Source organism: Campylobacter sp. CS_NA3, from assembly GCF_027797495.1.
GTDB lineage: Bacteria > Campylobacterota > Campylobacteria > Campylobacterales > Campylobacteraceae > Campylobacter_B.
On sequence record NZ_CP115609.1, the window covers coordinates 229502 to 460187 of the forward strand.

229 protein-coding genes, 4 tRNA genes and 2 pseudogenes (2 of these 235 cut by a window edge) are annotated in these 230686 nt (G+C 35.5%); 140 read left to right on the forward strand and 95 right to left on the reverse strand.

Annotation, left to right across the window (positions count from 1 at the left end; translation table 11 throughout):
* The 25 genes from PF026_RS01215 to PF026_RS01335 all read left to right on the forward strand — a co-directional run.
* Positions 1-38: the final stretch of a glycosyltransferase gene (locus PF026_RS01215; RefSeq protein WP_270863204.1), read on the forward strand. It extends 1018 nt beyond the left edge of the window; the window shows 38 of its 1056 coding nt (coding positions 1019-1056); its start codon lies off the left edge, out of view; its stop codon occupies positions 36-38.
* On the forward strand, positions 35-1096 hold the full coding sequence (locus PF026_RS01220) for a glycosyltransferase family 4 protein (protein WP_270863205.1): 1062 nt from the start codon (positions 35-37) through the stop codon (positions 1094-1096). The genes PF026_RS01215 and PF026_RS01220 overlap by 4 nt, the downstream gene beginning before the upstream one ends.
* Positions 1057-2001, forward strand: a complete 945-nt coding sequence (locus PF026_RS01225; RefSeq protein WP_270871575.1) for a glycosyltransferase family 2 protein — start codon at positions 1057-1059, stop codon at positions 1999-2001. The genes PF026_RS01220 and PF026_RS01225 overlap by 40 nt, the downstream gene beginning before the upstream one ends.
* Complete coding sequence (locus PF026_RS01230; RefSeq protein ID WP_270863207.1) at positions 1998-3038, forward strand: glycosyltransferase; 1041 nt, start codon at positions 1998-2000, stop codon at positions 3036-3038. The genes PF026_RS01225 and PF026_RS01230 overlap by 4 nt, the downstream gene beginning before the upstream one ends.
* A 20-nt stretch (positions 3039-3058) precedes the next feature.
* On the forward strand, positions 3059-4090 hold the full coding sequence (locus tag PF026_RS01235) for a glycosyltransferase family 2 protein (RefSeq protein WP_270863208.1): 1032 nt from the start codon (positions 3059-3061) through the stop codon (positions 4088-4090).
* The gene (gene pglJ / locus PF026_RS01240) at positions 4087-5205 is read left to right on the forward strand and encodes an N-acetylgalactosamine-N,N'-diacetylbacillosaminyl-diphospho-undecaprenol 4-alpha-N-acetylgalactosaminyltransferase (RefSeq protein WP_270863209.1); all 1119 of its coding nucleotides are present in this window, start codon (positions 4087-4089) and stop codon (positions 5203-5205) included. Before PF026_RS01235 ends, pglJ begins: the two co-directional genes overlap by 4 nt.
* Before the next feature lie 154 nt (positions 5206-5359).
* Entirely contained in the window at positions 5360-7432 is a 2073-nt protein-coding gene (locus PF026_RS01245) for an STT3 domain-containing protein (protein WP_270863451.1), read from the forward strand.
* Positions 7433-7478: 46 nt separating this feature from the next.
* On the forward strand, positions 7479-8597 hold the full coding sequence (locus PF026_RS01250) for a glycosyltransferase family 4 protein (protein ID WP_270863210.1): 1119 nt from the start codon (positions 7479-7481) through the stop codon (positions 8595-8597).
* Positions 8590-9195: an undecaprenyl phosphate N,N'-diacetylbacillosamine 1-phosphate transferase gene (gene pglC, locus PF026_RS01255; RefSeq protein WP_270863211.1), complete on the forward strand. Its 606-nt coding sequence runs from the start codon at positions 8590-8592 to the stop codon at positions 9193-9195. Before PF026_RS01250 ends, pglC begins: the two co-directional genes overlap by 8 nt.
* Positions 9182-9769 (forward strand): acetyltransferase, encoded by a 588-nt coding sequence (locus PF026_RS01260; RefSeq protein WP_270863212.1) that lies wholly within the window; start codon positions 9182-9184, stop codon positions 9767-9769. Before pglC ends, PF026_RS01260 begins: the two co-directional genes overlap by 14 nt.
* Positions 9770-10151: 382 nt before the next feature.
* A complete protein-coding gene (locus PF026_RS01265; RefSeq protein ID WP_270863213.1) occupies positions 10152-11246 on the forward strand; it encodes a DegT/DnrJ/EryC1/StrS family aminotransferase in 1095 nt (364 codons plus the stop codon).
* Positions 11243-13024: a polysaccharide biosynthesis protein gene (locus tag PF026_RS01270; protein WP_270863214.1), complete on the forward strand. Its 1782-nt coding sequence runs from the start codon at positions 11243-11245 to the stop codon at positions 13022-13024. The genes PF026_RS01265 and PF026_RS01270 overlap by 4 nt, the downstream gene beginning before the upstream one ends.
* 3 nt (positions 13025-13027) lie before the next feature.
* A complete protein-coding gene (hisH, locus tag PF026_RS01275) occupies positions 13028-13639 on the forward strand; it encodes an imidazole glycerol phosphate synthase subunit HisH (RefSeq protein WP_270863215.1) in 612 nt (203 codons plus the stop codon).
* Positions 13639-14349 carry a 1-(5-phosphoribosyl)-5-[(5-phosphoribosylamino)methylideneamino]imidazole-4-carboxamide isomerase gene (gene hisA / locus PF026_RS01280; protein WP_270863216.1) on the forward strand — a complete coding sequence of 237 codons (711 nt, stop codon included), beginning with the start codon at positions 13639-13641 and terminating at the stop codon, positions 14347-14349. Before hisH ends, hisA begins: the two co-directional genes overlap by 1 nt.
* Before the next feature lie 416 nt (positions 14350-14765).
* Complete coding sequence (locus PF026_RS01285; RefSeq protein ID WP_270863217.1) at positions 14766-15614, forward strand: 50S ribosomal protein L11 methyltransferase; 849 nt, start codon at positions 14766-14768, stop codon at positions 15612-15614.
* A gap of 8 nt (positions 15615-15622) precedes the next feature.
* Positions 15623-17584, forward strand: coding sequence for an ATP-dependent zinc metalloprotease FtsH (gene ftsH, locus PF026_RS01290; RefSeq protein WP_270863218.1), 1962 nt, complete (start codon positions 15623-15625; stop codon positions 17582-17584).
* A gap of 10 nt (positions 17585-17594) precedes the next feature.
* Positions 17595-18332, forward strand: coding sequence for a CDP-diacylglycerol--serine O-phosphatidyltransferase (pssA, locus tag PF026_RS01295; protein WP_270863219.1), 738 nt, complete (start codon positions 17595-17597; stop codon positions 18330-18332).
* Positions 18329-18499, forward strand: a complete 171-nt coding sequence (locus tag PF026_RS01300) for a hypothetical protein (RefSeq protein WP_270863220.1) — start codon at positions 18329-18331, stop codon at positions 18497-18499. Before pssA ends, PF026_RS01300 begins: the two co-directional genes overlap by 4 nt.
* Positions 18500-18656: 157 nt before the next feature.
* Positions 18657-20174 (forward strand): 2-isopropylmalate synthase, encoded by a 1518-nt coding sequence (locus tag PF026_RS01305; RefSeq protein ID WP_270863221.1) that lies wholly within the window; start codon positions 18657-18659, stop codon positions 20172-20174.
* 140 nt (positions 20175-20314) lie between these two features.
* The gene (locus PF026_RS01310; RefSeq protein WP_270860094.1) at positions 20315-20620 is read left to right on the forward strand and encodes a F0F1 ATP synthase subunit C; all 306 of its coding nucleotides are present in this window, start codon (positions 20315-20317) and stop codon (positions 20618-20620) included.
* A gap of 58 nt (positions 20621-20678) precedes the next feature.
* Positions 20679-20764, forward strand: a tRNA-Leu gene (locus PF026_RS01315).
* 20 nt (positions 20765-20784) lie between these two features.
* Positions 20785-21171, forward strand: a complete 387-nt coding sequence (locus PF026_RS01320; protein ID WP_270863234.1) for a hypothetical protein — start codon at positions 20785-20787, stop codon at positions 21169-21171.
* A complete protein-coding gene (locus PF026_RS01325) occupies positions 21171-21782 on the forward strand; it encodes a restriction endonuclease (RefSeq protein ID WP_270863452.1) in 612 nt (203 codons plus the stop codon). The genes PF026_RS01320 and PF026_RS01325 overlap by 1 nt, the downstream gene beginning before the upstream one ends.
* 1 nt (position 21783) lies before the next feature.
* Positions 21784-22233, forward strand: coding sequence for a hypothetical protein (locus PF026_RS01330; RefSeq protein WP_270863235.1), 450 nt, complete (start codon positions 21784-21786; stop codon positions 22231-22233).
* A 70-nt stretch (positions 22234-22303) separates the two neighbouring features.
* Complete coding sequence (locus tag PF026_RS01335; RefSeq protein ID WP_270863236.1) at positions 22304-22915, forward strand: nitroreductase family protein; 612 nt, start codon at positions 22304-22306, stop codon at positions 22913-22915.
* A gap of 39 nt (positions 22916-22954) precedes the next feature.
* On the opposite strand, the gene PF026_RS01340 is transcribed toward PF026_RS01335, so the two are convergent.
* Together PF026_RS01340 and PF026_RS01345 are read right to left on the reverse strand one after the other, a co-directional pair.
* Complete coding sequence (locus PF026_RS01340; RefSeq protein WP_270863237.1) at positions 22955-23689, reverse strand: hypothetical protein; 735 nt, start codon at positions 23687-23689, stop codon at positions 22955-22957.
* Positions 23690-23691: 2 nt separating this feature from the next.
* Positions 23692-24477, reverse strand: coding sequence for a polysaccharide deacetylase family protein (locus PF026_RS01345; RefSeq protein ID WP_270863238.1), 786 nt, complete (start codon positions 24475-24477; stop codon positions 23692-23694).
* A gap of 139 nt (positions 24478-24616) precedes the next feature.
* Here PF026_RS01345 and PF026_RS01350 point away from each other — a divergent pair, with 139 nt between their 5' ends.
* On the forward strand, positions 24617-25975 hold the full coding sequence (locus tag PF026_RS01350; RefSeq protein WP_270863239.1) for a sodium-dependent transporter: 1359 nt from the start codon (positions 24617-24619) through the stop codon (positions 25973-25975).
* Between the two features lie 302 nt (positions 25976-26277).
* On the opposite strand, the gene radA is transcribed toward PF026_RS01350, so the two are convergent.
* The 4 genes from radA to PF026_RS01370 are packed head-to-tail and all read right to left on the reverse strand — an operon-like array spanning position 26278 to position 29389.
* Positions 26278-27627: a DNA repair protein RadA gene (radA, locus tag PF026_RS01355; protein ID WP_270863240.1), complete on the reverse strand. Its 1350-nt coding sequence runs from the start codon at positions 27625-27627 to the stop codon at positions 26278-26280.
* Positions 27599-27973 (reverse strand): VanZ family protein, encoded by a 375-nt coding sequence (locus tag PF026_RS01360; protein WP_270863241.1) that lies wholly within the window; start codon positions 27971-27973, stop codon positions 27599-27601. The genes radA and PF026_RS01360 overlap by 29 nt, the downstream gene beginning before the upstream one ends.
* Positions 27966-28829, reverse strand: coding sequence for a signal recognition particle-docking protein FtsY (gene ftsY, locus PF026_RS01365; RefSeq protein ID WP_270863242.1), 864 nt, complete (start codon positions 28827-28829; stop codon positions 27966-27968). The genes PF026_RS01360 and ftsY overlap by 8 nt, the downstream gene beginning before the upstream one ends.
* Positions 28829-29389, reverse strand: coding sequence for a TlpA family protein disulfide reductase (locus PF026_RS01370; RefSeq protein WP_270863243.1), 561 nt, complete (start codon positions 29387-29389; stop codon positions 28829-28831). The genes ftsY and PF026_RS01370 overlap by 1 nt, the downstream gene beginning before the upstream one ends.
* Positions 29390-29466: 77 nt before the next feature.
* Here PF026_RS01370 and PF026_RS01375 point away from each other — a divergent pair, with 77 nt between their 5' ends.
* The 4 genes from PF026_RS01375 to PF026_RS01390 are packed head-to-tail and all read left to right on the forward strand — an operon-like array spanning position 29467 to position 32739.
* Complete coding sequence (locus PF026_RS01375; RefSeq protein ID WP_270863244.1) at positions 29467-30093, forward strand: 5-formyltetrahydrofolate cyclo-ligase; 627 nt, start codon at positions 29467-29469, stop codon at positions 30091-30093.
* Positions 30017-31570, forward strand: coding sequence for a ribonuclease Y (rny, locus tag PF026_RS01380; RefSeq protein ID WP_270863245.1), 1554 nt, complete (start codon positions 30017-30019; stop codon positions 31568-31570). The genes PF026_RS01375 and rny overlap by 77 nt, the downstream gene beginning before the upstream one ends.
* Positions 31571-31579: 9 nt before the next feature.
* Positions 31580-32170, forward strand: a complete 591-nt coding sequence (locus PF026_RS01385) for a lipid-binding SYLF domain-containing protein (RefSeq protein ID WP_270863246.1) — start codon at positions 31580-31582, stop codon at positions 32168-32170.
* The gene (locus PF026_RS01390; RefSeq protein WP_270863247.1) at positions 32170-32739 is read left to right on the forward strand and encodes a DedA family protein; all 570 of its coding nucleotides are present in this window, start codon (positions 32170-32172) and stop codon (positions 32737-32739) included. The genes PF026_RS01385 and PF026_RS01390 overlap by 1 nt, the downstream gene beginning before the upstream one ends.
* Before the next feature lie 24 nt (positions 32740-32763).
* Here the strand turns inward: PF026_RS01390 and PF026_RS01395 are convergent, their stop codons facing one another.
* A complete protein-coding gene (locus PF026_RS01395; RefSeq protein WP_270863248.1) occupies positions 32764-34071 on the reverse strand; it encodes an aminotransferase class V-fold PLP-dependent enzyme in 1308 nt (435 codons plus the stop codon).
* A gap of 130 nt (positions 34072-34201) precedes the next feature.
* Here PF026_RS01395 and PF026_RS01400 point away from each other — a divergent pair, with 130 nt between their 5' ends.
* From PF026_RS01400 to PF026_RS01440, 9 genes are all read left to right on the forward strand, one after another.
* A complete protein-coding gene (locus PF026_RS01400; RefSeq protein ID WP_270863249.1) occupies positions 34202-35014 on the forward strand; it encodes a DUF234 domain-containing protein in 813 nt (270 codons plus the stop codon).
* A gap of 53 nt (positions 35015-35067) precedes the next feature.
* Positions 35068-35634, forward strand: coding sequence for an elongation factor P (gene efp, locus PF026_RS01405; protein ID WP_270860077.1), 567 nt, complete (start codon positions 35068-35070; stop codon positions 35632-35634).
* Positions 35635-35739: 105 nt separating this feature from the next.
* On the forward strand, positions 35740-36285 hold the full coding sequence (locus PF026_RS01410; protein WP_270863250.1) for a DJ-1 family glyoxalase III: 546 nt from the start codon (positions 35740-35742) through the stop codon (positions 36283-36285).
* Positions 36286-36622: 337 nt separating this feature from the next.
* A complete protein-coding gene (locus PF026_RS01415; protein WP_270863251.1) occupies positions 36623-36871 on the forward strand; it encodes a ribbon-helix-helix protein, CopG family in 249 nt (82 codons plus the stop codon).
* Positions 36855-37196 carry a type II toxin-antitoxin system RelE family toxin gene (locus tag PF026_RS01420; protein ID WP_270863252.1) on the forward strand — a complete coding sequence of 114 codons (342 nt, stop codon included), beginning with the start codon at positions 36855-36857 and terminating at the stop codon, positions 37194-37196. Before PF026_RS01415 ends, PF026_RS01420 begins: the two co-directional genes overlap by 17 nt.
* Positions 37197-37348: 152 nt before the next feature.
* Positions 37349-38323, forward strand: coding sequence for a hypothetical protein (locus PF026_RS01425; protein WP_270863253.1), 975 nt, complete (start codon positions 37349-37351; stop codon positions 38321-38323).
* A gap of 220 nt (positions 38324-38543) precedes the next feature.
* Entirely contained in the window at positions 38544-42254 is a 3711-nt protein-coding gene (dnaE, locus tag PF026_RS01430; protein ID WP_270870371.1) for a DNA polymerase III subunit alpha, read from the forward strand.
* 84 nt (positions 42255-42338) lie between these two features.
* The gene (locus PF026_RS01435) at positions 42339-43793 is read left to right on the forward strand and encodes a DUF2779 domain-containing protein (RefSeq protein ID WP_270863255.1); all 1455 of its coding nucleotides are present in this window, start codon (positions 42339-42341) and stop codon (positions 43791-43793) included.
* A 9-nt stretch (positions 43794-43802) separates the two neighbouring features.
* The gene (locus PF026_RS01440; RefSeq protein WP_270863256.1) at positions 43803-44714 is read left to right on the forward strand and encodes a helix-turn-helix transcriptional regulator; all 912 of its coding nucleotides are present in this window, start codon (positions 43803-43805) and stop codon (positions 44712-44714) included.
* 29 nt (positions 44715-44743) lie between these two features.
* On the opposite strand, the gene PF026_RS01445 is transcribed toward PF026_RS01440, so the two are convergent.
* The 11 genes from PF026_RS01445 to PF026_RS01495 form a co-directional block, all read right to left on the reverse strand.
* Positions 44744-45208: a hypothetical protein gene (locus PF026_RS01445; protein ID WP_270863257.1), complete on the reverse strand. Its 465-nt coding sequence runs from the start codon at positions 45206-45208 to the stop codon at positions 44744-44746.
* Positions 45209-45408: 200 nt separating this feature from the next.
* Positions 45409-47616, reverse strand: coding sequence for a DUF262 domain-containing protein (locus PF026_RS01450; RefSeq protein ID WP_270863258.1), 2208 nt, complete (start codon positions 47614-47616; stop codon positions 45409-45411).
* Positions 47613-49370 carry a DUF262 domain-containing protein gene (locus PF026_RS01455; RefSeq protein WP_270863259.1) on the reverse strand — a complete coding sequence of 586 codons (1758 nt, stop codon included), beginning with the start codon at positions 49368-49370 and terminating at the stop codon, positions 47613-47615. The genes PF026_RS01450 and PF026_RS01455 overlap by 4 nt, the downstream gene beginning before the upstream one ends.
* Before the next feature lie 195 nt (positions 49371-49565).
* Positions 49566-51611, reverse strand: a complete 2046-nt coding sequence (locus tag PF026_RS01460) for an AAA family ATPase (protein WP_270863260.1) — start codon at positions 51609-51611, stop codon at positions 49566-49568.
* Positions 51612-51760: 149 nt separating this feature from the next.
* On the reverse strand, positions 51761-52048 hold the full coding sequence (locus tag PF026_RS01465; RefSeq protein WP_270863261.1) for a type II toxin-antitoxin system RelE/ParE family toxin: 288 nt from the start codon (positions 52046-52048) through the stop codon (positions 51761-51763).
* Positions 52045-52293: a hypothetical protein gene (locus tag PF026_RS01470; protein WP_270863262.1), complete on the reverse strand. Its 249-nt coding sequence runs from the start codon at positions 52291-52293 to the stop codon at positions 52045-52047. Before PF026_RS01470 ends, PF026_RS01465 begins: the two co-directional genes overlap by 4 nt.
* Positions 52294-52474: 181 nt before the next feature.
* Complete coding sequence (trpS, locus tag PF026_RS01475) at positions 52475-53443, reverse strand: tryptophan--tRNA ligase (protein ID WP_270863263.1); 969 nt, start codon at positions 53441-53443, stop codon at positions 52475-52477.
* Positions 53440-53967, reverse strand: a complete 528-nt coding sequence (locus PF026_RS01480; RefSeq protein ID WP_270863264.1) for a shikimate kinase — start codon at positions 53965-53967, stop codon at positions 53440-53442. Before PF026_RS01480 ends, trpS begins: the two co-directional genes overlap by 4 nt.
* A complete protein-coding gene (gene der / locus PF026_RS01485; protein WP_270863265.1) occupies positions 53954-55348 on the reverse strand; it encodes a ribosome biogenesis GTPase Der in 1395 nt (464 codons plus the stop codon). The genes PF026_RS01480 and der overlap by 14 nt, the downstream gene beginning before the upstream one ends.
* A 61-nt stretch (positions 55349-55409) precedes the next feature.
* Positions 55410-56315, reverse strand: coding sequence for a DMT family transporter (locus PF026_RS01490; RefSeq protein WP_270863266.1), 906 nt, complete (start codon positions 56313-56315; stop codon positions 55410-55412).
* A complete protein-coding gene (locus PF026_RS01495) occupies positions 56315-57190 on the reverse strand; it encodes a DMT family transporter (protein WP_270863267.1) in 876 nt (291 codons plus the stop codon). Before PF026_RS01495 ends, PF026_RS01490 begins: the two co-directional genes overlap by 1 nt.
* Positions 57191-57322: 132 nt before the next feature.
* On the opposite strand from PF026_RS01495, the gene kdsA reads away from it, so the two are divergent.
* From kdsA to PF026_RS01510, 3 genes are all read left to right on the forward strand, one after another.
* The gene (kdsA, locus tag PF026_RS01500) at positions 57323-58120 is read left to right on the forward strand and encodes a 3-deoxy-8-phosphooctulonate synthase (protein ID WP_270863268.1); all 798 of its coding nucleotides are present in this window, start codon (positions 57323-57325) and stop codon (positions 58118-58120) included.
* A 123-nt stretch (positions 58121-58243) separates the two neighbouring features.
* Entirely contained in the window at positions 58244-58600 is a 357-nt protein-coding gene (locus PF026_RS01505) for a DsrE/DsrF/TusD sulfur relay family protein (protein ID WP_270863269.1), read from the forward strand.
* A gap of 87 nt (positions 58601-58687) precedes the next feature.
* Positions 58688-58930, forward strand: coding sequence for a hypothetical protein (locus PF026_RS01510; RefSeq protein ID WP_270863270.1), 243 nt, complete (start codon positions 58688-58690; stop codon positions 58928-58930).
* Positions 58931-59008: 78 nt separating this feature from the next.
* Here the strand turns inward: PF026_RS01510 and PF026_RS01515 are convergent, their stop codons facing one another.
* Positions 59009-59518: a DUF4405 domain-containing protein gene (locus PF026_RS01515; protein ID WP_270863271.1), complete on the reverse strand. Its 510-nt coding sequence runs from the start codon at positions 59516-59518 to the stop codon at positions 59009-59011.
* 248 nt (positions 59519-59766) lie between these two features.
* Between PF026_RS01515 and PF026_RS01520 the strand changes: the two genes are divergently transcribed.
* Genes PF026_RS01520 through pyrF form a run of 4 tightly spaced genes read left to right on the forward strand, consistent with a single transcriptional unit; the run spans position 59767 to position 61496 of the window.
* Complete coding sequence (locus PF026_RS01520) at positions 59767-59901, forward strand: hypothetical protein (RefSeq protein WP_270863272.1); 135 nt, start codon at positions 59767-59769, stop codon at positions 59899-59901.
* A gap of 55 nt (positions 59902-59956) precedes the next feature.
* Positions 59957-60427: a 6,7-dimethyl-8-ribityllumazine synthase gene (gene ribH, locus PF026_RS01525; protein WP_270863273.1), complete on the forward strand. Its 471-nt coding sequence runs from the start codon at positions 59957-59959 to the stop codon at positions 60425-60427.
* Positions 60428-60429: 2 nt separating this feature from the next.
* Complete coding sequence (gene nusB / locus PF026_RS01530; RefSeq protein WP_270863274.1) at positions 60430-60816, forward strand: transcription antitermination factor NusB; 387 nt, start codon at positions 60430-60432, stop codon at positions 60814-60816.
* Positions 60813-61496, forward strand: coding sequence for an orotidine-5'-phosphate decarboxylase (gene pyrF, locus PF026_RS01535; RefSeq protein WP_270863275.1), 684 nt, complete (start codon positions 60813-60815; stop codon positions 61494-61496). Before nusB ends, pyrF begins: the two co-directional genes overlap by 4 nt.
* A 141-nt stretch (positions 61497-61637) precedes the next feature.
* Here pyrF and PF026_RS01540 read toward each other — a convergent pair whose 3' ends face one another.
* The 7 genes and pseudogenes from PF026_RS01540 to serS all read right to left on the reverse strand — a co-directional run bounded on the left by PF026_RS01540 (position 61638) and on the right by serS (position 68420).
* The gene (locus tag PF026_RS01540) at positions 61638-62660 is read right to left on the reverse strand and encodes an aspartate-semialdehyde dehydrogenase (protein ID WP_270860061.1); all 1023 of its coding nucleotides are present in this window, start codon (positions 62658-62660) and stop codon (positions 61638-61640) included.
* Positions 62653-65325, reverse strand: coding sequence for a DNA gyrase subunit A (gene gyrA / locus PF026_RS01545; protein ID WP_270863276.1), 2673 nt, complete (start codon positions 65323-65325; stop codon positions 62653-62655). The genes PF026_RS01540 and gyrA overlap by 8 nt, the downstream gene beginning before the upstream one ends.
* Before the next feature lie 64 nt (positions 65326-65389).
* Positions 65390-65716: pseudogene (locus PF026_RS01550) on the reverse strand (GNAT family N-acetyltransferase); the annotation flags it as partial.
* A gap of 10 nt (positions 65717-65726) precedes the next feature.
* Positions 65727-65927: a hypothetical protein gene (locus PF026_RS01555; protein ID WP_270863277.1), complete on the reverse strand. Its 201-nt coding sequence runs from the start codon at positions 65925-65927 to the stop codon at positions 65727-65729.
* Positions 65928-65938: 11 nt separating this feature from the next.
* Complete coding sequence (locus tag PF026_RS01560) at positions 65939-66511, reverse strand: ComF family protein (protein WP_270863278.1); 573 nt, start codon at positions 66509-66511, stop codon at positions 65939-65941.
* 41 nt (positions 66512-66552) lie between these two features.
* A complete protein-coding gene (locus PF026_RS01565) occupies positions 66553-67104 on the reverse strand; it encodes a YajG family lipoprotein (RefSeq protein WP_270863279.1) in 552 nt (183 codons plus the stop codon).
* A 62-nt stretch (positions 67105-67166) separates the two neighbouring features.
* The gene (serS, locus tag PF026_RS01570; protein WP_270863280.1) at positions 67167-68420 is read right to left on the reverse strand and encodes a serine--tRNA ligase; all 1254 of its coding nucleotides are present in this window, start codon (positions 68418-68420) and stop codon (positions 67167-67169) included.
* Positions 68421-68579: 159 nt separating this feature from the next.
* Here serS and PF026_RS01575 point away from each other — a divergent pair, with 159 nt between their 5' ends.
* From PF026_RS01575 to PF026_RS01595, 5 genes are all read left to right on the forward strand, one after another.
* Positions 68580-69335: a DUF4198 domain-containing protein gene (locus PF026_RS01575; RefSeq protein ID WP_270863281.1), complete on the forward strand. Its 756-nt coding sequence runs from the start codon at positions 68580-68582 to the stop codon at positions 69333-69335.
* 84 nt (positions 69336-69419) lie between these two features.
* Positions 69420-70004: a cobalt transporter CbiM gene (cbiM, locus tag PF026_RS01580; protein ID WP_270863282.1), complete on the forward strand. Its 585-nt coding sequence runs from the start codon at positions 69420-69422 to the stop codon at positions 70002-70004.
* Positions 70004-70591: a hypothetical protein gene (locus PF026_RS01585; protein WP_270863283.1), complete on the forward strand. Its 588-nt coding sequence runs from the start codon at positions 70004-70006 to the stop codon at positions 70589-70591. Before cbiM ends, PF026_RS01585 begins: the two co-directional genes overlap by 1 nt.
* On the forward strand, positions 70588-71238 hold the full coding sequence (locus PF026_RS01590; RefSeq protein WP_270863284.1) for an energy-coupling factor transporter transmembrane component T: 651 nt from the start codon (positions 70588-70590) through the stop codon (positions 71236-71238). The genes PF026_RS01585 and PF026_RS01590 overlap by 4 nt, the downstream gene beginning before the upstream one ends.
* Complete coding sequence (locus tag PF026_RS01595; protein ID WP_270863285.1) at positions 71235-71972, forward strand: energy-coupling factor ABC transporter ATP-binding protein; 738 nt, start codon at positions 71235-71237, stop codon at positions 71970-71972. Before PF026_RS01590 ends, PF026_RS01595 begins: the two co-directional genes overlap by 4 nt.
* A 24-nt stretch (positions 71973-71996) precedes the next feature.
* On the opposite strand, the gene PF026_RS01600 is transcribed toward PF026_RS01595, so the two are convergent.
* The 3 genes from PF026_RS01600 to PF026_RS01610 form a co-directional block, all read right to left on the reverse strand.
* Positions 71997-72073, reverse strand: a tRNA-Glu gene (locus tag PF026_RS01600).
* Positions 72074-72175: 102 nt separating this feature from the next.
* Positions 72176-72252: transfer RNA gene (locus PF026_RS01605), tRNA-Ile, on the reverse strand.
* Positions 72253-72514: 262 nt separating this feature from the next.
* Positions 72515-73159 carry a hypothetical protein gene (locus tag PF026_RS01610; RefSeq protein ID WP_270863286.1) on the reverse strand — a complete coding sequence of 215 codons (645 nt, stop codon included), beginning with the start codon at positions 73157-73159 and terminating at the stop codon, positions 72515-72517.
* 26 nt (positions 73160-73185) lie between these two features.
* Here PF026_RS01610 and PF026_RS01615 point away from each other — a divergent pair, with 26 nt between their 5' ends.
* Complete coding sequence (locus PF026_RS01615; protein ID WP_270863287.1) at positions 73186-73389, forward strand: hypothetical protein; 204 nt, start codon at positions 73186-73188, stop codon at positions 73387-73389.
* 66 nt (positions 73390-73455) lie between these two features.
* On the opposite strand, the gene PF026_RS01620 is transcribed toward PF026_RS01615, so the two are convergent.
* Positions 73456-74796 (reverse strand): DUF2130 domain-containing protein, encoded by a 1341-nt coding sequence (locus PF026_RS01620; RefSeq protein WP_270870370.1) that lies wholly within the window; start codon positions 74794-74796, stop codon positions 73456-73458.
* A gap of 15 nt (positions 74797-74811) precedes the next feature.
* A complete protein-coding gene (gene putP / locus PF026_RS01625) occupies positions 74812-76308 on the reverse strand; it encodes a sodium/proline symporter PutP (RefSeq protein WP_270870369.1) in 1497 nt (498 codons plus the stop codon).
* Positions 76309-76675: 367 nt separating this feature from the next.
* Here putP and PF026_RS01630 point away from each other — a divergent pair, with 367 nt between their 5' ends.
* The 3 genes from PF026_RS01630 to PF026_RS01640 all read left to right on the forward strand — a co-directional run bounded on the left by PF026_RS01630 (position 76676) and on the right by PF026_RS01640 (position 79180).
* Positions 76676-76927: a type II toxin-antitoxin system prevent-host-death family antitoxin gene (locus PF026_RS01630; RefSeq protein ID WP_270863290.1), complete on the forward strand. Its 252-nt coding sequence runs from the start codon at positions 76676-76678 to the stop codon at positions 76925-76927.
* Positions 76917-77252, forward strand: a complete 336-nt coding sequence (locus PF026_RS01635) for a type II toxin-antitoxin system RelE family toxin (protein WP_270863291.1) — start codon at positions 76917-76919, stop codon at positions 77250-77252. The genes PF026_RS01630 and PF026_RS01635 overlap by 11 nt, the downstream gene beginning before the upstream one ends.
* A 362-nt stretch (positions 77253-77614) precedes the next feature.
* The gene (locus PF026_RS01640) at positions 77615-79180 is read left to right on the forward strand and encodes an ankyrin repeat domain-containing protein (RefSeq protein ID WP_270863292.1); all 1566 of its coding nucleotides are present in this window, start codon (positions 77615-77617) and stop codon (positions 79178-79180) included.
* A gap of 299 nt (positions 79181-79479) precedes the next feature.
* On the opposite strand, the gene PF026_RS01645 is transcribed toward PF026_RS01640, so the two are convergent.
* Positions 79480-79632 (reverse strand): hypothetical protein, encoded by a 153-nt coding sequence (locus PF026_RS01645; RefSeq protein WP_270863293.1) that lies wholly within the window; start codon positions 79630-79632, stop codon positions 79480-79482.
* Between the two features lie 103 nt (positions 79633-79735).
* On the opposite strand from PF026_RS01645, the gene PF026_RS01650 reads away from it, so the two are divergent.
* The 14 genes from PF026_RS01650 (at position 79736) to PF026_RS01715 (ending at position 93193) form a co-directional block, all read left to right on the forward strand.
* Positions 79736-80497 carry an amino acid ABC transporter permease gene (locus tag PF026_RS01650; RefSeq protein ID WP_270863294.1) on the forward strand — a complete coding sequence of 254 codons (762 nt, stop codon included), beginning with the start codon at positions 79736-79738 and terminating at the stop codon, positions 80495-80497.
* On the forward strand, positions 80490-81218 hold the full coding sequence (locus PF026_RS01655) for an amino acid ABC transporter ATP-binding protein (RefSeq protein ID WP_270863295.1): 729 nt from the start codon (positions 80490-80492) through the stop codon (positions 81216-81218). Before PF026_RS01650 ends, PF026_RS01655 begins: the two co-directional genes overlap by 8 nt.
* A gap of 17 nt (positions 81219-81235) precedes the next feature.
* The gene (locus PF026_RS01660) at positions 81236-81958 is read left to right on the forward strand and encodes a basic amino acid ABC transporter substrate-binding protein (protein WP_270863296.1); all 723 of its coding nucleotides are present in this window, start codon (positions 81236-81238) and stop codon (positions 81956-81958) included.
* Between the two features lie 64 nt (positions 81959-82022).
* Positions 82023-82625 carry a hypothetical protein gene (locus PF026_RS01665; protein WP_270870368.1) on the forward strand — a complete coding sequence of 201 codons (603 nt, stop codon included), beginning with the start codon at positions 82023-82025 and terminating at the stop codon, positions 82623-82625.
* Positions 82625-83239 (forward strand): thiamine phosphate synthase, encoded by a 615-nt coding sequence (gene thiE, locus PF026_RS01670; RefSeq protein ID WP_270870367.1) that lies wholly within the window; start codon positions 82625-82627, stop codon positions 83237-83239. The genes PF026_RS01665 and thiE overlap by 1 nt, the downstream gene beginning before the upstream one ends.
* On the forward strand, positions 83226-84002 hold the full coding sequence (locus tag PF026_RS01675) for an undecaprenyl-diphosphate phosphatase (protein WP_270870366.1): 777 nt from the start codon (positions 83226-83228) through the stop codon (positions 84000-84002). Before thiE ends, PF026_RS01675 begins: the two co-directional genes overlap by 14 nt.
* A 167-nt stretch (positions 84003-84169) precedes the next feature.
* Positions 84170-85096 (forward strand): sulfurtransferase, encoded by a 927-nt coding sequence (locus PF026_RS01680; RefSeq protein WP_270860041.1) that lies wholly within the window; start codon positions 84170-84172, stop codon positions 85094-85096.
* Positions 85086-85631, forward strand: coding sequence for a molecular chaperone TorD family protein (locus PF026_RS01685; RefSeq protein ID WP_270870365.1), 546 nt, complete (start codon positions 85086-85088; stop codon positions 85629-85631). Before PF026_RS01680 ends, PF026_RS01685 begins: the two co-directional genes overlap by 11 nt.
* Positions 85628-86758: an NrfD/PsrC family molybdoenzyme membrane anchor subunit gene (nrfD, locus tag PF026_RS01690; RefSeq protein WP_270870364.1), complete on the forward strand. Its 1131-nt coding sequence runs from the start codon at positions 85628-85630 to the stop codon at positions 86756-86758. Before PF026_RS01685 ends, nrfD begins: the two co-directional genes overlap by 4 nt.
* The gene (locus PF026_RS01695) at positions 86755-89013 is read left to right on the forward strand and encodes a molybdopterin-dependent oxidoreductase (RefSeq protein ID WP_270870363.1); all 2259 of its coding nucleotides are present in this window, start codon (positions 86755-86757) and stop codon (positions 89011-89013) included. Before nrfD ends, PF026_RS01695 begins: the two co-directional genes overlap by 4 nt.
* A 1-nt stretch (position 89014) precedes the next feature.
* A complete protein-coding gene (locus PF026_RS01700; protein ID WP_270858623.1) occupies positions 89015-89611 on the forward strand; it encodes a 4Fe-4S dicluster domain-containing protein in 597 nt (198 codons plus the stop codon).
* Positions 89612-89620: 9 nt separating this feature from the next.
* Positions 89621-89950, forward strand: coding sequence for a hypothetical protein (locus PF026_RS01705; RefSeq protein ID WP_270860037.1), 330 nt, complete (start codon positions 89621-89623; stop codon positions 89948-89950).
* Positions 89937-91775 carry a hypothetical protein gene (locus PF026_RS01710; RefSeq protein ID WP_270863299.1) on the forward strand — a complete coding sequence of 613 codons (1839 nt, stop codon included), beginning with the start codon at positions 89937-89939 and terminating at the stop codon, positions 91773-91775. Before PF026_RS01705 ends, PF026_RS01710 begins: the two co-directional genes overlap by 14 nt.
* Entirely contained in the window at positions 91763-93193 is a 1431-nt protein-coding gene (locus PF026_RS01715; protein ID WP_270863300.1) for a multiheme c-type cytochrome, read from the forward strand. Before PF026_RS01710 ends, PF026_RS01715 begins: the two co-directional genes overlap by 13 nt.
* A 54-nt stretch (positions 93194-93247) precedes the next feature.
* On the opposite strand, the gene PF026_RS01720 is transcribed toward PF026_RS01715, so the two are convergent.
* From PF026_RS01720 to PF026_RS01730, 3 genes are read right to left on the reverse strand one after another with little or no spacing between them, the layout of a single operon-like run.
* Positions 93248-93691, reverse strand: a complete 444-nt coding sequence (locus tag PF026_RS01720) for a hypothetical protein (protein WP_270863301.1) — start codon at positions 93689-93691, stop codon at positions 93248-93250.
* Positions 93688-93936 (reverse strand): hypothetical protein, encoded by a 249-nt coding sequence (locus PF026_RS01725; RefSeq protein WP_270863302.1) that lies wholly within the window; start codon positions 93934-93936, stop codon positions 93688-93690. The genes PF026_RS01720 and PF026_RS01725 overlap by 4 nt, the downstream gene beginning before the upstream one ends.
* A complete protein-coding gene (locus PF026_RS01730; RefSeq protein ID WP_270863303.1) occupies positions 93936-94166 on the reverse strand; it encodes a hypothetical protein in 231 nt (76 codons plus the stop codon). Before PF026_RS01730 ends, PF026_RS01725 begins: the two co-directional genes overlap by 1 nt.
* Positions 94167-94232: 66 nt before the next feature.
* Between PF026_RS01730 and uvrB the strand changes: the two genes are divergently transcribed.
* Positions 94233-96209, forward strand: coding sequence for an excinuclease ABC subunit UvrB (uvrB, locus tag PF026_RS01735; protein WP_270863304.1), 1977 nt, complete (start codon positions 94233-94235; stop codon positions 96207-96209).
* A 21-nt stretch (positions 96210-96230) separates the two neighbouring features.
* Here uvrB and PF026_RS01740 read toward each other — a convergent pair whose 3' ends face one another.
* The 4 genes from PF026_RS01740 to PF026_RS01755 form a co-directional block, all read right to left on the reverse strand.
* Positions 96231-96761 carry a phosphatidylglycerophosphatase A family protein gene (locus PF026_RS01740; RefSeq protein WP_270863305.1) on the reverse strand — a complete coding sequence of 177 codons (531 nt, stop codon included), beginning with the start codon at positions 96759-96761 and terminating at the stop codon, positions 96231-96233.
* A 268-nt stretch (positions 96762-97029) separates the two neighbouring features.
* Positions 97030-98208 (reverse strand): sulfate adenylyltransferase, encoded by a 1179-nt coding sequence (locus PF026_RS01745; RefSeq protein WP_270863306.1) that lies wholly within the window; start codon positions 98206-98208, stop codon positions 97030-97032.
* Positions 98186-99079 (reverse strand): response regulator, encoded by an 894-nt coding sequence (locus PF026_RS01750; RefSeq protein ID WP_270863307.1) that lies wholly within the window; start codon positions 99077-99079, stop codon positions 98186-98188. The genes PF026_RS01745 and PF026_RS01750 overlap by 23 nt, the downstream gene beginning before the upstream one ends.
* A complete protein-coding gene (locus PF026_RS01755; RefSeq protein WP_270863308.1) occupies positions 99067-100191 on the reverse strand; it encodes a bifunctional 2-C-methyl-D-erythritol 4-phosphate cytidylyltransferase/2-C-methyl-D-erythritol 2,4-cyclodiphosphate synthase in 1125 nt (374 codons plus the stop codon). Before PF026_RS01755 ends, PF026_RS01750 begins: the two co-directional genes overlap by 13 nt.
* A 234-nt stretch (positions 100192-100425) precedes the next feature.
* Here PF026_RS01755 and thiC point away from each other — a divergent pair, with 234 nt between their 5' ends.
* The 16 genes from thiC to PF026_RS01835 all read left to right on the forward strand — a co-directional run bounded on the left by thiC (position 100426) and on the right by PF026_RS01835 (position 113235).
* Complete coding sequence (gene thiC, locus PF026_RS01760) at positions 100426-101772, forward strand: phosphomethylpyrimidine synthase ThiC (protein WP_270863309.1); 1347 nt, start codon at positions 100426-100428, stop codon at positions 101770-101772.
* Positions 101769-102536 (forward strand): SDR family NAD(P)-dependent oxidoreductase, encoded by a 768-nt coding sequence (locus PF026_RS01765; protein ID WP_270877193.1) that lies wholly within the window; start codon positions 101769-101771, stop codon positions 102534-102536. Before thiC ends, PF026_RS01765 begins: the two co-directional genes overlap by 4 nt.
* Positions 102537-102602: 66 nt before the next feature.
* On the forward strand, positions 102603-103670 hold the full coding sequence (locus tag PF026_RS01770; RefSeq protein WP_270877194.1) for an Mrp/NBP35 family ATP-binding protein: 1068 nt from the start codon (positions 102603-102605) through the stop codon (positions 103668-103670).
* 51 nt (positions 103671-103721) lie between these two features.
* A complete protein-coding gene (locus PF026_RS01775) occupies positions 103722-103931 on the forward strand; it encodes a tautomerase family protein (protein ID WP_270860022.1) in 210 nt (69 codons plus the stop codon).
* Complete coding sequence (locus PF026_RS01780) at positions 103928-104500, forward strand: hypothetical protein (RefSeq protein WP_270870362.1); 573 nt, start codon at positions 103928-103930, stop codon at positions 104498-104500. Before PF026_RS01775 ends, PF026_RS01780 begins: the two co-directional genes overlap by 4 nt.
* A 63-nt stretch (positions 104501-104563) precedes the next feature.
* Positions 104564-105691, forward strand: a complete 1128-nt coding sequence (locus PF026_RS01785) for a cation diffusion facilitator family transporter (RefSeq protein WP_270863313.1) — start codon at positions 104564-104566, stop codon at positions 105689-105691.
* A gap of 58 nt (positions 105692-105749) precedes the next feature.
* Positions 105750-107336, forward strand: a complete 1587-nt coding sequence (locus PF026_RS01790) for an ABC-F family ATP-binding cassette domain-containing protein (RefSeq protein WP_270863314.1) — start codon at positions 105750-105752, stop codon at positions 107334-107336.
* The gene (gene thiS, locus PF026_RS01795; protein WP_270863315.1) at positions 107336-107539 is read left to right on the forward strand and encodes a sulfur carrier protein ThiS; all 204 of its coding nucleotides are present in this window, start codon (positions 107336-107338) and stop codon (positions 107537-107539) included. The genes PF026_RS01790 and thiS overlap by 1 nt, the downstream gene beginning before the upstream one ends.
* Positions 107536-108162: a sulfur carrier protein ThiS adenylyltransferase ThiF gene (gene thiF / locus PF026_RS01800; RefSeq protein ID WP_270863316.1), complete on the forward strand. Its 627-nt coding sequence runs from the start codon at positions 107536-107538 to the stop codon at positions 108160-108162. The genes thiS and thiF overlap by 4 nt, the downstream gene beginning before the upstream one ends.
* 49 nt (positions 108163-108211) lie before the next feature.
* Positions 108212-109261: a glycerophosphodiester phosphodiesterase gene (gene glpQ, locus PF026_RS01805; RefSeq protein ID WP_270863317.1), complete on the forward strand. Its 1050-nt coding sequence runs from the start codon at positions 108212-108214 to the stop codon at positions 109259-109261.
* 107 nt (positions 109262-109368) lie between these two features.
* Positions 109369-109503 carry a hypothetical protein gene (locus PF026_RS01810; protein ID WP_270863318.1) on the forward strand — a complete coding sequence of 45 codons (135 nt, stop codon included), beginning with the start codon at positions 109369-109371 and terminating at the stop codon, positions 109501-109503.
* A gap of 31 nt (positions 109504-109534) precedes the next feature.
* Positions 109535-110296, forward strand: coding sequence for a thiazole synthase (locus tag PF026_RS01815; RefSeq protein ID WP_270863319.1), 762 nt, complete (start codon positions 109535-109537; stop codon positions 110294-110296).
* Between the two features lies 1 nt (position 110297).
* Positions 110298-111443 carry a 2-iminoacetate synthase ThiH gene (gene thiH, locus PF026_RS01820; RefSeq protein ID WP_270863320.1) on the forward strand — a complete coding sequence of 382 codons (1146 nt, stop codon included), beginning with the start codon at positions 110298-110300 and terminating at the stop codon, positions 111441-111443.
* Between the two features lie 24 nt (positions 111444-111467).
* Entirely contained in the window at positions 111468-112064 is a 597-nt protein-coding gene (locus tag PF026_RS01825; RefSeq protein ID WP_270863321.1) for a thiamine phosphate synthase, read from the forward strand.
* 106 nt (positions 112065-112170) lie between these two features.
* A complete protein-coding gene (locus PF026_RS01830) occupies positions 112171-112956 on the forward strand; it encodes a hypothetical protein (protein ID WP_270863322.1) in 786 nt (261 codons plus the stop codon).
* A gap of 36 nt (positions 112957-112992) precedes the next feature.
* Positions 112993-113235: a hypothetical protein gene (locus tag PF026_RS01835; RefSeq protein WP_270863323.1), complete on the forward strand. Its 243-nt coding sequence runs from the start codon at positions 112993-112995 to the stop codon at positions 113233-113235.
* Positions 113236-113412: 177 nt separating this feature from the next.
* On the opposite strand, the gene PF026_RS01840 is transcribed toward PF026_RS01835, so the two are convergent.
* On the reverse strand, positions 113413-114015 hold the full coding sequence (locus tag PF026_RS01840) for an IMPACT family protein (RefSeq protein WP_270863324.1): 603 nt from the start codon (positions 114013-114015) through the stop codon (positions 113413-113415).
* Positions 114016-114082: 67 nt separating this feature from the next.
* Between PF026_RS01840 and galU the strand changes: the two genes are divergently transcribed.
* The 4 genes from galU to PF026_RS01860 all read left to right on the forward strand — a co-directional run bounded on the left by galU (position 114083) and on the right by PF026_RS01860 (position 117159).
* On the forward strand, positions 114083-114916 hold the full coding sequence (gene galU / locus PF026_RS01845; RefSeq protein WP_270863325.1) for a UTP--glucose-1-phosphate uridylyltransferase GalU: 834 nt from the start codon (positions 114083-114085) through the stop codon (positions 114914-114916).
* Complete coding sequence (locus tag PF026_RS01850) at positions 114903-116126, forward strand: glucose-6-phosphate isomerase (protein WP_270863326.1); 1224 nt, start codon at positions 114903-114905, stop codon at positions 116124-116126. Before galU ends, PF026_RS01850 begins: the two co-directional genes overlap by 14 nt.
* A 64-nt stretch (positions 116127-116190) precedes the next feature.
* Positions 116191-116574 carry a YgiW/YdeI family stress tolerance OB fold protein gene (locus PF026_RS01855; protein WP_270863327.1) on the forward strand — a complete coding sequence of 128 codons (384 nt, stop codon included), beginning with the start codon at positions 116191-116193 and terminating at the stop codon, positions 116572-116574.
* Between the two features lie 144 nt (positions 116575-116718).
* Positions 116719-117159: a Dps family protein gene (locus PF026_RS01860; protein WP_270860007.1), complete on the forward strand. Its 441-nt coding sequence runs from the start codon at positions 116719-116721 to the stop codon at positions 117157-117159.
* 124 nt (positions 117160-117283) lie between these two features.
* Here the strand turns inward: PF026_RS01860 and PF026_RS01865 are convergent, their stop codons facing one another.
* Together PF026_RS01865 and PF026_RS01870 are read right to left on the reverse strand one after the other, a co-directional pair.
* Complete coding sequence (locus PF026_RS01865) at positions 117284-117955, reverse strand: hypothetical protein (protein WP_270863328.1); 672 nt, start codon at positions 117953-117955, stop codon at positions 117284-117286.
* Positions 117956-118129: 174 nt separating this feature from the next.
* The gene (locus PF026_RS01870; protein ID WP_270860414.1) at positions 118130-118486 is read right to left on the reverse strand and encodes a histidine triad nucleotide-binding protein; all 357 of its coding nucleotides are present in this window, start codon (positions 118484-118486) and stop codon (positions 118130-118132) included.
* 143 nt (positions 118487-118629) lie between these two features.
* Here PF026_RS01870 and pheS point away from each other — a divergent pair, with 143 nt between their 5' ends.
* The 6 genes from pheS (at position 118630) to serA (ending at position 127717) form a co-directional block, all read left to right on the forward strand.
* Entirely contained in the window at positions 118630-119625 is a 996-nt protein-coding gene (gene pheS, locus PF026_RS01875) for a phenylalanine--tRNA ligase subunit alpha (protein ID WP_270863329.1), read from the forward strand.
* Positions 119622-121952: a phenylalanine--tRNA ligase subunit beta gene (gene pheT / locus PF026_RS01880; protein ID WP_270863330.1), complete on the forward strand. Its 2331-nt coding sequence runs from the start codon at positions 119622-119624 to the stop codon at positions 121950-121952. Before pheS ends, pheT begins: the two co-directional genes overlap by 4 nt.
* Positions 121949-123226, forward strand: coding sequence for a 3-phosphoshikimate 1-carboxyvinyltransferase (aroA, locus tag PF026_RS01885; RefSeq protein WP_270863331.1), 1278 nt, complete (start codon positions 121949-121951; stop codon positions 123224-123226). Before pheT ends, aroA begins: the two co-directional genes overlap by 4 nt.
* Positions 123216-124052, forward strand: coding sequence for a 4-hydroxy-3-methylbut-2-enyl diphosphate reductase (locus PF026_RS01890; protein WP_270863332.1), 837 nt, complete (start codon positions 123216-123218; stop codon positions 124050-124052). Before aroA ends, PF026_RS01890 begins: the two co-directional genes overlap by 11 nt.
* A 363-nt stretch (positions 124053-124415) precedes the next feature.
* A complete protein-coding gene (locus PF026_RS01895) occupies positions 124416-126092 on the forward strand; it encodes a 30S ribosomal protein S1 (RefSeq protein ID WP_270863333.1) in 1677 nt (558 codons plus the stop codon).
* Between the two features lie 47 nt (positions 126093-126139).
* Positions 126140-127717, forward strand: coding sequence for a phosphoglycerate dehydrogenase (gene serA, locus PF026_RS01900; protein WP_270863334.1), 1578 nt, complete (start codon positions 126140-126142; stop codon positions 127715-127717).
* 67 nt (positions 127718-127784) lie between these two features.
* Here serA and PF026_RS01905 read toward each other — a convergent pair whose 3' ends face one another.
* From PF026_RS01905 to PF026_RS01975, 15 genes are all read right to left on the reverse strand, one after another.
* Positions 127785-128894 carry an SEL1-like repeat protein gene (locus PF026_RS01905; protein ID WP_270863335.1) on the reverse strand — a complete coding sequence of 370 codons (1110 nt, stop codon included), beginning with the start codon at positions 128892-128894 and terminating at the stop codon, positions 127785-127787.
* An 80-nt stretch (positions 128895-128974) separates the two neighbouring features.
* Complete coding sequence (rplS, locus tag PF026_RS01910; RefSeq protein WP_270863336.1) at positions 128975-129331, reverse strand: 50S ribosomal protein L19; 357 nt, start codon at positions 129329-129331, stop codon at positions 128975-128977.
* The gene (gene trmD, locus PF026_RS01915) at positions 129328-130032 is read right to left on the reverse strand and encodes a tRNA (guanosine(37)-N1)-methyltransferase TrmD (protein ID WP_270870360.1); all 705 of its coding nucleotides are present in this window, start codon (positions 130030-130032) and stop codon (positions 129328-129330) included. Before trmD ends, rplS begins: the two co-directional genes overlap by 4 nt.
* Positions 130029-130559 (reverse strand): ribosome maturation factor RimM, encoded by a 531-nt coding sequence (rimM, locus tag PF026_RS01920; protein WP_270870359.1) that lies wholly within the window; start codon positions 130557-130559, stop codon positions 130029-130031. Before rimM ends, trmD begins: the two co-directional genes overlap by 4 nt.
* A complete protein-coding gene (locus tag PF026_RS01925; RefSeq protein WP_270860404.1) occupies positions 130552-130794 on the reverse strand; it encodes a KH domain-containing protein in 243 nt (80 codons plus the stop codon). Before PF026_RS01925 ends, rimM begins: the two co-directional genes overlap by 8 nt.
* Before the next feature lie 2 nt (positions 130795-130796).
* Positions 130797-131024: a 30S ribosomal protein S16 gene (gene rpsP / locus PF026_RS01930; protein ID WP_270860403.1), complete on the reverse strand. Its 228-nt coding sequence runs from the start codon at positions 131022-131024 to the stop codon at positions 130797-130799.
* Between the two features lie 74 nt (positions 131025-131098).
* Positions 131099-132430, reverse strand: a complete 1332-nt coding sequence (ffh, locus tag PF026_RS01935; RefSeq protein ID WP_270870358.1) for a signal recognition particle protein — start codon at positions 132428-132430, stop codon at positions 131099-131101.
* 71 nt (positions 132431-132501) lie between these two features.
* Positions 132502-133251 (reverse strand): pseudouridine synthase family protein, encoded by a 750-nt coding sequence (locus tag PF026_RS01940; RefSeq protein WP_270870357.1) that lies wholly within the window; start codon positions 133249-133251, stop codon positions 132502-132504.
* Positions 133251-134378, reverse strand: a complete 1128-nt coding sequence (gene waaA, locus PF026_RS01945) for a lipid IV(A) 3-deoxy-D-manno-octulosonic acid transferase (RefSeq protein WP_270870356.1) — start codon at positions 134376-134378, stop codon at positions 133251-133253. Before waaA ends, PF026_RS01940 begins: the two co-directional genes overlap by 1 nt.
* The gene (locus PF026_RS01950; RefSeq protein ID WP_270863343.1) at positions 134375-135082 is read right to left on the reverse strand and encodes a zinc ribbon domain-containing protein; all 708 of its coding nucleotides are present in this window, start codon (positions 135080-135082) and stop codon (positions 134375-134377) included. The genes waaA and PF026_RS01950 overlap by 4 nt, the downstream gene beginning before the upstream one ends.
* A 13-nt stretch (positions 135083-135095) precedes the next feature.
* Positions 135096-135818, reverse strand: a complete 723-nt coding sequence (locus tag PF026_RS01955) for a Nif3-like dinuclear metal center hexameric protein (protein WP_270863344.1) — start codon at positions 135816-135818, stop codon at positions 135096-135098.
* Complete coding sequence (gene glyQ / locus PF026_RS01960) at positions 135815-136702, reverse strand: glycine--tRNA ligase subunit alpha (protein WP_270863345.1); 888 nt, start codon at positions 136700-136702, stop codon at positions 135815-135817. Before glyQ ends, PF026_RS01955 begins: the two co-directional genes overlap by 4 nt.
* Positions 136703-136912: 210 nt before the next feature.
* Entirely contained in the window at positions 136913-137653 is a 741-nt protein-coding gene (locus PF026_RS01965; protein WP_270863346.1) for a hypothetical protein, read from the reverse strand.
* A 93-nt stretch (positions 137654-137746) separates the two neighbouring features.
* Positions 137747-138241 carry a 5-(carboxyamino)imidazole ribonucleotide mutase gene (gene purE / locus PF026_RS01970; protein WP_270863347.1) on the reverse strand — a complete coding sequence of 165 codons (495 nt, stop codon included), beginning with the start codon at positions 138239-138241 and terminating at the stop codon, positions 137747-137749.
* Positions 138238-139500: a peptidase U32 family protein gene (locus PF026_RS01975; RefSeq protein ID WP_270863348.1), complete on the reverse strand. Its 1263-nt coding sequence runs from the start codon at positions 139498-139500 to the stop codon at positions 138238-138240. Before PF026_RS01975 ends, purE begins: the two co-directional genes overlap by 4 nt.
* A gap of 78 nt (positions 139501-139578) precedes the next feature.
* On the opposite strand from PF026_RS01975, the gene PF026_RS01980 reads away from it, so the two are divergent.
* Positions 139579-140358, forward strand: a complete 780-nt coding sequence (locus PF026_RS01980) for a histidinol-phosphatase (protein ID WP_270863349.1) — start codon at positions 139579-139581, stop codon at positions 140356-140358.
* A gap of 44 nt (positions 140359-140402) precedes the next feature.
* Here PF026_RS01980 and fdh3B read toward each other — a convergent pair whose 3' ends face one another.
* From fdh3B to PF026_RS02005, 5 genes are all read right to left on the reverse strand, one after another.
* Positions 140403-140960 carry a formate dehydrogenase FDH3 subunit beta gene (gene fdh3B / locus PF026_RS01985; RefSeq protein ID WP_270863350.1) on the reverse strand — a complete coding sequence of 186 codons (558 nt, stop codon included), beginning with the start codon at positions 140958-140960 and terminating at the stop codon, positions 140403-140405.
* Between the two features lie 10 nt (positions 140961-140970).
* Positions 140971-143883 (reverse strand): formate dehydrogenase subunit alpha, encoded by a 2913-nt coding sequence (locus tag PF026_RS01990; protein ID WP_270863351.1) that lies wholly within the window; start codon positions 143881-143883, stop codon positions 140971-140973.
* A gap of 8 nt (positions 143884-143891) precedes the next feature.
* The gene (locus PF026_RS01995; protein WP_270860390.1) at positions 143892-144092 is read right to left on the reverse strand and encodes a twin-arginine translocation signal domain-containing protein; all 201 of its coding nucleotides are present in this window, start codon (positions 144090-144092) and stop codon (positions 143892-143894) included.
* Between the two features lie 241 nt (positions 144093-144333).
* Positions 144334-145017: a molecular chaperone TorD family protein gene (locus PF026_RS02000; RefSeq protein ID WP_270863352.1), complete on the reverse strand. Its 684-nt coding sequence runs from the start codon at positions 145015-145017 to the stop codon at positions 144334-144336.
* On the reverse strand, positions 145018-146694 hold the full coding sequence (locus PF026_RS02005) for a 4Fe-4S binding protein (protein ID WP_270863353.1): 1677 nt from the start codon (positions 146692-146694) through the stop codon (positions 145018-145020).
* A gap of 177 nt (positions 146695-146871) precedes the next feature.
* On the opposite strand from PF026_RS02005, the gene PF026_RS02010 reads away from it, so the two are divergent.
* From PF026_RS02010 to selB, 6 genes are all read left to right on the forward strand, one after another.
* Complete coding sequence (locus PF026_RS02010) at positions 146872-147816, forward strand: formate dehydrogenase subunit gamma (RefSeq protein ID WP_270863354.1); 945 nt, start codon at positions 146872-146874, stop codon at positions 147814-147816.
* Positions 147817-147897: 81 nt separating this feature from the next.
* Positions 147898-148488, forward strand: coding sequence for a sulfurtransferase-like selenium metabolism protein YedF (gene yedF, locus PF026_RS02015; RefSeq protein WP_270863355.1), 591 nt, complete (start codon positions 147898-147900; stop codon positions 148486-148488).
* Entirely contained in the window at positions 148485-149504 is a 1020-nt protein-coding gene (selD, locus tag PF026_RS02020; RefSeq protein ID WP_270863356.1) for a selenide, water dikinase SelD, read from the forward strand. Before yedF ends, selD begins: the two co-directional genes overlap by 4 nt.
* Before the next feature lie 44 nt (positions 149505-149548).
* Positions 149549-149646 (forward strand) — tRNA-Sec (locus PF026_RS02025).
* 43 nt (positions 149647-149689) lie between these two features.
* Positions 149690-151015 (forward strand): L-seryl-tRNA(Sec) selenium transferase, encoded by a 1326-nt coding sequence (gene selA / locus PF026_RS02030; RefSeq protein WP_270863357.1) that lies wholly within the window; start codon positions 149690-149692, stop codon positions 151013-151015.
* A 3-nt stretch (positions 151016-151018) separates the two neighbouring features.
* The gene (gene selB, locus PF026_RS02035) at positions 151019-152869 is read left to right on the forward strand and encodes a selenocysteine-specific translation elongation factor (protein WP_270863358.1); all 1851 of its coding nucleotides are present in this window, start codon (positions 151019-151021) and stop codon (positions 152867-152869) included.
* A 39-nt stretch (positions 152870-152908) separates the two neighbouring features.
* On the opposite strand, the gene yedE is transcribed toward selB, so the two are convergent.
* Entirely contained in the window at positions 152909-153964 is a 1056-nt protein-coding gene (gene yedE / locus PF026_RS02040; protein ID WP_270863359.1) for a YedE family putative selenium transporter, read from the reverse strand.
* A 249-nt stretch (positions 153965-154213) separates the two neighbouring features.
* On the opposite strand from yedE, the gene glnA reads away from it, so the two are divergent.
* The 4 genes and pseudogenes from glnA (at position 154214) to PF026_RS02060 (ending at position 157567) form a co-directional block, all read left to right on the forward strand.
* Positions 154214-155641, forward strand: coding sequence for a type I glutamate--ammonia ligase (gene glnA / locus PF026_RS02045; RefSeq protein WP_270863360.1), 1428 nt, complete (start codon positions 154214-154216; stop codon positions 155639-155641).
* A 203-nt stretch (positions 155642-155844) separates the two neighbouring features.
* A pseudogene (locus PF026_RS02050) lies at positions 155845-155964 on the forward strand (IS1595 family transposase); the annotation flags it as partial.
* A gap of 33 nt (positions 155965-155997) precedes the next feature.
* Complete coding sequence (locus PF026_RS02055) at positions 155998-157020, forward strand: AAA family ATPase (protein WP_270863362.1); 1023 nt, start codon at positions 155998-156000, stop codon at positions 157018-157020.
* The gene (locus tag PF026_RS02060; RefSeq protein WP_270863363.1) at positions 157004-157567 is read left to right on the forward strand and encodes a DUF3226 domain-containing protein; all 564 of its coding nucleotides are present in this window, start codon (positions 157004-157006) and stop codon (positions 157565-157567) included. Before PF026_RS02055 ends, PF026_RS02060 begins: the two co-directional genes overlap by 17 nt.
* A gap of 77 nt (positions 157568-157644) precedes the next feature.
* Here PF026_RS02060 and PF026_RS02065 read toward each other — a convergent pair whose 3' ends face one another.
* On the reverse strand, positions 157645-158532 hold the full coding sequence (locus PF026_RS02065) for a Ppx/GppA phosphatase family protein (RefSeq protein WP_270863364.1): 888 nt from the start codon (positions 158530-158532) through the stop codon (positions 157645-157647).
* A gap of 57 nt (positions 158533-158589) precedes the next feature.
* Here PF026_RS02065 and PF026_RS02070 point away from each other — a divergent pair, with 57 nt between their 5' ends.
* The 3 genes from PF026_RS02070 to PF026_RS02080 are packed head-to-tail and all read left to right on the forward strand — an operon-like array spanning position 158590 to position 161636.
* Entirely contained in the window at positions 158590-159366 is a 777-nt protein-coding gene (locus tag PF026_RS02070) for a pyridoxine 5'-phosphate synthase (RefSeq protein WP_270860378.1), read from the forward strand.
* 15 nt (positions 159367-159381) lie between these two features.
* Positions 159382-160410, forward strand: coding sequence for a 4-hydroxythreonine-4-phosphate dehydrogenase (gene pdxA, locus PF026_RS02075; protein WP_270863365.1), 1029 nt, complete (start codon positions 159382-159384; stop codon positions 160408-160410).
* Complete coding sequence (locus PF026_RS02080; RefSeq protein WP_270863366.1) at positions 160407-161636, forward strand: DNA polymerase Y family protein; 1230 nt, start codon at positions 160407-160409, stop codon at positions 161634-161636. The genes pdxA and PF026_RS02080 overlap by 4 nt, the downstream gene beginning before the upstream one ends.
* Before the next feature lie 78 nt (positions 161637-161714).
* Here the strand turns inward: PF026_RS02080 and PF026_RS02085 are convergent, their stop codons facing one another.
* The 5 genes from PF026_RS02085 to PF026_RS02105 form a co-directional block, all read right to left on the reverse strand.
* The gene (locus PF026_RS02085) at positions 161715-163598 is read right to left on the reverse strand and encodes a transglycosylase domain-containing protein (RefSeq protein WP_270863367.1); all 1884 of its coding nucleotides are present in this window, start codon (positions 163596-163598) and stop codon (positions 161715-161717) included.
* Positions 163592-164137, reverse strand: coding sequence for a septum formation inhibitor Maf (gene maf, locus PF026_RS02090; RefSeq protein ID WP_270863453.1), 546 nt, complete (start codon positions 164135-164137; stop codon positions 163592-163594). Before maf ends, PF026_RS02085 begins: the two co-directional genes overlap by 7 nt.
* Positions 164137-164622 carry a hypothetical protein gene (locus PF026_RS02095; RefSeq protein ID WP_270860374.1) on the reverse strand — a complete coding sequence of 162 codons (486 nt, stop codon included), beginning with the start codon at positions 164620-164622 and terminating at the stop codon, positions 164137-164139. The genes maf and PF026_RS02095 overlap by 1 nt, the downstream gene beginning before the upstream one ends.
* Positions 164623-164674: 52 nt before the next feature.
* Entirely contained in the window at positions 164675-167212 is a 2538-nt protein-coding gene (gene alaS / locus PF026_RS02100) for an alanine--tRNA ligase (RefSeq protein ID WP_270863368.1), read from the reverse strand.
* Between the two features lie 80 nt (positions 167213-167292).
* Positions 167293-168129, reverse strand: a complete 837-nt coding sequence (locus PF026_RS02105; protein WP_270863369.1) for a DUF535 family protein — start codon at positions 168127-168129, stop codon at positions 167293-167295.
* Between the two features lie 179 nt (positions 168130-168308).
* Here PF026_RS02105 and PF026_RS02110 point away from each other — a divergent pair, with 179 nt between their 5' ends.
* The gene (locus PF026_RS02110) at positions 168309-169193 is read left to right on the forward strand and encodes a Gfo/Idh/MocA family oxidoreductase (RefSeq protein ID WP_270863370.1); all 885 of its coding nucleotides are present in this window, start codon (positions 168309-168311) and stop codon (positions 169191-169193) included.
* Positions 169190-170164, forward strand: a complete 975-nt coding sequence (hemH, locus tag PF026_RS02115; RefSeq protein WP_270870355.1) for a ferrochelatase — start codon at positions 169190-169192, stop codon at positions 170162-170164. Before PF026_RS02110 ends, hemH begins: the two co-directional genes overlap by 4 nt.
* Positions 170165-170196: 32 nt before the next feature.
* Here hemH and PF026_RS02120 read toward each other — a convergent pair whose 3' ends face one another.
* From PF026_RS02120 to metK, 12 genes are all read right to left on the reverse strand, one after another.
* On the reverse strand, positions 170197-172020 hold the full coding sequence (locus PF026_RS02120; RefSeq protein WP_270870354.1) for a peptidoglycan D,D-transpeptidase FtsI family protein: 1824 nt from the start codon (positions 172018-172020) through the stop codon (positions 170197-170199).
* Positions 172020-172673 (reverse strand): leucyl/phenylalanyl-tRNA--protein transferase, encoded by a 654-nt coding sequence (gene aat / locus PF026_RS02125; protein WP_270863373.1) that lies wholly within the window; start codon positions 172671-172673, stop codon positions 172020-172022. Before aat ends, PF026_RS02120 begins: the two co-directional genes overlap by 1 nt.
* Positions 172673-175204, reverse strand: coding sequence for an AAA family ATPase (locus tag PF026_RS02130; protein ID WP_270863374.1), 2532 nt, complete (start codon positions 175202-175204; stop codon positions 172673-172675). Before PF026_RS02130 ends, aat begins: the two co-directional genes overlap by 1 nt.
* A 3-nt stretch (positions 175205-175207) precedes the next feature.
* Positions 175208-175507 (reverse strand): ATP-dependent Clp protease adaptor ClpS, encoded by a 300-nt coding sequence (locus PF026_RS02135; protein ID WP_270860366.1) that lies wholly within the window; start codon positions 175505-175507, stop codon positions 175208-175210.
* Positions 175497-176105 (reverse strand): TlpA family protein disulfide reductase, encoded by a 609-nt coding sequence (locus PF026_RS02140; protein ID WP_270863375.1) that lies wholly within the window; start codon positions 176103-176105, stop codon positions 175497-175499. The genes PF026_RS02135 and PF026_RS02140 overlap by 11 nt, the downstream gene beginning before the upstream one ends.
* 11 nt (positions 176106-176116) lie before the next feature.
* Positions 176117-176569: an SsrA-binding protein SmpB gene (gene smpB / locus PF026_RS02145; protein WP_270863376.1), complete on the reverse strand. Its 453-nt coding sequence runs from the start codon at positions 176567-176569 to the stop codon at positions 176117-176119.
* A complete protein-coding gene (locus tag PF026_RS02150; RefSeq protein WP_270863377.1) occupies positions 176566-177318 on the reverse strand; it encodes a 4-(cytidine 5'-diphospho)-2-C-methyl-D-erythritol kinase in 753 nt (250 codons plus the stop codon). The genes smpB and PF026_RS02150 overlap by 4 nt, the downstream gene beginning before the upstream one ends.
* Positions 177315-178145: a tRNA pseudouridine(55) synthase TruB gene (truB, locus tag PF026_RS02155; RefSeq protein ID WP_270863454.1), complete on the reverse strand. Its 831-nt coding sequence runs from the start codon at positions 178143-178145 to the stop codon at positions 177315-177317. Before truB ends, PF026_RS02150 begins: the two co-directional genes overlap by 4 nt.
* Before the next feature lie 62 nt (positions 178146-178207).
* Positions 178208-180271: an ATP-dependent helicase gene (locus PF026_RS02160; protein ID WP_270863378.1), complete on the reverse strand. Its 2064-nt coding sequence runs from the start codon at positions 180269-180271 to the stop codon at positions 178208-178210.
* Positions 180272-180635: 364 nt separating this feature from the next.
* Positions 180636-181043 carry a hypothetical protein gene (locus PF026_RS02165; protein ID WP_270863379.1) on the reverse strand — a complete coding sequence of 136 codons (408 nt, stop codon included), beginning with the start codon at positions 181041-181043 and terminating at the stop codon, positions 180636-180638.
* 3 nt (positions 181044-181046) lie between these two features.
* Positions 181047-182756 (reverse strand): M3 family oligoendopeptidase, encoded by a 1710-nt coding sequence (locus PF026_RS02170; RefSeq protein WP_270863380.1) that lies wholly within the window; start codon positions 182754-182756, stop codon positions 181047-181049.
* 594 nt (positions 182757-183350) lie between these two features.
* Positions 183351-184556: a methionine adenosyltransferase gene (gene metK, locus PF026_RS02175; protein WP_270863381.1), complete on the reverse strand. Its 1206-nt coding sequence runs from the start codon at positions 184554-184556 to the stop codon at positions 183351-183353.
* Between the two features lie 167 nt (positions 184557-184723).
* On the opposite strand from metK, the gene sstT reads away from it, so the two are divergent.
* Together sstT and PF026_RS02185 are read left to right on the forward strand one after the other, a co-directional pair.
* Positions 184724-185974 carry a serine/threonine transporter SstT gene (gene sstT / locus PF026_RS02180; protein WP_270863382.1) on the forward strand — a complete coding sequence of 417 codons (1251 nt, stop codon included), beginning with the start codon at positions 184724-184726 and terminating at the stop codon, positions 185972-185974.
* Positions 185975-186117: 143 nt separating this feature from the next.
* Entirely contained in the window at positions 186118-187161 is a 1044-nt protein-coding gene (locus PF026_RS02185) for a glycosyltransferase family 4 protein (protein WP_270863383.1), read from the forward strand.
* Here PF026_RS02185 and PF026_RS02190 read toward each other — a convergent pair.
* The 3 genes from PF026_RS02190 to PF026_RS02200 are packed head-to-tail and all read right to left on the reverse strand — an operon-like array spanning position 187158 to position 189753.
* On the reverse strand, positions 187158-187910 hold the full coding sequence (locus PF026_RS02190; RefSeq protein WP_270863384.1) for a glycosyltransferase family 2 protein: 753 nt from the start codon (positions 187908-187910) through the stop codon (positions 187158-187160). The two genes, PF026_RS02185 and PF026_RS02190, sit on opposite strands and share 4 nt — an antisense overlap.
* A gap of 28 nt (positions 187911-187938) precedes the next feature.
* The gene (locus PF026_RS02195; RefSeq protein WP_270863385.1) at positions 187939-188412 is read right to left on the reverse strand and encodes a hypothetical protein; all 474 of its coding nucleotides are present in this window, start codon (positions 188410-188412) and stop codon (positions 187939-187941) included.
* 36 nt (positions 188413-188448) lie between these two features.
* Positions 188449-189753 (reverse strand): apolipoprotein N-acyltransferase, encoded by a 1305-nt coding sequence (locus PF026_RS02200; protein ID WP_270863386.1) that lies wholly within the window; start codon positions 189751-189753, stop codon positions 188449-188451.
* On the opposite strand from PF026_RS02200, the gene yajC reads away from it, so the two are divergent.
* From yajC to PF026_RS02270, 14 genes are all read left to right on the forward strand, one after another.
* Positions 189729-189995, forward strand: a complete 267-nt coding sequence (gene yajC / locus PF026_RS02205) for a preprotein translocase subunit YajC (protein ID WP_270860352.1) — start codon at positions 189729-189731, stop codon at positions 189993-189995. The genes PF026_RS02200 and yajC overlap by 25 nt on opposite strands.
* Positions 189988-191574, forward strand: a complete 1587-nt coding sequence (gene secD / locus PF026_RS02210; protein ID WP_270863387.1) for a protein translocase subunit SecD — start codon at positions 189988-189990, stop codon at positions 191572-191574. The genes yajC and secD overlap by 8 nt, the downstream gene beginning before the upstream one ends.
* Positions 191574-192545: a protein translocase subunit SecF gene (gene secF, locus PF026_RS02215; protein WP_270863388.1), complete on the forward strand. Its 972-nt coding sequence runs from the start codon at positions 191574-191576 to the stop codon at positions 192543-192545. Before secD ends, secF begins: the two co-directional genes overlap by 1 nt.
* A 9-nt stretch (positions 192546-192554) precedes the next feature.
* Entirely contained in the window at positions 192555-192896 is a 342-nt protein-coding gene (locus tag PF026_RS02220; RefSeq protein ID WP_270863389.1) for a DUF6394 family protein, read from the forward strand.
* 9 nt (positions 192897-192905) lie between these two features.
* Positions 192906-195356 (forward strand): leucine--tRNA ligase, encoded by a 2451-nt coding sequence (gene leuS, locus PF026_RS02225; RefSeq protein WP_270863390.1) that lies wholly within the window; start codon positions 192906-192908, stop codon positions 195354-195356.
* A gap of 6 nt (positions 195357-195362) precedes the next feature.
* A complete protein-coding gene (gene lptE, locus PF026_RS02230; RefSeq protein WP_270863391.1) occupies positions 195363-195899 on the forward strand; it encodes an LPS assembly lipoprotein LptE in 537 nt (178 codons plus the stop codon).
* Positions 195883-197046, forward strand: coding sequence for a Mur ligase family protein (locus tag PF026_RS02235; RefSeq protein WP_270863392.1), 1164 nt, complete (start codon positions 195883-195885; stop codon positions 197044-197046). The genes lptE and PF026_RS02235 overlap by 17 nt, the downstream gene beginning before the upstream one ends.
* A complete protein-coding gene (locus PF026_RS02240) occupies positions 197043-197918 on the forward strand; it encodes a M23 family metallopeptidase (protein ID WP_270863393.1) in 876 nt (291 codons plus the stop codon). Before PF026_RS02235 ends, PF026_RS02240 begins: the two co-directional genes overlap by 4 nt.
* On the forward strand, positions 197918-200884 hold the full coding sequence (locus PF026_RS02245; RefSeq protein WP_270863394.1) for a DEAD/DEAH box helicase: 2967 nt from the start codon (positions 197918-197920) through the stop codon (positions 200882-200884). Before PF026_RS02240 ends, PF026_RS02245 begins: the two co-directional genes overlap by 1 nt.
* Before the next feature lie 352 nt (positions 200885-201236).
* Positions 201237-202013 carry an ATP-binding protein gene (locus tag PF026_RS02250; RefSeq protein ID WP_270863395.1) on the forward strand — a complete coding sequence of 259 codons (777 nt, stop codon included), beginning with the start codon at positions 201237-201239 and terminating at the stop codon, positions 202011-202013.
* A complete protein-coding gene (locus tag PF026_RS02255; RefSeq protein ID WP_270863455.1) occupies positions 202013-202687 on the forward strand; it encodes a 3-methyladenine DNA glycosylase in 675 nt (224 codons plus the stop codon). The genes PF026_RS02250 and PF026_RS02255 overlap by 1 nt, the downstream gene beginning before the upstream one ends.
* A gap of 171 nt (positions 202688-202858) precedes the next feature.
* Positions 202859-203341: a hypothetical protein gene (locus PF026_RS02260; RefSeq protein ID WP_270863396.1), complete on the forward strand. Its 483-nt coding sequence runs from the start codon at positions 202859-202861 to the stop codon at positions 203339-203341.
* Positions 203334-205913 carry an AAA family ATPase gene (locus PF026_RS02265; protein ID WP_270863397.1) on the forward strand — a complete coding sequence of 860 codons (2580 nt, stop codon included), beginning with the start codon at positions 203334-203336 and terminating at the stop codon, positions 205911-205913. Before PF026_RS02260 ends, PF026_RS02265 begins: the two co-directional genes overlap by 8 nt.
* Positions 205914-205922: 9 nt before the next feature.
* Positions 205923-207278 carry a hypothetical protein gene (locus PF026_RS02270; protein WP_270863398.1) on the forward strand — a complete coding sequence of 452 codons (1356 nt, stop codon included), beginning with the start codon at positions 205923-205925 and terminating at the stop codon, positions 207276-207278.
* 7 nt (positions 207279-207285) lie between these two features.
* Here the strand turns inward: PF026_RS02270 and PF026_RS02275 are convergent, their stop codons facing one another.
* Both PF026_RS02275 and rpe read right to left on the reverse strand, forming a co-directional pair.
* A complete protein-coding gene (locus PF026_RS02275) occupies positions 207286-208074 on the reverse strand; it encodes a 3'-5' exonuclease (RefSeq protein WP_270863399.1) in 789 nt (262 codons plus the stop codon).
* 14 nt (positions 208075-208088) lie between these two features.
* A complete protein-coding gene (gene rpe, locus PF026_RS02280; RefSeq protein ID WP_270863400.1) occupies positions 208089-208730 on the reverse strand; it encodes a ribulose-phosphate 3-epimerase in 642 nt (213 codons plus the stop codon).
* Between the two features lie 371 nt (positions 208731-209101).
* On the opposite strand from rpe, the gene rpmB reads away from it, so the two are divergent.
* Genes rpmB through PF026_RS02300 form a run of 4 tightly spaced genes read left to right on the forward strand, consistent with a single transcriptional unit; the run spans position 209102 to position 211899 of the window.
* Positions 209102-209293, forward strand: a complete 192-nt coding sequence (rpmB, locus tag PF026_RS02285) for a 50S ribosomal protein L28 (RefSeq protein ID WP_270860337.1) — start codon at positions 209102-209104, stop codon at positions 209291-209293.
* Between the two features lie 18 nt (positions 209294-209311).
* Positions 209312-210439 (forward strand): potassium channel family protein, encoded by a 1128-nt coding sequence (locus PF026_RS02290; RefSeq protein ID WP_270863401.1) that lies wholly within the window; start codon positions 209312-209314, stop codon positions 210437-210439.
* On the forward strand, positions 210432-211613 hold the full coding sequence (gene argJ, locus PF026_RS02295; protein WP_270863402.1) for a bifunctional glutamate N-acetyltransferase/amino-acid acetyltransferase ArgJ: 1182 nt from the start codon (positions 210432-210434) through the stop codon (positions 211611-211613). Before PF026_RS02290 ends, argJ begins: the two co-directional genes overlap by 8 nt.
* Before the next feature lie 58 nt (positions 211614-211671).
* Positions 211672-211899: a YdcH family protein gene (locus tag PF026_RS02300; protein ID WP_270860334.1), complete on the forward strand. Its 228-nt coding sequence runs from the start codon at positions 211672-211674 to the stop codon at positions 211897-211899.
* Positions 211900-211981: 82 nt separating this feature from the next.
* Here PF026_RS02300 and PF026_RS02305 read toward each other — a convergent pair whose 3' ends face one another.
* Entirely contained in the window at positions 211982-212425 is a 444-nt protein-coding gene (locus PF026_RS02305) for a hypothetical protein (RefSeq protein WP_270860333.1), read from the reverse strand.
* 119 nt (positions 212426-212544) lie between these two features.
* Between PF026_RS02305 and PF026_RS02310 the strand changes: the two genes are divergently transcribed.
* Entirely contained in the window at positions 212545-213120 is a 576-nt protein-coding gene (locus PF026_RS02310; protein WP_270860332.1) for a PAS domain-containing protein, read from the forward strand.
* A 26-nt stretch (positions 213121-213146) separates the two neighbouring features.
* On the opposite strand, the gene lon is transcribed toward PF026_RS02310, so the two are convergent.
* Complete coding sequence (gene lon / locus PF026_RS02315; RefSeq protein WP_270863403.1) at positions 213147-215525, reverse strand: endopeptidase La; 2379 nt, start codon at positions 215523-215525, stop codon at positions 213147-213149.
* 8 nt (positions 215526-215533) lie between these two features.
* Entirely contained in the window at positions 215534-216181 is a 648-nt protein-coding gene (locus PF026_RS02320) for an outer membrane protein assembly factor BamD (RefSeq protein WP_270863404.1), read from the reverse strand.
* 133 nt (positions 216182-216314) lie between these two features.
* Here PF026_RS02320 and PF026_RS02325 point away from each other — a divergent pair, with 133 nt between their 5' ends.
* The 5 genes from PF026_RS02325 (at position 216315) to hpf (ending at position 219853) form a co-directional block, all read left to right on the forward strand.
* Complete coding sequence (locus PF026_RS02325; RefSeq protein ID WP_270863405.1) at positions 216315-217064, forward strand: pyrroline-5-carboxylate reductase; 750 nt, start codon at positions 216315-216317, stop codon at positions 217062-217064.
* Between the two features lie 94 nt (positions 217065-217158).
* Positions 217159-217833 (forward strand): pilus assembly FimT family protein, encoded by a 675-nt coding sequence (locus PF026_RS02330; protein WP_270863406.1) that lies wholly within the window; start codon positions 217159-217161, stop codon positions 217831-217833.
* 10 nt (positions 217834-217843) lie between these two features.
* Complete coding sequence (locus PF026_RS02335; protein WP_270863407.1) at positions 217844-218818, forward strand: type II secretion system protein; 975 nt, start codon at positions 217844-217846, stop codon at positions 218816-218818.
* The gene (locus PF026_RS02340) at positions 218818-219297 is read left to right on the forward strand and encodes a hypothetical protein (RefSeq protein ID WP_270863408.1); all 480 of its coding nucleotides are present in this window, start codon (positions 218818-218820) and stop codon (positions 219295-219297) included. Before PF026_RS02335 ends, PF026_RS02340 begins: the two co-directional genes overlap by 1 nt.
* Before the next feature lie 16 nt (positions 219298-219313).
* Positions 219314-219853, forward strand: a complete 540-nt coding sequence (hpf, locus tag PF026_RS02345; protein WP_270863409.1) for a ribosome hibernation-promoting factor, HPF/YfiA family — start codon at positions 219314-219316, stop codon at positions 219851-219853.
* Here the strand turns inward: hpf and PF026_RS02350 are convergent.
* Entirely contained in the window at positions 219850-220128 is a 279-nt protein-coding gene (locus PF026_RS02350; protein WP_270863410.1) for a hypothetical protein, read from the reverse strand. The two genes, hpf and PF026_RS02350, sit on opposite strands and share 4 nt — an antisense overlap.
* A gap of 1868 nt (positions 220129-221996) precedes the next feature.
* Here PF026_RS02350 and PF026_RS02355 point away from each other — a divergent pair.
* A complete protein-coding gene (locus PF026_RS02355) occupies positions 221997-227237 on the forward strand; it encodes a hypothetical protein (RefSeq protein ID WP_270863411.1) in 5241 nt (1746 codons plus the stop codon).
* Positions 227238-227677: 440 nt separating this feature from the next.
* Positions 227678-227899: a hypothetical protein gene (locus PF026_RS02360; RefSeq protein WP_270863412.1), complete on the forward strand. Its 222-nt coding sequence runs from the start codon at positions 227678-227680 to the stop codon at positions 227897-227899.
* A gap of 37 nt (positions 227900-227936) precedes the next feature.
* Here PF026_RS02360 and rpsR read toward each other — a convergent pair whose 3' ends face one another.
* The 5 genes from rpsR to PF026_RS02385 form a co-directional block, all read right to left on the reverse strand.
* Positions 227937-228197 (reverse strand): 30S ribosomal protein S18, encoded by a 261-nt coding sequence (rpsR, locus tag PF026_RS02365; protein ID WP_270863413.1) that lies wholly within the window; start codon positions 228195-228197, stop codon positions 227937-227939.
* 18 nt (positions 228198-228215) lie between these two features.
* Positions 228216-228860, reverse strand: a complete 645-nt coding sequence (locus PF026_RS02370; RefSeq protein WP_270863414.1) for a single-stranded DNA-binding protein — start codon at positions 228858-228860, stop codon at positions 228216-228218.
* A gap of 11 nt (positions 228861-228871) precedes the next feature.
* Entirely contained in the window at positions 228872-229315 is a 444-nt protein-coding gene (gene rpsF / locus PF026_RS02375; RefSeq protein WP_270860321.1) for a 30S ribosomal protein S6, read from the reverse strand.
* Between the two features lie 93 nt (positions 229316-229408).
* Positions 229409-230422, reverse strand: coding sequence for a DNA polymerase III subunit delta (locus tag PF026_RS02380; RefSeq protein WP_270860320.1), 1014 nt, complete (start codon positions 230420-230422; stop codon positions 229409-229411).
* A protein-coding gene (locus PF026_RS02385; protein ID WP_270863415.1) for an RNB domain-containing ribonuclease crosses the window boundary here: on the reverse strand, positions 230415-230686 show its final stretch. 1657 nt of this gene lie beyond the right edge of the window; only the last 272 of its 1929 coding nucleotides appear in the window; the start codon falls outside the window, past its right edge — the gene reads right to left on this strand; it ends in the stop codon at positions 230415-230417. The genes PF026_RS02380 and PF026_RS02385 overlap by 8 nt, the downstream gene beginning before the upstream one ends.

The window sequence follows — 230686 nt, forward strand, 5'->3', positions numbered from 1 at the left end:
AATTTATAAATTCAACTTTGGAGAAAAATAATATATGAAAATTTTATTTGTAATTCCAAATATAGGTAAAGGTGGCGCTGAGCGTGTTTTGAGTATTTTGGCAAACTATCTTAATAATAAACATGAAATTGAAATTTTAAAATTTGATAATGATGAACCATTTTATGAAATTTCAAAAGATATTAAAATCACAAATGCAAATTTTAGTATTGGAAATTCTAGTCTTTTAGTGGAAATGTTAAGAAGAATTATATATTTAAGAAAAGCTTTTAAAAGTAGAAATCCAGATGTCATTATATCATTTTTAGACTATGTTAATATATTATCAAGCATTGCAAATTTTGGTCTCAAAAATAAACTTATCATAGCAGAACATAGTAATTATAATTTTCTACAAGGAAGAATTTGGAGATTTTTAAGGAAAATAACCTATCATTTTGCAGATGGCTTGACGGTTTTGACACGATACGACTCGAAGCATTACGCTTATGTGAAAAATGTAACAGTTATGCCTAATCCAATGTTTAAAATACCAAAAATTTCGGAATTTAAAAAAGAAAATATTATTTTGGCCGCCGGTCGTCTTATAGAGCTAAAAGGCTTTGATATATTTTTACAAGCTTTAAGTAAAATTGATAAAAATTTATTGGACACATGGAAAATAATTATCGTAGGCGATGGAACCGAAAGGCAAAATTTGCAAAATTTAGCAAAAGAGTTAAATTTGAGCATAGAATTTACCGGTTTTGTAAAAAATATCGATGAGTATTATAAAAAAGCTAAAATCGTGGTTGTAACTAGCAGAATAGAGGGATTTTGCAATATTTTAATGGAAAGCATCTATTTTGATATTGCTAGAATTTCGACTGATTGCATAGCAGGGCCTGGTGAGCTTATAGAAGATGGCAAAGACGGCTTTTTGTGCGAGGTCGATAATATAGATGAAATCGCTAAAAAACTAGAAATTTTAATGCGTGATGAAAATTTGAGAGAAGAATTTATAAAAAATGCAAATTTAAGGCGAGATGATTATAGCATAGAAACCATTGGCAAAAAATGGCTAGAATTTATAAATTTGATTGTGGAGAAAAAATGAAACTCAGCGTAATAATACCAACTTATAATCGTAAAAATTTACTAGAACTTGCATTAAAAAGCGTCTTGGAACAGGATTATAAAAATTTAGAAATAATAATAACGGATGATCATTCCACAGACGGAACCAAAGAACTTGTAGATGATTATATAAAAAAATATGGCAGTATATTTTATTTTTTAAATGAAAAATATGAAAAAGGGCCAAATGGGAACAAAAACAACGGTTTTGATAAGGCAACTGGCGAAGCTTTGGTTATATTAGACGATGATGATATTTTATTGCCAAATGCTCTTTCAAAAATGGTAGAAATTTTAAAACAAGGATATTGCAGTGTTTGGGCGCAATGCTATTATGAAATAGACGGCAAATTAACAGATAAATTTTCTGGTTTTGGCATAGATAAAAGCGGAGAAATAGATAAAGAAGATTATTATAATGGTAAAATTCAGGGTGAATTTTTGGTTATGTTTAGGCGTGAAATGCTTGGCAATAAAAGATTTGAGAGCGGATTATATGGAAATGAAAATACTCTTTGGATAGATTTTTTTGATTATAGGGCATATTATCTGCATGAAGCTGTGAGAATTTATAGGATTAAGCAAAATAATAGCGTGATGAGTAATGCTTTTAAGCATTCTGATAAAATTATAAAAGGATATGAGATATATATACAAAAGCTTTTACAAAAAAGCGATAATATTAATAAAAAGTATCTATCAAAATTATATTTTATATTAGCCCTGCACCATAAATCAAATGGAAATTTAGCGAAAATGTATAAAAATTTATTCCAAAGTTTATCGCTAAATTTTGATAAAAAGAGCTTTGTCTTGCTATTTTTAGGTCTTTTGCCAAGGCAAGTTTTTGTGTTTCTTATAAATAAAATAATGAGTGCAAAATGAAAATTTTATTTATTATAGCAAATATCGCAAATGGTGGTGCCGAGCGAGTTTTGCAGGTTTTAGCAAATTCTTTATCTAAAAAACATGAAGTAAAGATAGTGGTTTTATCGGACGATGAAAAAAAATATAAATTTGACGATAATATAAAATTTATCTATTTTAATCTAAATCAAAATAGTGGTAAATTTGATAAATATATACTTTTGAGAAAATATTTTAAAGCAGAAAATCCGAATTTGATAATTAGCTTTATGGATTGGACAAATGTGGCGTGTGTGATTGCAAATTTGGGATTAAATTATCCGCTTATCGCTACTGAACATGTTAATCATAATCTTTGCACATCGTCGCTTTTTGCAAAAATAAGAAATTACAGCTATAAATTTGTAGATTTTTTAACCGTTTTAAATAAAGAAGAACTAAAATATTATTCAAAATTTACAAAAAAATGTAAAATAATCTACAACCCTTATTTCGGTAAATTATTGCAAGACGATATACAAAAGAAAAATATTATTTTAAGTGTGGGACGATTAGAAAGCGTAAAAGGATACAATATTTATTTCAAAGCTTTAAGTTTGATTGATAAAAAATTATTAAGCAAGTATGAAATTCAAATCGCAGGAGACGGTTCACAAAGACAAAATTTGGAAAATTTAGCAAAAGAGTTAAATTTAAAAATTAATTTTTTAGGTCACCAAGAAAATATTTCTAAATTTTACGAAAAAGCTAAAATATTTACTATGTTTTCTTTAAGCGAGTGTTTGCCAAATGTTTTAATCGAAGCCGCATTTAACAAATGTGCTAGAATTTCTAGCGATACAACTGGTGCAAAAGAGCTTATAAATGACGGATTTGATGGAATTTTATTTAAAATAGGAGATGAAAAAGAGTTGGCGCAAAAACTTTCAAATTTAATGCAAGATGAAAATTTGCAAAAACAACTAATAAAAAACGCAGAAATTGGGCTAGATAAATTTAAAGTAGAAAATATAATTTTAAAATGGGAAAATTTGATTGAAAATATAGCAAAATAAATTTAAAAAAGGTTAGACGAATGGTTAAAGATCCGTTAATTTCAGTAATAATCCCTGTTTATAATGTTGAAAATTTTTTGCATGATTGCTTAAATTCTGTAATTTCGCAAACTTATACAAATTTAGAAATTATTTTAGTCGATGACGGAAGCACAGATAAAAGTGGCGAAATTTGCGATGAATTTGCTAAAAATGATACTCGCATAAAAGTGCTTCATCAAAAAAATTCAGGTCAAGCAGTAGCAAGAAATAATGCACTTGATATAATGCAAGGCGAATATTTAAGCTTTGTAGATAGCGATGATATAATCGATGAAAACTATATACAAATTCTTTTTGATTTGATTAAGAAATACAATACAAAAATTTCTATGGCAGGTTATAAAGAATTTAGCAAAAACGAGCAAATTCAAAGCTACAAAGAAGAGAATTTACAAAATAATGATGAAAAATTATTAGAGCCAAAAGATATATTTATCGGTAGTTGTGTTGGTAACGGTTATTTTATGACAGGAGTTTGTAGGATTCTATATTTTAAAGAAATATTTGCGAATTTGCGTTTTCCGGCTGGTGAAATTCATGAAGATGTGGCTATTTGGTTTGAAATTTTTAATAGCACACAAAAAATTGCAACAAATCAAAAAAATATCTATTTTTATAGAAAAAATCCAACTTCTACAACGCAAATTTTAAATGATAGATTTTTTTCTGTCATTAAAAATACACAAAAATTTACAAATCAATTTGAATTGGCATACCCGCAATATGCTAAATTTGCAAGATATAAAATTTGTTTAACAATGCTTGTTGTTGCAGAAAAAATACTTCAACCACAAAATGAAAAATATAAATTTAAAATCACAGAATTTCATAAATTTATTAGAAAAAATTTAGATTTAAATTTTATACTTAAAGATATAAAAAACAATTTTACAAATAAAATTTTATTTTTATTTTATATTCACCCTAAATTACCATATTTTTCGGTAAATTTTTACTCAAAATTTATAATGCCTATAAAAAATCTAATCAAAAAAGTGATTAAACGATGAAAAAACTAAGCGTATTTATTTATTCTATGACTGGTGGTGGGGCTGAGCGGGTCGTGAGCAACCTTTTACCCGAGCTTTGCAAGGCTTACGAAGTGCATTTGATTTTGATGAACGATACTATTGCTTATCAAATTCCAAATTCGGTGCAGGTGCATTTCATAGAAAAATCAGCCCCTTTTGAAAATGGCTTAAAAAAGCTAATTAAACTGCCATTTTTAGGGCTAAAATATAAAAATTTATGCAAAAGATTAGGCATTGATATTCACTTTGTCTGGATGAATCGACCTTGTTATGTGGCTGGTTTTGCGCGAATTTTTGGAGATAAAAAACCTTTGATAATCAACGAGTGTTCGACGCCAAGTGTGCTTTATAAAGAGCCGAATTTCAAATCGAAAATCAGCAAATTTTTACTTAGTTGGCTCTATCCGAAGGCCGATTTTATCTATCCAAATTCGCTTGGCAATTTGGCCGATTTGCGTGATAATTTTGGCATAAATCCCGCTAAAATGGGTGTTTTATACAATGCGCTAAATTTAGACGAAATAGCGCAAAAATCGCAAGAGAGCATAGAGCAAAAAAAGCCGTTTTTCCTAAGCGTTGGCAGACTTGATGCTGGGAAAAATCACGAGCTTTTGATTCGTGCTTATGCAAAGCTTAAAAATTGTGATAAAGATTTGCTGATTTTAGGCGATGGCGTGTTGCGTGAGAGTTTGCAAAATTTAATAAACGAGCTAAATTTAGCTAGTCGCGTAAAACTGCTCGGTTTTGATAATAATCCTTATAAATATATGTCAAAATGCTATGCTTTTGTTTTCGTTAGCCTTTTTGAGGGTTTTTCAAACGCGCTAATCGAAGCTTTGGCGTGTGGAAAACTCGTCATTTCTAGCGATCATCAAAGTGGCGCAAGAGAGCTTTTGGGTGATGATGAATGGGGCGTTTTAGTTGGCGTAAATGACGAAGAGGGCACCATAAAAGCTATGCAAAAAGCGATCGATGAGCCTGAATTTGTAAAAATTTATGAAAAAAAGGCTAAAATAAGAGCCGAATTTTTTAATAAAAATAAAATTGCAAAAGATTTGATAAAAGATTTAAAGGAAATTTATGCAAAAGGGTGAAAATTTAGCAAATTCGCAAAGCAAAAACTCGCAAAAAGAGCCAATTAACGGCTTTACTATCACGGAGCAAGAGAATTTGCAAACAAACAAATTTGATTTTAGTAAAATTTTTAAATTTATAAAAAACTACGAGCTTTCAAAACACCTGCTTTTGATGATTATTTTGGCGTTCATTTTTAGTGTTGGGCTTCGAATTTACTGGGTTTATTGGGCGAGTGATTATCCGCAGTTTTTTTGGAATAATCAGCTTATGATAAACACAAACGACGGATATGCCTTTGCCGAAGGGGCAAGGGATTATTTGGCAGGATTTCATCAACCAAATGATTTAAGTTACATTGATTTTCCACTAGCTAAGCTGACTGCGTGGCTGAAAATGATTTTGCCGTTTAGCTTTGAAAGCATTATTTTATATCTGCCTACGATTTTATCATCTTTAATCGTGGTGCCTATTTTGCTGATTTCATCTGAATTCAAATGCCTTAGAGCAGGATTTATCGGTGCTTTGGTTGCTTGTGTAGCCCATAGCTACTATAACCGCACGATGAGCGGATACTACGATACCGATATGCTAAATATTGTTTTTGCGATGTTTGTGTTATGGGGGCTTATTCGAATTTGCACCAAAGGCGATAAAATTTCGCTTATATTAACGCCTGTTTTTATTAGCATTTATCTTTGGTGGTATCCGTCAAGCTTTACGCTAAATTCGGCATTTTTAGGGATTTTTATAGTTTATTCGTTGATTTTTCAGCGAAAAAGAGTTGTAAATTATGAAGCAATGATTTTGCTAATTTTATCGATTACTTGGATTTCTATTTTCCTTAAATTTGGACTTATTTTTGCACTATTTTTCTTTTTTGTTTATAAAAAAGAGCTCGTAAATTGGCATATTTTAGGCATTATCGGCATTTTGGTTTTGGCACTTTTTATCATAAAAGGCGGATTAAATCCGATTTGGTTTAATCTTAGATTTTATATCTTGCGAGATGTCGCCGATAACGCACATAATGCAAGTGCGATTTTTCACTATTTCAATGTTAATCAAACGATTCAAGAATCTGGCATCGTTCCACCAAAAATCTTTATGGAACGCATTAGTTCGCACACTATCGTTTTTGTAATCGCGCTTTTTGGGTATGCGCTTTTATGTTTTAGGCATAAGGAATTTTTGCTTTCATTGCCACTTTTGGCACTTGGATTTTTGGCAAATAAAGCAGGTCTAAGATTTACCATTTACGCTGTTGGCGTTATGGGGCTAAGTTTTGGTTATATTTTGTATTTTGGTATTAAAAATTTAAATATGCCAAAATTTTTGCAAAGAATTTTGCTTTTTGGTGCGACACTAGCGGCGTTGTATCCTGCTTGGACGCATATTAAAGAGTATAAATCCGATACGGTGTTTTTTAGGAGCGAAGTTGAAATTTTGGATAAATTAAAAAATATCGCAGGTCGCGAAGATTATGTTTTAGCGTGGTGGGACTATGGCTATCCGATTAGATATTATAGTGATACCAAAACGCTAATCGACGGCGGAAAGCATCTAGGTGATGATAACTTTCCTGTTAGTTTTTCACTTTTTAAAGATCAAGTTAGCGCAGCAAATATGGCGCGTCTTGCCGTGGAATACACTGAGCGCAAATTTGAAGAGAAATTCGGTGGCGATATAATGCAAAAAGCGATTAAAGATTATGGTGTTAGCGACATTAATGACTTTTTACTATCTTTAAGATTTGAAGATTTTACTCCGCCAAAAGCTAGTAGAGATGTCTATTTTTATCTGCCTGATCGCATGAATAACATCTTTCCTGTTATTATGCAGTTTTCGAATTTGGACTTAAAAACTGGCAAAAAATTTGTTGATCCGCTATATTATAGTGGCGCATTTTATGGCAAAGATGAATATGGGGTGAATATCGGTGGCGGTGTCATGCTAAGAAACGATTTACTTGTTGCTAAAATTGGTGGCAAAGAGTATAGCATAAATACATTTTATGAAACAAGTTACGACGCAAACGGAAAATTAGTAGTCAAAGAAATTGCTATCGATAGTAGTGCCGGGCTTTTTGTAATTTTTATGAAAGATTATGGCAGATTTATTTTGCTTGATAATGGTGCCTTAAATTCGGCGTATGTTCAGCTTTTTATACTTGAAAAGTATGATAGAGAGCTTTTTGAACCTGTGATTTTAAATCCTGCTGCTAAAATTTATAAATTAAAAAGGTAAATTCGGTAGAATTTGATTTAAATTTGCAAATTTGTAAGGTTGATTAATGGCTAAATTTGGTTTCCTTTCGCACTCTGATATGAGTATTTATTTTTTCAGGGCGCCGATTATGCGTGAGCTTAAAAAACGCGGACACGAAGTTTATGCTATTGCCCCAAAAGGAAAATATACACCAAAGTTAGAAGAAGAATTTATTAGCGTTAATTATGATTTAGATAAAGCAAGTCTTAATCCTTTTAAAGTATCGCAAAATACAGCAAATTTGACAAAAGTTTTAAAAGAGCTAAATTTAGATTTTTTGCAAACTTCGGCCCATAAATCAAATGTTTTTGGCACAATTGCGGCTAAAAACGCAGGAATTCGGACGGTTATAAATCTTATTGAAGGTTTAGGAAGCTTTTATGTCGATAATGATTTAAAAAGCAGAGTCGTGAGATTTGTTATGGAAAAACTTTATAAAAAATCTTTTGCTCTTGCTAATGGCTGCATTTTTGTAAATCACTCCGATCCGCGCTATATGGTTGATAAAAATTTGATCACAATCGATAAGGTTTTTTGCATAAAAAGTGTAGGTGTGAATAGTAAGCTATTTGATGAAGAAAAATACCTTGACGCAAAAATGAGCCATAAAAAAGTGGTTTTGATGATAGGTAGGGCGCTTTGGCATAAAGGAATTCGCGAATTTTACGAAGCGGCGGATATTTTATCAAATCGCGATGATGTGCAGTTTGTATTTGCGGGAGATACTTTTGAAGGAAACAAAAGTTCGGCTAGTAAAGAATTCTTAAAAAATCCGAATGTCCTTTGGCTTGGCTGGTGCGAAGATGTTTTTTCGCTTTATAAAAGTGCGTATATGGTTGTTTTACCGACTTACTATAAAGAGGGTTTCCCGCGAACCATACTTGAAGCTATGTCTATGAGTCGCCCTTGCGTGGTAAGTAATGCAGATGGTTGTGTAGAAGCTGTCGAAGATGGGCACACGGGATTAATTTGCCAAATGAAAAGTTCGGTTGATTTAGCTAGAAAGATTAAAATTTTGCTAGATGATGAAAATTTAGCACGAAAAATGGGATATTACGGTAGAAAGGCAGTTTTAGAAAAATACGACGAGCCGATAATCACACAAAAATATTTGGACATTTATAGGCAGTTTTTATATGTATAAGGCGTTTTTTAAACGATTATTAGATATTTTGGGCGCTATAATTTTAATTATTTTAAGCCTACCTTTTATGATAGCAACTCATATTTTAATCAAAAAACACATTAGCAAGAGCACTATTTTTACGCAATCTCGCCCGGGTCTGAACGAAAAAATTTTTAAAATTTACAAATTTAAAACTATGAGTGACGAGCGGGACGCAAACGGCGAACTTTTAAGCGACGAACTGCGCCTAAATGAATACGGCAAAAAAATCCGCGCCCTAAGCCTTGATGAGCTTCCGCAACTTTTCAATGTCCTAAAAGGCGATATGAGTTTCATCGGACCTAGACCTTTGCTCGTAGAATACCTGCCACTTTACAGCGAAGAGCAAAAACTTCGCCACAGCGTGCGACCGGGCATAACGGGGTTGGCGCAAGTAAATGGGCGAAATGCCATTAGCTGGGGAAAAAAGTTTGAATTCGACACGCATTACGCTAAAAATTTAAGCTTTTTGCTAGATCTTAAAATCGCGTTTTTAACCATAAAAAAAGTTATCAAAAAAGACGGCGTTAATAAAGAAGGCATGGCGACAACGGAGAAATTCAATGGAAAAAACTAAACTCTACATTTACGGTGCAAGCGGTCACGGCAAGGTCGTGTGCGATGTCGCAAAAAGCGCAAGATACAAAGAAATCGTTTTTTTAGACGACAACGGCGAGTTAAAATTTAGCCCAGATTTACCGAAATTTCCCGTTATAATCGCAATCGGCGATAATAAAATTAGAGCAAATTTGCAAAAAAAAGTCAGCAAAGCAGGTTTTGAAATAGCTACACTTATCCATGAAACTGCCGTGATTTCGCCCACAGCTAAAATCGGGCGTGGCGTGGTTATCATGCCAAATGTCGTGGTAAATGCAGATGCGATTATCGGCGACGGGGTAATTTTAAATTCAGCTTGTGTAATCGAGCATGATTGTGTGATTGGCGAATTTTCGCATATTAGCCCAAATTCTGCCCTTGCAGGTGGCGTGGAAGTGGGCGAATTTAGCCATATCGGTTTGGGTTCGAGCGTAATTCAAAAGATTAAAATCGGTAAAAATTGCGTTATCGGTGCAGGTAGTGCAGTGATAAAAGATATAGAGAATTTTAGCCTAGCTGTGGGTGTTCCCGCGAAAGTTATAAAGAAAATTTAGCAAATTTACACAAAAGTGATAAAATACAAATTTTTAAATTTGCAATAGAACTGAGCCTAGCTTTTCCGAGTGTTCGCAAATTTCTCGTTCGATAGCCAAAACAGGCTTATCTCACTCGAAATTTGCTTCACAACTCGAAAAATCGTCGGCATAAGCAGTTCAAATTTGCAAAATTAACGACAAATTTATATTTAAACGGCTTTGCCGTTTGCTGGATTGCTTCGAATTTACTTCGTAAATTCTCGCAATGACATTTGATAGTAAATTTGATAAATTTATGCCGACGATTTTTCGCAGGGCGAACGACAGACTAGACTAAATTCGTCTGTCCGAGTTCGCCATGTGAAAAAGCTAGGCTTATATAATTTTAGAAAGAGTAAAAATGGGGAGAATTTTTTTAAGTTCACCAAATATGGGCGGTTCCGAGCTAGACTACATTAAACAAGTTTTTGAAAGCAACTATATCGCACCTTTGGGCGAATTTGTAAATAAATTTGAAAAAAGCGTTGAAGATTATTGTGGCGTTAAAAGGGCGTTGGCATTAAATTCCGGCACAGCAGGTCTGCATTTAGCATTGCGAGTTTTAGGCGTAAAGCAAGATGACATAGTGTTGGCTTCAAGCTTTACATTTATGGCTAGTGTTAATCCGATATTTTACGAAAAATGCACTCCGATTTTGATTGATTGTGATGAGAGTTGGAATCTAAGCCCGAATTTACTAAAAAAAGCGATAAAAATAGCTCCAAAAAAACCAAAAGCCTTGATCGTAACGCACCTTTACGGACAGGCTGCGAAAATGGACGAAATTTTAGAAATCTGTGAAAACGAAAATATCGCCGTCATCGAAGATGCAGCAGAGGCACTTGGCGGATTTTACAAAGGAAAAGCTCTTGGGGCTATCGCTAAATTGGGAGTTTTGAGCTTTAACGGAAATAAAATCATCACCACAAGTGGCGGTGGAATGCTAATTTCAAATGATGAAAATTTAATCGCAAAAGCTAGATTTTACAGCACACAAGCAAGAGAGCCGTTTTTGCACTACGAACACAACGACTACGGCTACAACTACCGACTTAGCAATGTCTTGGGAGCTATCGGTGTAGGACAAATGGAAGTGCTAGAAAAACGCGTCCAGCGAAAAAGAGAGATTTTCGCGCTTTATAGTGAGCTTTTGAAAGACTGCGCCGAATTTATGCCTGAAATTCCAAATTCGCGCGGAAATAGGTGGCTAACGACACTGCTTTTCAAAGAGAAAAACGCACATTTGCGCGTAATCGATGCACTAAATAAAGCCGACATCGAAAGCCGTCCTTTATGGAAACCGATGCACTTACAACCTGTTTTTAAAGGTGCATTAAGCGTAACGGACGGCACTAGCGAAGATTATTTTAATCGCGGAATTTGTCTGCCAAGCGGAAGCGATTTAGACGACGCAAATGTCGAAAAAGTAGCGAAAATTGTGAGAGAAAGTCTATGAATTTAAAGCCTACAAAATTTAAAAGATTTACATTTTTTCTTTTTGTGGATATTTTGATTTCCATATTTTCGGTTTATATCGCCTTTGTGTTGCGTTTTAGCGGCGATATTCCGAACGAATTTTACAAAGGGCTTTTGCTTAGCATTTTTTGTATAACTCTTATCAAAATTTGCTTGATTTGGTTTTTTAAGATTTATATGGTTCCGTGGCGGTTTTTTGGGCTTTATGAAGCCAAAAAACTATTTTACGCACACATTTTAACTATCATTGTTTTTGCAGGAATTTTTACCATTTTTGATGACATTTTAAATCCTTTTCCAAGAAGCGTTGTTTTTATCGACGCGGCGATTTCATATATTTTAATAGGAGCCGTGCGAATTGCAAAACGCATGTTTTTAAACGGCAATAAATTTATTTCAAACAACGAGCCGTGCATAGTTTTTGGCGCTACAAACAAAGCTGTCCATATCCTAAAAGGTATGCGCCAACAATACATAAATTATTATCCTGTTGCAGTTGTCGATGGAAGAGATGAGCTAGTAGGAACTTCGTTTGAGAATTTCACCGTCAAAGCAAAAAATAAAATTCCTGAAATCATAAAAGAAAGCGAAGCAAAAACCGCTATAATCGCACTTGCATTAGAGCCTAGCGATTTAAAAGAGCTTTATGACGAGCTTATTGCTTATGGGCTTAAAGATATAAAAATTTTCTCACTGCTTGAAAGTGAAAATGACAAAATTCGTAACATTTCTATCGAAGATTTACTCGCACGAAAGCCAAAAGACCTTGATAGTACGGCTGTTGAGCGATTTATCAAAGACAAAATCGTCCTTGTTACGGGAGCAGGTGGTACGATAGGAAGCGAAATTTGCAAACAATGTTTAAAATTTGGCGCAAAAAAGCTCATCATGGTAGAACACAGCGAATTTAATCTATATCAAATCAACGAAGCCACAAACGCAGACGCTAGAAATGAACTAAAAATGGTAAATATCGTTTATGAGAGCGAATTTGAAGCCGTTTTTAGCGAATTTAAACCACAAGTCGTCGTTCATGCAGCAGCCTACAAACATGTTCCGCTTTGCGAATATAATCCACATTTGGCAGTCAAAAATAATATTATAGGCACAAAAAATGTGGTTGATTTATCTAAAAAATATGGCGTGGAAAAAGTCGTTATTATCTCCACCGACAAAGCCGTCAGACCAACAAATATAATGGGGACAACAAAGCGAATTTGCGAACTTTACGGGCTAAATTCGAGCGATGAAAAAACGCAAATCGTCGCCGTTAGATTTGGTAATGTTTTAGGCAGCAGCGGAAGCGTAATACCAAAATTTAAACGCCTAATCGAAGAAAACAAGCCCCTAAGCGTAACGCACCCGGAAATCGTGCGTTATTTTATGCTAGTTAGCGAAGCTTGTCAGCTGGTTCTCCAAGCAGCTTCGATTGCCAAAGGCGGGGAGCTTTTCGTGCTTGATATGGGAAAACCTATTAAAATCGCAGATCTTGCTAAACGCATGTTGCAACTTGCTTCAAAAGAGCATTTAGGTATCGAATTCACAGGTCTTCGTCCCGGCGAAAAGCTTTACGAAGAGCTTTTGATAGATGAAAACGACAAAGGCACGGAGTATGAAAGTATCTTTGTAACGCACTCTGATAGCTATGATTTAAATTTGCTAAATCGTCAAATCGCCGAACTTTTAAGCGTTAGCGATGATGAAGTTGCAACTAAATTAAAAGAAATCGTGCCTGAATTTAACCATAACAAGGGATAAAATTTGATAGGAATTATTGATTATAACGCAGGAAATATAAGAAGCGTTAAAAACGCACTTAGCTTTTGTGGGGCAAAATTTGAGCTAGTTAGCACGCCTGAACAGGTTTTAAGAAGTGATAAAATTTTACTACCCGGAGTGGGAGCTTTTGGCGAAGCAATGGCTAAACTAAAATCGGCAAATTTAGACGAAGCGATAAAAGAATTTGTCGCAAGCGGGCGATATTTTTTGGGAATTTGTCTTGGCATGCAGCTTTTGTTTGATAAAAGCGAAGAATTTGGCAGTAGCGACGGGCTTGGGCTTATTAGCGGAAAAGTTATCAAATTTGATGAGAGCAAATTTGGTGCGAATTTAAAAATCCCGCACATGGGCTGGAACACGCTGGAATTTACAAGGCAAACACCGATAAATTCGGGGCTTGAAAGTTCGGTTTATGCTTATTTTGTTCATTCTTATCACGCTGTTTGCGACGATAAATTCGCCTTAGCAAAGACCACTTACGGGTATGAGTTTGTAAGCGGGGTTTGCAAGGATAATGTCTTTGGCTTTCAGCCACACCCTGAAAAAAGCCACGAGAACGGCATAAAAATAATTAAAAATTTTACGGAGTTATAATGGAAATTTTACCTGCGATTGATTTAAAAGACGGCGTTGCCGTGCGTTTAAGCAAAGGGCTAATGGATAGTGCAAAAATTTATTCAAAAACCCCTTGGGAGTTAGCCAAAAAATTTGAAGATATGGGAGCAAAATACCTGCATTTGGTGGATTTGGACGGAGCGTTTGCAGGGGAAGCGATAAATTTTAAAACGATAGAAAAAATCGTTAAAAGCACAAATTTAAAGGTCGAAGTGGGCGGGGGAATTCGCACCGAAGAGCGAATAAAAGAGTACCAAAATTTAGGCGTTTATAGATTTATTTTGGGTTCAGTTGCACTAAAAAATCCAAATTTCGTCCGTGAAGTAGCTCCAAAATACAATATCGTCGTTGGCATTGACGCCAAAGGCGGTATGGTCGCAACCGAGGGCTGGGCAGAAGTTTCAAATATAAAAGCCACCGAACTAGCCGCACTTTATGCCGACGCAGGAGTTGGGGCGATAATTTGCACCGACATTGAAAAAGACGGAATGCTTTGTGGCGTAAATGTCGAATTTACCGAAGCAATCGCCAAAGCAAGCAAAATCGATACAATAGCAAGTGGCGGAGTAAAGGATATTTCAGACATAATTGCTTGTAAAAATAGTGGGAAAATTGCAGGTGTTATTGTAGGGAAGGCATATTACGAAGGGACGCTAGACCTAAAAGAAGCGTTTAAATTAGTGTTGTAGGTTAAATTCAGCCTAGCGTTTAATTCCCCATACCTGACGGATTAAATTAAAAAATTTCACGCTTTATAAGCTCACGCACGAAAAAGTGCGCTACACTTAAAAGCCTGAAATTTTTTAAATTACTACGCCCGCTCTGTCTTGAATATTTTCAAATTTGTATTGAAATATTTTGTAAATTTAGTAAAAATCGTCGGCATTTGTTATTTAAATTTATCACCAATTGTCATTGCGAACGAGCGAAGCGAAGTGAAGCAATCGCCACTGTTTAATACACGATATAATTTAATCTTGTTATCTAAATATGAGAGCGTCAAAGCTTAAATTTATATCTTATTTATCTTTCATAAGCAAATTTTGAACTAATTTTTTGTAAAATAAAACTTTTTATATCCAAATTTAAAGGTTCAAAAAGGATTATGAAAGATTTTTTTTATGAAATGATTATCAAAACAAACGCAATAGAACTTTTTAAAGAATTTGCGTTTGAACTCGGTATTTCTTGTATCGAAGAGAGAGAAAATTCTTTTATTATCCGTGATGAAGATGATTTATCGGATTTTGAATTTGCCTTTTTGGAGTATAAAAAAGCGCTTGAAAATTCGCTAAAAACCAAGATAAATTTGGAAATTTCGGTTGAAAAAAAGCCAAATTTAGACTGGATAAATGAGTATAAAAAAGGCGTTGAGCCTATCGCTGTGGGGCGATTTTTCGTGCGACCTAGTTGGTGCGAAAAGGCTGATTTAAAAGACGAAAACGGGAAAGATTTGATTGACATTATCATTGACCCTGCACTTGCTTTTGGTTCGGGTCATCATGAAAGCACAAATATGTGTTTGAATTTGATCTCAAAATATGCCGATGTAAATTCGCAAAAAACTGCCCTTGATGTTGGGTGCGGAAGCGGAATTTTAAGCGTAGCCTTGGCTAAACTTGGCATAAAAGTTAGCTCTTGCGATACCGACGAACAAGCCGTTTATGCCACAGAGCAAAATGCGAAAAAAAATGGTGCAAAAATCGATGAAATTTGGGTCGGCTCGATTTCAAATTTAACTAATTCGTATGATTTGGTCGTGGCAAATATCATCGCTGATGTCATTTTAATGCTACAAAACGATTTGAAAAAAAGCGTTAAAAAAGGCGGAATTTTGATACTTTCAGGGATTTTGGAAAAATACCTTGACAGAATCAAAAACTCATTTAGCGAATTAAATTTGCTTGAAGTTAAGCAAAAAAATGAATGGGTAAGTTTGGTATTTAAAAAATAAGGAAAAAAATGGATTATAATCAAAACAATAGAAACAATCAAAACGGCGGTAACGGCGGCGGCGGAAACAATTTTTTTAATAAAAATCCGATTGGCGCGTTTATCATTTTTGCTTTGATTGTGATTGTGATTTTTAGGGCAATGTCGCCTAATGACGGCGGTTTTGGCGAAGGTATGATGAGTAATGGTGGTGTTGGCGAACTAAAAAGTATAAAATACTCTGAATTTAAAAAAGAGCTTGAAAGCGGACAAATTTCAAGCGTAAATATTGCTCAAAGCACCATAAAAGCGCAAGGAAACGGCGTTGTTTATACCGTAAAGAGAGTTGAAGACCCTGAACTCATACGAATTTTAGAAGCCAAAGGAATTCCTTACGGCGCATACAATGAAACAAATTTGTTAAGCGAAATCATTTTTAGCTATGTTTTGCCGTTAGCACTATTTTTTGGAATTTGGATGTTTTTGGTTAGCCGTATGCAAAAAGGTGCGACTAGCTTTTTGGGCGGTGGCACGAAAAAGCTTATAAATTCGGAAAAACCAAGCGTTAAATTTAGCGATGTTGCAGGAGCAGAAGAGGCAAAAGAAGAGGTTAAAGAGATTGTTGATTTCCTAAAAAACCCTGATCGCTATATCGCTTTGGGAGCAAAAATTCCAAAAGGTGTTTTGCTAGTGGGGCCTCCGGGAACCGGAAAAACGCTTTTAGCAAAAGCAGTTGCCGGTGAAGCAAATGTGCCGTTTTTCTCAGTCGCGGGATCTAGTTTTATCGAAATGTTTGTGGGCGTTGGCGCTAGCAGAGTAAGAGACCTTTTTGAAATGGCGAAAAAAGAAGCCCCTGCGATAGTTTTTATCGATGAAATCGACGCCATAGGAAAAAGCAGAGCAGCAGGGGGAATCGGCGGCGGAAATGATGAGCGAGAACAAACGCTAAATCAACTTTTAGCTGAAATGGACGGCTTTGATAGCGATAAAAGCCCTGTTATCGTCCTAGCAGCGACAAATCGCCCAGAAGTTTTAGACGCTGCGCTTTTGCGTCCTGGTCGTTTTGATAGACAGGTCGTTGTCGATAGACCTGATTTTGACGGACGGGTTGCGATTTTAAAAGTGCATATGCGAGATGTTAAATTTGCAAATGACATTGATATTGAAGAGATTGCCCGTTTGACCGTAGGTTTTGCAGGAGCTGATCTAGCCAATATCATAAATGAAGCTGCACTTTTAGCAGGGCGTGAAGCCAAAAAAGCAGTCGAGCAAAAAGATTTGCTTGAAGCCATTGAACGCGTGGCGATTGGTTTAGAGAAAAAATCGCGTCGAGTTAATCCGCTTGAAAAACGCATTGTGGCGTATCACGAAAGCGGTCATGCGTTATTAGCTGAGACGACAAAAGGGGCTTTGGCAGTTACGAAAGTTACCATTGTGCCGCGTGGCATAAGTGCTGCCGGTTATACGCTAAATTCGCCAGAAGAAAATCGCTTTTTAAAACAAAAACACGAGCTTATGGCAGAAGTCGATGTTTTACTAGCAGGCAGGGCAGCAGAAGAAATCTTTATAAAAGAGATTTCAACAGGTGCTAGTAATGATTTAGAGCGAGCAACGGATATTATCAAATATATGATTACGCAAGTGGGAATGACCGATGTAGCAGGACTTATGGTGTTAGAAAAACGCCAAAATTTATTCTTAACGGGCGGTCAGAGCTTAAAAGATTATAGCGAAGATATGGCGATTAAAATCGATACTTTTACAAAAGAGCTTTTAAATGAACGCTATAATGCCGTAAAAGAGCGGCTTCAAACTTATAGCGGTGCGATAGAAAATATGGTAAAAGCACTTTATGAAAAAGAGACGATTGAGGGCGAAAAGGTGCGAGAGATTATCGCTGAATTTGAAAAAGAAAATGATTTGCCAAGCCGTCTTACACGAAAATGTGCAAATGACGGTGAAAACGGCGAGAATTCGCAAGAACAAATTTAAAGAGTAAAAAATGAGCGAAGAAAGAGATAAATTAATTTACATTTTGCCAAATTTATTCACCGCAGCTAGTATATTTTTTGGCGTTATAAGCATTATTTCTACGCTTAATGGCAACTTTACAAAGGCGATTATTTTTATATTTTTGTCTTTGGTTTGCGATGGTCTAGACGGGCGTGTGGCAAGGCTAACAAATACGGCTAGTAAATTCGGCGTGGAATTTGATAGCTTGGCCGATATTATCGCATTTGGCGTGGCACCTGCGTTTTTGTTTTATATCGTTATTGGAAAAGAATTTGGACGCGTGGGTTCGCTTTTAACGGCGATTTATATCATTTTTGGAGCGATTAGACTAGCTAGATTTAATGTTACCACAGGCACTTACGATCCTAGCGTTTTTATAGGTTTGCCGATTCCTACGGCTGCGATTTGGCTTGCGGTTATGGTTGGTGTTTATTTAGAGTATTCGTTTTTTATGAATTTACAAGTGCTTTATTTGGTTGCTGTTGGTGTGATTTCGGTGCTTATGGTTAGCAATGTTAGATTTCCAAGCTTTAAAAAAATCAATCTTAAAAAGATGAATTTTTACAAAGTCTTAATTGTGCTTGTTATAATTTTTTCACTTTTATATATCAGACCACTTGAACTTACGGCTGTTTTGACAAGCGGTTATATTTTATATGGCATTGTAAGGGCGATTTATTATTTTTACGATAGAAAAATTCGAAAGAAAGTTAAGGATGAGCAATGAGTTTTGACGGGGTTATAAAGGCGATTAAATTTTTACCAAAAATAGAGATAAAAAACCTGCTACTGGGCAGTTTGAGTAAAACAAATTTGCAAATTAAAAGTCGGATTTGCAAATTTAAATTTGAACGACTTTGCGACGAATTTAAAATTCGGCAATTTAAAATTTAAAAAATAAAAAATAAAATGAAAGGCGAAGTATTTTGAGATGATTTTTTGAGTTGTGAGCGAAGTGCGAGTGAGACGGACTTTGTTGTCCGTCGCAACAAAGCACGAGCGAAACTCTCAAAAAAGCACTCAAAAGACAAGCCGAGCAAAGGAAAATTTAATGGATAAAAATAGAATTATTATATTTGACACTACTTTACGCGACGGCGAACAAAGCCCCGGCGCTTCTATGAACATAACCGAAAAGGTTACTCTTGCATTGCAGTTGGAGCGACTTGGTGTCGATGTCATCGAAGCAGGTTTTGCTGCGGCAAGCCCCGGTGATTTTGAGGCGATTGAAAAAATCGCAAACGCAACAAGCAAGGTTAGAGTTTGCTCTCTTGCAAGGGCAGTTGAAAATGACATAAAAGCCGCAGGTAACGCGATAAAATCTGCAAATTTTCAAAGAATTCACACATTTATCGCAACAAGCCCTATTCACATGGAATTTAAGCTAAAAATGAAACCAGATGAGGTCGTAAAAAGAGCAGTTGAAGCAGTAAAATATGCTAAAACTTTTTGCGAAGATGTTGAGTTTAGCTGCGAAGATGCAGGACGAAGCGATATTTCGTTTTTAAAAGAAATTTGCGATGCAGCCGTTAGTGCAGGGGCTACAACTATAAATTTACCAGATACCGTTGGTTACAGACTTCCAAACGAATTACAAAGTATGATAAAACAAATGGTTGAATTTTTAGGGGATCGCGCGATAATTTCAGTACATAATCACAATGACTTGGGACTTGCGGTAGCAAATACTCTATCTTGCATACAAGCAGGAGCAAGGCAAGTAGAATGCACCATAAACGGACTTGGAGAGCGAGCAGGAAATGCTTCTCTTGAAGAGATTGCTATGGCGATACGCACTAGAAATGACATTTTTGCGCCACTTTATACAGGCATAAATCACAAAGAAATTTATCCGTCAAGCCGTTTGGTGGCAAGTATCACAGGAATCGAGCCACAACCGAATAAAGCAATCGTAGGCAAAAATGCTTTTGCGCACGAAAGCGGAATTCATCAAGACGGCGTTTTAAAACATCAAGAAACTTACGAAATAATGAAAGCAGAAGACATCGGACTTGATAAAAATTCACTTGTCCTTGGCAAACACAGCGGACGCCATGCTTTTAAAGATAAGTTAAAATCCCTTGGATATGAGCTTGATGATGAAAAATTGCAAGTTGCATTTGAGAAATTTAAAGTTTTAGCCGATCACAAAAAAGAGGTTTTTGATGAGGATTTGCGTGAGTTGGTTGCCGAAAATATGACAAAAATTCAAAAAACCTTTGAGCTAGTTACGCTTAGTTCAAATACCTGCAACAAAGGGCATTTTAGCGCAGCTCTAAGCTTAAAACACAATGATGAGATTTTAAGCGATACGGCTCTTGGAAACGGCGCAGTAAATGCGATTTTAAAAGCTGTTGATCGCATTAGCGGGATTAATGGTGTGTTAAAAGATTATCAAGTCAAAGCCGTTTCACAAGGCAAAGACGCTCTTGCTAAGGTTATTGTAAAGGTTGAATTTGAAGGAAATTCCGCTATTATCGGACATGGACTTGATCTTGATACAATGCTTGCTACCGCAAAAGCGTATGTGGGTGCATTAAATAGCTATATGAGTATGAAAAAAGTTTAAAACAATCAAATTCGGCAGATTTTAAATTTGCCGAATTTGATAAATTTGCCTATATTCAACTAAATAAAAGCAAATTTCAGGTAAAATAACCAATTCGAAAACTTGTTTTAGTTTTGAAAAATCTTTAAAAGGAAGACTTTATGAAAAAAGTTCTTGTATTGTTTTTAGCTCTTGTAGGTGTAGCTTTCGCGGATGACGGTGCTACTCAAATCGCTTCTTTTTCGGCTCTTGGCGGTGGTTTGCTACTAGGTCTTGGAGCTCTTGGCGGCGCTATTGGTATGGGTCATGCTTCAAACGGTGCTATTACAGGTATCGCAAGAAACCCAAGCATTGCTAACAAATTAACAACAACTATGTTTATTTGTCTTGCGATGATTGAAGCACAAGTTATTTATACACTTGTTTTCCTATGCGTATTGCTATGGGCTAACCCACTATTAGGCTAATTTCTTTTTATAGTTGCGATAAATTCGCAACTATTTCTCTCTTTATTTTTTTATTTTTGCGACCATGGTGGAATTGGTAGACACGCTATCTTGAGGGGGTAGTGCGCTTCGCGTGTGCGAGTTCAAATCTCGCTGGTCGCACCATAAACAAAACAGGAAAATATATGAAAAATCTGATTTTATCGGCTTGTATCACGCTGGTTGCGGTGGTTTTGTTTTATTTGATAAATTTTAATCTGTTACAAAAAGAAAAAACGCTACACTCGCAAGAGACACAAAATTTACAAATTCAGGTAAAGAATTTGCAAGATAAAATAGCAAATTTAGAAGCAAATTTGCAAAATTCGCAAAATGAAAATCAAGAAATCAAAGTCAATGCAAACAAAGCAAAAAGCGAGATTAGTGATGAATTAAACAAAAAAATTTGGGATTTAGAAAACGAAAATCGCAACCTAAAACTTGAAAATATCACGCTAAAAGAAAGGCTAAATTTAGCCAAACCCAGCGATAGAAAATTCGAAAATCAAAGCCTAAGCATAGAGATAAATTGATGATTTGGATTTTTTTGACCACACTGATACTTTTTTTTCTAATTTTTTCGCTGTTAAATTCATTAAATTCAAAGGAAAAAATCGAGTTTGATTTTTCAAATTTGGATAAGCAGGTCGTATCGGGCGAAAGCGAAAATTCAAGCGAATTTGAAGATGAAATAGAAGAATTTATCGAATTTAGCGATGAAGAAAAGGGTTTAAATTTAGAAGAAATTTACAAACGAAACAAGCAAAAAGGCGACGAATACGAGTTTTTCGTGGCAAATCTCTACAAAGATGACGGCTATAAAATCTATATGAACGGCTACAACAATGGCGTCAAAGACGAGGGCATCGACATAATCGCCCACAGGGGAAATGAAGTATTACTAATCCAGTGCAAAAACTGGAAAAATTCGCCAAAACAGCGGGATTTGAAAGTTTTTATCGCAGATTGCGATTTATATATCCAAAAAAATCAAAAATATCTAAAAAACAAAAAAATTAGAAAAATTTTTGCGACAAGTTGCCCCCAAATGGACGGCGGCGTTGGCGTTTATCTTCAAAAATACAATGCCATGAATGCCGTAAAAATCGAGTATAAACAAATTTTGTATAATTCAAAGTTATAAAATGAAAAAATTTATAATAGCGATTTTAGCGATACTGGCGGCGATTTTTGCGGTTTTGTATTTTAGCAAGGAGCGAGTAAATTTAAGCCAAGGTGGCGATAACGGCGAAATTATCGGGCAAGAAAAATCAAATTTGAAAGAAAATTTGGAATATTACGGCAAAAAAATTATAAAAAAAGCTGATGAAAAATTTGACGAAGCAAAGCAAACCCTAAAAAACGAGCAAAAATACCACGAGCAGCTCAAAAGCGAAGCAAATCGTGATGTTAAAATTTTTGAGCCGATTTATAAAAATGAAAAAAATTTGCCAAATTCTAAGAAAAATCAAAATTCGCAAAATTCAGTGCAAATAGGTGGCAAAAATGTGCAAAATTCGCCAAATTCAGGGCAACAAAAATCACAAAATCCAAACCCACAAAACAAGAAAAAAATCGAAATCGAACTAAATTAACCTTATTTGATTAAATTTAAAAGTGATTTTTTGTATTATTTGGAAATTATTTTTCAAAAAAGGATTTCCTATGCAAGAAATTATGAAAAGTCGTTATAGTTGTCGCAAATTTAATGGCGAAAAAGTGGGCGATGAGGTTGTGCGAGAAATCGTGGATTTGACGCGATTAAGTCCTAGTTCGTGTGGTTTGGAGCCCTGGAAATTTATGGTTGTTTCTAACGGCGATGAGTTGCAAAAATTAGGCGAAATTTGTAATAACCAACCGCAGGTTAAAAATTGTTCTCATGCTGTGATTATCATCGCTAGAAATGATTTGAAAGTGGGCGAAGCATATTTGGATAAGTGCGTTCGCCGCCGTGCCACTACGAGCGAAAAATATGACGCTGCAATGGCGTATTTTAGGGATAAATTTAAAGATATGGACGAAAAAGCGATGACAAATTATGCTTCAAAGCAGTGTTATTTGGCGTGTGCAAATTTGGTAAATGTAGCTGAGAGCTTCGGTGTGAAAAGTTGTATTATAGCGGGGTTTGACGGCGAAAGACTTAGCGAATTTGTGCGAAGTGAAGCAAATTTAAATGAAAATTTTACGCCGATTTTAGTCGTCGCTCTTGGCAAAGGCGAAAATATTAAATTTCCACATACAAGGCACTCGCTTGAAGATGTTTTGATATGGAAGTAAGTTTTTAAATTTGCCGAATTTAGCTTAAATTTGGCAAATTTATTTAATTAAATCTTTATCTTTAAACCAAGATACAGATAGAAAAAATTTCTTTTCTACCTTATCTAAACTCTTGCCCGTTTTAACTAATAAATATTTTTTGATTTCATTGTATTGTTTATCTGAACTAATCATAAAATTAAAAAATTTGCCGTCTTTATCTTGTAGCCAAATGACATCGTAAAAACTATCTTTCAAACCACCATATTTGTGATGAATTATAAATTGCGGTAGATATACTGCACCAAATGCAAATGCCATTACAAATATAAAAGAAACAAGGCCTCCTGTGGCAACAAGAGCCATTAAATAAACAATCAATAAAACTAAACCCGAAAATAAAATAAGTTTTGTAATAAATGGGCTTAAATTAAAATTTGGAAGTGCAGAAGACATAGTTTTTGATATGCGATGAATATTGTTAGTTAAAATGGATTTTTGCAACCCATTTTCTAATTCTTTCGTTATTTTGTTTTCATAAAAATATATAGTCGAGTTACTTTCCAAATTTTTAAGCGAATTATTTATATTTATATATGTTAAAACTATTAAAATAACAGCTCTATCAATGCGATTCCTATCAAAAATCAATAAATAAATTATACAAGAAATCAACAATATAATCGTGATAATTATACTTGCAAATTTCGCATTTGATAATTCATCTTTCATAATTATCGGATTTTCATCATAATTTCGCAAATTTGCTTTTTTTGAGTTTTGATTATTTGCCAAATTTACTCCAAAACTTCGTCAAGGCGAATAAATTTAAATCCATTTTCTAAAAGCTCTTCTAAGCCCATAACTACGCCTTCGCCACTAGCTTTTTCAGGGTGATTTGCGTGAGCTATTATAATATCGCCGTTTTTTGCCGTGCGAAAAGCTTTTAGGACATTTTCCTTGCTTAAAGTCGCTCCAGCGTCGCCTAAAACGCTAAATCCCACAGGTGCAAAGCCCATATCATAAATTTGCGAAACGGCAAATTCGTCATAATATGCTGTGCCTGAGCGAAAAAATTTAGGGCGAGTGCCTGTGATTTTTTCTATCAAGTCTGCATTTTTCGCCACTTCGTCGTATAATTCGCTAGAATTTGCCGTGCCTTTTATGCCGTAAATTTCGGCACCATTTAGCGAAGCAGGGCGGTGCAAAAAGCCGTGATTTTCGATTTCAAAAAGCGGATTTTTATAAAGTCTTTCAAATTTAAGCGGAAATTTTTCTATCCAGCGAGAATTTACAAAAAAAGTCGCTTTTAGCCGTTTTTGTTCCAAAAATTCGACAATGCGTTCGTCTAAATCATCGCTTTTTGAGCCACACAAATCAAGCGTGAGTGCGACAACTTTTTGGCTAGTTTGAAAATTTTCAATCACGCCGTTTAAACTCTCGCCCCATTTTTGTGGTTTTGCGTTTTGGTATTTTTGCAAAATTTGCTCTTTTGTTAAAATTTGAGTTTGTAAATTTGGCAAATTTTCTGCCAAAAGAGTTGTGGTAAAGGCGCAAAAAAGCGATAAAAATATATTTTTCATAAATTTTTCTTTCCAAATTTTTTGAAAAATTATAGCCAAATTTATCGTCATTGAAGCAAATTTTTAAATTAAAAGTAAATATAAAGTTTTAAGATTAAATTTGATAATATTGCACGATTTTTTTAATTCGGGGAAAAATATGAACGAAAAATTTACTAAAATCGGTTTTATCTTAGCCGTCGCAGGAAGCGCGGTAGGTCTTGGAAATGCGTGGAAATTTCCAACTCTTGTAGGCGAAAACGGCGGAAGTGCCTTTATTTTGCTTTATCTGCTTTTGACGATGCTTTGCAGTTTTGTCATTTTTTTGGGCGAAATCGTCATCGGTCGTCTTGGTGAGTGCGATGCCGTTAGTGCGTATGAAAAACTGGCACCTAGCAATAAAAAATTGTGGAGAAATGCCGGATTTTTTATGATTAGCGCGTTGCTGATTTATTCATTTTACAGCGTTGTTATGGGTTGGATTTTAAAATACACGATTACAAGTGCGTTTGCTTTGCCAAGTTCGATAGAGCAAAGCGGTGCGGCGTTTGGGAATTTGCTTTCGCAAGAGATATTTGTAAGCATAATTTGCTACACAATCGCTTCGATTTTTTGTTTTTATATCATTTCAAAGGGCGTTAAAAACGGCATAGAAAAGCTAAATTTATGGATGATGCCAACGCTTTTCGTTTTGATTTTATTGATGGCGTTTTACTCGGCAGTGGCGTCAAATGCAGGTTTTGTGCAAAGTTTGAAATTTCTTTTAGTGCCTGATTTTAGCGCACTTAGCAGCGATAGCGTTTTAAAGGCTCTTGGATTAGCGTTTTTTACCCTTTCTTTGGGCGTTACGACCATCATCACTTACGCAGCAAGTCTTCCGCCAAAAACAAACATTTTAACTTCGAGCCTAAGTATCGTTTTTATAAATGTTTTAATCGGCGTTTTTATGGGACTAACCGTTTTTACATATATTTTCGAATTTGGCGCAGACCCTAGCCAACAAGGTCCGGGGCTGATTTTCGTTTCACTTACCGTGCTTTTTGGTAAGCTTGGCATTATCGGAAATATTTTAGCGTTTTGTTTTTTCTTGTCGCTTCTTTTTGCGGCGATCACATCGGCTGTATCGATGATAGAACCAAGCGTTTTTTATCTTGTAAATTCAAAAAATTTCTCACGCAAAAAAGCGTGTTTTGCGATTTTTATTTTCACTTATATTTTGGGAATTTTTTGCATTTTAGGATACTACGGCGCGACGGCTGATATTTTCAACTTTTTTGGCAATAGCTTTTTTGATTTGCTTGATTTTGTTACTTCAAATATTTTATTGCCGATAGGCGGAATCGTTGTTGCGATTTTTGTCGGTTTTGTGATAAAAAAAGAGCCTGTAAAAGAGCTTTTGGTGCCGTATATGGGCGAATTTGGATATAAAATTTGGCACAATGTGCTTTTAAGATTTGTTGCGCCACTCTTTGTGATAATAATTTTGCTTGATCAGTTTGGTATAAAAATTTTAGGCTAATAAATTCCTTATAACGGGCGGATTAAATTAAAAATTTCGCTATTTTAGGTTACACACGACAAGTGTGTTTCCTTATAATAGCGAAATTTTAAAAAAATAAATTTTGCGAATTTGAAGTTAAAATAAATGACAGAAAATGGTTAATTTGCAAAAAAATATATTCAAGACAGAACAGGCGTAGTTACGCACAAATTTAGGCAGTTTCGAGCGACGCTACCTTTGTCGGTAGTAAGCGATGAAATTGTCTAAATTTGTGCGTAAATCCGTCAGGTTTGGGGAATTAAAGCTAGGCTGATTTCAATTTAAAAATATTCCAAAACCTGCGTTATCTCTGTTGCATGAAATATTTTTAACCCTTGCGAATTTTGTGGCTTTATCGGAGCAATTGCGTTTTTAAATTTTTGCATACTAGCTTCTTTTAGCCTTGCTTCAAGGTTAAAAATCTCTCTAATCTCACCATTTAGGCTAACTTCGCCGATAAAAACGCTTTCTTTGCTTATCGGACGATTTTTAAAGCTACTTACAATCGCCGCTACAACAGCCAAATCGCACGCCGTTTCGGTGATTTTAACTCCGCCGATGACATTTACAAAAACATCGTATCCCCCAAGTCCTATTTCAAGCTTTCTATCCAAAAGCGCTAATAGCATATCTAGGCGGTTTTTATCATATCCTGTGGCTGAGCGTTTTGGATACGAACTAGGGCAGACAAGGGCTTGAATTTCAATAACTAACGCACGAGAGCCTTCCATTGTTATAGTGATTGCCGAGCCGCTGACGGCTTTTCCGCGAGTGAAAAATTTACTAGCTAGATTTTTTGCACTTACCAGCCCTGCGTTTGTCATCTCAAAAATTCCCACTTCGCTTGTGGCACCAAAACGATTTTTAAAACCACGCAAAATTCGCAGTTCCTTACTACTATCGCCTTCAAAATATAGCACCACATCAACCATGTGCTCTAAAATTCTAGGACCTGCTATCGAGCCTTCTTTTGTAATATGACCGATGATAAAAATGCAAATTCCTTTTTCTTTTGCAAGTCGCATTAGCTCAAAAGTTATCTCGCGCACCTGTGTAACCGAACCCGGAGCAGAAGCGATTTTATCGCTAAAAAGGGTTTGTATGCTATCTATTACGATGACTTTATAATCCCTTTTTTGTGTTTGCGCTAAGATATTTTCAAGGTTAATCTCGGTTAGCAAAAAAAGGTTTTCATTTACGGCATTTAGGCGGTCTGCTCGCATTTTTATCTGACTTGCGCTTTCTTCGCCACTTACATACAAAACGCTTCTTTGAGAACTAGCCAAATTTGAAGCTATTTTAAGCAAAAGCGTTGATTTGCCGATACCGGGACTTCCGCCGATTAAGACAAGTGAGCCTTCTACTATGCCACCACCTAAGACCAAATTTAGCTCATCGTCCCCGCAATCAATGCGTGAAATTTCTTCGATTTTTATCTCACTTATCGCCTTTGCGTCTAAATTTGGATTATCGCAAGTGATTTTTGAAATTTCTTTTAGCGTTTTGATTTGTTCGGCTTTTAGCTCTACAAAACTATTAAAAGCACCGCAATCAGGGCATTTACCAAGCCATTTAGTTTGCTGATTTCCGCAGTGTTGGCACTCAAAAAGTGTGGATTTTACTTTTGCCATTTTTTCTCCAAAATTCATAAATTTTAGTAGCAAAAAAACCTATGCAAATGCCGATAAAATCGGCAACTATATCCAAAAAAGAAAATTCTCTATTTGGCAAGAAGCTTTGCACGATTTCTATTTGCAAACCAAAAATAATCAACCAAAAAACTATCCAAATTTTGCGAATTTTAAAAGCAAAATTTGCCAAAATAAACAAAACAAAAAAAGCAAATGCGTGGTTTATTTTATCCCAAAATAGCCCATTTATCGCTACTTCCCTTGAAGTGGTAGCTAAAAATTCGATTACAATCAAACATGCAAAAAATGCAAATTTAAAAACATTTGGGCTAAAAATTTTAGGCATAAATTCCTTCTACTAGCGTATCTACAAACTCATCTGCCCTAAATTCGACCAAATCGTCCATATTTTCGCCTACGCCGATATATAAAATCGGAAGCTCCAAATCTCTTGCAATGCCAAATAACGCTCCGCCCTTTGGTGTTCCGTCAAGCTTTGTTATGATAATGCCATCTAGCCTAACGATTTCATTAAAAGCTTTTGCTTGGATTACGCTATTATTTCCTTGTGTGCCATCAAGCACGATGATTTTTCTATGTGGCGAATTTGGCATAGCGCGGTCGCAAATTCGCACGATTTTTTCAAGCTCGTTAGCGAGATTTTTTTGATTTTGAAGTCTTCCTGCTGTGTCGATTAAAACTCTATCGATTTTTTTTGCAATCGCCGAACTTACCGTGTCAAAAGCCACAGCCGCAGGGTCATGACCTTGCTCGGTGGCAATTATTGGGATTTCTACTTTTTGCGACCAGCGACGAAGCTGTTCAATAGCACCTGCTCTAAAAGTATCACACGCCCCAAAAATCACACTTTGCCCATTTTTCTTATACAAATTTGCTAGTTTTGCCACGGTTGTGGTTTTTCCTGCACCATTTACGCCTAAAATTAGCTCGACAAATGGCGAAACCTTTGGTAAAGGCTTGTTTTCATACATAAAATAAGTTTTTAAAACTCGCTTTAAATCATCTTTTTTAACTTCATTTTGTGGCGGCAGATAATACAAAATTTCTTCTACGATTTCATAACTTACATCGGCTTCAAGTAGCATTTCTTCCAAATTTTCTTTTGTGATTTTATTACCAGAATTTGCCGATTTCATCGCTTCGATTGTTTTATCAAAACCTTTTTTGAAAAAATTAAACATTAAAAAATCCTTTGAATTTCGGTTGTTAAAATTTCTTCTGGGATTACCCCGAAATATTGCGAAAAAAACTTTCCTTTTTCATCATAAATAACGATAAACGGGACTTCGCTAACGCCACCAAGTGCGTTTGCGAAAAAGTTATTTTCGCTTCCTTGCGAAATTTTATATGTTACATTATTATCAATCGCAAATACCTTTGCGTCGTCGTTTGTCAAATTTTCACCGACCAAAACGCCGACAACTTGGAGTTTTTCTTTAAAATTTTCTTGGATATTGTTTAAAATCGGAGATTGGACTTGGCACGGCGGACACCACGGCGAGAAAAATGCAAAAAGTGTCGCAGTGCCGTTGTTATCGATTTTAAAGCCGTTTTTATTTTTTTGCATATTTAAAATAGTTCCGTCCGTAAAATGCAAAGAAAACGGCGCAGTATAATCCTGCGTAAGAACGGTTTCTTTTTCCGTTTTTATATCTACTTTTTCTTCGTTATCGCTTTTTTTGTCGCAACCTGTTACGAAAAGTAACATAGTAATAAAAATAATAAAATTCACAAATTTCATACAAAATTCCCTAAAAAATATTTCAAAATTATACAAAAACTAGATAAAATAAGCGTTAAAAAAATAAAAGTGTGAAAATGGATAAGCAAATTTATCGCAAATTCGCTAAAAAGGCTTTGAAAGATGAAGCTAAATTTAGCGCCAAATGCAAACATTACGGCATTATTTCTAATATTATTAAACTCATAAAAATAACAAATTCGAAAAAAGTTTTGATTTTTATGCCGTTATCTTATGAGCCAAATTTACAAATTTTAAGACAAAAATTATCACATAAAATAGAATTTTTTGTTCCGTTTATGTTAGATGTTAGCTTTAAAATGGTAAAATTCAAGCGACCTTTTGTAAAGTCTAAATTTGGCGTTAAAGAGACGCTAAATCAAAACGAATTCAAAGGAAAAATTGACCTAGCCGTTGTTCCGGTTATCGGAGTAGATGGAAATATGGCTAGAATCGGGCATGGGAAAGGATTTTACGATATGTTTTTTTCAGCTCTAAATTATAAACCGATTATCGTTTTTGTTAGTATTAAAGATAATTTTACAAATTCAATAATATCTCAAAAACACGATATAATCGGTGATTTTTATTTTACTCCGAGCAAAAATTATTTTAAAAAGGGAAAATATGATAGATATTGTAGTAGCATTAGCAGAGGTCGCAGTCGGTGCGACAATAGGTTATTTTATCGCCAAAAAGATTAACAACGCAAATTTTGACATTTTTTTAGAACAGGCAAAAGCAAAGGCAAAAGCGATAGAATTTGAAGCAGAAAGTATTTTGAGAAACTCAAAAATCACGGTTCAAGAAGCCGAATTTGAAGCCAAGAAAAAATATGACGACAAATCAGCAAAACTTCAAAAAGAATACAATCAAAAATTTGATGAACTAACAAAAAAAGAGCAAACACTACTAAGCGAACAAGAAATTTTAAACGGAGCAAAAAGTGAGCTTGAAAAAAGCAAAGAAGAAGCCAAATTTATGTATGAAGAAGGCGTTTCGTTAAAGAAAAATTATGAAGAAAAACTCGCTGAGAGTTTGAAAGTTTTAGAGCGAGTTGCCGGTTTTACGCAAGATGAAGCTAGAAGCGAAGTTTTGCGAAAAGTAGAAGAAAAAAGCAGAGCAGACATCGCTCATATCGTGCGAAAATATGAAGAAGAAGCTAAAAAAGAGGGAAAACGAAGAGCAAATTATATCCTAGCACAGGCTACGACTAGATTTGCGGGTGAATTTGCAGCAGAACGCCTTATAAATGTCGTAAATATCAAAAATGACGAGCTAAAAGGCAGAATTATCGGTAAAGAAGGGCGAAATATAAAAACCCTTGAAATGGTGCTTGGCGTTGATGTTATCATTGACGATACGCCAAATGCGATTATTTTAAGCTCTCACAACCTTTACCGAAGAGCAATCGCAACAAGAGTAATCGAGCTTTTGGTTGAAGACGGACGAATTCAACCTGCTAGAATCGAAGATATTTACAAAAAAGTGTGCGACGAATTTGAAGCTAGTATCCAAGAAGAGGGCGAAAATGTCGTTATGGATTTAGGCTTAAATAAAATGCACCCTGAGATTATAAAACTAATCGGAAAACTTAAATTTAGGGCTAGTTACGGACAAAATGCGCTTATTCACAGCCTTGAAGTCGCTCACCTTGCAGCCATTATCGCAGCCGAGACTGGCGGGGATGAAAAACTAGCTAAAAGAGCAGGGCTTTTGCATGACATCGGCAAAGCTTTAACGCATGAATTTGAAGGAAGCCATGTGGATTTGGGCGGTGAAATTTGCAAACGATACAAAGAACACCCAGTCGTAATCAACGCTATTTACGCTCATCACGGACATGAAGAAGCGCTAAGCGTCGAAGCGGCGGCAGTTTGCGCAGCAGACGCTCTAAGTGCAGCTAGACCCGGAGCTAGAAGAGAAGTTTTAGAGAGCTTCTTAAAGCGAGTTAGCGACATAGAAAATATCGCCACTTCAAAACAAGGCATAAAACAAGCCTATGCGATAAACGCAGGACGCGAAATTCGCGTTATAGCTAATGCCAAGCTAATAAACGATGATGAAGCGGTTTTGGTAGCAAAAGAGATTGCCGAAGAAATTCAAGATAAAGTTCAGTATCCAGGCGAAATAAAAGTAAATGTCATAAGAGAGACTAGGGCGGTAAATTACGCCAAATAGGAGTTTTGCATGAAAAAAATTCTATTTTTATGTTTAATTATATTTGGTTTTGCAAATTTTGCAAATGCAAAAGACGAAACGATTTTAAAAAGTGCAAATGCCTTTGCCGTTGTTATGCGAGATAATCCAAATAAAGCGGCTTTGGTTGCAAACGCAAAGGCGATTTTGATTTTTCCAAGCGTGAAAAAGGTTGGTTTTGTCATCGGCGGAATGTATGGAAGCGGCGTTGCAGTCTATAAAAACGGCGAAAACTACACGATTAACGGCGCAGAAATCACTAATGCAAGTTTGGGTTTGCAAATCGGATATGAAGATAATTATCTAATAATTTTTGTAATGAGCGATAAAATCGTAGATAATATGCGAAAATCAGAAATCAAACTAGGCGGTGATGTAACGGCTCTGGCTGGAAATGCAAGTGCAAATTTAGGCACACTAAACGCATTTAGCAAAGATATGTATGTTTATACAAATAAAAGCGGCGTGTTTTTGGGTGCTAGTCTTGGCGGAGTGGTGCTTAGCTCAAATAACAGCGTGGTTTATGAACCGCACTCGTATGGATTTGAGAATTTGATTTCGGTTATAAATAAGGCAAATTAATGGAGGAAATGTTTAGCAAACTCTCCACTTATGGTTATTTGATACTATTTTTATATACTCTTGGCGGCGGTATGATAGCGCTAATCGCCGCCGGTATGCTTAGTTTTATCGGTAAAATGGACATTACGCTTTGTATCGTGGTTGCGACTATTTCAAATTTCATCGGCGATACGATTTTGTTTTGGCTCTCTCGTTACAATAAAAAAGAATTTAGCCCGTTTATCAAAAAACAACGGCGAAATTTAGCCCTGTCGCAAATTTTGTTTAAAAAATACGGCGATAGGATTATTTTGGTGCAAAAATTTATCTACGGACTAAAAACGCTAATTCCCATTGCGATTGGGCTTACGAAGTATTCATTTGCTAAATTTAGTTTTTTAAACGCTTTTAGCTCGGCGATTTGGGCGATAACGATTGGTTTAGTAAGCTACTTTGCGGGTGATTTTGTCTTGCAAATTTATGAAAAAATCAAAATTTATCCGTGGCTAACACCGCTCGTGCTAGGCGTGATCGTAGCTTTAATCGTGATTTATTTTAAATTCGCTACAAAACGCAGAATAAAAATGTAAATTTTTGTATCGAAATTTATAAATTTAACACCTATATTCGCCACCGACGAGTTTGATTTTATCTTTGTTTTTGGCGATATTTTTGATTGAGTTTATCAAATAATCAATATCATCTTTGCTATGCGAAAAATTTAGGCTAATTCGCAAAAATGCTGGTTTAAGACTTAAATTTATATCATTTGGCAAATTTAATAAATCTCTACCATAGCTTCCTGCACACGCACACCCTGCACGAACTTGGACGAGGTATTTTTTACTTAAAATTTCGGCGAAAATAAACGGGTCAAGTCCTTTTAAATTTATCGCAAAAATCGGCACTCTTGGCACTTGCAAATTGCCGTAAATTTCGATTTTATCTATTTTTGAAATTTCATTTAAAAAATATTCGCTAAGCTCATTTTCGTGTGATTTTATATTTTCAATGCCAAAATCATGCCTAAATTTGTAGGCTAGATAGCTCCTTAAAAACTGCGTAACGCCGGGCGTTCCTGCTTCTTGGGCGCGTTCAGGGTCAATATAAAATCTTTGAGTTTCATTATCGCTATATGCCAAAGTTCCCCCGCCCCCAAATGTCGGCTCATCGCAGGAAAAAAGCGAATTTTTTATCACCAAAATTCCACTGCCGCCGACACCGCCTAAGAATTTATGCGACGAAAAAACCGCCGCGTCGCAAAAGTTAAAATCAATCTCATCATGTGGCGCAAAAGCACAAGCGTCTAAAATCAGTCTTCCGCCGTGCGATTTTATCATCAAATAAAGCTTTTTATAGTCTGTTTTGACGCCTGTTAAATTTGAAGCCATGCTAAAAGAAGCGATTATTTCGCGTCCTTTATTTGTTTTTAGTAAATTTGCCAAAAAATCAAAATCAATCAATCCTTGCGAATTTAAGGGCGTTCGCACGACTTCGCAAAGGCAGTATCGAAGCGGAATTTCATTTGAGTGGTGTTCATAAGGAGAAACTATCACAAGGGGCAAATTTTTTAAGCTTTCTTTTTTTAAATTTAGCCTTTTTAAGCTCATCGGCGGGATATAAATGCCTAAAATTTCCCATAGTTTTTTCAAAGCCCAAGTCGCTCCAAAACCACAAGAAATAAGTGAAAATTTATCATCGACCCCTAGCAAATTTTTAAATTTAGCCCTAGCATTTTCGTAATAATTTTGCGTTGTAATGGAGTTTGAGCTGGTTTTTGAGTGCGTATTTGCGTAAGTTTGTAAAATTCGCAAAATCTCATTTTCAACGCTTTTTAACGCCAAAGCAGAAGCTGCAAAATCAAAATACTTTATGCCGTCTTGCAAAATAATATCATTTTTTAAATTTTCTAAATTTATCATAAACTCTCTTTGATTTTTTGGCAAAATTATATAAAAAATTTGGTAAAATTCGGCAAAAAAATAGGAGCAAAAAATTTTCACACTCAAAGATAGTGCTTACAAATTCGCAAATTTGCCGATTGACGAGCTTTTGAAATTTCATTTTGTCTTTGATGAAATCGAAATTTCAGCACATTATAACGACATTTTTGAAGCTATTGATAATGAAATTTTAAGAGATTTTGAAACATTTAGAGATAAATTTGCTTTTGATAGTCCTTATGAAAATGAAATCAAAAAAGCACTTATGAAATTTGCAAAATCAGATCGCAAAAAGCTTGGTATTTCAAAGATACTACCGCGTTTTAAGGCGCAAAAAGTGGTCGATGAGTTGCTTAAAATTCAGTTTTTAAAACTTGAAAAAAGTAGAGAAACAAAGCCAAAACCAAATCACAAAAACGAGAAATTGCCAAAAAATTTACGCCGTTATATAGTGCATGATAAAGTCCATTTCAAGAGCAATTTCGCAAGATTTTACTTCCGATTTATAGAGCCAAATTTACGCCGTTTGGAATTTGGCGAAAATGAAAAAGTGCTTGAAATCATAAAAGCCGATTTTGATAATTACGCTAGTTTGGGATTTGAAATTTTAAGCAAAGAACTTTTAGCAAAATACTTAAATATCGGCGTTAGCGAGATTAGCAGTTTTTGGAATAACGAAATAGAAATCGACATTTTTGCAAAATTTGAAGACTTTTGCGTTGTCGGCGAGTGCAAATACAAAGAGCGAAAAATTTGCAAAAGCGTTTTAAATTTGCTTCACTCAAAGTGCGAAAAAATCGCCTTAAAACCAAATTTAATCGCACTTTTTTCAAAAGGCGGATTTAGCGAAGAGCTTTTGAGTTTAAAAAACGAAAAAATTCTACTTTTTGACACTAACGATTTTGAAATTTTGCTAAATTAAAATTTAAATATTTTTTTGTTAAAATCATCTTTTTATTTATTTAAGGAGAAAATATGGCTTATTCAATGGGCGATCTTAAAAAAGGTCTTAAAATCGAGCTTGACGGCGTTCCGTTTAAAATCGTAGAGTATCAACATGTAAAACCGGGCAAAGGTGCGGCGTTTGTTCGCGTGAAAATCAAATCATACATTGACGGCAAAGTTTTGGAAAAAACTTTCCACGCAGGCGATAAATGCGAAGCTCCAAATTTGGTCGATAAACAAATGCAATATCTTTATGATGACGGCGAGTATTGCCAATTTATGGATGTCGAAACCTACGAACAAGTCGCTATCAGCGATGAAGAGGTCGGCGAAGCGAAAAAATGGATGCTAGATGGCACTATGGTCGATGTGCTTTTCCATAACGGCAAAGCTATCGGTATCGAAGTTCCGCAAGTTGTCGAGCTTAAAATCGTAGAAACTGCTCCAAACTTCCGCGGCGACACACAAGGAAGCAACAAAAAACCTGCCACACTCGAAACCGGCGCAGTGGTGCAAATTCCTTTCCATGTGCTTGAAGGCGAAGTTATCCGCGTAGATACGGTGCGTGGCGAGTATATCGAAAAAGCAAATAAATAATTTTAACTACATTTAAAAGCCCGAGTATTCGGGCTTTTTGCATAAATTTCAAATTTTTATCTCAAATTTGTTACAATAAGTAAAAATTTTTTACAAAGGATTTTTATGAAAAAAGTTGCCGTAATGTTAGCTAACGGATTTGAAGAAATCGAAGCTTTAAGCGTGATTGACATTTTACGCCGTGCGGGGGTCGAAGCACTTGGCGTAGGGCTAGAAAAACGCCTTGTTACAGGCGCTCACGGCGTTGAGATAAAAGCCGATATGGTGCTAGATGAGCTAAAAGTTGTCGAGTTTGATATGATAGTTTTACCGGGCGGCTTACCGGGAGCGCAGTATCTTGCGATGAGCGAAAAACTAGGCAAAGTTTTGCGTGATTTTGACGCAAATAACGCTAAAATCGGTGCGATTTGTGCTGCACCTTGGGCGCTTAGCACGGCAGGTGTGCTAAAAAATGCCTATACTTGCTATCCCGGATTTGAAGGCAAAGTCGCACATGCCGGATACCGCGCGGCAAATGTGGTAAAAGATCAAAATATCATAACTTCTGCTGGACCCGCAACGGCAATGGAATTCGCACTTGAAATCGTGCGTGAGATATGCGGGGAAGCGAAATATAACGAGATCAAAAACGGGCTTTTGTTTAAGAATTAGAATTTTCAAATTGAGTTCAACCTAGCTTTCGTGCGATGTTTGTAAATTTCAAGTTCGATAGCCAGACGGCTTATCTCACTTGAAATTTACTGCAAAACGCACGAAATCGTCGGCATAAGTCGTTTAAATTTAAGTTGAGTTTTGTTGTCATTCTGAGCGAAGCGAAGAATCTAAATTTGAGAAAATTTGGTGGGCAAGGATGCCCACCCTACGGTGCTGAATTTTATAAATTTAAAAATTCCATTAAAAAGTTAATAAAACAAATAATTTATCCATATAAAAGTATTGACAAAAATATTCTTTTTTTGCTAAAATCCTACTAAAAACGGAGATACAAATGATAACAAAAACACAAGATAATCTAGCCATAAAGATGAGTATTACGCTGGATAATTCTTTGAAAAAAGAGCTTGAAAATGTTGCAAAACAGCTTGGCAAAACGAAAAGTGGCATTATAGCAGAAGCATTAGAACACTATTTTGACACGATAGATTTGTTTTTAGCAGAAAAGAGAGCCAAAGACGATACTTCAAATTTTATATCACTATCTGAAATGGAAAAACGCATAAATGCAATGGCGGATTGATTTTCACAAAGAAGTTTATAAAGAATTTGAAAAAATAGGCAAGGTAGATTCTTTGTTTATTATCGATAAATTGAAAGAATTTGAGAAAAGTTATTCAGAAGAATTTGAAAAAGAACTAATCAAAATCAAAAAAATCAAAAAGCTAAAAACTAAAAGCAATATATATAGATTAAGGTTGCGAACATTTCGTGTATTGTATGCAAAAAACAATGGTATTTTAAGGCTTTTGGTTGTTAGAGTAAGACATAGAAAAAATGCTTATCAAAATTTAGAAACGCTGGATAACATAGTTGAAAATTTTGAAAATAAAATCGAACAAGAATAAAATACCAAATGTTAAATAACCAATTTGCAAATTTTCTCGTCATTCTGAGCGAAGCGAAGAATCTAAATTTGAGAAAATTTGGTGGGCAAGGATGCCTACCCTACGCAATAACGGGATTTGAATTTATTAATAAAATTTGAAAGAAAAAAAAAGTGAAAAAGAAAGTTATTAAGTATTTTTTTATATCCGTAGGCGTTGTTATTATTATCTTTATTTTGCCTATTATAGGATTTTTTGAGAAGCATTACAATAAATGGAAAATGCACCAAAATTTCGTTGAATTTAAAATAGAAAATCAAAACGATGAAATTGAAATCATAAATAAAGCTCTTACAATTTACCTTGATAAAATGCATAGTATTGAAAATTTTAAAATTTATGATTCTAAAAAAAGATATGATTTTTTCTATTATGATGATACACATGATTCGCATGTAGATATGGTTTATAGAAATTGCAATGGAGACAAAAAGCACGATGATAAATGTGAATTTAAGACATTTGATAAAAGACTAAATTTAGAATACTTAATGAAATTAGGAGAAAGAATTTGTATAAATGGCAATCCAATAGAAAACGCAGAAGAAATACTAAAAAACGATGAAATTTTACAAAACAAAAAGCTCTTTTATCCACAAGATGAAAAAGCACTTGTAGATGAAAATGGGAATTTTATAACTAACTTTTATTATCAATCAGAAATGTATAATCTATTTTATGGGAAAGCATTTTTGAGTGAAAAATATGATAATGCCCACACAAATAAAGATTTCGACATCATTATACCAATAGATGAAAATTTTAGAATTTTATTTTTAGATAGCGTAGCATTAGAATATCCATTAGGTTTTTGTCAAGAATATAATAAAATCATTACTTCAAAAGAAAGCAATGAAAAACTCAATTTTATTTTTATACCACTAAAATTAACCAAAAACGGAGCATACGATATTTTAACATTAGAAGATATATTTTATTATAGAAATATATATGAAGATACCAATAAGCCAAAAAGATACCCAGAATATGATAATACATACAATGAACACAACAATATATTCAATCAATACCAAACCCTAAAAAACAACAATTTTAATAAAAATCTAAATTTAAAAGGAGCTTTGTAGGGCGGGTATCCTTGCCCACCAAAAAAAGATAAAATAATTCAATAGTCAATTTAAATAAAGATTCTTCGCTTCGCAAACGCAACACTTGGAATGACGGGGTTAAAAAATTGAAAAGCGAATTTATAAATTTAAGCCACATTAAAGCTCAAATTTGGCGAATTTAAAGCCCGAATTTGATACAATTTTTCATTAAATTTTAATCCAAATTTACGAGAAAATTATGAGCGAATTTACACATTTACACCTGCATACCGAGTATTCACTGCTAGATGGCACAAACAAAGTCGGTGAGCTTGCCAAAGTCCTATCCGAACGCGGCACAAAAAGCGTGGCTATTACCGATCACGGAAATATGTTTGGGGCGATTGATTTTTATAAAACTATGCGAAAGCACGGTATTAAGCCAATCATCGGCATCGAAACCTACATTCACAACCACGACGAGATAAGCGATAAAAGCGACAAACAGCGATTTCACTTGATTTTACTAGCCAAAAACGAAGAGGGCTATAAAAATTTGATATATCTTAGCTCACAGGCGTATCTGCACGGATTTTACTACAACCCACGCATAAACAAAAAGCTCTTAAAAGAGCATAGTAAGGGTATTGTATGCTCGGCGGCATGCCTAGCAGGGGAAATCAGTTTTCATCTAAATCAAAGCGAGAGAAACCTAAAACGGGGCGCAAAAGGCTACGAAGCCGCAAAAGCTGCCGCCCTTGAATATAAAGAAATTTTTGGCGATGATTTTTATTTGGAGATTATGCGACACGGATTTGGCGATCAGCACAATATCGACAAGGATTTAATCAGGCTCTCCAAAGAAACAGGCATAAAGCTAGTTGCTACAAACGACGCCCACTACACCTACAAAGATCGCGCCGAAGCGCAGGACGCGTATATGTGTATCGCAACGGGCAAGTTGCTCGATGATAAAGATCGCTTAAAACACAGCGTTCATGAGCTTTATGTAAAAACCGATGATGAGATGAAAGCGATTTTCGCAGATATTCCAGAAGTCATCGCAAATACGCAAGAAATCGCAGATAAATGCAATCTAACATTTAAATTTGATGAAAAAGACTACGCGCCGACACCGCCGAATTTTAAATTTTCTATCGAATTTGCCAAAGAATTAGGCATAAATTTACCAAAACCTGACGATAGATATAATTTCGAAAATGACGATTTTGTTTTTGAGTATGCGTGTAGGGCAGGGCTTGAAAAAAGGCTTGAATTCGTTGATAAAGACAAACACGAAATTTACAAAAATCGCCTTGAAACAGAAATTCAAATCATCAAAAAAATGGGCTTTTCAGGCTATATGCTTATCGTGCAAGACTTCATAAACTGGGCGAAACGAAATGATATTCCCGTTGGTCCAGGGCGAGGTTCGGCAGCAGGAAGCTTGTGTGCGTATTCGCTTCGCATAACCGACATTGATCCGATACCTTATAACTTGCTTTTTGAGCGATTTTTAAATCCGTCAAGAATTTCCATGCCAGATATTGATGTGGATTTTTGCCAAGAAAAACGGGGCAAGGTCATCGAGTATGTAACAAATCAATACGGCAAAGACAATGTCGCACAAGTCGCAACATTTGGTAAGCTTCTTGCAAAGGGCGTCATACGCGATGTCGCAAGGGTTTGCGATATGCCGTTAAATCAAGCTGACGCTATGGCAAAGCTAATTCCCGATGTGCTAGGAATTTCGCTAAAAGAAGCTTATGAGTTAGAGCCAAAAATCGTAGAGCTTGTAAATTCGGACCCATTAGCGGCAAAAGTGTGGAAATATGCGCTAAATTTAGAAGGGCTAAATCGCAACACAGGCATGCACGCAGCAGGTGTGGTAATATCAAATGAACCGCTTTGGAATAAAGTTCCGCTTTTTAGACAAACCGCCAAAAAGGACAAAGAAGACGACAGCGGGCAGTATATAACGCAATACACAAAAGATTATCTCGAAGATGTCGATTTGATCAAATTTGACTTTTTGGGTTTAAAAAACCTTGACATCATCGATAGCACGATTAAACTTGTCAAAATGCGATACGGCGTGGATATAATGTGGGAAAATATCGATTTTAACGACCCGAAAACCTACAAGACTATCCAAGGCGGAAACACGCTTGGCATATTTCAAATCGAAAGCGGCGGTATGCAAGAGCTAGCAGCTAGTTTAAAGCCGGATTGCTTTGAAGATATTATTGCGATGATTGCGCTGTATCGCCCAGGTCCAATGGATCTAATCCCTGATTTTATCGCTAGAAAGCAAGGCAGGGCAAAAGTCGAGTATATGTTTGATGAGATAAAAGAGTATTTAGAAGCCACTTACGGCGTTATCGTTTATCAAGAGCAAGTTATGCAAATCGTGCAAAGAGTTGGCGGATTTTCTTTGGGGGACGCTGATTTGGTGCGTAGGGCTATGGGTAAAAAGGACGAGAAAAAACTCGACCACATGCGAACGCAGTATCTTGACGGCGCTAAAAATTTAGGCTTTGATGTCAAAAAAGCAGAAGAGCTTTTTGATATGATTATGAAATTTGCTTCGTATGGATTTAACAAATCCCACGCGGCGGCGTATTCGATGATTACATTTCAAACGGCGTATTTAAAAACATACTATCCGGCTGAGTTTATGGCGGCTTCGCTTTCATTTGAAGAAGGAAATGCAAAAAAAGTTGCGATTTATATCGATGAAGCAAAACGGCTTGGTGTGGGGCTTTTGCCACCTTCTATCAACGCTAGTTTAAGACAATTTAGCGTCGTCGAAGATAAAAATTCGCCCTCGGGCAAAGCCATTATTTACGGGCTTGGGGCGATAAAAGGCGTAGGTACGGGCGCAATCGATAATATCATCGCCCTTAGAAGCGAAAAAAAGTTTGAAAGCTTGGACGATTTTGCAAGTAGGGTGGATAATTTTCAAGTCAATAAAAAGGTCATCGAAGCCCTAAATTTCGCGGGTGCGCTTGATTGTTTAGGCAAAACTCGCCTAGCTATTATCCAAAATATCGAAAATATTCTTGAAACTATGAAAAAAATTGCCACGGTCAAAAAAGAAGCGGCAAATTCGCTATTTGGCGAAGATGAAACGACCGAGGGCATAGTGGTGGAATTTGTGGAAAATTCAGCCGAATATCCTACAAAAGAGCTTTTAAAACTTGAACTTGATAGCTTGGGAATTTACATTTCAGGGCACCCGTTGCAAGATTATAAAGATGAGATTGACGCTATTTCGCACATTAGTTCTAGCGATTTTGACGAGATTGAAGACAACAGCGAGATAATTTGTATCGGCAAAATCGAAGAGATAAAAACGATGATAACCAAAAAAGGCACCAAAATGGGGCGTTTAAAGATTTTGGATTTTGGCGGAAGTTTCGAAGCCGTCGCGTTTGACGCCTTTGCTAGTATCGATAAATTTAGCCAAGATGAGCTTGAAGCGCCACACGCTTTTAAGGCGAAATTTACCAGACGCGCAGAAGGCGGGGCGTATCAGCTAACCATTTATGATGTTTTTAGCCTTGAAGACGCTAAAAATGGGAATTTTAAAGCCAAAAGCGAAAGCAAATATCGCAGAAACGACAACGGAAATTTTAAAAACGGCAGTGGTTTTAATGGTAACGAAAACGGAAATTTTAATGGTGGTGGCTACAACGGCGGGTATAACGGCTCTCGCAAATTCGCAGAAAAAGAGAGCGAACGAAGCAAAAACGCAAGGGATTTTGAATTTGAGCTAAATTTAAACGAGCTAAATAAAGAAAAGATAAATTTAATCTACAATCTAGTTCATAACGAATTTAAAAATCCAAAGAATTTCAATCGCCTAATCTTGCGTGTCAGGGACGATTCGCAGGTGCTTGTCTATGAGACAGACTTTTTTGTGGGAGATGATTTTAACGCCAAAGTTAGCGAGATTTTATCGGCGTAGGGTTTTTGCAAATTTATTATTTTGGTGGGCGAAAAAGCCCACCATACGATTTGTTATAATTTCAAAAAAATAAAAGGCAGAAAAATGTTATCAAAATCCCAATATATCCGAGGTTTGCAGTGTCAAAAATCGCTTTGGTTATACAAATTTAAACCACAACTACAAAATCAAATGCAAGATGATGAGAGATTTCAAACGGGCACGGATGTCGGAAAACTAGCACAAAAGCTCTTTGACGGCGGAGTTGAGATAGAATTTAATCCAAGCGATTTTGGTTCGATGACAAAAAAGACAAATGAGCTTTTGCAAAACGACACAAAAATCATCTACGAAGCCACATTTATCAAAAACGGCATTTTTGCAATGGCTGATATTTTGGTAAAAAAAGACGACGGATACGAAATTTATGAAGTAAAATCAAGCACTAGCGTGAAAGATTATTATATCGATGATTTAAGCGTTCAGTGGTATTGTATAAGTTCTATTTTGCCGCTTACAAAAGCTTGTATAATTCATATAAACAACGCCTATGAAAAGATAGGAAAGTTAAATTTGCAAGAGCTTTTTTGCGTTGCAGATATTACCGAAGCAGTTATCCAAAAACAGCCTTTTGTAAGCGAAAATTTAGCAAATTTAGAAAATATGTTAAAAAATGAAGAACCGCAAATTTTATTTGGAACGCAATGTTTTGAGCCTTATGAGTGCAATTTTTCAGAATATTGTTTTAAAGATTGCGTTACGCCGTCAATTTTAAATTTGTATAGATTTAATAAAAAACAAGCCTATAAGCTATACCACGACGGAGTTATCACTTATGATGATATTTCAAATAGTGATTTGAAATTAACAGCCACGCAAAAACTTCAAATTTCTGTCAAAAACGAGCCACATATCGACAAGGCTGTTATAAGGAATTTTATTTCACAAGTAAAATATCCCGTAAATTTTTTTGATTTTGAAACATTTATGGATGCGGTTCCTAGATTTGATCATCAATGCCCATATATGCAAATTCCGTTTCAATACTCGCTTCATATCTTGCATGAAAACGGCATTTTAGAACACAAAGAATTTTTAGGCAACGGCATAGATGACCCAAGAGAAAATTTGGTAAAGCAGATGCTAAACGATATAACAAACAAAGGTAGTATCATCGCCTATAATATGTCGTTTGAAAAGGCAAGAATAAAAGAGTTATCACGGCTTTTTGCAGAATTTGAAAATGAGCTAAATTTGATAAATGAAAGGTTTTTGGATTTGATTGTTCCGTTTAGAGAACTTGGGTATTATGATGAAAATTTTCACGGAAGTTTTTCTATAAAAAGCGTTTTACCGGCACTATTTCCAAACGATAAAAATTTAAGCTATAAAGAACTAGAAATTCAAAACGGCGGCACGGCAAGTAGCGAATATGCAAATATCATAAATTTGAAAGATAGCTCCCAAAGTCAAAAGATTAGAGAAAATTTGCTAAAATACTGCAAACTTGATACGCTAGCTATGGTTGAGATATTTAAAAAGCTAAAAGAGCTTTGTTAGGGAGATATTATGCCATTAAATATAGATAAAAAAGAGAACAATAAAATAAATAGAATAAACAATATTTTTGAATTGCTTAAAAGCGGTTCATTTAGCACAAAAGAGTTAGCAGATATGTTTGGCGTTACTCCAAAAACTGTCACAAGAGATATGAAAATTTTGCAAACAAACGGAGTTAAAAAAAATAAAAACCACTGGGAACTTGATAAAAGTATGATACAAGACGGCTTAAACGGCGATGAGAGAGTGCTTTTAAATATATTGGATAACATAGCCAAAGGGATAGGTTCAAATTTTTATGCCAAAACTCATCCACTTTTAAAACAGCTTTCAATGCAGTTAAATCAGCCGTTTTTTGCCTTTTTAGGTAGCGAAGAACCCGATGAAGCTATGCTAAAAAATTTTGAAATCATACAACAAGCTATTGCAAATAAAAATATCATAAAATGCGATTACAAGAAGCATAAATTTGAAATAAAGCCCCTAAAAATCGCACTTTTTGAAGGATTTTGGTATTTGCTTTTGCTGGATTGCCACGCAGGGGATAAATTTAAGCGATTTTATTTCAAAGATATAAAAAATGTCGAAGTTACAAATGAAAAATTTAAAATCCCTGATAAATTTGAAAAACGGCTAGAATCGGCAAATTCTGTTTGGTTTGAGCTAGAAAATTCACACACTGCAAGGCTTTTGATAATGCCTATCGTAGCGAAATATTTCGAGCGAAAAAAATATATCAAAGGCGATATTATGTGCCGTAACAACGACGGCTCGATTGAAATTGAGTGCGAATTTAGCAACATAATGGAGATAAAACCGCTGATTTATTATTTTTTGCCACACATAAAAGTCATCGAACCTGCGTGGCTAAATGATGAGATAAAGGCGGAAATCGCGGGGTATCTAGGCGAGATAAGTTAGCTTTGCAAACTTTGCTTATCTCGCGATTATCACAAATAACCAGCTTCAAGTCTATCGTTTAGGTTGTCTAGCCTGTGTTCTAAATCAATTATTGCGTTTTTTAAAGTTACTATTTTGTCTTCTAAATTTGATAGTTTTCGTCTCTCAAAAACTGACTCGCCCTTCCGTAAATCGTCTATTGTGTTTTCTAAAAATACCATGTAGCGTTCTAAATCTGATATTCTTTCGTCCAAATCATTATTGTATGGCGAATAATCAGACATTTTTTTATCGCCAACTTTGAAATCCTTGATTATTTTTATAGCTTCTTCTTCATCTTTGACAATAAATGAGCCAAGATGAGCAGCTGGTGGTCTGACAAGAGCAAAACTAATTTTGTTCTCTTGCGGATAGATATGGCAAACCATCCCACGACCATCATTTAAAAATGTATTTGAACCTTGCTTTCTTTGTAAAGCACCGATTTCTAGCGGAAATTTGTCTAAATTTAGCATATCTTTATCCTTATGTGGCTTTGAAAAATTATCAAATTTTATCATTTAAAATAGACATTTTTTTGTCTAGCGTGGATAAATTTTTTGATATTATATATTGTATTGCAAAATATTGCTATGTTGGTTTTTGATATTAAGCTAAATTTGGCTTGAATTTTCAAGCCAAATTTTTTAGTAAATTTTGCACCTAAGATAAAATTTTAATCATATTGCGAATTTGTATTGATAAATTTATTAAATTCAGTATATATTTTTTCTACTCTATTCTCTAAATCTACTCCCTTTTCATCTTGAAAAATTTTAAATTCTTCTTCATTAATCATAAATTTATCGTTGAAAATTTTAATATATATATTTTTATCTTTTACTTTTAGATTATCGCCAGAGTAAGCATAATCGTCAAGCTCAAATTCTTCTTGATGTAATTGCCAAAGCGCATATTCAAAAGCTTTCCAGTTTTTTCCATTAAGTCTCTCCCGTGTGTGCATTATAAATATTTCATAAGGTTGTTTATCTTTATTTTCCCACCAATACATTCCATGAGTATCATAACGCATTTGTGGATATTTGACGAAATAGTATCGCCAATCCTTTTGAGTATTGGGATTATCCAAATATTCCGAAACGAATTTTTCCAAAAATGGCTGAAACTCAAAAGTATTTTCTGGCAATTTTGAAAGCAACTCATTTAAAATATTTGATGTATTTTGAAATCGATTGTTTTCATTTCTTTGCTTTGTCGGATGAAACAAGTCTTCCCAAACGGAATTTTTTGACTTTACTCCAAGTTGGGTTCTTAAACCAAGATTTTGAGAATAATCACCAATGCAAAGCATAGCCTTATTTATTAAATCCTTATCGCAGTTATCAAATAAAATTCTGAATTTCAAGAAATTATTTGGAGAATTTAATCCAACGATAGAAATCGTCCCTTTTAGCAGATTGTAATCTTCTAGTCTAAAAAGTTCTTCTTCAAATTGTTTATTTTCATTTAGCCACTCAAATTTTGCTTTTTCTTCTTTTTTTTGTAAGAGATTAAAACCCCTGTCTTCTGTCACAATATTGCCATTAATGATAATCTCGGATACATCGTTTAACAATCGTTGCATTTGATTGTTGCTTTGTTGGTCGTATTCGCGAATTTCATCCCCAGAATTCTCTGTAAGATTTCGAATAATTCTAATCCTCCGCTTAAATTCTTCTTCTGTAATAGAATTCTTATTTAATCTATATAATAACACCCCATAAAATAATAGCATACTATTCAAAGGAAATAAGCGATTTCTACCGTTATTTGCAAGTTCTCCATGATGATTACAACAATTTAAAAATAAATTTCTTGCTTCATTTTCTTTTAAAAATAATTTCGTTTTTCCGACTTCATAAGAATCTGTATAAAATATCGAGTCAAAAAATTCAGAAATATTAAGCCCGCACCAACAGTCAAATGCCGATTCTAAAAATTTTAAATTTGAAATAGAGTTTTTATTTTCTTTTGAATAAAGTTGTTTTGCCAATTCAAATTCATCATCTTCAATCGGTTTAATATATTGTTGATAACAAATAATACGGCTTATGAATTTGAAATATCTCATAAATTCATCGTCTATAATTTGATTTTCTCCGCGATAAGGAAAGAGCATATCTGTCCAATCAATATCAATTTTTTTGCTAAATTCTTTATATAAATTCTCGTCTTGCTCTTTTATAATTTCCAATAATTCAGCTTTAAAATGCTCAAAATCCGTCAAGGGTTTGCCGCGAGAATTCATTTTTATATATAATTCATCGCTTAATCCCATTTTTTCTAATGGTAAAAAATAAAATGAAATAAGACTTTCTTCGGTAAGTGCTTGCCATAAATTTTCAATATCAGAAAATTTCTTATTTATCGCATCAATCATAACTAGCATACTTTGTATTGTGGGATCATTTTTCCACTCAAACGGATACCAAGCTTGATTTTTTATTTCAGCAGAGATTTCTTCTGAGTTAAACGAAATTTCATTTTCTATTATCGCCTTGCAAAAACCCCTTGAACTAAATCTTGTGTCATAGGAAAAATGGTTCAAAAAACTATATTTGCTTTTTTCGATACGCTCTTTTTTGGCTGCATACCAATGAAGCAAAAAAAGCGTTGTAAGCCGTTGCTGTCCGTCTAATAATGTAAGTTTTCCATTTTCGATATCGCCATAAACAAAATCAAGCGTAATGGCTTTTTTATTTTGGATAGCTTCATGTAGGGCTGTTAGAAAACGCTCACGAACCTTGTTCTCGGAAATTCGCCCTTGTGCGTAATCTCTCTGAATACGAGGAATTATAATATCCTCTATTGTTACTGACTTTTCCCCGCTTATTGGAAAACTAGAACCGATTAAATTCTTAAAAGTATATAATTCTGGTATCATAATTCAATTTCCTTTTTATTTATTAAAAAATATGGTTTCAAAACATCATTCATATTTTCAATATATGCTTTTCTGTCAGCTTTACCCCAAAAGTGAAGTTGATTTTCGCTAGATTGCGTGTAGTATTTCAAGAAAACTCGCCTAGTGCAAACAGGAATATAATCGCCTCTCTTATCCATGTCGATTATTTTATTTCGCTTTACATCAAACGCGGAATTATTGAGCACCGCATTATCTTTTGCAGAGAGCAAAGCCATATTATTTAGTGTATGAAGCTCATTCTTCTCGTCTTTTTCTGATAAAGCAGATATAATTTTACTAAAAATGTTATCAAAAATCTCGCCTATATTTGATTTATCATCTTTATCTATCTTTGCAATCAAATCATTAATGCGTTCTATTAAATCATCCGAATTTTCATATTTAATATCAAGTAAAGATTTCTTGTGATCCACAAGCCACTCTTTTCTGGCTTCATTTGTATTTAAACCCACTGAGTGCTGAGCGTGGATATGCTCTAAACTCCATTTCTCTTTTTTGTGTCTCTCAAAAGGAAATCTCATAAACTCATCCCCCTTTTGCCGTATAGTTTCTACATTAAACAATAAGAGTAATCGCTCTATATAAGAGCAATCTCTCTTATTCTCATAGGATAATTCCAAATAATCTTTATCAAAATTGACACTTTTAGCAATTTTTTCATCTAATGATTGTTGAAAATCTGATTTTGTTTTATTTGACGATTCATTGAGTAACTCTTGCAATGAAATTGTTTGAGTTGCAATAAGATAGCCAACCTTATGATAAACTTCAAAATTTTCATACCATTCTTTTAATTTTTGATAATAACGCAAGATTTCTTGCCATACATCTGATTTATTTTTTTTAGCTTTTATTTTGTCATTGAAATAAAAAAATGTCCTAAATCTTTCTTTATCTCCTAGCGTTTTATTTGCCATAAGATTAAAAACAAGTTCTATTCTCGTAGCATAATTTTTAGCATTTTCGTTTGTTATAAAATACCAAAAATTATCATTTCGAAGCTCTTTTTCGATAATGTCCCATTCGGTTGCAATTTCAAGCTGTTTTGTATCATCAATACCACTCTTTCTGCTTAAAAACAACGCCTTTACAAGTTCTGCATTGGTAAGTGGAATTTTTCCAATATTCAAACGAGTAAAAAGTTGCATAGAATTTTCGCAAGAGTTGGCTTCATACCAGATGACATGGACTTTATTATTTAATTTGGTCTGAATATCATTTGCAGCGTCATCATCGCTGGTATATTTAGTTTCTGTTTCATTGTTAAATTTTTCAAACCATGTTTTTATAGTCTTTGCGGCTTCATTAATAAAATACTCGTCAATATTTTTAGGATTGTCATTTATATTATCAAAATCCAAATTCTCAAGAAAATTTTTGCTATCTTTTCTTGTTTCATAGGAAATTGTATATTTTATCTGTATCTTTGGGCGATAAATTTTTGTAAATTTTTGTATTAAATACAAAGTTGTAAGCCGTTGCTGTCCGTCGATTAATTCGAATTTATCGCCGACATTTTTAATAACAATCGGTTGCAAACAATAATTCTTTCCATCTTCAATCTCAGAAATATCGTTTAAAAGTCTTTCAACTTCTTCATTCCAGCGATAACCCCTTTGATAATCGGCTACAAAAAACTCTCCGCTAATATTTCCGATTAATTTTGTTTCCAATATTATTTCTTCCATGTTAATTACTACTAATCCTTTCACAAAATTCCGTTATTTTACCAAAAAAAACGATTTCAATAAAATTCTCAAACCTTGCTATCTGTTCTTTTAAAACTACCATTTCATTGCACAAACACGGGATTATAATTTATCAATAAGCCGTATTCGTTATATTTTTCAACTTTTGCCAAATTTTTCATCTTTACTCCTTTTCTTTTTTTGTGAATTTGAGTTTTACTAAACAAGCCCGATTTTTTTGGCGTTTGCCTTTTGGACTTTTTTATACGAAACTTCGTTTTGAAGTCTTGTCGCAAAATCGTTCGCATCGGCAAATGGCGAGAATTTGTGCGTTCGCAAAACAGCAGCGAAATCTCCCGGCGTAAGATACGGCGTAGTTAAGATTGTATTTTTTGCAGTTTCGCTAAATTTTAAATTCAAATTTTCGCACTCTTTTTCAAAAAGAGCTAACGCCATTTTACTAACCATAAAATCAAATTTGATTTTCATATCAAATCGCCTAATACAGGCTTCATCAAGGCTACCCATAAAATTTGTCGTGGCGATGAAAATGCCGTCGAAATTCTCCATTTGCGTTAGCATTTCGTTTGTTTGCGAGATTTCCCAGCTTCTTTGTGCCACGCTTCTATCTTGCAAAAATGTATCGACTTCGTCAAAAACAAGCACCGCTTTTTGTTTTTTGGCTTCACTAAATGCCATAGCGATATTTTGCTCAGTTCCCCCAACATAGGCATTTAGCAAGTCGCTTCCTTTTTTGATGATGAGTTTTTTATCTAGCTTTTTTGCCAAAAATTTAGCAAAAGCACTCTTGCCAGTTCCTGCCGGTCCATATATGCAAATTCGTGCATTTGGATTTGCCTGTATGCCCTTAGTTAAATTTTGCAAATTTAGCCCTGCGTTTATGTATTCTAGTTCATAAATTTGTGGCAATTTTATCTCGTCTTTTTTCTTTTTCTTTTTCTTTTTATCAAAATCAATGCTGTATTGTGCTTTTAGGTTGCAAAAAATATTATTTTTAAATGCGTTGTCTTTATCGGCTGGATTTGAGTTTAAAATCACTTTTGTGGCTTTTGAGATGAGACCTGGCGAGATGAGATTTATTTTGGATAGTTTTTTAGCCATTTTGTCGCTGATTTGGTTATCCGAGTATCGTTTGATAAATTCAAATCTCTTGTGTTTTGGCGGAATAATAAATTCAAAAACCATATCAAATCGCCTTATATAGGCGCTATCTATGTTGTGTATATTATTGCTTATCCAAATCGTAGGCACAGCGTTGCTTTCTAGTGTGCGATTTATCATAGCTTTTGAAATATCTTTTTCGTTAAATATATCTTCGACTTCATCAAACATTATCAAAGCGTTGCTAGATTTTAGGATATTATCAGCTAGTCTTAGCAGTCTAAATCTATCATCGCCTTTTACCGAATTCCGACCATTATAACGCCTTGATTTTTCCCCATAATCAATCTCGTATAGGCTTTTGTTTAAAGTCTCTGCTAGGACTTTTGCAAATTCCGTTTTGCCGGTTCCCGGGGCGCCGTATATCAATATATTTGTCCCTTGCAGATTTTTTGAGATATATTGCGTCAAAAGAGTTGTGTCGATTTTAAGGTAACTAAAATCATCAAAAGTAAGCTCACTGCAACTGCACTTTTGGAAGACATTTTCAAAAAGCTTTTCTATGGCACTAATGCTTTTTAACATTGCCATAGGAAATTCTTTATCTTGAAACTCAAATGTGTCGCAAAGTTCTCTATAATCAATATTTAGAATAAAACTTTGTGTTAGTTTTAAAAGTGCTTTGCTGACTTCGTTTGTGTCTAAATTTAAAATTTTTTCAAGTAAAAAAGGTAAATTTACAGGAGTTGCAATTCCGCCTATATACTCTGTTCTTAAAAATTCTTCGATATTTTCGTTGAAAACATTTACTAGTATGGCAAATTCAAGTATATCTCGCTCTGTTTTTCCAAAACCAAAAGTCTTGCAAACCATATCAAGGTTAATGCTTAAAATTTCATATGTTTTGATACGCTTTCTTTCGTATTTTTTTAGCATTTCTTGCAAAAAATTCTTATCAATTTCATCTAAATTTGATTTTTGCAAATTCAATCTATTATTTATATCTTCTTTATAATCATGGTAATCGGTTTTTGAAAGGATTTTATATCTGTTGATTTTATCTAAAATTCGCAAAATCCAAAGTTTTATCTTTTCATGTATCTCTTGTGATAACACATCTTGATTTGCAGTTTGTCGTCTCATATTTTGTCCTTTCAATGTAAATTTGAAAAGATTATATGAAATTTATTGGACACTTTTTTGTCCTTTGTGTGAAATCTGTAAATTTTGAAAAATATTAAAATTTTGTAAGCAAAATATAAAAGGGTCGGCAAAACGCTAACCTTATGGTGTTATGAAGCAGAAAATTTGTGTTTGTTGTTTTTGAAAATTCCCAAAATTTTGATTTGTTCTTTTGTGATACGAAAAACTATCGTATAACCTTTAAAAATCAAATTTCTAACATTTTCGTTATTTGCTTGTGTATTTTTGACATAGGCATAAGGCATATCGGAAATTTTATTTATTTTTTCTAATAACTCGTTTCTAAATTCAAGTGCTCTATTTACGCTATCGTTTGCGATGAAAACGATTATTTTGCCAAGTTCGATTTTAAAATTCTCACTATGGACTATTTTCATATATTTGCACCAAATTTTCGCAAAATCTCATTGGTGTATTCTATTATTTCATCTTGTGTATGAAATTTAAGTTCGCCTTTGTCATCTTTTTCGATAAGTTCAAGTAGTTTTGCACTATCTTCATTGCCTAAATCGCTCGGTTCATCGTAAGTCATCATAACGGCATTTGGGTCAAGCTTAGCTACCATAGCTTGTATAGCCTGTATCATAGAAGTATTATTTGTTTGGATACTCACGGTTTGCATTTTTTACCCTTTCTTTTTTGATTTATCACTTGATTTTAGCGAATTTGGACTATGAATTCAATAAATTAAGTGCAAATTTTTATCTTTCGTTTTACTTTGTCATTGCAAATTTAACCTTTGGCGATGACAAAGTGGCACTAAATTTGCAAATTCAAAAAATAAGAAAGTGCAAATTTGCGATTTACCTATAAATCCCCGTGGCGTTGCGAATTTTATCCATTAAATTTACGGCGTGAGCCTTAGCTTTATTTGCGCCAAGAGCCAAAATTTCGTCCAACTCGCCCTTGTGCGCCATGTAGTATTCAAATTTTTCTCTTGCTTCTTTGAAATATTCGCTAACAAGCTCATTTAGATACATTTTAAAGTGTCCATGACCTTCGCCGCCCTTTTCGTATCGCTCTTGCAAGGCTTTTTGCCCGTTTTCGTCTAAGAAAAGTTTTGCGATATTATAAACATTGCAAGATTTCCACTCTTTTGGGGCTTCAAGTGGCTCAGAAGTCGTTACGATCGAGCCGATTTGCTTTTTAAGCTCTTTTGGAGAGCTAAAAATATCAACGGTATTTCCGTAGCTTTTACTCATTTTTGCGCCGTCAGTGCCGGGGACTACGGCGACATTTTCATTAACTCTTGCTTGCGGAAGCGTTAAAATTTCGCCAAAAGCGTTATTGAATTTAATCGCAATATCACGCGCGATTTCGACATGCTGAATTTGATCTTTTCCCACAGGAACGACATTTGCAGAGTATAGCAAAATATCAGCCGCCATTAGCACCGGATAAGAAAACAAATCGTGCTTCGTTTCAAAGCCCTTTGCGACCTTGTCTTTATAAGCATGAGCGCGCTCTAACAGCCCCATTGGCGTGTATCCGCTTAAAATCCAGTAAAGCTCCAAAACTTCCTTCACATCGCTTTGCACCCAAAATGTGCTTTTATTTGGGTCAATCCCAAGCGATAAAAATGCAGCAGCTGCTTCGTAGGTCGAATTTCGCAGTTTTTCGCCGTCTCCGACAGATGTCATCGCATGGTAGTTTGCGATAAACATAAAAAGCTCTTCTCCTGCATTTTGCGCATCTACCATTTGTTTGATACTTGCAAAATAGTTGCCTAAATGCAGTTTGCCCGATGGTTGAAGTCCTGTTAGTGTTCTCATTTTTTACTCTCTTTTTTTATGATTTTTTGAATTTTTTTAACGATTTGTTCGGCGCTTAAATTTTCTACTTCCACGATAAAATCAGCCTTTTTAGCGTATTTTTCATCTCGCTGGGCGTGAAGAGATTTTGCTTTGTCTAAATCTTTTAAAAGCGGTCTTTTTGCGATTTTTTTCTGTGAATTTTCGCTTTTTGAAATTCTTTCATAAATCGCTTCAAAGCTTGATTTTAGGTAAATTACCGTGCCGATTTTATTTAAATTTTTAACGGCAAAAAAACCACCGCCTGTTGAGATTATGGCGTTTTGGACATTTTTTTCTAAAAATTTGGCCAGTTTTTTCTCTATTTTGCGAAATTCGCTTTCGCCGTCGTCGGCAAAAATTTGCTTTATTTTTTTGTTCGCATAACTTTCGATTAAATCATCACAATCTATGCAAAAAAGCCCTGTTTTTTTGGCTAACGCCCTTGCAACCGTGCCTTTGCCAACGCCCATAAAGCCGATTAGTATAAAATTATTTTTCTTCATTTTCCGAATTTTCTCCCCTAGGTCTAGGTAGTAACACAAGCGGTGTGCCAAGCAGGTCAAATCGCTCTCTTAGCTGATTTGCCAAATATCTTTTATAGCTAAAATGAAGCGCTTTTGGGCGGTTCATAATGAGCGCGATTTTTGGCGGCGCAAAGCCAAACTGCACGGCGTAGTAAATTTTTACGACCTTGCCCTTTTCGTGTGGCAATGGGTGGGCTTTTGTCGCTTCGGCGATAGCTTCGTTTAGCTTTGAAGTCTGAATTTTTTGCGTGAAATTTTTATAAACTTCTAAAATAAGCGGATAAATTTTGTGAATTCGCTTTCCGCCGGTAGCCGAAACGCTGATAATCGGCGCATAAGCAAGAAATTTAAATCTATCTCTGATTTGAAAAGCTAGTTTATCAAAATCTTCTTCGCTTTTGTCCCATTTATTTAGCACGATAATCACGCCAAGTTCGAATTTTGAAGCAAGACCCGCTATGCGTTCATCAAGTTCGCTAAACGGATCAGAACTATCTAAAACCAAAAGCGCAATGTCTGAATTTTCTAAAATTTTCTCCGTGCGATTAAGCGCGAATTTTTCTATTCCTTCGATTTTACCGCGTTTGCGAATTCCGGCTGTATCGACGAACTCAAAAATTCTATCTTCATAAACAAAGCTTTCATTTACAGGATCTATCGTCGTTCCTGCCACGCTACTAACCACTGAGCGATTTTCTTTGACAAGAGCGTTTAAAAGGCTTGATTTACCGACATTTACACGCCCTATGATACCGACTTTTATAGGTTTATTTTCAAAATCTTCTTCGCTTAGATTTTTTTCTTTTATAAATTCGCCGTTGTCGTCTAAATTTTCTAAAAAATCATCAAAACTTTCGTCATCGTCGCTTTTTAGCTCATCATCTAAAAATTTATAAATCCAGCTTTTTAGCTCGTCAATGCCGCTGTTATGGCTAACTGAAATGTTAAAACTTTGGCTTCCAAATTCGTTAAATTCCCAGCTTCGCTCTTCATCTTTTTTGCCGTCGATTTTATTTATGACAAGGGCTGTTGGCTTATCTAGCTTTAAAAGTGAGTAAAAAATTTGCCTATCTTTGGTATCAGGCATAAATTTGCCATCGACCATAAATACGATAATATCGGCGTTTTTAGCTTCCCCGAGCGTTTTTTCTTGCACTTTGGCAAAAAGCTCGGTTGTGTTATCTAGCCCACCGCTGTCGATTAAAACGGCGTTTCTATCAAAAATTTCAACTTGCGTTTTGTTTGTATCGCGCGTAGTGCCTGCAACTTCGCTAGTAATGGCAATGCGAGAATTTGCCAAGCGATTAAAAAGCGAACTTTTGCCGACATTTGGGCGACCGATTAAGATGATTTTTTTCACGAATTTCCTTTAAAAATGTTGATTATAACAAATTTTATATAAAATGAAAATTTTTTAAAATTTATTTCTCTTTTGCGATTAAAATTCCACTTATAATGATAACGCAAATTCCACAAAGTCCTAGCAAATTTGGCAGTTTATCGCCCAAAAGAAGTCCAAGAACTAAGCTAAATAAAATCTCGGTATAGCCTATGGCAGCCGGGATCCCAGCTTTTCTTGTGGCGGCGTAGGATTTTGTAAGATAAAGTTGAAACAAATATCCTCCAACGGCGATTAAGCCCATATAAAGCCAACCTTTGGCGCTTGGAAAGACGAATTTAACGGGCGTTATATCAAATTCGCCAAGTAAAAGCACAAGCCCCATTATAACGCTACCGCTTAGCATATATGAAAGCACGATTGTGTTTGCCGAGTAATATTTTCGCAGTTCATGGACACTAACTAGCGCTAAACCACTGCACAAACCGCCCACGATACCGACGATGTCGGTGGTTTTTATGCCAAATTGTGGTTGGACTATCATCGCAAAGCCGACAAAGCCTAAGATTATCGCAAACCACGCAAGATTGCTTAATTTTTCGCCGAAAAAATAGGCTGCTATTAACGCCGTCCAAACAGGTGCAGTTTTATAAAGCGAAAAAGCAGTTCCAAGATCGGTATTTGCGATATTGTAAAAAAATGCACTCATACCACAAAGCCCGATAACGCCACGAAAAATGAGAAAACCCAAATGTCCGCCGCTAAAAAAGTTGCAATCTTTTTGTTTAAAAAGCACCCAAATAACGATGATTAGCCCAAAAAAGTTACGAAAAAATACGATTTCAAAACTACTCATTTCAGAGCTTAAAAGTTTGCTAATAACACCGATGAGCGAGTTATAAAATGCCGCCATTAGCGAGAAATAAACGCACAAATGCGTTAAGAAAAAAGGGTTAAATTTGGTGCGTTTTTGTGGAAAAAATTTCATTATTTCTCTTTTGCGATTAAAAGTCCGCTAAAAATAATCGTCGCAATGCCCAAAAGCGCGACATTATTTGGCAACGCATCGCCAAGAAGTAGCCCCAAAATCATACTAAAAATAATATCCATATAGCTAATGGCAGCCGGAATTCCTGCTTTTTTAGTCGCAGCGTAGGCTTTTGTGAGATAAACTTGATAATAATACCCGCCAAGTCCCACAAGAGCAATCAAAACCCAGCCAAAAAGGTTTGGAAATACAAATTTAAACTCGCCAATGCCAAATTCGCCCAAAACAAGTAAAACACTCATCGTCAAAACGCCAAAAAACATAAACGATAAAATTATCATATTTGCAGAATAGTATTTGCGAAGCTCTCGCACACTTGTTAGCGCCATACCCATGCAAATTCCCCCGCCAATGCCGATGAGATCGTTTGCTGTAATACCGATATTTGGCTGAACCACTAACGCAATGCCGATAAATCCGAGTATAATCGCGCTCCAACCAAGCAGACTTAGTCTTTCTTTAAGCAAAAAATATGAAAATAGCGCGATATAAATCGGCGAAGTTTTTTGAAATGTAAAAGCCGTGCCAAGATCGATATGAGCGACATTGTAGAAAAATAGCAAAAGCCCAACCGAGCCGATAACGCCACGAAAAATAAGCAAAACAGGCTTTCCGCCGTGACCGAAATTTCTATCTTTATTTAGTGCGATTAAGATGATGATTAGACCGATTAGATTGCGAAAAAATACGATTTCAACGCTAGTCATTTGCTCGCTTAAAATTTTCGAAAGCGCCCCCAAAGTCGCAAAATGAAAACAAGCAAGCAACATAAAATAAATCGATAAATGTCGCATTATAAAGGGATTATAGGGCATAAATTTTTCCTGGAATTTGATAAATTTAAGCAGATATTCTATCACTTTTTTGTTTAAAGTTTTGTTTGGCGTTTTATTAAAGTAAATTTGGCTATAATCCCTAAAAAATTTTGTAAATTTAAAGGATAAAAAATGGTTTTAATAGCAGGTCCGTGCGTGATAGAAAGTCGTGAGCTAGTCTTTGCGGTGGCAGAAAAACTTCGCAAATTTAATGAAATGAGCGAAATCGATTTTTATTTTAAGAGCAGTTTTGACAAGGCAAATCGCACGAGCATTTCGAGCTTTCGTGGTCCGGGACTAAAAAAAGGTTGCGAGATACTAGCCGAAGTGAAAGAAAAATTTGGCTTTAAAATTTTAACAGATATTCACGAAAGCACCCAAGCTGCACCCGTTGCCGAAGTGGCTGATGCTTTGCAAATTCCAGCTTTTTTGTGCCGTCAGACCGATTTGCTTGTGGCTGCTGCCAAAACAAAGGCGATAGTAAATATCAAAAAAGGGCAATTTCTCTCGCCAAGTGCAATGAATCACAGCGTGAAAAAAGTCCTTGAAACGCGTGGCGTAAAAAGCTCAGGCTTTACGGCTGCCAAAGAAAACGGCGTGTGGCTGTGTGAAAGGGGAAGCACTTTTGGGTATGGAAATCTCGTCGTTGATATGCGAAGTTTTCCGATAATGCGTGAGTTTGCGCCTGTGATTTTTGACGCAACGCATAGCGTGCAAATGCCAAGCGCAAATGGTGCGACAAGTGGCGGAGACGCGAGATTTGTGCCGTATTTAGCAAGAGCGGCGGCGGCTGTGGGGGTCGATGGATTTTTTTACGAAACGCACCTAAATCCATGCGAAGCACTATGCGATGGTCCAAATATGCTAAATTTAGACGAATTAGAAAAAAATATAAATGAAATTTTGGCGATTAAAAAGGCTTTGGCGTAAAAACTGCGTCATTCTGAGCAAAACAAAGTGAAGCGAAGAATCTAAATTTAGAAAAATTTGCAAAATTTAAAACTATTTTTGCGATAAATTTATGCACCAAATTTCAAATTTAAAGGATAAAAAATGAAAGTTTTAATCATCTTAAACCACGCACCTTACGACGGAAGCGATGTGGCGTGGAACGCTCTTAGGCTTGGCGAAAAACTGCTTGAAAGCGGGGCAGAAGTGAAGTATTTTTTGATGAACGACGCTGTTGATTTGGCTAGGGAAAAATGTGTCAAGCCTGAAAATTACGATAATGATTTGGTTGCGATTTTAAAAAGCCTAATCGCAAAAGGCGTAGGCGTGGAAGTTTGTGGCACATGCCAAGCAAGGTGTGGAATTTACAAAAACGAGCCATACTACGCAGGTGCCGAAAAATCCACAATGCCGAATTTAGCAAATTTAATTCTAACTAGTGATAAGGTTTTGAGTTTTTAGATTGATAAATTTTTTAAAAAAGACTACTTTATTATAATATTTTAAATATGATTTTGATAGAATGATTAGTATATTTAAAGGAGTATTATGAAACAATATGATGATACTGAATATCAACAATATAGAAAAGCACAAATAAAAAAATGGATAACAAATGGAATGTCAGAAACTGATGCTGAACAATTAATGTATGAAAAAGAAAATGACTTGTATTCTGGCGATGATGATATGGATATTCCATATGATTATACTATTGTTGAAAGAGCAGAACCTTACGGCGGAATTGGTTTAACAGAAGAAGAGCTTGTAAAATATTCTTCCGATAACTAGTTTTTAAATATTTTCAATCTCTTATCAAAATTGGCGAATTTGAAAATTTAAATTCGCCAAATTTCGATAAATTTTTAATTATTTTTTTGCAGGTTTCATCTGCGGTAGTATCGCTCGGACGATGTCGTCTGACTTTATATTGTTAGCTTTGGCAAATTCATTTATGCTGAGATTTAAATTCGCATTAGTCAAATTTGCGTTTTGCAAAAATTCGCTAAATTTGGCTTCGTCTGTTTTAAAAGCCGTTTTGGCTTCGCTCACGCTTAAATTTAAAACCGCAGGATAGAGCATTTTCGCCACAGGAGCTTTGCCGTTGCCACCACCAAAACTCACAAAACAAAGGGCGATCAAAATCACGCTAAATGCAGTTATCAAAATGCCTTTTAAGCCTTTGAAATAGTTTGTAAAAGCCTTGAAATTTACGATTATATGAAGCACACAGGCGATTATCATCGCTGCTCCGACATATTCGTGGATTAGTTTTAGATTTCCGCCGCGAAGCCCAAAAAATAGTGCCGCACCACTAACAGCCATAACGGCAAATGTCGCCACCGTCGCACCCGTGCCAAAAGTTCTAAGATTTTTCATAATTTTTCCTTTTTAAAAAATAAACGCCGAATTATAAAAAATTCGAGTGAAATTTTGGTTAAATTTTTAAAATTTATTATTTAAAATTTACAAATTCTAAATTTAACTTTTGGCGATTGCCACGAAACGGCTAATGCCGTTTCTCGCAATGACAATTGAAGCAAAATTATTGCCAAAACAAAAATAAAGCAAAAATTTGGTAAATTTACAAGTTATTTAAATAAAAAAATTGCAAATTTTTAGCATTTTTGCGTAATTTTAAATTTATCACGGCGTATGCCGACGATTTTTCGTGTTGTGCCGTAAATTTCGAGCGAGATAAGGCTAAAACGCCTATCGAAGCGAGAAATTTACAAACTCACGAAAAAGCTAGGCTGGTTTGATTTTAAATTTGGTTACTAAAATGCTAAAAATGGAGCAAGGAAAAGGAAATTTAATATGAAAGTTATCGAAGGAAATTTAAATTTAAAAGGTAGCGAAAAAATCGCCATCATCGCAAGTCGCTTCAACCATATCATCACAGATCGCCTTGTCGAGGGCGCCAAAGACGCATTTTTACGACACGGCGGAGATGAAAAAAACCTAAGCCTAATCCTAGTCCCGGGAGCTTTTGAAATCCCAATGGCACTTCAAACTGCCTTAGAAAGCGCTAAATTTGACGCAGTTTGTTGCGTAGGAGCGGTCATAAGGGGCAGCACGCCGCACTTTGACTATGTGAGCGCAGAAACCACAAAAGGAATCGCTTCTATCACCCTAAAATACGGCAAACCTGTGGCTTTTGGCGTTCTTACAACCGACACTATCGAACAAGCAATCGAACGAGCAGGTTCAAAGGCGGGAAATAAGGGCTTCGAAGCGATGAATTCGGTTATTGAGATGATAAGTTTATACAAAAACTTAAAGGCATAAAAATGGCAACAAGACATCAAGCCAGAAGTGCGGTGGTATCGCTACTGTATGCTGGGGAAATGGGTAGCGAGATGAACGAATTTAAGCACGAATTCTTAGAAGAGAAAAAAATTCGTAACGAGCAAAAAAACTTTTCTTTGGGGCTGTTTGAGGGCGTAAATGCGAATTTAGAAGCGATAGATGAAAGACTTAACGAGCGATTAAACGAGCATAAACTTACCGAAATCGGCGCAATCGAAAGGGCGATTTTAAGGCTTGGGGCGTATGAGCTACTTTTTAGCGATACGGATAAAGCCGTCATCATCAACGAGTGCGTAAATTTGGCAAAAGAGCTAGCCAGCGATACTGCGCCGAAATTCATAAACGGCGTTTTGGAGAATTTAAAATGAAACTTTGCGTGGCACTTGATCTGCCAAGCCGCGATGAGTGCTTGAATTTGGCTCACAAACTAGCCCATTTTAAAGATTTATGGCTAAAAGTAGGGCTAAGGGCTTACTTGCGGGACGGAGCAAATTTTATCGATGAGCTTCGCAAAATAGGCGATTTTAAGATATTTTTGGATTTAAAAATTTACGACATACCAAACACAATGGCTGATGCGTGTGAAGTGATTTCTAGCGTGGGGGCGGATATGATAAACCTGCACGCAAGTAGCGGAAAACGCGCGATGAGCGAAGTTATGGGGCGTTTGGCAAATTTGCGTGAGCGACCTTTGGTTTTGGCAGTTTCTGCACTAACTAGCTTTGATGAAGCCGAATTTAAGGGCGTTTATAACGCTAATATCAACGAAGCCGTGCAAAAAATGAGCATGGAAGCTTTTGAAAGTGGGCTTGACGGCATGGTGTGTTCGGTTTTTGAAAGTAAGCTAATCAAATCTTGCACGAGTGAAAAATTTATCACGCTATGTCCTGGAATTCGTCCTTTTGGCGAGAGCATAGGAGATCAAAAAAGAGTAGCAAATTTGCAAACTGCAAAAGAAGCAAATGCTGATTTTATCGTGGTTGGGCGACCGATTTATAATGCAGTTAATCCAAGCGAAGTGGTTGAGAAAATTTTAAACGAAATTTAGTAAATTTATATGTCGCAAAAGGATAAATTTATTAAAAAATACACATAAAGTTTAAAGCTATGCTTATAAGTTTTTAAACAAACAAAATATTAAATTTAAAAAATTTCTTGGCAAATTTATAAAATTTGCCAAGAGTGAGTTTTAGTTATTTTCTATCCATTTTAGTGCTATTCGCACGGCGTTTGTAGCAGCTCCCACGCGAATTTGATCGGCACTGCACCACAAATGCAAGATTTTATCATCAAAGTTATCCCTGCGAATTCGCCCTACAAAAGTTTCGTTTGTATCGCTTGAAATGGTTGGCATCGGGTATTTTTTATTTTCAGGGTCATCAACCAAAACAACGCTTGGCGCAGTCGAAAGTATAGAGCGAACTTTGTCTAAATCAAAATCTTTGTTAAATTTGATTGTGATTGCTTCGCTGTGGCTTCGTAAAACCGGCACCCTAACGCAAGTTGCTGAAAGCGGGATATTTTTATGCAAAATTTTGCTTGTTTCATTTACCATTTTCATCTCTTCTTTTGTGTAGCCGTTTGGTTGAAAAACATCGATATGAGGTATTACATTCATAGCGATTTGGTGCGCAAAAACCTTTGGTTCGCATTCGTCAAGTTTGAAAGCAAAAAATGCTTGAAGTTGCTCGACTAGCTCAGTCATACCTTCTTTTCCTGCACCGCTTGTGGCTTGATATGTGCTAACATCGACACGCGCTATGTCAAAAGCGTCATCAAGCGGTTTTAAAATTTGCACCATTTGGATTGTCGAGCAGTTTGGATTTGCGATGATTCCTGTTTCTTTCCAGTGTTCTATGTCGCTTGGGTTGCACTCAGGCACGACTAACGGGACATTTTCTTGCATTCTAAAATGGCTTGTGTTGTCGATGACAACAGCTCCGCTAGCAGCAGCTAACGGCGCAAAGTGTGCTGAAATACTTCCACCTGCGCTAAAAAACGCAATGTCGATTTCATTTTCGTCAAATGTGCTATCGGTTAGCTCTTTTACGACAAATTCTTTGCCTCTAAATTCGATTTTTCCACCTGCGCTTCTTGAACTAGCTAGTAAAAGCAGGTCTTTTACCGGAAAATTTACTTCATCTAAAACATTTAAAATCTCTTCGCCAACTGCACCTGTGGCACCGACAATAGCTATATTATAACTATTCATTATTTTCTCCTTGTGAATTTTCATTATTTTCATTTTGCGAATTTTCTTCGCCCAAAAGCCCTAAATTTTCGCCGTTTTCTCGGGCTTCTTCGCTATTTTCTTCTACTTTTGGACAAAGGGCAATGCTAACGACTTCATCGTCTTTGCTTTCGACTTTGACGACGATGACGCCGCTTGTGTTGCGACCAGCTTTGCGTATGCTTTGAATATCGGTTCGTATCATCTTACCTGTCGTAGTTAGCGCCATAAGGTCGCTTTCTTCATCTACCATAACTACACCGATTAGATCGCCTGTTTTTGGCGTAAGTTTCATACAAATCACGCCTTTTCCGCCACGATTTGTCAAGCGATATTCGTTCGCTTCGGTTCGTTTGCCAATACCCTTTTGGCTAACGCTTAAAATCTCGTCAATATCGTTTTTGATAAACGCAGCACCGACTACTTCATCGCCTTTTTCTTTAAATTTAATGCCCGTTACGCCACGCGTTACTCTACCCATTTGGCGAATTTTTTCAAGCTTAAATTTGACACACATACCTTTTTTGGTAACGATTAGAAGCATATTTTCGTTGATTTGCTCTTCATCTGTATTTTCTTCTACTGCTTCAATAATTTCGTTTTCAATCACGCTGTTTTCAGCGTTTTCTGCATTTTCAGCGTTTTCATCGCTTGGGATAAAGACTTCATTTTCGCCGTTTGCAACGATTAGCGCAGTTACTAATTCATCATCTTCATCAAGCTTGATCGCTTTTACGCCGATTGAGCGGATATTTTTAAATTCGCTCAAATTTGTTCGTTTTACGATACCTTTTTTAGTGAAAAATGCCAAAGATTTGCTCTCACAAAAATCGCTAGTAGGTATTATCGCTTTGATTTTTTCGCCGTCTTGAAGCGAGATGAGATTCACAACTGCTTTGCCTTTTGCCGTGCGTGAGCCTTCCGGAATTTTATAGACTTTTAGCCAGTAAAGTTGTCCTTTATCTGTGATAAACATAAGCGTGTCGTGCGTGTTGCTAGTAAAGAAATTTTCGATGAAATCATCATCGTAGGTAGTTACTGCAACCTTGCCCTTGCCACCGCGTTTTTGTTTTTCGTAAGTTTTGCTAGGAACTCGCTTGATATATCCGCGGTGCGTGATAGTTACGACCATATTTTCATTTGGAATCAAGTCTTCAATGTCAATATCATCATAATCATCGACAATCTCGGTAATGCGTGGGCATTTAAATTTATCTTTGATTTCCAAAAGTTCGTCTTTAATGATTTTTTCTATCAATTCTTCGCTTTTTAAAATCGCGTCAAGGCGTTCGATTTCAGCTAAAATCGCTCTTAACTCTTCTTCGATTTTTTCGCGTTCTAAGCCTGTAAGTTTGCTTAGTCGCATATCCAAAATAGCGTTTGCTTGAAGCTCACTTAGACCAAATTTGCTCATCAAGCCGTCTCTTGCAGCAGTCGTGTCGGCTGAATTTTTGATAAGCTCGATAACTTCGTCTATGTTATCAAGTGCGATTTTTAGACCTTCTAAAATGTGAGCCCTGGCTCTTGCTTTTTGAAGTTCAAAAATCGTTCTGCGAATAATAACCGTTTTTCGGTGATTTAAGAATAAATTTAAAAGTTCAATTAGATTAAAAACTTTTGGTTCTTTATTTTCAATAGCTAACATAATAACGCCAAAAGTCGCTTCCATAGTGGTTTGCTTAAATAAATTATTTAAAACTATGTCGCTCATAGCGTCTCGTTTTAGCTCTATAACGACGCGAATTCCATCTCTATCGCTTTCATCTCTGACTTCGCTAATGCCTTCGATTTGCTTCTCTTTTACAAGTTCGGCAATTTGCTCTATAAGACGAGCTTTGTTGGTTTGATACGGAAGCTCGTCGATTACGATGACATCTTTGTTTGGTTTTTTCTCAATGTGAGTTTTTGCTCTTAGTTTTACTCTACCTCGACCTGTTTTATAAGCGTCAATTATCCCTTTTTTACCAAAAATAAGACCGCCGGTTGGGAAATCAGGACCTTTGATATAGTGCATAATCTCTTCAAGAGTTGCGTTTTTGTTATCAAGCAAAAGCAAAAGCCCATCAACTAGCTCATCAAGGCTGTGCGGTGGTATGTTTGTCGCCATACCAACGGCGATTCCGCTTGAACCATTTAGTAGCAAATTTGGCACACGAGCCGGCAAAACATCAGGTTCATTTAGACTTTCGTCATAATTTGGCACGAAATCAACCGTTTCTTTATCTAAATCTTCAAGCAATTCTTCTGCTAGTTTTGTCATTCTAGCTTCGGTATAACGCATAGCAGCAGCACCGTCGCCGTCTATTGAGCCAAAGTTTCCTTGACCATCGACAGCAGGAATTCGCATAGAAAAGCTTTGTGCCATACGAACCAAAGCGTCATAAACGGCGATATCGCCGTGTGGGTGGTATTTACCGATGACATCGCCCACAATACGAGCCGATTTTTTATATGGTTGGCGAGAGCCGACACCTAACTCGTTCATAGCGTATAAAATTCGCCTATGAACTGGCTTTAAGCCGTCTCTTGCATCAGGAAGCGCACGACCTATAATAACGCTCATTGAATAATCTAAATAGCTTGTTTTTATTGATTCTTCTACATCAATTTCAACGATTTCTTGATTGTCAAAAATACTATCTTGCATATTATTCCTTATTGCAAATTTAAACTTTTGATTATAGCAAAATAAACTTTTGCATTAGCTAAAATTACAGAATTATTTTTTCAAATAAAAACATTTCGTGGCAAATTTCATTTCCGTTTTCATCAAATTCGGCTTTGAAATTTGGGTCTTTGTTAAATTTATTATAAAATTCAATGATTTTAAAACCACAAGAGTGCAGGTAAAAATGGATATTTCGCTTTTCAAAATATGGTGTGCAAGTTTGCCAAATTTTAATCTCAGGGTGCATTTTTTCGATTTCTTGCCATGCCTTTTTGCCAATTCCTTTTGAGTGAAAATTTGGGCTTATAAATAAAAGCTCCAACTCGCCAAATTTTGCTTGTTTATCTATTTTTAGCACCACGCCGCCGACTTTTTTGTTTTCAAAAAATTATGCGATATGCCGTGCCGCTTTTAAGCGAATTTTCAATCGTTTCGCGCGAGATAATCTCTCCGTCTTCTTCGTAATGCTCGTCCCTTAGACCAAATTCGATCGTAGCTCCGTAAAGAAAAGCTTCTTGATTATCTTTTATAAACTGCTCTTTATCGCTGTTTTCAAGCGGTTTTAAGACTACTTTTTGCATATTTTTTTCCTTTAAATTTCTGCATTTGCCAAAACTAAACCAAATAAAACTTCAATGCCGTTTTTTTCGCAAATTTCTTTGGCTTCATTTAGACTGCAACCTGTCGTAACTATGTCATCGACTAATATTACAGGGCTTTTAACAGGCTTTAAAATTTCAAAATTTCTTTTGTTTTTAAGGCGAAATTCAAGCGTCTTTCCGCTATATTTTACCGAATTTTTTGCTTTTATAACGCCGAATTTGGGTTTTATAAATTCACTTTTTAATGCGTGAGCTAAAATAGCCGTATGCGAGTATTCGCCGTTATCGGTCGTATCATCTAGCCCCAAAGCAAGGCAAATTTCACTGAATTTAAACTCATTAGCAAATTTTTTAAAACTTAAATTTGCTAATCTTTTAAAGACAAATTGTCCGTATTCGTGGTGTTTTGAGTGGATTAAGTGTTTGATCTCGCTGTATCCGTAAAAATAATAAACGCTAAATTCGCCAAATTTTCGCTCACACAAGCGAAATTCGCTTAAAATTTTGGCACAATTTTTACAAATCATGCCAAATGAAAAAGCTTCGCAATTTACGCACTTCATTTTGCGAAATTCGGCGAATTTGCCAGTTTAAATTTGCAAATTTAGAGCGAATTTATGATTTGCTCGGCACTTTTTGCGACCAAGTCATTTAGTAACTCTTTTACAAACGGCGTCAATGCTCCGCCCGTGCGAATCGGTGCAAATTCGCTTTGAGTTTGTCTAACCTGTCTAGTAATCGTTTCATTACCTTTATAAATGGTTATAAAAATTTCGCCATAACCGCTCATATTTTCTTTTGAATATCCTTCGATTTGCGCCCTTAGTTTGCCGATTTCGATATTTACTTTGCTTTCGGCACTCTCATCGATACTTACGCCACGAGCGATAAGTTCTTGTTTTACGGCATCGCTAAACCACGCAGAAAGGCTGTTTTGAAGCGTTATGTATTCCATTACATTGCCGTTGCCGTCTTTGACCGTGGCGATTGTGCTTTTGTTTTCTCTTTTATCTTGGACACTGTTGATACTTACGCTGTTTGGATTTTTTGTTTTTATGCCGTGCGCCATGTATGGATCAAGTGTCAAAACACTGCTAGTTTGCGAACAGCCTACAAAAAATAGTGCCAAAATTGTCGTTAAAATGGTTTTTTTCATAAAAATTCCTTTGTTTTAAATTTGCTAAAAGCGTGATTTTAGCTAAATTTTGTAAATTTTTATTACATATATTTTTCTAAAACTTTTGGAATTTCGATAGTGCCATCGGCTCGTTGGTAGTTTTCCATCACAGCTATCAAAGTGCGCCCCACTGCCAAAGATGAGCCATTTAGCGTATGCACTAACGCATTTTTCTTATTTTCATCTTTATAACGGATTTTCGCGCGTCTTGCTTGAAAATCACGACAATTTGAAATCGAGCTAATCTCTCTATATTTATTTTGTCCCGGAAGCCAGACTTCAAGGTCGATAGTTTTAGCCGCACTAAATCCCAAATCTCCGCTACAAAGCACCATGTGGCGGTGTGGTAAGCGTAGGCTTGTCAGTAAATCACTAGCGCAAGATACCATTTCTTCTAGCATTTTTGCGCTATCTTCTGGCTTCGTAATCGCCACAAGCTCGACCTTTTCGAACTGATGCTGACGAATCATACCCCTAGTATCGCGCCCAGCACTCCCTGCCTCTTTGCGGAAGCAGTGGCTGTAACTCGTAAGCTTTATCGGCAAATTCGCGCTTTCGATAATCTCATCGTTGAATAAATTCGTCGCCGTAACTTCGCTAGTGGGTATGAGATAGAGATTTAGCTCGTCACTATCTACTTTATAAAGATCGTCTTTGAATTTGGGTAGCTGTCCTGTGCCGTAAAGTATCTCATCACGCACCAAAAATGGCATATTTACAAGCTCAAAACCACGGCTGTTGTTAAAATCAATCATGTAGTTAATCAGCGCCATATTTAGCTTCGCACCAAGCCCACGAAGTGCGGTAAAACGGCTACCGCTAAGCTTCACGCCACGAGCGAAATCTAGCCAACCAAGGCTTTCGCCAAGCTCGAAATGCTCTTTTGGCGTAAAGTCAAATTGCCTTGGTTCTAGCACGGTTTTTACGCATACATTTTCGTTTTCATCTGCACCAAATGGGACATCATCATCGATGATATTTGGCACGACGGCTGCGATAGTATTTAGCTTTTCTTCGCACTCGCTGACTACTGCGCCGAGTTCTGCGATTTTTGCCTTGTTTGCGTCAAGTTCGGCTTTTAGGGCTTTCATGTCGCCACCTTGTCTTGCGATGACGCCCATTTCTTTGCTTTTGGCGTTTTGCACAGCTTGCAAATTTTCTAAATTTGTCTTTTTTTCTTTTAACTCATTATAAGCGTCAAGTAGGCTTTTTAGAGTGTCTGCGGAGACTTTTTTGGCGATTAGTTTTTTATTAAATTCGTCAAAATTTGTTTCGATTAGTTTTAAATTTATCATTATTTTGCCTTGTAAATTTTTTAATAAACCTTAATTCTATCATAAATTTCCTTTAAGAAAATAAAATTTTTATTTTGATAATACGCAAAAATTTTAAGTAATAATTTAAATTTTTTTAGGCATAATTTCGTGGTAATATTTTTAATTAAAGGATAATAAATGAAAAAGAAATTTATGGTTGCAAGTTTGCTTTGTGCAAGTTTTGCATTTGCCCATTTTGGCGTGATTTTACCGAGTGAAAGCGTGGTTGAAGATGAAGCAAATACTAAGCTAAATTTAAAGCTTGAATTTACTCACCCATTTGAAAAAATGCCGATGAATTTAGAGCTTCCAAATGTAGCCGAAGCGGTCATTAATGGCGAGAAAAAATCGATTTTACAAAATTTAAAAGAGCAAAAAAACGGCGAAAATGCTTTTTACACAGCCGAATTTGAAGTAAAAGAGCCGGGAATGTATCAATTTTACTTCGATCCAAAACCATATTTTGAACCGGCAGAAGAGAAATTTATTCGCCATATCACAAAAACGATTGTCGATGCCTACGGATACGGCGATGGCTGGGACGAAGCGATTGGCACAAAGGCTGAGATTATCCCTTTAACTCGCCCGTTTGGTTTATACGCAGGAAATTTATTTAGCGCAAAAGTCCTTTATAAGGGAAAACCTGCCGCAAATGTTGAGGTTGAGGTTGAATTTTATAACGATAAAAATTTAAAAGCTCCAAGCGAAGATCATATCACACAGGTTGTCAAAACTAACGAAAATGGCGAATTTAGCTTTGTTATGCCACTTAGTGGCTGGTGGGGATTTGCCGCGTTAATCGACGATGATGAGAGTATCGAAAAAGACGGCAAAAAATACCCTGTCGAGCTTGGCGCGGTGATTTGGGTTGAAACGAAAGATTATTTAAAATAACAAATTTAAAATCGGAAAATTTAGTCTAAATTTTGAATTTTTTTGCTAAATTTTCCCTTTATTTTTGATTTTTCAAGGATTTTTATGCATATTAGCGAAGGGGTTTTAAAGCCTGAGATTTTGCTTCCGTGCTGGGTGGCGAGTGCCTGCGCGGTAGCGGTGATAACATACAAACTAAAAACCGAGCAAATCCCTAAAATAGCCTGTTTAAGTGCGATATTTTTTGTAGCTTCGTTTATTCATTTTCCATTAGGTCCTACTTCGATTCATCTAGTTTTAAGCGGATTTATCGGCGCTATTCTTGGCTTTGAAGCGATTTTGGCGATTTTTGTCGGACTATTTTTACAAGCGTTATTTTTTGGATACGGCGGACTTAGCGTTTTGGGCGTAAATACCGTAGTTATCGCATTTCCTGCGGTTTTAAGCTTTTATATTTTAAAACTGGTTTGCAAATTTCAAAAGCAAATTTCATTTTTTTTAGCAGGATTTGTGCCGATTTTGCTGTCGTCATTTTTGCTTTCGCTTGTTTTAGCACTAAACGGCGATGAATTTTTCAAAGTCGCTGTGTTGGCATTTGGCGTAAATGCAGGTTTAGCGCTCATCGAAGGCGTGATTTCGCTTTTTGGGCTTAGTTTTATCTATAAAGTAAAAAAGGAAATTTTGCCGTGATGAAAATTGTAGTTTTATGCCTATTTTGCGTGTTTGCCAACGCTCACTCACTAAAAGTTTTTGCCAAAGAAGAAAACGGCGTTGTAAATTTAAAGTCGTTTTTTTACGGAAATTCGCCCTGTAAAGAGTGCGAAGTTTCGCTGATAAAAAACGGCGAAATCATACAAACGCTAAAAACAGATGAAAACGGAAAAGCGAGTTTTAAAGTCATAGCCGATGAGTTTGAAATCCAAGTAGATGGTGGTTTGGGGCATGGAAAAAGTATAAATTTTAAAGCCCAAAAAAATGAAAACGAAAAAGAAAATTCGCAAGAAAATTCGCAAAATTTAGAGAAAAAAAGTAAAACAAAGGCTGAAAATTCATCAAATTTAAATGAAAATTCTACTCAAAATGAAAATGCCGTTTCAAAGGAAAATTCTACGCAAAACTCAGTAAATTCGTTAAAAGAAAATTCATCGCCAAATTTGGCGATTTCAAATGATTTGCAAGATGATGAAGCAGGGGAGAGCGAAATTTTAAAATTTGCCCTTTCGTTTTTGATAATATTTGTCTTTTTTGGCGTTTTGTATATGGTTAAAAAACGATGAAAAACTGCGCCATAATGCTACTTTGCTTTGCTATTTATAGCTTTGGCGTTGCGCTTTCTTCGCATATTTATTTTCTATTTTTTCTGCCTGTGGCAGTTCTTTTAGGCTTAAATTTTGATAAATTTAAAGAGATTTTCACAAGGCTTTTTTATCTAAATTTTTTCATTATTATTTTGGTTTTGGGTGTGGTTTTTGAAGGAAATTTCGCGCTTGGAATTTTGATTTTTTTGCGTTCAAATTTGATAATACTTTTTGGAATTTTACTTTTTATAAATTCGCAAACAAGCGATATTTCGCAAGGTTTTTATAATCTAAAATTCGGCAAAAAAATCCCTGCGTTAATCTATTTTTGCTTAAATTTTATAAATTCGCTAAAATTGGAGTTTGCAAGGCAAAAAAAAGTTTTACAAGTGCGTGGTTTCGTTCCGCAAACAACGATATTTACATATAAAATTTATGCAAATTTAATCGCACTTTTGTTTTTATTTGCCCTAAAAAAAGCAGAAGATTTGCGAAAAACTATGATAGTTCGTGGTTTTGACGGGATTTTTTATCACACGCAAAAAGAAAAAATCGCCAAAGCCGAAATCGCATTTTTGGCGATTGTGGCTTTTTGCGTTATCTTTAAATTCGGAGTTTTGATTTGAGTTGCAACCTAAAAATAACCAATCTTTGCGCTAAAATGGGCGAAAGGGTGCTTTTTGAGAATTTAAATTTAGAGCTTTCGCATAAACAAAAAGTCGCCATTATCGGACCAAACGGCTGCGGCAAGACCACAACGCTTGAAATTTTAGGCGGTTTGCGTGAGAAAAATGGCGGCGAGATCGAGATTTTTCATCACAAAATTTCAAATTTAAGCGAATTTGCCAAATTTAGGCGAGAAATCGGCTTTTTATTTCAAAATAGTTTTGAGCAATTCATCGCCCCAAAAGTCTTTGACGATGTCGCATTTGGGCTGTTTGCGCGAAACGAAGCCCTACAAAAAGAACGAAAAAATTCTAACAGCGAGAGCGAACTTGACAAACACTTACGAGAGCATCATTTTTTGAAACGAGAAATTTTAAGCAAAGATGAAATTTATGAAAAAACGCTTGTGATGCTTGAAAATTTGGGAATTTCGCACTTAAAAGATAAAATCGTTTTTCATCTCTCTGGTGGCGAGGCAAAGCTTGTCGCACTTGCCGGAGTGCTGGTTTGTGAGCCACAAATTTTGTTGCTAGATGAGCCGACCACTGGGCTTGATGAAAAAATGCAAGAAAACTTAGCAAAGATTTTAAAAGGGCTTGACCTTAGCCAAATCATTGTTTCGCACGATAAAGAATTTATTTCTAGTGTGGCAGACAAAATTTATTTTCTTACCCCAAAGGGGCTTTGTGAGTAGAATTTGCGCTAGACTTTGCGATACTGGCGAGCCTTGCACGATTCGAACGATGCGTTTCTGCATTGAGGATACAGCGTCCTGGGCCACTAGACGAAAGGCTCATAAAGGCGAAATTATAACATTTCAAAACAAAATTTTAAATAAAATTCGTATCTGTGGATACGACCTGCAAAAATAAAAAGTTTTGATTTTAAAATTCGTGGTGGTGGGCTCACCAGGACTCGAACCTGGGACCATCCGGTTATGAGCCGGATGCTCTAACCAACTGAGCTATGAGCCCGAAAGTTAAAAAAGAAATACAATTTTACTTAAATAATCTTAAAATGCGTTAAAATTCGGGAAATTTTGATTTTTATTAAAGTGAAATAGAATAATATTTTGCAAAATTTACAAATTTAGTAACCATAGAGTAGGTTTTTTTTGGCTCACTAAATTTTTGCATTTATTAAATTATTATTTTAATCCTTTATCAACTAATTATGGTGGGCAAGGATGCCCACCCTACGATACTCGATTTCTTCTTTTGTAAATCTTGCCATTTTTTACTCCTTTGTTTGGCTTTTTAAATTTTGGTTATTCCAATAATTTTCTACATCAAATTTTTTAGTGTTTTTTCCGTTTATAAGATAAATTAAAATCAATAAAAATAGGACAATCAACATAGGCTTATATGACAAAACATAATTTCTTATTGATTGTTGCCACTTATAGTCATATTCTTTTAGGATATTTCCTTTTTCATCTATAACTTTATCTGCAAAAGGTTTATAAAAATTTACAGGTAAAATATTAGAATATATTGTAATTTTTTTGCCTATTAAATTTTTATCGGCTAATTTCAAACCTTTTTTATAAATATAATAAAATCTTATAGTTTCATTATTATCGGTTAAAATGTGTATGCCACTAGTAGTAGTTCCACGAGTACCTGTATGCTCGTTAATATTGTTTTTTACAACAATGCCAGTGGTTTTATATAATTCACTATCAATTTTAGGCTTAACATCTGTTGTGTATGACATTATCATAAATAAAATCATCAATAAAATCCCATACAACATTACACTAATTGCACTTCTAGCAGTTCCCATTTTAAAAGGTCTATAAATCAATCTTTGATAAATTTGAGAATTCTTTATTTTATCTTTTAAATTTAATGAATTGTTTTCCAAATTTTCATTTTCCAATTTTAATCCTTTAAAATAAAATTTCCTTGCAAATTCAAATTCAGGTCGTATCGGTTATCTACGATACGAAATTCTTTAAATTTGCGATTTTGCAAATTTGTTATTTAACTTTTGCTCTGCTACGCTTCGCTACGCAAGAAACCTGCCACGCACTTTGTGCGTGTCATCGCTTCGCTTGTTTTGGCGATTGCTTCGTTTTTCTTAACGAAAAATTCGCAATGACAAATTAAGCAAATCTATAAAATAAAATTTGCAAATTCTCGTAATGACAATGGAAGCAAATTTATAAAATAAAATTACAAATTCTCGCTTTCTTGGTCGTATCCTAGCAAATTTTGCTCGTTCGAATTTAGCTCGGCGAATGCCTTTTTCATCGTAGGATTTTTATGCGTTAGTTTTTTGATTGTCAAATCTTCGCTAGATTTCCTATTTGCGGTATCTAGCCACTTCATCGACTTGATTAATTTATCTTTTGTATCTTGCAAATTTTTTATGGCTTTGTCGATTTCTTCGATAGCTCCGTCGAAATTTTTTGCTGCATTGTCGCAGTTTTTGGCAAAGCTATCTCTAAATTTGATGAGTTTTTCTTCAAAATTAGTAATGTCGATATTTCTATTTTTTTCAAATTCTAGCTCTTTTTTGGCTTTAAAACTCGATAAATTCGCACTTCGTAAAATGCTAATAAGCGGTATAAAAAACTGCGGACGAATAACAAACATTTTTTCATATCTATGCGAAATATCGACGATTCCTGCGTTATAATACTCATTATCAGGTTCTAGCACACTAACCAAAACCGCAAATTCGCAGTTTTTCTTTTTTCTATCTTTATCAAGCTTATCCAAAAAATCTTCATTTTTCTTTTTATTTGCACTTAAATCGGCTTCATTTTTCATCTCAAACATAATCGAAATCACTTCCACGCCACTTTCATCAAGCTCTCGGTAGATAAAATCGCCCTTAGTGCCGTCGATTATTTCATTATCTTTTTCAAAATAAACGCTCATCGGAAGCATACTTCTTACTTTGTTAAATTCTATCAAACAATGCTGTTCTAGGCTCTCGCCAAGAAGTTTTACGCTTTGTTTGGCTTTGAAATCTTTATAAAAATCAACTTCGCTTTGCTTTAAATTTACTTCGTTTTTCAAGCTTTCGATTTTGGCATTTAATGCAGTTTTTTCTTCGCTAAACTCGGCATTTAGTTCATTTTGAATTTGCAATTTTGCATTTTGAATTTCAACGCTTTTTAAATTTAATTCGCTTGATAATCTATTTTTCAAATTTGAAATCTCTTGCCTTAAATTTGCGATTTCATCGGCGTTTTGTTGCGTTATTTTTAGCTTTTCGTTTTCGATATTTGTATTCATTTGAGTTTGCAAATTCGCATTTTGGTTTTGCGAAATTTGCAAATCGTTTTTTAAATTTGATATTTGTTCGCTAAATTCGCTATTTAGCTTTGTTTTTTGCGAATTTAGCTTTTCTTGGAAAATGGCGTTTAAATTCGCTTTTTCGATTTCTAATCTTCTTTGAAGCTCATCTTTAAACGCTCCGTCTCGCAGTTGCGAAAAAATTCGATTAGCGTTATCATTATCTAGACTAAATTTTTCGCCACAATGCGGACAGATGATATTTTCCATAATTTTTCTCCAAATTTATTCGTTATTTCGCTTTTCCATTTTGTCAAATTCGGCACTTATGACTTGCGAATTTGGCTCGTCTGCCATTTTGTTTAAAACTGCGTTGTAGCGATTTACTAGCAAAATCGCAACGGCTGAGAAAACAAATCCCGGAAGCAGTTCATAAACAAAGCTTGAAAGCCCTGATAAAATCCACACGATGACGGTTATACCGCCTACTAACATACCGATTAGTGCTGAAAGCGCGCTCATATTTTTTGAATACAAACTAAATAAAAGCACGGCTCCAAAACTCGCGCCAAACCCAGCCCAAGCGTTGCCGACGACATTTAAAATGGTATCATTTGACATAAAAGCTAAAAAACTAGCCACGATCGCCACGACAACGACAGCCAAACGGCTAGAAAGGGCTTGTGTGCTAGGGCTAACTTCTTTTTTGTAAAATGCAAAAATAAAGTCTTTTGTAACTGAACTTGCACTTACTAAAAGTTGGCTTGAAATGGTGCTCATAATGGCAGCCAAAACAGCCGAAATAATCACGCCAACGACAAACGGATGAAAGAAAATTTTACCAAGCTCTAAAAATACCTTTTCAGGGTCGCTCAACGGAATTCCTTTTTGGTTAAAATATAAATACCCTATCATACCACTTGCCACAGCGCCAACAAGACCTAAAACCATCCACGAAATGCCGATTCGTCTAGCCTGATCTAGCTCTTTTGAACTGCGAATCGCCATAAAACGCACGATGATATGTGGCTGACCAAAGTAGCCCAAGCCCCACGCCATAAGCCCTAAAATGCCTAAAAAGCTTTGGTTATAAAAAAGGTCGAAGTGGTGGTCGCTAAATTTAGACATTTCAGCCACAAACGAGCTACCTGCTGGAATATCAAGCGCTAAATACGCAGAAATCGGTATTAACACAAGAACTAAAAACATTAGCGTTCCTTGAAAAGCATCTGTTATACAAACGGCTTTAAAACCGCCAAAAAATGTGTAAAAAACAACGATACAAATGGTCGCAATCGCCCCTGTGGTAAAGCTTAGCCCAAAAAAGCTTTCAAATGTTTTGCCCCCTGCGATGATACCGCTTGAAACATAAAGTGTGAAAAAAATCATAATCAAAAGCCCTGAAATAATGCGTAGGGCTTTGGTTTTGTCTTTAAAACGATTTTCTAAAAAATCAGGTATTGTGATACTATCACTCGCAACTTCTGTATAAATTCGAAGCCGTTTTGCTAAAAATTTGTAGTTGCACCACGCACCGATACTTAGCCCAATAGCTATCCAAATGCTACAAATTCCGGTTGCATAAAGCGCACCAGGAAGCCCAAGTAGCATCCAGCCACTCATATCACTTGCTCCTGCCGAAAGTGCCGTTACAAGCGGATTTAAGCGACGATTATCAAGTAGATACTCGCTCATATTTGCGTTTTTATTGTAATAATAACGCCCCACAAAAATCAAAAACAAAAAATACATAGCAATGGCAATATATGTCCAAACACTCATAAAAATTCCTTTTGTAAATTTAAAAAATAAACTCGCTATTTTACACTAAAAGATATAAAAATTCACTTTGTGTGAAGTTTGGTTTGGGGGATAAATTTGTAAATTTGTCGTCATTGCTGATATTGTAGGGTGGGCATCCTTGCCCACCGAAAAAAAGATAAAATAATTCAATAGTAAATTTAAATAAAGATTCTTCGCTTCGCTCAGAATGACGGCATTAAAACAAATTGGTTGATTAAAGGATAAAATGGTGGGCAAGGATACCTACACTACGATGCTACAAGATTGTTCAAAAAAAGTAAAATAATCGAAATTTGACATTTTATACATTTTTTAGTATTATTTTATATACTAAAAAGGATATAAAATGAAAACAATTTTAGCAACACAAACAGCAAGTATTTCGGAGCTTAAAAAGTCGCCCACGCAAGTCATCAAAGAAGCAAAAGATGAAGCGGTGGCGATTTTAGTGCATAATAAACCAAGTGCATATTTGGTGCCTAGCTCTCTTTATGAAAAAATGCTTGATATAATTGACGATTATCAACTATCAAAAGAAGTAGATAAGGCTTTAAAGAGCAAAGAAAAACCTATCAGAGTAAGTTTAGATGAGCTATGATTTAGAGTTTTTGCCGTCTGCTTTACGAGAGTGGAGAAAGCTAGATAATTCTATTAGAATTCAGCTCAAAAATAAACTAGCAGAGCGATTAAAAAATCCAAGAGTTGAAAAAGATAGATTATCAGGCTACAAAGATGTTTATAAGATAAAATTGCGAGATTTAGGTTATAGATTAGCGTATGAAGTAAAAGATAGCGAAGTAGTTGTTTTGGTGCTTGTTGTAGGTAAGCGAGAAAAGAATCAAGTCTATGAAATTTTAAAAGCCAGAATGACACAAAATTTTAATAACAACACAACTTCTGATGAAAATAAAAATTTAGAGTAACGCAGATAAAATTTTGCTAGTATCGTATGGTGGGTATCCTTGCCCACCAAAAAATATGCAAATTTGTAAATTTAAAACGCCTTACGGCGTTGTTGGATTGCCACGACTTTGCTATCGCAAAGTCTCGCAATGACACTATTCCGTCATTCTCACAGAAACCACCCGTCGCTTCGCTCGGGTCGCTACGCTGGTTTTCGTGGTCTCACAATGACAAATTTGCGTCATTCTGAGCGAAACACAGTGAAGCGAAGAATCTCTTGTTTAATTTGCGTTGAAATATTTTACAAATCATATTCTCTATTTTAAGCCCTTGTATTGTAAAATCAGAGCTTTAAAATAAAACAAAAATCAAAAGGTAAAAAATGAAAAATTTCATCATAGGTTTTATTGTTGTTATTATCGCTGTTTTGGCTTTAAATTCTGACTTTATGGGTGGTAGAAAAATAAAAACATTTTCAGTTACTGCCGATACAAATGTTTCACAAGTAAAAGGCTTATCAAAGTATGTAACCCAAGAAGAAGTTGATGGGTTTGCGTTTCGCTACTGGGACATAGACGCCGACAAGGTAATGAATAATGAAAAAATGGAAGCCTTACGACTACTTCTAAAATCAAAAAATACACAAGAAATTTTAGCTTATATGAAAGACAATAATATTAGAGTAGATGAGCCTTTGCATTATGGAGTAACGCCTTTAATGTATAGTGCATTTTATGATGATATAGATACTGCAAAAGAGCTTTTAAATTTAGGAGCTAATCCGCATTTATATGATAAATATAATCTTTGTGCTTTATCTTATGCCATACAAAATGAAAAAGTAGAAATGGTTAAATTCTTGCTAGAAAATGGAGTTAAATTTGAAGAAGCAAAAGTAGTGCAGGGGTATTTGGTTAGAGATTGGGAGTATATTTATAACCTAGACAACAATGTTATAGAACGAATTTATAGTGAGCCTTATGTTTTTAAACATGGTTTTACGGCTTATTATCCATTTTTTAGGAGCAATGTAGAAATTAAGAAAATAGCATTGGAAAGTGGTTTTAGACCTTATGCTTATGCTACTTTTAATGTTGATTATCCGAAAATTAAAGCAGGAAATAGTTTAGAAGAAATTTTAACAAAATCCGAGCTTGATTTATCAATAGATAACAAAAAGAAAAGTGGTAATGGTATAGGTGAATTTAATTTGGAATTAGCATTAGATGAAATGAAATACCAATATAGTGCATATCGCAGTTCCATGATGGATAAACAAGAGCTAGAATTATTGCTTGATTTTAATATCTCAGGACAACCTAGTCAAAAAGTTATGCGATATTTTTATAAAGGATGTTATCATAAATATAAAAGCTATGTTGCAAACAAGGCTAACTATATAATCGATATGAAAACAGGAACTGATTTGAAAAAAGAGCAAGAAATTTTTGATAAATACAAAGATGAATATGCAAAAAAAATTAGAAAAACAGAAAGTGTAAGTCCATATTCGGAAGTTCCTATATGGATGATAATGAACGCACTAGAAAAAGACGGTTTAATCGTAAGAACACCTATGGAGATAAAGCCTGAATTGGTTAATTTTTTTGATAAATCAATAGAATTATATAGTAAGTATTGTGGCGATAAAGATTTAGATTTTGATAAATTGATTTATTTGGATGAAAAAATTATTAAAGACAAAACGCAATATCATGCAGCATTTAATTATAGTAAAAAACAACTTGATGAAAATGCAAATTTTAAAGATGTTAAGAGTTTTTTAATGTATGTATTGGATAACAAAAATCGTGAGTATATTGATACTGCTATTGTAAAAAATATCAATATTACTCATAAAGATTATGTTAATGAACTAGTTCAAAAATATACGACAACAGAAAGCGAAAAAAATATATTTTACAGATATTATCGTGAATTTATTTAGTATCGTAGGGTGGGCATCATTGCCCACCACAAATTATTAAATTTTCTTTCCGTTGTCATTTTGATATTTGCCTACAAATTTTTTTACATTTATTAAATTTTATAATTTTTAATCCTTTTATTAATAATTATGGTGGGCGAGTATGCCCACCCTACGAAATTCACAATGACAAATCAAACAAATCGTTATTTAAATTTGTAGATTGCCACGACTTTGCTATCGCAAAGTCTCGCAATGACACCTTTGCCGTCATTCTGAGCCGATAGGCGAAGAATCTTTTATTTAAATTTTGAGTTAAATTATTTTTGTGAATTTAAATTTGAGATTCTTCGCTTCGCAAAGCTTCGCTCAAAACCAGCGTAGCGACCCGAGCAAAGCGACGGGTGGTTTCTGTGAGAATGACGAAGTGGTGCAATGCGAAAAACAAATGCCGATGATTTTACGGTGGGCAAGGATGCCCACCCTACGATAGTTCGTAAAATCTTTTAACTTTTAAGCAAAATAATATCAAAAATTTAGTATTCTTTTAGTTTGATTAAATTTAAGGTTGAAAAATTGAACGAAAAGGTTTTAAAAGTTCTTGTTTTCATTGTTATCATCTGCGTTGGGCTTTATTTTACTTACCCTGAAAATTTAAATGATGCTCGTAAAATGGCTTATGTCAAGGCTTACGGGACTACTTTGACGCTGACTTTGGGCGGTGTTTTAATCGGCATTATTTTGGGTTTTATTTTGGCATTTATCAAATTTTTAGGCATAAAACCACTAAATTTCATCATCGACGAATATATCGACATAATCCGCGGAACGCCGATAGTCATACAACTTATCATCTTTGTTTTTGTTATTTTTGCGACACTACCTGAAACGGCAAAGGCGATTATTTCGCTACTTGGGCTTTCTTCAATCCCGTCAATTGATAGTATTTTTGCAGCCATTATCGCACTTGGTTTAAATAGTTCAGCTTATGTCGCAGAGATCGTGCGAAGCGGAATAAATAGCGTAGATAAGGGGCAAATGGAAGCAGCAAGAGCTATGGGGTTGGATTATAAAACTTCGATGAAGGAAATCGTTTTTCCACAAGCGATAAAAAATATCTTACCTGCTTTGGCAAACGAATTTATCGTGCTTTTTAAAGAAACTTCCATCGTAGGAATGGTCGGCATAATGGATATAACGCAGTTTTCAAAAAGTTTGCAAGCTACGATGTATTCGGCTCAGCCGATACTTTTTGCGGCAGTCATTTACTATGCTAGTGTAAAATTCTTTTCGCTTTTGGCAAAATTGCTAGAAAAAAGGCTAAATAGACATGATTGAAGTTTCAAATTTAACCAAATTTTACGGAGATTTGCAGGTTTTAAACGACATTTCGGTTAAGGTTAATAAAGGCGATATTGTCGCAATCATAGGTCCTAGTGGCGGCGGAAAAAGCACATTTTTAAGATGTTTAAATTTGCTTGAAACTCCAAGCGGCGGGACTATTAAGATTGACGGAAAAGATATTTTACAAAAGGGCGTTGATATAAATAAAATTCGCCAAAAAGTTAGCATGGTTTTTCAGCATTTTAACCTTTTTGCAAATAAAAGCGTTTTGGATAATTTAATTTTGGCACCCGTAAAAACGGGACTTTGCAGCAAAGAAGAAGCCTTAGAAAATGCAAAAGTTTTATTAAAAAAAGTTGGGTTACTTGATAAAATCGATGCTTTCCCACACAAACTTTCAGGTGGTCAAAAGCAAAGAATAGCTATTGCAAGGGCATTAGCGATGAATCCGGAAGTGATTTTATTTGACGAGCCAACTTCTGCATTAGACCCTGAGATGATAGGCGAAGTGCTTGGCATTATGAAGGAAGTGGCTAAAGTTGGCATTACAATGCTAGTTGTTACCCATGAAATGGGATTTGCAAAAAATGTTGCAAATCGAATTTTCTTTATGGACGGCGGTAAAATAACCGTCGATGATACGCCAAATTCGGTATTTAGCCAACCAAAAAATGAGAGATTAAAAGAGTTTTTAAATAAGGTTTTAAACCACTAGGTAAAGGAGAATTAAAAATGAAATTTTTTAAATTTTTACTTGCGACTGCTTTAATGTTTGGCATTGCAAACGCAAAAGATGTTTTAGTTCTTGGCACAAATGCTGAGTATCCGCCGTTTGAATTTGTCGATGAAAATACGACTATTACGGGCTTTGATATGGAACTTGTGGCAGAACTTGCCAAAAGAGCCGATGTAAAATATGAGATTTTAAATATGAGTTTTGACGGGCTAATTCCTGCGTTAAAATCAGGCAAAATCGACTTTATCGCTTCTGCTATGAGCGCAACAGATGAACGCAGAAACGCGGTTGATTTTACAGATTCTTACTTTTTTACACAAAATTTATATATTAAAAAGAAAGATGATACAACCATAAATTCAAAAGACGATCTAAAAGGCAAAAAGGTTGCTGCTCAGCTTGGCACAGTCCAAGAAATGGCAGTTAGAGAGCAAAATTTAAATGTCATCACAAACGAAAACACAACTATTTTGGTAATGTCGCTAAAAAGTGGCAAGGTTGATGCGATTTGCACGGATTCTTCTGTCGGGTATGATTATTTAAGAAAAAATGATGATTTGGTCGAATTCGCCGTTGAACCAGATGGCAGCGAAGGCTTTTCATTTGCGTTTGATAAAGGCAAATACCCAGAAGTCATCGCTAAATTTAATGCCGCACTTGAAGAAGTCAAAAAAGACGGCACTTACGATAAACTTTTGGAAAAATATAATTTAAAATAATCTTTTTTGCGTTAAATTTGGTCAAATTTGACCGAATTTAACGCATTTTTTAAAGGAAATTTTTATGAAAAAATTTGTTTTTTTATTTTTTGCGATTTTTTTGGGAGTTACTTTTGGTGCTTCGAACGATAAAAATTTGCAAAAAGTTATGCAATTTACAAAATTTTTTGACGACAGATATTTTGCCTTTAAAATCAATCCTATAAAAGAAATCGCTTGTGAATTTAGCGATTTAAGCATTATTTCGATACAAAATAAACCAAGCTGTATAAGTGATAAAAAAGAGCTTGAAAAATTTGAAAAAGAGCATAAAAGTGCGGTTGAGCGAATTTTGCAACCGGGGCGAAATTATTTCATAAAAATTAACTCTGCAAAAAGCAAAGATCATTTTGGTTGTGACATTAGCACCGATAAAAAGAATTTTCGCCTAGTGCTAGTCAAAGAGGGCTTTGCCGTGCCAAGCAAAAACGCTCACAAGCTTTTACACGAAGCTTACGAAGACGCTGTTAAAAACAAAAAAGGTATGTTTAGTGCTAAATTTGAAAGCGTTACAGAGTGCATTTTGGGCAATTCCAAGAAAAAAGAAGAGATAAAAGAAGAGCCAAAAGTGCAAACACCACAAGCACCACAAAAAAGTGAAAATAAAATAGAGATAGAAATAAATTAATGAGCCAAATTTACGCATTAACCGATGATAATCTAACGCCAAATTCTACCATTTTTTCGCAAGTGCGTGAAATTTTAGATAGTGGCGTAAAAATCGTGCAGTATCGTTCTAAAATGGCGTTTCAAGATGAAAAAATAATTGCTTCGTTGATTTCACTTTGCGAAGATTTTAATGCAAATTTGATAATCAATGACAATGTGGAAATGGCAAAAAAACTGGGTGCGCATGGCGTTCATATCGGCAAAGACGACGGCGAAATAAAAAATGTGCGTGAATTTTTGGGGGCTGGTAAAATCATTGGCGTAACTTGTTATAGCGATTTAGAACGGGCAAAATTCGCACAAAATAATGGAGCTAGTTATGTCGGTTTTGGCGCAATGAGAGCAAGTCATACAAAACCAAACGCACCACTTTGCGAAGAGCAAATCATAATAAAAGCAAAAGAGATTTTGCAAATTCCGCTTTGCGTCATCGGTGGTATAAATGCCGAAAATTTAGCCGAAATTTTAGAGTTAAAGCCTGATTTTATCGCCCTTGTAGAAGCGATTTATAAGCCAAATTCGATTTCGCAAAACATTTCAAATTTAAAAGGTATAATAAATGAACGCATTTGACGCCGTGATTTTAGGCATAGTGGAAGGCTTGACAGAATTTTTGCCTGTTAGTTCAACAGGACATATGATTTTAGCGTCGCATTTTTTAGGCTTGGAGCAGACAGATGCGCTAAAATGCTTCGAGGTCGTAATTCAACTAGGCTCGATTTTAGCGGTAGTTTTTATGTTTTTTGAGCGACTTAAACAAGATTTTTCGCTTTGGGTTAAGCTAATGGTGGGATTTGTCCCCACAGCAATCATCGGATTTTTGATGTATAAGACGATAAAATCGCTATTTTCACCCGCTACGACAGCGTATATGCTTGTCATTTGGGGCGTGATTTTTATCGTGGTCGAGCTACTTCGCAAGAAAAATCCGCCTAAAAGCCAGAGCGAACATTTCAGCGAAATTTCATACAAACAAGCCTTTATAATCGGGCTTTCGCAGTGTTTTGCTATGGTGCCGGGGACTTCTAGATCGGGAGCGACCATCATCGCTGGGCTTCTTTGTGGGCTTAGCCGAAATTTAGCAGCCAGATTTAGCTTTTTACTAGCGATTCCTACGATGTTTGCGGCGACTTTGTATGATACTTACAAAAACCTTGACACCTTCGTGCAAAATTCGCAAAATATTTGGATTTTTCTGCTTGGTGGAGCGGTTGCCTTCGTGGTCGCGTTAATCGCAATCAAGCTGTTTTTGAGCTTTGTTAGCAAATTCGACTTTATCCCGTTTGGAATTTATCGCATAATTGTAGGAATTTTGTTTTTGGTTGTCATTTTATAGTAAATTTTGCTAAAAAATTAAATTAATTTAATAATAAAAATTCTTATTAAAGCCCATTTTTAGGGAACTCATTGTAACCATATCACATAAAAATTTGTAAAAATTATGATAGAATTCAAAAAAGAAAGTTAGTCATAACTTAAATTTTTTTATGCAAAGGAGAAAAAATGAGTGTTGCAAAATTTGCTACAAAATTAAGCGCAGTGGTTGCTTTAACTTCTTGTTTATTTGCTTTGGATTTACCACAAAACAAGGTTGTTGATGTCGAGTGGTTAAAAGCAAATTTAGCCGATAAAGATTTGGTTTTAATCGATCTTCAAGAGGGCGAAGGATATGCAGCAGGTCATATTAAAGGTGCGATTGCATGGAAAGAAGCTGATTTTAGAGAGGCAAGAGGTGAAATGCCAGGATTTATTGCTTCTCCGACAACAGTTGAGAGATTATTTCAAAAAAGCGGTATCAAAGATACTAGCGCGGTAGTTTTCTACAACGACGCAAAAGCGGCTCCTGATTATACTCTTTCGACTTTGGCAGTGTTTGTATCTGAATACTATGGCTTTACAAATACAGCTATATTAAATGGTGGTATTGATGCTTGGAAAAAAGCAGGTGGCGAACTAAGCACAGAGGCTAGCGCACCAGAAAAAAGCGATTTTAAAATCACTAAATTTAACACAGACATAGTTGCTTCTGTTTATCAAATAGATGAAGCTGTTGTTACAAATAATATGGCGTTAATCGATGCTAGAAATGACGCATTTTATAACGGCGAAAAAGCCCACCCAAAAGCCGATAAAGGCGGACATTTAGAAGGCGTTGATGGACAAATTTTTATCGGTAAAATTGCAAAAGAAAATGACGGAATTTTCTATATAAATACTGATAAAGATGCGCTTGGTGAAGTTTATAAAGGTGCAGGAGTTGATCCGATGGCACCGCAAATTTGGTATTGCAACACTGGTTGGCATGCAAGCGGCGGCTGGTTTGCGACAAAATATATCATGGGAAATGACAAAGTCAAAAACTATGAAGGTAGTATGGTCGAATACTCTAAACTTTCAAAAAGAAAAGTTTTAAAAGGCGATGAAAAATAATCAAACTTTGATTGATTGCCTAGATTTGTGCGCTGATTTGTTTGCTTTTCCGGAGCAGAATTGGTGCGAGAAATACTTTGAACTCGGTGAATTTGCAAACGGCGAATTTGCCGAGTTTTTTGACGAAAATTCAAATGTCAAATTTAAAGATTTAAAAGTGCCAAATTTAGATGAGATTATTAGTGATTATATAAATTTTTTTGACCTAAACTCAGCTAAATTTGGCACTTCATTAATGGCCGGAATTTGGCTAGATAAAAAAATGTTTGGCAAAAATCACGATGAAATTTGCAAATTTTATGAAATTTGTGGCTACAAAGTAGAAAAAAACTGCGATCATATATCAAATTTAATTGCATTTTGTGCTATTTTGGTTGAAAACGGCGAAACTCAAAAATTTAATGAATTTTGCAAATTTTTATCGTGGATTGGGAATTTAAGAGTAAATTTGGCAAATTTACCAAATTTAGTTTATTTTGAGTTTATTTTGTGTTTTTTTGAGTTTTTGATTGCGAATTTAAAGGACAAACAATGACAACAATCGCTAAAAACAAGGATTTTAGGCTTCTTTTTGTTGCACTGGCACTTTGCTGTATCGGGCTGGTCGGCATTGCATTGGTATTTTTCAACGGACAAGAAGCTAGTTATGGTGTAAGCAGGGAGATTCCGTTTGGGCTTTTGCTTATGGGATATGCCTTTTTTGTGGGCATTAGCGTAGGAGTTGCCACGATCGCTACGGCTGATCATCTATTTGGATTTCACGCATTTTCTAAAATTTCACGCCATTTACAGCTTTTGGCTATTGCTGCGCTTTTAGCGGCATTTTGGCTGATTTTTTGGGAGCTTGGAAGCCCTTTTAAACTGCAAGTTTTGCGTTTTGTAAGGTATTACTTTAATTTCGCGGTAGAAAGCCCGATTTGGTGGATGAGCACTTTTTATCTCATCGAAACTCCGCTTTTGATAATCGAGCTAATTTTAATGCTAAAAAACAGCGAAAAAGCTTCGTTTTACGCAGGAATTGTCGCATTTATAATGGGAATAATCGCTTTTAGCACACTTTCAATGGTCTTTGCCGTAAATTCAGCTAGACCGATTTGGCATACGCCAAGCTTTACTATTTCATTTATTTTTGGAGCCTTGATTTGCGGCATAAGCGTGATTTTTGTCTTTGTAAATTTAAGCAAAAAAGCCCTAAATGAGCGAATTTTGCGAAATTTGAATATTTTTATGTTTTTGCTACTTTTGGCTATTTTATTTATAAATTTTTGGGACATTGTGATTTCATCGTATGGAAGCGGAAGTTATCTAGCCAAAAATTTCGAAGTTTTTACAAACGGAAATTTGTCGTTTAATTTCTATTTTTTCGAAATTTGCATTGGGATTTTGCTTCCGATGATTTTGCTTATTTTGTCTAAATTTCAAAATTTAAAAATTTCATTTTTGGCTGGAATTTTAGCCATTATCGGCGTATTTTTTGCTAGGTTTGACGGTATTGTGGGCGGTCAGCTTGTGAGGGTTGAGAGCGAATTTTTAGGCAAGATAGAGTTTGGCTCATACTGCCCAAGCGTGGCAGAAATCACGATTTTTATCTCGGGCATTGGCGTAATGCTCTTTATTTACGCACTTGGAAAAACATTTTTAAATTTGGAGAGTGAAAAATGAGAGAGCTTAAAATAACAAGACGAAATTTCCTAAAAATGGCTTCTAGTGTCGCAGTTGCCGGCACAGCAGGTATCACAGGGCTTCCAAATCCACTAATGGCAAAAACGCACAAAAACTCGCCCGAGCTTTCAAATTTATTAGAATACGACGAAGGCGTAAAAACTCCAAATTACTGCGAAATGTGCTTTTGGAATTGTGGCGTAAATGTTTTTACAAGGGACGGCAAAATTCACAAAATCGAAGGAAACAAGCTAAATCCATACAATTACGGCACGATTTGCGCTAAGGGAAATGCGGGGGTTTATTCTACTTACGATCCAGATCGCTTAAAATACCCGATGATTAGAGTCGGCAAACGGGGCGAAGGCAAATGGAAAAAGGTCAGCTGGGACGAAGCGTTTGACTTCGTGCATGAAAATTTAGAAAAAATCATCGACAAATACGGCGCAAAAAGCATTGCAGCCTTTGCCCATGGAAGCTGTTCGAGCTATTTTCATAAATTTGCTAGCTTGCTTGGCACTCCAAATGTAAGCTACGCTTCATTTTCTGAGTGTCGTGGCAGTAGAGCGATTGGCTGGTCTTTGACATTTGGCGGTGGCGGTATCGGCGGACATGAAAACTACGATATGGCAAACACCAAATATATGATTTTATTTGGCAGAAATATGGCAGGAGCGATTCAAGTCAGAGAAGCAAGGGATTTTATGGAAGGCCTAGCAAATGGCGCAAAACTCGTCTATGTAGATCCACGCCAGAGCGAAAGTGCCGTTAGAGCGCACAAATGGCTTCGCATAAAACCTGGGTGCGATATGGCACTAGCACTAGCGCTAATCCATGTCATAATTAGAGATAATCTAGCAAATATGGAATTTATCAATAAATACTGCTACGGCTTTGATAAACTTGCCCGTCATGTCAAACAATACACCCCGAAATGGGCAGAAGAAATTTGCGGTATAAAGGCTGAAACTATTGAAGAAGTAGCGTGGGAATTTGCGAAGTTTGCCCCGCATGTCCTAGCTATCGCACCGCGTAGATTTTCAAGATACGCAAACGACACGCAAACAGCAAGAGCAATTGCGATATTAAATGCGATTATGGGAAATTACGGCGTAAAGGGCGGAACTTGGGTAAATCAAAGTATAAATCTAGCCAAGCTCCCAAAAGATGATGACGCACCAGCCGTAAATGAGCCAAGAGCTGACGGCGTTGGCACAAGGTGGCCGTTTAATCCGCCAAATTTAGGACTAACGGGCGAAATTTATCGCGCGACTTTAAGCGAACAGCCATATCCGATAAAAGCGTGGCTGACCTACGATACAAATCCGCTAGGACACACGGCAGTCGAAGCAAACGGCGTCATGAAATCAATCGAAAAGCTAGATTTTATCATGTCAATCGATACGCAGATGAACGATTTTTGCGCGTATTGCGACATAGTTTTGCCTGAAAGCACATATTTAGAAAAAGACGACGGCCCATATATCCAAAAATACGATGTGCCGTTTGTGGCTGTAAGAAAGGCTGCGATTAAACCGCTATACGATACCAAGCATGTTTTTGACATAGTGCGTGGGATTTGCAAACGCTTTGATATGGATGAGTATTTTACCATTTCGCCAAGTGATGCGATAAATAATTTCGTAAATTCGCTAAGCCCCGAAGATAAAGAAAAATTTGAAAAAGACGGCATTTTGTGCGATTATTTAGCCGATGCGTATCCGCAAAGTAGCGGTAAGCCACTAAGCTTTCCTACCAGAACGGGCAAAATTCATCTATACAACCCTGATATGGAAAAAATGTATGAAGAATACGGTGATGTCTGCGCACCACTGCCTACTTGGGTAGCACCGCCACAGCCAAAAGAAGGCGAGTTTAGATTGCTTTTTGGTAGAGGCCCCGCTCACTCACATGCAAGAAGCCAAAATAACAAGCTCTTACTTGAACTTGAAGATGATAGCCCGATTTGGATAAATCCTGATGACGCGGCAAATTTAGGTTTAAAAACTGGCGATAAAGTCATAATGATAAATGCTAAAACAGGGCTTAAATCAAAACCGCAAAATATAAAAATCACAAAGCGAATAACAGCCGGAAATGTCTTTATCCACCACGGCTTTGGGCATGTTAGCAAAGAGTGGAGTAACGGCTTTGATAAAGGCATTAGCGATGTTTATTTTTGTAGTAATGACATTGATCCGGTAAGTGGTTGTAGCGGCTTAAACAACGGCTTTGTTAGACTTGAAAGGGCGTAAGATGAACTCACTAATAAATAAAAATCACAAAAAAGAAAAAAACCTAGCTATGGTGATTATCGGCGATCGCTGTATCGGGTGCGATGCGTGTTATGTAGCGTGTAAAACCGAGTGGGAAGTGCCACTTTTCAAAGAAGCGTATCGCACAAGGGTTTTTGAAGTCGAAAACGAAGACAACGCAGGAAATCCGATTTTAAATTTCTTACCTGTGCTTTGTAACCACTGCGAAAATTCCCCGTGCGTGGCAGTTTGCCCGACAGAAGCTAGTTTCAAGCGTGAAAAAGACGGCATCGTCATCGTCGATCCCTCCCTTTGCATAGGCTGCAAAGCCTGTATGGTAGCCTGTCCTTACAACGCCAGATACTACGATGAACACAAACAAAGCGTCGATAAATGCACATTTTGCGCCCCAAGAGTGGATAAAGGTTTGCTTCCGGCTTGCGTAACCACCTGCGTGGGAAAATCGCGAAATTTTGGCGATTTAAATGACCCAAATAGTGATGTTTCGCAAATTTTGGCTAAGGCCACAAGTATAACTCGCCTAAAAGAGAGTGACGGGCTTGAACCAAATGTTTATTATGTAACGATAAATTCATAGGAGAAAATGATGAAAAAGATAATTTTAAGCATGGTTTTACTTTGCAGTTTTGGCTTTGCGGAGAATTTGCAAAGCTACAATACTTCAAAAGCGCAGGCGGAGCATTTTGTAAATCTCTCACGCGAAGCTGTGGCAAAAAATAATCTCACACTTGCTAGGGCATACGCAAAAAAGGCGATTCAAGCAGACGCTTACAACAAAAAAGCGTGGGAAAGCTATGACGATGTTATCCAACGCCTAGCCGATGAAGGTATGATAGACGAATTTGGTGCCAAAGCCGATGAAAGCGAAGTAAGCGCTCCAAAACCGACGGGCGGAGCGCAATTTGAAGGTTGCTAAGGGAATTTTAGCGATTTTGATTCTAAGCCTGTGCGTTTGGACGGGCTTAGAATTTTTTGATTTCAAATTTGCTTCACAAAACGCTTCAAATTTGATAAATTTGGCAAATTCTAGCGTTAAAAATCATAACTCAAATTTGCCAAATTTATCAAATTTATGCCTAGCTTGCCACGAAAATTTCACTTCCCCAAGCCCGTCGCATGATGATTTAAGCTGTATAGATTGCCATGATGGCGTAAATTCAAATAACGAAAAAATCGCTCATTTAAATTTGATAAAAAATCCCGCAAGCCTAGTAAATGCGAAAAAAAAATGCAACTTTTGCCATGCAAATCAAATAGCGCGAGTTTCGATTTCGCCGATGCAGTCGCAAAGCCCAATCCGAGCGAATTTAATCGAAGATTGGGTAGAAAAATCTACAAGCCATGATTTAAGCAAAGACGAGCTAAAAGCCCTAGCTAATAACCACTTTCAAAGGGCGTGTAATGCCTGTCATATCGATCAAAAAAGAGAAGTTTTTGAAAACAAAGATTTAGCCAAAGGCGGTGGTTGCATGGCGTGTCATGGCGTAAATTTGGCAAATTTAGAAAACTCAGTAAATTTAGAAAACCTGTCAAATTTAAACACTGCAAATTTAGAAAATTCGTCAAATTTAAAAGCTTCACACACTAAATTTACAACCCAAATTCCAAGTTCAAATTGTGTTCGCTGTCATAATCGTTCAGCTCGTATCGGGCTTTCGTATTTTGGCAAATTTGAAAGCGAAGGCGTAAAAGCGCCGTTTGACCATGCTCACACACTCGCTGACGGACGCCATTTTTACGAGCTTGAAGCTGATATTCACCACAAAAAAGTAGGGCTTGATTGCGTTGATTGCCACACGAGTTACGGCGTTATGGGCGATTTAAAGGCACACAAAAATATGCGAGAAGCTGTCGATATAAGTTGTGTTGATTGCCACGAGCCTAAATTTGACGCCCCGAACGAAACGGCAAAAAAACTAGCAAATTTAAATCCAAATTTGCAAATTTTTGATGAAATCGCCTATACTCGCAAGAAAAGCTCCCCACTTTACAATGTCGCAAAAAACGGCGATAAAACGCTCATTTATCGCAAAAAGGACGGCAAAAGCTATGAAATTGTGCCGCTATCAAATTTGCCTTATCACAAAAACGAAATCCACGAAAATCTAACCTGCCAAGCCTGTCATTCACGCACAATGCCAAGCTGTTATGGTTGCCACGAGCAGTATTTTGCCTCTTCTTCGCAATATAACTGGCATAGAAAGGAATTTGAAAAAGGCGAGTGGCAAGAAATGCGAAGTTTTTTGCGTTTTGAAAGCCCTGCACTTGGTGAGCGAAATGACGGCAAAATCGCACCTTTTGCACCCGGCTGTCAGGTTATAGGCACGGTATATGATAAAAATGTCAGCAAATTTCACTCTATGAGCATGGCTAGTTGGGATCCGCATACGACGGGGTCTGCAAAAACCTGCACAGAGTGCCATTTTAGCTCTACTGCACTTGGTTTTGGGCGTGGAAATTTGGAATTTGAAAACGGAAATTTGAAATTTAGCCCGTATTTTGAAGCAAATGCAACTAAATTTGGCTTTTCGTATTCGATTGATGCATTTGTGGAAGCAAATGGAACACAAAATCAACACGCTTCAAAAAATGATAAAGCTTTATCAAAAACGCAAATCCAAAAAATCGTAAATGCCTACAAATGCGTCATTTGCCACGATAAATGGGAAGATAAAATTTATGAAAATTTTGAGCTTTCAAAAGATAAATTTAATCAAGGGCTAACAAAATGTATGGATTAAATTTATTCAAATTTACTCTTTTTTGCGTGATTTTTAGCGTTTTTTTAAATGCAAATTGCACCGAGTGCCATGAAAAAATCGAAAAATTTGACGCAAAAAACCACGATTTTTCATGCCAAACTTGCCACCTAAAAAAAGCCGATATTTTAAGCACCGATCACGCTAAAATCGTAGCTCACCCGGCAAGTAATGAAAATATGAGTGAATTTTGTGGCGAGTGCCACGAAAGCCATATAAAATCCTACAAAAACTCAAATCACTTTACGCATAAAAACGAAATAAACACGATTTTAAAGGCATTTGGCATTGATAAAAATGCTAGTATTTTAGAATTTGCAAATTTACAAAAAGAAAATTTAGACGATACGCAAAAACTCGCCATTGAAATAATCTCTCAAAAATGTCTAAATTGCCATACGAGCGTTCAGGGTCAAAACGGCGCATTTAGGGGGCTAGGCTGCATGGCGTGCCATACGCACTATGCAGACAATGGGAAGTATCAAGGCAAAGACGAGTTTGCTGGGACAAACCTACACTCCAAAACGCACGAGCTAAAAAAGGCTGATAGCGGGGTTTGTCAAAGTTGCCACAATAAATTTTTTGTGGGGGCTGATTTTACGGGGCAATTTCCAATTGATGCTCACAAAGATTTTCGCACACCATTGGGTATTAACGGAAATTTTCCTAGTAAATCTAACGGAGATTTTTATCATCAATTAAGCCCTGATATTCACGCAAATTTAGGCTTTTCGTGTATTTCTTGCCACACTTCGCACAAGCAAAATTCTAGCGATAAATTTGACGAATTTTTTGCAAAAAAACAGAATGATTTTGAGCTAAAATCTTGCGAAAGTTGCCACAAAATAAAGCCAAATTTTGCTCACGCAAATTACCATGATAAGCTTTCTTGCGTCGCTTGTCATGCGAGCTGGCAAGGTAGTTTTTATGAGCTAAATTTGATAAAAGATGAGAGCAAAGACGAGAAAAAATGGCAAAATTTAATCGAATTTGATAAAAATACAAAAAAATATCACGCTGTTTTTTCGCTAAGTAGGTTTGAAAATTTGCTTTTGCTAAATGATTTAAATAGCGGTAAAATTGCAATTTCAAGACCGATTTTTCAGTATAATTTAATTCATTTTTCAAAAGACGGCAAGCAAATTTCGCCGTTAAAGAATAAAAAATTTGAGATTTTTGCTCCATTTAGCCCACACGCGATAGGCAAAAAGGCTAAAAACTGCGAACTTTGCCACGAAAATCCTTTGCAACTAGGCAAAAATTATGGCGGTATTAGCGAATTTTTTACACCAAGCAAAAATGCTAAATTTAATAATTCTACTCTGTTAAGCGAAGAACAATTAAATCGCCTAAATTCGCTATTTTATAAAAAAACAAGAGCCAAAATGATAATTAGGTAAGATAGTAAGATATTTTATAGAATTTGCTACTAGGCAAATTCTATAAATTTCAGATTAATTCATTTCAAACTTTTTTAGCTTTTGATAAAGATTCATGCTATGAAATTCTTTACAAACTTCTTTTTTGTGATTTAAATCCGTAGCTTCCATTACATATTTTGAGCCGTTTTGTTTCAAAGTTATCTGGGTGCACCATTCCATATTTCCTTTTGACTTTACGCCAACGCCAAATTTTATAGGTTTGCCGATTTCTATTTTCTCATCTAAAACACTATCTTCAAACTGCCTAACGGTCGTCATCGAACGAAGATCTCTAAATTCACCGCGTAGGAAAAAATCTTCTTTGATTTGTTTTAAAGCTGTTTCGAACTCTTGTGCATACGCTATGCCTATCGCTCCGTCTTTAACAGAGTTGATTTTCGGCATAACTACTTTAAAAAAAACAATAGCAATAATCGCTAAAAACACTATACCTCCGACACTAAAACCTTTTTTCATCTCTCTTCCTTTCCGCAACTTTTTTGCGTTTCTTTTTCAAATTCTTCAATTTCTTTTATTAAAGTAAAATTTTCGTAACTCTTTTGGATATATGCTTCTAAAAGCTCTCCTGCGTCTAAAAACTTTTCGCCCTTGCTTAGTCGTTCCCAATCTTTTTCAAAAATTTTGGCAAATTCATCTTCTAAATTGATAGTATAAGTTTTAGCAAGGGATTTGCCCGTAAATTGAACGACTATCTCTTTCATTACTCTTCCAAAACGCTTTGGATTTGTTGAAGTAGATCGTTTTCGCTTAAATTTGCCGCTGAAATTCCATCTTCAAGTTTGCTTAAATTCATACACAAAGCTTCATTTTGTGCCTTTAATTCGACTAATTCGTTTCTAAGCTCTTCATTTTGAATTCGTAAATCTCTATATCTTTTGATAAGTTCGCCGACTTTTTGGCTTAAAGCTGAATTTTGTCTAATCTCGTCCATTTTTACACCTTTTTTAATATAATTCTGCTATGCTAACATATTTACGCTTAAATTTAAAGGAAAGTTTTGAAAAAGTTTGAAATCAAAAGCAAATTTAGTCCAAGTCCGGATCAAAAAAACGCGATAGAAAAAATCGTGCAAGGCATTAAAAACGGCGAAAAATATCAAACACTGCTCGGTGTTACCGGAAGCGGAAAAACCTTTACCATGGCAAATATCATAGCAAATTTGCAAATTCCAACTCTCATAATGACGCACAACAAATCCCTTGCAGCGCAACTTTATAGCGAATTTAAGGGCTTTTTCCCGCAAAATCATGTCGAGTATTTTATCAGCTATTATGATTATTATCAGCCCGAAGCCTACATACCACGCCAAGACCTTTTTATCGAAAAAGATAGCTCCATAAATGACGAGTTAGAACGCCTTCGCCTCTCAGCCACGGCTAGTTTGCTTAGTTTTGACGATGTTATTACGATAGCTTCGGTTTCGGCAAACTACGGCTTGGGTGACCCTGCCGAATACAAAGGCATGGTGCTTCATTTGGAACTAGGGCAAAGTTTTTCTAGCAAATTTTTACTTCGCAAACTAGTTGATATGGGTTATAAACGCAATGATAACTTTTTTGATCGTGGCGATTTCCGCGCTAACGGCGATACGATCGACATTTATCCGGCGTATTTTAACGACGAAGCTATTCGTTTGGAATTTTTTGGCGACGAGCTTGAAGCGATGTATCATTTCGATGTTTTGGAAAATAAAAAAACAAAAAGCGTGGCTAAATTTATCCTTTATCCCACAAGTCAGTTTATCGTCGGCGAAAACCGCCTAAAAACGGCGATTAAAGGCATTGAAGAAGAGCTTGGCGAGAGATTAAAATTTTTTGAAAATGAAAATAAACTCGTCGAAGCCCAACGCCTAAAACAACGGGTCGAATTTGACCTTGAAATGATGAGCGCAACGGGTATTTGCAAAGGAATTGAAAATTATGCGAGATATTTAACAGGGCAAAACGCCGGAGAAACGCCGTATTCGCTGTTTGATTACTACGAGAGCAAGGGGCAAGATTACCTAGTCATCGTCGATGAAAGCCATGTTTCTTTGCCACAGTTTCGCGGTATGTTCGCAGGCGATCGAAGTCGTAAAGAAACACTCGTAGAATACGGCTTTCGCTTGCCTTCTGCGCTTGATAACCGACCTTTGATGTTTGATGAATTTATCAGCAAAAAAGGCAAATTTTTATTCGTTTCAGCCACGCCAAATGAATACGAAGTGAATTTAAGCGGCGGCAAAGTAGTAGAGCAAATTTTGCGTCCGACAGGGCTTTTAGACCCCGAAATTCTCATAAAAGATAGCGACAATCAAGTCGAAATTCTGCACGACATGGCAAAAAAGGTCATAGCTAGAAATGAGCGAATTTTAGTAACCGTGCTAACAAAAAAAATGGCAGAAGAGCTTAGCAAATACTACCTTGAACTCGGTATCAAGGTCAAATATATGCACTCAGACATCGACGCGATAGAGCGAAATGAGATAATTCGCGGGTTAAGAAGTGGCGAATTTGATATGCTAATCGGTATAAATTTGCTCCGTGAGGGGTTAGATTTGCCCGAAGTTAGTTTGATTGCGATTTTTGACGCCGACAAAGAGGGATTTTTGCGCTCGGAAACCAGCCTTATTCAGACTATGGGACGGGCTGCTAGGAATTTAAACGGGCAGGCTGTGATGTTTTGCAAAAAAATCACCCGCTCAATGCAAAGTGCTATCGATATAACCACGGCTAGGCGTAAATTCCAAGATGAATACAACCGCACTCACGGCATAACGCCACACTCGGCAAGTAGAAATATAGAAGAAAGCCTAAAAATTGATGATGGGGCTGAAATTTTAACCAAAGCGAAAAAATTAGAAAAAATGCCGGCAAATGAACGAGCCAAAATCATAAAAGAGCTTCGCAAACAAATGCTTGAAGCTGCTGCTGCGCTGGAATTCGAAAAAGCCGCTGCATTGCGTGATGAAATCGCAAAAATGAAAAATTTGTAAATTTTGGCTTAAAAATCTGCTTTAAAATATCAAATTTGAAGCTCCAAATTTTATCATTAGCGAAATAGTGATTAAAACGGCGATTCCTGCAAAAAATCCGGCTAGTATATCATCGCTCATAACGCCAAGTCCGCCTTTAACGCTTTTATCGACTCTGCCGATAATAGATGGTTTCCAAATGTCAAAAATTCTAAAATATACAACCGAAAGTATCACGCCAAGCCACGAAATTCCGTTAAATCCATCTATAAGTGGAGCAAAATTCAAAGAAAAAATCTCGCCTATCGAGCCTGAGATTGACATAGCTATCCAAACTCCTGCGATTTCGTCGATGACGATTTCTGAGTTATCATGTGAGCCACATTTTTTTTCATATTCGTTTATAATGCTAATTGAGATTAAAAAAAGCAAACAAGAAACCAAAAAAAGCGTATTTACGCCCAAAAATATCAAAATCGGCAGTGCGACAATAGCCCCTGCAATGCTTCCCCAAGTGCCAGGAGCCGGCCTTAAAAGTCCAACGCCAAAAAATGTTACAAAAAGTTTTTGCATAAATTTCCTTAAATTTTTAAATATCAAAAGTGCTATTATACTTAAATTTTTCAATGATTTTTACTATTTATTTTTATTGCAAATTTAAACTATTTTTTAAGGGGGAAGTGGGCTGACTTGCGAAGCGCCCCCTTCCCCCTTAACAACCCCCAACCCCTGCACGCTAGAAGTAGCAAATTTTGAAAAAGCTTTTGCTTTTTCAAAATTTGATTTTATAAAAATTTGCTTCGCAAATTTTTATATTGAATATTTTATGATTATTTAAATTTTATTTGAGTGAGCTTGTTTGATATAAATTCATAAGCTCTTCATAAAATTCTTTTTCATCGCGTGCTTCCAAGATGCCGTTATTTGGGAAAAGGTCGTTGTAAATTTTTTGCAAATTTTCAAAACGATTTGGAAAAAGTTCGCTCAAAATCATAGCTGAAATTTCCTTGCGCATAAAAATTGACGGCGGCATAATACCTTGCCTTAAAAGTGCTTTTAGCGTTTGTGTGTGGTATTTTGTGTGATGATGATGTCCGTGCGGACAGCTTTTGGTGCTAACAAGGGTTTTGCACTCGTTACAATATACAAACTCAGGCATTACTAAAATTTCCATATCGAAACTATTTTTGTAGCTATCTAAAATAGTGTGAATTTTATTTGAATCAAAAAACGCCCCGATATGCTCATGGTTTTGCCCCAAAACAAGCTTATTTGCTCCAAAATTCCTAGCGACGATACATTCTAGTTCAGGGAATTTATGCTCAGTAAAAATGTGCGTATTGTGAAGCGGGATGATAGATATGCGATTTGTCGGCAAAAATGTTTTTACAAAATATTCAAGCGTTTTTTGGCGAAGTTCATAAGGGAGCTTATCTGTTTTTTGACTTCGTATGAGAAAAATAATCACAAAATCAGCTTTGTCTATCGTTAGTCTAATAAGCCTTTCATGGACCCTGTGAAGCGGATCTGCGGTCAAAAAAAGCGCCGTTATTTTTTGAGCGTTAAGGTCGTTTTTGAGATTGTTTATGTTTTTGAGTGAATTTGCTAATTTATCTTCAAAAATGTTAAATTCGCCGCTAAGTGCTAGTTTGCCGTGAATTTTATTTGTCATTTTTTTTGGGTTACTAATATCAAAAATACTAACAATATCATCAAATTCTTTGGTTTCAAAAACAGTTTCGCAAATAATTTCGCCTATGATTTTTTTACCTAAATAAAGCGGAATTTTCTCATTTTTTTTGGCATTTTTTATCGTCTCTTGGCTAATTTCATCATTTGGCGCAAACATAAAAACAAACGGCATTGGTTCATTTTGAAATTTATTATCTATTATGCTTTGCGAAATTTGCTCTTTATTCATTAGTTTTGTAAATTTCCCCAAAGCACCGTTTTTTATAAGACAAAGTGTGCCAAAAATCTCTTGATTTAGGATTATTTTATTTTTTTCTTGCGATACCATATTTTTTTCTCTTTTCCCATAGTGATTTTCGTGTCATACCAAGCTTTTGCGATAGCTCGGTATCAGGAAGGACATTTTGGTATGTCGATATTACAAATTTGATATAACCATCAACGCTCATTATCTCTTTTAAACCAAAATCGGCTTCGCTAGAAGCGATATTTAGTGTTTCAAAGGGAAATGTATCTGTTAAATCTGTTGTCGAGATTATAACCATTTTTTTCGATATTAGATTAAAAAATTTTTCTCGCTCATTTGGCATGACTAACTGAAAATTTTGAAGATAAAGTGCTGACATATTGATTTTTTCTTTTATCAGTTCAAAAGCGTTTTCGTTATCCATAGATACAATACCAAAACTTCTATCAAATTCTTTCATCGTAGAAAATACAAATCCGTCGGCATAAATTTGCTTTGCAGTGCGTATTACAAGGGGAAATTTAAGCTTTTTTATATCGTAATTTGGGGTTTTTATGGCTGCGAAATTTGAATTTATATAATCCATACAGGTTTTATTCATTATTTTTAGGGCTTTAAATTCCTTAAAATGTTTGATTTTACGAACTAATTCTTCAATCATAAATGGTTTTTGTATATAATCATCGGCTCCTGCTTTTATCGGGTTTGAAACTGTGTCATTGCTGATATATGAAATGAGCAAAATGATAATCGAATTCTTAAATTTTTCGATAATCGGGTAGATATTTTGCCCGTTTAGACTAGTTGAAAGCAAAACCGCATCGATTGAATTTTTCGTATTTAGAGCGTCTTTTACATTGCTTACGATTTCGCACTCATAGCCTTCTTCGCCCAATTTACTAGCGATACTTTGGGCTAGATAAATTTCGTTTTCGACTATCAAAACTCGCATAATTTTTCCCAATCAAAATATTTTAAATTTACATTTGCTATGACGGCAATGCCCTCGCTTCGCCCTACAAAGCCTAGTTTTTCGGTTGTGGTCGCTTTGACATTTACCTTTTTTGTGCCTAAAATTTCGCACAAAGTTTTTCGCATTTGCTCTTTGTATGGGCTTAGTTTTGGTTTTTGTGCCATTATTGTAATGTCGGCATTTACGATTTCAAAGCCGTAAGAATTTATCTTACATGTTACTTTTTGTAACAAAATTTTTGAATCAATCCCTTTGTAGGCGTCGTCCGTGTCAGGGAAAAGTTCGCCTATATCGCCGATTCCTGCTGCCCCACACATTGCATCAATTAGGGCGTGAATCGCCACATCTCCGTCGCTATGAGCTATAAGCGAATACTCGCAAGGGATTTTTACGCCACAAAGTGTGATAAATTCGCCGTTTTGCATGGCATGGACATCAAAACCGTTTCCGCAAAAAATATCTTTTGAAGTAGGTGTAAAATCAAAATTTGCTAAATCCGAAATATGCGTAATCTTTCTAGCCGAAATTTCGCCTTTTACAAAGCCCAAGGTCCCGCCTACGCTTTTTATCGCAAGGCTATCATCTGTGAAAATTTTCTCGCTTTGTAAGGCTTTTTTTAACAAATTTGTGCGTGAAAGCTGTGGAGTTTGAATTAGCTTAATCTCATCTCTTTTTATCTCGTTTTCGCCCAAATACGCCGTATCATTTACGCTTAGATACGGGCTTACGCAATCAAATTTGCCTAAATTTTCAAGTAGTGAGTTTATCAAATTTGATGAAATCTCAGCCCTTGCAACATCGCTAACTAACACAAATTCGCTTTGCACTTTTTCAAGCGCATTTTTAAGCGAAATTTGGCGTAAATCACCACCGATAGCAAATTCAAATTCATCGCTAAATTTACGCATATAGTCTAAATCTGCTTCATTTGCGACGATTATGATTTTTGCGAAATTTGCTTTTTTTTGCAAATCTTTTGCGACATGTAACCAAAGTGGATTGTCTCCTATGCGTAGCCACTGCTTTTTTACGGGGCTAGCAAAGCGAGTTGAATTACCTGCTGCAAGTAAAACGAGTGATATTTTAGCCATTTTGTTTTCCTAAAATTTTTGAAAATGTTACGAAATTATACACTTTAAAACTAAAATCGTCATAAATTAATGCTAAATTTAAAATTTTTAAGTTTAAATTTAATATAAAAATTACAAATTTACATTTTTTTTAAAATTTTTTTTGAAACGATGTTACAGAAATAAACACAAAAAAAGAGTAAATTTTGGTTTTTTATTGTAGTATATCAACCGAAATTTTATAAAAGGTAAAAAATGGATTGGAAAGATAAAATCAAAAACGACAAAACGCCTACACAACTGTATTACGCAAAGCAAGGCGTAATCACTCCGCAAATGGAATTTGTAGCCAAAATCGAAGGCTTGGAAGCTGAATTTATTCGCTCACAAATCGCACATGGAAAACTCATAATCCCTGCAAATATAAACCACGCAAATCTTGTTCCCATGGGCATTGGCAGGGCATTAAAATGCAAAATCAACTCAAATATCGGCTCATCGGCCCTAGCTAGCGATATAAACGAAGAGATTGAAAAATTAAAAATCTCTATCAAATACGGTGCAGATACGGTTATGGATCTAAGCACGGGCGGGGATTTAGATGAAATTCGCCGTGCGATTATCGCAAATTCTACCGTTCCTATCGGCACGGTGCCGATTTATCAAATTATCCATGATATTAAGGATTTAGATAATCTAACGCCGCAAATTATGCTTGATTGTATCGAAAAACAAGCTCGTCAAGGCGTTGATTATTTCACTATTCACGCTGGATTTTTGCTTAAATTTATGCCGCTTGTCGCTAAACGCAAAATGGGAATAGTAAGTAGAGGCGGCTCACTGATGGCTAGTTGGATGATGAAACACCACAAAGAAAATCCGTTTTACGAAAATTTTGACGCCATTTGCGATATTTGCGCTAAATACGATGTTTCGCTCTCACTGGGCGATAGTTTGCGACCGGGTTGTTTGTATGATGCCACAGACGAAGCCCAAATGAGCGAACTTGCCGAGCTTGGCAAACTTGCAATTAGAGCAAACGCAAAAAATGTTCAAGTTATGATAGAAGGCCCCGGTCATGTGCCGTTTAATCAGATTGAATTTAATATGAAAGAAGAGCAAAGACTTTGCAACGACGCTCCGTTTTACATACTTGGACCGCTTCCGACAGACATCGGCGCAGGGTATGATCATATCACAAGTGCGATTGGCGGGACAATGGCAGCCTTTCACGGGGCTAGCATGCTTTGCTATGTTACGCCAAAAGAGCATTTGGGTTTGCCAAACGCAAAAGATGTTAGAGATGGCATAATCGCTCATAAAATCGCAGCCCATGCAGCAGATGTCGCACTTGGTAGGGTTGGAGCGATCGAGCGAGATCACGCTATGAGCGATGCTAGGTATAAATTTGACTGGAACAAGCAGTTTGAACTAGCACTTGACCCTGAAAAAGCACGAGAGCTTCACGATGAAAGCCTTCCGCAAGAAGTTTTCAAAGAAGCTGAGTTTTGCTCTATGTGTGGGCCAAAATTTTGTGCTTACAAGATTTCAAAACAAATCGCAGAGCAAAATTGCGAACACTTTCCAAAAGAGAATAAATGAATAAAACTGCCTTAATTACGGGAGCTAGTAGCGGTTTGGGGCGCGAATTTGCGTGGATTTGTGCCGAGAGCGGATATGATTTGGTTATTACGGCACGAAATTTAGCAAATTTAAATGCCCTAAAAAGCGAAATCGAAGCTAAATTTGGTGTGAGAGTTTTTGTGATAGGGGCAGATTTAGCTAAATCCCAAAGCGTGGAGCAAATTTGCAAATTTTGCAAAGAAAACGACCTAAAAATTGACATTTTGATAAATAATGCAGGTTTTGGCGACCACGACGAATTTAGCAAATGTGACATAAAAAAACAAAACGAAATGATAGCCGTGAATATAACAAGTTTGCTAAATTTAACGCACTATTTTTTAAATTTAATGCTAAATAATGGCGGTGGAAAAATCCTAAATATCGCTTCTGCCGCTTCGCTTACGGCTGGTCCAAAAATGAGCGTGTATTACGCAAGTAAGGCATTTGTGCGAAATTTCTCGGTCGCACTTGCCGAAGAGTTGCGTGAAAAAAATATCAGCGTAACGGCGTTTTGCCCTGGACCGGTTGCCACAAATTTTGGCGAAAGGGCAAATGTAAAAAATGCTAAAATTTTTGCACGAAGCGATGACGCTAACGCCGTAGCAAAAAGGGCTTTTGAAGCCATGCAAAAGGGAAAAACGCTAGTGTATGACGGCAGATTTATGTGGCTAGCAAATTTGCTAACTAGGCTCGTGCCAAGCACTTTTTCAGCCAAAGTTACTGGCTATTTAAACGGCTAAAATTGGCGTAAAAATTTATAAATTTATAATATAATTGCGAGAAAAATTTAACAAAAAAGGTCAAAAATGAACAAAAACGAAGTTTTAGAAAAACTCAAAAGCGTGATTTATCCGGGCTTTGAAAAAAGCATTGTGGATTTTGGTTTTGTTAAAAATGTCGAAGTCGGCGATAGGGTTTTTGTGGAAATTGAAATTCCAAGTTCAAATCCACAAATAGCAAACACGCTAAAAAGTGATATTTCAAAGGTTCTAATCGAGTGTGAAATCGTCATAAAAACGCCAAAAATCCCGGAAGAACGAAGCAACTCACGAAGTGGAAAAAATATCGCTCCGCAAATCAAACATTTTGTGATGATAAGTAGCGGCAAAGGTGGCGTTGGTAAAAGCACGACTACGCTAAATTTAGCGATTAGTGCAGCTAAATTGGGTAAAAAAGTGGGCGTTTTAGATGCCGATATTTACGGACCAAATATGCCACGAATGCTAGGCGAAGAAAACACACAACCAACAATCATCGGACAACGCTTAAATCCTATTTTAACTCACGGCGTTGAGATGATGAGCATGGGCGTTTTGATTGAAGCAGGACAAGGCTTAATCTGGCGAGGTGCTATGATAATGAAGGCAATCGAGCAACTTTTAAAAGATGTTGCGTGGAGCGATTTGGATATTTTATTTATCGATATGCCACCAGGAACCGGCGATGCGCAAATCACACTAGCTCAAAGCGTTCCGGTAAGTGCAGGAATTTGCGTAACCACGCCACAAATCGTAGCACTTGATGATAGCGCTAGAAGCCTTGATATGTTTGAAAAACTACATATTCCGATTGCTGGAATCATCGAAAATATGAGCGGATTTATCTGCCCTGATAACGGCAAAGAATACGATATTTTCGGTCGTGGCGGTGCGGCGGAGTTAGCTAAAAAATACAAAACCGAAGTAATAGGGGAAATTCCAATCGAAATCGCAATCCGTGAAGGCGGCGACAAGGGCAAACCAATCAGCTTTTATGAGCCAAATTCGGTTAGCTCAAAACGCTACGAACAGGCTGCAAGAGCATTAATATCGGCATTAGAAAAAATCGAAAGAGAAAATTTAGCTGACAACTCCGCAATTCAACCGCAAATGTAAATTTAACCAAACGGCGAATTTTTCGCCGTTTGCGTAAGATAAAGGATAAAAATGCCACTTATAAATGTAAAAATGACGATCGAAGATGGCGGTTTGAGCGTGGAACAAAAGCAAAATTTAGCTAGGGAATTAACAAACGCTTTTGTGAAAGTCGTCGGCCGTGGTGAGAAAACCTGCGTCGTCATCATCGATGAGCTTAGCACCGATAACTACGCAATCGGCGGCGAGACGATAACGAATATTCGAAAAAAGCAAATTTGATTAAATTTGGCATAAATTTAGTTGATTTGGCAATGATAAATTTAAAAACAAAACTTAGCAAAACCGAGTTAAAAAAGATAAAAACGCTTTATAAGCGTTCTTTTCCAAAATGCGAGAGAAAGCCGTTTGCGATGATTTTGCGATCATGTGCCGAGCAAAAGGGCGAAATTTATGCCGTTTATAAAAATGCCAAATTTGTAGGGCTTTGTGTTAGTTTGATTTCGCCTGGTGCTGTGTTGATTGATTATTTGGCGATTTTACCAAAATTCAAAGCACAAAAAATCGGTGGGACAGTTTTAGCAAATTTAATGCAAATTTATGAAAATAAAACTATATTTTGCGAAATAGAAAGCACTGAAAATTTAGAAAATTTTGAAAAGTCAAACAAATTTAGGCGCAAAAGATTTTATCTTAAAAACGGATTATTTGACACAGGCATAAAAATCAGCCTTTGGGGCGTAAAAATGGAGCTTTTAAGCAACCGCAAAAATGCCAAATTTGATGAATATTTTAAAATTTATACCTACGCTTATGGGGCGAATTTTAATCCAAAAATCAAGCAAATTTAAATTTTACTTTATCAAATTTAAGATATTTTTGATAAAATCACTAAAAAAATTTAAGGAAAATAGGTGCAAATCCCTGAAAAGATTATCAGCCGAGATAAGATTATCTTAAAAACAAGCATTATCGGCATTATTACAAATGTGATTTTATCGGCGTTTAAGGGTGCGATTGGATTTTTTACAAATTCGATTGCGATTATGGTTGATGCTATAAATAACATAAGCGACGCTCTAAGCTCAGTGATTACGATTATCGGGCTTAAACTTGCCGGGAAAAAGCCAGACAAAGACCACCCTTACGGACATGGTAGAATCGAGTATCTCACGGCTCTAACTATCGGCATGATTATCCTATATACGGGCTTTACGGCGGTTATTAGTTCGGTGAAAAAAATTATTTCGCCGGAGCTTCCTGAATATGATAATGTTTCACTTATTATCATCGCTGTGGCGGTGGTTGTGAAGCTATTTTTAGGAATTTATACGCAGAAAATGGGCGTTAGAGCAAATTCAGATTCGCTAATCGCTAGTGGCCTTGAAGCTAAATTTGATACTTTGGTTTCATTTTCTACGCTAGTGGCTGCTTTTATTTTTATATTTTTTGGCGTGAGTTTGGAAGCGTATTTGGGCGTGGTAATTTCGCTACTGCTTATCAAAACGGCAGCCGAAATCTTAAAAGACACGATAAATAAAATTCTCGGCACTCGTCCGAATTTGGAAACTATCAAGGCGATTTATAAAGAAATTCGCTCCATTAATGGCGTTTTGGGTGCGTATGATTTGATGTTTCACGACTATGGTCCTGATAAAATGCTAGGAAGCGTTCATATCGAAGTGGCAGAAGATATGACCGCAGGTGAAATAGATACGCTTATTAGGCGAATCCAAAGAGAAATTTTTACCAAATTTAGCGTTGTGATTGACGCGGTTGGTATTTATGCGATAAATCTTAAAAATCCGCAAATCAAAAGCATTCACACGGCGATTAAAAAACTTGTTTTTAGCGATAAATTCGTGCTTCAAATGCACGGATTTTATGTGAATTTGGACGAAAAAATCATTAGTTTTGATATGATTATCGACTTTGACGCACCAAGTAGAGACGAGCTATATCGTCAAATCGTAGCAAAAGTGGCAAATGAATTTAGCGACTATGAAGTCTTAATCGCGTTGGATAATGATTATAGTGGATAAGTAGGAAATTTTAGCCTTTTTTTGTATAATTAAGATTTTAAATTTCAAAAGGACAAAAATGATAGAAATTAAAGATTTGACGCATAGATTTGGCAAACAGCTTTTGTTTGAAAATGTAAATTTAGGCCTTGATAGGTCGCACAGATACGGGCTTATCGGCGCAAACGGCGCAGGAAAATCGACTTTCCTTAAAATTTTAAGTGGCGAAGTCGAACACACAAGCGGCGAAATCGCCGTCGATAGTGGCCTTAAAATCGGAGTTTTGGGGCAAGATCAGTTTGCATTTGAAGAATTTACGCTAAAAGATGCCGTGCTTTATGGCAACAAACGCCTTTACAACGCCGTCAAAGAAAAAGAAAAACTCTACGAAAGCACCGAATTTACCGACGAAATCAACAATCGCTTGGCTGAGCTTGAAATGATATGCGCCGAAGAAGACCCAAGCTACGAATATGAAATCAGGATTGAAAAAATCCTTAGCTCACTGGGGCTAAATGAATTTGACAAAAAAATGAGCGAGGCCGAAACTAGCGATAAATTCAAGGTCTTACTCGCGCAAGTTTTATTCCCAAAACCTGACATTTTGTTTTTGGACGAGCCGACAAACAACCTTGATATTGAAGCGATTTCGTGGCTAGAATTTGAATTAAACCGCCATGATGGCACTCTCGTGGTCATCAGTCACGACCGCCACTTCCTAAACCGCGTTTGCACGGACATTTTAGATGTTGATTTTCGCAAAATTCGCAAATTTAGCGGAAACTACGACGACTGGTATATCGCGGCAAATTTGCTAACCAAACAAGCCCAAATGGAGCGAGACAAACAGCTTAAAGAAAAGGCTGAGTTAGAGAAATTTATCGCTCGTTTTAGCGCAAACGCAAGCAAAGCCAAACAAGCCACTTCAAGGCAAAAACTACTCGAAAAGCTCGATATTAGCGAGATTGCGACTTCAAGTCGTAGGGATCCGAGCATTTTGTTTAAGCTGGGTCGCGAGATCGGCAACGAAATTTTGGAGCTTAAAGGGATAAATAAAAAATTTGGCGAAACGATAATTTGTAAGGATTTTGATTTTAAACTCGAAAAAGGCGATAAGGTCGCTATCATCGGCAAAAACGGCGTGGGCAAAACGACACTTTGTCGCATGATAGTGGGTGAAATGGGGCAAGATAGCGGCACGATTCATATCGGAGCGACTATTGAGAGCGGCTATTTCGCACAAGATACGAATAACAAAATTAAGGGCGATTTGAAGCTTTATGAGTATTTGCAAGACGCCAAAAACAAGGATTTAGACGAAATTCGCAAGTGCCTTGGGCGAATGCTTTTTAGCGGAGCTGAGCAAGAAAAAAGCGTGGGTGCGTTAAGCGGTGGCGAAAAGCACCGCGTAATGCTAAGCAAACTAATGCTAACTAAGCCAAATTTTTTGGTGCTTGATGAGCCAAACAACCACCTTGATTTGGAGGCGATTATTGCTCTTGGCGAAGCACTTTATAACTTCGCAGGAAGCGTGATTTGCGTTAGCCACGACCGCGAGTTAATTGACGCTTTTGCGAACCGAATTTTGCACCTTAAAGGGGGCGGCGAGATTGTGGATTTTCGTGGGACTTACGAAGAATACAGAGCGAGTTTGGGAGAAGAGTGATGATAAAAGTGCGTATAAATGGGCGTGAGTGCGAATTTGACGCTGATATGAGCGTGGAAGAATTTTTGATTTCATATGGTTTTAATTTGCGTTTTATCGCCGTGGAAGCTGACGGAGAGATTTTGAAAAAAGATTTATGGAAAAGTTCGCAAATTTCAGATTTTAAAATTTATGAAATAGTTGAATTTGTGGGCGGTGGATGATGAATTTAAAAAACGAAAGCGAATTTAGAGCTGAAATTTTCACGCGAAATCCGCGTGGTGTGAGTGAAATTTTATCACGCGCACGAGTTTGCATACTAGGAGCAGGCGGGCTTGGCTCAAATGTTGCTATAATGCTAACTCGCGCTGGGGTAGGCGAGTTTTTTATTATCGATTTTGACATTGTCGAGCCATCAAATTTAAATCGCCAACACTATTTTTTAAAGCATTTAGGAAGCCAAAAAATAGAAGCTTTAAAAGAGCAAATTTTGGGTATTAACCCTTATGCGAAAGTGCAAATTTGTGGCGAAAAAATCACTAGTGAAAATGTGCGTGAAATTTTACGGGACGAAAAAATCATCTGCGAGTGCTTCGACGGAGCCGAAAATAAGGCGATGATAGCAAATTTATCGGCTGAGTATAAAGATAAAATTTTTGTTTGCGCTTCGGGTATGGCTGGTCTTGGGGAGGCAAATTCTATTCAAACTCGCAAATTTGGGGCGAATTTATATCTTTGTGGCGACGGCAAAAGCGATATGAGTGCAGGGCTTATCGCACCCCATGTCATAACCTGCGCCGCCCATCAAGCAAACGCCGTGATAACGGCGATTTTGAATAAAATTTAGAATTTAAAAATTTAACTGATAGCAAAAAAATTAGGAAGGAAATAATAAAATGCCAAATAGCTATAAGTTTGTTTTGTTTGTTCTTTTTCTTGTGATAGGGGGGATTTTACTAAATTTTACAAAAAATTCTAAAATCGGAGATGACTTTAAATTTTTAGTTATATCTCATAGAGGCGCTAGTGGTTATTTGCCGGAACATACGCTTGAAGCAAAAGCTCTTGCGGTAGGTTTGGGTGCTGATTTTTTAGAACAAGATATACACATGAGTAGTGATGATGGATTGATAGTAGCTCATGAATTTGAGTTAGTGAGTGATGTCCGTGCAAAATATCCACAAAAAATTCGACAAAATAATAAATTTGAACCGATTGATTTTACGCTAGATGAAATAAAATCTTTAACTGTTACGAGCGAGTTTAAAAAAGATAATCCAAATTTACCACAATACAAAGACAGATTTCCGCTTTATAAATCGAACTTTAAATTTCATACTTTTGAGGAAGAAATTGAATTTATACAAGGGCTTGAAAAATCAATGGGTAAAAAAATAGGAATTTACCCAGAGATTAAGCGACCTAGCTTTTATAGAAAAAACGGAAAAGATATAAGCTTGGCTGTTTTGCAAATTCTTAAAAAATACGGATACAAAAATAAAAATGATTTAATTTTTTTACAAACCTTTGAACTTAATGAGCTTAGACGAATAAAAACGGAATTATTTCCAAAATTAGATATGGATTTACCTTTGGTATTTTTAATATCTGGTTGTGGCAGTGAAGCCAAAAATTATAAAAATAAACTTTGTGCAGATATTGATAATATACGGGAAATCACTGATATTGTCGGAGTTGATATTAATTCTTTGATAAATTTTGAAACAAAACAACCAACTGAATTTGCCAAAAATTTGCAGAAAAAAAATATGAAAATTCATGTTTGGACTATAAAAAAAGATACCTTGCCAAAAAATATTAATAACACAAATGAATTATTAAATTTGCTAAAAAATATTGGAGTTAGTGCTATTTTTACAGATTTTGTAGATGATGTAATAAAATTTAATGAACGGACTTTAAAAGAAATTATGTTGAAAAATTAAAATAGTATTTTTTCCATTGTCATTGCGAGAAACTGCGTAGCAGTTTCGTGGCAATCGCCAAATTTTGAATAACCCACAAGCAAATTTACATTTAGGTAATTTTAATTTTGGCGATTGCTTCGCCGACTTCATCGTCTCGCAATGACAAAAAAGAGTTTTTAAAACCACCAAACACCCCAAATTTAGCCCATTTTACCAAGCCTTACAATGAATTCAGATTTTCTTTGTATAATTTCACATAAAAATCAACAAAAAATCAAAAGGAAAACTCAAATGGATAAATTGATTTTAGGTGGCAAGGAATTTTCGTCTCGCTTCATAATGGGTTCTGGCAAATTCGACCATGAGATGATAGAAGCCTGTGTCCATAATGCCGGGTGTGAGATCGTAACCTTAGCGCTTCGTAGAGTAAGCGAGAGCAAAGAGAGAAATATTTTAAATTTCATACCAAAAAGCGTTACGCTTTTGCCAAATACAAGCGGTGCTAGAAACGCAGAAGAAGCCGTGCGTATCGCAAGACTAGCCCGTGAGCTAGGCTGTGGGGACTTCGTCAAAATCGAGATTATCACAGATAGCAAATTTTTATTCCCCGATAATTACGAAACCATTAAAGCGACCGAAATTCTAGCAAATGACGGATTTATCGTGCTTCCGTATATGCACGCTGATTTAAATGTGGCTCGTAGCCTAAAAAACGCAGGAGCAGCCGCTGTAATGCCGCTTGGTGCGCCAATCGGCTCAAATCGTGGGCTTATGATGAGAGATATGATTGAAATTTTAGTTAGCGAAGTGGATTTGCCAATCATCGTCGATGCCGGTATTGGTCGCCCAAGCCAAGCGTGTGAAGCTATGGAAATGGGGTGTGCGGCTGTCATGGTAAATACCGCAATCGCCACTTCTAGCGATTTAGTCCAAATGGCAAAAGCCTTTGCAAATGCGATAAATGCGGGGCGAGACGCCTATAATGCCAAATTTGGCTCCGTGCGAAATACTGCTGTGGCAAGTTCTCCGCTAACAGGCTTTTTAAGGGATTAAAATGGAAAAAATAGACCACATGAAATACCTAGAACACATGCAGGTTATAGATGATAGCTTAATGCAAAAAGTGCTAAATTTAAGGCAAAATTACGACCCAAACGCTTATAATGAAGCCGATGTTTTAAGGGCGATAGAGAAAAAAAATAGAAATTTAGACGATTTTGGCGCACTTCTAAGCGTAGTCGGGGCTAAATTTTTAGAAGAGTTAGCAAGGGCGAGTATGAGTGAAACTAGGGCGAAATTTGGCAATAATATCTCGCTTTTTACGCCGATTTACATTTCAAATTATTGCGATAATAACTGCGTGTATTGCGGATTTAGCAAAAAAAATCAAATTAAAAGAGCCAAGCTTAGCGATGATGAGCTAATAGCCGAATACGAAGCGATAAAAAAGAGCGGACTTGAAGAGCTTTTGGTGCTAACAGGCGAAAGCAGGGTTGATAGCGATGTGAGTTATATCGCCCATGCGTGTGAAATCGCCAAAAAATATTTCAAGGTCGTAGGCGTGGAGATTTATCCTTTAAATTCCGATGAATACGCTATCTTGCATAACTCAGGCGTGGATTTTGTAACCGTTTTCCAAGAGACATACAACACGGAAAAATACGCAAAACTGCATTTAGAAGGCAATAAGCGAATTTTCCCGTATCGTTTCAATGCCCAAGAAAGGGCGATAATGGGCGGTATGCGCGGAGTGGGCTTTGCGGCACTTTTAGGTCTTGATGATTTTCGCAAGGACGCCTTTGCTACGGGCGCGCACGCGTATTTGTTGCAACAAAAATACCCGCACGCCGAGATCGCCTTTTCAGTCCCAAGACTGCGACCGATAATAAATAATAATAAAATCAATCCGCGAGATGTCCATGAAAAGGAGCTTTTGCAGGTGATTACAGCATATCGCCTACTAATCTCTAGTGCGAATATTACGATTTCGACGCGCGAAAGAGCTGGTTTTAGAGATGAAGCGATTAAAATCGCCACAAATAAAATTTCAGCAGGAGTTAGTGTCGGTATCGGCGGACACAGCCAAAAAAAGGGCGACGAGCAGTTTGAGATAGATGACGCCAGAAGCGTGGCTGAGGTTTGTGCTGCGATTAGGGGTGCGGGGTTAGCGCCACTGATGAGCGAGTATATTTATCTGTAAATTTGCGAAATTTGGAGCGAAAAAGTGAAAATCACGGCGATTTCAAATTTAGAGCTTTGTGGCGGAAAAGAAGCGTTGAAAGAGAAAATTTCACGCCTTTGCGAAGCCGGGATTAGCGAAATAATCTTGCGTGAGAAAAATTTGAACGAGAGCGAATACTGCGCACTTTTTTGCGAAGTTTTGCAAATTTGCAACCATTTTGGCGTTCGTCTTTTTTTGCATAATTTTTTGGATTTAGCTTTTAAAATGAAGTATAAATTTGTGTGGCTTCCTTTGCAAATTTTAGAGCAAAATTCTAATCAAAATTTAGCCAAATTTGAAAAAATCGTAATCTCAGTTCATAGCATAGATGAAGCTAAACTTGCCCTAAATTTGGGTGCAAATGCACTTTGTTTAAGCCATATTTTTCCGACAGATTGCAAAGCAAATTTAGAGCCAAAGGGGCTAGGTTTAATTCGCAATGTGCGTGAGTTTTACCGCGGCGAAATTTACGCCCTTGGCGGGATAAATTCTAGTAATTTCCACTTTGCGATTGAAAGCGGAGCCGATAATATCGCCATTATGAGCGAAGCGATGAAGTGCGAAAACGAAAAAGAATTTGTGAAAAAATTTAAAATTTAATTCCATTATTAATTCGAACATATAAAACAAAATTTTTTTATTTAAGCATATATACATATATATATCGGTAAAATCCTAAGATTATTTTAGAAATTTTAGGATTGCAATGGAAAAATCAGAAGAAGGAATGTATTCAAAATTTAAGGCTTTAGAATATAACAAAAATGATGATTTTTGCAGTTTTTGGGCTAAAAAATCAAATTGCTATTTTAGAGAAATTTTAGAAAATTCTACTCTTATTGCCAAAAAATTTGGAGAGCTAAATGATGTCGATGAGTGTAGTTATGAATTTGAAAATTTACAATTAGACATAGAAAAAATATATTCCACGAAAAATAACAAGGTAATTTGTGCTTTTACTGACGCAAATAACAACAATGATTTAATGTGGGCACACTATGCAAATGGTTCAACGGGTGTTAAGATTGATTTTTATGTCGATGAAAAATTTGAAAAATTTATAAAGCAAGTCGAGTATAAACCAAATAGAGATTGTGTTTGCGATACTAGCGAAAATACAATTACAAAAATAATGTGTAGAAAAAATAAAATTTGGTCTTATGAGAGAGAACGCAGGGCGATTTTTGATAGCGATAGTGATGAATTTAAGGAATTTATTTTAGATGGAAATAACTTTTTCCCTATTAATATAAGCAAAATAACTTTGGGTAGAAAATTTTGTTTATCTCCAAATTGCAGAGTTTATGACCCAAATTCAGAAAAAGATAGAGAATTTGATAGCAATGTCATAAAAGTGGCACGATTTATATATAGAGTTTTGAAAAACAATAAAAAATACTCATTAAAAATGCCTGAAATTCGGGCTTACAAAACAAAATATTCACCAGAAGCATTTGAGATTACGGAAAATTTATTAGAAAATTTGGCTTAATGGTCAAAATTTTTTAAGATAAAAAGGAAAATTAGTATGATTGTTGAACTTATGATTTCTGATGAAAAGTTAGAGAACTTAAAAAGAGAAACTCAGTCCTTATATACTGAATTGATTAAAGATAAAGAAAATATAGTAAAAAATTTTGAAAAATATCTTACGATAAATGTGCAATATACCAGTGGTACAACACGCTTTGTGTTGGCACTTTTATTAATGTGGCTCGGGTCTGCTGTGGTGTTTGGGTTTTTTAAAGATCCAAATTTGGTTGTTTTTTAGGTCTATTATTGTTATGTTTATTCTGTGGCTTTTATATTATGTTCCTGTTAAAATATCTGATAGAAATTATAGTAAAAATCTAAAAAAACATAATTTAGCAAAGCAAGCTTTACATATAGTTTCGTAGGGTGGGCATCCTTGCCCACCAAAATTTACAAAAAAATTCTAAAATAAAATTTAACTAAAATTCGGAATTTCGCTAAATTTAACGCTTTCGTTTTGTAGGTTTTGGATAAATTCGTTTAAATTTGCAAATTCATTTTTTGTGATTTCGCCTTTGAAATTTGCGCCAAGGTCGTTAAATTCGGCATTAAATTTTAAATTTTGTTTTGAAAAAAAGTGTTCAAATTTTGAAATCAAACTAAACGGCACAAAAAATTCGCAAGATTTTTTAAATTCAAAAGGCGTAAGTGTTGCCGAATTTATCGCTAAATTCACGCTTGAAGCATACGCTCTAACAAGTCCGCCTGTGCCTAGCTTTATCCCGCCAAAATACCGCACGACTAAAACCGCAGTATTTATAAGCTCTGCTCCACGCAAAGCATTTAAACAAGGCGTTCCGCTTGTGCCTTTTGGTTCGCCATCATCTGATTGATTTTCCACGATTTGATTAAATTCGTTTAAAATTCGATACGCCCAAACGATATGCGCTGCTTTTGGATGCTCGTTTTTTAAACGCGATAAAAGTGCGTCAAATTCGCTAAACGGCGTTAAAAATGCGATAAATTTGGATTTTTTAACTTCGTTTGAAATTTCAAAAATTTGCGTTATTTGTTGCACTTTTTACCTTTTGCAAAATATTTTTTTGATATAATACAAAAATTTTGATTAAATTTAAGGATTTAAAATGATACAAACTTGTCTTTTTCCTGCTGCCGGTTATGGCACGAGATTTTTACCTGCGACAAAATCTTTGCCAAAAGAGATGTTGCCGATTTTAACGAAGCCTTTGATTCACTACGGCGTTGATGAAGCCTTAGAGGCCGGTATGACAAATATGGCGTTTGTCAGTGGTCGCGGAAAAAGGGCGTTGGAAGATTATTTTGATATTAGCTATGAGTTAGAACACCAAATTTCTGGCTCTTCAAAAGAGTATTTGTTGCAAGAAATTAGAGATTTGATGAATACTTGCACATTTTCTTTTACTAGGCAACGCCAGATGAAAGGTCTTGGTCATGCCATTTATACAGGCAGAACGCTTGTCAGAGATGAGCCATTTGGCGTGGTTTTGGCTGATGATTTATGCGTAAATGAAAATGGCGAGGGCGTTTTAGCGCAAATGGTGAAAGTTTATGAAAAATATCGCTGTTCGGTTGTTGCCGTTATGGAAGTCGAACCTAGCCAAGTTTCAAGCTACGGCGTGGTTAGTGGCAAATTTATAGAAGATGACTTGATGATGGTTAGCGATATGGTCGAAAAACCCGCACCTGACGAGGCTCCATCAAATTTGGCAATCATCGGTCGCTATATCCTAACGCCTGATATTTTTGAGATTTTAGAGCATACCGCGCCCGGTAAAAACGGCGAAATTCAAATCACTGACGCGCTTTTAAATCAAGCCAAAAACGGCGTTGTAATCGCGTATAAATTTAAAGGCAAACGCTTTGATTGTGGTTCTGTTGATGGTTATGTCGAAGCGACAAAATATTTTTACGAGATGATGAAAAATGGTAAAAAATAGTCTTTTTTTTAAAAAAGCCGAATTTAGCGAGATAAAATCCTACGCAAAACGCTTAAATAGCGAGAGCGAGAGTGGCGAAATCGGGTATTATGATTTGCCGAATTTTGGCGATGAGATCATCAAAGAAGCCGAAGAATTTTTCAAAGACAAAATTTACGACAATATCGTGCTAGTTGGAATCGGCGGTTCAAGCGTGGGCGTGAGAGCCATTTTAAGGGCTTTAAGAGCCAAAAAAATGCGAGCAAGACTTCGAATTTTAGATAATATCGACGGATTTAGATTTGATACGATTACGCAAAGTATCGAATTTGATAAGACGATTTTTATAATCTCGTCCAAATCAGGCACGACGGTTGAGACGATTTCGATCTTTAAGGCGATTTTGGATTTTTACAAGCCTAGTGATATTAGCAAAAATTTTATTTTTATCACCGATAACGGCTCAAAACTCGAAAAATTCGCAAACCAAAACAATGCAAAGGTTTTTAATATCCCAAAAAATGTCGGCGGAAGATTTAGCATTTTAAGTGCGATTGGGCTTGTGCCTATGGTAGCGCTAGGACTTGATGCAAAGGCGCTTTTGCAAGGTGGCGCCCAGTGCAAGGCTGATTTTTTCGATGAAAAAGATGATACTCTTTTGCAAAAAGCCTATCATTATGCCACGCACAAATACGCCAAAATAAATGTTTTATTTAGCTATTGCGATCGTTTGGCAGGACTAAATGACTGGTATGTTCAGCTTTGGGCTGAAAGTTTGGGCAAAAAGCTTGGTCATACGCGTTTTGGGCTAACGCCGATAGGGCTAGTAGGAAGCAAAGATCAGCACTCATTTTTACAGCTCATAATGGACGGCACACGCGATAAAACAGTATCCTTCATAAAAATTTTAGATCAAAACAGCGAGAAAAAAGTTCCAAATTTAAGCCTTGAAAATTTAGATGATTTGGATTTTGCAAACGGCATTTGCATGAGCGAAATCATAAATTTGCAATGTGATGCGACCATGCACGCGCTCATAAATGAAGGAATTAGTGTCGATTTGATCGAAGTTAGCGAGTTAAATGAGCGAAATTTAGGATATTTGTTTTATTATTTTGAGCTTTTAACTAGTGCTGTTGGCATTATGTTTGGCGTAAATACTTACGATCAGCCGGGCGTGGAAATCGGTAAAAGAATTTTAAAATCTTTGATTTTAAAAGAGCAAATTTGAGACTTAACGATTTCTTTATGAAATAAAACTATAATTTTTCAAATTTTTTCTTAAAGGATAAAAGATGAAAAAGGTAATTTTAAGCTTAGCATTAGCCTGTGCTACGGCGTTTGCCGCTAACGGCGGTTTTGCCGGTGCAGAACAAAACCACTCACAAAAAGGCGGTTTCGTCGATAACGCAAAAATTTCAGTTATGAGCGTGAAAGAAGCACTAAATGCAAGAGATGACACAAGGGCGGTTTTACGCGGAAAAATCGTGCGTGAAATAAAACACGAGAAGTATGAATTTACAGACGGAAAAAGTCGAATTTTAGCTGAAATCGATGATAAAATTTGGCAAGGCTTAGTCGTAACTCCAAATGATTTTGTCGAAATTGAAGGCTATATCGACAATGATCCGTTTGAGCGGACAGAAATCGAAGTTTATCGCATTATTAAATTAAAATAACAAAAATCACTTCTTGGCGATTTCATTATAAAAATCGCCAAATTTTTATAATTTTTATTAAATAATAAAAATTATTAATTAAAATAATTTATTTTTAAGTTTCATTTGCTATAATTTCATAAATTATTTCATAAGGAGAACAAAATGAAAAAGGTTATCGAACAATTAAACAAGCTCCAAGCTGACGCTCATGCGTTATTTGTTGCATTTCACGATTATCACTGGAATGTAAAAGGTATGGATTTTTATCAAATTCACGCCTACACAGAAAAAGCTTATGAAAACATGGCGACTTTATTTGATGATATGGCAGAAAGAGCGTTGCAACTTGGCGGAAAGGCAGTTGTAAAGGTCGATGAGCTTACAAAACTAGCAAAAGCTCCGACTATAAGCAAAGCAAGTTACAAAGGCGAAGAAGTGTTAAAAGCTGTATTAAAAGCAGATGAATATCTAATCGCTGAGTTTAAAAAACTTGAAAGCGAAGCTGAAAAAGCAGGCGATGCTACAACCGTCGCAATCGCACAAGGCGAGTATGCTAAACTTGAAAAAGAAGTTTGGATGCTAAAAAATACTTTGGCGAAATAGTTACAACGCTATTTTGCAATACTTTGGTGCGGAGCTTTCCGCACCTTTTATTTTATAGCTATTTTGTAATTTATTCTATATTTTGGTATTACAAAATTTTGTATAGCTAGACCTTATGATAACTTTAATCCAATTTCTTAAAATACACAACAAAAGAAGTGATAATTCCAAAAATAGCACCTAAAATAGTAATAAAAAGCCAAATAAATCCAAAACCATAAAAAATTCCAAAGATAAAAAAATCCAAATTTTCTAATTTTGGAATTTCTGAGCTATTGAAATAACCTTTTTTGTTTTTTATTTCTATAAGATTATAGCACATAAGCAGGAAAAAAGATAACGAAACCAAAAAAAGAAATCTATTTTTAATGAGCAAACCCGAAAATTCGTGTGGTCGTAAAATCAAAGTGACAAGTTGGTCTGGGGCGGATTTGTTTTCGTGTAAAAATATGCTGGGGTCATCTACTCTTTTGCATTTTATCCAAAAATCATAATGAAAACCCAGAAAATAAATAGCATAAATGAAGCAACAAACGCCATAAATTAGACCGAGTAGGCTCGTTTCGCATAGATAAAATGTAACAAAAGTCGGCAAATTTTCGTATGAATAATTTACGATTTCAAAATGAGATTTCATAAAATTTATAAACTCATTTAAAATAGGAAATTTTTCCACAATATCGTTTGGTAAGATAAAAATTTGCAACGAAACTAGCAGTGTAAAAATCAAAAAATAGCAGTTGTATTTTTTGATTTTTTTATGCAAATTTAGCAATTTCGTCTCTTTATTTTCCATTGATAGCCTTTTTCTTTAAAAGCAAATTAAAACATATTTTTACTTAAAATTACCAATAAATATAAAATAGATTTCTAGCTTAATATTGCAATATTTTGTAATTATAAAATAAATTTAAAATGAAAAGAATTCGCCACTCAGCGAATTCTTGCGATAAGGTTAGCTAAAATTTATTTAAAAATTATCTTTTGTATTTGGGTCTCTAAAATGCCCCCATGCGAGTTTTGTGCCGCCTAAAATGTGAAAATGTAAATGCGGAACTTCCTGTCCGCCGTTTTCGCCACAGTTTGAGATAAGTCTATATCCAGTTTTATCTAGCCCCATTGTTTTGGCGACTTCTTGGATAAATTTTGTCATCTCGCCCATAAGCTCGGCGTCCATTACCTGAAAGCTTTCATAACATTTTTTTGGGATTGCTAAAATGTGGATTGGCGCTTTTGGATTTATATCGTGAAAAGCTAGGAATTTATCGGTTTCAAGGACTTTGTTGCATGGAATTTCACCTGCGACTATTTTTTCGAAAATTGTCATTTTTTGCTCCTAAATTTTAAGATATTTTGTGCGTGAAAATTATACTAAAATTTGCTAAATTCTAGGCAAATTTTTTAAATTTTACCTTGTTTTTATCATTTTTTTTATACAATCTAGCGAAAATTTTTACTAAGGATTAGACTTTGCAAGAGTATGAAGCGAAAATCAAAAATGCCGAAAGCCTTGATGAGATTGAAAAAATCAGACTTGAACTTTTTGGCAAAAAAGGGCTCATAACCGAGCTTTTTAATAATCTCAAAAATGTTCCAAACGAACAAAAAAGAGAATTTGCACAAAACGCAAACAAACAAAGAGATTTTTTTGGCGAGTTAATCAGCGAAAAAAAGGCGATTTTAGAAACAAAAGCGCAAAAAGAAGCGATGAAAGCAGAAGCCATCGATGTTACTATGTTTAACGAAAACGCTGCAAACGGCGCATTGCACCCTGTAATGGCGACTATGGATAAGATTATCGAATATTTTATCTCACAAAATTTTAGCGTCGAAACAGGGCCGCTTATCGAAGATGATTTTCATAATTTCGAAGCGTTAAATTTACCAAAATACCACCCAGCGCGCGATATGCAAGATACATTTTATCTAAATAATTCAAATTTGCTTCGCACCCATACAAGCGGCGTTCAAATTCGCACAATGGAGAAATTTGGCAAACCGCCGATTCGCATGATAGCACCGGGTGCTGTTTTTAGACGAGATTTAGACTTAACACACACGCCTATGTTTCATCAGGTTGAAGGTCTTGTGGTAGAAGAAGGCGACAAAGTAAGCTTTGCAAATTTAAAAGATATTTTGCAAAAATTTTTAGTTTATATGTTTGGCGATGTCAAGGTTCGATTTCGACCTAGCTTTTTCCCATTTACGGAGCCTAGCACCGAAGTTGATATTAGTTGTATTTTCTGTAAAGGTGCAGGTTGTAGGGTTTGCAAACAAACAGGTTGGCTTGAAGTGCTAGGAAGCGGCGTGGTTGATCCAAATGTTTTTAAAGCTGTGGGCTGGAAAAATGTCAGCGGATACGCTTTTGGGCTTGGCGTGGAGCGTTTTGCAATGCTACTTCACCGCATACCTGACTTGCGTTCATTATTTGAAGGCGATATTAGATTATTGGAGCAATTTAAATGATAGTTACAAGAGAGTGGTTACAAGAGTGGATTGATATTTCAGGCATTAGCACCGATGAGCTTTTAAAAACGCTAAATTCGATAGGCCTAGAAGTTGATAGTTATCGCAAGATTGAAATCCCAAAAAAGGTCGTGGTTGGCTTTGTAAAAAGCAGAAAAGCTCATGAAAACTCCGATCATCTAAGCGTTTGCGAAGTTGATATTGGAAGCGAAGTTTTGCAAATCGTATGTGGTGCAAAAAATGTCGCAGCAGGGCAGTTTGTGGCTGTGAGTCTAGTCGGAGCCGTACTTCCAAACGGACTAGAAATAAAACCTGCCAAACTTCGTGGCGTAGAAAGCTATGGTATGATTTGCTCGGCAACTGAGCTAAATTTGCCAAAGCTAAATGACGGCATAATGGTGCTTGATAGCAGTATGGGCGAACTAACTCTTGGCAAAGAACTTTGCGAATTTAAAGCTTTTAGCGATGATGTTATCGAAGTCGATCTTACGCCAAATAGAAGCGATTGTCTAAGCATTAGGGGCGTTGCAAGAGATTTAAGCGCTGCGCTTGATTTGCCGTTAAAAGATAGAAAAATTTACGAAGAACAAGACGGGCTTTTAGGCATCGGAAGGTTGCTTTCGCTTCACAGCGACGATAAAATAAATGCCAAATTTGCGTATCGTGCGTTTGAGATAAAAGAAAAAGTTTCGTTTGATTTGTTGCGTTCGCTTCGTTTGGGTTTTGCGGATTTATTAGGTGCAAATTTTATCGCAAATTTGATAAATTATGCCGTGCATACAACGGGGGTTTTAATAAGGGCTTATGATTATAATAAAATTTGCGAAAAATGCGATAAAATCGCACTTAAAATCAATCAAGAAAAATATGGAAATTGCGGAATTTATTGCTGTGATAAGCAAATTTCCTTAGCAGGAATTTCGCAAAATGCCGAATTCAAGGCTGATGAAAACACAAAAACCGTCTTGCTCGAAGCAAACTACACACGCCCTGAAATCATCGCAACAGCAACAGGCGAAGATAAAAGCCTAAAAGGCGACGAGCAACTTTATCGCTCGGTCAGGGGTAGTGAGCCAAATTTAGAGCTAGGACTTGATTTGATTTTTGCAAATTTGGCAAAAAACGAAAGCATAAATTTGTATGCAGGAACGCAAAAAATCGCCCCGCAAAGCGAAGCAAATATAGTTAGCTTTACAAATAATGAAATCAATAAAAAAGCCGGAATGGAAATTTCGCCAAGCGACATTGTAAAAATTCTAAAAAGGCTTGGGTTTGAGATAAATTCGCAAGGCGATTTAATCAGCGTAAAAGTGCCTGAATTTAGGCATGACATCGCCAATTCGCAAGATATTTGTGAAGAGATTGTGCGAATAATCGGCATTGATAATATTCAGGCAAAACCGCTTGAATTTGTTGAGAGCAACCGATTAAATCAAACATTTTTTGATTATAAAAATGCAAAAAATTTACGCCAAAGAGCAGCCGATAACGGCTTTTTTGAGTGCGTTCATTATGTTTTTGACGATAAAGAAAAACTAAGCGAATTTGGCTATGCACCTTGTAAAATCGAAATTTTAAATCCGATAAATAACGAGCTAAATACGCTAAGACCGACACTTATAAATCATTTATTAAGCAGTGCCGAGCGAAATACGAAAAATTCAAAAAGAGCGATTAAGCTTTTTGAGCTTGGAAGCGTTTTTGACGCTAATGGCGTTCAAAGCCAAAAAATTTCATTTATCGCCAGTGGTCTAAAAAACGAGCAATCGCTTTTAAATTCGGCAAAACCTGCGAGTGTTGATTTTATATATTTTGCAAATTTGATCCAAAATATCATCGGCAAATTTAGTTGCGAAGTTCCGCAAACGCTTGTGCCTTTCCTAAGCGAATTTGAACAAGCTAACATCGTGCAAAACGGCGTTAAAGTGGGCTTTATCGGCAGAGTTGATAATGCTTTTGAAGCTAAGCGAGATTTGGCTAAAACTTATGTTTGCGAGATTGATTTTTCTGCTTTGAAATTTGAAAAAATCGAAGCAAAAGCATATTCAAAATTTCCAAGCATTAGTAGAGATTTAAGCCTAGTCGTGCCAAAATCTATGCGTTTTGAAGAGATTAAAAAATGTATAAATTCGCTAGAAATTGCGAATTTAAAGGAATTCTTGCCGATTGATATTTACAAAGATGAGAATTTAAAAGATAGCATTTCTTTGACAATCAAATTCAATTTCCAAGATATGGAAAAAACGCTTGAAGATGATGATATAGCTGCCATTATGGATAAAATTTTAAAAGCATTAAATGAAAAATTAGGACTAAATTTAAGATGAAAATTTATGCTCAAAGCTCTGCTTTTAAGGCAGAGATTTCAAATATCGCTTCGGATAAATCGATTTCGCACAGAGCGGCGATTTTTTCGCTACTCTCAGGCGGAACGACGAAAATCAAAAACTATCTTTTCGCCGAAGATACAAAATGCACTCTAAAAATCGTTGAAAATTTGGGTGCAAAGGTTGAAATCAAGGACGATTGCGTTTGTATCATGCCGCCTGAAAAACCAAAAGAGCCAAACTGCATACTCGAATGTGGAAATTCAGGCACCGCTATGCGCCTTTTTATGGGACTTTTAGCTAGTTTGGACGGCTTTTTTGTGCTAAGCGGCGATAAATATCTAAACGAAAGACCGATGAAGCGAGTAGGCGATCCTTTGGCAAAAGTCGGAGCTAAAATTTACGGACGAAACGGCGGCGATAAGGCTCCATTAGCCATACAAGGCGGAAAGCTAGAATATTTTGAATATGAGAGCAAAATTTCATCAGCGCAGGTTAAAACTGCCCTTATTTTAGCAGGCCTTAACGGCAATGGTTGCAAATTTAGTGAGCCTGAGCTTAGTAGAGATCATACAGAGCGAATGCTAAAAGGCATGGGAGCTGAAATTAGCGGGGACGGGCTAACTCTAAGCGTGAAACCTTTGCAAAAACCACTCAAACCGCTTGAAATTTTTGTGCCAAATGACCCAAGTTCGGCGTTTTTCTATGCCGTGGCAGCGTGTATTATTCCAAATTCAAAAATTGTTTTAAAAAATATGCTTTTAAACAAAACTCGCACTTACGCTTATGAAATTTTACGCCAAATGGGAGCCGATATAAAATTTAAAAAAACTAGCGAAATTTACGAAGAAATCGGCGATATAGAAGTTAGCTATGCTCCGTTAAAAGCTGTGAGTGTTAGCGAAAATATTCCGTGGCTGATCGATGAAGCCCCTGCCTTAGCGATTGCATTTGCATGTGCGAACGGAAAAAGTAGCCTAAGAAACGCAAAAGAGCTTCGCGTGAAAGAGTGCGATAGAATCAGCGTTATGGTTAAGGGGCTAAAAACTTGTGGCGTGGAAGTAGTGGAGTTTGAAGACGGCTTTGAAATCACGGGTGGTTGCGGGTTGCAACCTGCCATCATCACACCACACGGCGATCACCGAATTGCGATGAGTTTTGCGATTTTGGGCTTAAAAAGTGGTATGATTATCGAAGATGACGAGTGTATCGCTACTTCATTTCCAAATTTCAAAGATATTTTAAGACAAATCGGAGCAAAAGTTGAAGATTGAGCTTGCTAGTAGTTGTGGATTTTGTTTTGGCGTAAAAAGAGCCATAAAAATGGCTGAGAGTGCAGGAACTGCCGCAACTATCGGCGAACTAATCCACAACGCAGAAGAGATAAAACGGCTAAAAGATAAATTTGGCGTCAAAACCCTTAGTGGAATTTCTGAAATTACCGATGAAAATAAGTTAATCATACGCACACACGGCATCACAAAGGACGATTTGGAAATTTTAAAATCACAAAATAAAGAGCTAATCGACGCAACATGTCCCTTTGTAACCAAACCACAACAAATCGTAGAAGAGATGAGCGAAAACGGCTATGATATAGTCATTTTTGGAGATACTAACCACCCCGAAGTAAAAGGTGTGAAATCTTACGGCAAAGACCAAAGCAGGGTATTTGTGGTTTTAGATGAGAGTGGGCTTGAAAATATCAAATTTAAAAGCAAGGTTGCCGTTGTTTCGCAAACGACCAAAAAAATAGAAAATTTTATGAAAATAGTTGATTTTTTAGTTAAAAAAGTCCGTGAAGTTCGCGTTTTTAACACGATTTGTAACGCTACGCTTGAAAACCAAGAAGCCGCCAAAGAACTAGCCGAAAGAGCCGATATAATGATAATCATAGGCGGAAAAAATTCATCAAACACAAAGCAGCTTTTTTTGATTTCGCAAAAATTTTGCAAAGATAGCTACCTAATAGAAAATGAAAATGAGCTAGAAATTTCGTGGTTTGAAAATAAAAATTTGTGTGGGATTAGTGCAGGGGCTAGCACACCGGATTGGATTATTCAAAAAGTCATCGCAAAAATAGAAAATTTTAATCTTTAAATTTTGACTTGAAATCAGCCTAGCTTTTTCAAGTGTTCGCAAATTTCTCCTTCGATAGGCATACTAGCCTTATCTCAGTCGAAATTTGCTTCACAGCTCGAAAAATCGTCGGCATTTGGTTACCAAATTTAGATTGAATTACTTTGTAAATCCAAATTTCTTTCCATTGTCATTGCGAGAATTTGCCGTTAGGCAAATTTGAAGCAATCGCCAATGTTTAAATTTACAAAACAACTCAATATAAAATTTTAGAATATCATCATAAAATTTAGCCATTTCTTTTTATAAAACATAAAGTAAATTTGCAATATAATTATAAATCGTGCTTTTTTTAAAAGCACAAATTATTTTAAAAGGAATACGATGCCTAAGGTGAACGAAAAAGTTCAAGAAAACGCAGAATTCGAAAACGAAGATTTTGCGGCAATGTTGGAAGAGTCTTACAAAAAGACTGAAAGAGATGAAGTTGGTGAGGGTAGAATCGTCGCTATTAAAGACAGCGAAGTGTTTGTCGATGTCGGTAGAAAGTCAGAAGGCGTTTTAGAGATTTCTGAAATCACTGACGAAAACGGCAATTTGCTTTTCAAAGAAGGCGATTCTATAAAAGTTGCTATTACAGGTAGCAGAAACGGTCGTCCGCTAGTGTCATACAAAAAAGCACTTAAAAAAGAAAAAGTCAAAGAATTTATCGCAAATTTTGACGAAAATGCGGAAAATATCTATGATGTTAAAATCGTTTCTTTTAACAAAGGCGGTTATGTATGCGTAAATTCCGACAGCGTTGAATTTTTTATGCCTCGTTCGCAAAGTGTATTTAAACACTCAAATTCAGTAATCGGCAAATCATATAAAGTAAAAGTTATCAAAATCGACAAAGACGAGCAAAGCGTGGTTGTTTCTCGCAAAAAACTTTTAGATGAAGACAGAAAAGTCAAAAAAGAAGCGATTTCAAAAATCGTTGAAAATGACGGCGTCATCGAAGGTGTCGTTAAAAAAATCACAACTTATGGTATGTTTGTTGATGTCGGTGGCGTAGATGGGCTAGTTCATTACAGCGAAATTAGCTACAAAGGCCCTGTTAATCCAAATTCGCTTTACAAAGAAGGCGACAAGGTTCCTGTAAAAGTCATCAAATATGACAACGACAAAAGACATTTATCACTTTCAATCAAAGGCGCAATGCCTGATCCATGGGACGAAATCAAAGATAGCTTAGAAGTAGGCGATACTATCCAAGTAACAGTTAGCAACATAGAGCCTTATGGTGCGTTTGTTGATTTGGGAAATGATATTGAAGGCTTTTTGCATATCAGCGAAATTTCTTGGGACAAAAATATCAAAAATCCAAAAGATTTCATTTCAGAAGGCGATGAAATCGATGTCGAAGTCGTTGAAATCAACGCAGCAGAAAGAAGATTAAGAGTAAGCCTTAAAAATTTATTAGCTAAACCATTTGACGAATTTAACGAAGCTTACAAAGTAGGCGATGTCGTCAAAGGCGTAGTTACGACTATCACAAATTTTGGTGCGTTTATTAAAATCGGAAGCGTTGAAGGTCTTTTGCATAATGAAGATGCTTCTTGGGATAGAAATGAAAAATGCAAAAATTTATTCAAAGTCGGCGATGAAGTAGAAGTAAAAATCATCAAAATCGATAACGAAACCCAAAAAATCTCTCTAAATCGCAAAGATTTAGCCGACAGCCCTGTAAATGAGTATGCGAAATCTCACGCACAAGGTAGTATCGTAAAAGGTAAAATTCGCGATATTAAAGATTTTGGTGTGTTTGTCGAACTTGGCGATAATGTCGATGCACTAATCCGCAAAGAAGATTTAGGCGCGATTGATCCTGCGAATTTGAAAGTAGGCGATGAAATCGAAGCTGCGATTGCATTTATCGATGAAAAGAAAAATAGAATTCGCCTAAGCATTAAACGCCTTGCAAAACAAAAAGAGCGTGAAGATTTAGATAAATTTAACAGCGAAAGCGACGATAAAATGACGCTTGGCGATCTTATCAAAGATCAACTTGCAAATTAAATTTAAAGCCCGTAAATTCGGGCTTTTCTCCCTTTAAAGGATACTTTATGAAAACTATTATAGTATGCGATGCAATTCATAATATTGGTTTTGAAATTTTAGGTAAAGAAAAAGATATTAAAGTGATTGACGCTTCAAGCGTGGAAAAAGACGAGCTTTTAGGTATGCTTGGCGATGCCGATGTCGCTATCACAAGAAGCCCGACGCCTGTTGATGAAAAATTTCTTGAAGCAGGAAAAAATCTAAAAGCCGTCGTTAGAGCTGGGGTTGGTGTCGATAACTGCGACATTGACGCTTGTTCAAAACGGGGAATTATTTTGATGAATGTCCCTACGGCAAATACCATTGCCGCTGTTGAGATGACTATGTGTCATCTGATAAATTCGGCACGAAAATATGTAAATGCTTGTAATGATTTAAAAATCAACCGAATTTGGAAACGCGAAAAATGGTATGGCATAGAGCTTTATAAAAAAACGCTTGGTATTATTGGTTTTGGAAATATCGGCTCTCGCGTTGGCGTTAGAGCGCTTGGCTTTGGTATGAATGTCATCGCGTATGACCCTTATATCGACCCGTCAAAAGCGACAAATGTCGGCGTGAAATATACAACGAATTTCGAAGATATTTTATCTTGCGATTTTATTACGATTCATACGCCAAAAAACAAAGAAACTATAAATATGATTGATGAGCCTGAAATAGCTAAAATGAAGGATGGCGTTCGTTTGATAAATGTCGCTCGTGGCGGACTTTATAACGAAAATGCACTTATAAATAACCTTAAAAACGGCAAAATCGCATATCTTGGTATCGATGTATTTGATAAAGAACCGGCAAATAACCACCCGTTTTTGGATTTCGAAAATGTAACCGCGACGGCGCATTTAGGGGCTAATACGCTTGAATCTCAAAGCAATATCGCAGTTGAGGCCGCCGAAGCAGCCATAAATGCAGCTCGCGGAATTTGCTATCCAAATGCGCTAAATTTACCGATTCGCACAGAAAATTTGCCACAAGAGATTGAGCCTTATATAAATTTGATTTCAAAAATGGCGTATTTTGCTGCGCAAATCAACAAAGGCGCGATAAAATCAATCAAACTTGAAGGTAGCGGTAAAATCGTAGAATATCTAAATTCTATGCTAATTTTTGCGATTGTAGGTGCCTTGCGTGATAGTGCAGGGGATTTGATAAATTATGTAAATGCAAAATTTATCGCCGACGAAAAGGGTATAGTTTGCGAAGCTAACGAAATTCACAGCACAAGTATTAAAAACAAAGTTCGAGTTAAAATCGTAACCGACAAAGATGTCGCGACTATCGACGGAACGGTTTTTGATGAGAGCGAAGGTCGCATTATCAACATAAACGGCTTTAAAACTGACTTCAAGCCAAAAGGCAAAATGATAGTTTTCAAAAATACCGATGTTCCAGGCGTTATCGCTAACATTAGCCGAATTTTGGCTGATGCGAAAATCAATATCGCTGATTTCCGTTTAGGTCGTGGCGAAGACGGCAACGCATTGGCTGTTATCTTGGTTGATCAAGATATAACAAAAGAGATACTAGATAAGCTTGGTGCGTTAGAAGCGTGTTTGATGGTTCAATATGCTGTTTTATAATCTTAAATTTGCCGAATTTAGTAACAAATTCGGCAAATTCTTTTAATATAAATTTACAACTTTAAATTTATAGTTGATTATAATTTTCCAGTCTTTCATAGTTTTTGCAACCATTGTCATCATCTAAAATACAACTTTTATAGTATAGTTCTTTTGCTTTTTCGTAATTTTGTTCTACACCCAAGCCTTTTTCATATAAATTTCCTAAAATATCACATGCTGTGGTATCTAATAAATTACAAGCTTTTTCATAAAATTTATTTGCTTTTTGATAATCTTGTTTGACATCTTTTCCAAGTAAATATAAATTTCCTATTTTTAAACAACTTACAATATTATTCTTTTGACATTCGTTTTCTAATTTTGTAATTGAGTAGTCGCCAGTTTCTAGCATATTGGTTAATAACATATCTTTTTTGTTGCAACCTTTTTCGCTATTAAATTTGCAACCCTTTTTGTATAATTTTAATGCTTCATTAAATGATTGTTCTACGCCATAACCTTTTTCATACAAATATCCCAAATTAGCACAACCAAGTCCAATAAGATTATTACAAGCTAGTTCATAAAATTCTTTTGCTTTTTTATAGTCTTTTTCAACACTGTATCCATATTCATATAAATATCCCATATTGTTGCAACCCATATAATCTTTATGCTCGCACCCTAATTCGTATAGTTCTTTGGCTTTATTATAATTTTTTTCCACATTGTCATAAATAAAACCAAGATCGGTGCAGCCTTGATATATTTCATTATCACATGCCATTTTATAAAATTCTTTTGCCATTTCATAATCTTCATCTTTTTTATATAAATAAGCAAGATTTTGGCAGCCTAAATAATTTTTACCAATGCAACCTAGTTTATAAAATATTTTTGCTTTGTCATAGTTTATTGTTGTCTCTTTTCCTTGTTCGTATATCCAGCCAAGATTTGTGCATGATTTTGCATTTCCTAACTCGCATCCTTTCCGATATGCTTCTTTTGCTTTATTATAATTTTGTCTAACATAATGATTTCCCTTCCCTTTTTCATATAGTAATCCAAGTTCAAAACAGCTATCGGCATTATTTTTTACATTGCATTCATTTTTGTAATCAAAAAAATCTTTTTTAGCATTGGCAAAATTATAAAAGTTAAAAAGTAGAAAAAAGCAGAGCAATCTTTTTATCATATTGCTTCCTTTGATTTAGGCTATATAAAAACCCCTTGCGAATTTGAAAATTCACAAGGGTTATGAGATTAAGTTCGTAATTATTTTCTAAGTTCTTTGATTTTAGCAGCTTTACCGCGTCTTTCGCGTAGATAGAATAGTTTTGAGCGTCTAACGCGACCTCTTCTTAGCACTTCGATACCTTCGATACTTTCGCTAAAAATAGGAAAAATTCTCTCAACGCCGACATTGTTTGCGCCGATTTTGCGGATAATAAATGTTTCGCCTACGCCACTTCCGCGTCTAGCTATACAAACGCCTTCAAAATTTTGAACTCTGCTTTTGTCTCCTTCTTTGATGCGAAGTGCGACTTTTAGCGTATCTCCTGCACGAAATTCAGGCACAGACTTACTAGCGATTTGAGCGTTTTCAAATGCTTCGATGTATTTGTTTCTCATAGTTTTCCTTTTTGGCGATACTTGATTTTGCGGAACATATCGGGGCGAAAGAACCTTGTTTTTGAGTTCGCCATACTAAATTTCAAAGCTTGTATTTTAGCGTGATTTCCCTTTAAAAACTCTGAAATTATATGTAAATTTTCAAAATTATCGGGTTTTGCAAACGACGGAGCTTCTAAAAGTTCGTTTTCAAAACTTTCGATTTCAAGCGAACTTTCATTTCCCAAAACGCCTTTTATGTTTCTTGCGATACTATCGCACATACAAAGTGCGGGTAACTCGCCGCCCGTTAGCACAAAATCGCCTATGCAAAAAACTTCATTTACATATTTTTCGATAATGCGTTCATCGATGCCTTCATAACGCCCACAAATAAAGCATAAATTTTGCTCCTTGCTTAGCCGTTTTGCGTCATTTTGAGTAAATTTTTTACCCACAGGCGTAAGATATATGAATTTTACATTTTCAAATTTGGTTTTTACTTTTTCAATCGTATTCGCCAAAGGTTCGCACTGCATTAATAACCCTGCACCGCCGCCGATCATATACTCATCGACTTTTTTATATCTGTTTGCGGTAAATTCGCGTGGGTTAAAAAAATGTGTTGAAATCAAATTTTTTTCACACGCCCTTTTTAAAATAGAATCCCCAAAGTAGGGCTTTACAAGATTTTCAAAAAGTGTGATAAAGATAAAATTCATGAATTTTCTAAAATCGCTTTTGCGTTTTTGGTATAAATTTTGCCTTCATCAAGGCAAATTTTTTCGACAAAATTATCGATATAAGGGACAAAAAAAGTTTTTGGCAAACCATTTTGGGTCAAATTTTGCGAAGTGGTTACTTCAAAAAGATAGTTTGCGCCGGTTTCTATTATATCGCTAACAACACCTAAAATTTGAGAATTTTCGCAAATTTCAAGCCCCATAATATCAAAATAAAAAAACTCATCTTTGTTTAGTTTGCACGATTTTTTTGTAGCTTCTTTACTTTGATAAAGTGTTTGATTTACGAGCATTTGCGACTTTTCGATACTATCAAAGCCGACAAAGATAACGCTAGAATTTGCACTAGAAAAAGATAGAATTTCTAAAATTTCGCCTGTGCTAAGAAAAAATTTAGCACCTTTTTTAAACTGCTTAGGGAAGTCGCTTTTATCGTGGAGCTTTAAAGCTCCTTTTAGACCGATAGTTTTGCCGATTTTAGCGACTTCTAAAAGCTCATCAGGCATCTGCTGCTTTGACCGTGATTTTGTATTGAGTAGGATCTTTGGCTTTGTAGCCTAAAATAACCGTTTTTATGGCGTTTATCATTTTGCCGTCTTTGCCTATGAGTTTGCCTGTGTCGGCTTTATCGGCATAGATAATAATTTCTGTAAATTCTTCACTCACATTTTTTTCTGTGCGAACAGAATTTGGATAATCCGCAATCATTATTGCGTATTGTTTTAAAAAATTTTCAACCATAATTATTTACTTGTGATTTGAGCAACTCTTTGGCTAAGTTTAGCACCTACGCTTTTCCAGTAAGCTAGTCTTTGGGCATCAAATTTAACATCAACGCCTTCGCTCATAGGATTGTAAAAGCCGATAGTTTCGATGAAACCGCCGTCTCTTCTTTTTCTGCTATCTGTAACAACTATACGATAAAAAGGTCTTTTTTTGCGACCGATTCTTGTTAGTCTAACAACTGTCATTTTTTTCTCCTTAAAAATGTTTAAATTTAAAGTTTTAAAATGTCCGCCGATACAGACATTTTAAAGCCCTAAACTTAGTTAGGGTAGCCTTTTGGCACGATTGAGGCTAAGCCTTGCATACCGCCTTTGGCTGAAAATTTCTTAGCTAATTTAGCAGCGTTGCTAAATTGCTTTAAGAAATGATTTACTTCTACTTGCGAAAGCCCTGCACCCTGAGCTAGTCGGCGTTTGCGTGAATTGTTTAACAAATCAGGGTTTTCTCGCTCTTTTGGCGTCATAGAATTTATCATCGCCTTAATGTGAATAATCTCTTTTGAGTTATCCAAATCAATGTCATTTATTTTATTTGCCATGCCTGAAAGTCCCGGAATCATACCGATTAAATTCTTCATATTTCCGAGTTTTTTAACGCTTTCAAGCTGATTTATAAAATCGTTAAAGTTAAATTGACCTTTTTTGATCTTTTTATTCAAAATTTTTGCTTCTTTTTCATCAAATACGGCTGCTGTTTTTTCAACCAAAGTCGCCAAATCGCCTTCGCCCATAATGCGACTAACCACGCGATCAGGGATAAAACCTTCTAAATCAGCCACTTTTTCGCCTGTTCCTATGAAGCGAAGCGGTATATTTAGCTGTTTTGCGATACCAAATGCAACACCGCCTTTTGTATCGGCGTCAAATTTAGATAAAATCACGCCTGTAATGCCCAAAACTTCGTTAAAAGCTCCTGCTGATTTCACACCGTCTTGACCACTCATCGCATCGGCTACATAGAAAATTTCATGCGGGTTAATAGCTTTTTTAATCTCGCTAATTTGATTCATCAACGCTTCATCTATGGCAAGTCGTCCGGCAGTATCGACTAGTAAAACATCGTATAAACCAGAATTTGCTTTATTTAAGGCTTCTTTTGCCACTTTTATCGGATCGCTTTCGCCGTCAATGCTAAAAAGTTCAAGCTCGTTTGCCGCACAAAGCTGTTTTAGTTGCTCGACGGCTGCTAGGCGTTGCAAGTCGCAAGCTGCGATTAAAACCTTTTTTTTGCGAAGTTTTAGATAGTTTGCTAGTTTTACTGTTGTGGTTGATTTACCGCTACCTTGCAAACCTGCCATTAGCACAACGGTCGGGTTTTTATCGGCAAATACAAAGCCTTGATTTCCGGGAGCCGTTAAAATCGTGGTTAAATTTGATTTTATAGCGTCTAAAAATTGTTTTTGTCCGATTCCTGTGGCTTTTAGTTCAAGTTCGACTAAATTTAAAAATTCTTTTGTTACTTTGTGATGAACATCAGCTTTTAAAAGTGCTTTTTTTAGGGTATCAAGCGCATTTTTAAGCGCTTTTTCATCATCTATGATTCTAAGTTTATTAACGGCACTTTTAAACGATTCGCTTATAACTTCAAACACTTTTAAGCCTTTCTAAATTAAATTCTAACAAAACGCTTATATTAGCAAAAAGTATCTTAAAACTCATTGAATTAAATATTTTTTGGCACTTCAAAGCCAAATTCGTTAAAACTTTTATCCAAATTTGCTTTAAATTTAAGCCCCAAAATTTCGGTTTCATAAGCATGTAAAAACATTCTTTTGTTGCGATTTTTTCCATATTTTTCATCACCGACGACGGCGTGATTAATGCTTGCTAAATGAACGCGAATTTGATGAGTTCTGCCTGTTTGGATATTTATTTTTACAAGCGACTTTTTACCGCTTACCATAAGCGGAAAAACTTCCGTAATCGCCGTTTTGCCGTCTTTTGAGATTTTCGAAATCGCTCCTGTTTTAGTTTTTAGCGTTAAAATCGGACTATCGATTACAATCTCTTCGCTTACAATTCCATTAACAATCGCCAAATAGGTCTTTTTGACTTTCATATTTTTAAACTCTTTTATCGCAATTTCCCTAAATTCGTCATTTTTGTAAAGCAAAATCACACCGCTTGTCTCTTTGTCAAGTCGGTTTAACAAATTTGCGTTAAAAATTTTCTCTAAACTCTCGCTGGTTACGAAGTTTGGCTTATTTACGGCGATTAAATTTTCATCTTCGTAAATTTTCACAGGCTTTGCTATTTTTTGCACGACGAATTTTGTATTTTCGCTCATAAGCTCTCTTGCAACTTTGATTTTAACGCCCTTTGCACTTACAAGTCCGTCGTCTATGAGCGCCTTTGCTTCGTTGTTTGAGATATTTTCTTGAATCGCCAAAAGTTTATAAGCTTTTTCTTGCATTAGATTTTTTCCTTTAATAAATTTATGATTTTTTCTAAATCACAAATTTGCGTGATTTTTGTCGGTTTTGGGTTTTTAAAATGCGAATTTATTTCGCCGGCTTTGCAAATTTGCAAATTTTCAACCAAATTATAAAGTGCTTTTTGATTGTGAAAATATTCACCGCTTATGATAGGAATGCCAAATTGTGCTATTTCTATCGGATTGTGTCCGCCGATTTTAGGCACAAAACTACCGCCTAAAATCACAATATCTGAAATAGCGTAAAAATTTATAAGTTCGCCTAGTGTATCAAGGACGATAAAATCGCTTTTTAAGCCTAAATTTTGACTAAATTTTTCAAAACTTAGATTATGTTTTTTTGCGTAAATTTGACAAATTTCAGCCACTTTGCTAAATCGTTCAGGGTGGCGTGGAGCAAGGATATATTTGCAATTTTTTTCAGGCATTAAATTTGCCAAAATCAGCTCTTCTTCGCCATCGTGTGTGCTAGCGATTGTGATTAGTTTTTTATCAAATTTTGCATAATTTTTGTTTGGTTTGGCCAAATTTGCACTTTTTATATTTCCGCAAATTTGGATATTTTTAGCTCCAAGCTCGGCTAAACGAGTGGCGTCTGTTTGGCTTTGAGCTAAAACCAAATCAATATTTGAAAAAATCATTTTGTAATAAAATTTAAATCTTAGATAATTTTTATAAGAATTATCAGAAATTCGTGCATTTAATAAAACGACAAAAGAGCCGTTTTTCTTTGCGTAACGAACCAAATTTAGCCAAAGCTCTGCTTCAAAAATAACGCAAATTTTTGACTTTTCTAGCCAAAAAGGAAGTAAATTTTCAAACGGCAAAAAACGCGAATTTGGCGTGATTTTTTTTGCCGCCGCAAAACCTGTCGCCGTCGTCGTGGTGATGGCGACACTTTCAAATTTACTCACCAAATTTGAAATCGCATTTACTTCGCCAAGGCTACAAGCGTGAAAATGTATGTCGCAAGGTGCAAATTTGGGATTTTTAAATAAAAAAAACCTAGCAGGTAGGCTTTTTGTGTATTTTGATTTAAAGCTTAAAATAAAAATAAACGGCAAGGATAAAATCCAAGCCGTCCAAGCTAAAAGATTGTAAATCACTCAGCTTCTTTGTATAAAATTCTACCGCAATACGGGCATGTTACGATGTCATCGCTTCTAATAACCGATGAATATGTTTTGTCGTTTAGTTTCATAAAACAGCCATAACATGCTTGTTTTTTCACAGGGATTACTGCCGTATTTCCTGCCCACTTGCGAATTTTTTCGTAAAATGAAAGCATTTTTTGGTTCATGCCGACGACTAGTTTGTCTCTTTTTGCGTAAATTTCAGAGCGTTCTTTTTCGATTTCTTCGATTTGAGTTTTTAGACTTGCTTCAAGCTCGTTAAATTCTCCATTTAGTGCTTTTTCTTTTTCTTGTAACTCTTTTTGAGTTTGCTCTTTGTTTGCAACGATTTTTTCAAGTCTTTCGATTTCATCGTTTGCGGCTTCTAGGCTCTCTTTTGCGATTTCTTCTTCGACGCTTAGAGCTTTTATCTCTTTTTCGGTTTTTGCGGCACTGCTTTTTTTGCTTGAACTTTTGATTTTTGATGAAAAGTTGCTGATATGAGCGTTTGTTTGCGAAATTTGAGATTTAAGTTCGGCGATTTCACCAGTTAAATTTGCGATTTCAGCCGATACGCTTGAAATTTCATCTTTTTTTGAATTTAGACTTTTCTCTACACTAGCGATTTTTGGTTTAAAGCTATCAAGTTGCTTGTCATATTCGCTAAGCTCAACAAGTTGTGTAAGATATTTATTCATTTTTTTCCTTTTTCTAATAATACTTAAATGGATTTATTGAATTTGTTATTATAACTTCAATTTGATTTTTTTGCAAGAAAGGTTGCAATGAAGCCCCAAAATAGCGTTCGCTCTCAAAGTGGTTAATGTCTATCAAACTGACATTATTTTCAAAATTTTCTAACGCCGTGTGGTATTTGACATCGCCTGTTAAAAAACAATCCACGCCTAAATTTGAAGCAAATTCGCTACCGCTTCCCGTGCAAAGTGCGATAGTTTTGATATTTTCTTTGGTTTTTACGGCTCTTAAATTTGAAATTTGCAGTTTTTCTTTAATATCCTTTGCCAAATCATCAAATTTCATATTGATTTTCATAAAAACAATAAAATCTTTAATATCCGTAATCTCGTATTTTAGGACATTTTCGGCTACAAATTTATTTAAAATATGCTTGTCGTAATTTGTATGAAGCGAAATCAAAGATATATTTTTTTGCACCATTTTATAGATTAAATTCGCAGGATACAAACTCGGATTTAGCGATTTTAAACCTTTAAAAATGAGCGGGTGGTGCGTGATAAAAAGCGAATTTGGTCTTGCCTTTTCCACCAAGGCACTATCTAAATCAAGGCTAAGATAAATTCGTTCAAATTCGCTCTTAAAATCTCCCAAAATAAGCCCAGAGTTATCCCAACTTTCTTGGTCGCAAAATGGTGCGATTTCGTCTAAAATGGCGTAAATTTCAGATATTTTCATAAGCTCTCTTTATAGGCTAACGCACAACTTTTAGCTAACTCGCGGATTTTTAAGATATAATCTTGCCTTTGCGTTACGCTGATTGCACCACGCGCGTCAAGGACATTAAAAGTATGAGCCGCAAGCATACAATAATCATAAGCAGGAAGCGCTAAAAGCGTTTTGCTTTTGCCGCTTTCAAATTCGCTTCGTCCCTTTTCAAGGATATTTTTGCACTCGTCAAAGGCGTTTTGAAATTGATTAAAAAGCATTTTTGTATCGGCGATTTCAAAATTATATTTTGAAAATTCATACTCGCTTTGTTTATGAACATCGCCGTAAGTGGTAACTTGCCCATCTTTTTCGTCCCAAATAATGTCATAAACATCATCTTTGCTTTGCAGATACATTGCCAATCGTTCAAGCCCGTAAGTAATCTCGCCGCTGATTAACTCGCACGGAATTCCACCTACTTGCTGAAAATATGTAAATTGTGTTACTTCCATACCATCAAGCCAAACTTCCCAGCCAAGCCCCCAAGCACCAAGCGTAGGGCTTTCCCAGTTGTCTTCAACAAAGCGAATATCGTGTTTTTTAAGATCTAAGCCCAAAACTTCAAGGCTTTTTAGATAAAGCTCTTGGATATTTTTTGGGCTTGGTTTTAAAATCACTTGAAATTGATAATACGAACCTAAGCGATTTGGGTTTTCGCCGTATCTGCCGTCAGTAGGGCGACGACTAGGGGCTACATACGCCACGCTCCAAGGCTTATCGCCCAAGCTTCGTAAAAATGTCGCTTGATGATAAGTTCCAGCCCCTGCTGGCATATCGTAAGGTTGCACTAGCAAACAGCCTTGCTCGTGCCAGTAGTTTTGAAGTGCCAAAATAATCTCTGAAAATGTCATTATTTTCCCTTTTTTACAAATTTTATTAAAACCTTGAATTTAACCATAAATTTTTAAATTTGGCAAGGTTTGCAGGTTATTAAATGCGAAAATTTAAAATTCCATTGTCATTGCGAGAATTTGCCGTAAGGCAAATTCGAAGCAATCGCCAATAGTAAATTCGCTACTTGTTTTTTTGCAAATTTGGTTAATTTTATTAAATTTTTCATTTTAAATTTTGTCTATATTTATATTTAATCTACTTAAAAAATACTCTTTAAGTTCGTTGTATTCGTTATTGTTTGCAATTACGACAAAAATGACTTCATCTTGTGTTTGAATTTCAAGCGTATCATTTAGCCAGTTTTTCAAGCCACCACTTTTAATATGGTAAATAAATTGTGGAAGTAGAAAATATATAATTATAAAAATTAGTATTGAAAAGATTATCAATAAGCCAAAAGGGTCTTTTCTTACAACTAACAATCCAAAAACATATATGAAAATAATCAAAGAAATTCCTACGATAGCAAATATTTTTCCAAAAGTTCCACTTAATAAATTTCCTTGTTTTTGTCCGTAAAATGTTCTTCTTGCATCTTCATTAAATATTTGTTTTATTTTTTTGATTTCCAAAATTTGATATAAATTGATTTTTATATTGATATTTCCGTCATTTGTCTGCCTTATAAAATCTTTTGAAAATATGAATTTGCTGTTTTTATGGGTTTTATAGCGTGTAAGGCTGGATTGCAAAAATGGCAACCAAAATATTATGGCATATAGTTTTGAGTGCCAATTATCAATAGGGACAATAAGGTTTATCACAATAAATACAATTATGCTAGTAGCTCTGATAAATTCGATACTCACATCGTGGTTTAATAAAACAATCGGTTCTAAATCGTAGTTTCTTTTAGCATTTAAATTTTTATCAAATTTCTTTTTATTCCAATTTTCAAAGTTTTCCACATTTAACCCTTTATTTCTTGTTATTGCAAGATTTACGAAGTCAAAAGGAATAACCAAATAACGCATGGTAGCGTTTTTTGGATTTGCAAATTTTCAGAGCAAAACTTCGATTTCTTTTGAATCTTTTTCAAGTGAAATTATCGCTTCTTCTCGTATGTCAAGCAGTTTTTTTGCGATTTTTTCATCTGAGAGAGCCAAAATTTGCATTGCCAAAAATGCCGCGTTTTTTGCTCCTGCCTTGCCGATAGCAAGGGTCGCAACAGGCATACCGCTTGGCATTTGCACAGTCGAATACAACGCATCAACGCCGCCGCTTACGCCGCCGCTCATAGGGATTCCGATGACGGGTTTAGTCGTATTTGCAGCCACAGCACCTGCAAGGTGAGCTGCCATACCTGCTGCACAAATGAAAACTTGCGCTCCCTTTTTTTCGGCATTTGCGACATATTCGCTTGTGCGTTTTGGGCTTCTGTGGGCTGAACTTATTATCATTTCATACGCAACGCCGTTTTCTTTTAGGATTTTTGCCGTTTCATTTACGACTTCAAAATCGCTTTTTGAGCCCATTATGATTGATACAAATTTCATTTTATTTCCTTTCGCAAAAAGCTAAATTCAGGCAAATTCGCAGGGAGTTTGATTTCGTTTAAATTTCCGCTGTGAATTTCACTAAATTCTTTATTTGTTTTTGATAATAATTTTTTAAATTTAAGGCAAAATTTGCCGTTATTTTCATAAATTTGTCCGATTTCATTATCGCAAATTTCAATTTTCGAATTTAACGGAGCAAAAATCTCAAATTCGTCATTTGGAGCGATTTTATCTTTTACGCTTATAAATTCGCCATCATTTGAAATAGCGCTTACTTGGTGCGTTCCGTCACTTATGCTAGTATCTAAATTCTGCGTGTTATCTCGCTCGTAAGGCTTGTGAATCAAATATCCGTCGGTAAAACCGCGACTTTTTAGCGTATTTAGTTCGCTTTCATAAATTTCAGCCCTAAATTTGCCACTTATGGCATCATCAATCGCCATGCGATAAGTTCGCGTTGCACACGCTGCGTAATATTCGCTTTTTGTGCGACCTTCGATTTTAAAACTATCAATCGCCCCTGTGGCGATGATTTTTTCGATATGAGAGCTTAAATTCAAATCTTTTGAATTCATTATATAAGTGCCGTCGTTTTCCTTTTCTTCAAGGCGAAAAAGTGCGCCGTTTTCTTCATTTTTAGCATAAAGTTCATATTTAAAACGGCAGTCGTTCGCACAGCTTCCGCGATTGCTAAAACGCCCACTTTGCACCGCCGAAATCAAGCACCTACCGCTATAAGCAAAACACATTGAGCCATGCACAAAAATTTCGATTTCTAAATTTGGCAAATGCTCTTTTATCAAAATGGCGTCTTTTAGGGTCATTTCACGGGCTGCGACTATGCGAGTTGCGCCTAAGTTTTGATAAATTTCAGCGTCCATATAATTTAGCACATTTGCTTGGGTTGAAATGTGGATTGGGATTTCTGGGGCGATTTTTTTGGCTAGGCTCATTACGCTTGGAGTTGCGATGATAAAGCCATCGACACCGACTTCTTTTAAAAATTTAATGTGGCGTTCGGTGGGTTCTAGTTGAGCGTTAGTTAAAAAGCCGTTTATGGTCGCATAGAGCTTTTTGCCGAATTTATGGGCATAAGCGACACCTTCGGCGAAGCTATCTTTGTCAAATTCTTTCGCACTTCTTTGGCGAAGCGAAAATGAGCCAAGACTGGCATAAACTGCGTCTGCTCCGTAATTAACAGCGATTTTTAGTTTTGTTAGGTTTCCTGCCGGGCTTAAAAGTTCTGGTTTTCTCAAAAAACATTTCCATAAATTTAAAATTTTTAAGCGTGATTTTACTAAAATTATCCTAAAAAAGAGTTTTAAAGGATTAAAATGGTTGATTTGCACAATCACACATATCTTTGTAACCACGCCACAGGCACGGCAATGCAATACGCAAAAAAGGCTTATGAAAACGGCATTAAAATTTACGGATTTTCAGATCATAATCCTATGAATTTTGATGAAAAATATCGTATGGATTTTTCGCAAATGGATTTTTATGAAGATATGATAAATGAAGTAAAAGCCGAATTTAAGGGCAAAATGGAAATTTTGCTAGGCTATGAAGTCGATTTTTTAGAAAATTTTATGAGCGATGAAATTTTTAAGCGAAAAGTTGATTATTTTATCGGTTCGGTGCATTTTTTAGATGGCTGGGGTTTTGATAACCCTGAATTTATCGGCGAGTGGAAAAATAGAGCAGTAGATGATACTTACGCTGAATATTTTGAAAAAATCGCCTTGCTTTGTAAAAGCGGAAAATTTCAAATTTTAGGGCATTTTGATTTGATAAAGGTTTTTAAATTTTTACCGAAAAAAGATGTGCGAGTGTTGGCTAAAAATGCCTTAAAAGCGATAAAAGAAAGCGGTATCGTGGTTGAGTTAAACTCAGCAGGTCTTAGAAAACCCGTGGGCGAAATTTATCCAAGCGATATTTTACTTGAAGAAATCGCAAATTTAGGCATAAATATCACGCTTTCTAGTGACGCTCACAGCGTGGAGCAGGTTACGCAAAACTACGAAAAATTGCTAGAAAAAGCAAAATTTTTTGGATACTCAAAAGTTGCATATTTTAGGCAAAAAGATATTGAATTTATGAATTTGGATTAAAAATTTAGTAAAAAGGGCGAATTTGCCCTTTTTACCGAGTGTTTTTATATTTTTTGTGGAGTTCTTAACATTACTCTTTTGCGATAAATGTTTGAAACTTCCGTTGCATCGCCGACAAGTAGTGCATTTGTGCAGCAAATAGCAGCACACATAGGCACTTTACCTTCTGCGATACGATTTTGTCCGTAAAGCTCCCGTTCGGTGTGAGAATTTGTCTCTTCCGGACCGCCTGCGCACATTGTGCATTTATCCATAGCGCCTTTTATACCAAAAGCACCATTTCGTGGGAATTGTGGCGCACCAAACGGACAAGCATATAGACAGTAGCCGCAGCCGATACATTTGTTTTTATCGTGCAATACAATTCCGTCGTCACGGATATAAAAGCAATCTACCGGACAAACTTGCGAACAAGGCGCGTCCGTGCAGTGTTGGCATGCAAGCGTGCTAGCAAATTCTTTCCCTTCAACACCTTCGTTTATGATGACGACTTTTCGGCGATTTACGCCAACAGGGACTTCATGTGCATTTGAACATGCTACTTGGCAGCCGTAACATGCTATACATCTATCATTATCTACAAAAAATTTCATTCTAGCCATATCTTACCCCTTATGCCTTTTCCAATCTACAAAGACCAGCGTTAAACTCAGAAATTTGAGTGTTAATGTCAAAGCCGTAGTTTGTGATGATATTTGAGCTTTCGCCGATAGTATAAGGCTTGGTGCCTTCCGGATAGCGATCGCTTAAATCAACGCCTTGGAAAATTCCTGCAAAGTTATAAGGTAGCACGATACGATCAGGCGTAACCGAATGCGAGTAAATACATTTTACTTTGATTTTTGTGCCTTGCGGGGCGTGTATCCACATCATTTCGCCGTCTTTTATGCCGTGATCTGCTGCTAAGCTTGGATTTACATGAGCAAACATTTCAGGCGTGATAGCTGCAAGATATTTGCTAGTTCGCTCTAACATACCTGCACCACTTAAATTTACAACCCGAAGCGAACTCATGATAGTCGGGAATTCTTTGCTCCAATCTTTCTCTTGTTGTTCGCTTTTGAATTTTGTAGCAACACGGAAATTTCGTGCTTGATCGTCAAATGACGGATATTTTTGCACTAAATCCCAACGCGGAGAGTGGATAGGCTCTCTGTGAAGCGGAATCGGATCTGCAAATTCCCATACTTTCGCCCTTGCTCTTGCGTTTCCACACGGACAAATTCCAAATTCTCTACATTTTTGGTTGATAATACCGCTGTAATCATCGCTCCAAGATGAGCCGATTTTTGCCTTTTCTTCTTCGCTTAAAGTAATACCTAGAATTTGCTCGATATTATCTTTTGTGATTTGAGCGTGACCGCCTTTGACCTTTGAATTCGGCAAAGTTATGCTTTCATCGGCAAGTTGTGAAACGCCGTTGTGCTCTAATCCAAAGCGATTTCTAAATCCCATACCACCTTTTTCATAAGGTTTAGTCAAATCATACATAATCGGCGTTCCAGGGTGTTTTGTATCCCAGCACGGCCATGGAAGTCCGTAGTATTCGCCCTTGACATCTCCGCCGATTCCCATAAGCGTATCAGGGTCAAAGTTATGCCAGTTGGCTTGATGACGGCGAAGTCGCTCTGCTGTTCTACCTTGATTTCCGATACTATGTCCGCATCTAGCGATCTCATCTGTCGCATCATCAGGCCATACAAAATCATCTTTGACTTGTTTTAACTCGCCATCGACGATTCCCATTTTCATACCCTTGACATACTCATCGTAAAAACCAAATTTTTTAGCAAACATAAACATAATCTCTTGATCTTCTTTGCTTTCAAAAAGTGGTTTTATGACTTGTGTTCGCCATTGAGCCGAGCGGTTTGTAGCTGTTACATAGCCTTCGCTTTCAAACTGAGTGCAAGCTGGAAGCACATAAATTCCGTCTTTTCTGTCGCTTAAAATGGCAACTTCGTTTAAGAAAGGCTCAACCACAACAAGCATATCAAGTTTATCTACGGCTTCTTTGATTTTGGTTTGATGAGCCATAGATGTGATTCCTGTTCCTTGAACCCAAAGAACGCGTAAATTTCCGCTTGTGTAGGTTTTTTCTTCTTTTAGCACACCTTGCCACCATTTAGCTAGTGAAAAGCCCTTTTCGTTTCGCCAATTTCTATCTTCTGGATTATTTGCATCGTGGTAGAAATACTCTTTGAAATTCGTTCCTTTTACTGCTTCGCCGAGTTTTTCTCTTGGTTCTTTAACAGAAGTTGCAAATCGTTTTACAAATTCGTCAAATTCAACGCCCCAGCCCTTGCAGTAGTGTTTCCAAGCGCCATCAGCCAAACCATAATACATAGGCAAGGTATCGGCTAGGTTACCCATATCTGTTGAGCCTTGAACATTGTCATGTCCGCGGATAATGTTTGTTCCGCCGCCCGGTTTGCCCATATTTCCTAAAACTAGTTGTAGGATTGAAAGAATTCTTGTATTTGAGCTACCGACTGAGTGTTGAGTGATACCAAGCGCCCAAATCAAAGTAGCAGGTTTAGTCGTAGCAAACATTTGCGTAAATTGGATTAGCAAATCTTTATCACAGCCAGTTACATCGGCAGTTACTTCCGGTGTCCATTTTTCGGCTTCTGCTCTAATGTCTTCGATTGCGTAGCTTTGAGTTTCGATGACTTTTTTATCTTCCCAGCCGTTTTTGAAAATCAAATGTAGCATACCATAGACAAATGCAATATCCGTTCCCGGCCGAATTCTAATATATAAATCAGCTTTTGCCGCAGTTCTAGTGTAGTTTGGATCTACAACTACGATTTTTGCGCCGTTTCTATCTCTGGCTTGAAGTCCGTGTTTCATGCCACCCACAGGGTTTGCAACGGCTGAATTTGCACCTATATAAAGAATCATTTTAGAATTTGCTGCCATATCGCCAAAGTGATTTGTCATAGCACCATAACCCCAAGTATTCGCCACACCGGCGACTGTTGCGCTATGTCAAATTCTAGCTACATGGTCGATATTATTCGTGCCCCAAAAAGCCGCAAATTTTCTAAAATAAAATGATTGTTGGTTTGAAAATTTAGCCGAACCTAAAAATTCAACACTATCAGGACCGTCTTCTTCACGAATTTTCAGCATTTTTTCTGAAATTTCATTGACGGCAGTTTCCCAGCTTATTCTTTCCCACTTGCCATTAACCTTTTTAAGTGGGTATTTTAGACGCATTTTTGATTTTGTAAGATCGATTTGATCGATACCTTTACAGCAGTGACTACCTTGTGAAATAGGGTGGTCAATCGCCATATCTTGTCTTATCCAAGTATTTGTGCTTTCATCAACTTCTGCTACAATACCGCAACCAGCCGAGCAAATAGAACAAATGGTTCTTTTTTTGACCGAATTTGGAAACGGATTTTTAACTTCATCGGCACTAGCATCTCGCAATGTTTCGTTATTGCCAAATGCGCTAACGCTAGTTGCGCCAAGAGCAGCAAGTTTCAGAAAGCTTCGTCTTCCTATTTGGCTCATCTTAGCTCCTAATATACCGTTTTGTAATATTTTTCCCAAGCTTCACTTTTTTTGTAAAGCACCTCTTTTTTCTTTGATTTTCCCTTTGCAACACCATTTGATGAGCTAACTTCATCGTTGGCTAAAATGGTAGTAGCGCCGACAACTGCTGTGGTTGCGGCAGTGAGTTTAAGAGATTTTTTTAAAAAATCCCTGCGATTTGTCTCCATAATTTTTCCTTCACTAGGCAAAATTTTCTACTTAAAATCTAGGGATTTGGGCAACCTTGCCCCTTGATAGACTTTAAATCCTTTGAATTTTATCAAAAATATAATAAATTGAATATTTAAAATAAAAGTTTCTTAAAAAATTTTAGTTTATTTTAAGAAACTTAGCAAAATGCGTTATTATGTTCTATATTAAAATATATAACCTAATAATATTTTATAACATTTATCAAATATCAAATTTTTATTTATCAAGTTTAAAAACATTTTTTGGGTTTTTAAAACGATTTTCATACGGAAGTCTTGCCAAAGCTTCTTTTGCGACACTTTTTTCAAATTTAGGCGCATCTACGGCTAAAAGCGATCTTTCCAAAGCAAAAAAACTTTTCATTAAATTTGCTAAATTTTTAAAAAAGTTTGTGCCTTTGTGTTCTAATAAAAGAGATATAAATTCATCTATAAATTTATTTATTACATTGACAAAAAGCTCGGTAGAAAGGAAGTTTGAACCGCGTTGCAACTCATCTTTTAAAAGCGAACTCATAAAATAAAAAATAAATCCGATGAAATCTTCGCTATCTTTGCAAAATTCATTATTTCGTCTAAATTTACTCTTTTTAAGAGTATTTAAAACCAGAATTTTCATCGCCCCTTCGTCTCTGCCTTCATCATAAAACGACGCACTTAGTGGAACATTTGCGTAAGAAAAATCAAACAAAGCCGTGTTTTGTTCTGTTTTAAACTCATCAAAACTAAATTTTTCCAAATTTGCAAAAAATTCACTATCTTCTGGCGTTATAGCTGAATTTTTAAGCACAGCAAGCTGGTCTTTCCAAACTTCAAATTTAGTTTCATTTTCATAGAAAAAAAACGGAATCGCAAAAAATTCGTAATAATAACTTCTAGCTTTTATGATATTAATATCCATTTATATATCCTTTTGTTCGTGCATTTTTTGTATCATTATTTTTGCCTTGCAATCTCCACAACAATATAGCGTTTTTTGCGTAATGGGATCTGAAATTTTACTCATCATCATCTCGGCGATTTTCATAACTGCCTTGCTTGGAGCAAATTCTTTGCCACACTCGATACAGGCAAATAGGCTATCTTTGGCTAAAATTTGGTGAGAAAAATATTCAGGTTTTAGCTCGATTTGCCCGATTTGCAAATTTATCGTATCTTTTTCGGCGCAACTTTTCACGCAGTATCCACACGCCGTGCAAAGCGAAGCGTTGTATTTGAGCGAATTATCATTTGCATCGGCAAAAAGTGCGCCTATATTACACGCACCTGCACAGCTTAAACAAAGCGTGCAAGAGTTTTCGTTTATAGAAATTTTGCCGTGAGTTATAAATTTACCGCTTTTTACCACGCCTAAATTTTCATTTCCTACCAAAAATGATAGTCTTTTTGAGAAAATTTCTAGTTTTGAAAGATTTGCTTCTACAAGGTTAAATTTGGAATTTTCGATAAATTGCAAATTTGATAAAGCACTTTCAAGCTCGTTTTGGTTTTGTATAAGCGATACTGCGCGAGTTTTGAATTTAAGCTCATAAATTTGATTTATAATATCAATACTTTCGCAAAGTGGCCCATCTGCGCTATTTTGCGGATCAAAAATCGCCAAATTTGCACCGCTTGTTTGCAAAAGCGTTAAAAAGTGCGTTAGGCTTAAAAAATTTAGCGCATAAAGGCTTAAAACAAGCGTATTTTGTGGAAATTTTACGCTTAAATCCCGCAAATCCAAATCCTGCGGAATTATCAAAATCTTTTTATTTTCATAAAGTTTTGCGACTTGCAAAAAGGCGTTTCGTGGCATTTTTGCACTATCAATCGCACCTGTGGGGCAAATTCCTACACACCTGCCACAGCCGATACAATCGATATGTGAAAAAACAAGCTCTTTATTTTCATCGTCTTTTAAAATAGCAACTGTGGGGCAAATTTCAGAGCATTTAGCACAAATTTCATCTCGTCTATGATGATAATCGCAAATTTGAGAATCGTAAGTTATGTTGTTTTTATATCTAAATTCAGGCGAATTTTGGGTTAAAATTTGCAAAATTTGTTCATCGCTTAAATTTGCGATTTCATAACAGCCACTTTGGCGAAGCATAAAATCTTTTGCGTTTTCTATGAGCGCAAAATCAGCCGTAACTTCGATTTCTTCGTTATTTTGCAAAATTTGCACTACGATTTCGCCAACTTGCCCGTAAAGAAAATTAATTTCGCTATGATTCAGTAAAATTACCTTAAATTCGTGCTTTTTTAACAAATTTGCTAAATTTTCTCTTTTTTCATCGCTTATTAAAATGATATTTTTGCCAACGCTTTTTTGATAATCCAAATCCTTTGCCAAATCAAAGCAAACCGCCCTTGCTTCATACATTAAACTCACGCTTTTTGATTTTTGCAAAAAATCATCGCTTGAATTTTTTATATAAAAATCGATTTCAGGGGCATAAATTTGAGCCTTGATTTTTGGCGAATTTGATACCAAAAAAGTCGGTAAATTTTCCGGAATACAATCATCAAAAATTTCGATTTCATCGCCTAAGACGGCATCTTTTGTATCGCCTTTATAAAATGCAAATTCTTTCATTTTTTACCTTAAATTTTTTTAAACGGCAAATTATATCAAATTTTGTTTTTTTATTTCTAAATTTTTACTTTAAATTATTATTAAATTTTTTTTATTCATATTAAAATTTAGCAAATTTTTAAACGCACAAAGGTATAATATTAAGTTTTAAAATTAACCAAAATTTAAAGGTATTTTATGAAAAAATTTTTACTTTTCCTAGCCTGTTTTGGCTTAGCAAATGCCCAAAACTACGCAGACATAGTTCAAAAAAGTTCGAATAATATTTGGGGAAATGCAAGATTTGAAAATGCAGGACAAACTTACGAAAGTGGATTTGCGCCGACTTTTATGTATATGCAAAGCAATGATTATTTTGCATGGCTTGCAGCATTTGCCATTATGGCAGTAGTTTTTGCGTTTGTGTTGCATTATGTCATCGTCGGTCCAAAGCACTTTTCGCACGCTCACGGCAAGATTTTAGCGTTTAATAAATTTGAGAGATTATTTCACTTAGTAGCTGCTATCTCGTGGGTGATTTTGGTTCCAACTGGTCTTATAATGATGTTTGGCGATGTCTTTGGTGGCGGATTTTTTGTAAGAGTTTGTAAAAATTTACACGGGCTTGCGACTGTAACATTTGCTTTTAGTGTCCTTCCTATGCTATTTTGCTGGTTTTATAGAATGCTACCTGCACTTTATGATATAAAATGGATGATGATTGTGGGTGGTTATTTAAGCAAGAAAAAACGAGCGATTCCGGCAGGTAAATTTAATGCAGGTCAAAAAGCGTGGTTTTGGATAGCAACACTTGGTGGTCTTGTGATGATAATCACAGGTGCTGCGATGTATTTTCTTGATTTTAGCGCGATTAATGCTAGTGCGATTTTTGGCATTTCTCAAATCGAGTTCTTACGCGCAAGTGTCATCGTGCATAATGTGCTGGGTGCGGTTTGTGCAGTATTTTTATGTGTCCATATCTATATGGCAGTTTTTGCGATAAAAGGTGCGATTCATTCTATGATTTCAGGTTACAAAGAAGAAGAAGAGGTTTATGTTTTGCACCACTACTGGTATCGCGAGTTATTAGATAAAAAGAAAATCGAAAAATCAGAATTTGAAGAAAAATACGAAAGATTATAAAAAAACGGGGCAAATTTAACAGAATTTGCCCTTTAAATTTAGCTTTGAGGTTCAAAGATACTTTAAATTTAAGGAAATACAATGCAAGTTGATTGTAGAAATTTAGCTTGTCCCGCACCTGTTATCAAAACAAAAGAGGCTTTAAAAAGTGCTAAAATAGGCGAAAGCATAGAAATCATTTTAAACGAAACGGCTGCGATAGAAAATGTCAAAAGATTTTTGCAGACAAACGGATACGAACCTAGTATCACGCAAAACGGCAGTGAAGCGACTTTTAAAATCCAAAAAACAGGCGATTTGAAAAACGAAAATGCAGAGGATTTTTGCGACATAAACCATAAGAAATCAAAAGTTGTTTTTTTAAATGAAGAAAGTTGTGGAAGTGGCGCAGTAGGCAAAAGTTTGCTTAGTAAATTTTTAGGTTCCATCGCAAATTTACAAGATAAACCAAAAATGATAATTTGCGTAAATAACGCCGTTTTTATGACGACAAATAGATCTCACGAAAGTTTTGGGGTGCTTAAAAATTTGGAAAATTTAGGCATAGAAATTCTTAGTTGTGGAAGCTGCTTGGAAGCCTATAAACTTGTCGATAAGCTTGCAATCGGTCGCATGTCAAATGCACTTGAAATCATGGAAATTTTGAGCGAAAACGAAGCGATAAAGCTATGAATTATCGTAATTTTAGCCTTACAAAATTTGCTTCATCATCTGGCTGTGCTGCCAAGCTAGAACCTAGCGCAATCGATAAAAATTTAGCAAATTTGATCGAACCACACCCAAATTTGCTCTCATCAATTACCAGCAACGAAGATGCGGGAGTTTTTAAGGTAAATGATGAATTTGCGCTTGTACAAACGCTTGATTTTATGACGCCATTGGTTGATGATCCTTACATTTTCGGTCAAATCGCTGCTGCAAATGCTCTTGGCGATGTTTTTGCTATGGGCGGTGAAGCGATAAGTGCGATGAATATCGTTGGATTTGATAACTTTCATTTTAGCGATGAAATTTTGGTTGAAATTTTAGAAGGCGGAAAGAGCAAAATCGCCGAAAGTGGTGCAGTCCTAGTTGGTGGTCATACGATAAAAACGCCTGAAATTTACTATGGGCTTAGCGTTACGGGCAAGGTTAGCCCAAATAATTTTTGGAGCAATAATACAGCACAAATCGGCGATGTTTTGATTTTAACAAAACCACTTGGCACGGGGATAATATCAACTGCGATTAAAGCTGATTTTTTGGAATTTAGCGAATTTAAGGAAGCATTAGAACAGATTAAAATGCTAAATTTATATGCAACCAGAGCTGTGCGTGATTTACAAATTCACGCAGCCACCGATATAACAGGCTTTGGGCTTTTAGGACATGCTAGTGAGATGATAAATGATAGCATTTCGTTTAAATTTTATGCAGATAAAATTCCATTTTTCGAAAATGTGCAAAAATGCGTTGATAACGGGCTAATACCTGCCGGAAGCTATAAGAATTTGGAATTTACAAAGAAAAATGTAAATATAACGCCTGATATTAAATTTTGCGATGCGCAAACCAACGGCGGACTTCTTTTATCCGTCAGCGAAAAAGATGCTGATATTGCCATAACTCGCTTAAAAGATGCAGGTTATAAACACGCTAGTATCATCGCAGAAGTCATAAAAAAAGATGAGTTTAAAATTTATATTTAGCAAATTTGTTAATTTTAATAGTATTTTGATACAATACAGAGTTTGGAGAGTATGACGACTTGGTAGCGTCCGCGGACTTCAAATCCGATGAAAGTGCGATTGATCGTGCTTTGGAAGGTTCGATTCCTTCACTCTCTCGCCATAAATTAAAAGGACTTAGTTAAAGTCAAACGCAAAGGTATAAAATGGAAATCTCTTTACCAAAAATCGATAAAATCGCAAATTTGAAAGAATTTGCTAGTTGCAATAAAAACAAAATTTTATCACTTGCAAAAGAAATTATCGCAAAAGAGCGAAGAAAAGCTATGCAAAACAAGCCATATTTAGGCGAAAATGAGATTATTCAAAAAATCAAAAATGAGTATGAAAAATTTGAAAATCTTGCCTTAAAACCACTTATAAATGCAACAGGCGTGGTGATTCACACAAATCTTGGCAGAAGCGTGATTTCGGCTGAAATTTTAAAACGAAGTGAAAAAAATATCACAAATTATTCGAATTTAGAATTTGATTTAAACACAGGCAAACGGGGCAATCGCTACGATTTCATCGGGGCAAGATTAGCGAATTTTTTTGGATTTGAAGATGCGCTTGTAGTAAATAATAACGCAAGTGCCGTATTTTTGGTATTTAACACTTTTGCAAAAGGATTTGAAGCCATTGTTAGCAGGGGCGAACTAGTCGAAATCGGTGGTAGTTTTAGGGTGCCGGAAGTCATGGCTAGTTCGGGTGCGATTTTAAGGGAAGTTGGCACTACAAATAAAACAAAAATTTCAGATTACGAAGCAAATTTAAATGAAAATACAAAAATGCTGGTTAAAATTCATCGCTCAAATTTCGATATTGTCGGATTTAGCGAAGAAACGGACATTTTTGAAATTTCAAATTTGGCTAAAAAACACAAGTTGATTGATTATTTTGATTTAGGAAGTGCAGCTGCGCTAAATTTAGGCAAACTTAGCAAAAACGAAATAAATATCAAAAAACTAGCCAAAAGTGGGGTTTCGCTTGTTAGTTTTAGTGGCGATAAGCTTTTTGGCTCGGTTCAGTGTGGCATCATTTTAGGCAAAAAAAAGTTGGTTTCGCAACTTCGCAAAAATCAGCTTCTTAGAATGCTAAGAGTTGATAAAATTACCATTTCACTGTTAGATGAGTGTATAAATGCTTATGAAAATGGCGAAATAAGGCTAATACCAACTGTTTTTCAAATTCAAAAAAGTATAAATGAGCTTAAAAAAAGTGCCGAATTTGTTCAAAAAAATATCAAATTTAAAACGCAAATTTTGCCTTCGAAATCTTTTGTCGGCGGTGGTAGCTTACCAAATGTAAGCTACGATACAGTAGTTTTGGCTTTTTGCGTTGATAAAAGGGCTACTATTTTGCAAAGCGAATTTAGAAAATTAGGAATTATCGGTCGCATTGAAGATGATAAATTTTGCCTTGATTTTCGCTCGATTTTTGATAAAGATTTGCAAATTTTAGTTGAAAAAATCAACTCTTTACAAGGATAAGTATTGCAAACTGTTATAATAGGCACCTCTGGACACATAGATCACGGAAAAACAGCGTTAATAAGGGCGTTAAACGGCTTTGAAGGCGACGAACTGCAAGATGAAAAAGAACGGGGCATTACCATAAATTTAAGTTTTTCAAATTTAAAGGGTGGCGAAAACAATATCGCATTTATCGATGTTCCGGGTCATGAAAATCTCGTTAAAACGATGATTAGTGGGGCGTATGGTTTTGATGTTTGTATGCTTGTTGTAAGTTGCGATGACGGACTTATGCCACAGAGTAAAGAGCATATTGCGATTTTGTCGCTTCTTGGTATCAAAAGCATTATTTTGTGTATCACAAAGTGCGATTTATGCGATACTGCACGGGCAAATGAAGTTTTAAAAGAGTGTGAAAATTTCATCAAAAATTTCTCAAATTTGCAAATTTTAAACTCATTTTTTCTAAGTATAAAAGATCAAAACAGCATAAATGAGCTAAAAAACTACCTTTTTACACTAAATCCAAAACCAAGAAATGCCGATGGGATTTTTCGTTATTATATCGATAGGGTTTTTTCTATTGACGGGGCAGGAACTATCGTAACTGGGAGCTTAATCAGTGGTCAAATCGCAAAAAACGATAAGATTTATAATTGCGATTTGGACGAAATTTACGGCGTTAAAAATATCCAAATTCACGATGAAAATGCCGAATTTGCAACCTCTCCAAATAGAGTAGCGCTAAATTTAAGCGGTGCAGATAAAGCTAGGTTAAAATCCGGGCAAATTTTAACTAAAAAAGGTTTTTTTAGGGGATTTAATAGCGTTGATTGCAAATTTTTTGGCGATATTTCGCATAACGAAAGTGTCCTATTTTGCGTAGGTTCAAAGCAAATTTCGGCAAAATGTTTGATTTTAAAAGATAATAAAGCTAAATTCGAAGAAAATTTTGATTTTTCAACCCCAAAAATTGTTTCGTTTAAATTTGAAAAACCTGTGTTTTTGATGTTTGATGAGCCTTTTGTTGTGCTTAAAAATTCCCGTTTGTGTGGTGGCGGAACTATCTTAAACTCGGTTAGCGAACCATTAAAAAAAGAGCCAAAACTCTCTCTTTTAAAATCGCTTTTAAATGGCGATTTTTTGGAAGCATTTAAAATTTTAAGCTCATTTCATAAGCACGGATTTGGGCTTTATTCGTCTTATCAAAGATTTGGAATTTCGTGTGAAGATGCCCTGCAAATAGCACGAAATTTAAAAGGCGTTTTTTTGGACGAAGAGAATTTTTGCGTTTATGATTTAGGGGCTATTAGCGACATAAAAGAATTTGTTAAATTTATTATTTCTAAAAACAATCTTGCCGTATTTTCCGGCGCAAGTATCGCTTTAAAACTTCCTTGGGCAAGTGAAAATTTGGCAAATTTTGCGCTAAATGAGTTAGCAAATGACGGTATTATTGCTAAATTTGGCGGGGTTTATATCAAAAACGGGATTGATTACGAGCAGTTGTCGCAAAATTTGGAAAATCGAATTTTTGAAATTTTGCAAAAAGGTGGTATTGCACCGCTTGCGCCGTATAACATTTATGACGAGCTTGAAATCGATCGCAGTAGTGGCGATAGTGCGCTAAAAAAACTTACAAAGGCAAAAAAGGTTATTCGCTTGGAGCATAATCTTTTTATAACTTCATTTAACCTTGATTTGGTTGTGAAAAAATTTTATGAAATTATTAAAAATGATGGATTTATCGATGTCGCAAGTGTAAAAAATCATTTTGGATTAAGCCGTAAATTTGCCGTTTGTTACCTTGAATATTTGGATAAATTTGGCGATATTGAAAATATCGAAAATAAAAGATTTTTGAAAAAATAATCGGCGTTAAATTTGAACTAAATTTAACGCCAAAATTTGTTAAGCTTTTCGTTGTTTAAGTCCCACAAAAACACAGAAAACAAAGCCCAAAGCAAGAGCATAAGGTGCGTAAGGCGTTATGCCTTTTGCCGAACTTGCTAGTAAAAAGTTATGTGCTATGGCTGCGCCACACGCCATGCCCATGACAAAAATGGCTGAGCTTAAATTCCCTGCACCTGTTTGGATTAGGTGTTTTCCCGGACAACCCTCAGCTAACGAAAAACAAAAGCCAGAAAGTGCCATGCCAAGGAAATTCCAAAGCATTTGATTGTGAGCGATTGGTTGGTTTTCAAAGCCGAAGTTGTATTGAGAAAATGCCAAATTTGCGATAGTCGCACTTGCTACGACTGCAACTATACCAAAAAACATAGTAAAATCTTTATCCAAAATTCGGCTCAAAGCTCCGACTGAGCAGAATTTTGAGCGTTGCATAGCGATGCCTATGATGATTGCTAGTCCAAGCGAGATAAAGATATTTGCGTGTTTTGAGCCAGGACCCTCGGTTGAGCTAAACAAAGGCGCATTTTCGCCGAGTTTAAGCCCAAAAATCAAAGCGCACAAAAGCAAAATAGCGATGATTAAAGGTAGGGCTGAAATTGCCTTATTTACGCTTTTTGCTTCTTCGAGAGCATAACCTTTTGATTTAAAAAATCTACCACAAAGCACACCGGCAAAAAGTCCTAAAACGCCAAGAAGTGCCGTCATATCGCCACCACCTAGTCGTAAAAACGCCCGCCAAGGACAACCCAAAAACACCAAAGCACCAATCATAGCAAAAATTCCTAAGAAAAATCGCACAAACGGCGATGAACCGCTAGTTGGTTTGTATTCTTTTGCAAATAAAGAAGCGATAAATCCGCCGATAATCAAACCGATGATTTCAGGGCGGACATACTGCACGATGGCAGCTCTATGAAAGCCAAGCGCTCCGACCGTATCACGCAAAAAACAAGCAGCGCAAACGCCCATATTTGCAGGATTTCCAAAATAAACTAAAACGGCACCAAAAAGCCCCAGACAAACGCCTGAGATGATATTTAATGTAAGTTTAGACATAAAATTTCCTAAATTTCGTAATAATCCACACGGGATTCTAAAAAACGAGCGAAATTCTAGCAAAAAAATTTTTTAAATTTGCTAAATTCCAGCGTTAAATTTAGCAAATTTATATATTTTTATTAGGCAGAAAATTTTGTTTTAAAAAGCCCAAATTTAGGTTAAATTTGCATTTTTATCAAATCTTAATGCGAAAAATACTAAAATCCTTAAATTTTATTTTTTTAAAAATCACAAGGAGATAAAAAAATGGGTAAATTTGTTAGCAGTGTTGATGAATTTTTCAAATTTTGCGATGAACACGAAGTTGCGTTTGTGGATTTTAGATTTACGGATTTAAAAGGCACTTGGCACCACATGTCTTATAACTACAAAAGGCTTGATAAAGATTTTGCAAACGGAATTCCATTTGACGGCAGCAGCGTCGATGCGTGGCAGCCGATTGATAAATCAGATATGATGTTAAAGCCTGATGTCGATACGACCTTCTTAGACCCATTTACAGCTGATGTTACGGCTGTGGTGATTTGCGATGTTTATGACATTTACAAAAACGAACTTTACGAAAAATGCCCTAGATCGATAGCAAAAAAAGCAGAAGCTTTCTTAAAAACAACAGGTCTAGGTGATACCTGCTATTTTGGTGCAGAAAACGAATTTTTCGTATTTGACGATGTTAAAATCGTCGATAGCATGAACTGCGCTATGTATGATGTAGATACCGAAGAAGGCTCATGGAATAGCGGTAAAAAATACAAAGACGGCTTTAACTCGGGTCATCGCCCTGGCATAAAAGGCGGTTATTTCCCTGTTGCGCCGATCGATAGCATGGTTGATTTAAGGGCTGAAATGCTTCAAGTTTTAGAGCAAGTTGGGTTAGAGACTTTCATTTGCCACCACGAAGTAGGTCAAGGTCAAGGCGAAATCGGCGTTAAATTTGGCACACTAGTCGAAGCAGCCGATAATGTGCAAATTTACAAATATGTCGTAAAAATGGTCGCTCACCTAAACGGCAAAACGGCTACTTTCATGCCAAAACCACTTTACGGCGAAAACGGAAGCGGTATGCATGTGCATCAATCAATCTGGAAAAACGGCAAAAATATATTTTACGGCAAGGGCGGTTACGCGAATTTAAGCGATGAAGCTAGATGGTATATCGGCGGCGTTTTAAAACACGCTAGAAGCGTTGCCGCTTTTACAAACCCAAGCACAAACTCATACAAACGCTTGATTCCGGGCTTTGAAGCGCCAAGCATTTTAACTTATTCGAGCCAAAATCGCTCGGCTTCGATTCGAATTCCTTACGGAAGCGGCGAAAAATCAGTTAGAGCTGAAATGAGATTTCCTGATAGCACAGCTTGTCCATATCTAGCGTTTGCGGCTATGCTAATGGCAGGGATTGACGGCATAAAAAATAAATTTGAACCGGTCGGACCAATGGATGAAGATTTGTTTAAACTTCATTTGGACGAAATTAGAGAGCGGGGCATAGAGCAACTTCCGCACACTTTGCGTGGTTCGCTTGAAGCGGTCATTCGCGATAATGCGTATTTGAAGCCGATTATGACTGACGAATTTATACAAACTTATCAACATTTTAAATTTGAAACGCAGGTGTGGCCGTATGAGTGCAGACCGACGCCGTTTGAATTTGCTACTTGCTATTCTTGTTAATTAAATGAGCCTAGCTTTTGCGTGATTCGTCGCACTCATTAAGCTCGACGCACAGCAAGTGCAGTCTCGCTTATTCGTGCTCGAAAACACGCAAAATCGTCGGCATTTGCAGCTCAAATTTAAGTTGAGTTATTTCTTTGCAAATTTGTTAAATTTGTTATTGCTATACGGAGTAGAAAGTGTTACTAGACTTCGCTTGTCAAAAAGATTTTTTCTATCTTTATTTAAAAGAAAGCGAATTTAGATATAATACAAAAATCAATAAAGAGAATTTATATAAAGTTTTACTAAAATTAGTAGAAAAATCAAATTTGCTTTCTTGATTCATTGTAATTGATGTAAATTAAGGAATTTATATGCTAAAAAGTATAGAGATTGAAAATTTTCGTGGCATAAAAAGTCTTAAAATAGATGATTTTAGCAAAAATGTTAATGTTTTTATAGGTGGTGCAAATATCGGCAAAACTTCTATTTTAGAAGCTATTTATATTGTTTTAAAACAGACCAAACAAATGGCTTTGGTGATTCAAAATATAATGATAAATAGAGAAATGGTGATTGAAGATGATTCGTTTAATTCATTATTTTATGATTATAAAGATGACAATAAAATAAATATCAAAGCCAATGTTGATGCTGATAAAATAGAGCTCGGTGTTGAAAAAAAATTAGCAAATACAGAAACTTTAATAATTGATAATAATCAAAGTCATTTAAATAGTATAAAATTATTATTAAAAATAAATGAAAAAAAAGTGGTTGATTCTACTATAATTAGAAGAAAGATAAATAATAGTCAAATAGAATTTAATACGCAAGAAACTAATTATTTGGAAACATTTCAAGATGTTGAGTTTGTCAAGCGAAGTGTTTTTGAAAATAATTTATCATTGATAAATTCTAATGCAGATAAAAAAAAGGAATTTAAAAAATGTTATCAAGAGCTTGATTTGGATATAGAGACGATAGAATTTATAAAAAATTCTATATATGTTCAGATAAAAAATCTTGAAAATTTTGTAAATATCAAATCTATGGGAAATGGTTTTCAGAATTATTTGACAATCATTTCGTCTATTTTAACTGGTAAAAAATATATAATTATAGATGAAATAGAAAATGGAATGCATTTTGAGATGATTGAAAATTTGATAAAAAACATATTTGAATTATCTCTTAAATTTGATTTACAATTTTTTATAACTACGCATAGTGAAGAATTTTTAAAAGTTATTTCTAAGATTTTACAAGAGAATAAAAATTTCGATGTTGGCATATTTAGTACCTATAAAAACGAAGAAAAAAATATTTGTGTTTCGAAATATAATAAAGAAAATTTTATTTTTTTGATGGAAAATAAAAATGAAATTAGATGGTAAAACATTTATTTTTGTTGAAGGCAAGAGCGATAAATATTTTTTAGAAAAGTATGTGAATTTTTTAAATTCACAAAAAACTTGCAATATAGAAACTAATATAGAAACTTGTAATGGGAAAGATAATCTTAAAATGCATCTACCAACAATAGAAAATGTTATAAATCGTCAAAAAGTGGTTATTATTTTTGACGCAGATGATGATTTAAATAAAGCAAAGGCAAATATAAAAAAACAACTTGGTGATTATTTTGATAAGGTTGAAATTTTTCTTTTTCCGAATAATAAAAAGGTAGGCTGCTTGGAAGATTTGATAGAAAAAATAGCTACAAAAAAAGAAAATATCGATTGCTTTAAAAAATATTTGGATTGTATAAAACAAAAAAATCAACAAATAGATTTAAAAAATGTTAAAAAATCAACTATTTATGCATATTTAGAAGCTGTTGGTGTAAAAGATTATAAAAGGGTCGATTTTAATAACCAAAATTATTTTGATTTAAGTTGCGGTTTTTTAAAACCTTTGAAAAAATTTTTGGAAAATTTATAATAATTTTTGGTCAATTTAACTTAATTGAGATTTACATTTCTTACAACACTATGTAAAAACGAACAATCAAGCCAAAGCTAGGCTGGATTTAATTCTCTAATTGCGTTAATGCAAATTCCTTCCCTAAGCCCGTCATCGACTACTATAAATTCGGTTTTCGCAAAATCCTGCAAAAGCGATTTTAACAGCATAATCCCAGCAATCATCAAATCTTTGCGATTTTCGCCAAGCTTCAAAACAGCCTCTGTTTCGCTAAAATTTAAAATCCTTTCAAGCCAAAAATCAAATTCGCCAAACTTCAAAATCTCGCCGTTAATCAAATCGCTTTGGTAACTTTCATACGAGAGATTTTTACGCAGTGCGACCATAGTCGTCGGCACTCCCGAAGTAAGAATAATCCTATCAAATTTAAGCGAATTTATAAAATTTCTAGCTTCGCTCACAACCAAATTTGCATTTTTCATTTTATCGTTAAATTCGCTAAATTCGTTACAAAAACGCACAATGCCAAATTTAAAACTTTTTGAGCGTTCGTTATTTGAAATCTCGGTGCTAGCCCCGCCAAGATCGATACAAAGCGGATTTTTCGCATTTAAATTTAAAAGTTTTAAACGATTTAAAATTCCCAAACGCACAAATTTCGCTTCATCATCTCCGCCTATGATTTTAAATTCTACACCGAATTCACGCCAAATTTCATCAAAAAATTCAGCCGAATTTTTTGCCATACGAAAGGCTTCTGTCGCCACGCAGACGGAATTTTCACACGATTTAAAATCAAAAATTTTATCCATTTTTTTTAATGCCGATTTTATGCGAGTAATCGCGTCAGGGTCAAGATCGCCGCCAGCTTGCAAATTTCTAGCACTTCCTACGATAAATTCGGCACTTTTAACGATTTCGCCATTTTTGTTCATCAAAACGCCACGCAAGGTATTTGAGCCAAGGTCAATCCCAAAAATCATATTTTTTCCTTTGCTAAATTTAGCTATAATTTTACCAAAAAATTCTAAGGAGAGAAAATGTTACTTGGCGTAAATATCGACCATATCGCTGTTTTAAGGGAAGCTAGAAGGGTAAATGACCCAGACATTTTATTTGCAATGTATGAAGCTATTTCAGCAGGAGCCGATCAAATCACAATCCATTTGCGAGAAGATCGCCGTCATATCAACGAAAATGACGCAAAAGACATTATCGCTCACTCGAAAGTGCCTGTAAATTTGGAGTGTTCGATAGATGAAGAGATAATCGACTTAGTTTGCAAATTTAAACCCTCTCGCGCCACGCTAGTGCCTGAAAAAAGGGAAGAGCTGACAACCGAAGGGGGGTTAAATTTAGAAAACGAAGGTGTAAAAAATGCTATCGAGAAGCTTCAAGACAGCGGGATTGCCGTTTCGCTTTTTATCGATCCAAGTAGAGAAAATATCGATTTAAGCGCAAAACTTGGGGCGAAATTCGTCGAGCTTCACACGGGGGCGTATTCGAATATGTTTGCAATGCTAAATTCGAATTTAGCCAAAACCTGCTACGCTGTGAAAGAATTTGACAAACCGCAGGAAAAACTAAGCGCAATGCTAAAAGATGAAATCACGCGAATTCGCCATACAAGTGCCTATGCAAAGGGACTTGGACTAGCCGTTGCAGCAGGGCATGGACTAAACTATCAAAATGTCTCAGCTGTCATTAAAAATTCAGAAATTTTTGAGCTAAATATCGGGCAAAGTATCGTTGCAAGAGCCGTTTTTGTGGGGCTTAAAAATGCTATTAAAGAAATGAAAGAGCTAATAAATTTATAAATTTAAGGCGAAAAAATGGGTAAAAAAAATAGAAAAAATTTGCAACACCAAAGCGTAAAAGAAAATCAAAATTCAGGCGAAAAAAGTGCCGAAAATAACCCTAAAATCGCCGTTAGTATCGGTGATATAAACGGAGTAGGGCTTGAAATCGCCCTAAAATCGCACGAGCAAATTTGCAAAATCTGCGAGCCGATTTATTTTATCAACGAAGAGCTTTTAAAGCAGGGCGCAAATTTACTAAATTTGAGCGTTCCAAAGGATTTTAAATGCGTAAGTGTGGGTGAGAGTTTTGAAATTCGTCCCGGTAAAGTCGGCAAAAAAAGCGGTAAATTTTCGTTTTTATCCTTTGTAAATGCCCTAAATTTCGTCGCTGCCAAAAAAGCTGTCGCGGTCGTAACCCTGCCTGTAAATAAAGAAGCGTGGAAGAAAGCTAAGATTAAATATGTCGGTCATACCGAAGTTTTAAGTGATTTTTTCAAAAAAAAGGCGATTATGATGCTTGGTTGCGAAAAGCTTTTTGTCGCACTTTTTACCGATCATATCGCACTTAGTAAGGTCAGCAAAAAAATAAAATCAAAGCCTTTGAGCGAATTTTTGCAAAATTTGCATAAAAGTTCAGGTTTTTCTCGTGTCGGCGTTTTGGGCTTTAACCCACATGCTAGTGATAACGGCGTCATCGGCGGAAGCGAAGAAAAACAGATAAAAAAAGCGATAAATTTGGCAAATTTGGCTTTGAAAAAAGAAGTTTTCTTTGGTCCTTTGGTGCCTGATGTCGCATTTAACCCTATCTCGCTAAAAAACTGCAACAGGCTTGTTGCGATGAACCATGACGCGGGACTTGCGCCTTTAAAAGCGTTATATTTTGATGAGAGCATAAATGTAAGCCTAAATTTGCCGATAGTCCGCACAAGCGTGGATCACGGCACGGCGTATGACATCGCTTACAAGGGCATTGCAGAAACAAAAAGCTATATAAATGCCGTTAAATCGGCACTTGAATTTGCAAGTGTTAAATTTGGTAAAAATTTAGAAACCAAAAAATGATTTTACATATTGATTTGGATTGCTTTTTTGTCGCGGCGGCTAGGATAAAAAATCCTAGCCTAAATGGCAAAAAAGTCGCCGTCGTGGGTGGTGGAAGCAGAGCTATTTTCGATGAATCAAATACACAAAATAGTCTGAATTTGCAAAAAAATCAAAATTCGCAAAATCAATCAAATTTGAAAAAAAATCAAAATTCACAAAAAGGCGTGATTTTAAGCGCAAGTTATGAAGCAAGAAAATTTGGTGTCAAAGCTCCAATGCCCGTAAAAACGGCATTGGAGCTTTGCCCTGATTTAACGCTTGTGCCTAGTGAGCATAGATTTTACTCTGAGCTTTCAAACTCGCTTTATAAATTTTTATATACTTTTACGCCGAGCATTGAAAGATTTAGCATTGATGAGTTTTTTTTGGATTTAAAAGGGACGAAATTTGATGAAAACCCGTTTGAATTTGCTAAATTCTTGCAAAGTGAAGTTTTAAAAAGATTAAATTTGCCGTGCAGTATCGGAATTTGCAAAGCTAAATTTATCGCAAAACTTGCAACAGATTTGGCAAAACCATTTGGAATTCGCTGTATTTTCGATATAGAAAACGAGCTAAAAAGCGTTGAAATTTCTAAATTTGCAGGAATTGGTAAATCTACACAAAAAACGCTTGAAAAATACGCTATTTTCACTATCGGCGATGCATTAAAACATAAAGAAATTTTTGAAAAACTAGGCAAAAACGGCGAAAAACTTTTTGCAAGATTAAGCGGCGAAGCAGATGATAAAGTCGAAATAACTAGCAAACGCAAGAGTATCGGCTTTGGACGGACATTTTCGCCATGTGCAAACAGGGACGAGATAAAACGCAAAATTTTGATAATGTGTCGCCATTTGACACACGACACACTAAATTTAGGACTAAATCCGACAAGCTATGAGCTAAAAATTCGCTACCGAACAAGAGCCGAGAGTTCTAAAAGAAAAACGCTAGATAGGGATTTTTCTTTAAATTTGCTAAGCGAAGTTATGGCAGAGCTTTTTGAGAATTGCGATATTCATAAGGATTTTGAAATCATTCATATTAGCCTAAATTTGACGAATTTCAAAGACGGAAAAGAGTGCGAAAATTCGCTTTTTTCCTTAAATGAAGATAAAAAACAACATAAACTTGATAAAACAATCAATAAAATTTGGGAAAAATTTGGACTAGATAAACTAAAAAAAGCAACGGAGATTTAGATATTTGGAAATCGAATTTGCAAATTTCGCAAATTCAATTTTTTATAACTCAGGTGCATTTTCCTGGACGATAACTGGCTATTCATTTGGCAAGGGCGAAGTGCGCGTGTAATATTCGCTTTTTCCTGCGTAATTACGCGTATAAACTCCGCTTGGAACGCTAAATGTGCGTTTTGTTTGCGGGTATTCTTCGATATAGCTTTCTAAAAATTTAGCAAACACAGGTGCAGCCGTTCGTCCGCCTTGCTCAACACTTCGCATAGGCTTATAATCGTCATTTCCATACCAAACAATCGCCTGAATTTCAGGCGTAAAACCGCAAAACCAAACATCGATGCTATCGTTTGAAGTGCCTGTTTTACCTGCGATTTCTATGCCTTTTACGCGCGCTCTTGTGCCGGTTCCTGCACTTACGATATTTTTCATAAGTGTTGTCATAAGATAGGCTTGTTCAGGCTGTAAAATGCGTTTTCGTTGAGGTTGGAAAACAAGCGTTTTGCCGTTTTTATCTGTGATTGAGTTTATAAATTTAGACTTTGTGCTAACTCCAAGTCCTGCAAAAACAGAATAAATACTAGAATATTCAAGCGGCGAAATACCATAGCTTCCAACCGCGATTGAAAGTGCAGGCGGGACATCTTTAAAGCCAAATTCGTTTAATTTATTTAATGCTCTTTGAAGTCCGATTGCGTGTAAAAGGTTGATTGAAGCGAGATTTCGCGATTTTTGCAAGGCTTCTTTTAAGGTTATGTAACCTGTAAAAGTTTTATCAAAATTCTTTGGCGTCCATGATTTGTTGCTTCCGTCATCAAATTCTCTTGCGACATCTGGAATTTCGCTCATAGTTGAATACCCCATATCAAGGGCGATTTGATAAATAAATGGCTTAAAACTAGATCCTGTTTGGCGTTTTGATTGTGTGGCTCTGTTAAAGTTGCTTTTAGCATAATCAACCCCGCCCACAAGTGCTAAAACCTCGCCATTTAGCGGATTTGTAACGACGATTGCACCATTTAGATTACTAGCATTTGCGTCTTTGTCTCGTTTTAAAATTTCATTATAACCAAAATTTAGTGCTTCATTTGCCAATTCTTGCGTTTTTAAATCCACGCTAGTTTCGATCGTATAACCGCCTGTTTTTATATCTGGAAAAATTTTTGTAGCTTCTTTGACGACTTCATCGACGACATAAGGGGCTTTATTTTGCGTTAGTGTTTCGTTATAAACAACCGGTGTTTCTGCCATTGCGATTTCATATTCGCCTTTATTTATCCAGCCTAGCTCATACATTCTAGATACGACATTATTTGCACGACTTAATGACAAATTTAGATTGCGCGTAGGATCAAACTGGCTTGGAGCTTTTGGCAAACCAACCAAAATAGCTGTTTCTTTTAAGCTTAGCTCGTCTAATTCTTTTTTGAAATATCCCATAGCTGCGGTTTTTATGCCGTAGTATTGGTGTCCAAAATATACTTCATTAAAATACCTTTCCAAAATTTGCTCTTTGGTGAGTGCATTTTCGATTTTTAACGCCATAATCATCTCTTTAATCTTTCGATCTATCTTTTTTTCACTCGTTAAAATCATATTTTTGATAAGTTGTTGAGTTATGGTAGAAGCACCTTCGACAAATGCCATAGCCTTTATATCTTTTACCAAAGCTCTAAAAATAGCTTCTAAATTTATCCCGTCATGCTCGAAAAATGCAGTATCTTCGATAGCTACAAGTGCTTCGATGATACGACCCGGAATATCTTCGTATTTAACAAAAACTCTGTTTTCTTCATCAAAAATATTTGCGACTAAATTTCCGTTTCTATCGTAAATTCTAGTGGTTAATTTTGGTTTATATTCGATAATGCTGTTAGATTCTATGCTAACTTGCGAATAAAAATATAAAAAAACTCCACCTGCTGCAAAAATGCAAAGTGTCAAAAAGCTAAATAAAACTCTTACCATAAATACCTCTTTAAAATTTCAACGCTTAGTCCCATAGCTGTGCTTGTAAAACCGCTTTGAGAGATGATATATTTTTTATTAAAACCTTCTATCGTCATAGCTCCTGCTTTGCCGACATAATCTTTTTTGGCGATGTATTCACGCAAATCATCATCGCTAAATTTAGCAAATTTATATGTTGTAATAGCTGAATTTACAAAATTTATCTTTTTTGAAACAAAAATCATCGCCGTAACAACGCTTGAAAAGTTATCGCTTTGTGCTTTTAGCATAGCGTAAGCCTCATCATCACTACTAGCTTTACCAAAAATTTGGTTATTTACCACAACGGCACTATCGGCAAATAGCACTCTATCAATATCTTTATAAATTTTAAAAAACTGCTCTTTTTTAGCGTTTGCTACTTTGTAAGCATAGGTATAAGGGTTGCTAAAATCAATACCGCTTTCATCAAATTTAGCACAAATTTGCTCAAATTTAATGCCGTGATTTTTCAAAATAAGCGCTCTTGTTGGTGAAGATGAAGCTAGATAAATCATCAAAACTCACTTATAGTAACGCCTAAATAAACGCAAATCAGCGATATTGCGATATTTAGCGGAATAAAATATTTTAAAATTATAATTAAATGCTCGTTTGCTTCGATTTCGTTTTTAGCTAAAACCGCCTTTTGAAACGATAAAATTTTGTAGTGAATATAGACAAAATTTAGCAAAATAAACATCGAAGCAGCCCAAAGCGTCGTTATGATGCCTGTTATCATAGGATCTGCAAATTTATAGTCATTTCCGATGGAAATAAGATAGCCGCTAATGATAATAACGGCAAAATATAACAAAAAAAAGCGTTCATATCTGCTAAAATGCGACTTTATTTTATCGCAGTTTTCGCAAATATTTTCGCTTTTTTTGTAAATTCTAATGATATAAACACAGCAAATTTGGGCATTTATAAAAAAAATAACTGCCAAAATGTGAAGTAAGGGCAAAATTTGCGTTGCCCTTGCAAAACCAAATTCGTTCAAATTTCGCTCCTAAATTTGCAAATTTTACTTTTCGAATTTGTTTGTTTTATCATCAAATTTTCGCCTTTATAAATTCATTTGCAAATTCAATCGCTTGGCTGATTTTGCTTATATCTTTTCCGCCGGCTGTGGCGAAATCGTCCCTGCCGCCGCCTCCGCCGCCAAGAATTTTTGCTACTTCTTTGACGATTTCTCCTGCTTTTGCGTTTGCACCCTTTACGCCACAAGCGATTTGGACTTTTTCGTTTTCTGGTTTGAAAAATAGGGCGATGATTTTTTCATTTTGATTTTTTAGCTCATCGATTTTGGCTTTTATATCGCCGTCAAATTCGCTGATTGCGACTTTTACGCCATTAATTTCGTTTAATTCGATAGCTTTATTGCTGCTAGCCTTGCTAAGCTCGGTTTTTAGTGATTTTATCTCATCTTTTAGCTTTTTAATCGCCGCTATCGGCTCATTTGTTTTGAGATTTTCATTGATTTGAGCAAGTTGCAAACGCAAATTTTTGGCATAATTTAACGCAGATTTTGAGCAAATCGCTTCGATTCTACGCACTCCTGCGCTTACGCCACTTTCTTTTACGATAAAAAAGCTTCCGATTTCGCCTGTATTTTTGACATGTGTCCCGCCACAAAGCTCTTTGCTATCGCCTATGCTTACTACGCGGACATTATCGGCATATTTTTCGCCAAAAAGTGCCACAGCACCGCTATTTTTGGCATCATCAATATTCATAATATCGGTTTTTGTGGAATTAGCGCGAGAGATTTGATCATTTACAAAATTTTCTACTTTTTCGATTTGTTCGCTACTCATCGCCTTTGGATATGTAAAGTCAAATCTAAGACGAGTGGCTTCCACAAGGCTTCCTGCTTGACTTACCATATCGCCCAAAACCCTGCGAAGTCCTAAATGAAGTAGGTGAGTCGCACTATGGTGTCTTGCAATTTCGCTTCTCTCGCTACTTACTTCGCATTCCACTTCATCGCCGATTTTCAAGTCCAAACTAGCTTCGACTTGGCTTAAATTTAGCCCAAAAAACTTTTGCGTATCTAAAACGCTACTAGTTTTATTTATCATGCCTGTGTCGTTGCATTGACCACCACTTGTAGCGTAAAATGGAGTTTTATCAAGTAAAATCCAGCCGATATTTCCTGCTTTTAATTCTGAAATTTCTTTAAATTCATCGTTTAAAATGGCTAAAATTTTGCTTTTGCTTTGCGTAAATTCATATCCGATAAACTCATTTTCGCCAAATTTTTCAAGCAAAGCCTTAAAATCGCCGATAGCAGTAGCTTTATCGCCACTTCCTTTCCACGCGGCTTTGGCTCTTTGGCGTTGTTCGCTCATAAGCTCATCAAATTTTTTCTCATCGATTTTGATATTTTTTTCACGCAACATATCAGCAGTCAGATCAAGCGGAAAGCCGTAAGTATCGTATAATTTAAAAGCAACTTCGCCGCTAAAAATATCTTTTGTTTTTTCTAGTTCGTCGTTGAATAAATTTAGACCTGCTGAAATAGTCGCAAAAAAGCGTTCTTCTTCAAGCTTGATTAGCTCTTTTATATTTTCTTTTTTCTCATTTAAATAGCCGTAATGTCCGCCCATGACTTCGCACAAGACTTCCACAAGTTTGTGCATAAACGGCTCTTTTATGCCTAGTAAATATCCGTGGCGAACGGCTCTGCGGAGAATTCTGCGTAAAACATAACCGCGTCCTTCTTTGTCAAAATTTACGCCCTGAGCTAATAAAAACGAAACCGAGCGAATATGATCTGCGATTACTCGGTAACTTGCTCCGCTTTCATAAGCATAAGCTTTGCCACATAATTTTGCAACTTCGTTGATGATTGGCATAAAAAGCGAACTATCGTAATTGCTAAATTTACCTTCTTTTATCGCTACAACGCGTTCTAAACCCATGCCAGTGTCGATTGAAGGCTTTGGAAGCGGCGTTAGTTTGCCATCAACTGAGCGTTCGTATTGCATAAAAACTAAATTCCAAATCTCTAAAAAGCGATCGCCGTCGCCACCCATATAGTCTTCTTCGCCACTAAAATGCTCTTGCCCTTGATCGTAAAAAATCTCGCTACATGGCCCACAAGGTCCAGTATCGCCCATAGCCCAAAAGTTATCTTTATCGCCAAAGCGGTAAATTCGCTCTTTTGCGATATGTTGCTGCCAAATCTCATACGCTTCATCGTCGCTTGTATGAACCGTAACATAGAGTTTTTCTTTTGGAAGTTTTAAAATCTCGGTTACAAACTCCCACGCATACGCAATCGCTTCTTTTTTGAAATACTCGCCAAAGCTAAAATTCCCAAGCATTTCAAAAAATGTGTGGTGGCGCGCTGTGTAGCCGACATTGTCAAGATCGTTGTGTTTGCCACCGGCTCTTATGCAGGTTTGACAACTAGTGCGAATAGGCGGATTTGGGCGTGGCACCGCACCTGTAAAAATGCTTTTAAACGGCACCATTCCTGCGTTTGTAAATAAAAGTGTCGCATCATCAGGCACTAAGGGTGATGAAGCGATAATCTCATGACCTTTTGAAGCAAAAAAATCCAAATAGGCTTGTCTAATATCCATTTTTTTTTTCCTAAAATTTCGTAAATTTAAGGGTTGATTTTATCCAAAATTTTGTTTAAAACTTCTGAATTTTTGCAAATTTATAGATTTTGAAAATAAATTTGTAAAGAATTTTTAACAATATCTAGCATTTCAAAGCGTTTTTTATACATTGAGCGTTTTTTGCTTTGAATTTCTTCTAAACTTTTTCGTTCGATATTAAGCGGAATTTCGTAGTATTTTTCGCCAAATTTCCCGCCGTTTTCACGCCAAAATTCATCATAATCAAAAAGCAATCGCGAGTGGTCGTTTCGCCTAAATTTGGCTTGATTTTCCTTTGGAATTCCAAGTAGCGAAAAATTTTTAATCTCGCAAATCATCTTAAAAACATTAACAATCATAAAAGCTGGGCGAATTCCGTGCATTTGCTTTGTGGCTTGTTTGATGAGATCTGGTGTGTTTGGCTCATTTGAGCCTTGCATAGAAGAGATCAAAAGCGAATTTGGAGCAACAAAACTAAACGAAGCATCATAAATTTTTTCATCTTTGGTTTGTATATTTATCGAAAAAAAGCCTTCTAGCGGGTCGATATTGTTTATATTTAGATAAAGAAACAAATTTTCATCAAATTTAAAAAGTAAAATTTTCTTTTTTTCTAGCAGTTCATTAAGTTTTTTTTCGCCTAAAAAAGTTTTTGCTAAATTGAAATTTTGAATTATCATTTCTAGGCGTTCTTTTTCGTTTAGTCGATTGTCGCAGTATCTGTATAAAATCGTATTTGCGCGGTAAAAATTCGAGCTGAATAATTTTTCCCAAATAAGATTTTTATTTATAAAATTTTCAAATTCTTTAATTTCGTTTTTGCATATATTTGTCGCAAGATGATAACGAAAATACTGACGAAATCGCTTTAATGTGCGGATTTCATCTTTATACATTTGCTTAAAAGACGGAAATTTAAACAAAACGAAAGACCTCTTAAATTTGAAATTTGGCGTAATTTTATCTAAAATATTTTTGAAAATATATAAATTTTGGATAAAAAATAACTGAAAAATAACTTTCAGCATATATTTGATATAATGGCGGCGATTAATTAAATTTTTAAGGTTCGTTTATGTTTTCTGAGAAGAAAAAGATTGGGATTATCGGTATGAGTGAGCTTGGGCACAAGCATTTTAGCGAATTACGAAGAAGCGATTTTTTTGAATTAGTAGGAATTTATGATGAAAAAAGTAACGAAAATTTCGGTAAAGTAGAACTTTATAGAGATTTAGAAGAGCTTTTTGATAAAGCTAAACCGCAAGCCGTTGTTATCACAAGTTCGCAAAAAAATCATAAAAATCTTATTTTAAAAGCTTCAAAATATGTTCAAAATATCCTTATAGACGCACCTCTTGCTCTAAATCTTGAAGAAAGTAGAGAGATAAGATATAGCCTTGCCAATAACGATACAAATTTAGCGATTTTTTATAAAAATAGATTTAATGCAACTATAAATTCGCTATTACGGGAGTTTTCAAAAGGCGATCAAATTTATACTATGAATTTCATAAACGGCAAAAATAGTGAAAATAGTTGCGATATAATGCAAAATTTACTTTTAAAAGAGCTTGATTTAGCAAGAATTTTGTGCGGTAGCGATATTTCGTCATTTTCTAGCAAAACCGTAACTGCCCCAAACAGCAAAGAGATAATCGCACTTTCGGCTCTTGGCAAAAGTAAAAATGATATTTTGCTAACTTTTGTTTGTTCAAATGTTTATCCGACATTGCGACATACGATACAAATATCCACAAGTAGCGGTGTTTATATAGCAGATCTTTTAAATTTCACTCTTCATAAAATCGCTCCAAGCGGCAATATAAATCTAAAAGTTGATAATGAAGATTATTGTTGTAGAAACGGATATAAAGAATTTGCCGAATTTTGTAGTGGCGGTATGCTAAAACGCCTTGCAAGCATCGATGAATCCATAAAAATAAGAGAAATTTTACAATGAGTTATGATAATAAAAATTCTAGCCAAAATTCGGCTAAAAAAGTGATTTTGCTTTTGAATATGGGCGGACCAAATGATTTAAGCGAAGTTAGTGTTTTTTTAAAAAATATGTTTAACGATCCTTATATTTTGAGTGTAAAACCGGATTTTTTGCGAAAAATTTTAGCAAATTTAATAACAAAAATGCGAACAAATTCGGCAACGCAAAACTACATCAAACTTGGCGGAAAATCGCCGATTAATAATATTACAAAATCTTTATGTGAAAAAACTAAAAAATTTGCTAACGAGCAAATTTGCGTTGATTTTATTATGAATTACACTCCGCCTTTTGCCGATGAAGTGGTGCAAAAATATGCCAAATTTGATGAGATTTTTTTGCTTCCTTTGTATCCGCATTTTTCGCAAACAACGGTAAAATCGAGTTTAGAAAGCACCGAAATCTCCCTAAAAAAACACGGCATAAAAAATTATAAAATTTTGGATATTTTTTATCAAAACGGGCAATATAATGAGATTATTTTAAATTTAATTAAAGAAAAAATTGCAAATTTAAACAAAGATGAAATTTCGCAGATTTCTTTGATTTTTTCGGCTCACTCGCTTCCGCAAAAAATCATCGATAATGGCGATCCTTACGAAGCGCAAATGAAAGAACACGCGCAAATTTTATCAAATTTGCTCGAACAAAACGGCATTAAATTTAAAGAGATTATCTTAGCGTATCAATCCCGTTTAGGACCTGTAAAGTGGCTTGGACCAAATACGGCAGAAGTTTTGGAAAATTTAATGGGCAAAAAAGCTTTGATTTTTCCGATTGCATTTTGTGTGGATAACTCTGAAACTGACTTCGAGCTTAGCATTTTATATAAAGAGTTAGCACAAGAAAAAGGATTTGAGTATTACGAAGTTTGCCGTTGCCCAAACGATAGCGACGAATTTGCTAAATTTATTTTGGATTATGCAAAATAGAGAGAAAATTTTAAATTCGTTTCAAAAAATTTTTAATCCTTAATCTCGTCTAATTTTTCATCTTTGATGACGACTTTTTCTTCGCTGTTTGGCGTTAGATAGTCGTTTTCTACCAAAATATCAACTACTTTTTTAAAAACAGGCAAGGCGTTTTGTGCGGCATAAAAACTGCCTTGTTTTGGCTCTCTAACAAAAACGCCGATTGTGTAGCTATTTTTTTCATCGTTTGCAAAACCAAAAAACGAGCTATTATACGCTTCAACATAAACGCCTTTTTTGGCGATTCTAGCCGTTCCTGTTTTGCCGCCTACTTCAAGACCTGCTGTTCTAGCTTTTTTTCCTGTTCCTTCCCTGACCGTTTGGATTAAAATTTCTTTCATTATATCTGCTGTTTCTTTGCTTATGACGCTTTTTGCTTCGCTTTGGCTTGTTTTATAAAATTTCCCGTTAAGCTCTAAATTTTGCAAAATTTTTGGTTGAAGCATTATTCCGTCGTTATTAAATACGCTGTAAGCACTTAACATCTGAATAAAAGTGGCTTGAAAGCCGTATCCGTAGCTCAAAACGGCCTTATTTGTCGGATTTGCCAAAGTGCGGGTATTAGGTAAATTTCCCCTTTGCTCGTAAGGCAAATCAATACCTGTTGGTTGTGCTAGTCCAAATTTTAGCAAACCTTCACGCAATAAATTTGCTTCTAAATTTTTTGAAATTTCTATCATGCCGATATTTGAAGAATGCATTATAACTTCTGTTGCGCTCATTGAAGCTGCCGGGTGGGTATCTTTTATGGTTCTACTAGCAAGTTTGTATGCGCCGTTATGCGTGTTTATTATATCTTTTGGTTTGACTTTTCCGGCCTCATAAGCCACAGACCAAACAAGCGGTTTTATGATTGAGCCCGTTTCATAGGCATACTCGGTGGCACTTAAATTCAAATTTGAAAAATCTTTTTTTCTTATTTCGTTTGGATTGTATCTTGCATTGGTTACCAAAGAGAGAATTTGCCCTGTTTTTGAGTTCATTATCCCTACGACAATCTCTTTTGCATCATAGGCTTTGGCGCGTTCATCAACCATTGTTTCTATCGTTTTTTGAAGTCTTAAAGGGATACTGATGTGCAGGTTGTATCCGTCTGTGCGAACGCTTTTTTTGCTAGTTTTTTCTAAAATTATATTTCCGCCGATGTCGCGAGAGCCTTTTATCATCTCGTCATTTACCGGATTTAGGTAGTATTCATAAAATTTTTCCACGCCCTTTACGCCGCTTACTCTTGTGATGCCATTTACTTCATTTTTTTTGATATAACCGATTATCGGGGTTAATGAATTTTCTGCTGAATATGTGCGTTTTTCGCCACTTTGAGTTACGCTCATACGAATCGGCGGATTTGATTTGCCGTTTGGGCTTTTAAAAGATATAAAAACTTTTTTCAAATTTAGTTTTCTTGATAGCTCTTTTAGATGAACGGCAGTTTTGGCATCTATGTTGTATGATAAAACAATCGTTCCTTTTTCATCTTTCATAGCTTCCTTAATACTTGCTTTTACTCTTTTTTCGCTATCGCCTGTGTAAATGCAGTAAAGTTTAACAAAAAGATCAAGTTTATGCTTGTCAATGCTTCTTGAATCGATACTTACTTTATAAAGTTTGGTTGAATTTGATACGATATATTCATCTTGTGTGATGATTGCGCCACGAATTGCGCTGTTTGTTTCGGTTGTATATAGTCGTGGCAGCTTTCTATCGGTATTTGCCCAGTGATACACGGCGCCCAAAAATATAGCTAGCAAAATAGGTGCAAAAATAAAAATAATAAAAACCGAGCTTATTTTAGTATCTTTTTTCTTGTTTTTCATTATTTTATTAAATCCTTAAATTCGCTAAAACCGCTATTTTGTGCCGATAAATTTGCAAAAATTTGCAAGAAAGTATCTCGCGAAATCTCTTTTGCACCCATAAATTTCAAATGATCGTTGAAAACTTGACAATCAATCAAAAAGCCAAATTTATCCAAAACTTCGCAAAGCATGATTAAAGCGACTTTTGAAGCGTTTGGTTTTATACTAATCATACTTTCGCCACAAAAAACTTTTCCAAAAATCAGCCCGTAAAGTCCGCCGATAAGCTCGTCATTTTCATAGACTTCCACGCTATGAGCTATGCCAAGATCGGCTAAATTTGTATAGGCTTCTACGATTTCATCGCTTAGCCACGAGCCTTCTTTTTGGCGTTCAATTTTACATAAATTTATGAAATTTGCAAAATCGTTATCGAATTTTACGCAATATCTGCGTAAAAACGGCTTTATGCTTTTATGAATTTTGATTTCATTTGGAAATAAAACAGCGCGCGGGTTTGGCGACCACCACAAAATGGGCTCTCCTTGCATAAACCAAGGAAAAATTCCCTTTTTATACGCACTTATTAGGCATTCCGTGCTTAAATCTCCGCCCATACAAAGCGGTGCAAAATCGGGTGCGTGGCGTGGGTCAGGGAATTTATATAACATTATTTTTTCATCTTAAAATTTTCAAATTTATCATTTGAATTTTTTAAATTTGAAATTTGTGAATTATTGTTTTTCGAATTTAAATTTATAAATTCAAATTTCAAATTTTCACCATCAAATTCAACATTTACGATGCCACCGTTTTTGAGTTTGCCAAAAAGTATCTCGCTACTTAGGTTGTCTGAAATTTCAGAATTTATCACTCGTTTTAAATTTCTTGCGCCGAATTCGGCACTATAACCTTTTTTTATCAAAAATTCTTTTGCGTTTTTGCTTAAATTTATAGTTATGTTTTCTAGTTTATTTTCCGATTCGCTCACGCTTTTATCCACGATTTTTTCTAAAATTTCGTTATTTAGCGGGTTAAAATTTATGATTTTGTCAAGGCGATTTCTAAATTCTGGTGCAAAAAAGCTTTTGACGGCGTTATCGATTTTATAGCTTTCATCTTTTTGAAAGCCGATTTGTGGGGCTTCTTTGGTGCCTAAATTTGATGTCATTATGATGATTGTATTTTTAAAATCCGCACTTTGCCCTGTGTTGTCGCTTAGAGTCGCGTTATCAAAAATGCCTAAAAATATATTCATCAAATTTTTGTTTGCTTTTTCGATTTCATCAAATAAAATCACGCTATAAGGGTGTTTGCGAACACTATTTGTTAAAATTCCACCATTTTCAAAGCCGACATATCCGGGCGCTGAGCCGATTAGCTTTGAGACGCTGTATTCTTCCATATATTCGCTCATATCGTATCTATCAAAATACACGCCAAGATTTTTTGCTAATACTTTGGCAAGTTCGGTTTTGCCCACACCGCTACTGCCGGTAAATAAAAACACGCCGATTGGGCTGGTGTCGTTTTTAAGTCCTGCATAAGAGCGAAATAACGCTTTGCAAAGGCTTTGCACTGCTTCGTCTTGTCCAAAAATTTCTTTTTTTATGTTGGCTTCTAAATTTAAAAGCAAAGTTTGATTATCTTCATTTTGAGCCAAATTTGAGATATTTGCGATTTCGCCAAGCGTGTTTAAAAGGTCATCTTTGCTAACTTCGACCCGTTTTTCATTTTTTATCCAAAAACTAGCTCCCGTCTCATCAATCAAATCAATCGCGCTATCTGGCAAAAATTTATCGCTAATATAGCGTTTGGCTAAAACCACAGCTTCATGCAAAATTTCATCGCTAAATTTAACGGCGTGAAAATCTTCATAATGCCCCGCAACTCCTTTTAAAATTTCAACACTCTCTTCGATACTAGGCTCGGAAATATCGACTTTTGAAAAGCGTCGCATTAAGGCTTTGTCTTTTTCAAATTTGCGAAATTCGGCGTAAGTGGTTGCGCCTATGCAAGAAATTTCGCCATTTGCAAGAGCTGGTTTTATTATACTAGCTAAATCACTAGCACCGCCTTCGCTATCTCCTAAGCCCATTATGGTGTGAATTTCATCGATAAAAACGATTGCGTTATCTTGATTTTTTAGCCAATCAATCGCAGCTTTTGCTCGCTCTTCAAACATTCCCCTTAGCGTAGTTCCTGCTATGAGCGCTCCCGTATCAAGAGCGTAAATAACCTTGCCTTGCAGTTTTGCCGGGACTTTATTTTCTACTAATTTTAGAGCTAGTCCTTCGACGATAGCCGTTTTTCCTACACCTGCTTCGCCAAGGAGCATAGGATTATTTTTCTTTCTGCGACAAAGTGTTTGAAGCGTTTTTGCCGTCTCTTTTTCGCGTCCGATTAACTTATCAAATTTGCCTTTTTTAGCCTTTTCGTTTAAATTTATCAAATATTCATTTGGATTTATCTCGTTTTGTGCTTCGTTTGTTTGGTTCCAGTCGTCAGATATTTTTTGGGCAAATTCTTGTGCTTCTTCATCGCTAAGTGGCTGTGGAGCGTATAAATATGTTTGTTCGCCTTGCAAGAGTTGTGGAACTCTGTTGTAGCTGATTAAAAAATCTTTTCTAATAATGCCGTTATTTTTAAAAATCATAACATAATCTTCTAGCGACAATTTCCCAAATGGCGAAATATCGACATCGCCGTTTTCACTAGCAAAAACCGTGCGAGAAAGTAAATCAAGCGAACCTAAAACAGACATACTGTCGTTTAAAAATTTTTCTATATTTTCCATATCGTCGCTGAGTGTGGGCTGAAAGTATTTAGACATATATTCGATAAATTCATCAATACTATCAAATTCGTTTCCTTCTAAATCATCGACAAATTTTCCGTTTTCGTTTTTAAATGGGTAGTAATCAGGCGTCCAATCCCCGGCACACATACAAACATAGTCTTTTAAATCTTTTATAATGCCACCAAGCTCCATTTTACCGCTTTCCCAGATGGCATCGACATTTCCTTCTTCGTCGAATTCTTCTTTGACGACCTTTGTAAATTTATTAAAAAAATCATGCACGATTTTGTCATTTTGCAAAATTTCAATAAGTAAATGCCCAAAAATGCAGTATTCGTTTTTATAGCTTTTTGCTAATTTTATGGCGTTAAAAAAGTGATTTTTAAGTGCAATATCAACCATAATTTATTCCTCTTCTAATATGCATTGTAGCGGAAAACCTGCTTCTTTTGCTGCATTTATAACAGCATTTTGCTTTGTTTTTGCGATTTCTTTTATGTAAATTCCAGCAACCCCGCTTCCTGTTTTATGAATTTTAAACATTATATCTACTGCATCTTGAACTGATTTTTCAAAAATTTTAACTAAAATAGCAACGACAAAATCCATCGTCGTAACATCGTCATTTAACAAAATAACCTTATAAAACTTCGGGCGAAACGGCTCTTTTTTGATCTCGGTTTTGATTTGGGTTTTAGTTGCCATTTTGAATCCTATCAAAATCTTTTGTGATAACGGCGGTAGAAACCTGCCCAAGATAGTATTTTACACCTTTTGGATCATTATCATTTATGTCGGTTAAAGTTTGATAAACTCCGTCTTTAAAGACCACTTTAAAGGGAATCGATAAAGCTCTTTTGTAATCAATATCGCTTAGAATTTGCTTTACAATGCGTTCATTTTGGTTTGAATTCGCGATGAAATAATAAGCGTTATATTTTTTTACGAAATTTTCTATTATCTCTTTATCGGTGATATTTTCAAAGTGAATTAGCCCTACAAGCATAAAATTTTCACTATTTTTCATACTAAAATCCATAAGGTGTGGCGCTTCTGCCTTACATGGTTCGCAGTAGGTGCCAAAAATATCAAGCATTAAAATTTTATTACTTCCGTCGAGCTTAAAGCCTTTTTCAGTGCGAACTAGCGTGATTTCATTTCCGACAACGCTTTTTAAAACGATTTTTTCGCCTGATTTAAAAGGCTCAAATTTAGCCGATTCTACGACGCTTTTTTGTTCATCGCCACAACCAGCCACAAAAAAGCTTAAAACAACTGCTAAAATAAATTTAATAAATTTCATATTTTTCCCTTTTAAATATACTTTTTCATCGCACTTCTAGCTTCTCTGTCGGCATCTTTGCGTTTTAAAGCTTCCCTTTTGTCGTGCAAATTTTTACCCTTTGCCAAAGCGATACTTGCTTTTACGATATTTTTATCATTTAGATAAAGCGATAAAACCACGAGTGTAAGCCCTTCTTTGGTTACGCTTCCAAGAAGCTTATCTATTTGTTTTCGGTGCATTAAAAGTTTTCTCGCAGCCCGTTCATTTGGGCGAAAGTGTGAATTTGTCGTCTCCAAATAGCTAATGTGCGCATTTAGCAAAAAAAGCTCACCTTTAATCACACGGCAAAAGCTATCTTTTAAATTCGCTCTTCCGGCGCGAAGCGACTTTACTTCGCTACCTTTTAGCACGATTCCTGCTTCAAATTTTTCTAAAATCGTAAAATCGTGATAAGCTTTTTTATTTCTAGCTAACTCTTTCATTTTGCCACCTTAAAACACGAACTTCCGCTTCCACTTAAAAACTCGTCTTTGCAAATTTGCAAATTTGGATACAAGCTCAAACACGGACGAAGCAGGTCGTTTAACTCATAATTTTCAAACTCGTTTAGAATATCGCAACTTTTTAAATTTAAAAGCGAATTTGCAAATTTTGTATCGAATTTTAAGAAATTTGCCCTAAATTCGCCATAAACTTTTGCCGTATCGCAAGAGATATTTTTAAGCACAAGCTTAAAATTTGGAACTTTATCATCAAATTCAGTGATTTTTTCGCCGATTCCTGCGACATTTGCAGCTTTAAATTCGCTTAAAAAAAACGGCACATCCGCACCGATTTTAGCTCCGATTTGTAGCAAATTTTGGCTGTTTATTTTTAAATTTGCTTCTTCGTTTATCATTTTTAAAAAGGTAGCCCCGTTTGAGCTACCGCCACCTAAACCGCCACCCATAGGGATATTTTTTTCTAAATTCACAAAATGGTTTGCAAAAAATTCTTTTAACTCGTTTTTAAAACCTGCTTCGCAAAGTTTGTCATAGGCTTTTTCGATGATATTTTTGCCTTTTATCTCTTTATTTGAGCGAATTTGCAAACTCTCATCGCCGTTAAATTTAACAAATTCAATCTCATCATAAATATTTTCTAACAAAACAAAACGAGAAGCCAGTTCGTGGTAGTTCTGGCGAAGTCCTGTGATTTTTAAAAATACATTTATCTTTGCAAAACTTTTCAAATTTTAACCTTGTTTAAAAGATATTTTACGCCACTTTCGTCAAATTCTAAAATAGCAAATTCATTTTCCAAATGCACGATATAGCGTCCAAATTCGCTAAATTTAAAATCGTGCGAATTTAATTTTTTGCCAAATTTTATATCGCTAATTTCGCCGTTATAAAAATTTTCTTTCAAATTTAGATAAATAAGCGGATTTAAGGCTTTTTCGTTTTGGAATTTAAACTCGCCTTCACTTAGTCTTTCTAGTGCCGAAAGTGTGGCTTTTACGCCTAAATTTTTGGCCAAAGTTTGCCCAAAAGAGCGGATATATCCGCCTTCGCTAACGGCGATTTCAAAAGTCAAAAACGGGTGTGCGTAGCTTAAAATTTTACACGAAAAAACCTGCATTTTTTGCGTTTTTAGCTCGAATTCCACGCCGTTTCGTGCCATTTCATAAGCTCTTTTTCCGTTAATTTTTTTAGCACTAAATTTTGGCGGTGTGTAGGTTATCTCGCCAACTAAATTTGAAATTTGTTCTTTTAAAAAACTCTCGTCAAATTTGCTTAAAACTTCCACATTATCGATATTTTCGTTATCTCCGCTAATGCAACTTGCCCCCAACCACAAAGTCGCCCTATAAACTTTTGGCTCTTTTTTAAAAAAGCGAAAGAAACGCGTAAAACTTCCAAAAGCCACAACCAAAACGCCACTTGCAAAAGGATCAAGTGTGCCGCTAAAACCGGCACTTTTAACGCCGTATTTGCGTTTTAATTTTCCTAAGAAGTGATTTGAACTAATACCGCTTGGCTTATATGCGACAAAAAGTCTATTTGAATTTTCGCCCAAATTTGCCGAATTTTTCGAATTTGCTAAATTTACAGAATTTTCGCCATCCAAAACAACGCCCCTTAAACGGCTTTGGAAACAAAATTTGACATAATCTCGCGTTCGATTCCGCCAAAATTTATTTTTAGCTTCTGCTCGTTTCGCACCTTGGTAACGCTTATGACGCGTCCGATACCAAAAAGCTTATGTTTGATTAAATCGCCTTTTTTGTATTCGCTTTTGCTTTGGATAACCAAAGCACCGTCACTCACGCCGATTTCGTTTAAAAATCTACTTTTTTCAAGCCGTTCTCTTTTACCTTTGTAAAATCTGCTTTCTACTCTGCTTAAACTTAGGCTTTTTTTGGCTCTTGTAAGTGCTACATACGCCAATCTGCGTTCTTCTTCTATGTCGGTGCCGTCTCCGATGAGTGGGAAAAAGCCCTCTTCAAGTCCGATGACAAAAAGGTGTTCAAACTCCAAGCCTTTACTCGCATGAACGCTCATTATGGAGATACTTTCGCCGCTTATGCCGTCTTGTTCGCTAAGTAGCGTGGTTTCGTTTAAAAACTCTTCCAAATCAAAATTTTCTTTATTTAAAGCTTCGTCTTTTAAAAGTGCGTAAAATTCGTTAAGGTTTGCGATTCTTTCGCTTCCGTCAGGCAAACTTTCGTAATAATCTTTCAAGCCAAAAGCCTTGTCAAATTCGTTTAAAATATTATAAATTCCGTCCATTTGCCTAGTTTCTTTTAACGAATTTGCAAATTTTAAAAGCTCAGCGTGGCTTTTTTTGCTAATATCGCCGCTACTTAGCAAATTTATGGCACTAACTAGGCTGATTTTGTTATCATAGGCGATTTTTTCGAGTTTAGCTAGACCTACCTTACCTAAGCCCCTTTTTGGGCGATTTATAATGCGACGAAGTGAAAAATCGTCATTTTCGTTTAATATTAGACGCAAATATGCGATCGCATCTTTGATTTCGGCTCGTTCGTAGAATTTTACTCCGCCGACCATTTTGTATGGAATTTTGGCTTTATTTAGTCCTTCTTCGATACTGCGTGAGAGTGCATTTACGCGGTATAAAATGGCGATTTCGCTAGGATTTACACCTTGCGAGATAAGAAGCTGAATTTTGGCTGAAATTTTATTTGCTTCGTAAGTTTCATCGCCTGATTCCATTAGCTCTATCTCGTCGCCGTCGCCTTTAACGCTTTTTAGATTTTTACCTAAGCGATTTCGGTTGTGATCGATTAGCTCGTTTGCGGCGGCTAAAATTTGAGTTGTCGAGCGATAATTTTCTTCAAGGCGAATTACCTTTACGCTTTCAAACTGATCTTTGAAATTTAAGATATTTTCCACTTTTGCACCACGCCAACCATAAATACTTTGATCATCATCGCCAACAACGACCAAATTTTCGTGGCATTTACAAAGAAGTTTTAAAATTTTAAACTGAATATCGTTTGTGTCTTGATATTCATCGACCGTGATATATTGATAACGGCGTGAAACTTCATCGCATAAAGCTTCATTTTTTTCTAAAATTTTATAGGTTAAAACAAGTAAATCATCAAAATCGACTAGATTATTTGTTTTTAAATACTCTTCATATTTTTTGTAAATTTCAGCCGTTTTTAGGTAAAAACCTTGCGAAATTTTGCCGATTTCTTCTGCGATTAAATTTGCATTTTGCAAGACATCTTCGTAATCTAGGAGCGAATTTTTGTATTTTGAGATTTCATTTGCGAGTGTGGAAGTAGGCAAATCGCTCTCAAATGACTTTATAATGCGTTTTTTATCGTCCGTATCGATGACAGAGAAGTTATTTTTGCGACCAAGTTCGTTAATGTGAAATTTTAAAAATAAAAGCCCAAATTTGTGAAATGTGCATAAAAGCGGCGTTGTGCTAAGGTTTAAATTTTTTATCAAATTTAAGGCTCTTTGACGCATTTCGTTTGCGGCTTTATTTGTAAAAGTGAGCGTCAAAGTCGAAGCCGGATCAATGCCGTTTGCTAGTAAATATGCAAGGCGAGTTGTGATGGTTTTGGTTTTTCCGCTACCGGCTCCTGCTAAAATCAGCATCGCTCCGTCTATGTGCGTGGCGGCTTTTTTTTGACTAGGATTTAAATCGTTTAAAATTTCCATGTTCTCTCTTTGGCAAAATTTAAAGCTAGATTTTACCAAAATGGTTATAAAAATTTGATTAACAGTGGAAAAGTAGCCTAAAATAGGGTATTTTATTACTGAGAGTTTTTTTTAAAGCAAAAACAACAAAAAATTCAATTCGAAAATTTGCGTTAGCAAATTTTTTCATAAAAATTCGCAAATTTAAAAAAGCAACGCTTTTTAAATTTGCCACGATAGAGCGTGCAGGGTATGGGGGTTGTTAAGGGGGAAAGGGGCGCTTCGCAAGTCAGCCCCTTTCCCCCTTAAAAGCAATTTATAAAAATGATTAAATTTTTAAATTTGTTTGCAATTCAATTAAATTTTTAAATTTGCGAATTTTTTATTATTTACTAAAGATATTTTTCGATTTTTCTCTTTTCATTTTTTCGGTATCAGGGATACTAAAATTTATTAAAATCGGCATATTTTCAAGTGTTATTTGAATTATCGCAAAAAGCGGAATACTAACGGTTGAAGGAAAATTTTCTTCGCCAAAACCTGCTTCAAAGCAAAGTGTGTTATTTTCGATTTTTGCACTTTGAAGCGTGTAATTTGCAAGTTCAAATAAAATCACTTCACTTTTAAAATTTTGGGTTATGTGCTTTGGCAGGGCAGGGTTAAATTCGGTGTATTTCAAATTTGATAAAATGCCAAATTCAACGCCTTTTTCAAACAAAAAATTTATGCACTCATTGATATTTTTTATCATCATTTTATTAAAATTTTCATCTTTTAAAATCAAATCTTTCATAATTTAATCCTTTAAAAATTCATCTACAAGAGCGCGAATTTCATATATGCCGATTTGCCAAAATTCGCTGTTTTCGATGTCTAAGCCAAATTTGGCTACCATTTTTTTTGGTTCCATACTTCCGCCAAGGCTTAAAAATTCAGTATAAATTTGCACGAAATTTTCGCATTTTCCGCTTTTATAAAGCCCGTATAAAGCCAAAACCAAAAGCTGAGCGTATCCGTAAGAGTAGCAGTAAAACGGGCTATGTATGAAATGCGGTATATAGCTCCACCAAATTTTGTAATAATCGTTTAAAATGAGCTTTCCGTCAAACATTTTTGCCGATTCTTCTAACCAAATTTGATTTATTTCGTCTGTCGATAGCTCGTCTTTTGCGGCGTGAATTCGGCGTTCAAAGGTTGTGAAATTTATCTGGCGATAAAGTGTGGCAAAAATGTCTTCTATTTTGGCTGCTAACATTGGTTTTAAATCGCCGCCGCCGTTTTTTCGCATATAATCAAAAACTAACATTTCACAAAAAACAGAAGCCGTCTCAGCCGTCGTTAGCGGCGTAAATGAGTTAAAAAATCCCGCTTCGTAGGCTAAATACTGATGAATCGCATGTCCTAGCTCGTGAGCGAGAGTAAAAACATCTCTACGCCTTGAAGTGAAATTTAAAAGCACAAACGGGTGCGTGTCGCTACTAGCTGAGTGCGAAAAAGCCCCGCTTTGCTTATGTTCTGCCGGAAAAACATCGATCCAATTTTGGCTAAAAGCTTTTGTGGCGATTTCGCCAAATTTAGGGCTAAACTCATAAAATGCTTTTAGCACGATTTCCTTTGCTTCATCAAAACTAAACTCGCTATTATCGGCATTTAACGGAGCGTATCTATCATAATCATAAAGTTTTTCGTAACCTAAAATTTCTCGCTTTTTCTCATAAAATTTGCCGACAATGTCAAAATTCTGTTCGGTTGCCTTAATCAACGCATCGACGCTGGATTTTGAAATTTGGTTATTTTGGTGCATTATCTCTTCGCCAAGCTCGTAATTTCGCAGTTCGCACGAAATTCGCAAATCGGTTTTAATCATATTGTAAATAAATCCAAGCAAATGCAGATTTTTTTCAAGCGTAGCACTTAGGCTAAGAGCTGCTTTTTTACGCACTTCACGATCGCTGTCGTGGAGTTTGCTTAAAATTTGCTCTTCGCTTAAAAACTCGCCGTCAAATTCAAATTTTAAATTTGCCATAGTTTCATCAAATAGCCTTGAAAAGGCACTTCCGCTTACAGGTGAAGTTTTTAGCAAAATTCGTTCTTCTAAAAAACTTAGCTGGTGAGATTTTTGTTTTTTAAGTTGTGTTAAATAATACTCAAATTTGTGCGAATTTGCGATAAATTCGTCTTGTTTTGCACTTTCAAGCTCATTAAATTCAAGTTCAAAAAATAGCAAATTTTCTGAAATTTCGTTGCAAAGAAGTTCGATTTTGGCTAAATTTGCCCCTTTTGTCGTATTTACGGCAAAATCCAAATGCGTAAAAGATAAAATTTTTGAAATTTGCTCGTTGATTTTTTCGTAAGTTTTTAGGCTTTGCAAAAATTCGTCTGCATTTAAATTTGCTAGTTTGCCCTTGAATTTAGCGTTAAATTCGATACTTTGTTTTTTTGTTTTTTCGCAAAATTCGTTAAATTCTGCTTCATTTTTAAAAAATTCATTTAAATTCCAAGTCATAAATTTCCTTTAAAAATTTTTTCGTAAGTGTAGCAAAAAATATTAAAACGCAGTTAAATTTTGCTATTGCAGTCATTTTTATGGATTAATCATTATTGTAAGCTGTTTTTTAAGGGGGAAAGGGGCTGACTTGCGAAGCACCCCTTTCCCCCTTAACAACCCCCATACCCTGCACGCTTCTATCGTGGCAAATTTAGAAAAAAGTTTGCAACTTTTTTCTAAATTTGATTTTACAATAAAATTTGCTAACGCAAATTTTTGGGTCGGATTGTTTTATTCTTTGATTGCGATATATACACCAAATATTAAATCGAAAAAGGCTATTAGCATAATTATTAGGACTAAAATTTCCTTATTTTCCATAGGCTATATTTTTCCTATTTCTTCTATTTTTTTACGAATTTTAATATTTATAATAAAGAAAATAATTGAAAGTAACAATTCAACAATAATACACACATATAATTCATTTATACTTAATCCATCGTATTTTGTCATAGCAAGAGCAGTTATCCCAAAAATGCAAATTATTATCATAAGCAAACAATATTTTAGAATGTCTATTTGCATTTTTAGGATATATAATTTCAAAATTTAAGCCTTTTTGAGTTTCTTGAAAATTTCTACTCCATCGAGCTTCTCCCACGGATAGCTCGGATTTCCTACTTGTCCTAGTGCTGCAACATTTGCGTAAAGAAAAGTTTCACTACTTGGCTTATCAAGATTAAATTTATTGATTATCCATTTTGGCGTAAGAGCGAAATTTTCCATTACGAAATTTGATAGCATTTCATCGTCGATTCCGTCGGCGTAAGTGCCCATAGTATCGACACTCACAGAAGTTGGCTTTGCAACGCCTATTGCATAGCTTAGCTGAACTACGCATTTTTTCGCTAGTCCTGCTGCGACTATATTTTTAGCTATCCAACGCCCCGCATAAAGCCCAGAGCGATCTACCTTTGTGTAGTCTTTGCTTGATTGTGCGCCGCCGCCGATCGGAGAGTATCCACCAAAACTATCTACGATTAGTTTGCGTCCGGTTAAACCGCTATCGTGCAGTGAGCTGTGATTTACATAGCGACCTGTCGGATTGATATAAATTATCGTTTTTTCTTTGTTGTATAAATTTGCAGGAAGTCCTGCTTCATCGATTAATCTGCCGATTAAAGCACGAACTGTATTTATATCCATGCTCTCCACACAAGGTGCGCTAACTACGATAGTGTGTATGCTTTGTGGGAGACAATTTTCGAAGTTGTCTTTCGTGCCGTAATCAATCGTAACTTGCGTTTTAATATCCACGCCAAGTTCGTGCGGATTTGCCTTAGCGTAGGCATAAACTTTATCGCAAAGAAGCCTTGCGTAAGTAATGGCTGCTGGCATTAAATTTTCGCATTCCGAGCTTGCAAAACCAAACATTATACCTTGATCACCTGCGCCGATTTCGCCGCTTTCTTGATCTACGCCTTGATTGATGTCGGGGCTTTGTTGATTTACAAAAACATCGACTTGTAAGTCTTGCGGGTGCAAACACTGCTCTCTTGTGAAATATGGATTGTCAAAATAGCCAATCTCGGCGAGTGCGTTTTTGACGATATGGCGATAATCATCATGCGTAAAATCTACTTTGGCATTGACTTCGCCGCCGATGACGATGTGTTTTCCTGCTACGAAAACTTCTGTGGCAACTCTGCCGTTTGAATCTTGCATTAAAATTTTATCGACTATGCTATCTGCGATAATATCGGCACATTTATCAGGGTGACCGGGACTCACAACTTCGCTTGTAAATAAATACATAAATTTTTCCTTTGTTTTTTAAAAATTCTTTGCAATTTTAGCATTTAACTTTTAAATTCGGATAAAATTTAAAAGCAAATTTTAAAAATTTAATGTCAAATTTAAATAAAACTTTAACCAAATTTTGATATATTTCAAACCGAATTTTTTCTAAATAAGGACACATTATGAATATGAAAAAAATGTTCGATAGTTATAAGGATAAAAGCCTTATAATGCGTATTATCGTCGGTTTGGTTTTAGGCGCTATTCTTGGCGTTGTGGCACAAGGTGCTAGTAGTTCGTTTTTAAACGCCCTTGTAGGTTTTGCAGGGCTTTTAGGAAATCTATTTGTAGGTGCGTTAAAAGCCGTCGCGCCGATTTTAGTTTTTATCTTAATTTTAAGTGCGATTATAAATAAAGAATTTAGTTCAGGTGCAACAGGACTTAAAAAAGTAGTTGTTTTATATATCGTAGGAACTCTTTTAGCTTCTGCTACGGGCGTTGCGTTTAGTTTTATGTTTCCGACAGAACTTGCACTTAGTGGTATCGAAGGGGCAGATAGACCTGCGCCTGTGAGCGTTTTGGTTGTGCTTAAAGATTTGCTTTTTAAAATCGTTGATAATCCTTTAAATGCGATTGTAAATGGCAATTATATCGGCATTATTGCTTGGGCTGTGGGACTTGGAGTTACATTAAGATATGCAAAAGGCGAAACAAAAAAATTCTTTGGCGATATAAGCGAAGCACTTACAAAAATCGTGCAATTTATAATCCAACTTGCTCCGTTTGGAATTTTTGGTTTGGTTACTACTACCGTGTATGAAACAGGCTTACAAGCCCTAGCGGGATACGCTAGAATCGTAGTTGTTTTGGTTGCTGCTATGGCTTTTGTAGCTCTTGTTATAAATCCGCTCATAGTATTTGTAATGACAAAGAAAAATCCTTATCCATTGGTTTTAACCTGCCTTAAAGAAAGTGGAATTACGGCATTTTTCACTAGAAGTTCGGCTGCAAATATACCTGTAAATTTAAACCTTTGCAAAAAACTAGGCATTAATGAAGAGCTTTATCCGATTTCTATACCTTTGGGTGCGACTATAAACATGGGTGGGGCTGCGGTTGTTATCGCTATAATGGCACTAGCTGCTGCAAATACTCTTGGTATTACGCCTGATTTTGGAACGGCACTTTTGCTTTGTGTTGTAGGAGCATTAGGAGCTTGTGGGGCTAGTGGAGTGCCCGGCGGTTCGCTTTTGCTTATTCCGTTAGCGTGTGGGCTTTTTGGAATTTCAAATGATATTGCTATGCAAGTTGTTGCGATTGGCTTTATTATCGGTGTAATTCAAGATTCAGTCGAAACTGCGATAAATAGCTCAACCGATGTTGTTTTTAGTGCTGTTGCGTCAGGGGTTAGCGAACCGAATTTAGAAAAATAAAAAGAGCCTAGTTTTCGCACTAAATCGCAACGATAATAAATTTATGCGAATTTGGTGCGAAATCGTCGGTATTTGATTGGCAAATTTAAGTTGAATTTATGAATATAATTTTTTAAATTTAGTTTGAAATATTAAGGAATTTTATGAATATTGCGATTGCTACGGATAATTTTAAGCCATCGGGCGGAATGGAACGCTATGTTTTTGATTTGGTGCAGGGTTTTTTAGCCAAACAAATCACGCCAAGCGTTTTTAGTATGAAAATTTCGCCTGAATTTGCCAAGTTGTGTCCTACGCATAAAATTTCACAATTTCCAATTTCGCAACTAAGATATGCTGTTTTTAATGCTATTTTGCAAAAAAAATTACCAAAAAATCATAAATTAATCGCCACGAGTTTAGTTGATAATGCAGATATTTTATTTTGTGGCGGAAATCATTTAGGCTTTTTAAAAGGCACTAAGCGAAGGGCTACGATAAAAGATAAAATGACGATTAAACGCGGATTTTCTGCTTATAAAAGTGCAAAAAAAATCGTCGCTCACTCGCAAAAAATGGCAGATGAGTTGGTAGAATTTTATGGCGTAGAAAAGGATAAAATTTTTACGATTTACCCACCTGTGGATACTGAAAAATTTTATCCAATGTCAGATGAAAAACGAGCAGAATTGCGTAAAAAATTTGGCTTTAAAGATAATGAAAATATACTGCTTTTTCCGTCAGGAGATCATCAAAGAAAAGGTTTGCCATTTATTTTAGAAGCTGTTAAAATCGCCAATTTAAAGCTAAATTACAAGATAAAAATCGCTGTTTGTGGAAATAAAAAAGTGCAAAATGATAGCGTTATAAATTTGGGCTTTATAAAAAATATGCCAGATCTTTACAATGCTGTTGATTTTTCTATTTTAGCTTCTCTTTATGAGCCTTTTGGGTTAGTTGGTGTTGAAAGCATTTTGTGTGGAACAAAAATTATTTTTGCAAATAGCTGTGGTTGTTGCGAGATTATTAAAGATAGCGATGGTCTGTTTTTTGATAAAAATAATTTAGAAAGCCTTATAAATTCGCTTATCTTAGCCGATAAAATGAAATCAAGTAATCAACATAAAATCAATAACCCGCAAGAATATATTGCATATAATCCAAAACTTGCTTATCATATCGATGAGTTATTAAAATTATTAGACTAATTTTTACCGTGTTTTAGCTCATAAAACCGTGCGTATTTTGTCATCGTATAAAGATAATGATTTACCGATAAAATCCAGCCGATTTTGCCGTCTAAAAATCCTAGTTGAATAACATAAACCTTAAAAAACGCCCAAATAGGACGGATAATAATATCTCTAAAAAAATTAACCGATTTGTTTTCATCTTTATATCTAATAGCTGATAATTTAGTATATTTATCAAATTTACGCCAATATGCGTCCCAATCATCGTAAGTATAGTGAAGCATATAATTTTTGAGATTTTGCTCAGGGTATGGATAATGTAGTTTTGGATGAACTTGCCCTGTGAGATAAAAATCTTTTTTTGGTAAAAGTCTAGTTACGAAATCTGGGTGCAATACTCCAAAACGCACTATTTTGCGATTAAAGTGATTAAGGCGTTTTATGCGATAAGCGATTAATTCATCGCTTTGAAGCTTTTGCTTAATTTCTTGCGCGAGTTCTGGCGTGATTCTTTCATCAGCATCTATCAGTAAAACCCAATCATGCGTAGCTTTTTCGATAGAGAAATTTTGTTGCGCACTCCAATCGCCGTTCATTGCTCTTTGAAATACTTTTGCACCCAAAGAAGTGGCTATTTCTACGGTTTTATCAGTAGAATAATCATCAATCACAATGATTTCATCGGAAAATTCAACGCTTTTTATGCACTCTTTGATATTTTTTTCTTCATTTTTTGCGACAATCAAAGTAGATAATTTATTCATTTTAGTCCTTTTTTACTACTTTGTTTATTTACTTACAAACCGACTTATCCATACTAAACTGAAAATATTTATTGCCGTTTCGAAGTTCAAAATTATAGTTAAATGTAGCTCCTGCATTTAGTAAATCTCGGCTCATTTCAGAAGCACAAAGCGAATTTTTGACATTTGTTTTAATGTCATTTAAAAATTTATCCTTGTGATCTTTTTTAAATTTGCTAAGCACAAAATCTTCATCATCGTTTAAAATATAATAATATTTTAGAATATTTCCCTTAGAAGTGGCTCTATCAAAAATAGTTACAAAATCCAAGCGTTGTGGCAGTGTCGAATTTGTCGCCATTGCGAGTTGAGCAAGTGCGATATGGATATTTTCAGGAGTTATCGGAACACTTTGTGTGGCATTGGTTTGATTTTGGTTATTATTTATGGTTACGGTTTGGCTAGGTGTTTGTGCCAACAAAAGTATTGCTCCGATACACAAAACTGAGATTACCTTTTTCATTATTTAATCCTTAAAATAAAAATTTGACTTCAAATTCTATCTGAATTTAGCTAATGCTTTGCTTATCCAAAACTCTTTTGGCGTGATTATTTCGCTTTTGCTTCCATTTACAGCGTGATATATCGTAGCTCCGCTAAGCGTGGCGTAGTATCGTATCAAAAGTCTTTGCAAATTTGGTTCATTTGACGGGACAAACCAGCCGTTATTTGAAATAGCTACCACGATTTTTGGAGCGTTTTTGTAAATTTCCGGTCTTGTGGCTTCGTAGCAAATCGCATTTACGATTTTTACGCCGTCAATTTCATATTCGCTGTAATTTTGTGCCTTTGAAAAATCCTTTGCACCACCTAAAAATGTGTTATTTATAACATCTTTTGCGAAATTTGGAAGCGGAACTTCTTCGCCAAAAGGAACTAAAATAAATTTATCAAATCTTTGCATTTCTCCGTTTTTAAAAAGATACGCCGAGTTATAAAATTCGCCATTTTCTTGGGCTTCTGAGCCAAGCAAAATAGTGATTTGCTTGGATTTTTCTTTTAGATGATTTATCAAATTTGGTTGCAAATTTAACCTTAGCGCAAACGCGCTTTCCGGGAAGATTATAAATTTTTTATTTTCGGCTATGGCTGTGTCGATTTTTTCTAAATTTGCATTTATTTGCGAAAATATTTTTTCTTGTTGCCAAACATCGTGTTGTGAAATTTGCGAATTTACGATTTCGGTTTCAAAAGGCAAAAAATTTGGCTCATTTTGCGAAAACTGCAAACCAAAAATCAAAAATATAAAAAAGAAAGCTTTTTTATAATATTCCAAATGATAATATGCCAAAATTCCTGCCATTACGGCGATTAACGCCCGTAAATTCGGCTCAAAAATGCCGTAAGAAAAAATCAAATTTAAATTTAGCCAGTTAAACGAAAACGGGTGGATAAAATTTATAAAAATCAACAAAAATGCTTTTAAAAATTTATTATCGCTGATAGCACAAATTCGAAATAAAATTCCGTAAAAAAATGCAATTCCTAAAATTTCAAACGGAATTAGATAGCTTAAATCAAAATAAATAAGGCTAAAACTTATCCAGTAAAACCAAAATAATCCTACAAAAAATCCGCACCAAAAAAACACCTGTTTAGTTTCTTTTATCAACAAAAAAAGTCCATAAATAGCCACAAACGGCGAGATAAATTCTAAAAATAAATTTGGCGCAAACGATACAAAAATAAAATTTGATAAAAAAAACGCACAACAAAAGCCTTTATTTATATAATTTAAGGTAAAATACTCATTTGTTAAATTTTTTACAAAGGATTTATATGGAACAAAGTGCTTTTGGAACATTACTACCCCTTATCGTTATGATTGCGATTTTTTATTTTTTACTTATAAGACCGCAACAAAAACAAGCAAAAGAGCATAAAGCTATGGTCGATGCACTTGCAAAAGGCGATGTTATAGTTACCAACGGTGGCTTAAAATGCACGGTTGTAAAATCAAACGATGATTTTATCACAGTTAAGCTTAATGATGAGACTTTGGTCGAGCTAGATAAAAGATTTGTGGCTAGAAAATTAGATGCGTAGTAAAATTTCATTTAAACTTATTGCTTTTATTATCGCAGCAGCGTTTGGGCTTATATTTTCTGCGCCGTCACTTTTTCAGAGCGAAAGCGGAAGCAAGATAAATTTAGGACTTGACTTACAAGGTGGTCTTCACATGCTACTTGAAGTCGAAAGCGACGAAGCGATTGCTTCTAAAATCAAATCGATTGCTTCAAGTGTGAATTATTCGGCAAAAAAAGATGATTTGTTTGTAGAAAAATTTAGAATAGAAAAAAATCACTTCGAATTTAGCATACTTGACCCTGATGAGGCGCCTAAATTTGACGCTATTTTAAATGCGATTCCTGGAATTGAGATAAAAAAAGATGCTCAAAAATACATGGTAAATTTAACAGCCGAAGAAGAAGCTTCAACAAAAGAGTATGCCATTTCTCAGGCAGTTGAGACCATTAGAAACCGTCTTGATCAGTTTGGTTTAGCAGAGCCAACCGTGGCTAGGCAGGGAAAAGAGTATATTTTGGTTGAGCTTCCGGGCGTTAAAAGTCAAGAAGATGAGCAAAGAGCCAAAGATTTGATTGCAAAGGCTGCTCATTTGCAACTTATGGCACTTGATGAGGTTAGACAAGATAGGGCTCAGATTATGAGTGAAGCCGAAGCTAAAAGCTACGGCGATGTTATTTACCCTGATGTAAAACAGCCTGAATTTAAGTATTTAATCAATGAAATTCCGGTGCTTGATGGAAGTATGCTAATCGACGCAAAGGTTGCATTTGATCCAAATACAAATCAACCAATAATAAATTTCACGCTAAATTCAGAAGGTGCGAAAATTTTTGGCGATTTTACAGGCGAAAATGTCGGCAAACGCCTTGCTATCGTGCTTGACGGACAGGTTTATTCTGCTCCAAGAATAAATGAGCGAATCGGTGGTGGAAGCGGACAAATCAGCGGTGGATTTAGCATAAATGAAGCCCACGATGTGGCTATTGCTCTAAGAAGTGGAGCATTACTAGCGCCTGTAAAAATGTCAGAAACTAGAAGCATAGGACCAAGCCTAGGACAAGATAGTATCGACAAAAGTATGAAAGCTTTGATTGCTTCTGCTATTGCGATACTTATTTTTATGGTATTTTACTACGGTATGGCGGGTGTTTTTGCGGATTTAGCTCTAATCGTAAATATTTTGTTTTTGATAGCTTGTATGGCTTTGTTTGGGGCGACCTTGACCCTGCCCGGTATGGCTGGTATTGTCTTAACCGTCGGTATGGCAGTCGATGCAAATGTTATTATAAATGAGCGGATTAGGGAAGTTTTGCGAACGGGCGCTAGTATAAAGCAGAGTATCCAAAAAGGCTATGATAACGCTATGAGCGCTATTATCGATGCAAACATAACAACACTTATAACTTCGGCGGCACTCTATGCTTACGGAACAGGTCCTGTTAAAGGCTTTGCCGTAACTATGAGTATCGGCATTATCGCTTCGATGATAACGGCGATTTTAGGCACACACGGAATGTTTGAACTTTTTGTAGATAAAATCGAAAAGAGCAAAAATACGCCGTTTTGGTTTGGTTATAAAGTAAGAAAGGGCAAATAATGCAAATTTTTGATAAAGATAAAATTTATGAATTTATGAAATTTAGGTATATTGCATTTGCCGTTTCGCTTATTTTGGTGGTTGGTTCTTTGTTTTTGTTTTTTTACAAAGGGTTTAATTACGGCATTGATTTTAGCGGCGGAACGCTTATTCAGGTTAAATACGACCAAAAAGCACCGCTTGATGTAATTAGGGCTAAATTTAATGAAACGGGCAAATTTACGGGCGTAAATGTAACCGAATTTGGAAGCGATAGCGAAGTTACGATTAGATATTCTAGTGCAACTAGTTCGCTTGGCGAAAGCCCGGGGCTAATGGCACAAGAGATTTTAAAAGGCACCGGAAATTTTGAAATTCGAAAAGTCGATATCGTCGGTCCAAAAGTCGGCGACGAACTTCGTCAAAAGGGCATTATGGCAGTAACTATTTCATTTATTTTGATTTTGATTTATATCGCTGTTCGCTTTGAGTGGAGATTTGCCTTAGCTGCTATTGTCTCCGAATTCCACGATATTATCATTGCGGTTGGAGCTATAATCTTATTTCAAGTCGATTTTAACCTTGAAATTTTAGCCGCACTTCTTACGATTTTGGGTTATTCGCTAAATGATACCATTGTTGTTTTCGATAGAATTCGAGAAGGCGTTCGCACTTCAAAGGCAACCGAAGTCGCAAAAGTAATAGACGAATCTATCTCACATACGCTTTCAAGGACACTTCTTACATCTTTTACAACCTTACTTGTTGTAATAATTTTATTTGTTTGGGGTGGCGAGATGATACATGGATTTAGCCTTGTTATGCTTGTTGGCGTAATAGTAGGAACTTATAGTTCTATTTTTATTGCTGCACCACTGCTAATTTTCTTTAAATTTGATGTTGTAAAATATAGAAATTTCTTAGCCGAAAAACAAAGACGAGCAAGAGAAAAAGAAAAAATTCGCGCTATGTATGAAAAAGGCGCAGTGTAAGGAGTTTTTATGAACTGGGGAAAGGTAGCTTATATATTTTTCGCTCTTATGAGTTTGACTACGATTGCCGGTTTTTTATACGAAAGAAGCGAAATTTTGCTTTTTATAGCAGCAAGTGTAAATGCGATTACTACGCTTTTAAAAGTTGGTGTTAGAAATATATTTTCAGCCGAACTTTTTGCAAGTTCTTTGGTGGCAGATTTGCACTTGATTCCTGCTTTTATTTTAATGCTCGTAAAACCGGGTGATCTTTCAATCATAACTTCACTTGCAATCGGAGCAGCCATTGCAAATGTATTTTCACTTGTTTTGATTGTGGTTGAATCAGCAAAAAGCAAAGATGAATTTTAAGGAATTTAAATGTCTTATGATAGTAAGGAAATAGAACTAAAATGGCAAAAAAATTGGGATAATGAAAACGCTTACGAGCCAAAAGATGACTATTCTTTGCCAAAAAAATATATTTTATCAATGTTTCCATATCCAAGTGGGCGAATTCACATGGGGCATGTGCGAAACTACGCTATTAGCGATGCATTAGCTAGATATTATAGAAAAGAAAATTTTAATGTCCTACACCCAATCGGCTTTGATAGCTTTGGAATGCCAGCAGAAAATGCAGCCATAAAGCATAAAACTCACCCAAAAAGCTGGACTTATGAAAATATCGATTATATGACAAATGAGCTTTATCGCTTAGGGTTTTCATTTTCACGCCGTAGAATGCTTGCTACTTCCGATCCGCTTTATACAAAATGGGAGCAGGAATTTTTCATCAAAATGTATGAAAAAGGCTTGATTTACCGAAAATCTGCGATTGTGAATTGGTGCGAACATGACGGCACTGTTTTAGCTAACGAGCAGGTTGAAGAGGGTAAGTGTTGGCGTTGCAGTAACGAAGTCGTGCAAAAAGAAATGCCCGGATATTACCTAAAAATCACAGCTTACGCACAGGAACTTCTTGATTGTTTAAAAGATTTAGAAGGCAATTGGCCAAATCAAGTCTTAACCATGCAAGAAAACTGGATTGGGCGAAGCGAAGGTTTGGAGTTTAGCTTTAAATTTGATGATGAAAGCTCTGCTAAACTTGACGGCATGGACGGATTTAGCGTATTTACGACGCGACCTGATACGATTTATGGTATGAGCTATGCAGCCGTCGCGCCAGAACACGCAGTTGTCAAAAAACTTTTGGAAAAAAATTTACTTGATGCTAAAACCACAGAAAAAATCAAAGAAATACTAAATCAAAGCCCAAGAGAACGCCAAGCCAAAGACAAAGAAGGCGTAAATTTAGGTGTTTTTGTTTTGCATCCATTAACGGGTGAGAAAATTCCTGTTTGGATGGCAAATTTTGTTTTGGCTGAATACGGCGGCGGCGCTGTTATGGCGGTTCCTGCACACGATGAAAGAGATTATGAATTTGCCAAAAAATTTAATCTTGCCATTAAACAAAGTATCGCACCAAAAGACGGCAATGCAAATTTAGAAAATGCCGCCTACACAGAAGGCGGAATTTTAGTAAATTCGCACGAATTTAACGGACTTGATAATGAAATAGCAAAAACCAAAATCATTGAAAAATTTGAAAATGAAAAAATCGGCAAAAGAGTTGTAAATTTCAAACTTCGCGACTGGGGGGTTTCACGCCAACGCTACTGGGGAGCGCCGATTCCTATGGTGCATTGTGATAGTTGCGGTTTGGTTTGTGAAAATTTATCAAATTTGCCGGTTAGTTTGCCTGATGATGTGCAAATCACAGGACTTGGAAATCCGCTTGATAAACACCCAAGCTGGAAGCACTGCACCTGCCCAAAATGTGGTAAAAATGCCGTGCGTGAAACAGATACGCTTGATACTTTTTTTGAAAGTAGTTGGTATTTTGCAAGATATGCAAGCGATGAAAAATCGTGGGAGCAAAAGGCGTTTGACAAACAAAGCGTAGATTATTGGATGAGCGTAGATCAGTATATCGGCGGTATCGAACATGCCATTTTGCACCTACTTTATGCTAGATTTTTCCAAAAAGCATTAAGAGATTTGGGCTATTTGCGCGATAACGAGCCGTTTGCTAGACTTTTGACACAAGGCATGGTCTTAAAAGACGGCGCAAAAATGAGCAAATCAAAAGGCAACACGGTCGATCCTGATGATATTATCGCTAAATACGGCGCCGATACGGCTAGACTTTTTATTTTATTTGCTGCACCGCCGCAAAAAGAGTTGGAGTGGAACGATAGTGCAGTCGAGGGCGCTTATAAATTTTTAAATCGTCTTTATGATAGAAGTGAAAGTGTTCTTAAAACTACGCAAATTCCGCAAATTTCGCACGAAAATTTGAATAAAGATGAAAAATATGCAAGACTTAAAGTTTATGAAGCGCTTAAAAAATCGCACGAAGTTTATACAAAAACTTTTGCTTTCAATACCTTAATAGCTGCGTGTATGGAAGCCTTAAATGCGCTAAATTCGCAAAATAATAAAGAAGTTTTTACGGAAGGCTATTTTGTGATTTTAAATTTGCTTGAACCAATCGTGCCGCACATTGCTAGTGAATTAAGCGAAAATTTATTCAAAAGAGCAAATTTTACAAAAATTAAAATTTGCGAAGAAGTTTTTGTAAAAGATAGCATTGTCTTAGCCGTTACGGTTAATGGCAAAAAACGCTCTGAAATCGAAGTTGGAGCTGATTTAAGCGAAGATGAAATTTTAAAAACTGCCAAAGAAAGCGTGGCAAAATGGCTTGAAAATAAGAGCATAATAAAAGAAATTTATGTCAAAAATAAACTTGTAAATTTGGTTATCAAGTAGGAAAAAATGAGAAAAATTTTAACTATTTTTTGTTTGGTTTTCGTTGTAGGTTGCGGTTATAAGCCGACTTCAAAGATAGTTAATGACATTATGCCAAATTCCGTTTTTGTCGATGTTGTTATGAGTAAAACCGATCCACAAAATACGGTTGCGATCAAAGATGCCGTTAAGACAGGTATCGTGCAGCGACTAGGGCGAAATTTGGCTGATAAAAAAAGTGCCGATACGCAAATCATAGCTAGTATTAAAAAACTCTCTTTTTCTGCTTTGGCTTACGATCAATTTGGCTATATTACGACATTTCGCACAAATTTAACGCTAAATTTTAAAACAACGCTATCTAACGGCGAAATTTTTAGCAAAGATTGCGTTGGGGATTACGATTTTAAGGTTAGCAAACTTGTAAAATCATCGCGCGATACGATGAGCGTTATTAGCGATAAAGATCGCTATGAAGCGATTGAAAATTCATCTCGCCAAGCATTTGATGAGTTTATTTCGGCTTTGGCGGTAAAGGGCTTAAATATTGCAAAAACTAGATAACTATCTAAAAAACAAACCGATTTTTTACAAAAAGATTGATTATGCTAGGTTTCCAAGAGCTTTTGAAAGCGTAAAAGAGCATTTAAGCCTAAAAAATGTCGTGCAGGTTGTAGGAACTAACGGCAAAGGAAGCACGGGCAGGTTTTTAGCGCAAATTTTAGAAACCACCGGCGCAAAAGTAGGGCATTATACAAGTCCGCACATTTTTAAATTTAACGAGCGATTTTATCTAAATGGTCGCGATGCGACAGATGCCGAGCTAGAAAACGCTCACAAAGTTTTGCAAGAAATTTTAAGCGATGAATTTAAAACTAGTTTATCGTATTTTGAGTATGCTACTTTGTTAGCGGGAATTTTGTTTAAAGAGTGCGATTATTGCATATTTGAAGCGGGTATGGGGGCAGAATTTGACGCCACTTCGCAGTTTAATAAAAAACTTTCGCTTTTTACGCCGATCGGCACCGATCATATCCCAATGCTTGGGTCAAATTTAGAAGAAATTTCACACACAAAACTGATAAATATGGCAAAAAATGCTATTTTAAACGATGATATGAACGAAGTTTCAGCTAAAATAGCAAAACAAATCGCCGAAAAAAACGGAGCAAATTTGAAATTCGCCACCGAATTTTTAAGCAAATTTGATAAAAATGAAGTTAAAAAATATATCAAAAAACAAGGATATGCCGATTTTCAAATTTCAAATTTAACCCTTGCTTATGCAGGAGCAAAGTTTTTTGATAAAAATATAAATTTAGCAAATTTAGAAAAACTAAAAATGCACGGCAGACTTGAAAAAATCACCCCAAATTTAACTATCGATGTAGGACATAATGAACTAGCTGCCGAAGCGATTTTAAAGGAGTTTGCAGGACAAAAAGTAGTGCTAATCTACAACGCTTTTGCCGATAAAGATATAAAAGCGATTTTTGAGATTTTAAAACCTATCGTAAAAAGGGTTGAAATTTTTGATTATGATAGTGATGAGCGCGAACTTGGCGGCGAAAAAATCACTGAGATTTTAGATGAATTTAAAATCCAGCACACAAAATTTACAAATTTGCAAAAAGATGAAAATTATCTCGTTTTTGGCTCGTTTTATCTAGTAGAAAATTTTTTAAAATTCTATAAAAAAGGTAAATTTTGAAAAAAACAAAGATAACTTATAGCGGAGTAGGCGGCAAAAAAACTTATAGTTTTTCCGAAAATTTCGGCTTTCAGATTAAAATTTTGATTGCTTTTTTTGTCTTTTTTTTGATAATTTTAATCTATGCAATTTTTAATTTATATTCAAAAAACAAAGAACTTTCAGAACTAGCAAAAACTTTGTTTGCCCAAAATACCGAGCTTTCAGCACAAAATTTAAAACTTCAAAGCGAAGGTAGTGAAATCATAAAATCGCTTGATGAAAATAATGAAAAAATAGCAAATTTGCAGATTATGGCGGCTTTAAATGAAGCCAAAAACGAACTTGCAGCTAAAAAAACAGCAAATTTAAATATAGCCACAAATCAAATCGATTTTATTTTAAGTGCCGTTCCTAACGGGCTTCCGATAAAATATAAAGGTGTTACAAGCCAATACGGAAATAGAATTCACCCAATCAGCAAAACCGAAAAAATGCACCACGGCATTGATTTAAGAGCTAGTGTGGGGACTGAAATTTACGCAACCGCCGACGGATTTGTCGAATTTGCAGGAAATTCAGGCACGGGATACGGACATTTGGTCATTATTTCGCACAACTACGGCTTTAAGACCTATTACGGGCATTTATACGCTCAAAGCGTTGTAAGTGCAGGAAAATGGGTCAGAAAGGGCGAGATTATCGGTTTTAGCGGAAATACGGGTTATAGCACGGGTCCGCATTTGCACTATGAAGTAAGATTCCTAGGTCGCACGGTAAATCCTGCAAATTTTATGGCGTGGAATAAAAATAATTTTAGCACAATCTCATCTCTTGAACCGACCGTCTCATGGCAAGAACTAGCCAACGCAACGGCTAAAATAGGCAGATAATGCAAGATAAAGTTTTTGAATATTTTAGTTTAAATTTCAAACAAATTTTGGTTTGCGATGATGACAAAGAAGCCTTTTTATGTGGAGAAGTTACCAAATTTTTAGGCTTTAATACCTACATTTTGCCTGATTTTCGTGCAAATTTTGGCGATGATTTGCGAAGTTTTTATGACGAATTGGTTCAAATCAGCAGTGTATTATCTAGCTTTTACAAAGATAAAAGCGATAAAAAAATCATTATTTCTCCCATTAGAACGCTTTTAAACAAGCTTCCAAGCGCACAGCATTTAAAATCATTTAGCATAAAATTCGGCGATGAAATCGAACTAAATGCAGTGCAAGATGAGATTTTACGGCTTGGTTATAGTATCGTTGAAATCACTAGCACAAAAGGCGAAGCAAGTTTTCGTGGCGAAATCATCGATATTTTTCCGTTAAATTCGGAATTTGGTGTGAGAATTTTGCTCGATGATAATTTGGTTGAAAGTATTAGATATTTTGATCCGCTAACTCAAAAAAGCGAAAAAGATGAGTTAGAAAGTATCGAAATAACGCCGTTTTTGGCGAATTTAAACGGGAGTGAATTTGAAAAAGTCGGCGAGAAAATCGCAAATTTTAAAAGCGATAATCTAATAAATGATTTAAATTCGCTAGGATTTTGGTTTATTGACGGATTTATCGATTATTTCGAAGTTTTCGAGTGCATTTTAACTCGCAAATTTGACGAAAACGAGATTTTTACCGAGCGAAATTTAGATTTTTTAAAAAGCTTAGCGATACTGCCTGAGCCTAAAAAATACAAAAATTTAAGCATTACGCCAAGCAATGAATTTTTTGAATTTCACAAAAATACAAAAATCAAACTAATCGCACGAAATCAAGCACTAATTGAACCTTTCGAAATCAAAAAATATGAAAATATCGAGATTATAAACGCTGAGTATATACTAAATTTAATCTCGCCTGATGAAATCATCATTTCGCTAAACAAACAGGGTGCTAAAAAGCGAATTCGCAAATCAAATTTAGTCATCGATGAGCTTAATATCGGCGATTTTGTCGTGCATGAAGACTACGGTATTGGCAAATTTGCAGGACTTGAACTAATCACCGTGCTAGGGCGAAGTAGGGAGTTTGTAAGCATTATTTACCAAAATGACGATAAGCTTTTGCTTCCTGTGGAGCATTTAGATAAGATAGACCGCTATATCGCCAGTGGTGGCATTATAAGTGTAGATAGGCTTGGTAAGGCAAGTTTTGCCAAAATCAAAGAAAAAGTGCGTGAAAAACTTTTTGTAATCGCTTCGAAAATTATCCAAATGGCGGCAAAACGCGAGCTAGTCAAGGGCGTAGTTATAAAAAATAATGATGAAAATTACGCAAATTTTATTGCTAAAAGCGGTTTTGAATACACAAAAGACCAAGAAAAAGCCGTTAGCGACATTTTTACCGATTTAAAAAGTGGGAAAGTTATGGATAGACTGCTTAGCGGCGATGTTGGTTTTGGCAAAACAGAAGTTGCTATGAACGCCATTTTTGCTACCATTAAAAGTGGCTATTCTGCGTTATTTTTCGTGCCGACGACTTTGCTTAGTTCGCAACATTATGCGACACTAAGCGCTAGATTTAAAGAATTTGATATTCCTGTTTTTAAACTTGATCGCTTCACAACCACAAAACAAAAAAGCGAAATTTTAAAAAAAATTAGCGAAAAAGAGCCGTTAGTTTGCGTCGGAACACACTCACTTTTAAATGTAAATCCTGCAAATTTAGGGCTTGTTATCATCGACGAAGAGCATAAATTTGGCGTTAAACAAAAAGAAAAATTAAAAGAAAAATCGCTAAATTCGCACCTTTTATCAATGTCGGCAACCCCGATTCCTAGAAGCCTAAATATGGCTTTAAGTAAGATTAAAACTTATAGCACACTTCTTACGCCGCCACTTGATAGGCAAGATATTAGAACTTTTGTAAAAGAATATGACGAAAAAATCATCAAAGAAGCCGTTACTAGGGAGCTTCGTCGTGGCGGTCAGGTCTTTTTCGTGCATAATCACATAGCAACGATTGAAAAAACAAAAAAAGAGCTTTTAAAAATTCTGCCGAATTTGCGAATTTTGGTGCTTCACTCAAAGATTGACGCTAAAACGACCGAAGATGAAATTCTTAAATTTATGGATAAAAAATATGATTTAATGCTTTGCACCAGTATCGTAGAAAGCGGAATTCACATGCCAAGCGTTAATACGATTATCATCGAAAGTGCGAATAAATTTGGTATTGCCGACTTGCACCAGCTTCGTGGCAGGGTCGGACGAAGCGATAAGCAGGGCTTTTGCTACTTTTTGATTGATGATAAATCTGAGCTTAGCTCGGACGCGCTTAAACGCCTTGTGGCATTAGAGAGCAACTCGTTTTTAGGAAGCGGTTCGGTTCTAGCCTACCACGACCTTGAAATCAGGGGCGGCGGAAACCTAGTAGGCGAAGCGCAAAGCGGACATATCGAAGCTATCGGATACAGCTTATATCTAAAAATGCTCGAAGATGAGATAAATAAGCTAATGAACCAAAAAAATGTGGCTAGTGAAGTTGAGCTTAAAATTTCGGTAAATGCCTTTTTAAATTCGGATTTTATCCCGCACGATAGGCTTCGCCTTGACATTTATCGTCGTCTTAGTAAGTGCGAAGATACGGTAAGTGTGTATGAAATTTTTGGCGAGATTGAAGATAGATTTGGTAGGGCTGACATTTATACTAAACAATTTATAGATTTGATGGTGATTAAGGTTTTAGCTCAAAACTGCGGTATAAAGGCGATTTCGAGCATGGACGAAAATATTTTAATCACGCAAAGTAACGGCGAGAAAATTCGCTTAAAGGCTAGGACGCGCGATGATGATGATGTTTTGGATGAGATCCTTAGTTATCTGCGAAAGTGTGAAAAAAGCGTTTTGAATAAAATTTAGATTTTGGTTTTCTTTTTGTAGATTGAAATAAGCCTAGCTTTCGCACCAAATTTGCAACGATAGACGAAATAAGTCTTATCTTATGCAAATTTGGTGCGAAATCGTCGGCATACGCCGTTCAAATTCAGATTGAATTGTTTTGTAAATTCAAATTTGTTTCCATTGTCATTGCGAGAATTTTTGCGATAGCAAAAATTCGTGGCAATCGCCAGTGATTAAATTTAAAAAAAAATCAATCCAAATTTAATATACAAAAGGCAAAAAATTAGGATTGATTTTCTCTGCAATTATGAATTAAATTTTTATCCAAATAATGCTAAAATGCGTAAATTTAAAACAAAAAAGGCAAAAAATGTTAAATTTAAAAATCGATTGGAAAAATACCAAAGCAGCGGCATTTCGCTCGAATTCAAATTCGCTAAAAGCTATTAGTGACATCGATTTTGTAGCTCTAAATTCACTCGTTGGCATTGATTTTCAAAAAAACGCACTTTTGAAAAACACTGAGAATTTTTTGGCTGATAAAGGCGGAAACCACGCGCTTTTGTGGGGCGAGAGAGGGTGCGGGAAATCTAGTCTTTGCAAGGCTATTTTCACCGAATTTTTTGATAAAAAGCTGCGTGTGATTGAGATTTCAAAAGGCGATTTGCAGTTTTTGGTCGATATACTCGATGAAATTCGCAAAATTCCGTTTAAATTTATCATTTTTTGCGATGATTTGAGCTTCGAAAACGGCGATGATAGCTACAAATACTTAAAACCAATGCTAGAAGGAAGCCTAGAAAAAGCCCCTACAAACGCGCTTATGTATGCCACTTCAAACCGCCGTCATCTACTAAGCGAGTATGTCAAAGACAACCAAGAAGTAAGTATCACGCAAGATGAAATCCACTACGGCGATGCCGTAAATGAGCGAATTTCGCTAAGCGATCGCTTTGGGCTTCAACTTAGTTTTTATCAGGGCAATTTTGATGATTATTTGCAAATTGTGGATAATTATTTTAGCGAATTTAAAGGCGATCGGACTGCCCTGCACGAGAGCGCAAAGCAGTTTTCTATGCTTCGTGCAAGTAGAAGCGGTCGGGTCGCAAAGCAGTTTTATCTAGCTTATAAAAGCGAGTTTTTGTGATGACTAGCACCGAGCTTTTTGGGGCACTTTTTGATTGCACCGAATTTAGCGATTTTCGCTGGTGGAAAGGTTTTGGTGAATTTGAAGTCGTCGTTGGAGCGATTTTAATCCAAAATACAAACTGGAAAAATGCCGAACTCGCACTTGAAAATTTAAGGAAATTTGGGCTTTTGGATTTGCAAAAAATTGCAAATTTAGAAGTGGCAAATTTGGCAGAAATTATCAAATCAAGCGGATTTTATAATCAAAAAGCAAAACGCTTAAATTCGCTTTGCAAGGCGATTTTAGATGATTTTGGCGACTTTGAGAGCTTTAAATTTGGTGTTAGCAGAGAGTGGCTGATACGCCAAAAAGGCATAGGCGCGGAAACTTGCGATGATATTTTATGCTATGCGTGTGAAAAACCCGTAATGGTCGTCGATAGCTATACGCTTCGAATTTTAGGGTATTTTGACTATGAATTTGAGTGTTATGACGAGTGCAAAGAGTGGTTGGAAAGCCTAAACTTTGGCGAAGTTTTTGAACTAGCAAATTCTCGCTATGAGAATTTTTCAAACGATGAAAACGGCGCATTTGCTCTTTTTCATGGACTGATAGTTGAGTTTTGCAAAGCACATTTAAAAGGCAAAAAATTCGATGAATTTGCGATAAATTTGTTTGAGAAGTTGAAGTGAATTTCTTAAATTTTCTACATAGCTTTTGGTTAAATATTTTGATAATAAATTTATAAAAAATAGAAAAATCATAATAAATAGAAAACTCTAAATTTTACAAAATATGTAAAATTTACTTGACAAAAAATGTAAAATTAATTATAATTCACATAATTTTTGATAGGATTAAATATGTTATTAAGTGAAAGATTAAAAAATATAGGATTTCATCTTATAGATTTGGCTGAATTTTTAAAAATTTCTCGTCCAACTTTATACAAATTTATAAATTTATATGAAATCGGTCAAAAAGATAATATTGACGGAAAAATTCTTAAATTTTTTGATTTAGTGTGCAATAACGAAAATATAACAAAAATAGAAGCAATGGCTTTTGTTTTAAATAACACTATTTTAGTAGAAGCTCCAAAAGACAGAGTGGCACATATTGGAAAACTATTAAAAAAGGAAAACAAAGTGAAAATTGATTTTATAGACAAAATATCAAAAAGTGATATTTTTGATCCTATTTTGGAGTATTTGTTGGAATGCGAAAAAATTTGTTCCAAAAAAAGAACTCTAAGCAAAAATGATATAGAAAAAATAGAGCCATTAAGAAAATTTTACTTAGAATTGGGTTTTAAACTAAATTTTAAAGGAGAAAAAAATGCGTAAAATTTCCGTAGAAAGTTTTAGGAATTTAGGCGTAGGCGATGAACCTGCTAAATTGTATTTGCCAGATAACGGCTTACTTATGGTTTTAGGTGAAAATAATATAGGCAAAAGCAATCTACTTGATGCGATAAATGTTTTAAATACAAAAACATTGATAGCAGATGATATACCGAATTTTTACAATCATACTAAAAAACCAAAAATTAGTTTTCAAACCGATTTAATAATAAAAGCTGACGACGCTTCTCTATCTCATTCGCAATTAGAAACATTTAATGGCAAACTTTTTGCTATTAGGCTAACAAAAGGCAGCCTTGACAAAATTAAAAAAGATAAAAATATCAAAGATGATTTAGAGATTTTAAAAATACTAAATAATGAATTTAAAAATTCTGAAATTTTTGCCCTTTATGATTTAGATGTAAATAGCGAAAACAAAAGATATGAAATCAGACTTATACTTGAAAATTTAAATAAAGTTTATCTATGTAGCACTACTAGGGGTGGAAATATTTTAGAGAGTTTTGGTGGTTTTGATAAAGAAAAAAACCAAGTTAAAAATCATAAAAATGCATTAAGGCTTGAATGCAAATTTGAATTTGTGTTAAATAATGATGACTTCAATGACAAATTTAGCGATGCAAAAGAGCTGAGAGAGTATTTAAAATCCCAGTATGAAGAAATTGAAGAAAAAAATAGCCAAAATCAACAAGATAAATTAGAGTGCTCTTTTTTGTTAGATGAATTAGATGAAAATGATAAAACTATTGTTAATTCAAATTCTACCGATACAAGTGAAATCAAAAATGAGATAGGAGAAATATGTGAGTTTATTTTAAAGCTGAAATCAATAGAAAATACATCTTATGATGATGAATATGATAAAAAATTTTTAAAAATAATGCAAGAAATAGATATAAATCTGAAAAATAAAAATATTAGTTTTGTGGTAAAAAATTATGAAAAATTACTTGAATTAACCAAAGAATGTTTTAAAAATATGAAAAAAGATTATAAACAAGAGTTGCCAGAATATCGTAAAAATTTTATGGAGAAATATAGGACGAATAATTGGAATAGCAGTTACAACTACAATAGTGCATTGCAAGAGGTTAGCGAATTGATAGATTGGTATGATAAAAATTACAAAAAAAGTAATTTAAAATTAGAAAATAAAATCAATGAAGCAATAAAAGATATACAATCATCATTAAAAAATCATCAATCTGGTTATGTTCAAACAGAATATAATACACTATACGAATTTTTAGAACAAATAGAAAATTCAATAACTCTACCGACAATATTTAATAAATTCCCGGCATTTAAAAATTTAACCTTGCCTATGAATTTTTTACCGACCGTTACATATTACAAAGAAGTAGCTTTATCAAATGATGATTTAAGCGTAAAACCAAGCGAAGTAGAAAAATCAGAGTTTTTTAAGGCGTTATTTAAGGCTATTGATACTGATTTTATAGCAACTAAAAATGCTTATGAACAATTTAAAAAAGAAAAAAGTTCATCATTTTATAAAAATGTAGAAAAAAGGATCAATGCTTTGATTAAAGAAAAAATAAATATGAGATTTAACGAACTTTATTATCAAAAAAATGATGAAATTTATGAATTTGAGCTAAATTTAGAAAGCGAACTAATAGCACTAAATCTTAGCAAAAACGGTGAAGCTATTTCGCTAAGTAAGCAAAGTGTCGGTTTTAAAAAGTTTTTTAATCTATTTTTTAATTTTTTATATAGAGACGATAGAAAAAATGGAGATATTGTCTTGATAGATGAGCTTGAAAATAGTCTAAGTATCCCAGCGAAAAAAGAAATTCGCAAATTTCTAAAAGAATTTGGAGAGAAAAATAATATTTTATTTATTATTTCTACGCAGTCGCCAAATTTATTAGATATTCGCCATTTAGATGAAATTGTAATTGTAAAAAAAGATAGCAATGCAGGAGCTACTATCTGCAACGATTTTTCCATTTTACCAAAAGATGATGATGTTGATACTCTGTCTGAAATTATAAAAGCACTTGGTGGCGGATATTTTTCACTCGTAGATAACAAAGATAAAATAGTTTTTGTAGAAGGTATAAGCGATTATCATTATTTGACTTGCTTTAATAAACTTTATGAAAAAGAAAAAAACAAAGAGACAAAACTAGTATTTTTGCCAATAGGTGGTATTGGAAAGTCAAATTTGGATAATGAATGTCAAAAATCTATTGCCGATAAACTCCGCCAACTTGGCGAAAATTTAAAAGAACGATATGTAACTTTACTACTGGATGGTGATAAAGCAGGAAAAGATTTTAAAAATTTGCTGAAAAATGACAGTATAAAGGCAGATACAATCGATGAAATTTTGTATAATCAAGATAAGAAAGAGATAGAAGACCTATTTAGTGATGAATTAAAAGAAAAATTTAACATTAATGATAAAGGTCTAAAAAAAGGACTAAAAGCTTTGAAATTTAAATGCCAGTTTGATAAAATAGAAATTGATGACAATACAAAACAGAATTTCTTTAAACTTTTAGAGTATTGTGAGTGCATTAAATAAGGATTAAATATGAAAAATATTATTATTTCATTGATATTTGCAAGTTTGGCATTTGGTGTAGATTTAGAACCTACGAAATCAAAAAGCGTAATGGATATTTATAATGATTTGAAATCAGACTTAAAAGAAGTTGAAGCAGGAAGCGATGATTATAAAATTTTGCTAGGTATGTTGTGTAATATAGAAGCATTTCATAACGAAGCCATAAAAGAAAATTTTGATTTAGAAAAAGATGGAACAAAAGAGTGCAAAAGTAGCATTTTTGAGCCGTCAAAAGTCAAAGGTAGCATTTATTCATTTACTGCGGATTTGGACGCCAAGTATTATAGCGAAGATGGAATTCAAGATGATTTTCCAAGCGAACCGGAGTTAATTGAGACAAATGATTGTCTTTATGGCGATGATTATCATCGATATATGAACGGTTGTATGTTATCTGGTTTGCCACGATATGGATTAAAATTACAGCAAAAAATCAACGGAGATTTTATTTTTAGATTTATCTATTTGCATAATTATAGTCACAATGTTTTGGCTAGTGTAGACGAAAAATTTTTAAAAAAGATTGATGAAAATTCAATCGCTTTTTCTGAAAAATTTCAAGAAAAATATTTAATGCAAAATAGCAAATATGTAGGTGAAAAAATTTCAAAAGAACAGGCAGTGGAATTTTTAAATTTATTAGCAGAAAATGTTGATTTTTTGGAAGATTTTAATTACGCTAGGGGTTATTGGCATTTTGTTCCTAAAATTCAAAATGTCTATGGGGATAAATTTTATATTTCAGATAAAGCGTGTTTAAATTTGAATAAAGAAATCAGCGATGAAGGTGCGGGAACTTCTTATCATTTAAAATTTGAAAACGGAGCGGATTACGATAGTAAAGAGTGTAGCGAAATATTTAAAGATACTCAAATACAAGAATTTTTGACAAGATTAAATGAAACACCAAATCGTTTTATGTTAAAAGTGAATTGGATAGATTCTGATACGATAAATTTAAATTTGGCTGATTATTCAAGTGGCATAGTTTGCGATTTTGGAACAGGCATTCCAAGAGAGCTTCAAAATTTTTATAAACCAGAAGAATATAAAGAACTATTTTCAGATAAATTGATTTTTAGGATATTTGATGACGACGACGATGACAATGATGTAGAAGGCTATTTGGGACAAAATTTCAAAGTTGCTATTTTTTCAAGTGATGAGCTTGGCATACGAAAAGGTAAATACAATACGGGGATTATGTTTGGCGATGAAGAATTAATAGTAAATGTTACAGAAAAAGGGGTAAAGAAATTATTTGAAAAACCAAATGAAAATAAAAAATCTCCAAAAATTCGTTGCCAAATAATAGGACATTAGGATAAATTTATTCTTCTATCGGCAGAGTCTTTGGTAAAACCACTGACTTTGCCGTTTTGCTAAATTGGATTAAATCGGTAGTGGTTTGCACGCTCCACGGGATTTGCGTTAGGGCGTGTTTGAAAATTTCATAGCACGAAACGGCGTCGCTGTAAGCCCTGTGGTGCGTATTTTGCACGCCTAAAAGCTCTTTTAACGCACTTAATCCGTATCTCTGTGACGGAATCGTCCGTCTAGCTAAATCAATCGTGCAAATTCGTAAATTTAGAAGCATTCCAAAGCCCAATTTTTCAAGGCTGTGGCTAATAAATCCGTAATCAAATTTCGCATTGTGCGCTACGAAAACTGCTTCGCCCAAAAACAGCCTAAAACTCTCCAAAACACTTGCTAAATTCGGCGCGCCTGCTACATCTTCAAGCGTAATGCCCGTTAGCTCGGTTATGTTTTGGGGTATCGCTTCGGCTCGGACAAAGGTTTCAAATTCGCCGATTATATCGCCGCCACGCACTTTTAAAGCACCGATTTCGATGATTTGCCCGTCTTTTGTGCCGCCCGTGGTCTCAATATCGACAAAACAAAATGTCTCATCGCAAATGTCCGTTTCACGGCTTTTTAGCGTAATTTTGCCGTTGTCAAGCTTCATCACAGGAAGCCCTAGCGTGTGCCATATAGAAAAATCTTTTGGATCAAAAAGGTTTTTTATATCATCAATTCCGTTTGCAATGCCGATAAAATCGTGATAATTTATGCTTTTTGAAGCGATTAAATTTATCAAATTTTCTATTTTTTGGTTCAAATTTGCTCTTTCGCTCAAATTTTTAACGCTTTTATCGCTTCGGCGTAGTCATTTGATGAAAAAATGTAGTTTCCTGCCACCACGATGTCGGCTCCTGCTTCATCGATTTCAGCGATATTTAAGCCGGTTACGCCACCATCGACTTCGATCATACATTTTGAATTTGTTTTTTCTATCAAATTTCTAAGTTCTGAAATTTTTCGCAAGACTGACGGGATAAATTTTTGCCCCCCAAAGCCCGGATTTACGCTCATTAAAAGCACCATATCGACTTCATTTATAATGTATTCTAGGCTAGAAACGCTTGTGTGCGGATTTAGCACGATGGCTGGACTTACCCCGTTTTTACGAATATAATCAATCAAGCGAAGCGGGTGTTTTTCTTCTTCGATATGAAAGCTTAAAAATTTAGGTTTTAACGGCAAAAAAAGCTCGGCAAAAAAAGTGTTATTTTGCACCATTAAGTGAATATCAAGTGGCTTAGTTGCGACTTTGGCGACTGATTTTACCACAAGCGGTCCGATTGTGAGATTTGGCACAAAATGCCCATCCATAACATCGACATGGATAAGGTCGGCTCCTGCTTCGCAAACTTTTGTAATCTCTTCGTTTAATCTCCCAAAATCAGCCGATAAAATGCTAGGAGCTACATACATAAAATTTCCTTTTTTAAATTTTTTAGGCAATTTTACCTTTACAAGGCATAAAATTCAATAAAATTGAATAAGTTTAAATTTGTAAATTTGAAATTGTAAATAAATTTGTTAATTTAGTTATTTTGAAATTTTCTTTTAAGGGGGAAAGGGGCTGACTTGCGAAGCGCCCCTTTCCCCCTTAACAACCCCCATACCCTGCACGCTTCTATCGTAGCAAATTTAAAAAAGCTTTCGCTTTTTTAAATTTGGTTTTACTGACGGCTTCGCCGTCTTGTCGTGTAATTAAAATTTATGTTTATTACCATTTAAGTAAATTTTGAACTTTTTTTGGCTATAATCTCCGTTTAACTTAAATTCAAAAGGAAAATATCATGGCAAGAAGATGTGCTATCACAGGAAAAGGCGCGCAAGTAGGCAACAGCGTAAGCCACGCAAACAATAGAACAAAAAAGAAATTCCAAGTAAATTTACGCACAATCCGCGTAACTTTGGAAGACGGAACAACAAAAAGAATTAAAGTTGCTGCATCGACTTTAAGAACGATGAAAAAACAATCTAAATAGTGCAAAAAAGAGGAAACTATGTCTTTTGCAGACAAAGTTAAAAAATTCCTCAACTGGTCCGGCTCTACTAAGCCGGACATTGACTTAAATTCAGAAATTTACGACCAATTAAAAGCTTTTAGACTACCTTTAATCCTTATAATCTTAATGATGTTAATCGGAACTTTGGGTTATATTTTTATCGCAGGGTTTTCGTTAGCAGACGCTTTTTATCAAGCAGGTATGACATTTACAACCGTTGGTTTTACCGAAGTCGCTCCGATTTCAAATGCAGGGCGAATTTTTACCATAGTTTTTATTTTAATGGGCTTTGGGACTTTTACATTTTGTCTGGGTGTCGTTGTTGAGGTTATCCAAAAGGGAATACTTTTAAACTTAATTAGGGAGAGAAATATGATAAATAATATCGCAAGGCTAAAAAATCATTTTATCATCTGCTATGACAATATCTATTCTGCTGAGCTTGCAAAAGAATTTAGAGCAAATCATATTCCTTTTGTGGTAATTGATAATAATCCAAATTTGGCGCAAATCGCCGAAGAAAACAACTATCCGTATTTTATCATCGGCGAGCCACACATGGAAAATACGCTTTTAAAAGCTCACCTTTCAAGTGCAAAATGTGTCATAACTCTAAGTCCAAATTTAGCCGATAATATCGCTATAATCTCGGTTGTTAGGCTTTATGAAAAAGAGCTTGGCAGGACGCCGTATTTCATAATGACTAGTGCAGATACGCAAAATGATATAGAAAAACTTAAAAAACTTGGTGCAAATTCGGTCGTATCGCCGTCAAAACTAGCCGCACAACGCCTTTCGGCTGTTAGCGTTCGCCCGGATATGGAAAATATTTTGGAGAGATTTTTGTATCAAAAAGATTCGCCGATTGATATTGAAGAGATCGAAATTCCTGAATATTCGTGGATTCGCTTTAAACGCTTAAAAGAAACAAAACTTAGAGAGATGACAAATGCCGATGTCGTTGGCATTAAAGAGCCAAATAATAAATTTACGCCTATGCCAAACGGGGATTATTTGATTGGGACAGGTGTGAAGTTTTTAGTTATCGGCACGGCTGAGGGCATTATGGCGACAAAAAAACTCATAAACAGCAAGTATAAACCGCAGGAGATGAAATATGTTTGATATAATTTCGCTAAAAGGGGGGCTTGAAAATGTGCAGGGCTTCTTTTTTGACGGCGTAAATTCAGGCTTTAAAAAAGAAGGAAACGATTTAGGATTTATTCGCTCTGACGAGCCTTTTAGCGTGAGTGCGATTTTTACGAGCAATAAATTTGCCGCTGCGCCAATCAAACATTTTAGAAAATATCCAAAAAATTTCAAATCAAATTTTATTTTACTAAATTCAAAAAATGCAAACGCAATGACAGGCGAAAACGGAGTTAGCGACATCGACGAGCTTTTTGCAAATTTGGAAAAAAAGATAAATTTAATCAATCCGATTATGAGTTCAACGGGCGTTATCGGTTATAGACTAAAAAAAGATAAAATCATCGCCGCGTTTGATAAATTCGATTTTAACGCACGAAATTCGCATAATGTAGCCACTGCGATAATGACAACCGATACTTTCAAAAAAGAACTCGCTTTTAGCGTGGAGCTTAAAAACAAAGAGAAATTTTGTATAGCAGGAATTTGCAAAGGAGCAGGTATGATAAACCCGGCTCTTGCTACGATGCTTTGCTATATCGCAACAGATGCTAAAATCCCACAAAGCGATATGGACGAGCTTTTGCGTGAAGCAGTTGAACAAAGCTTTAACTGCGTAAGTGTAGATGGCGATACTAGCACAAACGACACTGTTATGCTGCTTTCAAGCGGCGTTAAAAGTTACGATAAAACGGCATTTAAAACAGCTTTAAATATGATTACAAAAGAGCTTTCTTTGATGTTAGTCAAAGACGGCGAAGGGGCTAATAAAGTCGTTTGCTTTGAAGTAAGCGGTGCAAAAGATGACAATGAAGCAAGAATTGCTGCAAAAGCGTTATCAAATTCGCCGCTTGTTAAAACTGCCATTTTTGGCGAAGATCCAAACTGGGGGCGAATCGCTTCTACAATAGGGGCTAGTGGTGTAGAGTGTGATGAGCTAAAACTAGTTATAAAATACGATGATGTGTTAGTCTATGATAAATTTAATACCGAGCTTACGGCTGAAAGGGAAGAACAAGCACACAAAGTTATGCAAAAAGATAGTTTTAAAATAAGCTGTGATTTGGGCATAGGGCAGGGCAAATTTAGTGCTTACGGGTGCGATTTGAGCTATGATTATGTCAAAATCAACGCAGATTACCGCTCATAACTATCTTTTAAGTGCAAATTGGATAAAATAAGTCAAATTTAATGAAAGGATAAAAAAAATGTTACACGAATACAGAGATTTAATCACTGAACTAAAAGGCAAAGACGCGCACTTTGACGCACTTTTTAAAAGACACGACGAGCTTGATCACAAAGTTGCCGACATAGCAGAAGGCAGACTTCATGTTAGCGATTTTGAATACGATTCGTTAAAAAAAGAAAAATTGCGTGTAAAAGATGAAATTCATGCATATTTAGCAAAATACAGAGCTGAAAATAGCAAATAAATTTACAAATTCTAAAAACAAAAAAAGGCGAAGTGATTTTTTAAATACACTGCGCCTTTTTTAAATTTTTTAAATAATAAAATCAACCTTGAAATTTATCCACATCTAGACTGTGAAGTCTTTGAAGTCCTATTTTTAGGTATTCGTTCATTTTGTCGTTTATGGTTGTCAAATCTTTATAATAAGACTTCGCTTTTTCTAAATCGACTTGGCTCGGTTCAATAAATTTGATTTTTTTGCCAAAAAGTCCGCTACTTACCACAAAAAAAGTATCGTAAATTCTTTGACATTTTGATAAGCCGTCTTGTGCGTAGCTTAAAATACTATTATAGGTTAAAGTTCCAAGCAGATTTAAAAGATTGTTTTCCGGTGATTTTAAAAATTCAATAAATTGTTCAAACGGCACTAAAATTTGATCCAAGTTTTTTGCTCCGTCATCAAAAACTCCTTTTTTAATGCGAAGCATAAGCATATCTTGCGAATTCATAAATTTTTCAACCGTTCGTATCGTCGTATCTTTTGTCAAAGCGGGCCTCCTCTTACGACTGATAAAAGTATCCTTGAATTTTAGCATACTTTTATAAAAATATGCTAAAATTGCGACGAAAAATTTATTTACATAATAAAAATTACAAGGAGTTTTTTATGGTAAGACCGCAGCCTAAAAATGAAGAGATTAAGCTTGATCCAAAAAAGATTATTATCTCCAAAACTGACGATAAAGGCATTATCACATATGCAAATGACTATTTTAGCGAAGTTTGCGGCTATTCAAATGAAGAGTTAATGAATCAGCCACATAATATAGTTCGCCATCCAGATATGCCAAAAATCGCATTTAAGCTGATGTGGGATCGCATAAGCGATGGAAATAATTTTAAAGCAGTTGTGAAAAATTTGGCAAAAGATGGCAGATATTACTGGGTTATTACCGATTTTGAGCCACATTATGACCGTGCAACAGGTAAAATCATAGAGCATACTGCATATCGTATGCCAGCTCCTAGAAAAGCAATCGAAGCAATGGAGCCAATCTATGCAAAACTGCTTGAAATCGAAAAAGAACAAGGTATGGACGCTAGTTTGGTATATTTAAAAGGATTTCTTGAAGCAAATAATATTACTTACGATGAATTTGTGCAAAAACTTTACGAAAGTGCAGGAGTTTGGACTAAAATTTATCAAGCACTGAAAAAAGTTTTTGGTAAAAAAATATTCTAATTATATTTTAATTAAAAAATACGCTCTTAAACAAGAGCGTATTTTAATACATCTTCGATTTTTTCTACCGGGTAAATTTTCATTTCATCTTTTACTTCACTTGGAATTTCGTCCAAATCTCGCTCGAAATTTTTCCTTGGGATTAAAACTTCTTTAATTTTTGCTTTATGCGCTGCAATCAATTTTTCTTTTAAACCGCCTATGGCTAAGACTTTTCCGCTAAGTGTGATTTCGCCGGTCATGGCTAAATTTGCTTTTACTTTTCGTCCGGTTAAAATGGACGCAATTGCCGTTGTCATGGTGATACCCGCACTTGGTCCGTCTTTTGGCGTAGCGCCTTCTGGGACATGCAAATGTATATCAAATTCATTGTAAATTTGCTCTTTTTTATCTTGCGAATTTGCAAATTTGATTTTTTTGTTATCAAGCAAAACCTTTGTTACGCTAAATGCGATTTGGGCTGATTCCTTCATAACATCGCCCAAATGTCCTGTTAGCGTCAAGCTTCCTTTGCCTTTGATTTTTATCGCTTCGATTTTTAGGACATCACCACCGACGCTTGTCCATGCTAAGCCGTTTGCGATACCGATTTCATCGTGTTTTGATACTTCATCGATCTCAAAAACTTTTTTATCTAAAAATTCGCCCAAATTTTTAGTTGTAACCGTAAATTTTATAAATTCCTTTTCTTTTAGAATTTTCACAGCGATTTTACGGAAAATATTTGCGATTTGGCGTCGCAAATTTCGCACTCCACTTTCGCGTGTATATTCTTGTATGATTAGTTGCAAGGCTGATGCGTTTATCGTAGCTTCGCTAGGTTTTAGTCCGTGTTTTTGCAACTCTTGCGGAATCAAATAGTTTTTTGCGATTTGAAATTTCTCTTGTGGCGTATAAGAACTAAGCTCGATAAATTCCATTCTATCGCGCAAAGCAGGGGGGATTGATGAAATATCATTTGCTGTTGCTATAAAAACGATTTTGCTTAAATCGATATTGAAATTCAAATAATAATCTCTAAAATTTGAGTTTTGCTCAGGATCTAAAATTTCAAGCAAAACTGCCGTCGGGTCGCCTTTATACGAAGTTGAAACCTTATCGATTTCATCAAGCACCATAACAGGGTTCATCTGTTTTGCTTCGATTAATCCCTGCACTATGCGTCCTGGCATCGCACCTATGTAGGTTCGTCTGTGTCCCCGAAGTTCATTTACATCTTCCAATCCGCCAAGAGCGATACGGATAAGCTCCCTTTTTAAGGCAACTGCAATCGAATTTGCTAGACTTGTTTTTCCCACGCCCGGTGGTCCATAAAAGCACAAAATCGCACCATTGTTGATTTTTTTATCTATTCCGCGCATTTCAAGCAGTTCTTTTAAAGCAAAATACTCTTCAATGCGTTCTTTTGGCTTTTCAAGCGAATAGTGATCTTTATTTAGCTGTTTGCTAACATCTTCGATAGAAAGTTTTTTAGCTGAAAGCTTTTCAAACGGCACTTCCAAAGCCCAGTCAAGGTAGCTTTGCGAAACTCCCGCGTCAGCAGAATCAGGATGAACTCTTGCAAATTTATCGATTTGTTTTTTTATTTCTTTATAGGCTTCGTCGTTTAAAAATTTCTTTTTTGCTTCGAGTTTATTGCGATATTCTTCGATTTCGACTTCTCTATCGGCGTCTGAACCTAGCTCTTTTTGAATTTGCCTTAACTGCTCTTTTAAAAAATACTCTTTGTTGTTTTTGTCGATTTTAGAATGAACTTTGCTTTTTATCTCTTTTTCTAGGCGATGAGTTTCGATTTCATCGTTAATGTAGTCAATCAGGCTAAAAATTCGTTTATCTAAATCTTTTTCTACAAAAAAAGTGTAAGCAACTTGCTTTTTAAGGCGTAATGCACTGCAAATCAAATCGCAAATTCGCACAGCGTCGCTGCTTTCTTCGATAGTTTTAAGCAAATCATTTGGAAAAAAATGAGTAAGCGTTGATAGTGTTTTTGTTTTTTCTTTTAAAACGCTTAAAAGTGCGTCGATTTGCTGATCGCTTGGTCTTTTTTCGTGTATTATATCAACGGTCGCTATGAGTGGATTTATGCCGATAGGAGCTAGAATTCTACCTTTTGATGCCCCTTGAAATAAAATTTTAATTCTCCCGTCAGGTAGAGAAACTTTTCTTATGATATTTCCGATAACACCGGCATCATAAATTCCGTCAAAGTTTCTTTGTCCCTTAAATTCGGATTTTGAGCTAACTATCATAACCATAGTTTTGTTTGACATAGCATAATCAAGCGCATCTGCGTTTTTATCATCGTTAATAAAAATCGGTGCTATCATAAACGGATATAAAAAAATGTCATCTTCGACTATAATAGGCAAATCAGTCGGAAAATTTTGACTTGTTTTGATTTCCATTTAGGCTCCTACTCGAAAATTTCGCGATACCAAGGAAGTTTAGCACCAATCATATCGGTATCATCTAGACCTGAATTTTCTATTTTTTGAGCATAAATTTCAGCCGAATCGTCCCTACCTGTGCGTTCGTAAAGTTTTTTTATCTCTTTATTTAGTTTATGTTCGGCTAGTTTTAGTTTAACTAGCATAGTATCGGCTAGGGGTCGATACTGCGATCTTGGATATTCAAAAATAAATTTTTGAAGCTCTCTTATGCTATTTTGCATCAGTTTTTGATTGCGATTTGGTTTTGAAAAAGAGTCAAAATTTGCTTTTATTTTTAAAAATTTAGCATATTCGATTTTTTCTTCGGTGCCGTATCGGCGGATATATTCGTCCAAATATAAATTTGCTTGTGTATATTTTTCTTCATCGACATTTGCTTGTGCTAAAATCAGTGTGATTTCTTCTAAAAGTGGTGAAGCGATATGTTCGCTAGAAAACGAAATATAGTGTTTATCGGCTTCTTCTAGGTCGGCATCTTTTATGTCAGCGATGATTTGTGAATACCACGCCTGTGGGCTAAGATTAAAAAGTTCGTCGCTTTTTTTTGTGCTACAACCGCTAATCATCGCCGTAAATGCTAAAACTGCGATAAATTTATAAAATTTACTCATTTTTATTCCTTTAATTTTGATTTTTAAACCAAATATTTTATATGATTTTCGTAAATAAATGACAATTTTAACGCAAATTTGATTAAAACAAGCCAAAAAATGGTAAAATCATAGAAAAATTTAAAGGAAAAAAATGCAAATTTATATACTCGGAAACGGCGCAATGGCAAGTGCTATGGCGATTGGATTAAAAGATAAATTCGAAGTTATCGTCGTAGGACGAAGTGAGAAAAAGCTAGAAAATTTAGCAAATTTAGGTTTTAAAACTGAAATTTATGGCAGTTCGTATGACATAAGCAATAAAAATATAATTTTGGCTTTTAAGCCTTATGCTTTGGGCGATATGGCAAAAATTTTGCATGGTAAAGCTAGAATTTGCATTAGCGTTTTAGCGATGAGTAATTTAGAAAAACTAAGCGTTATAAATAGTGAAAAAACCTGCGTTTGTATGCCAAATATCGCCGCTAAATTTAAAAGCTCTGTTACGCCGTATTTTAGCGAATGTAACGGCAAATTCGATGATGAAATTTATGAAATTTTAAGCACATTTGGAAAAGCCGTAAGAGTAGAAAATGAAAAAGATATGGCGTGTGCCGGGGTGTTAAGTGGCTGTGCGCCTGCGTTTTTGGCTATGGTGGCTGAAAGCTTAGGAAATGGCGGCGTAAAATGTGGATTAAAAAAAGAAATCGCTTCAAATTTGGTAAGCGGAGTTTTTGAAAGTTCGGCAAAACTCTTGGAAAATATGCACCCAAGTTTGCTAAAAGAGAGCGTTTGTTCGCCTGCCGGGACGACCATAGAAGGTGTTTTAGAGCTTGAAAAGCACGGCATTAGGTCGGCTTTTGCTAGTGCCGTTATAAAAAGTTTTGAAAAAAGTGTGAAATAAATTTTTAATTTAAGTTTAATAATAGTATAATTTAGCGAAATAATGGCGTGAAATGAGTTTATGCCGTTTTAAAAAAACAACAAAAGGAGAGCTCATGAAAAATGGTTTTACTTTGATTGAACTTATTTTCACCATAGTTATCCTAGCGATTACGACTATGGCGATACCGCGTATGGTGGCACAAACGGCAGAGCTAAATATACTTGCCATACAGCAAGAGCTAGTTGCAAATGCAAAAACTGTTGTCGTTCAGGTCTCAAAAGCTCCGTGGGATAGCAATGGGTTAAGTCATAATGAACTTCCAAGGATTTATGATATTGCAACGGATGGTGCAGATGTTTTTGTTCCTGGTGGTATTGCTGGTAAGATTGCTGTTGATAATAAAAAAGTAAATGCCGGTGTTGCCCCTACGCCAAAGGCAAATTTTGGTTCCGGTGGTACTGGTTTATTTGCCGATATTGATGATTATGCAGATTTTAATAGAACGATTGTTCCTAGTTCTTTAAGTGCAGGTAATACATCTGGTGATTTTATATTAAACACAAAAGTAACAGTTGCAGTTAATTATCTTAGAGAACCCAATGTTAATTTTGTAAATGCTGCTGTTATCAATGGTGTAAATTTGGATTTTGATGCAGTAAACATAGTTAATACTCCTACAAATATAAAACTTATTGAGATTACGGCCAATGAAACTAATTTAAATAAAAATGTTATATTGAGATATTATGCGTTCAATATAGGCACATCTATGCCTACCGTGAGATAAGGATTATAATATGAATAAAAATGGTTTTACACTTTTAGAGTTAATTTTCGTCATAGTTGTATTTGGTATTATATCTATGTTTGGGGCTGATTTATATACTAAAATTTACAGCTCTTACGCTCACACTAGGGCAGTTAATCAGCTTGAAGCAAGAACGATGAATGCCATTACTATCATATCGTCACGATTAGAAGACCGTATTAAAGGAACTGTTATAGCTAGACAATCAGGCGTTAATACTTTTGTCGATATTCGTTCTGCTACTCAAAATCACGACATAATAGAATGGATAGGTCAGAGTGTCGAGAGCAAAAATTTAGTGATGCCAACAGGTGGCGACCCAGCAGATAGCGTAGGTTGGAGTGGATTTGCAGATATCGATGCTGTTGCTTTGCCGATACCGGCGAATTTTGATCTTACATCGCAAGGAAGTCATTTTAATAATATGATGACAGTTATTCAAAATCTTAGAAATGATGCTGTTGATGCCACTTTTGGCATAGTTTTCAAAAGTAGAGTTGCGATAGATGATGTACAGTTGGCATATGGATACAATGCAGCTAATAGTAACAATTATGTAGGGGTAGCAACAGTAACTGCTGATGAAACTATGAATATTAATTATCCAATTAGAAATCCAGCCGTAACAAGTAATCCAGGTATTTCAGACCAATACTATTTAGCGCACTCTGCTTATGCCATTGTGCCTACAAATTTGAGTGAACCTTACAATGGACCTAGCGGAAACCAAGTGGCACAGTGGAATTTTGACTTAGCGTTGCATTATAATTACGAACCATGGAATAGCGAAGCATATAATGGTGCCAATACGCCTACTGCCATTATGGTAAGAGATGTTAGCTTGTTTAGGTTTAGAAATGATGATGGTGCGATAGCTTTAAAATTGTGTCTAAGAGATGCCGGTAGAAACTTTAACCCGGAAGAACTAGACCTTATAGTATGTAAATCACAGGTGGTGTATTGATGAAAAAGAGAGGATTTGCCTTAGTAGCAGCGATATTTTTTATAATTATAGTCGCAACGATAGCTGTTACTACACTATCTACTGCGACTATGACGGGAAGAGATACTGTAAATTTGCACGCCAAAGAACAAGCATTTCTTTTAGCCCAAAGTGCGACAGAATTTGCTATTATGGCTATGCAGACACATCATTATCCGGATATAATAGTTGGTGGTGTTGCTGGCGCAAACTGCTTAGAAAGGATAACTTTGGCTTATCCTAACACAGCTACACCACTGTATAACATAACGGTTGATTTATATTATCTAAATGCTAATTTGGGTTGCACTGCTAATCGCATAATAGGCACAACAAATTTAACTAATATTGTAAATTCTAGTGGTCGTCACATGGCATTAGTCGATGTAACCGTAGCATCTACCGCCGCCTTAGGTGGTATCCCTATAAGATACAATCGTAGAACTTTACAAAAACCATAATTATGAAAGGAAAAATATGAACATAAGTATAGTTGGAAAGCAATTTGAACTAACCGATTCTATCAAAAACTATATCGAAGAGGCTTTCGAGAATTTAAAAAAATACAATCTCGATTTAATCGCCGGTAGATGCGTGGTATCTGCTGATGAAAAGCAAGGCAGAAAGGGATTTGTAGTTGATTTTTCGCTAAATTTGGCTAAAAAAGATACGATTGTCATCAAACACAAAGATAAAGATTTATACGCTGCGATAGACAGCATAGTAGATCGTGCGTCAAAAGTTTTGCGTAGATACCATGATAAAATGACTACGCACAAAAACAAAGATGACAAAAAACAAAATGCACTTGATGATATTTTAGAGAGCGATTCGCCGAATTTAAACAGCATAGATGAGATAGTTCCTACCGAGCTTGATATTTATAAGCCACTTGAAATCGATGAAGCTTTGGCGAAGTTAAAAGAAAGCACGGATCAGTTCTTGGTCTTTAACGATATGGACGCTAAAATGCGCGTTTTATATAAACGAAAAGACGGAAAATTTGGTCTATTTTAGTTTTTTGTTTTTAAATTTAGTGTTTTAAATTTAGTTTTTATTTTGATTTTGGCGAGTTGGAAATTCCTTAACTCGCCTTTTTTCTTTTTTATTGTTATTTCCAAATTTGTATTTTTTTTCTTACTTTGTTTTGTTTTTCTTACAACCACTTCGTGTCTGGTGATGACAGTGGAAAGGTTTGCGATTTGCGTATCTATTGTCATTGCGAGAGCCGACAGGCTCGAAGCAATCGCCAAAGTTAAAATAACGAAAACAAGCGAAGCGTTTTTTCGCAAAGCGAAAAATGTTTCCTTGAAAATGTAAATTTGCAGAATTTAAAGAATTTAAAAAATTCAAAATCAAACAAATTTTATAAATTTTTGATAAAAACCGAATTTATAAATTCAACCATTGGCGATTGCTTCGTCGCTTCGCTTCTCGCAATGACAATGGATAGACAATTGCTTCGTTTTGCTTTGCAAAAACTCGCAATGACAATGGAAGCGATTTTCTTTCTACTTCGTCATTCTGAGCCGATAGGCGAATAATCTCAAATTTTCAAAATAAAAATTTAAACGGAGATTCTTCGCTACGCTCAGAATGACAGTGGAAGCGAATTCGCAAATTTTATTTCCATTGTCATTGCGAGAGCCGATAGGCTCGAAGCAATCGCCAGTGTTAAAATGACAAAAATGCAAATTTGCAGAATTTAAAAAATTCAAAAACAACCAAATTTTATAAATTTTTCCAAAAACCGAATTTATAAATTCAACCATTGGCGATTGCTTCGTCGCTTCGCTTCTCGCAATGACAATGGATAGATAATTGCTTCGTTTTTGCTTTGCAAAAACTCGCAATAACAGTGGAAGCGAATTTGCAAAAAAAAGTAAATTTTTACCATTAACTTAAAAAATAGAATTTTTCATAAATTTTTTGTTAAATTTAGCTACTTTTTTGAGTGCGATTTAGAATTTCATGCATAAAAAATTTTTAAATTCAGTTTTATATAAGTTCCAAAAATTGGTATTTTTAACGCAAATTTGCAAATTTTTTGAATTCTGCGAAAATTTCTTTTTAATTTTCATTTAAATTTATAAATTCTTTAAGGAATTTAGTAATAAAATAGATAAAATTTGTATAATCATAACCTGACGGAGGTCGTATTATGAAAGGGAAAGATTTATTTTGCAGAGCTTTTTCTGCCATTGTGGTTTTATTTGGGGTTGCGACATATAGTTTCGCAGCTGGAGCTTGTGATTATACAGAGTATGATTGTCTTGATCTTAGTGTTTATGACGATTCACACCCTGCTGTAAAACCGATAGATCCTACTAGTGAAAACAATAAACCAAGAGATAATGAAATTCCAAACAACGGAATGATTCCTAAAAGTCTTGGGGATATATTTGATAATAAAAAGCAACTAATCAATTTCAGCAAAATTGATGTTTTAGATATAGAAAATCAACAAAAGAGCCTTGATGTTAGATTTGGTGGGAGAGGGACTTATGTATTTGGTGATATAGTAACAGCAGGAAACCCTGTTATTGAGTCTATGAATAAAGGTAATAGTGGTACGCTTGGTGATAATGCAAATAAAGGTTGGATTGGTGATTTTATCCGCGATGGTGGCATAAGTGGAGCTTTGAATAGCTCAGCAGATACAATCAATCTTCCAAAGGGTGTAACAAAAGATGATATAATTTTTGCCAGGCTGTATTGGTATGGTTTTTTATATACTAACGAGGGATTGAAAAATTCTTGGGATAGTAATGATATTCTTGAAATACCAGAAATAGCTGGTTATCAAGATGTAAAATTAAAGTTAAAAGATAATACCTATAATATTCATAGAAATATTTGTCAAGGACTATTTGCCTATAACTCGGAGAGAAATTTAAATGGCATTACTCATGCTTCAACAAATCAAAAAAGATACAATCTACAATACACTTGTTCTACTGATATTATAGATAAGATAAAATTAAATTTTAACGACTATGAAGAAGAAATAAAAATAGCAGTTGGGGATATAAAAACTACCGAAAAGAGTGCAAGATATGGCACTATAAATGCCAATCGTATATATGCAAGTAACCAAATTTATAGGATTGCTGATGCAACACAAAAAGGAAAGAAGACTGGAAATAAAGCCGCAGGATTTATGGACACCCAAGCTCCACTTTTGCCGTTCGGGGGTTGGTATGTAGTTTTAGTTTATGATAAATCTATGAAGTCACAGGCTGAGTTAATGGGACTTGATTTTCCTAAAAAAGATGTAAATAATGCTGATATACCAGATAATGTAAAATATGCCAAAGCAAGAAGCATTGGTATAAAAGGTGATGTTAAAGAATACATAGAGAATGTATTTAAGCCAAAAAATGTTACTTTGTATGATGGGTATTTATCGTTAGAACCACCTAGCAGCGGTGCAACAAGTATTATTGCTGATTTTGATATAAAAGGTTTTGTTACTCCTAAAAAAGGTAAAGTTCAAGGCAAGTTGGTAGTGGGTGGTTTTGGTTCTAACTATGGTATAACTCCAAATAAACAAGAAGGTATTTTTGTATCAAAAGATAGAACAGATATAGATAAGAATAGATTAGAATTAGTAGCACCTTATCATACAAACGATAAAAAAAATAGAGACACTTTCTTTAATGGTTCAAAATCTTATCTAACAGTAGATAATGACGGAAATTATGTATATAATGGTGGCAAAAAAGAATATTATCAAGGCTATGACTTAGATGAATTTGATATTTCAAATAGACTAGAACACAACCAATCTACTCTAGCAGTAAGACTTGGTGAAGTTGTTTTGCCGGGTCTAAATGGAAGTAACCGTGTTAATATTCCGTTTATGGGTGTTTCAATCGATCTTTATGTTCCAAAACTATGTTACGAACAAAAAATGTATGATACAAAAGGCTGGCTTGGCTTTTATAATCTAGACGGAACTCCTAAAACAGGCGTTGCAGAGCCAGAAGATGTAAAGGTAGTAACTGGAGAGAGATTATACTACCGAACAGAAATCAGAAACAAAGACGAACTCAGTGGAGATGATGCAACTAAGGTATGGGTCAAAGTAAATACAGGTAGAAGCAATAGCTATACAGCAAATTCATCAGGTATAGATAATAGACTTACACTAAAAGGCTTAGACGGTATAAATGATGCCGAATTTGTATATCTACAAGATGATACTCAGGGTGTTTTTGCTACACAGGCTGATAGGGCAAGTGGTAAAAATAAAGATGTAGGTGTAGATAAAATTTACAAGGGCAAAAAGTTTAACACTTTTAAAGAGGGTGAGTTAAAATTCTATGTAGGTAAAAACGCAGGAATAGTAGGAAGTAGTGGTGAGCCAGAAGGTGGTGATTTAGAAAAAGGCGAATCTGCATATTTAGAATTTAACGCGACAATAAATAATACATTCGTTTATACGCCTATTAAATATACGGTCGGTTATGCTATGGACCTTGGAGATCTAGTAGTGCAAGGACCAACGAGCATTATGGAGCGTTGTGTGCCAAAAGATGATAATGTAACAATCTCGCTTTTAAACGGACTTAAAGTAGTAAATCAAAATTTTAAAGATTACGGTGATACTGCTACCGATAAAAACAAAACCTTATCGCAAGATGATAGGCTATTTACGCAGGTTGCCGAACTTCCGTTTAATGTAAATGTTATTTTTAAACCGGATATAAATGATGTATTTAAAAGATACTGTGTCGAAAAAAATAGCAAAGGCGAGTGCTATTATCACTCAGATAAATTTGATATATGCGAGAACTATTCTGGAATTTTTGTAAAAACAACTGACGGCAAGTGCAAAGCAAAATATTATAAAAAACTACCTGATGGAACATGGGGGATTAAATATTTAGTAGAAGGCAAAGAAAAATTTGACGGCACACTTCAAGATTTTCCGTTACCGGGTAAGTTATATCTTTCTGCCATTAGAACTGGAAGTGGTTGTAAATATATAGATGATAAATATAAGCTTCCATTTAGAGTCGATGGCACACGATATATGAACTATGATACAGAATTTATGGATTATCAAGCAAGTGAAAAAGAAAAGGTTATGCCTATTAAAAAAGTAGAGTTAGAAGATGCTTTTGACGGTGTAACATTTATGTTTAGTTATTTTCCAAGAGGTTTAACTTCTCCTGATACAAATACCACTTTGTATGCAGGGGATTGGAATAAAACTAATGCTGTCGGAGAGTATAATAGAGATACAGGCGAATGGAGCGATGTGGAATTTGATCCAGCAGATGAAAATGCTACGCAAAGACATTATGTTTTATTACAAACTGAAATGTTGTATAAGAAGTATGTTACAGGATATAGTCTATCGCTTTCAAAAGATGATAAAAGAGAGCTTATCGAAAAATTCTTTGAAAAAGACAAAGCAACGGGAGAATTTATCAATGCAGATAAGATTAAAAAATTTGATGAAGAATTAGAAGCGATAAAAAATGAAATCAACGAAGCTAATACTTTCTTTGGAACGGAGATGTCGCCTGACGGGTCGTTCCATATTTGCGATAGCGATAGCTTTGTCGTGCGGCCGGCGTATTTTACGGTAGATATGGATTCTGCTGATAAATATGTCAAGCTTATAGATATGAACAAAACTGATTTAAAAGATGATTTAACCGACGGAAGCCTTACTAAACACGAGGGAAATTATCGTGTAGGTGGAGATTATGGCGAAAATATCGATGTTTTAAGTAAAATGCTTTATGCTTCGAGTAATAAAGGAAACCCTGTTCCTAACTACTATGCCGTTATCGGTGGGGATTTGGGAAGTTTTAGATTTCGCCAAAGAAAAAGTTATGATTTAAATTCTTTAAGCATAAAAGGTATGGAAGATAATGCAACTCTTGTTGAAACTGCATATAGGGAAGTTAAGACATATTTGAAACCTTTTATATCAAATCAATGTTATAGCGGCATACAAAATCAGGCTTTTTATATAGAAAGGGACTTGAAAAAACGAAAAGATGATAGTGTTTATAGCACATTAGGAACTTGTGCAAATACGCCTACTCCTTATAATGGATTTAAATTCGAAAATGGCGGATATGTAGTAGATAAAACTGACGATATAACACAAGATGGCAACAGAACCCAACGAGAACTATTTGGAAAGTATGTGGAAAGTTGTAAGATAGGTAGTAAAGTTTTTGATGTGGAATATAGAAAAATTTGGGATAAAAATGCCATTAGTTTGAGTGCTGATTTTGGTCTTAAAAAGATAGATATACTAGAAGACGGCTATGCTCAATTAAATAGATTTTCTCCAAATGAGTTAATAGCACAAGGTCTTTTAGAGCCAAAAGATAAAGAAAAGGTTCCGGCAGCTCTTTATACAGCTATGTTGGTTAAAGACCTTGACGCTCCACCTTTGGGTGCCATTTTTAACTACTACAATGTAGGTGATGTTTTAGTGAGTATTTATGATAACTCATGGACAGATAACCGCGGCGATCAAACTTTCGATGAACGAAAAGGACCGGATGGCAAATACTGGGGCAGCACTTGCGTTATCAACTCAACCAGCAACAAACCTGATGAATTTGGTAAAGTAGGTTGCGATGTAGGTATGGAAAAAGATCAATATATCGTCCTTAGATATTTGCCTGAGAAAATAGAAGTCGCGATAGCAGGACTTAATAACTCTCAAAGAAATATCGGTTCTGATGAAAATGGAACTATATTTGGTAGCGAAAATATCAAAGGTGGTTTTGCTTTTACATATTTTAACCAACCGGATGTCGCTGACTCTGCATATGGTCTTAAAAATCAAGCTCTTTTGAATGCAGGTCAGTTGCAAAATTTAGCTCCACTAAACATAAGTGCCGATGCGTATATTTCAGGTAAAGTTTATAAAAATGTCATTGCTACACTTTATGACGGTAGAAAAGTAGATGTCGATGGAACAGCAGTAGCAAGGTGTGGTTTTGCAAATGAATTTAATTTAAATGTAGGCTTTAATTTTGATTGTAGCAATGCTACTTTCAGTGGCGATTTAAGATGTGCTGATCGTAATGTAACGACGCTAAATGCTGAAAAAATATCCGCGTATAGCTATGAGCCATTTAGGCATAAGTTAGGAGAAGGAAATTATTCTATTCCTATTCCCGATACTACGCAGATGATTACAGAAGATGCTTGTAGAGATAACAGTTTTGGTTTTGATAGTAGATGTTTTAAGATAAACACTAGAGATGTTAATTCTGAATATTTCAAAAATCAAAGACCTTTGCCACTTAGATATGCTATGAATATTTATTCAGACATTAGTGGTGATAGCGGTGTGATAAATTTGGAGGATAGTTCATCAGGGCTTTATAATCCAAAAGCAGATATTTTCAAAATTTTAGCAACTGCATTTAACCAAGGCAGAACTGTTACTCATAGTGCGCCTGGTAGTGGTGCTAGCTTGGCTAGGGTATATGTGAATTTTGACAGAATGCAAAAAAAACCACATAGACCGGTTTTGATACAAAATACAGACTTTGATATTACAAATGTTTCTGATTTAAATAAAACTATAACACCAGCTAGCTTTAATGCAAACTATGAATTATTAAAGAGTGAAAATGCCGAAACTCACTCAGAAGACATTAGCATAGCTACTATGTCTCATGACGAGTATAGAAATAAAATCATTACTGAGCATGGCTTAGATACTTATAATGCCATAGGAAAGAGTGCATATTTTGTCTATGGTAAAGTAAATGAAATTTCAGACGGTGGAACAGCCAAAAGTAGGTCAATAAATACTCCTATACCTGTTGATATACGAAGTATGATTTATTGCGGTCAAAGAGACGGTTGTACAAACTTGCCATCTGGTGTGGCTACTTTGTTTAATGGTATAAAAGCAGACGAAGATGATATAAGAGCAAACAATGGGTTTATCACAAATGATTACGATGTTTATAATGCAGCTAACATAGCTAATGGATTTGCAAGAGAGTATAAACTAGATAAACCTAGAATAACCGGCACAAGAGCAAATATGACAGTAGTTGGAGTAGAAGCTACTAGTTATCTTTCTGCTGAAGCCACAAGTAGCATAGTTAGAGTTATAACTCATCCATGGTTTATATATTCACCAAAGGATGCAGATACAGGTAGCGAAACCGATAAAATATATATAGACAGTATTAACGGCTATGGAGTGGGAGTGCCACAACCATATAACCAGTTTAAAATTGTGTTTAGGCTGCAAGGTACTTGGGGTGGCCATGGAGGAAGAAAGTCTGATGGAGATATTGTAGGTAATTTTATAATTTCAGAACAGGATTTGAATTCTACTGCGATATCTGATAAAGAAACTGATATAAAAGGATACGGTAGTGGTCGTATGGACTGGTAAATTTATATTTGCTCGTTTTAGCTGTTAAATTTATCAACAAATTTTAAGCCTATCCGAGAAATCGGGTAGGCTTTTTTATTGTTTAAATTTTTTTTGTATGAATAATTTTTGTTGTAAATTTATCTCTATCATCAGTGTGAGAAATCGTTAAATTTGTTTTCATTGTTATTTATAAGAAGCAATTTTGTTGTTATTTTTTTTATGTTTCAATTGCTATCGTAAGAACCAAGGCAAATTGTTAGAATTTCTATTGTCATTGCGAGTGAGTGAAACGAACGAAGCAATCGCCAGAGCTGAAACAACCAAAATATAAATTTGTAAAATTCAAAAATCCAAAAAACATCAAATTTTATAAATTTTCCAAAAAACCGAATTTTAAATTTAACCATTGGCGATTGTTTCGAATTTCAAGGAAACATCGGCTATGCCGAACGCTTCGCTTGTTTTACTACGCAAATTCTCGCAATGACAAATTAAACAAATTTGCAAATCATCGCAATGACAACGGAACGAAATTTGCAAAAAAACTAGCAATGGCAATGGAAATAGTATTGAAATTTACGGATTGCCACGGTGGCGTCTGGTTGTTTCACAATGACAAATATTTGAATAATAAAAAAACCAGCGTTTTGCGAAGTGGCAAAAGGCTGGTTTGGGTTTGAAATTTGTTGAAATTTAAACTTATTTTGAGTTTAAATTTTATAGATTTTCAAAAGGGTTTGTAACTACATCTTTTCTATCAACGATGTAAGGGATAAGTGCTGCTTGGCGCGCTCTTTTGATAGCTTTTTCTACCATTTCTTGGTATTTTTTGCTAGTGCCTGTTAAGCGGCGTGGCATGATTTTAAATCTTTCACTTAGACAATTTTTCAAAAGTGCAGTGTCCTTGTAATCGATAAACTCTATTTTAGCTTCTGTAAATTTGCAGTATTTTCTTGAATATTTTCTTTTATCTGCCATAGTTTTTTCCTTTTAAATTTAAAATGGTATAGTCTCATCGCCGTCGTATTTGTCGGCATCGACATCTACTTCTGGGATATTTTCACTATAATCTGCTTCTTTTGGCTTAGCATAATTCTCATTTGGTTTTTGGCTTTGCGAATTTGCATTGCCGTATGAGCCGTAGCTATTTTGCGAATTTTGATTTCCGTAGGAATTGTAGCTGTTTTGGTTGTAGCTATTTGCATAGCCATTTTGATTGTAACCGCCGCCATTTCCGTAAGAATTTCCGCCGCCATTGTAGCCGTTTGAGCCATAGTTAGAATTTGGATTATTTTGATAATTTCCGCCTTGTTGTGAAGGAGAATTTAGCATTTCCATATTTTCTACGCTAATGCTATGTTTTGATCTGTTTTGTCCGTTTTGATCTTGCCATTGATCAAATTTTAATCTACCTTCAATAAGAACTTTTGAACCTTTGTGCAAATATTGATTTGCTACTTCTGCGGTTCTGCCAAAAAAATCAATGTCAATAAAGCATGTTTCTTCTTTTCTCTCGCCGTTTGCACCGCTATATTTTCTAGTAACGGCGATACCGCACTTGCCGATAGCTGTGCCACTTTGCAAATATCTTAACTCAATGTCTCTTGTTAAATTTCCTACCAAAACTACTTTATTAAACATTTTTTAGCCTTTTATTCTTGATTTTCTTCCTTAGCTTCTGTATTTTCTACTTCTGCAACTTTTTCTACTTTTTCAGCTTTTTCGCGTGGTTCTCGTGGCTCTCTTGGTTTTCTAGCAGGAGAAAGTTTCATGCCTTTGCTTAGTTTTTCCCAAGCACCAATCTCTTTTTTGTTTTCGTATTTAACTGTTAAAAATCTTATAATATCTTCGTTATATCGTAGATTTCTAACAAGTTCAGCGATTAAATTTGGCTCAGCTTTGAAATAGATTACAAAATAAACGCCTCTTTCGTATTTGTCGATTTTGTAAGCTAGTTTTCTAGCACCCATTTCAATAACAGAAGCGATTTCGCCGCCGTTTTTAGTAATGATTTCTTTAACGAAATCAACTTTTGTTTTGATTTCATCTTCTGTAAGCGTAGGCTTAACGATGAATAAAACCTCGTAATGTCTCATATAGTCTCCTTGTGGATTTATAGCTTGTAAGTAAAATTTTACAAGCAAGGATTTTGCATAAAAATGCAACTTGTGATTTTATTTAAAATTTACTTAATATTTGCTTTTATTCTTTTGCATATCGGCTAAAATTCGCTGAAATTTCAAAAGCGAAGCAAGTAAAAACTCTGTTTTTTCGATACTTTTTTTGGTTTTTAGTTCAAATTCGATTAAATTTAAATTTTTAAAAATTTCAAAAAATCCGTGCGTATCAAATGCTAACGCTAATGCCGACATTTTATTTTGCAAATTTATCGGCGGAGCGTAGCCGAAAATCTTTTTAAAATCTGGTGCGCCGTAATTTTTGATATAGCTGTGAATTTTAAAAATTCGATATATATTTCTGTAAAAATTATTTATTAATTCGATTTCGTTGTAAATTCCGTTTTGAGTGAGAGCAAAGAATTTAGCTTTAAAATTATCATTGTTGCGTTTTAGCGAGAAAACTTCGTCAAAAAGCTCGTCATAGCTTACTTCGCTAAGCCCTGTTACAAGGTTTTTTACATTATCTAAATTTAATTCGACCTGCAAATTTGCAAATTTTTCAATCTCATTTGCACTTAAATTTAAATTTTCGTTATGCAAACTATAAATTTTTTCAAGCGCAGCCGTATTTGGAAAAACTCCGCACATTTGGCATTTTTGCACGAGCAAATTTATCGCTTCGTTTGTGTTATTTGGTTTAAAAAATCTCACATCGTTTGAACCAAATGCACTAGTAAAATCCTTTGCGGCAGATTTTTCTTCTTCGTTTAGTTCGTAAATTAGGCGATTTGCGCTATCTTTTTGGCACATTGAAATTAGCACTTTAAGCTCATCTTTTTTGATTTGCGAATTTGTTTTGATATAAAGCGTGTTTTCGCCGCCGAACAAAGACGGCTCGAAAAAGCTTTTTGCCACTTCAAAATCAAATTCGCTAAAATATAAACTCATAAAATTTTCGCTTTGCCAATACTCAATCAACCTTTTTGCGTAAAGCTCATTTTGGAAATCGTCCTGTCCGCGAAGCAAGATGAAATTTGGAACTTTTTTGTTAAAAATTAGTGCATCTAAATCTTTTTTATACATCGAGTTTTTTTACCACTTTCCCTAAAATCGTGCCGCTTGCAATATTTGCTTCTGTGATTTGCACTAAAACAGGCGTTAAAATCTCAGCCGTGAAGTTTAAAATATAAATTTTTGCCCCTTTAAATTTATCATCAAGCTTAGCAGTTACAGCATTTGCGTTTTCATCTATATAGCAGCGAACCACTTTGCCTAGATTTTCCGCTGCCCACCTAGCAAATTTGCGATCCATAAAATCAAACGCGACTTTGTCGGCTTCTCGCTCTA

Coding starts and splice junctions, on each gene's coding strand:
- PF026_RS01660 (WP_270863296.1), top strand. CDS start 81,236: ATGAAATTTTTTAAATTTTTACTTGCGACTGCTTTAATGTTTGGCATT.
- PF026_RS01470 (WP_270863262.1), bottom strand. CDS start 52,293: ATGCAAACCGTGAGTATCCAAACAAATAATACTTCTATGATACAGGCT.
- PF026_RS01635 (WP_270863291.1), top strand. CDS start 76,917: ATGAGCTATGATTTAGAGTTTTTGCCGTCTGCTTTACGAGAGTGGAGA.
- PF026_RS01510 (WP_270863270.1), top strand. CDS start 58,688: ATGAAACAATATGATGATACTGAATATCAACAATATAGAAAAGCACAA.
- PF026_RS01490 (WP_270863266.1), bottom strand. CDS start 56,315: ATGAAATTTTTTCCACAAAAACGCACCAAATTTAACCCTTTTTTCTTA.
- selD (WP_270863356.1), top strand. CDS start 148,485: ATGAATTATCGTAATTTTAGCCTTACAAAATTTGCTTCATCATCTGGC.
- secF (WP_270863388.1), top strand. CDS start 191,574: ATGCAAATTTTTGATAAAGATAAAATTTATGAATTTATGAAATTTAGG.
- aroA (WP_270863331.1), top strand. CDS start 121,949: ATGAAAATTTATGCTCAAAGCTCTGCTTTTAAGGCAGAGATTTCAAAT.
- serA (WP_270863334.1), top strand. CDS start 126,140: ATGAAAACTATTATAGTATGCGATGCAATTCATAATATTGGTTTTGAA.
- PF026_RS01370 (WP_270863243.1), bottom strand. CDS start 29,389: ATGAAATTTGTGAATTTTATTATTTTTATTACTATGTTACTTTTCGTA.
- PF026_RS02200 (WP_270863386.1), bottom strand. CDS start 189,753: ATGTTCCAAAAGCACTTTGTTCCATATAAATCCTTTGTAAAAAATTTA.
- PF026_RS02310 (WP_270860332.1), top strand. CDS start 212,545: ATGGTAAGACCGCAGCCTAAAAATGAAGAGATTAAGCTTGATCCAAAA.
- PF026_RS02165 (WP_270863379.1), bottom strand. CDS start 181,043: ATGAAAGATTTGATTTTAAAAGATGAAAATTTTAATAAAATGATGATA.
- smpB (WP_270863376.1), bottom strand. CDS start 176,569: ATGAAAGAGTTAGCTAGAAATAAAAAAGCTTATCACGATTTTACGATT.
- PF026_RS02335 (WP_270863407.1), top strand. CDS start 217,844: ATGAATAAAAATGGTTTTACACTTTTAGAGTTAATTTTCGTCATAGTT.
- PF026_RS02185 (WP_270863383.1), top strand. CDS start 186,118: ATGAATATTGCGATTGCTACGGATAATTTTAAGCCATCGGGCGGAATG.
- PF026_RS01750 (WP_270863307.1), bottom strand. CDS start 99,079: ATGCGAGTTTTGATAGTCGAAAACGAAATTTATCTAGCCCAAAGTATC.
- PF026_RS01515 (WP_270863271.1), bottom strand. CDS start 59,518: ATGAAAAATCTTAGAACTTTTGGCACGGGTGCGACGGTGGCGACATTT.
- PF026_RS01640 (WP_270863292.1), top strand. CDS start 77,615: ATGAAAAATTTCATCATAGGTTTTATTGTTGTTATTATCGCTGTTTTG.
- PF026_RS02290 (WP_270863401.1), top strand. CDS start 209,312: ATGTCTTTTGCAGACAAAGTTAAAAAATTCCTCAACTGGTCCGGCTCT.
- PF026_RS02265 (WP_270863397.1), top strand. CDS start 203,334: ATGCGTAAAATTTCCGTAGAAAGTTTTAGGAATTTAGGCGTAGGCGAT.
- gyrA (WP_270863276.1), bottom strand. CDS start 65,325: ATGCAAGATAGTATTTTTGACAATCAAGAAATCGTTGAAATTGATGTA.
- PF026_RS01705 (WP_270860037.1), top strand. CDS start 89,621: ATGAAAAAGATAATTTTAAGCATGGTTTTACTTTGCAGTTTTGGCTTT.
- rpsF (WP_270860321.1), bottom strand. CDS start 229,315: ATGAGACATTACGAGGTTTTATTCATCGTTAAGCCTACGCTTACAGAA.
- glnA (WP_270863360.1), top strand. CDS start 154,214: ATGGGTAAATTTGTTAGCAGTGTTGATGAATTTTTCAAATTTTGCGAT.
- PF026_RS02300 (WP_270860334.1), top strand. CDS start 211,672: ATGTTACACGAATACAGAGATTTAATCACTGAACTAAAAGGCAAAGAC.
- PF026_RS01590 (WP_270863284.1), top strand. CDS start 70,588: ATGAAAAACTGCGCCATAATGCTACTTTGCTTTGCTATTTATAGCTTT.
- PF026_RS01460 (WP_270863260.1), bottom strand. CDS start 51,611: ATGAGACGACAAACTGCAAATCAAGATGTGTTATCACAAGAGATACAT.
- thiE (WP_270870367.1), top strand. CDS start 82,625: ATGAGCCAAATTTACGCATTAACCGATGATAATCTAACGCCAAATTCT.
- PF026_RS01720 (WP_270863301.1), bottom strand. CDS start 93,691: ATGAAAAAAGGTTTTAGTGTCGGAGGTATAGTGTTTTTAGCGATTATT.
- serS (WP_270863280.1), bottom strand. CDS start 68,420: ATGATAAATTTAAAACTAATCGAAACAAATTTTGACGAATTTAATAAA.
- alaS (WP_270863368.1), bottom strand. CDS start 167,212: ATGGATATTAGACAAGCCTATTTGGATTTTTTTGCTTCAAAAGGTCAT.
- PF026_RS01680 (WP_270860041.1), top strand. CDS start 84,170: ATGAGTGTTGCAAAATTTGCTACAAAATTAAGCGCAGTGGTTGCTTTA.
- pglJ (WP_270863209.1), top strand. CDS start 4,087: ATGAAAAAACTAAGCGTATTTATTTATTCTATGACTGGTGGTGGGGCT.
- PF026_RS01695 (WP_270870363.1), top strand. CDS start 86,755: ATGAGAGAGCTTAAAATAACAAGACGAAATTTCCTAAAAATGGCTTCT.
- glyQ (WP_270863345.1), bottom strand. CDS start 136,702: ATGACATTTTCAGAGATTATTTTGGCACTTCAAAACTACTGGCACGAG.
- PF026_RS02380 (WP_270860320.1), bottom strand. CDS start 230,422: ATGTATAAAAAAGATTTAGATGCACTAATTTTTAACAAAAAAGTTCCA.
- rpsR (WP_270863413.1), bottom strand. CDS start 228,197: ATGGCAGATAAAAGAAAATATTCAAGAAAATACTGCAAATTTACAGAA.
- PF026_RS01220 (WP_270863205.1), top strand. CDS start 35: ATGAAAATTTTATTTGTAATTCCAAATATAGGTAAAGGTGGCGCTGAG.
- PF026_RS02055 (WP_270863362.1), top strand. CDS start 155,998: ATGCTAAAAAGTATAGAGATTGAAAATTTTCGTGGCATAAAAAGTCTT.
- PF026_RS01335 (WP_270863236.1), top strand. CDS start 22,304: ATGCAAGAAATTATGAAAAGTCGTTATAGTTGTCGCAAATTTAATGGC.
- PF026_RS02000 (WP_270863352.1), bottom strand. CDS start 145,017: ATGGATATTAATATCATAAAAGCTAGAAGTTATTATTACGAATTTTTT.
- PF026_RS01620 (WP_270870370.1), bottom strand. CDS start 74,796: ATGGAAAATATCATCTGTCCGCATTGTGGCGAAAAATTTAGTCTAGAT.
- argJ (WP_270863402.1), top strand. CDS start 210,432: ATGTTTGATATAATTTCGCTAAAAGGGGGGCTTGAAAATGTGCAGGGC.
- PF026_RS02105 (WP_270863369.1), bottom strand. CDS start 168,129: ATGTATAAAGATGAAATCCGCACATTAAAGCGATTTCGTCAGTATTTT.
- PF026_RS01260 (WP_270863212.1), top strand. CDS start 9,182: ATGGAAAAAACTAAACTCTACATTTACGGTGCAAGCGGTCACGGCAAG.
- PF026_RS02070 (WP_270860378.1), top strand. CDS start 158,590: ATGTTACTTGGCGTAAATATCGACCATATCGCTGTTTTAAGGGAAGCT.
- PF026_RS01700 (WP_270858623.1), top strand. CDS start 89,015: ATGAACTCACTAATAAATAAAAATCACAAAAAAGAAAAAAACCTAGCT.
- ftsY (WP_270863242.1), bottom strand. CDS start 28,829: ATGTTTAATTTTTTCAAAAAAGGTTTTGATAAAACAATCGAAGCGATG.
- PF026_RS02250 (WP_270863395.1), top strand. CDS start 201,237: ATGTTAAATTTAAAAATCGATTGGAAAAATACCAAAGCAGCGGCATTT.
- PF026_RS02120 (WP_270870354.1), bottom strand. CDS start 172,020: ATGAAAAACAAGAAAAAAGATACTAAAATAAGCTCGGTTTTTATTATT.
- PF026_RS02355 (WP_270863411.1), top strand. CDS start 221,997: ATGGACACCCAAGCTCCACTTTTGCCGTTCGGGGGTTGGTATGTAGTT.
- PF026_RS01775 (WP_270860022.1), top strand. CDS start 103,722: ATGCCACTTATAAATGTAAAAATGACGATCGAAGATGGCGGTTTGAGC.
- PF026_RS01895 (WP_270863333.1), top strand. CDS start 124,416: ATGCCTAAGGTGAACGAAAAAGTTCAAGAAAACGCAGAATTCGAAAAC.
- secD (WP_270863387.1), top strand. CDS start 189,988: ATGCGTAGTAAAATTTCATTTAAACTTATTGCTTTTATTATCGCAGCA.
- metK (WP_270863381.1), bottom strand. CDS start 184,556: ATGTATTTATTTACAAGCGAAGTTGTGAGTCCCGGTCACCCTGATAAA.
- PF026_RS01505 (WP_270863269.1), top strand. CDS start 58,244: ATGAAAGTTTTAATCATCTTAAACCACGCACCTTACGACGGAAGCGAT.
- PF026_RS01830 (WP_270863322.1), top strand. CDS start 112,171: ATGGAAAAATCAGAAGAAGGAATGTATTCAAAATTTAAGGCTTTAGAA.
- PF026_RS01870 (WP_270860414.1), bottom strand. CDS start 118,486: ATGACAATTTTCGAAAAAATAGTCGCAGGTGAAATTCCATGCAACAAA.
- PF026_RS02370 (WP_270863414.1), bottom strand. CDS start 228,860: ATGTTTAATAAAGTAGTTTTGGTAGGAAATTTAACAAGAGACATTGAG.
- PF026_RS01435 (WP_270863255.1), top strand. CDS start 42,339: ATGTTATCAAAATCCCAATATATCCGAGGTTTGCAGTGTCAAAAATCG.
- ftsH (WP_270863218.1), top strand. CDS start 15,623: ATGGATTATAATCAAAACAATAGAAACAATCAAAACGGCGGTAACGGC.
- PF026_RS01790 (WP_270863314.1), top strand. CDS start 105,750: ATGATAGAAATTAAAGATTTGACGCATAGATTTGGCAAACAGCTTTTG.
- PF026_RS01445 (WP_270863257.1), bottom strand. CDS start 45,208: ATGCTAAATTTAGACAAATTTCCGCTAGAAATCGGTGCTTTACAAAGA.
- leuS (WP_270863390.1), top strand. CDS start 192,906: ATGTCTTATGATAGTAAGGAAATAGAACTAAAATGGCAAAAAAATTGG.
- PF026_RS02220 (WP_270863389.1), top strand. CDS start 192,555: ATGAACTGGGGAAAGGTAGCTTATATATTTTTCGCTCTTATGAGTTTG.
- PF026_RS01675 (WP_270870366.1), top strand. CDS start 83,226: ATGAACGCATTTGACGCCGTGATTTTAGGCATAGTGGAAGGCTTGACA.
- radA (WP_270863240.1), bottom strand. CDS start 27,627: ATGGCAAAAGTAAAATCCACACTTTTTGAGTGCCAACACTGCGGAAAT.
- PF026_RS01265 (WP_270863213.1), top strand. CDS start 10,152: ATGGGGAGAATTTTTTTAAGTTCACCAAATATGGGCGGTTCCGAGCTA.
- PF026_RS01955 (WP_270863344.1), bottom strand. CDS start 135,818: ATGAAAATATCTGAAATTTACGCCATTTTAGACGAAATCGCACCATTT.
- PF026_RS01860 (WP_270860007.1), top strand. CDS start 116,719: ATGAAAAAGGTTATCGAACAATTAAACAAGCTCCAAGCTGACGCTCAT.
- PF026_RS01250 (WP_270863210.1), top strand. CDS start 7,479: ATGGCTAAATTTGGTTTCCTTTCGCACTCTGATATGAGTATTTATTTT.
- sstT (WP_270863382.1), top strand. CDS start 184,724: ATGAATATGAAAAAAATGTTCGATAGTTATAAGGATAAAAGCCTTATA.
- PF026_RS01480 (WP_270863264.1), bottom strand. CDS start 53,967: ATGAAGAAAAATAATTTTATACTAATCGGCTTTATGGGCGTTGGCAAA.
- rny (WP_270863245.1), top strand. CDS start 30,017: ATGATAGATATTGTAGTAGCATTAGCAGAGGTCGCAGTCGGTGCGACA.
- PF026_RS02170 (WP_270863380.1), bottom strand. CDS start 182,756: ATGACTTGGAATTTAAATGAATTTTTTAAAAATGAAGCAGAATTTAAC.
- PF026_RS01585 (WP_270863283.1), top strand. CDS start 70,004: ATGAAAATTGTAGTTTTATGCCTATTTTGCGTGTTTGCCAACGCTCAC.
- PF026_RS02060 (WP_270863363.1), top strand. CDS start 157,004: ATGAAATTAGATGGTAAAACATTTATTTTTGTTGAAGGCAAGAGCGAT.
- PF026_RS01755 (WP_270863308.1), bottom strand. CDS start 100,191: ATGGCTAAAATATCACTCGTTTTACTTGCAGCAGGTAATTCAACTCGC.
- yedE (WP_270863359.1), bottom strand. CDS start 153,964: ATGTCTAAACTTACATTAAATATCATCTCAGGCGTTTGTCTGGGGCTT.
- PF026_RS01555 (WP_270863277.1), bottom strand. CDS start 65,927: ATGCAAAAAGTAGTCTTAAAACCGCTTGAAAACAGCGATAAAGAGCAG.
- PF026_RS01770 (WP_270877194.1), top strand. CDS start 102,603: ATGAACAAAAACGAAGTTTTAGAAAAACTCAAAAGCGTGATTTATCCG.
- PF026_RS02190 (WP_270863384.1), bottom strand. CDS start 187,910: ATGAATAAATTATCTACTTTGATTGTCGCAAAAAATGAAGAAAAAAAT.
- rimM (WP_270870359.1), bottom strand. CDS start 130,559: ATGCCTGATGAGCTTTTAGAAGTCGCTAAAATCGGCAAAACTATCGGT.
- trpS (WP_270863263.1), bottom strand. CDS start 53,443: ATGAGAACACTAACAGGACTTCAACCATCGGGCAAACTGCATTTAGGC.
- hisA (WP_270863216.1), top strand. CDS start 13,639: ATGGAAATTTTACCTGCGATTGATTTAAAAGACGGCGTTGCCGTGCGT.
- PF026_RS01305 (WP_270863221.1), top strand. CDS start 18,657: ATGGATAAAAATAGAATTATTATATTTGACACTACTTTACGCGACGGC.
- PF026_RS01725 (WP_270863302.1), bottom strand. CDS start 93,936: ATGAAAGAGATAGTCGTTCAATTTACGGGCAAATCCCTTGCTAAAACT.
- PF026_RS01540 (WP_270860061.1), bottom strand. CDS start 62,660: ATGAATAGTTATAATATAGCTATTGTCGGTGCCACAGGTGCAGTTGGC.
- PF026_RS01495 (WP_270863267.1), bottom strand. CDS start 57,190: ATGCCCTATAATCCCTTTATAATGCGACATTTATCGATTTATTTTATG.
- PF026_RS01410 (WP_270863250.1), top strand. CDS start 35,740: ATGAAAAAAGTTGCCGTAATGTTAGCTAACGGATTTGAAGAAATCGAA.
- yedF (WP_270863355.1), top strand. CDS start 147,898: ATGCAAGTTGATTGTAGAAATTTAGCTTGTCCCGCACCTGTTATCAAA.
- dnaE (WP_270870371.1), top strand. CDS start 38,544: ATGAGCGAATTTACACATTTACACCTGCATACCGAGTATTCACTGCTA.
- PF026_RS02130 (WP_270863374.1), bottom strand. CDS start 175,204: ATGGTTGATATTGCACTTAAAAATCACTTTTTTAACGCCATAAAATTA.
- ribH (WP_270863273.1), top strand. CDS start 59,957: ATGAAAGTTATCGAAGGAAATTTAAATTTAAAAGGTAGCGAAAAAATC.
- PF026_RS01440 (WP_270863256.1), top strand. CDS start 43,803: ATGCCATTAAATATAGATAAAAAAGAGAACAATAAAATAAATAGAATA.
- PF026_RS01925 (WP_270860404.1), bottom strand. CDS start 130,794: ATGGTTGAAAATTTTTTAAAACAATACGCAATAATGATTGCGGATTAT.
- PF026_RS01745 (WP_270863306.1), bottom strand. CDS start 98,208: ATGGTATCGCAAGAAAAAAATAAAATAATCCTAAATCAAGAGATTTTT.
- PF026_RS02330 (WP_270863406.1), top strand. CDS start 217,159: ATGAAAAATGGTTTTACTTTGATTGAACTTATTTTCACCATAGTTATC.
- PF026_RS01685 (WP_270870365.1), top strand. CDS start 85,086: ATGAAAAATAATCAAACTTTGATTGATTGCCTAGATTTGTGCGCTGAT.
- maf (WP_270863453.1), bottom strand. CDS start 164,137: ATGATTTATCTAGCTTCATCTTCACCAACAAGAGCGCTTATTTTGAAA.
- thiH (WP_270863320.1), top strand. CDS start 110,298: ATGGAAAAAATAGACCACATGAAATACCTAGAACACATGCAGGTTATA.
- PF026_RS01245 (WP_270863451.1), top strand. CDS start 5,360: ATGATTATTTTGGCGTTCATTTTTAGTGTTGGGCTTCGAATTTACTGG.
- PF026_RS02320 (WP_270863404.1), bottom strand. CDS start 216,181: ATGAGTAAATTTTATAAATTTATCGCAGTTTTAGCATTTACGGCGATG.
- pyrF (WP_270863275.1), top strand. CDS start 60,813: ATGAAACTTTGCGTGGCACTTGATCTGCCAAGCCGCGATGAGTGCTTG.
- PF026_RS01320 (WP_270863234.1), top strand. CDS start 20,785: ATGAAAAATCTGATTTTATCGGCTTGTATCACGCTGGTTGCGGTGGTT.
- PF026_RS02245 (WP_270863394.1), top strand. CDS start 197,918: ATGCAAGATAAAGTTTTTGAATATTTTAGTTTAAATTTCAAACAAATT.
- PF026_RS01815 (WP_270863319.1), top strand. CDS start 109,535: ATGGATAAATTGATTTTAGGTGGCAAGGAATTTTCGTCTCGCTTCATA.
- PF026_RS01350 (WP_270863239.1), top strand. CDS start 24,617: ATGAACGAAAAATTTACTAAAATCGGTTTTATCTTAGCCGTCGCAGGA.
- PF026_RS01465 (WP_270863261.1), bottom strand. CDS start 52,048: ATGAAAATAGTCCATAGTGAGAATTTTAAAATCGAACTTGGCAAAATA.
- PF026_RS01905 (WP_270863335.1), bottom strand. CDS start 128,894: ATGATAAAAAGATTGCTCTGCTTTTTTCTACTTTTTAACTTTTATAAT.
- PF026_RS02270 (WP_270863398.1), top strand. CDS start 205,923: ATGAAAAATATTATTATTTCATTGATATTTGCAAGTTTGGCATTTGGT.
- PF026_RS01940 (WP_270870357.1), bottom strand. CDS start 133,251: ATGCAAGAAAAAGCTTATAAACTTTTGGCGATTCAAGAAAATATCTCA.
- PF026_RS02160 (WP_270863378.1), bottom strand. CDS start 180,271: ATGGAAATTTTAAACGATTTAAATCCTAGTCAAAAAAAAGCCGCCACG.
- PF026_RS01850 (WP_270863326.1), top strand. CDS start 114,903: ATGGTAAAAAATAGTCTTTTTTTTAAAAAAGCCGAATTTAGCGAGATA.
- PF026_RS01285 (WP_270863217.1), top strand. CDS start 14,766: ATGAAAGATTTTTTTTATGAAATGATTATCAAAACAAACGCAATAGAA.
- PF026_RS02085 (WP_270863367.1), bottom strand. CDS start 163,598: ATGGTAAGAGTTTTATTTAGCTTTTTGACACTTTGCATTTTTGCAGCA.
- hemH (WP_270870355.1), top strand. CDS start 169,190: ATGAGTTATGATAATAAAAATTCTAGCCAAAATTCGGCTAAAAAAGTG.
- PF026_RS01415 (WP_270863251.1), top strand. CDS start 36,623: ATGATAACAAAAACACAAGATAATCTAGCCATAAAGATGAGTATTACG.
- PF026_RS02255 (WP_270863455.1), top strand. CDS start 202,013: ATGACTAGCACCGAGCTTTTTGGGGCACTTTTTGATTGCACCGAATTT.
- rpe (WP_270863400.1), bottom strand. CDS start 208,730: ATGTATGTAGCTCCTAGCATTTTATCGGCTGATTTTGGGAGATTAAAC.
- PF026_RS01665 (WP_270870368.1), top strand. CDS start 82,023: ATGAAAAAATTTGTTTTTTTATTTTTTGCGATTTTTTTGGGAGTTACT.
- PF026_RS02140 (WP_270863375.1), bottom strand. CDS start 176,105: ATGAAATTTATTAAATTTATTTTAGCAGTTGTTTTAAGCTTTTTTGTG.
- PF026_RS02325 (WP_270863405.1), top strand. CDS start 216,315: ATGCAAATTTATATACTCGGAAACGGCGCAATGGCAAGTGCTATGGCG.
- PF026_RS01375 (WP_270863244.1), top strand. CDS start 29,467: ATGGATAAGCAAATTTATCGCAAATTCGCTAAAAAGGCTTTGAAAGAT.
- PF026_RS02195 (WP_270863385.1), bottom strand. CDS start 188,412: ATGAAAAAGGTAATCTCAGTTTTGTGTATCGGAGCAATACTTTTGTTG.
- PF026_RS01950 (WP_270863343.1), bottom strand. CDS start 135,082: ATGAATAAATATCTTACACAACTTGTTGAGCTTAGCGAATATGACAAG.
- purE (WP_270863347.1), bottom strand. CDS start 138,241: ATGAAATTTGTATCAATCATAATGGGCTCAAAAAGCGATTTTGAAGTC.
- PF026_RS01325 (WP_270863452.1), top strand. CDS start 21,171: ATGATTTGGATTTTTTTGACCACACTGATACTTTTTTTTCTAATTTTT.
- yajC (WP_270860352.1), top strand. CDS start 189,729: ATGGAACAAAGTGCTTTTGGAACATTACTACCCCTTATCGTTATGATT.
- lon (WP_270863403.1), bottom strand. CDS start 215,525: ATGGAAATCAAAACAAGTCAAAATTTTCCGACTGATTTGCCTATTATA.
- PF026_RS02135 (WP_270860366.1), bottom strand. CDS start 175,507: ATGGCAACTAAAACCCAAATCAAAACCGAGATCAAAAAAGAGCCGTTT.
- galU (WP_270863325.1), top strand. CDS start 114,083: ATGATACAAACTTGTCTTTTTCCTGCTGCCGGTTATGGCACGAGATTT.
- PF026_RS02260 (WP_270863396.1), top strand. CDS start 202,859: ATGTTATTAAGTGAAAGATTAAAAAATATAGGATTTCATCTTATAGAT.
- fdh3B (WP_270863350.1), bottom strand. CDS start 140,960: ATGGCTAGAATGAAATTTTTTGTAGATAATGATAGATGTATAGCATGT.
- PF026_RS01390 (WP_270863247.1), top strand. CDS start 32,170: ATGGAGGAAATGTTTAGCAAACTCTCCACTTATGGTTATTTGATACTA.
- PF026_RS01565 (WP_270863279.1), bottom strand. CDS start 67,104: ATGAAAAAAACCATTTTAACGACAATTTTGGCACTATTTTTTGTAGGC.
- thiS (WP_270863315.1), top strand. CDS start 107,336: ATGATAAAAGTGCGTATAAATGGGCGTGAGTGCGAATTTGACGCTGAT.
- PF026_RS01225 (WP_270871575.1), top strand. CDS start 1,057: ATGGCTAGAATTTATAAATTTGATTGTGGAGAAAAAATGAAACTCAGC.
- lptE (WP_270863391.1), top strand. CDS start 195,363: ATGAGAAAAATTTTAACTATTTTTTGTTTGGTTTTCGTTGTAGGTTGC.
- pdxA (WP_270863365.1), top strand. CDS start 159,382: ATGGGTAAAAAAAATAGAAAAAATTTGCAACACCAAAGCGTAAAAGAA.
- PF026_RS01730 (WP_270863303.1), bottom strand. CDS start 94,166: ATGGACGAGATTAGACAAAATTCAGCTTTAAGCCAAAAAGTCGGCGAA.
- PF026_RS01575 (WP_270863281.1), top strand. CDS start 68,580: ATGAAAAAGAAATTTATGGTTGCAAGTTTGCTTTGTGCAAGTTTTGCA.
- PF026_RS01450 (WP_270863258.1), bottom strand. CDS start 47,616: ATGATACCAGAATTATATACTTTTAAGAATTTAATCGGTTCTAGTTTT.
- PF026_RS01270 (WP_270863214.1), top strand. CDS start 11,243: ATGAATTTAAAGCCTACAAAATTTAAAAGATTTACATTTTTTCTTTTT.
- PF026_RS01360 (WP_270863241.1), bottom strand. CDS start 27,973: ATGCCTAAAATTTTTAGCCCAAATGTTTTTAAATTTGCATTTTTTGCA.
- PF026_RS01345 (WP_270863238.1), bottom strand. CDS start 24,477: ATGAAAAATATATTTTTATCGCTTTTTTGCGCCTTTACCACAACTCTT.
- PF026_RS01420 (WP_270863252.1), top strand. CDS start 36,855: ATGCAATGGCGGATTGATTTTCACAAAGAAGTTTATAAAGAATTTGAA.
- PF026_RS01715 (WP_270863300.1), top strand. CDS start 91,763: ATGTATGGATTAAATTTATTCAAATTTACTCTTTTTTGCGTGATTTTT.
- PF026_RS01230 (WP_270863207.1), top strand. CDS start 1,998: ATGAAAATTTTATTTATTATAGCAAATATCGCAAATGGTGGTGCCGAG.
- hpf (WP_270863409.1), top strand. CDS start 219,314: ATGAACATAAGTATAGTTGGAAAGCAATTTGAACTAACCGATTCTATC.
- PF026_RS01865 (WP_270863328.1), bottom strand. CDS start 117,955: ATGGAAAATAAAGAGACGAAATTGCTAAATTTGCATAAAAAAATCAAA.
- PF026_RS01765 (WP_270877193.1), top strand. CDS start 101,769: ATGAATAAAACTGCCTTAATTACGGGAGCTAGTAGCGGTTTGGGGCGC.
- aat (WP_270863373.1), bottom strand. CDS start 172,673: ATGTTATATAAATTCCCTGACCCACGCCACGCACCCGATTTTGCACCG.
- PF026_RS01560 (WP_270863278.1), bottom strand. CDS start 66,511: ATGAAGTGCGTAAATTGCGAAGCTTTTTCATTTGGCATGATTTGTAAA.
- nusB (WP_270863274.1), top strand. CDS start 60,430: ATGGCAACAAGACATCAAGCCAGAAGTGCGGTGGTATCGCTACTGTAT.
- PF026_RS01655 (WP_270863295.1), top strand. CDS start 80,490: ATGATTGAAGTTTCAAATTTAACCAAATTTTACGGAGATTTGCAGGTT.
- nrfD (WP_270870364.1), top strand. CDS start 85,628: ATGACAACAATCGCTAAAAACAAGGATTTTAGGCTTCTTTTTGTTGCA.
- PF026_RS01330 (WP_270863235.1), top strand. CDS start 21,784: ATGAAAAAATTTATAATAGCGATTTTAGCGATACTGGCGGCGATTTTT.
- PF026_RS01630 (WP_270863290.1), top strand. CDS start 76,676: ATGAAAACAATTTTAGCAACACAAACAGCAAGTATTTCGGAGCTTAAA.
- thiC (WP_270863309.1), top strand. CDS start 100,426: ATGGATTGGAAAGATAAAATCAAAAACGACAAAACGCCTACACAACTG.
- PF026_RS01980 (WP_270863349.1), top strand. CDS start 139,579: ATGGTTGATTTGCACAATCACACATATCTTTGTAACCACGCCACAGGC.
- PF026_RS02110 (WP_270863370.1), top strand. CDS start 168,309: ATGTTTTCTGAGAAGAAAAAGATTGGGATTATCGGTATGAGTGAGCTT.
- PF026_RS01395 (WP_270863248.1), bottom strand. CDS start 34,071: ATGATAAATTTAGAAAATTTAAAAAATGATATTATTTTGCAAGACGGC.
- PF026_RS01300 (WP_270863220.1), top strand. CDS start 18,329: ATGAGTTTTGACGGGGTTATAAAGGCGATTAAATTTTTACCAAAAATA.
- rpsP (WP_270860403.1), bottom strand. CDS start 131,024: ATGACAGTTGTTAGACTAACAAGAATCGGTCGCAAAAAAAGACCTTTT.
- rpmB (WP_270860337.1), top strand. CDS start 209,102: ATGGCAAGAAGATGTGCTATCACAGGAAAAGGCGCGCAAGTAGGCAAC.
- cbiM (WP_270863282.1), top strand. CDS start 69,420: ATGCATATTAGCGAAGGGGTTTTAAAGCCTGAGATTTTGCTTCCGTGC.
- PF026_RS02065 (WP_270863364.1), bottom strand. CDS start 158,532: ATGATTTTTGGGATTGACCTTGGCTCAAATACCTTGCGTGGCGTTTTG.
- PF026_RS01385 (WP_270863246.1), top strand. CDS start 31,580: ATGAAAAAAATTCTATTTTTATGTTTAATTATATTTGGTTTTGCAAAT.
- selA (WP_270863357.1), top strand. CDS start 149,690: ATGGAAATCTCTTTACCAAAAATCGATAAAATCGCAAATTTGAAAGAA.
- PF026_RS02340 (WP_270863408.1), top strand. CDS start 218,818: ATGAAAAAGAGAGGATTTGCCTTAGTAGCAGCGATATTTTTTATAATT.
- PF026_RS01995 (WP_270860390.1), bottom strand. CDS start 144,092: ATGGAGACAAATCGCAGGGATTTTTTAAAAAAATCTCTTAAACTCACT.
- PF026_RS01740 (WP_270863305.1), bottom strand. CDS start 96,761: ATGCAAAAACTTTTTGTAACATTTTTTGGCGTTGGACTTTTAAGGCCG.
- PF026_RS02010 (WP_270863354.1), top strand. CDS start 146,872: ATGAAAAAATTTTTACTTTTCCTAGCCTGTTTTGGCTTAGCAAATGCC.
- trmD (WP_270870360.1), bottom strand. CDS start 130,032: ATGAATTTTATCTTTATCACACTTTTTGAAAATCTTGTAAAGCCCTAC.
- PF026_RS02005 (WP_270863353.1), bottom strand. CDS start 146,694: ATGAAAGAATTTGCATTTTATAAAGGCGATACAAAAGATGCCGTCTTA.
- PF026_RS01310 (WP_270860094.1), top strand. CDS start 20,315: ATGAAAAAAGTTCTTGTATTGTTTTTAGCTCTTGTAGGTGTAGCTTTC.
- pglC (WP_270863211.1), top strand. CDS start 8,590: ATGTATAAGGCGTTTTTTAAACGATTATTAGATATTTTGGGCGCTATA.
- thiF (WP_270863316.1), top strand. CDS start 107,536: ATGATGAATTTAAAAAACGAAAGCGAATTTAGAGCTGAAATTTTCACG.
- PF026_RS01235 (WP_270863208.1), top strand. CDS start 3,059: ATGGTTAAAGATCCGTTAATTTCAGTAATAATCCCTGTTTATAATGTT.
- rplS (WP_270863336.1), bottom strand. CDS start 129,331: ATGAGAAACAAATACATCGAAGCATTTGAAAACGCTCAAATCGCTAGT.
- putP (WP_270870369.1), bottom strand. CDS start 76,308: ATGAGTGTTTGGACATATATTGCCATTGCTATGTATTTTTTGTTTTTG.
- pheT (WP_270863330.1), top strand. CDS start 119,622: ATGATAGTTACAAGAGAGTGGTTACAAGAGTGGATTGATATTTCAGGC.
- PF026_RS02080 (WP_270863366.1), top strand. CDS start 160,407: ATGATTTTACATATTGATTTGGATTGCTTTTTTGTCGCGGCGGCTAGG.
- pssA (WP_270863219.1), top strand. CDS start 17,595: ATGAGCGAAGAAAGAGATAAATTAATTTACATTTTGCCAAATTTATTC.
- efp (WP_270860077.1), top strand. CDS start 35,068: ATGGCTTATTCAATGGGCGATCTTAAAAAAGGTCTTAAAATCGAGCTT.
- glpQ (WP_270863317.1), top strand. CDS start 108,212: ATGCCAAATAGCTATAAGTTTGTTTTGTTTGTTCTTTTTCTTGTGATA.
- kdsA (WP_270863268.1), top strand. CDS start 57,323: ATGGTTTTAATAGCAGGTCCGTGCGTGATAGAAAGTCGTGAGCTAGTC.
- PF026_RS01855 (WP_270863327.1), top strand. CDS start 116,191: ATGAAAAAGGTAATTTTAAGCTTAGCATTAGCCTGTGCTACGGCGTTT.
- PF026_RS01835 (WP_270863323.1), top strand. CDS start 112,993: ATGATTGTTGAACTTATGATTTCTGATGAAAAGTTAGAGAACTTAAAA.